Below are 227,733 nucleotides of genomic sequence, written 5' to 3'. Positions count from 1 at the left end.
GCGGCTGCGAGCGCATTGCCACCACGCCGATTCCGTTCACGTACGGCGTGATTCTGCACCGCGTGACGTATCTCTACAGCCTGCTGCTGCCGTTCGGGCTGGTCGACTCCATCGGTCCGATGACGCCCGTGATCGTCGCCTTCATCTCGTACACGTTCTTTGCGCTTGAAGCGGTGAGCGCCGAGATCGAGGAGCCGTTCGGTCTGGAAGCGAACGATCTGGCGCTCGACGCCATGTCCGAGACCATCGAGCAATCGCTGCGGGAAATCCTGCATCGTCAGCACACGGCGCAAGTGCGGGCGCGCGAGCATCACATCATCACCTGAACCGTCTGAGTCCTCGGCGGCCGGGAGATGGAGCGGGTCGCCGAAGCCTTTCCCGAAAAATTTAATACTAAAGTCCTTGCTTTAGTATTTATCGCGACTATACTCAAGCACATGCTTGACCATGACAACACCCTCGATCTGACTTTTCAGGCACTGGCCGACGCCTCTCGCCGAGCGATGCTCGTGCGTCTGGCGCAGGGGCCAGCGTCGGTGAGCGCGCTTGCGCAGCCCTTGTCGATGTCGTTGCAGGCGGTCATGCAGCACCTGTCCGTGCTGGAGAGCGCGGGGCTGGTGCGAACGGAAAAGGCGGGACGTGTGCGCACGTGCCGGATCGAACCTCAGGCGCTGAGCCTTGCAGAGCGATGGATCAACCAGCGCCGTCACGAGTGGGAGGGCCACCTCGACCGATTGGGCGAGTATCTGGCCAGCCTGCCGCCCGAAGGAGACCTTCATGACGACAGCAAGTGAAGCAAAAGCGAGCGCACAAGCGCGTCCGCTCACCGTTAGCCGGACGTACGCTGTAGCGCGCGACGTGGTGTTCAGTGCGTGGACCTCGACCGAGGCCGTCAAGCGCTGGTTCTGCCCAACCGGTTACACGGTGCCCGAAGCGAAGATCGACGCTCGCGAGGGCGGCGCTTTCGATCTGCGGATGCAGTCGCCCGAAGGCGAATCGCACTGGATTCGCGGGCGCTTCGTAGAAGTCGATGCACCGAAGCGTCTGGTCATCGACATGAAAGTGACGGACGAGAAGGGACATGCGTTGTTCAGCGCGCTCACCACGGCGAGCTTTGTCGATGTGGCGCAAGGCACGCAGCTCGACGTCGAGCAACGCTATACGGTGCTCGACCCCGCCTTCGCATGGATGCCGGAAGGCGCGGGGCAGGGCTGGACGCAAACGCTGGACAAGCTGGGACGCGAGGTCATGAAGGAAGCCGAAGCACCGACGCAACGCAGTGTCGTGCATTCGACGTTTCGTCTCGAACGCCAGTACCCGGCATCGCCCGCCCGTGTGTTCCGCGCACTGGCGGAGCGCGAGGCCAAGGATCGATGGTTTGCGCGAAGCGACGGCCTGACGCTGATCGAGCGATCGATGGATGTTCGTCCGGGTGGCCGTGAGACGGCGAAGGCTCGGTGGACGAGCGGCATGGTGTCGACTTTCGATGCGCTCTACTACGATGTGGTCCCCGACACGCGTCTCGTCTACGTGTACGAAATGCATCTGGATACGCGCAAGATTTCGGTGTCGCTCGCGACCATCGACATCAAGGCTCGCGATGGCGGTACCCATCTCGTCATGACCGAGCAAGGCGCATTTCTGGACGGTTACGATGACGCAGGATCCCGTGAGCGCGGGACCAATTCGCTGCTCGACGCCCTCGGCGCATCGCTCACCGACTGAGTCTTCACCCCCACCTTTCTCACCGCTTGCGACGCCGCTGCTCGCCGGGTCTTACCGGACGCAGCGGCGTTTCTATTTTTCTATCGCACCGAAGTGGTGCATTAATTCTCATCAAAAGACGCAATAGTTCCTCGACAAATATCGCGTTTTTCATTGCAAGCGCGAGTTCTAGACTTCTCTCCATCGACGGCGCAATTCAAAACAAAGTCGTCGCAACATGACAGGAGTTAGGAAAATGAACCGCAAGAACATCGCAATCGCCCTTATCGCCGCTGTGGCCTCCCTTGGTGCTGTTGCTAGCAACGCTGCCGAAAACGGCAACAACTACCCCGAAATCGCTTCGCAAGGCCAGCCGCTCACGCGTGCCGCCGTGCAAGCCGATCTGGCTCAGGCTCGCGCCAACGGCCTGATCCCGCAAGGCGATGCCGACTATCCGGTGTACGTCGCTTCGGGTGAGAGCAAGACCCGCGCCGAAGTGAAGACGGAATTGGCGCAAGCCCGCACTGAAGGCCTGATGGCACAAAACGACCAGGACTACCCGGTCGCCGCCGTCGCCCAAAGCTCGAGCGTGTCGCGCGCCGACGTCAAGCAAGAGCTGGCCCGTGCCCGCGCTGCTGGCCAACTGGACGAGTTCCAAGGCAGCTGATCGCCGCGCGGCTGATATCGCCGCAGCAGTAGAAAGTTAAAAAGCCGTCCCGGGTGTGATGCCCGGGACGGCTTTTTTTGTTTTTGCGATCCGTTGCCGACCGCCAATGATGACGGTGTTCGTCAGGCCTTCATGAAGCGCAGCGTGATGCGGGCGAGCCTCGGCACGAGCGTCGGGCGCAGCAGACGCTTGTCGTAGCCGTTCATGCGTCGCGCATCTTCTTCCAGACAAAGCAGGATCAGATCGCGCGGCTTCAGCCCTTCACCGATGTCGGCGGTACTTGTCGCCGGGAAGTTGATATCGCGTGCGACGCCGTCGGTGTCGATACCGCGCGCGATCGCAATGCGATCCCAGATCAGCGTGACCCAGACGGCCGCGACCCGCGCGTAAAACCACGGACGCTTCCAGAACGGCAGCGTGCGCCGGTACCAGGCCACCCAGTTCGCGAAAAAGAGAATGTGGCGCGCCTCCTCCTGAATCACCGGTTCGAACGTCTCGACCAGTGCTTCGGGAAAATAGCCGGAGCGCTGTGCCGAGCGGAACAGACCGAAGGCCACGAAGCTGTCGATGCACTCGCTGAAGCCGGTCTTCATCCACGCCCATTCGGCGTCTTTCGGCGGCGGATAAGGGGGCTCGGCGGCGAGTTCGATGCCATAGGCTTCGACAAGTTTGGAGAGCACGACCTTGTGACGCGCCTCTTCCTCGCCGTCCATGACGAGGGCTTCGCGCAGCAGCGAGTCCTGAATCGTGGCAGCGTAAGTGGCGACGCGAATCGATGCGCGTCCTTCCGTCTGCACGGCGATGTCCCAGATGGGCAGCGCGGTCAGACGCCTGAGGGCGTCGGGCGGCAGCTTCGGCCACTCGATGACGGACGGCTTGTAGGGGTTGTGAGACTCCAGCAGCATGCGGCAGAACATGCGTTTATGGGAGTCCGAACCAATTTTCACGGGGCCGTCGACATCGTATTGCCAATGCCGCATGACATGGTCGGCCTGCGCTACGGCAGCCGCTAACGTGTCGGACATCTGGTCGGGATATCGCATTCGGTATGGGGTCTGTCGGCGTCGACAAAAATCATATCACCAAGCGCCATGCGCGCGCCGTGCAGACCGTCTTGTGGATAGTCCGCACAGCGCCGACGGAACCCGTCAGAACAGATACATCCCCGCGATGAAGATGGCGCCCGAGAACAGCAGCGCCGTCACGCAGTAGCCCATGATGTCGCGCACGCCGAGCCCGGCGATGGCGAGCGCGGGCAGTGCCCAGAACGGTTGCGCCATGTTCGTCCAGGCTTCGCCGTACGCGATGGCCATGGCCGCCTTGCCGAGATCGGCATGCAGCGCCTGTGCGGCAGGCATGACGAACGGCCCCTGCACCACCCAGTGACCGCCACCCGATGGGACGGCGAAGTTGATCACGGCCGAGCTGAGGAAGGCGAGCAGCGGGAACGTGTGGACGTTGGCGATCTCGATGAACCAGTTGGTGATGACACCGGCGAGTCCCGAGTGATCCATCGTCGCCTGAATGCCAGCGTAGAACGGGAACTGAATCATGATGCCCGACGCGCCGCGTGCAGCGTTCGCCACGGCACGCGCATAAGCCATCGGCGTGCGATGCAACAGAATGCCGATGCCGAGGAACGCAATGTTCACGGTGTCGATATCGAGCGTAAAGCCCTTCGTGACGGTGCGCAGCACCAGATACGCGGCAATCAGCACGAACACAAGCAGCGACAGCAGACGGCTTTCTTCGAGCTTTTCGGCAAGCGTGGCGTTCGGGCCGAGTACGCGTTCATGCGTCGGTTCGTCGACCAGCAACTTCGGATCGACGGATACGACTTCGTTCGGACGCGGCATCATCGCGCGCGCCAGCAGCGGCAACATCACGATCAGGCCGATGGTGATAAAGGCGTTATAGCCGGTAAACAGCGTCTGCGAGACGGGAATCAGGCCGACGACTTTTTCCATCGGATTGCCATGCGTTGCGGCCACGAGCGGCACGGAGCCTGAAAGACCGCCGTGCCACGTCAGAAAGCCCATGTAGGCACACGCGACGAGCAAACGGTAATCGGTGCCTTTCACGCGACGCGCCACTTCACGCGCGAACATCGCGCCGAGTACAAGGCCGAAGCCCCAGTTGATAGCACAAGCGACACCGGCAAGCAGTGCCACCATCATCGTGGCCTGCGCGGGGGAGCGGGCCGAACCGGCGAGTGCGGCCATCGCGCGCTTCATCGGCGCGGAGCTGGCGAGGGCGTGACCCGTCACGAGAATCATCGCCATCTGCATGGAGAACGCGAGCAGATTCCAGAAGCCCGAGCCCCAGAGGAGCACGAGATCGCCCGGCGTCTTGGGGGTGAAGCCGAGGGCGAGGGCAAACGTTATAACGGTGAGGAAGATGGCGAAGATGAGCGGATCGGGCAAAAAGCGGTGCACGACCTGCGTGAAAAAACGGGAAATACCTTTGACCACGACTGTCTCTTCCTTTTTGTTAATTTGTTAACCTATTTCTAGCCGTGCATTGTGTCATCGGCTCGAGGCCACGGCATGACGTAAAACTGCGTAATGACAATGCGGCGAACGTTGTGGCAGGAAGGCCAGTGCAGCGATTGAAATATTTGGTAATTGTTGCGGCGCGTGCAACGCAGGTATTCGCGCGACGCGCTATATCGCGTGCGCAGACATGACTAGACTGTAGAGCCGCTGTCGCAGTTTTCGCAGCTACCTTGCAATGGACTCAACATGTCGCTGACCCTTGAGCAACTCTTTCCGCAGCATCGTCCCGAAGGTGAAGCCGTGGCTACGGCTCTCGATAGTCACGCTGTCGTACAGGCGTTGTCGCTCGCCGTTGCCGACCATCCGCTTGCCCTGCTGCGCATGATGTACCCGGCCACCGACGCGAACACGCACCGCAGCCGCGACGAACTCACGGAAGTGCTGCACCGTCACGGCCTGCATCAGGTCGCCGGGTTGATCGAAGAAGAATCGCCGTATCTGATGTTCACGTCGGCCGAGCACGCGCATCTCACGCTCGTGGAAATCCGCCGCTACTCGGCGGCCATCGCCGTGCATCTGTATTACCGTGGGCTCGCCGGTGTGGAAGCGGAAACGCGTCTGCGCGCCGACGCCCGTGTGCCTGCCGACGGCCACTTCAAGCCGTTCGACTGATTGTTCGGTTGATTGGCAGGATGGGGATGCACGCTATCGACGCGATAGCGTGCGTTCGGGAAGGGAGGGTCTCGACGAGAGATCGCTCAGGCGTGAGGTTTGTCGCCCGCGCGCGATGTCCCGGTGCGATCCGTAGACGTTGAAGTGTCGGCGCTGGCTGGCTCCGGCGTCTTTTCGGGGGCGCTGTCGCCGTCCCAACCAAACGTGACCTGTCGCTGCGCGCGACGCGTCGCACGCTCGCGCGCCATCTGCTCTTCGAACTGACGACGCCCTTCCTTCGCGGTGGCGATCATCTTGTTGCGATCCTGGTAGGAGGGATACATTTCGTCCGTCAACTGCAAATTGGCGCGTCTGAACGCCATCGTCGCTTCACGGGCTTCGGACGCTGGCCACCCCAATGTTTCCAGCACCGAGCGCGCGCTGCGCAGCGACGACTCGAAGACTTCCCGCTCGATGTGCTTCACGCCACGCTCGCGCAACTGGAACAAGTGTCCGACGTTGCGCGCTCTGGCGATGACGGGCACGTCGGGGAAATGCTCGCGCATCAGATCGGCGATTTCGAGCGACTGATCGATATCGTCCACTGCGATGACCACAGCACGCGCGTTGGCCACGCCCGCAATGCGTAGCAGATCGAGACGCGTGGCATCGCCGTAGAACACGCGAAAGCCGAACTGACGCAGACTCTCGATGGTGTCCGGGTCGTGATCCAGCACGGTGACCGACACGCCTTGCGGAATCAGCGTGCGGCCGACGATCTGACCGTACCGTCCGAAGCCGCAGATCACCACATTCGCCGACTGCGGCTCCGAGATCTCCTCCATGCGCGGGGACCCCTTCACGCTATAACGCGGCAGCAACCACTTGTCGATGGCCACGAGCAGCAGCGGCGAGAGCAACATCGATAGCGCGACGGCACCGATCAGGAACGACGATACCGCAGGTGGCAGCACCTGCGGACCGGCCGACTGGAACACCACGAAGGCGAATTCACCGCCTTGCGCGAGCAACAGTGTGAAGATCGGACGCTCCTGATACGGCAACTGCATCAGACGCGACAGACTGTAGATCGCGAGTCCCTTGAGCGCCATGAAGCCGATCACGACGGCGAGCATGCGCAGCGGTTGAGCCATCAGCACGCCAAAGTCGATGCTCATGCCCACGGCGATGAAGAACAACCCCAGCAGCAATCCCTTGAACGGCTCGATGTCGGTTTCGAGTTCGCGACGGTACTCGCTTTCCGCGAGCAGCACGCCTGCGAGGAAGGCGCCGAGCGCCATCGACAGGCCGACCAGTTGCATCAGCGTCGCAATGGCGACGACCAGTAACAAAGCCGCCGCCGTGAAGATTTCCGGCGTCTTGCTATTGGCAATCCAGCGCAGCAGCGGACGCAATGCGAGACGGCCGCCGAGAATGATGGCGGCAATCACGCCGACGATCTTCAGGGCTTCGAGCGCGCGCTCCGTACCCGTCAACGCGTGGCTGTCGACTGAATCGGCGAGCAGCGGCAGCAACGCGAGAATCGGAATCGCGGCGACGTCCTGGAACAGCAAAATCGAAAAGCCCGCCTGACCGCTGGCAGTAGCGAGCATGTTGCGCTCGGCCATCACCTGCAAGGCGATGGCGGTGGACGACAGTGCGAGACCGAGCGCGGCGACGAGGGCGATGCGCCACGGCGCGCCGAGCGCGACGCCCGCTGCAAACAGCAACACGGCGCACCCGATGACCTGCGCCGAGCCCCAGCCGAAGATCGGCCGTCGCAAGCTCCACAGGCGACGCGGTTCCAGTTCGAGGCCGACGAGGAACAGCATCAGCACCACGCCGAATTCGGCAAAGTGCAGGACATCTTCCACACGCGAGACGAGGCCGAGGCCCCACGGGCCGATGGCGATCCCGGCGGCGAGGTAGCCGATGATCGCGCCGAGACCGAGCGCACGGGACAGCGGCACGACGATGACGGCCGCCGCCAGATAGATGAGACTGGCGAGCAACCAGGACGGCACATGTTCCATCAGGCGGCCCTCCCGGGAGCGGTGTCGGTGGTGTTCTGTGTGTTGTCGCTCGCAGCGCAGCGCGGCCGATCCGTCGACGGGATCACCTGACATTCGTCGGCGTCCGCCATCGAGATCAGCTCGGGCCAGTGCGGGTAAGTGGCGAGACGTCCGGCGAATTCGCGCACGTGGGTGTCGAGCGCGGCGGCGTCACAGCGTCGTGCGCCAAAGAGCACGTGCGGCGGCAAAAAGCGCATGCCGCACAGATGCGACGTCTGCTCGTAAGCGGGCAGGAACGCGGAAAACTCGTGCTGGTTGTACCCTTCGGGACGGTAGCTTTCGAGCGGCCCGCCGGTGCTGGCCACGAGCCAGAGGTCCTTGTTGGCGAGTGCGTGGCCGTCCTGACCGTAAGCCCAGCCCCAGGACAGGACTTCGTCGAACCAGAGTTTCTGCAACGGCGGCATGCTGTACCAGTAGATCGGATGCACGAGTACGATCAGGTCGGCGCGCGCCACGCGTTCCTGCTCGGCGGCCACGTCGATGCTGAAGTCGGGATACGTCGAGTAGAGATCGTTGACGTCGACACCTTCGATGCCGCGTGCGGCTTCGAGCAGGCGTCGGTTGACGCGCGAGTCGCGCCAGCGCGGATGCGCCACGATGACGTAGACGGCGCGCTGCGGGGCACCGTCGCGGGTGTCCTGTGCGGCTTGCTGGAGACGGGAGGAGGCGGGGGCTGTCATGCGGGGGAGGATACTCCATTCGTATGACTCCATCCGTATGAAGTACGGCATCACCCGAAGGTGTGGATTCGGCGCGGTAAGATGCACGGCGCACACGCCACAGATGACCGGTGAGCGGCCGATGAGCGGCCGACGATTCGCTAAAGACTCGGCAGCCAGCGCCGTTAGGGATTAAGTGAGGAATTAAAGGCCCGCGATGCGTTTCGATGCGCACTGCGGATCAAAAAACGAATAACAAGACACTTCGCGCAGGCGGTGCAGTCATGCACACGTCAGTGCTTTTCCGACATGTCGCCGCAAGCCTTTCGCAATACCGTCAATCTGATCTATCACGGACGCAACGTGGCGCTCACGCTGCTGCTCGTCGCCTTGCTCTACAACCAGACGTTCTGGGTGTTCGCGAGCGCGGTGGCGGCGGCGCTCTGCACGGGGGCGCTGCATGAGGCGGGTCGCATGCCGCAGGACGAGGAATTGCCGCCGCGTCCGCTCGTCATTCAGATCATCCGCATTTCCGTGCCCCTGTTGCTCACGATGTTTGCACTCGGCTATGGGGCCGTCTGGCTCAATCGCCACTTTGGCTGACCTGTCTGCGCCAACGTTCCCGCACGGGGCGGATGGACACCTCAGTGCCTCCGTGCCCCCATGCGCTCCGTCGGCCTGTCATCCCTTTACTTCACCCACTGAATATCGTTCGGCGCTTGCGGCGGCAGCTTGATGGCCAGCACTTTGAACTCGCCGCTGGTGTTCTGCGACCCGGCATGCACGGTGCCGCGCGGAATTACGATCAGATCGCCCGGGTGCACTTCGCGCTGCTGATCGCCCAGCCAGAAGGTGCCGCTGCCCGAAATCACGTACTGAATTTCATCGGCGTCCTGATGGGTGTGACGCGGCACGTTCCCGCTTTGCACGGCGACGGTGCCGTTTTGCGTGGCCACCAGTGTGCGCGAGCGCAGCGTGCCCACGTTGGGGACGAGCTTGCCGATTTGTTCGTCGGTCATCGCGCCGACGTCGATGATCTGTGGCGTGAGCGCGGCGGGCGGTGCTGCCTGCGCCACGGCGTTCGGCATCAGATGGGAAGAGAGGAAGCCCGCAGCGAATGCGGCAGGCACAGCGGCAAGCAGGACATAACGGCGCATGTTTTGATTCCTTGGCTAAGACGTGTGGTGACGACGGCAAGGGAAAAGCACGGACGAATGAGGCAAAAGAAAGGGCCTCGGGGGCACACCGATGTGTCCCTACGAGGCCCTGTGCCGGACTATACGCCCACTCGCGACGGCGCGCGAGATGGGGAATGTCGGTGTCGCGAGTATTAGCCTTGCTTGTGCAGCAGCGCGTTGCGACGTGCGTAGGTGAAGTAGATCACCATGCCGATGGCGAGCCACACGACGAAGGCGATCCACGTGGTCGCTTGCAAATGCGCCATCAGGAACAGACAGAGACCCACGGAGATGAGCGGCACGACCGGCGCACCCGGCACGCGGAACACGCGCGGCAGGTCGGGGCGCGTACGACGCAGCACGAGCACGGCGACCGACACCAGCGCGAACGCCGACAGGGTGCCGATGTTGATCAGCTCGGCGAGCACGCCCAGCGGCACGAAACCTGCGATCACGGCGAACACCACGCCAATGATCCACGTGCCCGCGAACGGCGTCTTGTGCGTGGGGTGAATGCGCGAGAGCAGCGGCGGCAGCAAGCCGTCGCGAGACATGGCGTAGGTGATGCGCGTCTGACCGTACGTCATCACGAGAATGACGGTGGTCATGCCGAGAATCGCACCCAGATCGACGAAGCCTGCGATCCAGTTCTGTCCGGCATATTGCAGCGCGAGCGACACCGGGTGATCGACACCGGCGAACTGCGCGAACGGCACGATGCCGGTCATGATCGCGGCCACTGCAACATACAGCAGCGTGCAGACGATCAGCGAGCCTATGATGCCGACGGGCAGGTCGCGTCCCGGGTTGCGCACTTCTTCGGCGGCGGACGTGACGGCGTCGAAGCCGATGAAGGCAAAGAACACGAGCGCGGCGGCGTTGAACATGCCGCTGGTGCCGAACGGCATGAACGGTGTCCAGTTGGCCGGTTTGACGTGCCACACGCCCACGGCGATGAACAGCAGAACGACGCCGATCTTGATGGCGACCATCAGGTTGTTGATACGTGCGGACTCGCGCACGCCATACGACAGCACCCACGTGATGAGCAGCATGATCACGACGGCGGGCAGGTTGATGAACGTGCTCACACCGGGCACGCTGCCGGGCGCTGCGGTAATCGCGGCGGGCAGGTGAAGACTGAAGCCGGCGGCAAGCGACTGGAAGTAACCGGACCAGCCGACGGACACGGCGGAGGACGCGAGTCCGTATTCGAGCATCAGATCCCAGCCGATGATCCACGCGACGATTTCACCGAGCGTGGCGTAGCTGTATGTATAGATGGAGCCGGAGACGGGGATGGTGGAAGCGAACTCGGCGTAGCACAGCGCGGCGAAGCCGCAGGCCATCGCGGCGATCATAAACGAGACGGTGAGCGCTGGACCGGCCGTTAGTGCGCCGGTGCCGGTGAGAACGAAGATACCAGTGCCGATGATGGCGCCGATGCCCATGAGGACGAGGTCGACCGGGCCCAGCACTTTCTTGAGATCGCCGGTGCGACCCGCGACCAGCATGTTCTCGATGTTTTTGGTTCGAAAAAGACTCATTGCCTGCAAAAGGTTCCTGCAACGTATGCCCCTGGCGCTCGCGTGGCAAGCACCATCAGGGGAATCTGCGGGAGACGTGTCCCGCAACCTGGCTGCAAAGGGCACCCGGGCTTGTGGCCGCTCGTTCCCATGCGTGGCGGAAAGCCACAGGGTTTGACGAACCACGTCGTTGCACTAGCGCCGCCCGGACACAATGCGCGGGCAATACGGCCGACACCGACGGGCGCGGGTAGCGCGTGTCGTCGGTGGGGCATGGCGATAGGCATGCCACGACGCCGCCGCTCAGGGAGAGGGCACGCCGGGGCGGGACGAACACAATCGAGACTTACTGAGGATCCTGCCGGACTGCCGTGACCGCCACGAAGCTTCGATGCTTCGCTGCGGCACACCGGAGATAGGTCTGCTGAAGGGTCTGCAATGTTGGTGCACGGTGGCGCCGGAAGGCGTCGGTGTGCAAGGGCTCGCTGTCCTGCGGTCCGGCCATCGGCGCCCGTTCGGCACCTCCGCCTGGCCGGAATTGCTCACATTTTAAGCGTTTTTCCCAAAGTGCGTGTAGTTGCTGCTTAATTAGGGGCGGATGGGGTACTGGCCGGGGGGCTCCTCAACACCACATCCCGCTAATACCACCTCGCCTCGGCCAGCCCCCGGGCCGCGGGGGTTGCCGATACCCTGACTGCGCTCCACCTGAAAGTCGCTCCGTCAGGGCACCGACAACCCCCGCCACTCCATTGCCCGAGTTCAAACCATCGGTCGGCATGCACTCACTATCGGTTCGGACCCCCCGGACCCCCGCCCGGCGGACGGCCACCCCCATGACCGCCTCCATGCCCACCGCCATTTCCACCCCCATGGCCGCCTCCGTGTCCGCCACCATTGCCCCCGCCGCCCGGCGGACGCGGACCCTGACCACCACCGTGTCCGGGCGGACGTGGCCCCGGACCTGCACCATGCCCCGGCGGTCTCGGACCCGGACCTGCCCCGTGGCCCGGCGGCCTCGGTCCCGGTCCTGCCCCATGACCCGGCGGACGCGGGTTGCCCGGATAGTAGCCATGTCCCGGCGGTCGCGGACCCGGCCCCGGACCCCAATGCGGCGGACGCGGTCCCGGCGGCGGACGATGCCAGTAACGCTGATCGTTGTACCAAGGCCGATTACGGTAATAGTTGCCCCAGTACGAACCGATCGAGAAGGTGATGATCGGCAAGCCGATCATCGTCCCGTAGCTGAGCACCGGCACCGGATTGCCCTGATAGGGATAGCTCAGCAAAGCGCCATAGATCCATCCGCGTGCGCCAGGCAAGCCGATGTCGCACCACGAATAGCCCGCTACACAGCCGTAAACCGTTACCGGCATGCCGGGCCCCGCCTGCGCGACGACCGGGTAGTCGGACGCCGGGCCTGCCCGCACATTGGCCGATGCATTGATGACCGCCTGACCGGATTGCGCCGACGCGACGCCGGGCAGCACGGCCAACGTCGTCAGCAGGGTCGCGGCCGCGACCGCGAGTGGCAAGGTGGGTTTGTTCATGTTCATCTCCCTGATTCAGCGGCGCACGGCGACGCCCGTCCCGGACTTCGCCACGCTTGCCATGCCCATTCGACCGGACGTTTCGCCCGATGGTTTGCGGTAATGCGTAACGAAACGTTGCCAGAATATTGTCGTCTGTTACGAGGACGGTACTCGCGCTATCCCATGCACGCGCAGTGCTCGGAACAAGCGGGGGAAGCCCCGGAAAAGGCCACCCGACGATACGATGGCGCGGGCAGAGTCAGGCAGATGGCGAGACGAATGCGATGACGGCGGCGTCGCGCCCGTGCGAGCGGCCCGCCGGCATCGCCGGCGGGGCTGTCGGGCGGGTTGAGTACGCCGCCGCGCATGAAGGTATTTGCGAGATCAGTACAACACGACGGAGCGGATGGACTCGCCGCGCTTCATCAGATCGAAGCCTTCGTTGATCTGGTCCAGACGCAGCGTGTGCGTGATCAGATCGTCGATGTTGATCTTGCCTTCCATGTACCAGTCGACGATCTTCGGCACGTCGGTGCGGCCACGCGCGCCGCCGAACGCTGAACCTTTCCACTCACGCCCCGTCACCAGCTGGAACGGACGCGTGCTGATCTCCTGACCCGCTGCGGCCACGCCGATGATGAACGACTGACCCCAGCCCTTGTGGCAGCATTCCAGCGCCTGACGCATGGTCGTGACGTTGCCGATGCACTCGAACGAGTAGTCCGCGCCACCGTCGGTCAGCTGCACGATGGTGTCGACGACGTTTTCCACTTCGTTCGGGTTGATGAAGTGCGTCATGCCGAACTTCTTGGCGAGTTCAACACGTCCCGGGTTGATGTCGACGCCGATGATCTTGTCAGCGCCGACCATCTTCGCACCCTGAATCACGTTCAGGCCGATGCCTCCCAGACCGAACACGACGACGTTCGCGCCTGCTTCGACCTTCGCCGAATAGACGACGGCACCGACGCCGGTCGTCACGCCGCAGCCGATGTAGCAGACCTTGTCGAACGGTGCGTCGGAGCGGACTTTCGCCACGGCGATTTCCGGCACGACGATGTAGTTCGAGAAGGTGGACGTGCCCATGTAATGAAAGATGGGCTTGCCGTCGAGCGAGAAGCGCGACGTGGCGTCCGGCATCAGGCCGCGACCCTGCGTGCTACGGATCGCCTGGCACAGGTTGGTCTTGCGCGACAGGCAGAATTTGCACTGACGGCATTCCGGCGTGTACAGCGGAATGACGTGGTCGTCTTTCTTGAGCGTGGTCACGCCGGGGCCGACGTCGACGATCACGCCCGCGCCCTCATGGCCGAGGATGGCGGGGAAGATACCTTCCGGATCGGCGCCGGAGAGTGTGTAGTAGTCCGTATGGCAGATGCCGGTGGCCTTGACCTCGATCAGCACCTCGCCGGCACGCGGCCCTTCCAGATCGACTTCCTCGATGGTCAGGGGTTTGCCTGCTTCCCAGGCAATGGCGGCTTTGGTTTTCATGGCGTTATTCCTCGTTGCTACGTCGTTCGGGGGAATCCCTTCGCGACGTACCATACCGCGTTCTAAAGTCACGCGCGAGTCTTGACACGCCATGTCGACAAAAAAGACGTCGCTGGATACATGAATCGCTCAGCCCCGCTCAGCCGCGCTCGGCCCCCTCATCGCCGCGCACTGCTGCCCAGCGGTGCCACGATGTGATAGAAGCCCTGTGCGTCGATCGGGCGTGCGAACCAGTAGCCCTGCGCCTCGTCGCAGCCCAGCTCGGTGAGCCGCTGCGCCTGCGCCTGTGTCTCGACGCCTTCGGCCGTCACACGCAACCCCAGCGAATGCGCCATTGCGATGACGGCGCTCACGATGGCATGGCTCGGTGCATGCGTGAGCATATCGCGCACGAAGCTCTGATCGATCTTCAGGCGATGAATCGGAAAGCGCGTGAGATAGGCAAGACTCGCGTAGCCCGTACCGAAGTCGTCCACGGCAATTTCCACGCCCATGTCGTGCAGCGAGCGCAGACAGCCGACGGCGGTGCTGGAGTCGCCCAGCAAGACCGTCTCGGTGATTTCGATTTCCAGATGGCGCGGCTCCAGCGCATGGGCGTTAAGCGCGCGCTCGATCATGCCGACGACGTCCTGGCGCGCGAATTGCTGCGCGGAGACGTTCACGGAGATGCGCGGCAAATGGCCGCAGCGTCGCAGTAACCGGCTCGCTTCCCGGCAAGCGGTCTGCATGACCCATTCGCCCAGCGGCAGAATCAGCCCGGATGTCTCGGCAATCGGCACGAATTCCGCCGGGCCGACAGCGCCGAGCGAGGGATGACGCCAGCGCAGCAGTGTTTCCGCACTGCGGATCTCGCCCGTCGAGAGCGTGACCTGCGGCTGGTAGACGAGATGCAACTGCGAATGCGACGCCTCATGCACGGCCACGCGCAGCAGCGTCTCCAGTTCGTTGCGGCGGCGTGCCTGTGAATCCATCTCGTTGCTGAAAAAGCGCAGGCCGCCACCGGCGGCGCTGGCAATGCCGAGCGCCACGTGGGCGCGCCGCAGCAGCGTCTCGGGGGTATTGCCGTGATCCGGGTAGCTGACCGCGCCGATGCTCGCGTCCAGCGCGACCGAGTTCTGATCGACGTCCACCCATTGTGCGAGCCGTGCTTGAATGCGTGCAGCGAGAAGGCGTGCGCCGTCTCCGGTTTCGTTGGTGACGATCACGAACTGGCTGCCGCCCAGACAGGCGAGGGCATCCTCGGGACCGCTGGCCTCGCGCAGCCGCTCGGCCGCGATGCGCAGCGCCAGCTCGGCGGCGGGCGGACCGAAGGTGCTGCGTAGTTTGCGCAGGTGATCGAGTTCGACCAGCATCACCGTGAGTCCGACTTGTTGAATCGCGCAACGATGAATCGCCAGTTCGAGACGTTCGTTGAGCAAGGTCTGATTGGGCAGACTGGTGACCGGGTCGTGGTGTGTGACATACCAGAGCCGCGACGCGACCTGCACTTGCTGCGACAGATCGAGCACGATGCCGACCCAGCGGCGCTCGCCCGGTGCGTGTTCGACGCAGGAGAGCGCGAGACGGATCGGTAACCAGCTACGGATGTGGGTGAGCAGATGCCATTCGTCGTCATACGGCACCGCTTCATGCGCCGACAGACTGGCCAGCGCAGGCAGGCGGCGGCGTGCCAGTTCCGAAGGATCGAGTAGCGAGAGGAAGCTGCGTTTGCCCAGCAGGTCGTCGGGCGTATAGCCGGTCAGGCGCGTGAACGCCGCGTTCATGCGTTCGAGCATGCCGTCGTCGGTACAGACGAACATCGCATACGGCGCGCTGTCGAGCGCGGCACGGCTCAACTCGCCCTGGACGTCGGGCACCCGACGAGGTACGGGATCGTTCACGTCCGTACCTCCCGAAAGCCGGTCCGGCCGGGATTCAGGAACGTCATGCAACACCTCCCTGGCGTCGCGATTTTTTATCTCGAAAATCGAGCGATCTCGTCGCCCGATTCCTCTTGTTTTTCAATTGGTTATGAGCGCCATTCTGCCACGATGCAAGCGTCTTCGTGCAAGGGAAAACGCGGGGTCGGAAGGGGTTCCGAAAAGGCGGCGGCACGCGCATGCTGTGGGCTGGCGACACCGGTGTGGAAATGCCTCGTCGGACCCGATCCGTATGGCTTCGCGAGGAGCCGTTCGGTATCATGCGGCCTGTTTCCGTCGGGATGGCACTGAAATGGCGTCGATCTCACGGGTGGTGCCGACAATGCATTTTGACGGGCAAGCGGACGACCGCGAACATTTGGGTACTGAGGGAAGGCGACGTTGCATAGCGTCCGGACAATGACGACCGGTGTGACACGAGGCCTGCGGCAAACATGCGGCAGAGGTCGGTCTGCGCGCGCGCGCTCATGGCTGCGTCTGTTGCGGTTGTGCCTGATGTACCTGAGTGTCCTCATGGTGGGACTGACGGGACTGGCAGGGCAGGCCGCGGCGCAGTCGTCGGCCGCAGGCAATGCAAGCAATGCCGGTGCCGCTTCCGTCAGTGTGCGTGACGCCAATGTCCGGCAAGTCGTACTCGGCATCATCAGTTTCACCCGCTGGCCGACGATGCCCGCGAAAGTGCGTCTGTGCGTGGCAGGCAACACCGACTATGCGCGCGACCTGCTGGCGGCTCAGCCGTCAGGCAGTGCGCCACCGGTGGAAGCGCAGCGCGTCTCGCCTCTGGAGCCGACCATCGGTTCGTTGTGCGACGTGTTGTACCTCGGCGCGATGAGCGATATCGAGCGTCGCCAACTGCTGGCCAACCTCGCCGGTCATCCCGTGCTGACGATCAGCGAACGCAACGACTCGTGCACCGTTGGCACGATGTTCTGCCTGAACGTCGATGCCGACCGGGTGACCTTCGATATCAACCTCGACACCGTCGCGCGCAGTGGTGTGCGTGTCCACCCGAACGTGCTGAAGCTGGCGCGAAAGCCAGCAACGCCATGACAACCCAATTCCCCCCAGCCCATCCACCGCCGTCCGGACCCGGGACACCCGTGGCCGGACTGCTGTCACCGCAAGCCGCGCCAGACGTGGCGACCGGCGCGGCAGCGCACGAATCGACCCACGAGCCGCCGCCCGCTTCCGCCGGTCTCACATCGACGCCACCCCCTGCTTCAACCGTGCGTCGGCGACGACCCTCCTTGCAGCGCGTGCTGCGACGCACGCATCTGCGTCTCGCGGTCTCCGCCGTGGTCCTCGCTGCACTCTTGCTCTCTGGCGTCGCGTGGATCGCGCTGCGCGCCTACGCCGAAAACAATCTGCTGCTGATCGGGCGCTCGCTGGCCTACACCGCCGAAGCGGCAGTGGTGTTCGGCGACAGGGTGGCGGCGCAGGAAGCGATTGCGCTCATTGCCAAAGACGAAGACGTGGTTCAGGTGCGCGTGCTCGATGCGCGCAACGCGCAGTTTGCGATGTGGCGGCGTCCCGACGGCGGCACGCTGGCACGTATCGAGCGAACTGTCGCCGACATCGCCATGCCCGGTCCGGTGACGCTGCCGATCCGTCATGAAGACAAGGTCGTCGGCACGATCGAAGTCCAGGGGCAGGGCAATCAGTTCTTCGTGTTTCTGATGAGCGGAATCGGTGGCGTGCTCGCGTGCCTTGCCATCACGTTCGGCGTTGCGAATGTGCTGGCCAAGCGGATGCACCGCGATATCGTCAAGCCGCTGCGTGCGCTGGCGGAAGTGGCGCATGCGGTGCGTCGCGAGCGGGCGTTCCATCAGCGCGTCGCCGCGACGCCGATTGCCGAACTCAAGGAACTGGGCGACGACTTTAACGCGTTGCTCGACGAGTTCGAAGGCTGGCAAAACCATTTGCGCGCGCAGAATGCGACGCTCGCCCATCAGGCGAATCATGACCCGCTGACGGGCTTGCCGAATCGCGCGTATTTCGAGTCGCGGTTGGTGCAGGCGCTCGATGAGGCACGCGAGTTGGGCACACACGTCGCGCTGTTGTATCTCGACAGCAATCGCTTCAAGGACATCAACGATCAGCTCGGCCACGACGCTGGCGACGCAGTGCTCGTGGCGATTGCCAAGCGTCTGCGCGAGCCGCTACGCGAGGGGGATCTGGTGGCACGTCTGGGCGGCGACGAGTTCGCGGTGATGCTGCCCGGCGTGCGGCAGACGTCCAACGCCGTGCGTCTCGCCCAGAACCTGCTGGCCTCGATGGAACGGCCGATTGCCCTGCCCGACGGCAGCGAACTGGCCACGTCGATGAGCATCGGCGTGGCGTTGTACCCGACACACGCCAACGACGCGGTAGCGCTGCTGCGCGCAGCGGATGCGGCGATGTATCAGGCCAAGCGTGTCGGCGACGGCACCTGGCATGTTGCGGAAAGCCCCAAGGGATAAGGCGGCGAGCAACACCTAAGCTGAAAACATAACCATAAATGACGACCGGATTTCACACCGCAATGGGGATTGGCCTTGGACTTCGCTGCTATCGCTGCTAATACTGCCGACGCTGTCGGCACGGGCAGCTCACAACATTCATCTGCCCGCCGGGGCAACTTCCGTGGCCACTTCACCGCCGCGCTGAATCGCACTTTCTCGCAATACCGGACGCTCCTGCGTCGCGCGCTCGGGCTGCTGGTCCTGCTTGGCTTCGGGGCGCTCGCCGGGTGTCAGACCACGCCTGTGCACGGCCTGACGCCTGAGCAGATCGCAGCGCTCAAGTCGGAAGGCTTCACGCAGACGGACGAAGGCTGGGAGTTCGGGCTCTCGGACACGGTCCTCTTCGACACCGACAAGTTCGTGGTGCGCGACCCTGCGCGCGAGACGGTCACGCGCATCGGGCACACGCTGGTGAAGGTCGGACTCGACGCGGTGCGCGTCTACGGATACACCGACTCGGTCGGCAGCGATACCTACAACGAGCAGCTTTCGGCACGCCGTGCCGACGCTGTGGCCGGTGTGCTGGCTGAGGCAGGCGTCAAGCGTGCAGGCATTCAGACGATCGGGGCGGGCAAGCGTAATCCGGTGGCCGACAACAGCACACCGGCAGGGCGCGCGCAGAACCGGCGTGTCGCTATCGTGATCTCGACGCGCTGACTTCGACGTACTGACTTCAACGTACTGACTTCGACGTACTGATTTCGACGCACTGATTCCTCTCGTCTTAGCTCGTCGGGTTTCGACACGCCAAACCGGGCGGCGGGGCCATGCCTGAAAGGTAATGTAAGTCCTTGCCAACGGCCGCAATCAGGCACAATGACGGCTGCTGCCCGAATCATCCATGTTGGCCTACGCTGTTTTCATGCTCCCGACGTTGTCTACGTTCAAGAACTTCTGGCTTCCCGCTGCCGAGGGCTCGTCCCGAGTGCAACGTGCTTTGCGCGTCGCGCTGACCGTGTTCGCGGCCACCCTCGCCGGTGTGTCCTCGACGGCGTTTGCTCAGGGGCAGGGCGCATCGAATGTTCAGAGCGCACGCGTCGGGGCATGGGCGACGGCCCCGCAAGCCGTCGCGCAGCATCCGGCGGCGCCTTCGTTCAACCGGGCACCGGCCGCAGGTGGACGCACCGTCCGTCAGATCGTCTATCCCACGCTGTCCGGTAACGATGTCCGCGTGCGGTTCTCGAACGCTTACGGCACACAGCCGCTGATCATCGAACGCGCGAGCCTCGCTGTCTCCACACGCGGTGCATCCATCGACGCGGGCACGGTGCGAGGCCTGACGTTCGGCGGGCAACCGGCGGCGCGCATTGCACCGGGCGCGTCGCTCGAAAGCGACCCGTTGCCGTTCGCTGTGCGTGCCGGAACGCCGCTGGCCGTCAGTCTTTTCACACAAGAATCATCGAAGACGCCCACCACGTGGCACAAGATCGCGCAGCAAACCGCCTTTCTGAGCGGCGCGGGGGATTTCGTCGATAACGCACAGGCGGCATCGTTCCCCACGCGCTTCACGAATACGTTGTGGCTGGCCGGGCTGAGCGTCGTGCCCGATGCCCCGTCGCACGCCATCGTCGCGATTGGCGATTCGATCACGGACGGCATGCGCAGCACGCTGAACGCCAATCGTCGCTGGCCGGATGGGTTGGTGCGTCGTCTGGACGCCGCCGGGCGACGCGATATCGCAGTACTCAATCTCGGCATCAGCGGCAATCGCTTGCTGCACGATTCGGCCTGCTACGGCGAGCGGCTGGTGGCGCGCTTTCGTCGCGACGCGCTGGAGCAGCCCGGTGTGAAGACGGTCGTCGTGCAGATCGGCATCAACGACATCAATTTCGGTTACGTGCCGCCGCACGGTGGGCTCGATTGCGACGTGCCGCACGTGATCGTGACCGCGCCGGAGATGATCGCGGGCTATCAGTCGCTGATTGCGGCGGCGCACGCCCGCAACGTGCGCATTGTCGGCACCACGATCCCGCCGGGCAAACTGCCGCCTGAGCGCGAAGCCGTGCGTGAGGCCGTCAATCAGTGGGTCCGTACCGGCGGCGCGTTCGATGGCGTGATCGATTTCGACGCGGCGTTACGCGATCCGTCGCAACCGACACGCATGCTGCCGCGCCTGGATAGCGGTGACGGCACGCACCCGAGCGACGCCGGTTACGCTGCGATGGCAGACGCCGTGTCGCTGCCGCTGATTCTTGGTAGCGATGCGAAGACGCAACCGTCGGGAGCCACGCGCTGACGTCTGTCAGCGGCCCCCCGTCGATCACCATCACGCAGCATCAAGCACCTTCAAGCACCTTCAAGCAGCGTCACTATCAGCGCTCGCGTTTCACGCCGACCGTCACCTGTTGCAGCCGACTGACGTCCGGCGACTGCAGCCATTCCGGATGCGCGAGGCAATGGCGGAACATCGCCGTGGCGTCGTCCCCCCAGTACAACTCTCCGTTATAAGCAAACGTCGGCACGCCGAACACCCCGGCGGCAATCGCCCCTTCGGTGTTCTCGCGAAGCGCCGCTTTGACTTCGGGCGATTCTGCGCGCGCTGTCGCGTCGTCGGGACGCAGGCCGAGGCGCTCGCTCAGATCGGCCCAGCCCTGCGGGTCGGTCACGTCGCGTCCCTCCGCCCAGATGAAGCGGAAGATCGTGCGCACGACGTCGTGCGTCGCGCCTAACGCAACCGCCAGGCGCAACACGCGAATCGGATGGAACGGGTGCACCGGCGGCATCCGGTACGCAATGCCGTCCTGCTCGGCGCGAAACTGCGCCATGCGATAGGTAAAGATGCGCTTATACGGCGTCTCTGCCGGTCCCTGCGTCTGCAAGTGCACGAGGATCGCGCCCAGCACGATGGGTTTGAGTTCGATGTCGAGCGTGCGCGGCAGCGTATCGAAGCGCTCGAATTGCAGGTATGCGAACGGGGAGGCGAAGTCGAAATACCACTGGGCGTGACGGACGGGGGTGTCGGCAGTCTGCGACATGGGGCGCGGTCTCCTGTGTAGAAATTTTTCTCGGCGCGTGCGACTTGACGCTCGGGACAGTGTACCGGGACCGCGCGAACGTCGCTAAAACCCTCATGGAATCAGTGGCTTATCATTGCTCTGAAGATTTATCGGAATTTTGGATGTTTTGTATCCGATATAACGATTTTTATTATTGAAGCGGAGTTTTTAGACTGGCACTCATTCGCAAGGAGTGCCCGACATGACAACAAAAACCCACGCTGCAACGCCCGCTTCGGCCAGCCGTCCCGACACGCTGGTGCCGGATCAGCACAACCCTTGGGCGGGCCTTATTCTGTCGACCGTGATTGCTTTCGTGGCGCTGTTGCTGGGGCGTCAGATGCCGCTCGTCGGCGGTCCGGTGTTCGGCATTCTGCTCGGCATTCTCGTGCGTAATATCTTCGCCCCGGGCGCACGTTACGAGTCCGGCATCAAATTCGCATCGAAGTACGTGCTTCAGTGGTCAATCATCGCACTGGGCTTCGGTCTGTCCCTGTCGCAGGTGGCGCACACTGGGCTCGAATCGCTCGCCGTGACTGCTGTGACGATCACCGCCGCCGGTTTGTCGGCCTGGGGACTGGGTCGACTGCTGGGCGTGCCCGACAAGCTCAAGCTGCTCATCGGCGTGGGCACAGCCATTTGCGGTGGTTCGGCGATTGCCGCCGTCACGCCCATCGTGAAGCCGGACGATCACGAAACGGCGTTCGCCATCTCGACCATCTTCCTGTTCAATATCGCCGCCGTGCTGCTGTTCCCGGTGCTCGGTCACGCGCTGCATCTCTCGGATCTGGGCTTCGGCATGTGGGCTGGTACGGCAATCAACGACACGTCGTCGGTGGTGGCAGCCGGTTACAGCTACAGCAAGGCGGCTGGCGACTACGCCACGATCGTCAAGCTGACCCGTGCCACGTTGATCATCCCGATCTGTCTGACGCTGGCCGCCATCGTGGCTTACCGCGCCAAGCGCGCCGGTGCCGGTAACTTCAGCCTCGCCCGCATCTTCCCGTGGTTCATCCTCGGCTTCCTGATCGCATCGGGCATCCGCACGGCAGGCCTCGTGCCCCCTGCGCTGCAACCGTGGATTCACGACGCTGCCGAATTCCTGATCATCGTGGCGCTCACCGCCATCGGGCTGTCGTCGAACCTGCGCCGCATGGCATCGACCGGTGTGCGTCCGATCCTGCTCGGACTGGGCGTCTGGGCGGCGGTGTCGGTCAGCAGCCTCGTGGTGCAACTGACGATGGGGCAACTCTGAGATAGCGGCAAGGATGAGACCCCGACGTTAGGGCAGACCCGGCGGGCAAGCCGGGTTTCGTCGCCTAGAATGCAATCACGGACGGCCGCCGGTCGTCCGTGATGCATTTTCGGCGTTTCCGGGAGGCCGTTATGTCAACCTCATTCGGCGAGATCTGGTACACCATCGGCGCACTCGTGCTGATCGCCGTGCTTGCGGGCATGGTGTGGGAGATGGGGGTCTGGTGGACACGTCACCCGGATAGTCCTGCGGTGAAGCGTCTTGAGCACGCGTGGGCACGCATCCGTCACCCACGGCACTGATTCACGGTTTCAACGGTACTGGCGCGAGGCCGGACGTCTCAGTCCAGCTTGAGATGTTGCGGGACGTTGGCGTCCCAGCGCGCAAGGTCTTCAAGCGGGTAGGGCTTGCTGCCGTGCAGCGCGCGTTTGATGCGGCTCTTGCCGCTCGGCATCGGCACGTTGGGCAGTGCCGCGCCTGCGGGCGTGCCCGCGAGATCGAGATAGTCGCGCTTGAACTCGGCCTGCGTCATCCCCCACTTCATCAGGAATTCGCGACTGCCGCGATTCTTCACTACGCGTCCGGTCGAGCGGCAACCGAAGTGATAGACCACACTCTTGCCGACGATACGAAACGTCCGGCAGCCGACCAGCCAGAGCTTCATCAGGAAGTCGTCGTCGCTGCTCATACCGGGGCCGAACTCGATGCTGTAGCCGCCGACCAGATGCCATAACGCGCGGCTCACGAGCGTGGGTTGCGTCGGTACGCCATTCACGTCACTGCGTCCCAGCGAGGCGGCGAAGGCGAGCATCGCAGCTTCGTCGAACGTCTCCGGCGTGGTGCCGAAATCCTTCGAAACGACTTGCTTGCTGACCCCGGCGTTGGGCTCGACCATGACCGACGAGAGGTAATAGACGGGCGTGCCGAGTGCCTGGAGCGCGCGGGCGGCATCGATGAGTGCGGTATCCCAGCCGGGCGTGACGAACATGTCGTCGTTCAGGAACAGCAACTGATCGTGCGACGCGAGCGGTGCGAGCTGATTGAGCGCGAGGCAAACACCCACGTTGCCGCTGCTGTGCGTGTGACGCAAGCCCTGCTCGCGCACCCAGTCGAGCGTGCCGTCGCTGCCGTCATTGACGTGCACGAGAATCTCGTGCGCCTCGCCGGAGTGTCGGCGAACGCTATCGATGCACAGCTTGAGGAACGGCAGGTTGTTCCAGGTGGGAATCAGGATGCTTAGCATGAGGGAACAGCGCTATCGCCTGGCAACGGGCGATTTGTCATCTGAGGAGCCGACAGGATAGGCGAACGCGGCAAACAGAGCCAGCATCGTCGCATAGAAGGCGACCGTCACCTTGAGGTTGAAGGTCTCCACGGTCAGTCCGAAGACGGCGAAGGCGACGGCCGTCATCAATCCCATCAACGCCGCGCGATTCTTGACGCGGTCGTGTTCCAATTGCGCCGAGCGAATGAAGAAGATGGCCGGGCCGAGGTAGACGCCGAGAATGCACAGCAGGCCAAGCAATCCGTAATCGACGAAATAGGCGAGGATCTGATTGTGCACTTCGCCCTTGCCAAGATCGGCGGCCTGCGGGGTCAATTCGCCGGATGCCGCCATGGCGGGCATTGCATCGCGATACCCATGCGCGCCGAGGCCGAGCAACGGGTGCTTACCGATGAGTTTGCCGGCGACCTTCCACAATTCGACCCGGATACCGGTCGAGGTGTTGGGGTTGCCTGCGGAAAGACTGACGAGATCCGATCGGATCATCTCGAAGCGGTCGCGCACGACATGCGAGCTGAAGGTGGCTGCCAGCAGCACCACGGCGAAGACGCCGATCGTCACGCGCCGCGCGGCGCTCAGCGGCTGATTGCGCCACAGCAGCCAGACGACCAGCAGCACCGGCAGCACGATCCAGCCGCCCCGGGACTGGCTGGCCCAAGACGCGTAGCAGCCTGCGGCAGCCCCCAGCAGCTTGAATGCGACGATCCACGGCTTGTCGTGCGACAGCCAATGAATCGACACGACCGACAGAATGCCCAGAAGGACGGCGATATCGCCAAAGTGGATCGGGTTCAGGAACGAGCTTTCGGCGCGCGCGGCGAGAATGTCCGCGGTGGAATACCAGGCCATGACGGCTGCGCAAATGGCGCCGGTGGCGAACGACAGATCTGTCCACTTCGGCATGACGTCGACGATCCGACGCAGCCCGAGGAATACGAAGGTGGCGAGCAGGAAGCGCAGGGGGGAGTCGAGGGTGTTCGCGACAATCCGCCCGTGCAGAATTTCGACGAGCAGAATCGAGAAAAACGGCAGCAGCAGCGCGACGAGCAGCAGGCGGACGTGGGGATTCGCGCGTACGAGCGAACAGATTTCGCCTCGTTCGCGGCCCGTGAAAAGGACGATGGCGCCAAGGGCCACCGTCAGGAACATCGCCGTGTTCCCGCCGCGTGGAACGACCAGGGAAACGGCGGGAAACAGCAGGATCAGCGTGCCGAAAATGTTGGCAAAAAGGTGCCGACGGGGAATCGGTGCCGGCGCGGCGGACTTGCTCATTGGTTACCAGGCAGACTGCGGGAATTTACTTTGCACGAAGTATGCCAGAAATGCCCACAGCGCCACGGTTTCCGTCGACGCCACGCAACGCCCAAAACATCGATCTGCTCAAAATTTCACAATTACAGATTCATCGCGCCGAGAACGCCGCACAAATGGAGCGCCACGTGCGTCCAGGCCGCTTCGTCATAATTGTTACCGTCGCGCGCCAGTTGTTGCGCTTCGTGGAACGTGCGCCAGATCGCTGCGGCGCTCGACGGCGTGCCGCCTGCCAACTGATATTGCCGTTGCAGCGCTTCGGCCAGCCAGGGCTGATCCTGCGCGCAGGCCTCGGCGTAGGCTTCGACCGCAATGCGGGCGTACGGATCGCCTGCCGGATCGAGGACGACCGGCTGGCGTGCACGGGCGGACGAATGGGCCGAGGACGGCATGGTAGCCAGGGCGTGCCGCTCGGCGGCGCTGTGACGGGTGTGGTGATGTTTCATGGTCTCGTCTCGTTGGCCGCGCCAGGGCCGCTGGCGCGGAATCACTTACGTGGACTCAGTCGTTTTCCATATTGCGGATAAACAGCATGGCCGCATGCTTGGCCTGATCGATGCTCGAATACGTCCGGCCGTCCATCGGCCAGATGTCGACCAGCACCGCATAGCTGCCGGGATTCTCAGCCTGCATGATGCGGATGTAATGCTGCCGGAACACGCAACGCGCGAGTTCCACTGTCGGATGCGGTCGGCGGAAATGGGCGCTTGACATGACAGTCTCCAGAGATTTGGCCCTCCGGCCTCGACGGGCCGTTGCAAAATACTCAGCAAATCCCGTGCCAATTCTCTTGAAGCCATTAACTGCTTGATTTGTAAGGAGTGTGGGCGAACGCGGCGCGCGCCGATATCAAAAAACGTTACGGAAACGAAACACGGCAGGAACGTGCTGCCGTAACAGTGGCCCGTAGGGTGGTGGCGGATGTGGGCGAGGGATGCCGAACGTGATTCGTGTTTCATGGGTGGAACGCGGCGGGCGACGTCTTTTGTGTTCCCGCTAAAATGCGCATTTCCCCAAGACTTCTGCGTAGACAAGTCATCACGTCTGCGTTCCTATGCCGCATGAATCTGCGTTTTCTCGAAACCTTCGTCTGGCTCGCCAAGCTGCGTAATTTCCGGCTGACGGCCGAACGTCTGCACACGACGCAGGCGGGGGTGTCGAGTCGGATCGCGTCGCTGGAACAGAGTTTCGGCGTGCGCCTGTTCGACCGGAGCGCGCGCGAGGTCACGCTCACGGCCGCAGGCCAGAAAGCGTTGGCGTATGCCGAGCGCATCGTCATGCTCGGGCAAGAGATGAAGCGGGAACTGAGCGATCCGGACATGCCGCCGGGCGTGCTCAAAATCGGCGTCGTCGAGTCCATCGTGCACAGCTGGTTTCCGGATCTGGCGGCGCGAATTCACCGTGAATATCCGCAACTCGAAATCGAGGTCACGAGCGAGACGACCATCAATCTGTGCAAGCAGCTTGAGGCGGGCACGCTCGATCTCGTATTGCAGACGGACATGCAACACGGTGCTGGCGTCGAAAACCTTCCGCTGGCCGAATTCCCGATGCGCTGGGTCGCGAGCCCCAAGCTCAATCTGGAGGGCGAAACGCTCGACGTGGCCGACCTGGCCGCGTATCCGTTGGTGAGCTTTTCGCGCAATTCCGGGCCGCACAAGACGCTGGAGCGCATGTTCTCGGTCGCCGCCGAACGGCCGGTGCGGGTGAACTGCATGACGTCGGTCGCGGCAATCATCCGGCTGGTGGCCGACGGGTTCGGGGTGGCGATGCTGCCGCCCGCCATCATCCAGCGCGAACTGGGTGAGCACAGCCTGCATTTGCTGCGTGTGAACGCCAATTTTCCCAATCTGCCGCTGGTCGGCTCGTTCCGCACGGGCGCGCTGCTCGCCGAGAACGTGGCGCGTCTGGCGCAGCGCACGGCCAGCGAGTTCGCCCTGAACATGGGGCCGGATATCGCGATTCCCCCCGCCGCTGCCATGACCGCCCCGGCATGGGGCGCGACCGACGCCTGAGCCACCCGGCACGAAACAGCGAAACGCCGCACGAAGGCCCCGCCCGGCAAGGGTTTGGGGCCGGTCATAAGAATTTGCTGTCGCCGCGAATTTGATTTCTTGTTGGACGCTCCCATCCATCGTTTTGCACACTCAAATGGACGGTCGGCCTCATGCGTGCTGATGCTGCTTAGCGGCGCACCCCGGCCGGCCCCCGATTGTCGACACCGATGGATGCCTCATGACTGTGACCACCCCGCGCGCCCAACTCTGTATCTGGACGAATATCGATCCGGCCTTCGAAACCGATTTCAACCGCTGGTACGACCGCGAACACATGCAGGAGCGCGTCGCGATTCCGGGCTTCCAGTTCGCCCGACGCTTCAAGGCGCTGCATGACAGCGCACGTCCGTACCTCGCGCTGTACTGCACACAGGACGCTGGCGTGTTCACCAGCGAGCCGTATGCGCAGGCCTTCAATCATCAGACGGAATGGTCGCTGCGCAACTTCGCGCGCATGCAGGGCACGCAACGCCGCGTCGGCACGCTCGACGTAGAGGCCGGTGAAGGTCAGGGCGGCATGCTCGCTGCTTTCGTGCTGACGGAAGCGGCCGTGGCGCAGGCGCGCCCGCGTCTTGACGCCCAACTCACCGAAATCGCGCAGGGCGACGCCATCGTGCGCGCCACGCTCCAGGTCACCGTGCCCACGCTCTCCGTGTCGCTCACGGCGAAGGACGCCGCACTGCCGCCGGCCGACGCCGTCGTGCTCATCGAAGGCACCGATCCGGACGCCGTCCGTATCGCGGCCGAAACGCTGGCGGCGAGTTACGGCCTGCCCGCAACCGACGTGACCCGCTTCGCCATGCTGTGGCGTCTCGGTGCCAACGACGACTGACGTCGCGTTCTTCGTTCCCTTTGCTCCCCTACTCACGGGGTCGGCCTGCCCGGCTGATCCCGCGCACCCCCGGAGACATTCATGACAACGTATTCGAACACGCGGGACTCCCGGAACACACCGGACACCGGCACCGCATCAGGTGCCGCTGCCGCGCCCGCCAAACAAGGCGCGAACAAGGGCCGGCTGGCGACGGCCAGCATGGTCGGCACCACGCTTGAGTGGTACGACTTCACGGTCTACAACACGCTTGCCGCACTCGTCTTCAACCATCTGTTCTTCCCCTCGATGGACCCGCTCGCGGGCACCATCCTCGCCTTGTCGACGTACGCCGTCGGCTACGTCTCGCGCCCGCTGGGCGGCTTCGTGTTCGGCAACCTCGGCGACAAGATCGGACGACGTGCCGTACTGGTGCTAACACTCGTCGTTATGGGCCTGACCACGGGCCTGATGGGCCTGCTGCCGACCTATGCCTCGATCGGCATCTGGAGCCCGGTGCTGCTCGTCGCATTGCGTTTCGTGCAGGGCGTGGCGCTGGGCGGCGAATGGGCCGGTGCGGTGCTGCTCTCGGTCGAGCATGGCGATCAGCGCAAGCGCGGGTTGAATGCCTCGTGGACGCAGGTCGGGCCGTCGTTCGGCACGCTGCTCGCGACCGGTCTGATTGCGCTCATCACGCTGTCGATTTCGCCGGACGAGTTCCTCGCCTGGGGCTGGCGCATGCCGTTCCTGCTGAGCCTCGTGCTGGTGGCGTTCGGCCTGTGGGTGCGTCGCGGCGTGGAAGAAACGCCGATGTTCGAAGAGATGCAGCATTCGGACCGTCAGGCGGAAATGCCGATTGCGGACGTCTTCCGTAAGCACTGGCGCAACCTGCTGGTCGCGGGCGGCTCGCGTATCGGCTCGGACGTGCTCTATGCGTTGATGGTCGTCTTTACGCTGACGTATGTGACCGGCACGCTGCACCTGTCGCGACCGCTGGCGCTCACGGCGGTGCTCGTCGGCACCGCGTTCAATGCGCTGACGGTGCCGCTATTCGGCGCGCTTTCCGACAAGCTGGGCCGCCGCCCGGTGTATGGCTTTGGCGTGCTGTGCGCAGTGGTCTGGGCCTATGGTTTCTTCGTGTTGCTCGACACGTCGAGCCCGGCGCTGATCGTGCTGTCCGTGGTGATCGGTCTTGTGATCCACGCGATCATGTACGGCCCGCAGGCGGCGTTCGTCACAGAGCAGTTCCCGACACGCGTGCGCTACGCCGGGTCGTCGCTGGCTTACACGCTGGCGGGCATTCTCGGCGGTGGCTTTGCGCCGCTGATCATCGTGACGCTCTACAAGGAATACGGCACGACGCTGTCGGTGTCGCTGTACGTGACGGCGGCGCTCGCCATCACGGCCATCGCGTTGTTCGCGGCGAAGGAGACGGCCCACAAGCCGCTTCGCGACTGATGTAACCGACATCGGATAATCGACGGCACGCTCTCGGGCGTGCCGTTGTCGTTTGGGGCGTCTTCATGCGGCGTCGTTATCGGCAACGCGCTGCTTCACTGCGTCGGCGTCACTGCGTCGGCGCGCACAACTCCGTGAGACTGGCAAGATCGCCACGTTGCGCGAGTTGATGGACGTGACGAGCGAAGACGTCGTACTGCGGGGCCTGTGTGCTGAGATCGCGCGACCAGTCCATCAGATCGGTAATCGCCCCCATCGCGATCAGCTGACGGGCTTCCACCAGCCGCTCGCGCGGCGGACGCACCATGGCGCGCTCCTGTTCCACTTCGCTCGCCGGTGCCTCGTCACGTTGCAGGTCGAGCAGACGCGCCAGCGTGTTGCGCAGGTCCGCCAGTTCGACGGGCTTGAGCAGACACGCGTCATAGCCGTGCTCGCTACCGTCCCCCTCGCTGCCTGCGCCCGCAACGACCTGCGGCGACGCGGAGACAGCCAGCACAGGCACATCGGGCCAGCGACGGCGCGCGGCGCGTGCCACCGCCAGTCCGTCGGCGTTGGGCATCATGTGGTCCGTCAGCACGAGGTCCGGCTGCGGCGCTTTGGGATTGCCCAGCGCGGCGATGAGCGCCACGCCGTCGCCGAAGGTGCTCACGGTAAAGCCCAGACTGGCCAGTTCGTCATGCAGGAATTGGCGGATTTCGGGGGAGTCTTCGGCGAGCCAGATGTGATACCCCGTGCCGTCGAGCGACGGCAAGGCGTGCGTGGCGCCCGCGAACGATTGCGGCACGAGATCCGCTTCGCGCGCCACGCGCAGCGGTAAGGTGAACGTCACCTTCGTGCCGACATCAGGCTGGCTGTCGATCACGATAGTGCCGTCCATGCGCTCGATCCATTGCCGGACGATGGCGAGTCCCAGCCCCACGCCGGGCAGACGCCGCGCGCGGTCGAGCCGGGCGAACGGTTCGAACACACGCGGCAGGTCGTCCTTTGCAATGCCACAGCCGGAGTCCTCTACGCCGAAGCTCACATGCACGATGTCCGCGCGTGTTGCGTCGGGGGTGGCGGACAGCGACAACGTGATCGTGCCGTCCGAGGTGTACTTCGCCGCGTTGTCGAGCAGATTGCCGAGCACCTGACGCACCCGCTTGGCGTCGAAGGCCAACAGCGGCGGAAGCGGCGCACGTACGTCGAGCAGGAAGGCGTTGTCGTGCTTGCGTGCGAGGCTCATGCCTTCGTGCGCCATGCCGTCGACGAACGCGTGCGTGTAGACGGGGGCGACGTGCAGCGCGTCGGCTGCGCCACCGCCCGCGTATTCGATCAGGTCGTTGACCATCGCGAGCATGTGATGCGCGCTGCGACGGATGATGCGGCCGCGGTCGGCGTCTTCGCGTCCGCCCGATTGCACCAGATCGGCAAAGCCGATGATCGATGTGAGCGGCGTGCGCAGATCGTGGCTGATGCGCGCAAGGAAATCGCTCTTTGCGCTGTTGGCTTCGTCGGCGGCGATGAGGGCGGCTTGCAGTTCGCGCGTGCGGGTGTTGACGGCATTGGCCAGCCGCGCTTGTTCTTCGCGGCGCGTTTGCAGCACCTCGCGCTGTGCAGCACGTTGTTCGCGCACGAGTTCGCGCGAGCGTCCGGCCACGATGATGGTCAGCATCAGCAGCACGGAGAAATTGGTGCTCCATGCCATCGCAGTGTTGGCGAGCCAGTCCTCCGGCAGCAGGCCGTTGATGATTGCGAGCCGCCAGAACAGCACGAGACAACCAGGCGAAAACGAGAGCAGGCTCAGGCGCGCGTTCTTGAACCCGCGACGCCAGCCGTCGGCCAGCGAGACGACCCAGATCACGTTGAAGACGGTGAGCAGTTGCAGATGCGTGAAGGCGGCCACACGGTGATCGCCGAACAGCACCCACAGCGCCATAAAGCCCATGAGGCCGATCATTGCGCGATAGACCCAGCGCCACAGGGTGACTCGCTCAAGGCCGGTGAAGATCATCAGCATCGCGCTGAACACGCCAGCGGTCAGCGTCGAGAAGAAGCTCGGCGCGCGCACGATGAACTCGCCGCCCTGCGGCAGGAAGTAGCGATACAGGAAGCCCTGGAACGCCATATCTTGCGCCACCTGCGTGATGGTCGTGAGCGCGAGCAGCACGAACACCGGATCGCGGCGGGCGATGCCCAGTACGAACGCATAGAGCGCGATGGAGAGCATCGAACCGGCGAGCAACATGGCGATCATGGCGTTGCGCGATTCGGACTGACGGAAGTCGTCCGGCTGCCAGAACTGCGGCACGATGCTCACCGACGAGCGCGTCTCCACACGCAAGAGGAACGTGAGCCTTTCCCCCGGAAGGAGCGTGACGGGGAAGACCGACGTCTCGGACACGATAGGGTGCTGGTCGAGCGGCACGGTGTGTCCGGCGCGCCATATGTCGGCTGGTTGTGTTGCACCGAACGGCATCGCGTAGAAGCGCACATCCTCCAGACGCACGATGCCGACGCTTAACCACCGCGTGACGGGTTCGTTACTCGGATTCGAGACGTTACCCGTGAGCCAGAACGCCGAGCGGCTGTAGCCCGCATTGAGCATGTTTGGCACGACGTTGCGCCAGCCGGGTGCGGCGAGTGCCTGGGTGGCATCGAGGCGCCGGGTCGGGTCTTCGAGCAGGCGTAGCTGCCTGTCGAGCTTGAGGGGGGATGGCGCGTCGGCGAGATCGATGAAGCTCGGGGCGGGCTGAACGGCGGCAGGTGCGACGTTGGTGGCCGTCGTGGCTGTAGTGGCGGTGGTGGCGGTAGTAGCGGTCGCCGTGCCCGGCAGGCAGAACGTCACGACCAGCGCGACGAGCGCAATGAACGTGAGCGCGAAGCGCGTCAGCCAGAGAGAACGAGGCGAGGAGGCCCGGCGCGTCGCGTGCGCCGTTAAGTCCGATGGGGCAGTGCTCATGCCTGCGTCGATCCCGAATTGTCGGGTGCGATATACGTCTGTGCGCCCTGTTCGCGGAACCCGCTGGGCGGCATGCCGAAGCGTTCGCGGAAGGCCGTGGCGAAGTTGGCGGCGCTGGCGAAACCCACGGCGCTCGCAATGTCCTGCACGTCCAGCGACGTCTCGGAGAGCAGGCGTCGCGCCTCCTTCATGCGTTCTTCGCGCAGGAAGTCGAACACCGTCACGCCGACACAGCGGCGGAACGCGAGATTGAGACGGCGTGTGTTCGTGCCGACTGCGCTTGCCAGACCGGCCAGCTCGGGCGTCGTGCCGAGCTGGTCGAGCAGCAGCGCACGCGTGGCACGAAACAGCACGGCGTCGAGCGTGTGGGCCTGCACGGGGAGCGGTGCGTGTTTGTCGGTGTCGGCTGCGGTCGTGACGTTGGCTGTCGGCGCTGCGCCGTGGGCAGGCGTGGACGGTGTCGTCTTCAGATGGATCGACAGACGCAGCCGGACCTCTTCGAAGTCGTACGGTTTGGTGACGTAATCGACCGCACCGGCCGACAGGCCTGCGACGCGCTCGCCGGGCAAGGCGGCGGCCGTCAGAAAGATGAGCGGGATGTGGCGGGTGCCAGGGTCGGCCTTGAGCAGGCGGCACGCGCCGAGGCCATCGCAAACCGGCATGCGGATGTCCATGAGGATCAGATCGGGCTGCACGGTGCGCGCTTTGGTGTACCCGTCGCGACCGTCTTGTGCGATGTAGACCCGGCAGCCTTGCTGGCTGAGGAAGTCCATCAGCAGCATGCGGTCTTCCTGATTGTCGTCGACGACGAGCACTCGCACGCCCGACAACTGACGGGCATGCGGCGACGCAGGCCATGCGCCGCTCTGACGCGGGGCTGCCGTCGCCACAGCAGCAGGCGTGGCGGACGTGGCTGGCGTGGCAGGCGACTGCGGGGGCAGGTGACGATCGCTCATGATGCTCGCCATTCTTTCACATTCGTCTGGATGCGCCGCACCGATCCGGGGCGAATATCGGCGCGCGGGAAATAAATTTCCACCGGGCAAACGAGAGATGCCGTCGGGCAAAGGTGAAGTCATGGCGCGCCGTACCGGCTCAGGTAAGGTCAACCGTCGGGTTCGCAGCGGCGGACGACCGGCGTGTAGGTGATCGGGGGGTCGTCTGCCGCTGGCGTGTGCCGCAGGGCGAGCCCGGCCCCCCCGGGGGGGCGCCGGTGCACGTCGGAGAGTCTTACTCGGGTGCCGTCCAGACCACGTTCGCGCCGACCGAGCACAGATTCTCGACGAAGCGCGGGTGGGCGCGGCGGATCGGCTGAGCGTTCTTGATGGTCGACTGACCGTCGATGCTCGCGGCCACCATCAGCAAGGCAATCGCCACGCGAATGATGTACGGGCTTTCCACGACGGCAGGCGACAGCGGCACGCCACCGAACGTGATCAGCCGATGCGGATCCGACTGGAACACGTGCGCGCCGAACTTCGACAGTTCCGTCGACCAGCCCATCGCGCCGTCATAGACCTTGTTCCAGAACATCGCGCTGCCTTCGGCCTTCACGCCCAGTGCGATGAAGATCGGCAGCAGATCCACCGGGAAGTACGGCCACGGGGCCGCTTCCACCTTCGTCAGAATGTTCTGCGTGAACGGGGCCTGCACCTTGAGCTTGCCCTGCGCCGTGGCCGTCGACCAGCCGTCGCGGTGCTCGACCTTGATGCCGAACTTCGCAAACGTGCGGTCGATCAGCGGGAACTGATCGGGGGCCGTGTTCTTGACCGTGATCTCACCGCCGGTGATTGCGCCGAGCGCGAGGAACGTGGTGATTTCGTGGAAGTCCTCGGCGAAGCGGAATTCGCCGCCGCCGAAGCGCTCGACGCCTTCAATCGCCAACTGTGACGTACCGACGCCTTCGATGGGCACGCCCAGCATCTGCATGAAGCGGCAGAACTCCTGCACGTGCGGCTCGGACGCGGCGTTGTTCAGTTGCGAGCGACCCTTCGCGGTGGCGGCGCACAGCACGAAGTTCTCGGTGGTCGTCACCGAGGCGTAGTCGAGCCAGTGATGGATCGCCGGGCGGGCCTCGTCGGCGTGAATCAGCAGCGAGCCGGCGGTGCGCTCGACACGTCCGCCGAAATGGCGCAGCACTTCGATGTGCGGATCGATCTCGCGCACGCCAAGCGTGCAGCCCTTGATGTTGTCCTCGATGCGCGCGACGCCGAAACGCGCGAGCAGCGGCGGCACGAGCATGATCGACGAGCGCATCTCTTCGGGCAGATGGTCGGTGCGCGGATCGAACTTCGTATTCAGATGGTGGACGTCGAGAATGCCCGCGTCGAAATCGACGCTCACGTCGCTGCCGAGCTGACGGAAGATGTCGAGAATCTTGCGAACGTCGGTGATCTCGGGCACCCCGATCAGGCGCACGGGCTGGTCGGTCAGCAGCGTGGCGCACAGCACCGGGAGAACGGCATTCTTGTTGGCGGAGGGCGTGATGCGGCCGCGTAGCGGCTGGCCGCCGTGGACTACCAGATGGGACATGGGCTTCCTTCGGGCTTGGTGCCTTAATACGTTCGAGCGGGGGGCGAAAGTGGCTGGCGGGCCGCAGGCCCGTCGCGATCAGGCGCAATATACTCCGATTTGGGCATCCGTCTCATGCAACACTCGCACACGTGGTGTGATGTCGGGTCACGCCTCGCCCGCGAACGCCTCGGCGAAGATCGCACGGAAGTCCGGCGTCTCGGCGGCCGCAGCCCGCGTCAGCACCCGCGCTTCGAGTTCGTCGAGGTGCGCGGTGGCCAGCGAGATGGCCGCCTGCGTCTCGCCGTCACGCAATTGGCTCACGAGCTGCGCGTGTTCGGTGGGCGCACAATGCATGAATTCCGCCGGGTCATACAGCGCCTTGTATAGCTCCGTCTTGGCGACGAGCTGATGCGCGAAGGCATCGAGTTCCGCGCTGTCGGCCATGCCGATCAACTTCAGATGAAACTCGCCCGCGAGACGGATCGAGCGCTCATGCGTGCCGTCGGCATGCGAGCGCGCTTCGGTCTCGACGTGCGCGTCGAGCACCGCGAGCTGCGCGTCGTTCAAGCGCCCGCAGATGCTCGCAATCACACCGGTTTCCAGAACGCGTCGCGCCCGGTAGGTCTGGCGGATGTCGTCGAGCGAGGGTTGCGGCACGAACGCACCGCGATTCGGTTCGAGCACCAGCTTGCCCTCGAAGCCGAGTCGCGCGAGTACCTTACGCACTGCGCCGCGTGTGCAATCGAGCGCCTGCGCCAGATTGCGTTCGCGCAGCGGCATCCCCGGCCGGAGCTTGCCCGAGAGCAACGCCTGCGAAATCGCGGCGTACACGCGGGCCTCGATCTGCTGACCTGCGCTGCCCGGCGCGCCATCTCCCTCGACGTCGACCGCTGCCGGGTCCGGCTCCGTGATGGGGGCGGCCTGAACGCGAGGGGCGTTGTCAGACGCGGCGGTGAACGAGGGCGGTGCTGCGGTGCGGCTCAAGCCTGATCTCCTGAAATTTGGCCCTTCACATCAAAGTGCGCGGGCGTGGGGCGAATTGTACCTGCCGCCCCGGGCCATCCGATATGGCGTGACATCGCCGATCGACACCTATCCGACACCAACCTTCCCACGATACCCATTCCCCGGAAAACCCTAGGTTTGGCCTCTGCGCGCTATGCGACCTTGCATTTCGGCAAATCGTTACCGATAATGGTCAACAAAAATGGTTAACCATTTATCGATGTTTGGTTGATGATATGGCAAATTTTCGCGATGTGCCATTCCCCGCGACGTCGACGACATGGGCAAAGCCACCGAACGCATCAGGCCGCCGGGATTGCAAACGAGCGGCTGCCTTATGAATCCTTTGGGTCTGGAGACATCATGAAACCTGTACATTGCCTGGCCGCGCTTCCTATCGCGGCCTTTTACAGCGGCGGCTGGCTCGCCGAACACGTGGGCACCCGGCTGGCCGGGCTACCTTTTCTGATGACGTGGAACATCGTGTGGCTGTTGCTCACGTCGGTGATCATGCTCGTGATGTTCCGCTTCGACGGTTCGCGCGATGCGGCCCAGCGCACAGCACAACAAGTCGCGAGCGAGCGCCGCGACCACGACGGAGCCGCATCATGAACGCCGCACTTGCCGTCATCGCGGCGTTTCTGGCCTTTGCGCTTTTCGTGGGGCTGCGCGCGCGTCGCGGGCGCACGATGAGCCTCGAACAATGGGCGGTGGGCGGCCGGGGCTTCGGCACGCTGCTCGTGTTCCTGCTGATGGCCGGTGAGGCCTTCTCGACCTTCACGTTTCTGGGCGCGAGCGGCTGGGCGTACAGCAAGGGACCGCCCGCGTTCTACATCCTCGCTTACGGGGCGCTCGCGTACCTGCTCGGCTACTGGATGTTGCCCGCGGCGTGGCGTCACGCGACGAAGCACAACTGCGTGTCGTTCTCCGACTTCTTCGCCACGGCGTACCGGTCGCGGGCGCTGGGCGTTGTGGTGTCGCTGGTGGCCGTGCTGGGCATGAGCGCGTTGCTCATCATTCAGTTGCGCGGGCTGGGCATCATCGTGTCCGAAGCGTCGTACGGCACGATTCCTCCGGCCGTGGCGATCTGGTGCGGTGCGATTGCGATGGTGGTCTACATTACCGTGTCGGGCATTCATGGCTCGGCGAGCATTGCGATTTACAAGGACATCCTGATCCTCGTGATCGCGATCTTCCTGGGCATCTATCTGCCGCTGCATTACTTCGGCGGTTTCGGCGAGATGTTCGACCGCATCGAGGCGGCGCGTCCGGGCTTCCTGCAAATGCCCACGAGCGGGCTGACGCTGTCCTGGTACAACTCGACGATTCTGCTCACGTCGCTCGGCTACTACCTGTATCCGTACGTCTTCACGTCGGTGTATGCCGCGAAGACGGAAAGCGCCGTGCGCAAGAATACGATTCTGATGCCGCTGTATCAGATGGTCATCGCGTTCATGTTCTTCGTGGGTTTCGCGGCCATTCTGCAAGTGCCTGGACTGACCGGTGCGGACTCGGATCTGGCGTTGCTGCGCATCGTCAAACAGACGTTCTCGCCGTGGTTCGTCGGCGTGATCGGCGGGGTGGGGGTGTTGACCGCGCTGGTGCCCGGTTCGATGATCTTGCTCAATGCGTCGACGCTGATTGCCAAGAACATCTATCGCGACGGGTTTGCGCCGCAGGCGAGCGAAGCGGTGGTCGGCAAACTGGCCAAGCGCGTGCTGCCGGTCTTCGGTCTGGTGGCGGTGTTCTTCGTGCTGCGTGGCGGTGCGACGTTCGTGGCGCTGGCGCTGTTTGCATCGAGCCTGCTCACGCAGTTGTTCCCGTCGTTCGTGGCGAGCTTGCTGCCGCGTCCGTTCGGCAATAAGTACGGCGCGTTTGCAGGGATCGGCGCGGGCGCGCTCGTGTTGCTGGCGGCCGTCGGGTTCGACGTCACGCTGCGTATGTTGCCCGGCGCGTCGGATACCGTGGCGTCGATCAACATGGGGCTGGTGGCGCTGGCGGTGAACGCGGTGACGTTCGTCACAGTGAGCATGCTGACTCGCTCGCAGAATGTGGACGGAAGCAGCGTTGATAGCGACGCCGAAGCAGGACTCTTGAGGAAAGTATGACAACACTGGAAATTCGCAATGCGCGCGGGCTGGACGGCACGTCGGTGGATGTGCGCGTCGAGCACGGCAAGATTGCGGCCATCGGGTCGTCGTTGCCTGCATCGGCGAACGGCGCTGATGGAACCACTCATCGGATCGACGCGCGCGGCGCTTTGCTGATGCCCGGACTGGTCGAGGCGCACACGCACCTCGACAAGACGACATGGGGCATGCCCTGGTACGTGAACGAATGCGGCTCGCGACTCATCGACCGCATCGACAACGAGCGTCAGTGGCGTGCCGCGAGCGGCCACGATGCCGCAGCGGCGTCGCTCGCGCTCGGTCGTGCGTTCCTCGCGGCAGGGACCACGCGGCTGCGCACGCACGTCGACATCGATACCGACGCAGGCCTGCGTCATCTCGATGGCGTGCTGGTCACACGCGAGACGCTGGCGGACAGGCTCGACATGCAGATCGTGGCGTTCCCGCAATCGGGCGTGCTCGATCGCGAGGGCACCGTCGAATTGCTCGATGCGTCGCTCGCGCGCGGGGCAGATGTACTCGGCTGGCTCGATCCGTGCGCCATTGACCGCGACCCGAAGGCGTCGTTCGACGCGATGTTCGCGCTTGCCGACAAGCATGGCTGTCCGGTGGACATCCATCTGCACGAGCCGGGCGAGATGGGCGTGTTCTCGTTCGAGTTGATGCTCGAGCGCATTGTGGCGCTGGGCATGCAGGGCAAGGTGGTTGTGTCGCATGCTTTCTGTCTGGGCGAACTCGACGCCGCGCGCGCCGACGCATTGCTGGCGCGTCTGGCCGATGCCGGGGTGGCGCTCATCACGACGGCACCGCCGTCGCGCGTCGTGCCGCCGCTTATGGCGTGCCGTCGTGCGGGTGTGACGCTGGCCGGGGGCAACGACGGCATTCGCGACACGTGGACGCCGTACGGTTCGCCCGACATGCTGGAGCGCGCCATGATGATCGGGCTGCGCTACAACCTGCGTCGCGACGATGAACTGGACATCGCGCTCGATTGCGTGACGCATCAGGGCGCACGTGCGTGCTGGTTCGACGATTACGGTCTGCACGTGGGGGCGCGCGCCGACCTCGTGCTGGTCGATGCGCTGAACGCGGCGCAGGCCATCGTGACGCGTGCGCCGCGTCGCTGGGTGGTGGCGAACGGTCACGTCGTCGTGAGCGAAGGCGTGGTGGTATGACGCTTTGGCTGGCCATCGTCGCAGTCGGGCTGACGCTGCGACCGACGCTCACCTCCATCAGTCCGCTGTTGCCGCAAATTCGCGAGGCGACCGGGATGACGTATCCCGTGGCGGCGTTGCTCACGTCGCTGCCGGTGCTGGCGATGGGCGCGGGCGCATTCGCGGCGAGCGGGCTGACGCGTCGCTTCGGTGAGCGTCGCGGTGTCTTGCTCGGTCTGGTGGCGCTAGCGCTTGCCTGTGGCGTGCGCTTTTTCGCCGACGATACCGTGACGATGATTGCGACGGCGCTGGCGTCGGGCATCGGCATCGCCATCATTCAGGCGTTGCTGCCGGGCGTCGTGAAGGCGAACTACAGTGCGGCGCGCATGACGTCGATGATGGGGTTGTACTCCGCTGCGCTCATGGGGGGTGGTGGCCTCGGGGCGGCGGCGAGTCCGTGGGCGGCGTCCGAGGCGGGCGACTGGCGCGTCGGGTTAGGTATGTGGCTTGCGGTCGTCGGCGTCGCGGCACTGGCGTGGTGGCGCGCGCCGCTGAAGGTGCATGCCGTTGCCCAGGCCGTCGCCCCGGCCGCGCACACGACCGCTTCTGCCGAAGATCTGCGTGCGGCGTGCCGCGCCGCAACGTCCGGCATTTCCGGCAAGCCGCCGTCGATGCTCGACCTGTTGCGCAAGCATCGTGCGTGGACGCTGGCCGTCTACTTCGGTCTCATCAACTGTACTTACACGACGATGGTCGCGTGGCTGCCGCCGTTTTATCAGCAGCGCGGCATGAGCGCGACGCAAAGCGGCGCGTTGCTCGCCGGACTCACGGCGTGTCAGGTCGTGGCGGCGTTGATGTTGCCGTGGCTGGCGCGGCGCAATGTCGACCGTCGCCGGTGGCTGACGCTCGCGCTGGCCGCGACGCTGGCCGGTCTCGCCGGGCTCGTCGTGGCACCGGACGCCGCGCCGTGGTGGTGGATCGGCGGCATCGGCTTCGGACTGGGGGGCACCTTTTCGCTCGGACTGGTGCTGGCGCTCGATCACCATGCGCACCCGCGTCATGCGGCTGCGCTCGCGGCGTTCATGCAGGGCGTGGGCTTTTGCATCGCGGCTGTGGCCCCGTTTGCATCGGGTGCGGTGATGGCGACGACCGGCAGCTTCATGCCGTCGTGGATCGGTCTCATCGTGCTCAACGTGGCGCTGATCGCACTGACGTGGCGCTTCGATCCGCAGGGCTACGCGTCGGCGCTGGGTCTGTCGCGAGACGGGCATGTCGGACGGCATCGAAGCGCCTGACGCCCTATGCCAGACTTGCTCCGGCGGTGGCGTCGATGAGCGATTGATGAGTTCGGGAATCATCCCGTGCGTTGCGCACGCGAGACAGGTAGGCGCGGTGCAAAAATCATGCGAGCACCTACGCAATCCGCGCTAAGATGGCTCATCGTGTGATGTCGCAGCGGAGCTTCGTCGCGAGACCGTCGCTCCCGGCCTAACCCGTTCCCTCGGTGGTTCGAGCTTAGCAAGATCAGGGACAAGTGCCCCTTGGGCCGGGTTGGCTGCGTGCTGCCGGAAACCAGGGGAGAACGGATGCTCGGAAAGTCGCGCAGGGCGGTGGGACGATCGTTCGGGACGTTACGCGTCGCGCTCGGTGCCTGCAGCGTCGGCGCGTCGCTGTTCGCAGCATTGTCGCTCGTCGCGTTGCCGTCTCACGTTTTGGCTGCCGACACCGTCTTTCCGGGGACCACGCCTGCGAAAGCCGCACCTGCGCCGTCCGCCTCATCCTCCGCATCCTCCGCATCCTCCGCATCCCCCGCATCGGCGAAACCCGTGACCGCGACCCCGGCATCCGCCGCGACCGGTGTCGATCAGCGCGTCATGCGCAGCGACGGCGCGTATGCCAACCTCCATGTCTTCCGTCCCCAAGTCGCCTGCAATGGCGTTGTGGTGGTGAGCCCCGGCGCGGGCGACGACCGCGACGCGATGTCGTGGCTCGGGCGAGCGCTCTCGCAATACGGCTGGCTGACGGTGACGATGGCGCATCAGGAGAGCGGACGCGATTCGCTGCGCGACCGGGTGCGCAACGGCGGTTTGCGCGACGGATTGCTGGCCCTCACTACGGACCCCGAAGCGTATGACGACCGTCTCGAAGATGCGGGGGCGGCGCTGCGCTGGGCGCGTAATCAGTGCCATGCAGGGCCTGCCGTGCTGGCGGGACATTCGATGGGCGCGGTGACCGTCATGATCGAGGCGGGTGCGAAGAACAAGCTCGGGCTCGACAGCGACGACCGCTTCGACGCCTACATCGCGCTGTCGCCGCAGGGTAAGGGCGCGATCTTTCCGGCGGGCGCGTGGCATGACGTTCGCAAGCCTGCCCTGCTCGTGACGGGCACGCGCGACGATCCGCTTGAAGGCAAATGGCAGACGCGCACCGAGCCTTTCGCCGACATGCCGCCCGGGTGCCACTGGCTGGCGGTGGTCGATGGCGCGACGCACTTCAACTTCGCGGGTTTCGGTTACGGACACGGCGATATCGAAGCGAAGATACTGCCGTTGATCGAGCGGTTTCTCGACAATGTGCGCGGCCACCGGTGTGCCGTGCCCGTGCCCGCAGCTGGCGTGAAGTTCGACACGAAGTAAGACGACGATGGCAGAACAGGACCTCACACGCGGCCCCATCGGCAAGACCCTGTTCTGGTTTTCGCTGCCGGTGCTGGGCAGCAACGTGCTGCAATCGCTCAATGCGTCGATCAATGCGATGTGGATCGGCCATTACCTTGGCGAGTCGGCGCTCACTGCGGCGTCCAACGCCAACATCCTGCTGTTCTTCCTGCTGGGTGTCGTGTTCGGCATCAGCATGGCCAACACCATCCTCATCGGTCAGTCCATTGGTGCGAAGAATCCTGAACTGACCCGGCGCATCGTCGGCACGAGTGCGACGTTCTTCGTCCTGCTGTCCACGGCCGTGGCGGTGTTCGGCTACATCTTCACGCCGGAGTTGCTGCGCGTGCTGGGCACGCCGAGCGATGCGCGTGAGTTTGCGGTGGCGTATCTGCGCATCATCTTCGTGGCGTTGCCGGTGATGTACTTCTATAACTTCGTGATGATGGCATTACGCGGGGCGGGCGATGCGCGCACGCCGTTCCGTTTCATGCTGTTGTCCGCCGGGCTGGACGTCGCGCTCAACCCGCTGCTCATCTTTGGCTGGGGGCCGATTCCGCCGTTCGGCATTGCGGGGTCGGCGGGCGCGACGCTCATCGCGCAGACCGTGAGCCTTGCTGCGCTCATGTACACCTTGTACAAGCGCCGCGATCCGTTGTGGCTCACGCGCAAGGATTGGAAGTATCTGCGGATCGACATGGGGTTGCTGCGGCTGATCGTCGTCAAGGGTTTGCCGATGGGGTTGCAGATGGTGGTGATCTCGTCGTCTGCGATGGTCATGATGGGATTCGTCAACGGCTATGGATCGCAGACCACGGCGGCCTACGGGGTCGCATCGCAGTTGTGGACGTACGTGCAGATGCCCGCGTTGGCTATCGGTGCAGGGGTGTCGTCCATGACGGCGCAGAACGTAGGGGCGGGCTTGTGGGATCGTGTGACGAAGATCGGGCGTGTGGGCGTCGGTCTGAACTTCGTCATGACCGGCACGCTGGTGATCGCGATTCTGTTGTTCAACCGTCAGTTCATGAATGCGTTCCTGCCGGACGACGGCTACGCCATTTCCGTCGCGCAGCATATCAATGCGGTGGTGGCGTGGTCGTTCGTGCTGTTCGGCGTGACCATCGTGCTCTTCGGCGTGGTGCGGGCGACGGGGGCGGTGGCAGCGCCGCTCGTCATCCTGTTCGTTTCGCAGTGGGTGATCCGGCTGCCGTTTGCGTGGCAGATGCAAAAGACGTGGGGCGCGGAGGCGATCTGGTGGAGCTTCCCGCTCGGGTTCGGTGTCTCGCTCGTGATGGCGCTCGCGTTTTACAAGTGGGGCAATTGGCGCGGTGTGCGCATGTTGCCCAAGGGGCCACCTGCCGTGGCGCAGAGCAAAGATGCGGCGGGGGCTGCTGCCGGACCGGCGCCTGTGCCCATTCCACCGACCTCGCCAACGGCCGGGCCGTCCTTGTCCCCTAACACGCAGAACACGCAGAACACGCAGAACGAACCGCGTGCCTGAAGAATCTCCCTCACGCTTTGCCTTCCCCTTTGTCACTGCACATTCGCGACCCAAGGCGATGCGGATTCTGTCAGCGCCGTGCGCAGCCAGTTCAGCAGTGTTGCCTTCGCCGGATTGTCGGCAAACGGTTCGCGCGAGAGTGCGACGTAGCCTGAGCCATCGCGGATGAAACCTGCGGGGGCGACGAGGCGTCCGGCGTTGAGTTCGTCGCACACCATGTAGACCGATCCGATGGCGGCCCCGAGGCCTGCACCGGCGGCTTGCAGACTCAGATAGAAGTGTTCGAACGGCGGCGTTGCCGGGTTGGCGCTCGTCTCGAAGCGTTCCAAGTGCTTCAGGCGTTCGGGCGACGACGCGGCGCGCATGGCGCGCTGCCAGTCCTGCCAGGCGTGCGCGCGCGTGCGCGTGTGGAGGTGCGAAATCGGTGGCGAGTCGAAGGCCGAAGGGAGGCCGACGGGGCCGATCCATTCGTCGGCAAGCGGCTCGGCGATGAGCGAATGTCCCCAGAAGAAGTCGTTGCGTCGAATGGCGACATCGACACCGGCGCTTTCGAAGTCGAGCGGGCCACCGGCCGAGTGGAGGTGAAGGGAGATGCCGGGGTGGGCTTGCGAGAACGAGGCGAGGCGGGGGATCAGCCACCGCATGGCTAGGGTGGGTTCGCAGGAGACGACGAGCGTGTCCGAGGGCGACGGGGGATGAAGCGAGGCGACCGTGGTGGCGAGTTGCTCGAACATCTGCCGGGTCGTGGCGTGGAGTTTTTCTCCGGCGGTGGTCAGGAAGACAGCGCGGTTACGGCGTTCGAAGAGGGGGAGGCCGAGGGCGAGTTCCAGGGTACGGATTTGTCGGCTGACCGCGCCGTGGGTGACGAAGAGTCGGTCGGCGGCGCGGGCGAAGCTGAGTTCGGTGGCGGCGACGTCGAAGACCTGAAGGGCGTTCAGGGGAAGGGAGCGGTGTGCGGATCGCGTCATACGTGAGAAATTATCACGGATAGGCGGGCCAATTGATCGTTTTTCCGCGGAGGTGGAAATGGCGAGAATGCAGCCTGAGAAGCGGCGGTTCGGATGGGCGAAAAAAGAACGTAGACGCAAAAGGTGCGATGAGCGGGGGATCAGGGCCCTGTTCTGAACCGAGTTGGGTCTATGTCTGAGGGGCGGAATAGGGCTCTGGTCCCGCGCGGCGCCGAGTACGGAACGGGAAGTTCGGGCACAAATAAGAAAGGTGAAAGAAAGTCATGCAAGAGCTGATAGCGGTAATGACGATCACGGTCTTGGCGGTGATCAGTCCGGGTGCGGATTTTGCGATGGTGACGCGCGAGAGTTGGCGTCATGGTCGGCGCGCCGGGTTATGGGCGGCGTTGGGGATCGCGGCGGGCGTGCAGGTGCACGTGGCGTACACGTTGGTGGGCGTGGGGCTGCTGATCGTTCAGGTGCCGTGGCTGTTCACGGTGATCAAGTGGATCGGTGCGGCGTATCTCGTGTACATCGGGTGGCGAACGTTGCGGGATCGGTCGCCGGTCGTGGATGTGACGCAAGAGGAGGGCGCTTCAGCTTCGTCACCATCACCGGAATCATGGGACGCAGCCCCCGCCCGCTGGCGCGAGGCGTTGCAGGCGTTCCGCACCGGCTTTTTCACTAACGCATTGAATCCGAAGTGCACCTTGTTCGTGGTGAGCACCTTCACGCAGGTCGTTCACCCGGGCACGGGCTGGGCGCTCGGCCTCGCGTACGGGGCGTTCATGTCGTTTGCGCATTGGGCGTGGTTCAGCCTGGTGGCGCTGGGGTTCTCGGCGGGATGGATGCGCGAGGCGATGGTGCGGCGACAGCATCTCGTGAGACGAACCATCGGCGGCGCGCTGATGACGTTGGGCGGGTTACTGGCGATGGCGAGTCGCTGAAGGCGGGGCAGGGTGGGCAACGGGAACGGCTTTCGGACGATTCCGCCCCGAATGCCATAAAAATGGCGCAGGAATGGCCAAAAAATGACGGAAAACTGGCAGAAGTGAGAGTGAGAAGGGAGTGAAATCCTTTCATTTCGCGGCATGGTCACAAAAAGTCACAAATTTGTGACGCGCCGGAAGCACCGTCACAGCAGACGATTGGGGTAATGTGAGTACCCGCTTCGAAGGTTTTGCCGATGCATCTTTAGTCAATCGGTGAATGAACGGGTAAAATTGCGCGTTCGGCGCACGCTGGCTGTGGCCAGCACGCGCGTTACATGCCATTCCCCACTGCCGATGGAATTCCTGCTCAACGCGGTTCCCCGCAAGATTTCCCACCGTGCCCTACACCTGGCGATTGCCGGCGTACTTAGCGTCTGTGCGCTCGTCTCGGGCGCGGCGCATGCATTCTCGTTCGACGACGTCGCCAAACAAGCGCGTACGCTGGCGAACAACCGCTATAAGCCCAAGGATCCGAATCTCCCCAAAGAGCTTCAGAATCTGACCTACGACCGCTATCGCAACATTCGCTTCAAGCCTGAAAAGGCGCTGTGGCGTGCGCAGAAGCTGCCGTTCGAGCTGATGTTCTTCCACGAGGGTTCGTACTACGACCGCCCCGTCAAAATCAACGAACTGATCGGCAACAGCGTGCGCGAAGTGCGCTACAGCCCCGACATGTTCGACTTCGGCGCACTCAAGGTCGACCCGAAACAACTGCGCGGCCTCGGCTTCGCGGGTTTCCGTATTCACTTCCCGGTCAACACGCCCAAGTACAAAGACGAAGTCATGGTCTTCCTCGGCGCGAGTTACTTCCGTGCGCTGGGCAAGAACCAGACGTATGGCTTGTCGGCTCGCGGCCTCGCGCTCGATACCGCACTGAATTCCGGCGAAGAGTTCCCGCGCTTCACTGAGTTCTGGATTCAGCGTCCCGCACCCGGTGCGAAAGAGCTGACCATCTACGCGTTGCTCGACTCGCCGCGAGCGACCGGAGCGTACCGCTTCACGCTGCGCCCCGGCGTCGACACGACCGTCGACGTCAAATCCGAACTGTACCTGCGTGAAAACGTCACCAAGCTGGGCATTGCCCCGCTGACCAGCATGTTCTTCTTCGGCGAAAACCAGCAGGCCCCCGTGCCCGACTATCGCCCCGAAGTGCATGACTCCGACGGCCTGTCCATCCAGTCCGGCACAGGCGAATGGATCTGGCGTCCGCTCGTCAATCCCAAGCGGCTGCTGGTGTCGTCGTTCTCGCTGTCCAACCCCGGCGGTTTCGGGCTGGTGCAACGCGACCGCGATTTCACCAACTATCAGGACCTTGAAGACCATTATGAGTTACGTCCGAGCGCCTGGGTCGAACCGAAGGGCAAATGGGGACAAGGCCGCGTAGAGTTGGTCCAGATTCCCACGCCGGACGAAACGAACGACAACATCGTCGCCTATTGGGTGCCCGATGCACCGCCCAAGCCCAAGCAGCCGTTGTCGCTCGAATACCGGCTCTCGTGGCAAAAAGATAACGATAAGCGCCCGCCTTTGGCGTGGGTGACGCAAAGCCGCCGGGGACACGGCTACCGGGGAAAACCAGACGACAGTCTGCTCTTCGCGCTCGACTTCGAAGGCCCGGGGCTCAAGAAGCTACCGGAAGATGCCAAGGTCGAAGGCAATGTGTCCATCGATGGCAATGGCAAGATCCTCGAAGTGCAGACGCAGCGCAATGACGTCACGGGAGGCTATCGCGTCATGCTTCGCATGCGCCGCCTCGATTCCGAGAAACCCGTCGAAATGCGCGCTTACCTGCGCAACGGCAGTAACACCCTATCCGAAACGTGGAGCTACCTGTTACCCCCCGAGTGAGCGACCGCTCCGACATTCCGGTCGACGAACTTTACGTCGACCGGTTGCCCCTGCCCGCCGAAAAGCGTCGTGCGCTGCTCACACAAGCGAAGCGTGACGGCGGCGATTCGCTCGACGTTCTGACCCGCTTGCAGCGCTTGCTCGCTGCGCGCGGTTCGAACGTCGCAGGCGAGGCAACCGATACGATCGATACGACCGATACGATCGATACGATCGATACGACCGCGACAGCTTCCGATGGCACGGAGACCACCGCGACCGCCGGTCAGACCGACGGCGCCACCACGACGGTGGCGACGGCGGCGTGGCACGCCCACGATCTCGCCGAGATCGAGTCCGACAGCGACGCGGTACTCGCGTCGCAACCCGTGCGCCTCTCGCTCACGGAAGGCGGCTCACTGGCCGCTGCCGCAGGCCTGAACGAAGTGCGCGGCGTGCAGACGCTGCGCGTCTCGCCGCCGGTGCGCCGCACGTCGCTCATTCCGCGTCCGTGGTCGCTCAATCCGCTCGCACGGCTGTGGCGCAAGCTCATCGGTCGCAAAGACCCCGATCCGCTCGTGCGCGACGCCCCAGATCCCAAGGGACGCTGGTCGCAGGCAGGACGTCGTCGTCGCTGGATGCTGCTCGCGCTGATGATCGCGCAGACGGCGCTCGCCACGCACTTCATGGCTTCGGTGCTGCCGTACCACGGCGCCGATCCGCTGGAGTTCTCGGTGCTCGTGCTGTTCGTCCTGCTCTTCGGTTGGGTCTCGGCCGGTTTCTGGACGGCCATCTTCGGCTTCTTCGTCCTGCTGTTCGGCGGCGAGCGTCACATGATCTCGAAGATGGCGGCGGGTGACGCGCCCATCGAGCCCGATGCGCGCACGGCCATCGTCATGCCGATCTGTAACGAAGACGTCGGCCGAGTGTTCGCCGGTTTGCGCGCGACCTACGAGTCGCTCGCCAAGACCGACTCGCTCGAACGCTTCGACTTCTTCATCCTGTCGGACTCCAACGAGGCCGATAACTGCACCGCCGAAGTCGACGCATGGCAGGCGCTGTGCCGGGCAGTTGGTGGCTTCGGGCGCATCTTCTATCGTCGGCGTCAGCGCCGCGTGAAGCGCAAGAGCGGCAACCTCGACGACTTCTGCCGTCGCTGGGGCAGCGATTATCGCTACATGATCGTGCTCGACGCGGATAGCGTGATGAGTGGCGAATGCCTGACGAAGCTCGTGCGCATGATGGAGGCGCATCCGAGCGCGGGCCTGATCCAGACCGCGCCGCTCGCTGCGGGCCGCGAAACGTTCTACGCGCGATTGCAACAGTTCGCGGGGCGCGTCTACGGCCCGCTATTCACTGCGGGGCTGCACTACTGGCAACTCGGTGAATCGCATTACTGGGGCCACAACGCGATCATCCGCCTCAAGCCGTTCATGGAGCATTGCGCGCTTGCGCCGCTACCGGGCAAGGGCGCGATGTCCGGCGCGATTCTCTCGCACGACTTCGTGGAAGCCGCGCTCATGCGACGCGCAGGCTGGGGCGTGTGGATCGCCTACGATCTGCCGGGCAGCTACGAGGAAATGCCGCCGAACCTGCTCGACGAACTCAAACGCGACCGCCGCTGGTGTCAGGGCAACCTGATGAACTTCCGGTTGTTCCTTGCAGAAGGCATGCACCCGGTGCACCGCGCGGTGTTCGTCACCGGTGCAATGGCGTATGTGTCTGCGCCGCTGTGGTTCATCTTCCTGATTCTCTCGACGTGCATGTTGGCCCAGCACACGCTGGTGGTGCCGGAGTACTTCACGGCGCCGCGTCAGTTGTTCCCCGTGTGGCCGGAATGGCACCCCGAACGGGCGCTGGCGTTGTTCTCCGCGACGGCGACGCTGCTCTTCCTGCCCAAGATCCTGGCGGTGTTGCTGATCTGGGTGAAAGGGGCGAAGCGCTTTGGCGGTGCCTTCGCGGTGACCGTCAGCATGTTCATCGAGATGGTGTTCTCTGCGGTGCTCGCACCGGTGCGCATGCTGTTCCATACGCAATTCGTGCTGGCGGCGCTCACCGGCATCGCGATCCAATGGAAGTCGCCGCCGCGAGAAGATGCCGAGACGCATTGGGGCGAAGCGATTCGCCGCCACGGACTGCAAACGGTGATTGGCATGGCGTGGGGCGGTGTCGTCTACTGGCTCAACCCGGACTTCATCTGGTGGCTGATGCCGATTGTCGGCTCGATGATGATTTCGATTCCGGTGTCGGTCTTCTCCAGCCGTGTGTCGCTGGGTCGCGGACTCAAGCGTGCGCGCCTGTTCCTGATTCCGGAGGAGTCATGGCCGCCCAAGGAACTGCGCATGACGGAGAAGTACACGAGCGAGGCGGGTAAGCACGTCGACTTTGTGGACGCCGTGGTCGATCCGATGGCCAACGCGCTGGTGGCGTCGAGCGTCAAGCCGACATTGGACGATGCGAAGCGCGACGCCTTGCGCGCCGACCGTGTCGAGACGGCGCTGCTGCGCGGCCCGACCAAACTCTCGAACACGCAGAAGTGGGAGTTGCTCAACGATCCGCGCGCATTGGCGGCGCTGCATCTGCTGGTGTGGACCGATCCCCGCGCGCATCCCGAGTGGTGCGACGCACGCGCCAACGGGTTGTCGCAGGGTTTCCTCGCGTCCGCCTGAGGGTTGCAAGCAAGGTCGGCGAGATAAAAAAACGGCAAGGCATCGCGCCTTGCCGTTTTTTCATGGATGCGGCGAATGCCGTTGGCCGGATCAGCGCGGCGGCAGAAAGTCGTTCGGATTGAACGGCGTGCCTTTCTGACGCACCTCGAAGTGCAGCTTCACGACGCCGTGCGAGTCGGTGTCGCCCATCTCGGCGATCTGCTGCCCCTTGCTGACCGACGCGCCTTCCTTCACGCGCAGCGCGCGGTTGTGGGCGTAGGCGGTGAGATAGCCGTTTTCATGCTGAACCATCACGAGATTGCCGTAGCCGCGCAATCCATTGCCCGCATACACGACCTTGCCCGCCGCAGCGGCGTAAATCGGATCGCCTGCCTGGCCGCCGATGTCGATGCCTTTATTGCTGCTGCCGTTGTAGTTGGCGAGGATTCTGCCGGTCGCGGGCCACGTCATCGGAATCTTGTTCGTCGCCGTACGCGGTGCGGCGGGGGCTGGCGCGGGTTTCGGCGCAGGCTTGGCCTGAGGACGGGGACGTGCCGCACCCGACGACGCGCTGCCGCCTGAGGATGCCACAGCCGCCGGGGCACTCGACGATCCGGGCGGTGGCGCGACGCGCAACACCTGACCGACTTCGATCTTGTCGGCGTCGGACAGACTGTTCCAGCTCACCAGATTGGCCGTGCTGGTATTGTTGGCGCGGGCGATGCCGTACAGCGTGTCGCCGGACTGCACACGATAGCTGCCGGCTGGCACTGGGCCGTAGTTCGGCGTGCCGGCGCAGGCGGCGAGCGTGGCGCAAACGGCCAGACTGATCAGGTGGGTACGGCAGCGGGCAAGCCATCGCGGCTGGCCGGACATGAGAATTTCAGGTTGCGATCGCAGGGATCGCGCGAGGTAAATAGGCTCCATCCGTGGGCAGGTTGAAAAAAACTTGAGGGTGGAGGCCCGCTGACGGTCGCAAAACGCGATGGCCGGCCAACTTTCGCTGGAATGTGCGCAGTAGGGGAAAAACGTCGGAAAACGGTTTCACACAGCACAAAACACGGGCCAAACGGGCGACAACGGCATGGGCGCGGGACAAAACGCTTATTGTAAGGGCTGCGATTGCCGGTCGGACATTCAAACAGTGCCCAAATTCCCCGCTATTTGCGGAAATTGTTACTCTTTTTGCGGTATTTTCCCGGTTGACAAGCATCGGTCCACCGCGTATAAAACAGCTTGCAGATTGTCAAGCCGCGAAGTTGTTGTCAGACGTAGTTTTCCTGCTTCTCGCTGGTTTCTAGTCCTTCATTTTCCCTTGATTGTCAGCGCTTCACGAGGTCAATTCCGACCTCAGGCTATTGTTTTATTAGGAAAAAACATGGAAACCGGTACCGTTAAGTGGTTCAACGACGCAAAGGGCTTCGGCTTTATTACCCCGGACAACGGTGGTGAAGACCTGTTCGCTCACTTCTCCGAAGTGAAGGTGGACGGCTTCAAGTCGCTGCAAGAGAACCAAAAAGTGTCGTTCGAGGTCAAGACTGGCCCGAAGGGCAAGCAAGCTGCGAACATCAAGCCGGTTTAAGGCTGATTCGCTTCACGTGATGCCGCGCTAGCCTTCGGGCGGCGCAGTATCCCGCGACCGACAGGCCCGATGACGAAAGTCATCGGGCCTGTTTGTTTTTCGGCACGCCGTCGTGCGGTTTGACGAGATCCCGCAGATTCGCATGAGACGTGCACGCGAACGATGTCACCGTCACGGTTCGACGCTACAATGCCTGATCGAATTCGCGTAAGCATTTTTCCGGGGCAATCATGAGCCTGCAAACGTGGTGGCTATACGTAGTCACCGTTTTTTTCGTCTCCGCCACGCCGGGCCCGAACATGTTGCTCGTCATGACGCATGGCGCGCGCCACGGGCTGCGCGCATCGCTCGGCACGATGGCCGGTTGCATGACGGCGCTGATCGCAATGATGTCGATTTCTGCTGCTGGTCTGGGGGCTGTGCTTAAAGCCTGGCCGATGCTGTTCGACACGCTGCGCTATGTAGGCGCGGCCTATCTCGTCTACCTCGGTTACAAGAGTTGGCGCTCGCCGGTGAACGCGCAGGACGAGGCCGCCAAACTCGCGACGCCCGCGCTGGTCGCCGATTCGAGCTTCGGCAAACTGTTCAAGTCGGGCTTCCTCGTCGCAGCCAGCAACCCCAAAGCCATTCTTTTCGCAGCGGCATTCCTGCCGCAGTTCATCGATCCGACGGCCGCCAAGCTGCCGCAATTCTCGATCCTGCTCGGCACGTTCGCCGTCATCGAGATGAGCTGGTACATGGTCTACGCGACAGGCGGGTTGCGCATTGCACCGTATCTGCGTGAGGCGCGCGTGCTCAAGGCATTCAACCGCATCAGCGGCGGCGTGTTCATGGGCTTCGGCGCATTGATGGCTGCGGTGCATCGCTGATCGGCGGCGCAGCACGGGAAAGGTAAGGAAAGGGCGTGGAATGGCCCGAGTGTGGCGCACGGCACGGGGAGCGGTAGGCTCGTGCGCCGGAGCACTCAATATTTCCGGCCAGTGACCGTTAACGTTCATGACCAGATGCATGAGACGGCTTTATTACGTACGGTGGGCGAGGTTGCGCGCGCGCCGTCACGGGGACAAATAGAAGATCAGGTATGGAAACGACAGAACCGCAGGTGACACCGGCGCCCACGGACGAAGAGTCTCAACTGCATGACTCGTATCGCATCAGCAACCCGCTGGAAATCGGCGGCGTGCTGCGTCATCTGGCGACCCGCGGCGATTTCATGACGGTGTACTTCGCGAACGGCCAGCGTCAGCTCGTCACGCGACTCCTCAAGGTCGAACCGCAGGTGCGCGGTTTCTATTTCGACTGGGGCGGCATCGAGACGGAAAACCGGGCACTGCTCGCCAACAAGCGCGCGTTGTTCGTCGGGGTGCCCGAAGGCATTCAGGTGCATTTCCCCATCGGTGACGTGGAGGAGCGCGAGTACGAAGGCTATCCCGCGTTCTATTCGTCGTATCCGGAAACCCTCGTGCGCTTGCAGCGTCGCGACTATTTCCGTGTGAAGACGCCGATCCTCGATCCGTATCAGTGCACGGTCAAATTCCCGGACGACACGCCGATGCGTCTCGCGGTGTTCGATCTGTCGCTGGGGGGCGTGGGGCTGCGCACGAAGGCTGAAGCTGCCGCCGAGATTCCGAAGGGATCGATGCTGATGCACGTCGAGATCGAGCTGCGCGACTACGGGACCGTGCAGGTCGATCTGGAAGTGTGTGCGGTGCGCGCCGTGCCGCTCGCCAGGGACATCGAGTATCACATCGGCTGCCGCTTCATCGCGCTGTCGCGTACGGCCGAGTCGCGTCTGCAAAAGTTGATCACGCAACTCGAACTCAATCGCAAGGCGTTCGCTCGGGGCTAAGGTCTGCGGCGAAAGCAGTGACGTCATCCGACGTTGCTCGACAAAAATGGGCGGCCTTTCGGTCGCCCTTTTTGCATCTTCGTGATTCGTTCAGCGCATTGCCCGTTTCCGATTGTCCCGAGATCACCCCGGCGCATGAATTCGCAGCGCCGGAATGGCGTGCAGCAGACGGAGCAAATCCGTTTGCCGACGGCATCCCGTCTTGTCGAAGATGTGCCGCAACTGCGTACGCGCCGTATTGATGGCGACGTTGGCGTCCTGCGCGTATTGCGTCAGCTCACGGCCCTCGGCGAGGGCCTGGGCGAGACGTGCTTCCGCCGGAGACAGCCCGAACAGCACCTTGAGCGTGTAGGGCCCGAGCGTGACGCGTCGGTCGAGTTCCCCGATCGTGAGCATCGCCATCGGCTTTTCCCACGGTGCCGCGCAAGCGTGCGACTCGCGCAGCGGTAGCACTGTGACGACCCAGTGCTGCTGATTGTCGCCTTGCAGACGATGGCTGCCCGCGACCGGCATCGGCGCGGTCGCATGGGCAATGAGACGCCGCATGGCCTGTTCGTCGCTAGGCAGCACGGCAGTGAACTTCCCACCGCGAATGCAGACGTTGCGCGTAGCGGCAAGACGTTGATGCGCGGCCACGTTCAGATAGTGCGCATGCCCCGTCTCGTCCGTAATGACGATGGCCATGTCCAGATGGTCGAGCACCGCCATGCCGATGGCCGCCTGCGCCTGCAAGTGACGGGTGCCCGCCCGCAGACGTGCCGCGCGCGCGATGTGCTTTGTCAGAATTTCCAGCTCGGGGGCGTCGTCGGCGTCTTCGAATGGCACATGATCGGGGGCACGGAATACCGCGAGCAACTCGCTGGTGCCGTCGGCCCCGTCGAGATGCATGCCGTACGTGTAACGCACGCCGTGAGGAATCAGAAAGTCGTTGAACAGCTCGCTACGGGCCACGTAGCGATCGCTCAGGTGATGGTGACATCGCATGGCATGACCGACCGGCTGTTGCAGCATCAGTGCCACGCGCGGATCGGTGGGGGCGAGTTTCTCGACGAACTCGCGGATGAGGTCAGGGGAAGCGTCAAGTGAGTTGGAGTCGCGCGTCGCACAGTGACGCGCGCGATCCCACGTGACCGAATGGAAGCCGATGCCACCGGCCCACCGGTTGAATTCGCGCAATGCCTGATCCCAACGCGCCTCGTCGAGCACTCCGTCGTAGCAAGTGCCGATCAGCGCGTCGAGAGACAACTTCCCCGTGTCGTCCATCGTCGCCTCCCCTGGCTTTGTTTTGACGAACTAGTGTCCTGCCATACCCGCGCCAACCTACGTAACCCTTGTGATTGCCTCTGACGGGCCTGTTACGCATAGTGGGTATTCTGGCAAGCGACCTGACGGGGATCAATCGGGGTCAATGCTCGCGTTGTTGCACCGCCACATCAGGGGGTTCCCCGCGTGCTTCCCGTACGCCGTCCGGGTAGATGCGTACGAGCACGATACGCGGCCCCTGCATCTTCTTGACGACCACCGAGAAGCCCTCGAAGTCGATCTTCTGGCCCTCACGGGGCAGATATCCCAGCGCGTTCATGATGAGTCCACCCACCGATTCGGCGTGCTCGCTTGGAATATCCAGGCCGAGCGCGCGCTCCAGTGTCAGGATCGGTAAGCTGCCGCGCCCGATGAGCGTGCCGTCTTCCATGCGAGTCCAGTCGTCTTCCGTCTGACGGAATTCATCGCGAATCTTGCCGACCAGCGCAGAGAGCAGGTTGTCCAGCGTGAGGAAGCCGATGGGCTTCTGGTCTGGCCATCCCACAATGGCAAAGTGCGGTGCACCCCGGCGGAAGCGGCTGAACAGCTCGCGTGCAGCCATGTCGGGCTTCACGCGCTCGACCGGACGCGCCATGCTGCCCAGATCCTCGATGGACTGGCCGTGATGCTCGGCGAGGAACAAATCCTTCAGGTGGACCACGCCGAGGACGGTTTCGCCGTCGTTGTCGAAGAACGGATAGCGGCTGTAGCGATGGCGGTAGGCCGTGTCCATGTTCTGCGTGAACGTGGCGTTACGACGGAAGGCCGCAACTTCGCTCATCGGACGCATCAGGTCGGACACCGTCAGATCGCTGAAGTCGATGGCGTAGGCGACCACGTTCCAGTCGTCGCGCGAGAGCTTTTCGCTCGATGCACCCCGGCGCACGATCAGCTTGATTTCGTCGGCCGAGTAATGGGCGTCGGTGCCATGCGAGGGATCGAGGCCGGTCCAGCGCAGCAGGCGGTTGGCACTGTGGTTGAGCACCCAGATGGCCGGGTACATCAGCCAGTAGAAGCCGTACAGCGGCGCGGCCGTCCACACGGACACGGCTTCGGGCATGCGCAGGGCCATCGACTTCGGCGCGAGTTCGCCCACGACGATGTGCAGATACGAGATCGTGAAGAACGCGATGAAGAACGCGAGCGCGTGGATCAGTTCGGGAGAGCTGACGCCGACCAGTTCGAACAGCGGTGTGAGAATGCGGGCAAACGCGGGTTCGCCGATCCAGCCGAGGCCGAGCGAGGCGAGAGTGATACCGAGCTGACACGCAGAAAGGTAGGTATCGAGCTGGCCGTGGACCTTGGCCAGGATACGTCCGCGCCAACCTCGCTGGCGGGCAATGACATGAACGCGCGTCTGGCGCAGTTTGACGAGGCCGAATTCCGCCGCCACGAAGAAGCCGTTGAGAAACACCAGCAGGATCGCAGCGACGATCAGTAAGAAGTTTTCCAAAATATAGGGAATGGGACGACAGGCCCGACAGTATAAGTGACAAACACTTAGGGACGATTTAGCAGGCGCCAACCCGGCATGGCAAAGGCTTCCACGAGGAAGTCGATCATGGCGCGGACCTTGGCGCTCAGGTATTTGCGTGACGGATAGACGACATAAATGCCGCGCTCGCCCTGCGTGTACTCGGGGAGGAATTCGACGAGGCGACCGTCGCGCAGCGCGTCTTGCACGAGAAAGGCCGGTTGCAGGATGATGCCGCCCCCGGCCAGGGCCGCCGCCATGCATGTGTCGCCGTTATCGGCGATGAGGCGGGCGTGCGTCTGCACTGAGACGGGGCCGTCGGGTCCGTCGAAATGCCATTCGCGACGATGCAGGAAATAGCTGTAGCCGACCGTCTCGTGATGGGTCAGTTCGCTCGGATGCTTCGGCGTGCCATGTTGGGCGAGATAGCCGGGCGACGCACACAGCACCAGACGCGTGCCCGCCAGCCGCCGGTGAACGAGCGACGAATCGGGCAGTCGCGAGATGCGAATCGCCAGATCGTAGCCTTCGTCCACGATATCGACGAGCCGGTCGCTCAGCGTGATGTCCAGCGAGACTTGCGGGAATTGGGCGAGAAATGCGGGCCAGAGCGGCGCGAGATGCAGCACGCCGAACGTGTGCGGGGCGTTGATCCGCAAGGGGCCTGCGGGTTCGCCGCCCTGCTCGCCTGCCATCGCGTCGGCTTCGTCCAGCTCCGCGAGGATCTGACGACAGCGCTCGACGTATCGCTGACCGGGTTCGGTCAGCGACAGGCGGCGCGTGGTGCGCTGGATCAATCGGGTGCCCAGACGCGCTTCGAGGTCCGCGACGTATCGCGAGACCGCCGTCTTGGAAATGCCCATCGCGTCGGCCGCTTTGACGAAGCTGCCCGACTCGACCACGGCGATGAAGCATTCGATCTCGCGAAGTTTGTTCATGCCGGGTCCAGGGGTATCGATGGCGTTATTGTGCCAGCGCGCCGACTTCCGCGAGCGACGGGGCGGCGCTACCGAACGCGAAGGCGTCCATGCGCAGCGCGCCGTAGGTTGAGCCGGTGTCGAAGTGCGTCTGACGGGCAGGGTCGTCGGCCGCGCCGAGGGCGACGTAGATCGGTAGCAGATGCTCGTCCGTCGGGTGTGCGCGCTCGGCGTGCGGCGCGCGGGCCCGGTAGTCGAACAGGGCATCGAGGTCCATCGCCGCCAGACGCTCGGTGAACCACGTCGAAAACTCGGCCACGTACGGCGCTTCGGGGGCCGCTTCGCGTGCGCCGCCCGGGGCGCGGAATACCTCGTGCAAATTGTGCGTGAAGCTGCCCGACGCCACGATCAGTACGCCCTCGCGAGCGAGCGGCGCGAGCGTCTGCCCGATTTGGTACTGATATTCGGGACGCATATGTCGTTGTAGCGACAACTGCGTGACCGGCACATCCGCATCGGGATACAGATAGCTCAGCGGCACCCACGCGCCATGATCGAGACCCCACTGATCGTCGGTGACGGCGGGCAGGCCGACGTCTTTCAACATCTGCACGGTGCGCTCGGCGAGTGCCGGTGCGCCCGGTGCGGGGTACTTCAGTTCATAGAGCTCGCGCGGGAAGCCGCCGAAGTCGTGGATCGTGCGTTGCTGCGCGAGGTTGCCCACGCGCGGTGTCGGCGTCGACCAGTGCGGCGAGATCAGGAGGATCTCCTTGGGACGCGGCACCGCACGCCCCAGCGCCGTCAGCAACGGACCGGTGCGGCCCGGTTCTACCGCAAGCAACGGCGAGCCGTGGGAGACGAAGAGGGTGGGAAGGGCAGACATGGCATTCACTCCGGCAAAACAACGCTAAACGACATCACGACAGGATCGGGCAGGGTTCAACTCAGCGGCGTGCTGCGATCACGCGGTGCGGGCGCGGCGAATCGCGAAGGCACCGTCGCCCAGTAACGCCACGGCCAGCAGACCCACGAGCCAGAACGCCGGGAATTCCCAGCCGCCGCCCTTGTTGGTGAACAACCAGCCGTTGTGGCCGTGCACCGAGACGATGGTGCCGAGCATCAGTGCGGCGAGCGGCAGGGCGGCCCAGCGGGCGTAGAAGCCGGTGATCAGCATGAGGCCACCGATCAGTTCCAGTGCCATCGTGACATAGGCGACGACGGGCGGCAGGCCAAGGGAGCCCATGAAGCCGACGAAGCCGGGCACGGTGAAGACGAACACTTTCAGCGACAGATGCGAAAGGAACAGGATACCCAGCGAGACGCGCAGCAGCAGGGCAGCGTACGGGGCGGTTTTGGTATCGATCATGACAAGCTCCGGTGAGGGAATCGGAATACGGGCTAAGACGGTTCGGCCGTCGATGGCCATTCACGTCGATTGAACGATGACGTGGCGTCGACGACTGACTTAGCCCCAATTCTAGGGAGCGGGATCGTACAGATAAACGAGCGGCGAAGGGATTGATTGTCCCGTTGATAGGGATAATAGATGTGTGACGCTAGCGATGCACGCCACCCGGGGCGCCCCGGGTGGCGTGCATTGCGCAGGATTGTTCAGCCCGTTCAGGCCGTTGCGATCATCCGGTCGAGCAGTTCGACCCAGTGTTGTACCGGCGCGTGGTCGCGGGCGTGTTCGCCCTTGGCCGTTGCTTGCAAATGGCAGATGCAACCGACGTTGGCCGACACGACCAGTTCGGGGTCGAGGGCGTCGAGCGACTTCCACTTGGCGTCGCGCAATTGATGCGACAGGTCCGGTTGCGTGACGGAATATGTCCCGGCCGAGCCGCAGCAGATGTGACTGTCCTGCGGCAGCATGACATTCACGCCCACACCGGCGAGCACTTTCTCCACCACGCCTTTGAGTTGCTGGCCGTGTTGCAGCGTGCAGGGCGGGTGATACGCGATCTTGCCAGCCTTACGGTTCGGCACACGCTTTTGCAGTGCTTCCAGATTGTCGAGCAGCACTTCCGACAGATCGCGCGCGAGTTCGGAGACGCGCTGCGCCTTGCCCGCGTATTTCGGATCGTGACGTAGCAGATGGCCGTATTCCTTGATCGTCGCACCGCATCCCGACGCGTTGATCACGATGGCTTCCGTACCGGCTTCGATCTCCGGCCACCAGGCGTCGATGTTGCGGCGGGCGTCGTCGAGACCGTCGTCGTGATAGTTCAGGTGCAGACGGATCGCGCCGCAGCAGCCAGCGGACGAGGGGCGCACCATCTCGATGCCGAGGGCGTCGAGCACGCGGGCGGTGGCCTTGTTGACGTTCGGCAGCATGGCCGGTTGCACGCAGCCTTCGAGCATCAGCATGCGGCGCGCATGCTTCGCTTGCGGCCAACTGCCGGAGCGTTGACGGTGCGGGACTTTCTCGCGCAGCGAGCGCGGCAGCAGCGTGCGGAACTGCTGGCCGAGGCGCAGGGCGGGCGAGAACAGTGTGCGGTTGGGCAGCACGTGGGCGAGGGTCCAGCGCACGGCGCGCTCGCCTGCAGGACGGCCGACTTTGGCGTCGATATGACGGCGACCGATGTCGGCCAGACGCCCGTATTGCACGCCCGACGGGCAGGTCGATTCGCAACTGCGGCAGGTCAGGCAACGATCGAGGTGACGCTGCGTTTCGCGCGTCACGCTCTGGCCTTCGACCATCTGCTTGATCAGGTAGATACGCCCGCGCGGGCCGTCGAGTTCGTCGCCCAGCAACTGATAGGTCGGGCAGGTCGCGGTACAAAATCCGCAATGCACGCATTTGCGGAGAATGGCTTCGGCTTCGTCGCCGTCCGGTGTCTGACGAAGGAATTCTGCGAGGTTCGTTTGCATCGTTTTCTAATCAGGGTCTGTTCACCTTAATTCCGGGCTCGTGAGCGCGTTCTACCGGCTGTCTGGCAAGGCACCGGCGGCGCCGCTTGGCGATCCCAAGCAAGCCGCCGGTAACGCCGCCAGGCGGCCGGTAGGGCGCGCTCCCTTCGGGTTGCCCCCCCAAAGGGGCGATTGCGGCGTCATTCCCCTCCCGAATATTTCCGATATTCGCTTCGGCTCATTCCTTGCACTCGCCCCTTTGGCCGGGCAACACGAGCCCGGAATTAAGGTGAACAGACCCTAACCGGTACAACCGATGGCGGTTGAAGATGCGGCTCGGATCGAATGCTTGTTGCAGACGCTCGCCGATAGCTTGCAGCGCGGCGCTCTGAGGCGTAAATACGTGCTCTGCGCCGGCCGACTTGCTGCCGTGGCGAAACAGCGTAGCATGCCCGCCGACCGCTGCGGCAATTGCGCGAATTTCGCTGGCTGAGCGCGGCGTGATCCACCACCGCTGCGCACCGCCCCATTCGACGAGATGTTCGTGGCCTCCCGTCAGCGGCGGCGTGGTCGGCGGCACCGACAGACGCCACAGCGGCTGGCCGTCGCCCTGTATCGGCGTGGTGGCGAAGAACGCGTGCGTCTGCTCACGCAGCGACGTCCAGAAGGCATGCGCTTCGATGGCGTCGACATGACGGCCCCCCATCGTGATGCGGGCCGCGTCGATGGCGGCGGCAGCACCGCCGAGGCGCACGCTCAACACGCCGTCGTGCCACGCCGAGCCCATGAGGGGCAGTGGCTGACCGCCCCAGCGGTTGAGCTGGTCGATGGCCTGCGCCTGCGTCAGATCGAAGCGCAATGTCGCCTCCGCCACCGGGCAGGGCAGTACCTTGATCGAGAGTTCCAGCAGGATGCCCAGCGTGCCGAGTGAACCTGCGAGGACGCGCGAGACGTCGTAGCCCGCTACGTTCTTCATGACCTGCCCGCCGAAATGCAGCACCTGGCCATGTCCGTTCATAACGACCGCGCCGAGCACGAAGTCGCGCGGCGCACCGACGTGCGGGCGGCGCGGCCCGGCGAGACCGGCGGCGATGCAGCCGCCAAGCGTCGCACCCGGGCCGAAGTGGGGCGGCTCGAACGGTAGCATCTGGCCTCGCTGGGCGAGCGTGGCTTCGATCTCCACGAGCGGGGTGCCCGCGCGCGCGGTGATCACGAGTTCGGCCGGGTCGTACGAGACGATGCCGCGATAGGCGCGCACGTCGAGCGGCTCACCCACTGGCGTCTCGCCATACCAGCGTTTGGTGCCGCCGCCCTGAATGTCGAGCGGCGTGCCGCTGGCGGTGGCGGCGAGTACACGCTCGCGGATCGTCGCGAGCGCCTGTGCCGCGCGGCTCGCCTCAGTGTCGGGGGATGACGATGGAGGCGGTGGCGTAAGCGACACAGTCGACGCTGTCTGAAGGGCTTGCGACATCAGAACCTCGGCAAATCGGGATGGGGGAGCAGGCCGCCGCGCACATGCATCTTGCCGTACTCGGCGCAGCGCGCGCGCGTGGGGATGCCTTTGTCGGCGTTGAGCAAACCGGCGGGATCGAAGGCGCGCTTCACAGCGAAGAAGGCGTCGCGCTCTTCTTCGGAAAACTGCACACACATCGAGTTGATCTTCTCGATGCCCACGCCATGCTCGCCGGTTACCGTCCCGCCCAGTTCCACGCATGCTTCGAGAATGTCGCTGCCGAAGGCTTCGGCGCGATGCCATTCGTCCAGATCGTTGCCGTTGAACAGGATCAGCGGGTGCATGTTGCCGTCACCCGCGTGGAAGACGTTGATGCAACGCAGCCCGTATTGGACCTCCATTGCCTCGATACGCTTGAGCAGCGTACCGATCGTGCGACGCGGAATGGTGCCGTCCATGCAGTAGTAGTCGGGCGAGATGCGACCGGCGGCGGGGAAGGCGTTCTTGCGTCCGGACCAGAAACGCAGACGTTCCGCTTCGGAGGCCGAGACCTGAATCCGGGTCGCGCCCGAGGCGCGCAGCACGGCCGAAACGCGCGCGATTTCTTCGGCAACTTCCTCAGGCGTGCCGTCGGATTCGCACAGCAGGATGGCGGCCGCGTTCAGATCGTAACCGGCGTGCACGAACTCTTCGACGGCCTGCGTGGCCGGTTTGTCCATCATCTCCAGACCGGCCGGGATGATGCCCGCAGCGATGATCGCGGCGACCGCGTTACCGCCCGCTTCGACGTCGTCGAAACTCGCCATGATGACTTGCTGGACCTGCGGCTTTGGCACGAGCTTGACCGTGATTTCCGTCACAACGCAGAACATCCCCTCACTGCCGATGAAAACGGACAGCAGGTCGAGGCCGGGGGAATCCAGTGCGTGGGAGCCGAATTCGACGATCTCGCCATCCATCGTCACCGCGCGCACGCGCAGGACGTTGTGCACTGTGAGGCCGTACTTCAGGCAGTGCACGCCGCCCGAGTTCTCGGAGACGTTGCCGCCGATGGTGCAGGCGATTTGCGAGGACGGATCCGGCGCGTAGTAAAGACCGTAGGGCGCAGCGGCTTCGGAGACAGCGAGGTTGCGCACGCCCGGTTGCACGGTGGCAGTGCGAGCGTAGGCGTCGACTTCCAGAATGCGTTTGAACTTCGCCAGCGAAAGCACGATGCCATCGGTGATCGGCATGGCGCCGCCGGACAGGCCGGTGCCCGCGCCGCGGGGCACGACGGGAACGTTGTTCGCGTGACACGCCCGCAGAATGCGGCAAACCTGATCTTCGTCGGCAGGCAACACCACGGCCAGCGGCAGCTTGCGGTAGGCGGCCAGACCGTCGCATTCGTACGGCGTGATCTGTTCGCGGTCGGTGAGCCACTGGGCGTCGGGCACGGCGGCACGCAAGGCGGCGAGCCGGGCCGAGCGGGTGGCGTCGTTCAGCGAGTCGAAGACGGGCTCGTTCGCGCGGGCGGCATCGAAGCCGGTGGACATCGCCGTGGCACTCGCCGACATCGGTGGTGACACCGGTGGCGCTGACGCGGGAGAAGGAAGGGGCGACGCATTCGATGCCATCTGGCTTGCTCTCGGACGATCGTTGACGTGTAATGACATTGACTGGTCTTGGTCTACTGGTAGACTGGTCGACCAGTTGTCGGATGACGTCATCGTAAAGGGAATGATCTGATTCCGACTAGCGGGTTAACCCTTGGTTTAACGTCGATCCTCTAGCGCGGCCGAGCGGTGGGCAGCCGGTGTGTCCTGAGCGAAGCCGCATCCTGTATCGTGGCGTCTGTGAATCTTCTGTCGAGAGCCGAAGCCGACATGTCGTCCAACGAGTCGTCCCTGCCTATGTCTACTTTTTCCGCCAGCGAGCCCTTGGGCACTGTTGCGAGCTTTGCACCGGTCACGCCGCCGCCGCGTCTGCGTCTGTCCGACATGGTCTACGAGCAACTTGAGACGATGGTCGTCGAAGGTCGGCTCGCACCAGGTTCGGCGCTGCCGTCCGAGCGGGATCTGGCGCAGCAGATGGGCGTGTCGCGCCCGTCGTTGCGTGAAGCGCTGTTGCGGCTGGAATCGCGCGGGCTGATCGTCGGTCGGGCAGGCGGGGGGTATCTCGTCGCCAACGCCAGTCAGCCGCTGCTCGCCGAGCCGCTCTCGCAATTGATGTCGCGTCACAGCAAGACCGTCGACGATGTGCTGGAAATGCGCGAAGTGCTCGAAGCCAAAGCCGTGGAACTGGCGGCCGAGCGCGCGACGCCGGAAGACATCGCTCGTCTCGCGCAGGCGCTCGAAGCGCTGGAAGCTGCCTATGCGGCCGGTCGTGACGGTCTGGACGGGGAGGGCGATGCGCGTGGTCAGTCGCTGCTTACCCGCGTCCCCGAGCTGGATGCGCATTTCCATCTGGCGCTGGCCGAGGCGACACACAACCTCGTGCTGGTGCATCTGATGCACGCGATCTTCGAACTGCTGCGTGGCTCTGTCGTCGACAATTACCGGGCCATCGTCGGTCACGGCGCCGATCTGGCGGAGCTGATCGATCAGCATCGGCGTATTTTCAATGCTGTGGCGTCACACGATGCCGGTAGCGCGCAACGTTCGCTGCGCGAACATCTCACCTTCATCCGCAACAATTCGGGTGACGTCGAGCCAGTCTGACCCCGATTTATCGCGTCGGCGGTGCCCTCGCCCGAGGGCAAATCCCACCCGCTAAAACCTCATCGTTTTCCCTGACCCTCTCCCGCGGCGACGCACGTCGCCCGGGGGCGGCTACGCCGACGTCCGGACGCGGCATGCCCCGCAATGGCGCGGTTTACCTCAGTTTCCGAGTTATGGAGCGCTTACGTCTGCCGCCGCTGCTCTCCGCCTCCCTCGCATGTCCGACACCGATATGCGGGCGCTTTCGGGTTGACAGTGGTCCGGCCATCGACTAATTTTGGAACCATAAAAAATACTTAATTCGATATATTGAATCTTGTATATCAGATTCAAAGTGTCGAACCGGCCCCGGCAGGACCTGTGAAATTTCCAGGTGGGCGTCGGCGCGGCACGGGATTCATCGGAGACATCAGTGAGTAAGTACGCATTTCCTTTCGGGCAGTCTTCGTGCGACGCTGAGTCCGCACCGGCTGCCCTGTCGTATCCGCCGTCAGTGGTCACGCAAGACATTCGTGCCCTGGGGTGTTCCTCATCTCCCTGCCGCCCGTTGCGGGCAGGCGATCTGGCGATCACGCGTCCGCGAGGCGCGCCCGCCTGAGTGATGGGACCTGGTCTGCGATGCGATCCGTGCGGTCCATCGCGACACGCCGACAGCGCAGGCCGGTCCGCACTCGAATTTGTTCACCAGTCACCCTTCGGCAGCCGGCAACTTGCCGGCGCGGACCCTGAAAAGTCTGCGTCGCCGCACCGAAGAGGGGACCGGAAGGGTCCTTTGGCACTTCCGAGAGTCAGTCAGCCGGGGCTTTAGCCCTGCGAGCCTGCCGCCAGGCAGTGCTCCACGATCAAGCGGCCAAGCATGAGCCGCACGCAACGCCAGGAGGCGTGCCGTCTGCGCGACATCCCCGATTTCTTTCGGGGCGCGTGACAGCACGCGATGACGGCGGGCACCGCACAACGAAAACGCGGGCCGTCGTCAATCGTCTGACAGGAACAGGAGGCAAGTCATGCAAGCAGCTGCGCAACCGGAGGAGAAGACCTCTTTTCTGGGAGGGCGCTGGTCACAACTGGTGATCGGCATCATCTGTATGGGCCTTGTGGCCAATTTGCAATATTCGTGGACGTTGTTCGTCGAACCGATGCAAGCGAAGCACAACTGGGGCATCGCGGCGATTCAGGTGGCGTTCTCGATCTTCATCGTGGTGGAAACGTGGCTGGTCCCGATCGAGGGCTGGCTGGTGGATCGCTTCGGGCCGCGTCCCGTGGTGGCTGGCGGCGCGGTCTGCGTCGGGCTGTCGTGGATCATGTACTCCTACGCCGAGTCGCTGACCGTGCTCTATACGGCGGCTGTCATCGCAGGTATCGGTGCAGGGTGCGTGTACGGCACCTGCGTGGGTAATGCCCTGAAGTGGTTCCCGGACAAGCGCGGTCTGGCTGCGGGTCTGACGGCGGCGGGCTTCGGTGCGGGCGCTGCCATCACTGTGATTCCGATCGCGAACATGATCAAGGCGTCGGGTTATGAGGCAGCGTTCTTCAACTTCGGGATTGTGCAAGGCGTGGCGATCTTCATCCTCGCACTGTTGCTGGTCAAGCCGCGTGCACCGAAGGGCGTGGTAGTGTCGCGCCGCAATCTGGCGACAAAGCAGGACTACACGTCGGGCCAGATGATTCGCACGCCGGTGTTCTGGGTGATCTACATCTGCTTCGTTGCGGTGGCTGCCGGTGGTCTGATGGCCACGGCGCAGATCGGTCCGATCGCGAAGGACTATGGCATTGCTTCGATGCCGATGACGCTGTTCGGTGCAACGCTGCCGCTGCTGACGATGACGCTGTCGATCGACAATCTGTGCAACGGCTTTACGCGTCCGCTGTGCGGCTTCGTCTCGGACAAGATCGGTCGTGAAAACGCCATGTTCATCATCTTCCTCGGGGAAGGTGTGGCGATGCTCGGTCTGATGCACTTCGGTCAGAACCCGTACATGTTCGTGTTCTTCGCGGCGATGACCTTCCTGTGCTGGGGCGAAATCTTCTCGATCTTCCCGGCGCTGTGTGCGGACACGTTTGGCAGCAAGAACGCCGCCTCGAACGCAGGCACGCTGTACACCGCCAAGGGCACGGCTGCGTTGCTGGTGCCGCTGGCTTCGGTGCTGGCTGTCGGCGGTCACTGGGATCGCGTGTTCATCGCTGCGGCGAGCATCAGTATCGTGGCGGCAGTGGGTGCGAAGTTCGTACTCGCCCCGATGCGCCGTCGCTGGATCGAATCCGAAAACAGCAACAGCGCAAAGGCATCGACGGGCCCGTCGGTGGCGATGGGTGCGCCTGCCAGCGAGTAAGGTCACAGCAGGCTGCTGTATCGGGTCTCAGCGGTATTGAAGAGACAGGAGAGCGGGGTGCCGGAAACGGTGCCCCGTTTTTTATTTGAGGGTCGTCGGCTTGTCGACGTTGTCGTTGAACGATAGGGACGCAGAAAACAAAAAAGCCCGTCAAAGACGGGCTTTTTGTGTTTTGGCTCCTCGACCTGGGCTCGAACCAGGGACCTACGGATTAACAGTCCGGCGCTCTACCAACTGAGCTATCGAGGATCAAACTTGGCAGTCGCACAACGCTGTAACGATGTGCCGACTAAAACAAAGGCCTCGCGGGAGCGAGGCCATCGCTTCGGTATTCTTGGCTCCCCGACCTGGGCTCGAACCAGGGACCTACGGATTAACAGTCCGGCGCTCTACCAACTGAGCTATCGGGGATCAAAAGAGAAAGCGATTATAGTGGCGGTTTTTACACACTGTCAACACTCCGGGCGCATTTTTTATGCGTCCGGGATGCGAATTCCGCCAGTCGCGCTCGTGGCTCAGCGTTCGAGCAGATGGAGCTTTTCCTTGACGTCCTTCCAGTCGTCCGCATCGGGGAGCGATGGCTTCGTCTTGGTGATGCTCGGCCAGCCCGGCGAGAGGTCGGCGTTGAGCTTGATGAATTCCTGCTGGTCGCCCGGCACGTCCTCTTCGGCATAAATGGCATTCACCGGGCACTCGGCCACGCAGACCGCGCAATCAATGCACTCGTCCGGATCGATGGACAGGAAGTTCGGGCCTTCGCGGAAGCAGTCCACGGGGCAAACGTCCACACAGTCGGTGAATTTACATTTGATGCAGCTTTCGGTGACAACGTGCGTCATGCCAACTCCAGAGTAGGGCGCAAAACGGCTTCGATCGGCCGTTAAAGCGCGTATTGTAACGCAGCCCGCCATTGCGGGTGCGAGAGCCGAACGGGCGTTGCCGTCGGACGTCGGACGCGTCTCGCAAGCCTCCTCCCGCCCCACCGCAAGACGAGCTGCCACCCCCACTCCGATCCGTTAGCGCATTTGGGATGATGTGATGCGTGACATCGCTTTGCGGTACGATGCCAGGTGTTCCTGTGCGCTGCCCGTCAACGAGTATTGCGCGCGTATGAAAGTACGCGCGAACGTTCGGCAGCGTTCGATGTTTTCTCGTGAGTGCTCCGCACGGAGCCTGTCGTCATGATCATCACGTCGCTGCTCGATACCGATCTCTACAAGTTCACGATGATGCAGGTCGTTCTGCATCACTTTCCTGCGGCTCAGGTCGAATACCGCTTCAAGTGCCGTACCGAAGGCGTCGACCTCACGCCCTACGTCGATGAAATCCGCGACGAAATTCGCTTGCTGTGCGGGCTTCGCTTCACAGAGTCGGAGCTGCGCTATCTCGGCGCGATGCGCTTCATCAAGAGCGATTTCATCGATTTCCTCGACCTGTTCCATCTGAACGAGAAGTACATCACGGTCACGCCGTCGCCCAAGGGCAACGGTGAGATCGATATCGAAATTCGCGGGCCCTGGCTTCACACGATTCTCTTCGAGATTCCCGTGCTCGCCATCGTCAACGAGGTCTATTTCCGCAATACGCAGCGCACGCCTGCGTATGAGGAAGGGCGTCAGCGTCTCAAGGACAAGATTTGCATGCTGGCGGAGCCGGCCGATTACCGTGATTGCAAAATCGCCGATTACGGGACGCGTCGCCGTTTCTCGAAAGAGTGGCACGAGGAAGTGATTCACACGTTGCGCGACGAACTCGGCGAGCAGTTCGCGGGCACGAGCAATGTGTACTACGCGTCGAAGCTTGGGCTCACCCCGCTGGGCACGATGGCGCACGAGTATCTTCAGGCGTGTCAGGCGCTGGGTCCGCGTCTGCGCGATTCGCAGATTTTCGGTTTCGAGACGTGGGCGAAGGAGTATCGCGGCGACCTCGGGATCGCGCTCTCCGATGTCTACGGCATGTCGGCCTTCCTGCGCGATTTCGACATGTACTTCTGCAAGCTTTTCGACGGCGCACGCCACGACTCGGGCGATCCGTTCGCGTGGGGCGAGCGTCTGCTGGAGCACTACGCGCAGAACCGCGTCGATGCGCATACCAAGACCATGATCTTCTCGGACGGTCTGGACATTCCGAAGGTGTTGCAGCTTTTCGAGCGCTTTCGCGACCGCTGCAAACTGGCTTTCGGCGTCGGGACGAACCTGACCAACGACCTCGGTTATCAGCCGCTGCAAATCGTCATCAAGATGGTGCGTTGCAACGGTCAGCCGGTGGCCAAGCTGTCGGACTCGCCAGGCAAGAATATGTGCGAGGACGATGCTTATCTGGCGTATCTGCGTCAGGTGTTCGAGATCGCACCGTTGCCGGAAAAGGCGAAGTGATCCGAAGGCGGGTGCAGACGATTCCGATAGTGCGCGAACGCCCGTCGCGCTGGCAGACCCAGCCGCTATAATTGCGCATCGCCCGCCAGACTTAGGTCCGGTGGCTTCGAGAGACGACACAGTGACGACGCCGGCCGCAGACCGGCGCGTCGGCTTCACAGGACAGCCCATGGATACCTCCGACGCCCGCAATCGCATCTTCGCCCGCATTCGCAACGCCCAGCATCGTTCCGATGCCGCCCGCGCGAACGAGCAGGCGGCGGCCGAGGACTATCTGGCGCGGCACCCGCAGGGACCGCGTCCGGCGATGTCCGGCGACATCATGGCGACGTTCATCGCCAAGGCCGAAGCGCTTTCGACGACGATTAACCGCGTTCCCGCCATGAGCGACGTGCCGGCGGCGGCCAGTACGTATTTGCAGGCGAACGGCCTGACCACCCGCGCGGTGGCGTGGCCGACGCTGCGCTCGCTCGATTGGGCGAGCGCCGGCTGCGAAGTGGAATTCCGCAAACCGCATGGCGACGATCTCGTCGGCATTACCGGATGCTTCTGCGCGATTGCCGAGACCGGTGCGCTGATGATGATGTCGGGACCGGAGACGTTTGCTTCGGCCACGCTCCTGCCCGAGACCCACATCGCCGTGGTGCCTGCATCGCGCGTCGTCGCCGGTCACGAAGACGGCTTTGCGCTGATGCGCAGCGAGCGAGGACAACTCTCGCGCGCGACCAATTTCATTGCGGGACCGTCGCGGACCGCCGATATCGAACAGACGCTGGTGCTGGGCGCGCATGGGCCCTACCGTGTCCATCTCATCATTGTCGACGGCGCTTAAGTAGCGCCGCGTCGCGCGGACGGTCGATCCGGCGCGCGACGCATCGACGTCGACTTTCTCACTCGCCCGCGTAGATGCGCGACGGCGAGGCGCAAGACTGCGGAAAGCGACCGAATGCCGAAGGCATCGGTCCTTTCGGGAAACACACATCATCGTTTTGGGATTTATCCCAAGGTCGTGCTGTTATGGGCACTCCGGCGCTGACGGCGACTCGTACGCAGTCGACCATCAATCACTAGGAACCAGAAACAATGCATAAGGGGATTTGGGGAGCACTGACCGCGACGGGGCTGGCATTGGCAAGCCCGGCGGCCTTCGCTGCCGGACCGGACGGCGCACAACTCGTCGCCTGGTGGGGCGTGCCGTTTGCCGGACTGCTGCTGTCGATTGCGCTCGGGCCGCTGCTTGCTCCCGCGTTCTGGCACCACCACTTCGGCAAGATCGCGGCGTTCTGGGGCGCAGCTTTCCTGCTGCCGTTCGCGCTGGTCTTCGGCGCCGGGGCGGCGTGGTACGGCGCCGTTCACGCGGTCGTCGGGGAGTACATTCCGTTCGTCGTGCTGCTCACGGCGTTGTTCACGACGGCCGGTGGCATTTGCGTGCACGGCAACTTGCGCGGCGGGCCGTGGCTCAATACCGGGCTGCTGACGCTGGGCACCGTGCTGGCGAGCATCATGGGCACGACCGGCGCGGCCATGCTGCTGATTCGTCCGCTGATTCGCGCGAACGACAACCGCAAACACAACGTTCACGTCGTCGTCTTCTTCATCTTCCTCGTGGCCAACGCGGGCGGTTCACTGACCCCGCTGGGCGATCCGCCGTTGTTCCTCGGTTTCCTGCAAGGGGTCGATTTCTTCTGGACGACGGCGCATATCTGGCCGGAGACGCTGTTCATCTGTGCCGTGCTGCTGGTGCTGTTCTTCATCATCGATGCTTACCATTTCCGTCAGAAGAGCGAGCGTCAGATCGACGAGCTGGATCCGACGCCGCACGCCGCGCCGCTGCGACTCGAAGGCAAACGTAACTTCATTCTGCTCGCAGCAGCTGTCGGTCTGGTGCTGATGAGCGGTATCTGGAAGCCGGGTGTCTCGTTCGACGTGTTCGGCACGCCGGTCGCCTTGCAGAATCTGGCGCGCGACGTCGGTTTGGTCGTGGTGACGCTGATCTCGTTGGCGATCACGCCGCGCACGGCGCGCGAAGGCAACGGCTTCAACTGGGAGCCGATGAAAGAGGTTGCCAAACTGTTCGCAGGCATCTTCCTGACGATCATCCCCGTGGTGGCGATTCTGCGTGCGGGCGAAGCCGGTGCACTGGGCTGGGTGATTCGTCTGGTGACGGGGCCGGGCGGGGCGCCGGACAACGTGATGTACTTCTGGGCGACGGGGTTGTTGTCGTCGTTCCTGGATAACGCGCCGACGTACCTTGTGTTCTTCAATACGGCGGGTGGCGATGCGGCGTCGCTGATGACGAGCGGTGCAGCCACGCTGGCGGCGATCTCGGCAGGCGCTGTGTTCATGGGCGCGAATACGTACATCGGGAATGCCCCGAACTTCATGGTGAAGGCCATTGCGGAGCAACGCGGCATTCGCATGCCGAGCTTCTTTGGCTATATGCTGTGGTCGGGCGCAATTCTGCTGCCGCTGTTCGTTGTGATGACCCTGATATTCTTCTGAGCCGCAATAGGCCCACGTCGCCACGCGGCCAACCTTTACGAGACAACTGGTGAAACCGAAGATCCTGGTAGCCCGCGCCATTTTTCCTGACGTGATCGAACGTCTGGCGCAGTACTTCGACGTCGAGCGGAATGATGCCGATACGGTGTTTTCGAGCGACGAATTGCGTGCGCGTCTGGCCGACAAGGCCGGTGCGATCACCACGGCGAGCGAGCGCATCGATGCGTCGGTGCTCGCCGGTGCGCCGAATCTGCGCGTGGTGGCCAACATGGCGGTGGGCTACAACAACTTCGATATCGAAGCGATGACGGCCGCAGGCGTCATGGCGACGAACACCCCCGATGTGCTCAACGAGACGACCGCCGATTTCGGCTGGGCATTGCTGATGGCGACGGCGCGTCGCGTGACCGAGTCCGAGCGCTGGTTGCGCGAGGGGCACTGGGACAAGTGGGCTTACGACATGTTCCTGGGCGCCGACGTGCATGGCAGCACGCTGGGCATCGTCGGCATGGGACGCATCGGTCAGGCGATCGCGCGTCGCGCCATGGGCTTCAATATGCGGGTGGTGTATCACAATCGCTCACGTCTCGATGCCGCGACGGAAGCGGCCTGCAAGGCGAGCTACGTCGACAAGGACACGCTGCTGCGCACGGCCGATCACGTCATTCTTGTCTTGCCGTATTCGAGCGCAACGCATCACACCGTCGGTGCCGCAGAGTTGGCGCTGATGAAGCCGACGGCCACGCTGGTGAATCTGGCGCGCGGCGGCATCGTCGACGATGCCGCGCTCGCTGCGGCGCTGGCGAATAAGCAGATCGCGGCTGCTGGCCTCGACGTGTTCGAGGGCGAACCGAAGGTGCATCCCGATTTGCTGAAGGTGTCGAACGTTGTGCTGACGCCGCACATCGCGAGCGCGTCAGCGGCGACACGCCGGGGTATGGCCAGTCTGGCAGCCGACAATCTGATCGCGGCGCTGGGTTTCGGGGCGGCCGCAGGCAAGCCGCCTTGCCTGCTCAATCCGGCGGCGCGCAAGTCATAAATGACGTCAGGCGACGTCAGGCGACGTCGGCAGTGACGTTGGCAGAATAGAGAAAGAATCAACGGGAGTCGCAACGCGATGGTCGAGATGGTGTTGGTAGCGCTGGCGGCGCTGAATTTGTTGGTGATGATCGCGATTGCGGTGAAGGTCTGGCAGCGTGGCGGCGACGCGTCGCTGCGCGCGACGCTCAATGACTCGCTCACCAATGTGCGTGACGATCTGCTGCACGCGGCGGACCGTAGCGAACGCGGGCTGCGTCAGGAGTTCGCCGAGACGGCGCGCGCCGGTCGCGGTGAGCAAAGCGCGCAAATGGCGCAGTTCCAGCAAACGCTGGCGGCGCAGATGACGAGCGTCGCCACGGTGCAGAACAATCAGATCGACGGCTTCGCCCAGCAACTCGCGAAGCTCACCGAGTCCAACGCCGCACAGCTGGAAGCCATTCGTCAGAGTCTGGTGCTCAACGGCCAGCAGATGCGCGAAGAGCAGACGTCGACGCTGCGTCGCTTCGGCGAAGCGCAGCATCAGCAATTGACGCAACTGTCCGAAGGTAACGAGCGGCGTCTGGCAGAGGTGCGTGCCACGCTTGAGCAGAAGCTCAAGGACATTGAGGTCAACAACGCGGCAAAGCTGGAAGAAATGCGTCGCACGGTCGACGAGAAGCTGCATGCCACACTCGAACAGCGTCTCGGCGAGTCGTTCAAGCTGGTGTCGGATCGTCTGGAGCAGGTGCATCGCGGACTCGGCGAAATGCAGACGCTCGCCGCAGGTGTGGGCGATCTCAAGCGTGTGCTGACCAACGTGAAGACGCGCGGTATCTGGGGCGAAGTGCAGTTGCAGGCGCTGCTCGAACAATTGCTCACGCCCGAGCAGTATGCGAAGAACGTGGCGACGCGTCCGGGCAGCACCGAGCGCGTGGAATTTGCGATTGCCTTGCCAGGGCAGAGCGGCGATAGCAACAAGCCGGTCTGGCTGCCGATCGATGCCAAGTTCCCGCGTGAGGATTACGAGCGCTTACTCGATGCGCAGGAGCGCGCCGATCCGGTCGCGGTTGAAGAGGCGTCGAAGGCGCTGGAAACGCGTATTCGACTGGAAGCGAAGACGATTGCAGACAAGTATCTGGCGCCGCCGCACACTACCGATTTCGCGCTGCTGTTCCTGCCGACGGAAGGTCTGTATGCGGAAGTGCTGCGACGTCCGGGATTGTCGGATCTGCTGCAACGCGAATATCGCGTGACGGTGGCGGGGCCGACGACGCTCACGGCGTTGCTCAACAGTCTTCAGATGGGATTCCGCACGCTGGCCATCGAACGACGTTCCAGCGAAGTCTGGCAAGTGCTGGGTGCGGTGAAGACGGAGTTCACCAAGTTCGGCGATGTGCTCGCCCGGACGAAGTCGCAGTTGGAGACCGTGACGCGCTCCATCGACAAGGCGGAAGTCCGTACCCGCGCGATGGCGCGTCAGCTCAAGGCCGTCGAAGCATTGCCCGGCGAGCAGGCTGTCGAACTGTTGGGCGTCGAGATGGAGCCGGACGAAGAGGACTGAGCGTTGGTCCGCCCGACGGTGTCGCCGTCGCGCCGCTTGGCCAAATGCAAAGCGCCCTGAATGTTCAGGGCGCTTTTTTTGTTCAGGACGCTTCAATATGCTTCAGGCCCTGGACGCTTTCCCGCCTTCGGCAAATTGCGTGAGGGCGTCGCCCGTCATGCGGACCACGCGCCAGTCGGGCAGGACCGTTGCGCCCTGCGCCTCGTAGAAGTCGATGGCCGGTTGATTCCAGTCGAGCACCGTCCATTCGAAACGTCCGCAATTGCGCTCGATGGCGATGCGCGCGAGCTGACGCAACACCGCCTGTCCCACGCCACGACCGCGCATCGTCGGCTGCACGTAGACGTCTTCCAGATACAGACCCCGGCGGGCGAGGAACGTCGAGAAGTTGTGGAAGTAGATCGCGTAGCCGACCGGCACGCCATCCCACTCGGCCATCAGGCATTCTGCTGCGGGCTTCGCACCGAACAGCGCCTCGTGCACGCTCTCGGGCGTTGCCTCGAAGATATCCAGCAACTTTTCGAAAACAGCCAGCTCTCGCATCAGGCCGTGAATAGCGCCGACATCGTCGGCAGTCGCAGCGCGCAGGGTCAGGGACATCGCTTAGTACTCTTCTTCCGGGGCGTCGCTCAGTGCGATCTCGATGCCGCCGAACTTCACCGCCACCCAGTTGTACAGGTGGCAGGCAATCCAGAGCAGCACGAAGCCGACGATGGCGTTGAGCACGAGCGCGGAAATGATCGCGAGGCCCGGCAGTTCGCCGTAACGGATGAACGCCGCCAGGAAGGCGAGCAGAACCAGCGGAATGCTGAAAGTGAGGTAGACCAGCACCAGCGCTTTGGCCGTTTGGCCGGGACTGATGTATGTGATCTGTTTTTTCGTTGTCATTGCCGTGTGCTTTCGGTTTGTGTGGTGCTGACATCGTCGAAGCGCCGACGTCAGCGATATTTCGTTATTGCGTTGCTTCGCTTTTTTTGGGGGTATTCGGATGCGCTTGTGCTGGAGTGAGTATCGGGATTGTTGTTACACCAGACCGTCGAATGGGATGACGTCGACCAGTTCTCCGGCGGCGACATCGCCACGTTCGGTGCCCAGCGTCACAAAACAGTTGGCTTCGCTCATGGTGCGCAAAATGCCCGCGCTTTGTGCGTCCGCGACGGTGACTTGCCAGCGGCCCTGAGCATCCGCAGCGAGAATGCCGCGCAGAAACTCGGTGCGCCCCGGACGCTTGGCGATGGCGGTGGCCGTCGGTACGGGCAGGCACGGCGTGACTTGCGGCTCTGCACCCATAAGAGCGAACAGGCCGTCGCGCACCAAATGGTAGAACGACGCCATCACGGCGGCAGGGTTGCCGGGCAAGCCGAACAGCAGGGCGCGCTTGCCCTCGCTCTCCAGTTCGCCGAAGGCAAACGGGCGGCCCGGGCGCATCGCCATCTTCCAGAACACGACATTGCCCAGACGCGTCATCATTTCGCGCGTGAAATCGGCTTCGCCAACGGATACGCCACCCGAGGTAATGACGGCGTCGGCCTCGCGACAGGCGGTGCGCAGGGTGTCTTCGATGGCCTGAGGGTCGTCGCGTACGACACCCAGATCCAGCACTTCGACGCCCAATCGTTGCAGCATGCCGAAGAGCGTGTAGCGATTGCTGTCGTACAGATTGCCTGGGGCGAGCGGTTCGCCTACCGAGCGGAGTTCGTCGCCGGTCGAGAAGAAGGCGACGCGGATGCGTCGGCGCACCGGGACTTCCGCAATGCCCAGCGACGCCAGCAAGCCAAGAGCCGCCGGTCGCAGTCGCTTGCCTGCATGCAGGGCGATATGGCCGGTGGCCAGATCTTCCCCGACATGACGCACGTGACGCCCGGGCGTGACGGCCGCTGCGTCGAAGGTGACGATTTCGGTGTCGCCTTCGCGTTGTACTTGTTCCTGGGGGATGACGGTGTCGCAACCGGCGGGCAGAAGCGCGCCGGTCATGATGCGCACGCATTCGCCATTGGCCGTCACACCGTCGAAGGGATGACCCGCAAACGAGCGGCCTGCGACACGCAGACGGACTTCGCCGCCGGTGGCCAGCGCGGTGCCCGCAAATGCATAGCCGTCCATCGCGGCGTTTTCGAAAGCGGGGACGTCGAGCGGCGATACGACGTCACGACCGAGCACGCGGCCCAGTGCGCTGCGTACGGCGATCTGCTCGATGGCGGATACGGGACTCGCGGTGCGCGCAATGATGGCGCGCGCCGCTTCGACCGTCATGTGGTTAGGGTCGTAGTCCGGCAAGCCGGCCAGGGCTTCGTCAAGTGTTGTCATCGGTATGGCGTCGTCATCCGGCACGTACCCGGCATGAATCCCGTAAAAGCGGTGGCGACGGATCGGGCTGCGTCGCCACCCGGCACTTCAGGGCGCGCGCGGCGAATCGGTAAGGAGGTCGTCCAGCGTGTTGACATTGTAAAACGGACGCTCGTCACCGAAGTGAACTTGTACTGCCTTGTGGCGTGACAGCCACGCTCGCACGCGGTGTTCCCCGGCCGCCAGCGTCGCCGCCAGATCGTCGGCCAGTGACCGGTGAAGAAGTGCGAATACCGGATGCGGCCCCTGCGCCGTTGCAGCATAGGCCGCCAGCGGGCGTGCGCTGGCGGGGGCACCGGGATCGGCTTTCGGCAGCGCGTTCAGCGCGGCGCTTAGCCGCTCGCCCAGATCGTCGGGAAGGTAGGGGGAGTCGCACGGCACGGTGAGGACATAGTCCGTACATGCCGCGCGCAGTCCGGCCAACATGCCCGCGAGCGGGCCGGCGAAATCCTGAACTTCGTCGCTTATTACACCGTCCGCGCCGTCCGCATCGCCGATGCCGAGGGCGGCCGCATAGGCATCGCGATTCCGATTGGCGCTGATGAGCAACGCGCCAACCTGCGGACGCAGACGAGCCAACGCATGCTCGACCAGCGGTCGTCCGGCGAAGGGCTGGAGGCCCTTGTCACGCCCGCCCATACGCTGAGCGCGCCCGCCCGCGAGGATCAATCCTGTGATGTCGCTGCGGCGGATGGGCGGGGTCTTCATGGATGGAAGATGGATGGCAGGGTCAGGAGCGGTTCAGGGCAATGACACGTCCAGCCGCATCGAACCAGACGGCACCGTCGCCGAGCATCACCCCTTGATCGCGAGCGAACATCAGGCGGGGCACGGCTGCGCCGATGGTCCGTACGTAACCATCGGTGAAGATCTCGTTATAGCGTGCAAGCAATGACTTCGGGTTCCGAAGAATGATCGTTTTGCCACGCAGCGACACATGCAACGGGTAACGGATCGATTGTGCGACGACATCGCGTCGGTCGTCGAGCACGCCCTTGCGGAACTGCGTCGCCGCGCGATTGATGGTCTCGTCGTCGTTCGCGCCGGCCACGCCGTACAGGTGGTCGATCTTTCCGCTCTGAATACTGGCAAGCGAAAGCTCGAACGGCACCGTGCGGCCGCTGCGCAGGTCTTTCCACTGGCCGGAAATCACTTCGCACGAAGACGATGCGCCGCGTTGACGATTGACGTCGTCCGCGGCGGCGAATTCGCCTTCGAAGGTGGCGCGCGGCATGCCGCCGGCGTCGAATTCGGTCAGATGCAGGCGCGACTTGTTCTCCAGCTTGCCGGTGAGTGTCGTGTCACCTTGCGAGGACGCATTGGCGTAACGGCCGTCGAGCTTGCCGCCGGAGGTCGAACGAAGCACCAGTCGCAGCGGATTGCGTTCACCGAGTTGGCCGGTGTACGTCAGGACATGGTTGGCAATGTTGCGATCGGACGGGTCGCAATCGGCGCGGGCGACAGCCGGTGCGAGGGCGGCGGCGAGCATCGTCAGGGCACTCAGGCCGATGGCGATGAGGCGCGACGGGAAGGGCGTGCGTGTGCGGCCTGTGTGTAGGGCGTCACGTGGAGCCACACTGGAAGAAGGAGGCGAGGAGTCTCGGGCGCAACCAGCGTCCGGGGCAACAGAAATCATGAGTCGAGAAGGAATTCGGTAAATCGAAAGCAGCGTCGAAAGCAGCGTCGAAAGCGGTGAGACGAACCGCACGGCGGGGCAGGTGGGCAGGCAAGCCCGCGCACTTATCCGCCGATGTAGGACATCTCCACTTTCGGTGGTGCGTCTTCAGGCAGGCCGGTGGCCGCCGTGCGCAAGGCTGAGTAGCGGTCGGTGCGCTTGTGCCAGATGTCGCCGATGACGGTCGAAATCTGCGCGTCGCTTGCGCCGTTACGCAGCAGCGTACGCAAGTCATGACCTGAGCTGGCGAACAGACACAGGTACAACTTGCCTTCCGTAGACAGACGGGCACGCGAACAAGTGCCGCAAAATGCACGGGTGACGGAGGAAATGACGCCGACTTCCCCGCCGCCGTCGCGATATTGCCAGCGCTGCGCGGTCTCACCCGCATAGTTGGCTTCGAGCGGTTCGACCGGCAGGGCGTCGTTGAGTCGGGCGATAACGTCGGCGGACGGCATGACTTCATCCATGCGCCAGCCGTTCGACGTGCCGACGTCCATGTATTCGATGAAGCGCAGCACCACACCGCTGCCATGGAAATGTCGCGCCATCGGCACGATTTCGGAGTCGTTGGTGCCGCGTTTGACGACCATGTTGACTTTGACCGGGCCGAGACCGACGTGCTGCGCCTCAGCAATGCCTTCGAGCACCTTGGCGACCGGAAAGTCGACGTCGTTCATCTGCCGGAAAATCGTGTCGTCGAGACTGTCGAGACTGACCGTGACACGGGTCAGTCCAGCGTCCTTGAGCGATTGCGCGCGACGCGCCAGCAACGAGCCGTTGGTCGTGAGCGTGATGTCGAGCGGTTTACCCGACGGCGTGCGCAGACGTGCCAGCATCTCGATAAGACGCTCGATGTGCTTGCGCAGCAGCGGCTCGCCGCCCGTCAGACGCAGCTTCTCCACGCCATGTTCGACGAACAGGCGCGCAGCGCGCTCGATCTCTTCGAAAGACAGCAGGGAGGATTGCGGCAGGAAGGCGTAGTCCTTGTCGAACACGTCCTTCGGCATGCAGTACACGCAGCGGAAGTTGCAACGGTCCGTCACCGAAATCCGCAGGTCGTGCAGCGGCCGTGCCAGCGCATCTTCGAGATGGCCGGTGGCAGCGCGCACTTGTGCGGGAACCTGCGGTGCATGCGTCGCATAACGCGCGTCGCTACGCAGATCGGTGAGTCGGATGATCGTTTCAGTCATGGTGGGGCCTTAGCTTGCGTCTCCATTCTAACGAATTGGCCTGATGGCCGCCGAAGTCGGCCCAATTCAGCCGATCTTAGCGATCGGGGCATCGGATATCGGTACCGGGGCCTTCGTTGTGAGACGTCAAACCTGTACTAAGGCAGAAGATACGGGCACGGCGAAACGGGCACAAGTCGGGACAACGCGGGGTTGCAAAGGACGTGAACGTCCCAAGAGCGCAACCATGAAAAAAGGAGGCCGAAGCCTCCTTTTCTGGCATCACGCGGATTTCAGGTCCGTCGGGCGGACGGTGCACCGTGAGGTGCATCCGCCCCGACGTCATATGAGATCGACGTCCCGCGCCGTCCGGTCACCCGGTCACTTGATTAAGCAGTGTGGTTCGTCGAGTGCGTTTCCACCTGCTCCATCGGACCGCTGTTGAGCGGCGTGGACGGGCGGCGTTCACGCGGCACGTGCGGTGCCGGTGCTGCCTGCGCAGCGGCTTCCTTGGCGGCACGGTGCTTGTCGGCGTCCGTATGGACCCAGACCAGACCCACGCTTTCCAGCGTCGATTCCAGCGCGCCGCGCTCCAGCGTCGGGGCCACCGCCACCGGGGCAGCCTTCTGCGTCACGACTTCCGTCACCGCAGCAGCGGCTTCCATCACGACCGGTGCCGCAGGGGCTGCCGGTGCAACGGGGGCCGGTGCGACTTCCACCGGCTTGGCGGTTTCGACCATCTGGACCGGTGCCGGGGGCGTCGATTGCGTCGGCGCTTGCGTCGTCGGTTGAGCCGATTCGGCGACCGGAGCCGGTGCGGCTTCTGCCGGAGCGCTCGACGCAGCTGCCGTGGCGGCAATCTCCGTCAGGGCTTCGGCCGGAACCGTCGGCTGAGCCGGGGCTGGCGTCGCGACCGGCAGCGGAGCGCTGACCGGCGGCACGATCGGTGCGGCAGCCACTTCAGCGGTCGGCAGCGGTGCGACGTTGACCGGTGCGACCGGTGCGATCGTCAGGGCTTGCGTGACAGGTTCCGAAATCGGCTCCGAAACCGACTGCGACGGCACTTCCGGCGTTGCGGCCGGGGCGGCTTCCGTCACCGTGGCGACAGGTGCCGGGGCTTCGACCGGCGCGGCGCGTACCGGCGTCGGTTCTGCGTGAGCCAGCGGTGCGGCCGGTGCCGGAATGGCCGGCGTCGTCGCACGGACCAGGGCATCGGTCGCCGCGTTCTCGGCGGATTCGTCCGTCAACACCGGTGCACGCGTGCCTTCGACTGCTTCCAGGGCTTCGCCTTCGACTTGCTCGCCGTCGGCGTTCAGTTGCGATTCACCGGCTTCGCGCTCACGACGGCCACCACGACGACCGCGACGACGGCTGCGGCGACGCTCTTCACCGCCTTGCTCGCCTTCTTCACCCGTTTGCGGCGCGCCTTCGACCTGAGCCGTCAGACGATCCTGATCCAGTTCTTCCTGCTCGGCGTTCAGCGGTGCTGCCGGGACTGCGCGTTGCGTCACGGCTTGCTGGCCTTCGGCCCCTTCAGCCTGACGACGATCACGACGCTCGCCACGTTCACGACGGCTGCCACGTTCGCGGCCTTCACGCGGCTCACGACCCTCCTCGGCACGCACGTCCTGAGCCGGTTGACGCTGGACGTCGTCGCGCTCGCGCTTGTCGCGGCCTTCCTGACGTTCCTGGCGTTCCTGGCGTTCATTACGGTCGCCACGTTCGTTGCGTTCATTGCGCTCACCACGGTCCGCACGTTCTGCGCGTTCCGGACGTGCGCCACGACCGTCACGGCCCTCACGGCCCTCACGCGCCGGCTGGCCGGCGTTGTCCTTGCCCGACTTGTTCTCGTCGCGGGCATTGCCACGGCGATTGCGGTTTTGCTGATGCGGACGCTCATGGCGCTCGCGCGGCGGACGTGCCGTCGGCTTGGTCGGCTCTTCGGCCTTGACCGGTGCGGGCGCGGCAGCGCCGATACCGAACAGACGCTTGATGAAACCGAAGAAACCACCGGTGGCCGGTGCGGCTGCGGCCGGTGCGGTCGCGGCGACAGGTTCCGGGCGCGGTTGTGCGGCCGGTGCCGGTTGCTCGGGCGTGATGCCCTTGACTGCGGCTTCCTGACGCGGACGCGCATCTTCTTTCTTCTTGCTGTAGCCGGCCGGATCTTCTTCCAGCGAGCGTGCAGCCTCTTCGGCGAGCGCGTAGCTGGCCTTCGGGGCATCCAGACGCGGATCGTCGAAGCGCAGGCGCTCCAGCTTGTAATGCGGCGTCTCGAGGTGCTTGTTCGGGATCAGCAGCACGCCAACCTTGAAGCGCGCTTCGATCTTATTGATTTCCTGACGCTTTTCGTTGAGCAGGAACGCCGAGACTTCGACCGGCACCTGGCAGTGGATCGCTGCCGTGTGCTCCTTCATTGCCTCTTCCTGGATGATGCGCAGGACTTGCAGTGCCGACGATTCGGCATCGCGGATGTGGCCGGTGCCGTTGCAGCGCGGGCAAGTCACGTGCGTGCCTTCCGACAGCGACGGACGCAGACGCTGACGCGACAGCTCCATCAAGCCGAAACGCGAGATCTTGCCCATCTGGACGCGTGCACGGTCGTGCTTGAGCGCATCCTTCACACGTTGTTCGACTTCACGCTGGCTCTTGGCCGACTCCATGTCGATGAAGTCGATCACGATCAGACCGCCGAGATCGCGCAGACGCAACTGGCGCGCGACTTCGTCGGCGGCTTCCAGGTTGGTGCGCAGGGCGGTTTCTTCGATATCGGCGCCCTTGGTCGCGCGCGCCGAGTTCACGTCGATGGAAACGAGCGCTTCGGTGTGATCGATCACGATCGCGCCGCCCGAGGGCAGCGGCACCTGACGCGAGTAAGCCGTCTCGATCTGATGTTCGATCTGGAAACGGGAGAACAGCGGCACGTCGTCGCGGTACTGCTTCACGCGGTTGAGGTGATCGGGCATGACCACCTGCATGAAGTTGCGTGCTTGTTCGGAGATTTCTTCCGTATCGATGAGGATTTCACCGATATCCGGCTGGAAATAGTCGCGGATGGCGCGGATGACCAGGCTCGATTCGAGATAGATCAGGGCCGAATCGCGCGGCAATTCGATGTTGTGGGACGCGCCTTCGATGGCGTGCCAGAGTTGCAGCAGGTAGTTCAGGTCCCACTGCAGTTCTTCGGCCGAGCGGCCGATACCTGCGGTGCGGGCGATGATGCTCATGCCTTCGGGCAGTTCGAGCTGGCCCATCGTCTCGCGCAGTTCCTGACGGTCTTCGCCTTCGATACGACGCGAAACACCACCGCCACGCGGGTTGTTAGGCATCAGCACCAGATAGCGGCCAGCCAGGGAAATGAACGTCGTGAGGGCTGCACCCTTGTTGCCGCGCTCTTCCTTTTCGACCTGAACGATGAGTTCCTGGCCTTCGGAGAGGGCGTCCTGAATGCGCGCATTGCGCACATCGGCACCTTCGCGGAAGTACGCGCGGGCGACTTCCTTGAACGGCAGGAAGCCGTGGCGGCCTTCGCCGTAGTTGACGAAGCAGGCTTCGAGGGAGGGTTCGATACGGGTGATGACACCCTTGTAGATATTGCCTTTACGCTGTTCGCGTCCGGCAGTCTCGATATCGATGTCGATGAGTTTTTGCCCATCGACGATTGCCACGCGCAGTTCTTCCTGCTGCGTGGCGTTAAACAACATGCGTTTCATGAAAACGACTCCCACCCGCCGCAGTTGCCAATGCGCAGTGCGTCGGGCACGTATCACTCGAGTTATCCAACACGCGAGGTTCGAGCCGGGAGTGGAAGAATTGCCGGGGGGTCCGGGCGATGAGGCCGACGGACGCTATGGCGCCAGGAATACGTTTTCGCGCTCACCCGGATCCGCCGGGCCGCCGGAAAACACCGGCTCGGCGCGGATCACTTCGGGCTTGCAGTCCATACCAATAGAAACTGGACGAGAAACTTCATCAGCGTTTTCTCGGGGCGCCTGCCGACACTTATTCTTCTTGTGACGGCGCCTCACTTCGACTTTTTGCGCGAACGATATTCACAAAGCGATCAGCTCGGACAATGCAGTCCGGGCTGATCGCCAAAAAATTCTATAACCACCAACTCTATCCGCGTCACACGCGCTCGACCGAAGCGGCCTATGGGCCCACTTCCTGCCGTCGCTGCGTGACGTGCGTGCGCTCGCTGCTCCAGGGTCACCGGACGAGCAGCCTGCCCGGGGTGCAAGTAAAATACCGTTTTGGGGTATGCACCGACAGAGGTGGGGATTTGGCATGATTCCCGCTACCGCCATCTCTGTCGGACAAATTATATTCATAATGAATGAGTTAGGCAAAAGTCGGCAGAAAATGGTTGCGCCGGCGTCCGCACCGCAGGTTCGTCTCGTCGAGGTTGACGATGGTTCGGCCGGTCAACGTATCGATAATTTCCTGTTGCGTGAGTGCAAAGGGGTACCGAAAAGCCACGTCTATCGCATTCTGCGTAGCGGGGAAGTCCGCGTAAACAAAGGGCGAGTAGACGCAGCCTATCGACTTGTCATCGGCGATATCGTCCGCATTCCGCCGGTCCGGATGGCCACGCCCGACCCCGAGGCAAAGGCCCATGTCCCGGCCGCCACCTTCCCCATCCTGTTCGAAGACGACTACCTCATGGCCATCGATAAGCCGGCCGGTGTGGCCGTGCACGGTGGCAGCGGGGTGTCGTTCGGGGTGATCGAGCAATTGCGTCAGGCGCTGCCGCAGCTGAAGTTCCTGGAGCTGGTGCATCGGCTGGATCGCGAGACGTCCGGCATTCTGTTGCTCGCGAAAAAGCGAGCGGCGCTGGTCGGCATGCATGAACAGATCCGTCACAACCGGATGGACAAGCGCTATCTCGCCTGCGTCACGGGCGAATGGCGAGACCCCAAACGCGCGGTCAAGGCACCGCTATATAAGTATGTCACCGCCGAGGGTGAGCGCCGGGTGCGGGTGCAGGAAGACGGGCAGGCATCACACACCGTATTCCGCATGGTGGAATCTTATCCGCCTTATACATTGCTCGAAGCGGAACTGAAAACGGGGCGCACCCATCAGATCCGGGTTCACCTGGCGCATTGCGGTACGCCCATTGTTGGCGACGACAAATATGGCGACTTCACGCTGAACAAGAATCTGGCGCGGCCCGGCGTTCGTCCCGGTATCAAGCGGATGTTCCTGCACGCTTATCGGCTGAAGTTCACGCACCCCGTGCTGGACACGCCGATTGCGTTGGAAGCGGCGTTGCCGCCAGAATGTGAGCAATTCCTGAATCAACTTCGAACCACCACCGCTGATGCCAAGCCCTGAATTTGACCTGGTCGTGTTCGACTGGGACGGGACGTTGATGGACTCGACGCCCACGATCACCCGCTGCATCCAGGCGGCTTGCCGGGACCTCGGGTTGCCGGTGCCGACGGACGAGTTGGCTAGCCACGTCATTGGCCTCGGGTTGCGCGACGCGCTGCAAATGGCCGTGCCCTCGCTCGACCCGTCGCACTATCCGCGTCTGTCCGAGCGCTATCGTTTTCACTATCTGATAGGTGATAAGGAGACGGTGCTGTTCCCGGGCGTTCGCGAACTGCTCGACGAATTGCGCTCACGAGGCCGTTTCCTCGCCGTGGCGACGGGGAAATCTCGGGTCGGACTGAACCGGGCGCTGGAATCCGCCGGTCTGATGCGGATGTTCGACGCGACCCGTTGCGCCGATGAGACATTTTCGAAGCCGCACCCGGCCATGCTGCAAGAGCTGACGCGCGAACTCGGTCAGGATCTGCGCCGTACCGTCATGATCGGCGACACCACACACGATTTGCAGATGGCGCGCAGTGCTGGCGCGGCGGGCGTGGGCGTGGCCTACGGTGGCGCGCATCCGCGCGATCAACTGGTTGCGCTCGAACCCGCATATTGTGCAGGCAGCGTAGCCGAGCTGCGCGACTGGTTGCTGGAGCGCGTGTGAGCGAAGCCGCACATCCCACGATGCCGCTGCCGATTTGTCCGGGCAATGCACTGGAAGACGGCGGGCTCGGGGTTCGCTTCGAGGTGCTCGTCGGCGGACGGCCCACGCCGGCTTTCGTGATTCGTTACGACGGCCGCGTCTACGGCTATCTCAATCAGTGCGCCCACGTGCCGATGGAGATGGACTGGTCCGAGGGACAGTTCTTCGAGACGGGCGGCTTATACTTGATGTGCGCAACGCACGGTGCGACGTACGAGCCCGATACCGGGCTTTGCGTTGGCGGGCCGTGCCGGGGCGGGGCATTGCAGCCGGTGCGCGTCGAGGAACAGCCTGCTGCATCGGGCGAGCCCGGCGCGCCGACGACCGTCGTCTGGTGGCCGGAGGCCGGTATCGCGGCGCCCGAAACGTCAACCTCCTGACAAAACATCCGCATCCGGTGCTAAGTTACTTCAAACGTTGCTGAGCGGTCCAATGTCTGTCTCGCCTGTCTCGTCTTTCACCCAAGTCTCTGGATAACGTATGGCCGACTCCCTGCCGCCCGATTCGCCGCGCTCCGAACCCGGTTTCACGCCACCTGGCGGGCGTTCGCCACAGGCGTCCGGTGCGGGTCGCGATCCCCATGAGGTCAAGCCGTGGGAGCGCGAAATGCTGGAAAAGGTCTTGATGGCTGGCATTCGCGAGCAACGTGCTGCGCGACGCTGGAAGATCTTCTTTCGTCTGCTGATCCTGGCGATCATTGCCTTTGCCGTGTGGTCGATCTTCGATTTCGACGGTGGCAGTACGACATCTGTCGGATCGACTGCGGGCAAGCACACTGCGCTCGTCACGCTGAACGGCGAAATTGCCGCTGACGGTCAGGCGAGCGCGCAGAAGATCAACGCGGCGCTGGAATCGGCGTTCGAAGACAAATCGGCTGCCGGCGTGATCCTGCGCATCAACAGTCCCGGCGGTAGTCCGGTGCAGGCGGGCATGATTTACGACGATATCGCTCGTTTGCGTGCCAAATATCCGAAGAAGCCGATTTATGTCGTGGTCGAGGAAATGTGCGCGTCCGGCGGCTATTACGTGGCGGCTGCCGCCGACAAGATTTACGTCGACAAGGCGAGCATCGTCGGTTCCATCGGCGTGTTGATGGACGGCTTCGGCTTCACCGGGTTGATGGACAAATTGGGCGTGGAGCGCCGTCTGCTGACTGCGGGCCGCAACAAGGGCTTCCTCGACCCGTTCTCGCCGCAGACCGATCAGCAGAAGACGTACGCGCTGGACATGCTCGAACAAGTGCACCAGCAGTTCATCACGGCGGTCAAGAAGGGACGTGGCGACCGTCTGAAGGAGGATCCTGATCTTTTCAGCGGTCTGTTCTGGACGGGGCAGCGCTCCGTCGAGCTAGGGTTGGCCGACGGCCTGGGTACGGTCGACTCCGTGGCGCGCGATGTGCTCAAGGCCCCCGATCTGGTCGACTACACCGTCAAGGAAAACCTGCCCGAACGTATGGCGCGACGCTTTGGCGCCGCAGTGGGCGCGGCAGCGATGAAGACGATGCTCATGGGCACCGCGGTGACGATGAAGTAATTGTTACGCTGCGCCGTCCATCGATAGACTGCGCAATGGTAAGAACGGAAAACCCCCACGGAAGCCGGACTTCCGTGGGGTTTTCTTGTTTACGTCCCGTTATTGCGCCAAAAACAGGAAAATCGCAGGCCGTTTATGCAGTTCGACGCTGGCTTGCGGCCATCCCTTGACCCGGTGCGTCACGATTTGCTCCGCATCCTGCGTGACATCGACGGCCACGCAAAGCAGCGTGGAGGCGTCGCAACTTTGCAGTAGGGCGTCGAGCATCGCTTTGTTGCGGTACGGGGTCTCGATGAAGATCTGCGTTTGCTTTTCCTTGCGTGAGCGCTGTTCGAGCTCACGCAGACGCTTGGTGCGCTCGCCCGCATCCGTCGGCAAATAGCCGTGAAAAGCGAAGCTTTGGCCGTTAAGTCCGCTGGCCATCAGGGCGAGGAGAATCGAGCTGGGGCCGACGAACGGCACCACCCGCACGCCTTTTTCATGGGCACGGCGCACCAGCAGCGCCCCCGGATCAGCGACCGCCGGGCAACCGGCCTCCGACACGAGGCCGCCATCTGCGCCCGCCAGAATGGGCGCGAGCAGCGCATCGACAGCCGCATCAGGCGTATTGACGTTCAGTTCGCGGATGTCGATTTCCTGAATCGGCGTGCTGACGCCCACCAGTTTCAGAAAGGCACGGGTACTCTTGGCCTGTTCGCCGACGAAGTACTTCAGCCCGGCGGTCACCGTGCGGACCTCTTCGGGCAACACGGACGGCAGCCCGCCTCGGGTGCTCGTGCCGAGCGTGTTGGGAATCAGATACAGCGTGCCGCTCATGCTGCGCTCCCCTGTGGTGCCACGCCGGGGCCGGGCAGGGCGATGCCGGCATGCATCAGCATGGTCGTGAGCGCAATCAGCGGGAGACCGATGAGCGCGGTGGGGTCGTCGTTTTCGATGGTTTCGAGCAGCATGATGCCGAGGCCTTCGGATTTGGCGCTGCCTGCGCAGTCATAGGGCGTTTCTGCTCGAAGGTAGGCGGCCAGGACGTTATCGGGCAGCTCGCGGAACTTCACTCGCGTTACGACGTCTTTGGCTTGGCTCTCGCCGTTGCGGGCGTCGTAGACGCACAGGGCGGAGTGGAACTCGACCACCTTGCCGCGCATGTCACGCAGTTGCGTCATGGCGTTCTCGAAATTGCCGGGTTTGCCGATCTGGCGGCCTTCGAAGGTGGCGACCTGATCGGAGCCGATGATGACGGCGTCAGGGTGGCGGGCAGCGACGGCCTGTGCCTTCTGGCGGGCCAGCCGCAGCGAGGCGTCGTGCGGTGTTTCGCCAGCGGCGGGCGTTTCGTCGATGTCCGGGACGTCGACCGAGAACGGCAAGCGCAGGCGCTCGAGCAGTTCGCGGCGATAGCGTGATCCGGAGGCCAGGATCAGCGATGGCAGGGGCTGTGCGGTCATCGGGTTTAAGTGTTTGACGAGAAACGAAAAACTATTTAGAATTCACGGCTTTTGCAATCTGGCGCTCGGTCTCGCCAGCCTGCGCGACACCGGTTCAAACGTCTGAAAGTGGCGTCGAATCAGGGCGCTGCGGGTGGCAGGGGACATGAATGCGGTCAGATGCGCCAAGGCAAGGATGAGCGTGATGAACGAATATATCGTCGATCTGTTCGAATTCGCGCGTACCGGCCGGGTGGCGGAAGGTGACGTGCAGCTTGCGGCATTGCCGCGCATGGTAACCGAAGTGCCAGCCGAAGTCTCGGCATCGGGGCGGGCTGAGGGCGTGTTCCACTGGCGTGCGCAAGGGGCGGAGAAGCCCGTGCTGCGCGCGGATGGTAAGCCCACCGTGAAGCAGTTTTTGACGCTCACGGTCGAAGGCCCGATGTGGCTCGAATGCCAACGTTGCCTCACGCCTTATGAGGAGTCGCTCGACTCGGAAACGACGTTCGAGATCGTGACTGACGAAGCCGCTGCGGAAGCGCGTCCTCTCGATGAAGACGAACTCGAAGCGCTGGTCGGCTCCAAACATTTCGATTTGCGCGAGCTGATCGAAGAAGAATTGCTGTTGGCTTTGCCTATCGTCCCGAAACATGAGGTTTGTCCGAGTGTTCACGATAGTCTGGCTACCGGAAGCGACGGGTTGGCAGCGCCGGCTCCGGAGCCCGAAGAAGAGGATAAGCCGTCTCCGTTCGCGGCGCTGGCAGCGCTCAAGCGCTCGCCGGACAAGGACGGAAAGTAATGTGCGGCCGGATTTCCGGCTCACCAAAGTACATGTTTGCGTTAGTCGCACAGGTCGGGCCGACAGGCCGACACCGTAGGGCGGCGCTCGAACTGTGTTAAAATTTCGCGATATTTTGAGGAGTTATCATGGCCGTTCAACAGAACAAGAAGTCGCCGTCGAAGCGCGGCATGCACCGTTCGCACGATTTCCTGACCGCACCGTCGACCGCCGTCGAACCGACGTCGGGTGAGACGCACCTGCGTCACCACATCTCGCCGAACGGTTTCTACCGTGGTCGCAAGGTCATCAAGACCAAGAACGACTAATAATTCGGCCCTCAAGGCGATACGCGCCCATCATGGCGCTGTTTGATCGTCCGATGTGGCAAAAGCGGCACTCATCCTGCCGCTTTTTTTGTTACCTGTACCGCAAGCCAATCACGTCGACATGACAGTCACCCTGACGATCGATTGTATGGGCGGAGACCACGGCCCATCGGTGACGGTGCCGGCTTCGGTTCGCTTCGTGCAATCCACCGACGATGTCGAACTTGTGCTGGTCGGGCAGCAGGAGATCATCAACGCGCAGCTCGCGAAGCTGCGTGTGACGGATCACCCGCGCCTGTCCGTCGTCAATGCGAGTGAAGTCGTCGCCATGGACGACTCGGTCGAGACCGCGCTGCGCAAGAAGAAAGACTCTTCGATGCGCGTGGCGCTCAATCTGGTCAAGGAAGCGCGCGCGCAGGCCTGCGTGTCCGCCGGGAATACCGGTGCGCTGATGGCCGTCTCGCGTTACGTCCTCAAGACGCTACCCGGTATCGAGCGCCCGGCAATTGCCACGGTGCTGCCAAACGAGAAGGGTGGCTACACGACGATGCTCGATCTGGGCGCCAACGTCGACTGCGAACCGACTCACCTGCTGCAATTCGCCGAGATGGGCCACGCGCTTGTCGCAGCGGTCGATGGGAAGGAACGTCCGTCGATCGGCCTGCTCAACATTGGCGAAGAAGTCATCAAAGGCAACGACGTCATCAAGCAGGCGGGCGAGCTGCTGCGCGGCTCCACGCTGAATTTCTACGGCAACGTGGAAGGCAACGACATTTATCGCGGTACGACGGATATCGTCGTCTGCGATGGTTTCGTCGGCAACGTTGCACTCAAAACTTCCGAGGGCCTGGCACAGATGCTCGGCGAAATGATCCGCGAAGAGTTCACCCGTACGTGGTGGACGAAGGTGATTGCCGTCATCGCATTGCCGATTCTCACTCGCTTCAAGAACCGCGTCGACCATCGCCGTTACAACGGTGCTGCGTTGCTCGGGTTGCGTGCGCTCGTCATCAAGAGCCACGGTTCCGCCGATGCCTACTCGTTTGAATGGGCCATCAAACGCGGCTATGATGCAGTTCGCAACGGTGTGCTTGACCGTCTGTCGCATGCCATGCAAGAGAATCAGACCCAGCTCCAGGACAACAAGCCGGCGAGCGCCATTCCGGCGCTCTGAAGCCGGTCCCGCCCCGGTGCGCTAACCGACCATAAGATGACCCAGTCCGCGATTTATTCCCGTGTCGTCGGCACCGGCAGCTACCTGCCGGCACGACGCGTGACCAATCAGCAGTTGGCAGACGAGCTTGCCACCCGAGGCATCGAGACGAGCGACGAGTGGATCGTCGCCCGTACCGGCATTCAGGCGCGCCATTTCGCCGCGCCCGACCAGACGAGCAGCGATATGGCGGTGGAAGCCGCCAAGCGCGCACTCGACATGGCGGGATTGAGCGCCGACCAGATCGACCTGATCATGGTGGCCACGTCCACACCCGATTTCGTGTTCCCGAGTACGGCTTGCCTCGTGCAGAACAAGCTCGGCATCACCAACGGTTGCGCCGCGTTCGACATTCAGGCTGTGTGCTCGGGCTTCGCCTACGCGATGGCGACGGCCGACAACTTCATTCGCTCGGGTGCCTACCGCAACGTGCTGGTGATCGGTGCGGAAACGTTCTCGCGCATTCTCGATTTCAACGACCGTACGACGTGCGTGCTGTTTGGCGACGGCGCCGGTGCGGTCGTGCTGCAAGCGTCCAGCGAGCCGGGCATTCTGTCGAGCGCGCTGCACGCTGACGGCAGTCACTCGAACATCCTCTGTGTGCCGGGCAATGTGAGCGGTGGCGCGGTGCAGGGTGAGGCGTTCCTTTATATGGATGGTCAGGCGGTGTTCAAGCTGGCCGTCAAGGTACTCGAAAAGGTGGCTCACGAGGCTCTCGAGAAGGCTGGGCTGGAAGCGTCGGCGATCGACTGGCTGATTCCGCATCAGGCCAATCTGCGCATCATGACGAGCACCGCCCGCAAGCTGGGTGCCGAAGCGAAAATGGTCGTGACCGTCGACCAGCACGGCAATACTTCCGCGGCATCGATTCCGCTCGCACTCGACGTCGCGGTTCGCGACGGTCGTATCAAAGCTGGCCAGAACGTCATGATCGAAGGCGTGGGTGGTGGCTTTACGTGGGGCGCGGTGCTTTTCCGCATGTGAACGTCCCGGCGCCGGAGCACCACGCGAACCTGCCGCACGTTGTGAAGTGTGGTGTAAGCGAAACGCGTGAGAAGGCTCTCTTGCGTGTCGTTGCGGCGCGCTAAGATGCGCCGCCATGTTTCTGAATCTGACTGTAAAACCAGCCGCTATGACATTCGCTTTCGTTTTCCCGGGACAAGGATCCCAATCGGTGGGCATGCTCGACGCATTCGCGGACAACGCCGTCGTGCGCGAAACGCTTGCCGAAGCTTCGGACGCCCTCGGGCAGGATATCGCCAAGCTGATCGCCGCTGGCCCCGCCGAAGAACTGAACCTCACGACCAACACACAGCCGGTGATGCTCACCGCCGCCTACGCGATGTACCGCGCGTGGCTGGCTGACGGTGGCGCAACGCCGGCTTTCGTCGCTGGCCACAGCCTGGGTGAGTACACGGCGTTGGTGGCCGCTGGCGTCATCGCATTCAAGGACGCCGTGCCGCTCGTGCGTTTCCGCGCGCAAGCCATGCAGGAAGCCGTGCCGGTCGGTCAGGGCGGCATGGCGGCGATTCTCGGTCTGGACGACGACACCGTTCGCACCGTCTGCGCTGAAGCGTCGGCGGCGGGCGTGGTCGAGGCCGTCAACTTCAACGCCCCGGCGCAAGTCGTGATCGCCGGTGCTAAGGCGGGCGTCGAGAAGGCCTGCGAGCTGGCTAAGGCTGCGGGTGCCAAGCGCGCGCTCGTGCTGCCGGTGTCCGCACCGTTCCATTCGTCGCTGCTCAAGCCTGCGTCGGATCGTCTGCGCGAGTATCTGGCGAGCGTGACGTTTAACGCGCCGCAGGTCCCGCTCGTCAATAACGTGGATGTGGCGGTCGAAACCGACGTGGCTCGCATCAAGGACGCGCTGGTGCGTCAGGCGGCCGCCCCGGTGCGCTGGGTCGAATCGGTGAAGTGGCTCGCCGCGCAAGGCGTGACGCAAGTGGTCGAGTGCGGTCCGGGCAAGGTGCTGACCGGCCTGACCAAGCGCATCGACGGCAATCTCACGGGTTTGGCAATCACCGATCCGGCCTCGCTGGCCGACGTGCGCGCCCAACTCTCGTAAGCCATAGGCAAGGGTAATTCTTTCATGAGCAAGCAACTCGAAAACCTCGTGGCGCTGGTGACCGGCGCCTCGCGCGGCATCGGTCGTGCCATCGCCCTCGAACTGGCTCGCCAGGGTGCGATGGTCGTGGGTACCGCCACCAGCGAAGCCGGAGCGCAAGGCATCGATGCGTATTTCGCAGAAGCCGGTGTCGCGGGCAAGGGCATTGTCCTGAATGTGACCGACGCCGAAGGCGTGGCCGCAGCGCTGGACGACATCCTCAAGCAACATGGCAAACTCGACATCCTCGTCAATAACGCCGGTATCACCCGCGATAACCTTGCGATGCGTATGAAGGACGACGAGTGGGATGATGTGATCGACACGAACCTCAAGGCGATCTTCCGTCTGTCGCGCGCTGTCATTAAGCCGATGATGAAGGCGCGTAGCGGCCGGATCATCAATGTGACGTCGGTCGTCGGTTCCGCAGGCAACCCGGGGCAGGCCAACTACGCTGCCGCGAAGGCGGGCGTGTCGGGCATGTCGCGCTCGTTGGCCGCTGAGATCGGCAGCCGAAACATCACGGTCAACTGTGTGGCCCCCGGTTTTATCGACACCGATATGACCAAGGCGCTGGGTGAAGCACAGCACGAAGCGCTCAAGGCACGCATTCCGCTGGGCCGTCTGGGCGCGCCGGAAGATATCGCCAATGCGGTGGCGTTCCTCGCGTCTCCGCAGGCAGGTTACATCACCGGCACTACGCTTCACGTGAACGGCGGCATGTTCATGAATTAAGGAAGATGTGCGCAAATTGCGGTGAGATTGCATGATTTTGCGCGACATTGAACATTATTTGGCGCATGCTAACTTTGCTTGGCAAACCTGTTAAAATGCGCGCACTTGTCTGAACTAACTACCCCGGAGGGTTTGAATGGATAACATTGAGCAACGCGTCAAGAAGATCGTCGCCGAACAACTTGGCGTCGCGGAAGCCGACATTAAGAACGAATCCAGCTTCGTGAACGATCTCGGCGCTGACTCGCTCGATACGGTTGAGCTGGTGATGGCCCTGGAAGAAGAGTTCGAGATCGAGATCCCGGACGAAGAAGCAGAAAAGATCACCACCGTGCAACAAGCTATCGATTTCGCCTCGTCGCAGAAGAAGGCGTAATTCGTACGGATAGCCTGATTGGCCGGGATGCCGACCGGCTCCTGGCGTCGGGCGTGCCTGTCAGCCGCAGGGAGCGCAGGGTCGGACCTTGTCGCCTCTGTGGCTTTTGTTTTGTATGACCCAGCAGAAGAAGGGGAGTATCGTGAGTCGTCGTCGCGTCGTCATTACCGGTCTGGGCCTGATCTCGCCGGTCGGCAACACTGTTGCCGAAGGTTGGGAGAATCTGGTCGCGGGCCGTTCGGGCATCGCCAACATCACGAAGTTCGATGCGAGCGAGTTCAAAGTTCGCTTCGCAGGCGAAGTCAAAAACTTCGAGACAGAGAAGTATCTGTCGGCCAAGGAAGCTCGCCGTATGGATACGTTTATCCATTTCGGTCTGGCAGCCGGCATTCAGGCGTTTGAGGATAGCGGCCTGCAAATCACCGCAGAGAACGCAGAGCGCGTGGGCGTGCTGGTTGGCTCCGGGATCGGTGGTCTGCCGATGATCGAGGATACGCATGACGATCTGATCAAGGGCGGTCCGCGCAAGATTTCTCCCTTCTTCGTGCCGGGCTCGATCATCAACATGATCTCCGGCCACCTGTCGATCAAGTACGGCCTGAAGGGCCCGAACCTTGCCATCGTCACGGCTTGCACGACCGGTCTGCACTGTATCGGTCAGGCCGCTCGCATGATTCAGTATGGCGACGCGGATGCCGTGCTCGCCGGCGGGGCCGAATCGACGGTGTCGCCGCTGGGTATCGGCGGTTTCGCTGCGATGACCGCACTGTCCACGCGTAACGACGACCCGGCGACGGCCAGCCGTCCGTGGGACAAGGATCGCGACGGCTTCGTGCTGGGCGAAGGCGCTGGCGTGATGATGGTCGAAGAGTACGAGCACGCCAAGGCGCGCGGCGCCAAGATCTACGCCGAACTCACAGGCTTCGGCATGAGCGCCGACGCGTATCACATGACCGCACCGTGTGAAGACGGCGACGGCGCGCTGCGTGCCATGACGAACGCGTTGCGCGACGCTGGCCTGAACGCCGACACGGTGAACTACGTGAATGCGCATGGCACGTCGACGCCGTTGGGCGATATCGCGGAGACGGTCGCGGTCAAGCGCCTGATGGGCGATGCGGCCAAGAACGTGGTGATGAATTCGACCAAGTCGATGACCGGCCACTTGTTGGGCGGTGCAGGCGGCCTGGAGTCGGTGTTCACCGTGTTGGCCGTTCATCACCAGAAGTCGCCGCCGACGATCAACATCTTCAATCAGGATCCGGCTTGCGACCTCGACTACTGCGCAAATACGGCCCGTGACATGAAAATTGATGTCGCGTTGAAGAACTCTTTCGGATTTGGCGGGACTAACGGCACGCTGGTCTTCCAGCGAGTCTAAGTTCGCGGGACGCCCCGCAGGCGTCCCGTCCCGCTGACCCACGCTCCGGTGAGTGTGCCCGGGCGTGCGGCGTCAAAGACACTTCCAGCCGTGGTGGTCAGTGCTGCCACGGTGCAATTGGGCCCGTTCGGGCCCGGCAGCCAGAGAAAATACGGATCCATATCAGGTGAGTGAACGAGAAATCGACCAGGCGCTCGTCGAGCGCGTGCAGAAAGGCGACAAAGCCGCCTTCGAGCTGTTGGTCGCGAAATATCACCGCAAGATCATCCGCCTCGTATCGCGGCTCGTGCGCGACGCCGCCGAGGTCGAGGATGTGACGCAGGAGGCCTTTATCAAGGCCTACCGCGCCTTGCCGCAGTTTCGCGGCGAGTCGGCGTTCTATACCTGGTTGTATCGTATTGCTGTCAACACGGCGAAAAACCACCTGGCGACCCAGGGACGTCGTGCACCGACTTCGACTGAAGCGAACGCTGAAGAAGCTGAAACTTTTGCCGAGGCCGATCAACTAAGGGATATCAACACGCCTGAGTCGATGCTGATGAGCAAGCAGATTGCTCAAACGGTCAACACAGCGATGGAGGCTTTGCCCGATGAACTTCGAACGGCAATTACCCTGCGAGAAATCGAAGGGTTGAGCTACGAAGAGATCGCCGAAGCCATGGGGTGCCCGATCGGAACGGTCCGTTCGCGAATTTTCCGGGCGCGTGAAGCGATTGCCAGCCGGCTCAGGCCGCTGCTGGACACGCCTGACGGTAAGCGCTGGTGAGCGCGCCGCCGGGAAAGTTATTTTCGTTGGGGGATATCATGGGATCAGCGACGGTACAAACGCAGCGGGGGCTGCAAGCCGAGCGGATTTCCGCGTTGATGGACGGGGAATTCGATCCGGACGAACTGGCCGCCCTGCTGGACGAGGCTGACACCTCGGGCCGGCCTCTGTGGGACGACTACCATCTGATCGGGGACGCACTGCGTTCCGATGAACTGACGCTGCCGCGTTCGGAGTCTGCCTTTATGGCCTCCTTCGCTGCACGCCTCGAAGCCGAGCCGCACCTGCTCGCGCCAGCCGCACTGGCCGATGCTCAGGCAGCGACAGCTGCGGGTGCAAAAGCCACCGGCTCGCGTGTCACGCGAATCAATCCTTTCCTGCGCGTTCGCCGCGTCCTGCCGACGGCCGCCGCCGCCGCTGCAGTCGCTGCACTGTCGTGGGTCGTGGTGCCGCGTCTGCAGGATCATCCGGCAGGTGGTTCGCAACCGCAGGTGCTCGCCCAGACCGCAGCGCCGGTCGCCAGCGGTTCCAGCCTCACGCGTGTGGCGCTGTCGCAGCAGCCGCAAGCCGCTGTGGCCGCCAATGGTGCGGGTGCGCCGAACGATGTGATCGTGCTGCGCGACGCGCGTCTCGACCAATATCTTGCGGCTCACCAGCAATACGCGCCGGCCCCGATCGGTCAGAGCGTTTCCCCTTACATGCGAGCCTCGGCGCAAGCGGACGAATAAATGCAGCGCCTGAGTATCGAATCCTTGCCGCGTGCGCCCTTCGGGCGCACTTTCTTCTTGTTTGCATTCCTGCTGGCGAGCACCCTGCAAACGCAGGCGTGGGCGCAGGCTTCCGCGTCCACCGACCCGCTGGTCGAGAAGCGCGAAGTCAGTGCGTGGCTCAACAAGATCCACCGAGCGGCGCAAACGCAAAACTACATCGGCACCTTCGTGTATCAGCGTGGCTCGACCATGCGTTCGTCGAAGATCAGTCACTTCGCCGAGAAAGGTAACGAGTACGAAGAACTGGAGACGCTCGACGGACGTCAGCGCCGCATTCTTCGTCAGAACGAAGACGTCTACACGCTGATTCCCGAGCAGAAGACCGTCTTCCAGGAAAAGCGCGAGAGCAAGGATTCGTTCCCCGCATTGCTTGCGACGCCCAATCGCGACGTGCTCGACTACTACGCGCCGAAACTGCTGCCGAACGAACGGATGGCGGGCTTCGACTGCATGGTGATCGAGCTCACGCCGAAGGACGATTACCGTTTCGGTTATCGCTTGTGGGCCGATCGCAATACGGGCTTGTTGCTGCGTGCGCAGACGCTCGATGCCGAAGGTCACCTGCTGGAGCAGGCGGCGTTCTCGCAAATCTCTATCGGTGTGCCGAGCGAGAAGGCGCGAATCGTTCACGCGATTCAGGCGACGCACGGCTGGCATGTCGTGAAGCCGCAGATTGCGACGACGCGTCTGTCGGACGCGGGCTGGAGCATCGACGTCGACAAGAAGGTGCCGGGATTCAAGGCCGTGCGGGAAGTGCGTCGCACGATGCGCTCGACGGCTGACGGCAAACCGCTGGAAGTCCAGCAGGTGGTATATTCCGACGGCATGGCCGGACTTTCGGTGTTTATCGAGCCGGCCACGCGTGAGCGCAAGGAAGGCCACGGTAGCGCCGGAGCGACGAACATCCTCATCAAGCGCTATGGCGACTTCTGGCTGACCTTGCTCGGCGAAGTGCCGCAGGCCACCCTGCAACAGTTCGCATCCAGCATCGAGTACAAACAGCCGGCGAAGTGACCGGCTGTCGGGTGGGCCGCAACCGGTAACGGTGCGGTCCGGGCAGCGAGGCAGACGTGACGCGACGCAGCGTCGGGTGCCGGACTGCCCTCAGGGATTCCGAGACTTTCGCGCACCACGATCTTCCAATGAAGAAGACTCTCCTGCTTCGTGTCATCCTCGGCGGCGCCATTGCCGCCCAATTGGCGGGAGCCCCCGCCGCCTTTGCTGCGCCGGCCTCGGCACCGAGCGGCGGATCGACGACGTCGAACGCACCGCTTGTCAGCAACCTTCCCGATTTCACTCAGCTCGTCGATCGCGTCGGCCCCGCCGTCGTGAACATTCGGACGACCGAGCGCGTTAGCCGCAATCAGCGTGGCTTGCCGCCCGGTATGGACGACGACATGGCCGAGCTGTTCCGCCGCTTCTTCGGCGTGCCCATGCCTCAGCAGCCGGGCCCGAAGGGCGGCACGCCGAAGCGTGGCCAGCCCCAGCCGGACGAAGAGCAGAACAGCGGCGTGGGTTCGGGCTTCATTGTCTCGAACGACGGCTACATTCTGACGAACGCGCACGTGGTCGACGGCGCGGACAGTATCTACGTCACCCTGACCGACAAGCGCGAGTTCAAGGCGAAACTGGTCGGCGCGGACAAGCGTACCGATGTCGCGGTGGTCAAGGTGGAAGCGAAGGATCTGCCGACGGTGCCTGTCGGCGACTCGAACAAGCTGCGCGTGGGCGAGTGGGTGGTGGCGATCGGATCGCCATTCGGTCTCGAAAATACGGTAACGGCGGGCATCGTGTCGGCTAAGGGCCGTGACACGGGCGATTACCTGCCGTTCATCCAGACGGATGTGGCCGTGAACCCGGGCAACTCCGGCGGCCCGCTCATCAATATGCGTGGCGAGGTCGTGGGCATCAACTCAATGATCTACAGCCAGACCGGCGGTTTCATGGGCATTTCGTTCGCGATTCCGATCGACGAAGTGATGCGCGTGGTCGATCAGCTCAAGAAGACGGGCAAGGTCGTGCGCGGCCGTATCGGCGTGGCGATCAGCGAAGTGAGCAAGGACGTGGCCGATTCGCTGGGCTTGCCGCGTGCTCAGGGTGCACTGGTGCGCAGCATCGAGCCGGGTAGCCCTGCCGAGAAGGCGGGCGTGCAGCCGGGTGACATCATCATGAAGTTCGAAGGCCGTCCGGTCGATCACGCAACGGACCTGCCGCGCATGGTCGGCGAGACCAAGCCGGGTTCGAGCGCAACGCTGCAAGTTCTGCGCAAGGGCAAGAATCAGGATCTGAAGATCACGATTGCCGAGGCGGATACCGATACGCCCAAGGCATCGAAGGCCCAGGGCGGCAGTGCCGAAGCGCCGCATCCGAACGCGTTGGGTCTGGTCGTCTCCGATTTGACCGAAGCGCAGAAGAAGGATTTGAAGCTGCGTGGCGGCGTGCAGGTCGAACTGGCGGAAGGCCCGGCGGGCCGTGCGGGGCTCCAGCAGGGTGACATCATTCTGCGCGTGGGCGACGCCGATATCGCCAACGCCAAGCAGTTCGAGGACGTGGTGAAGGCGCTCGATCCGAAGCGTCTGGTGCCGATCCTGGTGCGCCGTGGCGATGCAACGCAGTTCGTGCCGCTGCGCCCGCGTGCGCCGGGCAACAAGTAATCCAGCCCATGACCGCGCCGGCGCTCACGCTCTATGGCCGCAAGTGGTGTCATCTGTGCGATGACATGCTTGCGGCGCTCGAAGCGATGCGTCCGGCGTGGGATTTCTCGGTCACGGTGATCGACGTCGACAGCGATCCGGTGCTCGAAGCGAAGTACGACGAGATCGTGCCGGTGCTTGCTCTGGGCGAGCGTGAGCTGTGCCGGTATCGTTTCGACGTCGACGCTGTCGCCACTGTTTTTCCCCGGGGCTGACGCTTCGTCCGGCCCGGATGCCCAGAACGAAACCAGCACCAGACCATCATTTCCACTGAATCCCACTTATTTCGGCTATACGGCTGCGATGCCTTCGATTCCGGACGGAATCGGTGCGCTTTCGGCTAAAATGTCGTGTTTGCCGATTCTCTCGAAAGTCGCTGCCGAGCCGAATCCGATGGCACCGACTTTTCTATAGCCCCGCCTCATGGACCATATTCGCAATTTTTCGATCATCGCCCACATCGACCACGGGAAATCGACCCTGGCCGATCGCATCATCCAGCTGAGCGGCGGTTTGTCCGATCGTGAAATGGAATCTCGCGTCCTCGACTCGATGGATCTCGAGCGCGAGCGGGGCATCACCATCAAGGCACAGACCGCCGCGCTGCAATACAAGGCACGCGACGGCAAGGTCTACAACCTCAACCTGATCGATACGCCGGGACACGTCGACTTCTCGTACGAAGTGAGCCGTTCGCTGTCCGCTTGCGAAGGCGCGCTGCTCGTCGTCGACGCCTCGCAGGGCGTGGAAGCGCAGACCGTTGCGAACTGCTACACCGCCATCGAGCTGGGCGTGGAAGTCGTGCCGGTGCTCAACAAGATCGATCTGCCGTCGGCCGAGCCGGAAAACGCGATTCAGGAGATCGAAGACGTTATCGGCATCGAAGCGACCGACGCCGTGCGCTGTTCGGCCAAAACCGGTCTGGGCGTGGAAGACGTGCTCGAAGCGCTGATCGCCAAGGTGCCGCCGCCCAAGGGCGACGCCAACGCGCCGCTGCAAGCCCTGATCATCGACTCGTGGTTCGATAGCTACGTCGGTGTGGTCATGCTGGTGCGCGTGGTCAACGGCACGCTCAAGCCGAAGGAAAAGATTCACCTGATGGCCACGGGCTCCAGCTATCTGGTCGAACAGGTGGGCGTGTTCACGCCGAAGTCCAAGCAACTCGCATCGCTGTCTGCCGGTCAGGTGGGCTTCATCATCTCGGGTATCAAGGAACTGAACGCGGCGAAGGTGGGCGATACCGTCACTCACGCCGTGACGACCACGACCAAGCCGGCCGACGCACCGCTGCCGGGCTTCAAGGAAGTGAAGCCGCAGGTGTTCGCCGGTCTCTATCCGGTCGAAGCCAATCAGTACGATGCCCTGCGCGACTCGCTCGAAAAGCTCAAGCTCAACGATGCCTCGCTGCAATACGAACCGGAAGTTTCCCAGGCACTGGGCTTCGGTTTCCGTTGCGGCTTCCTGGGCCTGCTGCACATGGAAATCGTGCAGGAGCGTCTGGAACGCGAATTCGACATGGACCTCATCACCACGGCGCCGACCGTGATTTATGAGGTGACGGAGCGCGACGGCACGGTCGTCTCGGTGGAAAACCCGGCGAAGATGCCGGACCCGGGCCGCATCGAGGAAGTTCGCGAGCCGATCGTCACCGTGAATCTGTACATGCCGCAGGAGTACGTCGGTTCGGTCGTCACGCTGTGCCAGCAAAAGCGCGGCGTGCAGATCGACATGCAGTACCACGGCCGCCAGGTGCGTCTGATTTATGAAATTCCGATGGCTGAAATCGTGCTCGATTTCTTCGACCGTCTGAAGTCGGTATCGCGCGGTTACGCGTCGATGGATTACGAGTTCAAGGAATATCGCGCGTCGGACGTGGTCAAGGTCGACATGCTGATCAACAACGACAAGGTCGACGCATTGTCGATCATCGTCCACCGCTCGGAGAGCCGTCGTCGTGGTGCGCAAGTCGCGTCGAAGATGCGCGAAATCATTCCGCGTCAGATGTACGATGTGGCGATTCAGGCGGCCATCGGTGCGAACATCATCGCGCGGGAAAACATCAAGGCACTGCGTAAGAACGTGTTGGCGAAGTGCTATGGTGGCGACATCTCGCGTAAGAAGAAGCTGCTCGAGAAACAGAAGGAAGGTAAGAAGCGCATGAAGCAGGTGGGGAGCGTTGAAATTCCCCAGGAAGCGTTCCTTGCCATTTTGCAAGTCGAAGACAAATAACGTAGCGACAGGTCCCGCATGAATTTCGCCCTGATTCTTTTGATCCTGGTGCTGGTGACCGGGGTGGCCTGGGTGGCCGACAAGTTGGTGTTTCAACCGGCGCGCCGCCGGGCAGCACAGAATGCCGTGGCGCAATTCGATCAGCAGCAGCTTGCGTTGCAGGGCTCCGGTATTCAGGGCTCTGGTTCGCAGGAAGGCAATGCGCTGGCAAGTGCGCGCGCGAAGTTGCGTGACGACAAGCTGCGTCAGCCGTGGTGGCTGGAGTACTCGGCGAGCTTCTTCCCGGTGATTCTGGCGGTTTTCGTGCTGCGCTCGTTCGTGGTCGAGCCGTTCAAGATTCCGTCGGGTTCGATGATTCCGACGCTGCTCGTCGGCGATTTCATTCTGGTGAACAAGTTCGATTACGGTATTCGTCTGCCGGTGGTCAACAAGAAGATCATCGATTTGGGCGAGCCGAAGCGTGGCGACGTTGTGGTGTTCCGTTACCCGAAGGATGAGTCGATGGACTACATCAAGCGTGTGATCGGCGTGCCGGGCGACGTGGTGGCCTACCAGAACAAGAAGCTCACGATCAACGGTGAACCGGTGCCGGAGACTGCGCTGCCGGATTACTTCGACGACGAGCACATCGCGTATTTCAAGCAGTTCGAGGAGACGGTTGGCGGCGTGAAGAACCGGATTCTGAACGATCCGAACGTGCCGCCGTACATCATGGGCGCCGACGACTTCCCGAACAAACAGAACTGCCAGTACAACAGCCAGGGCGTGATCTGCAAGGTGCCTCCGGGCAACTACTTCATGATGGGCGATAACCGCGATAACAGTGCGGACAGCCGCTACTGGGGCTTTGTGCCCGAGCAGAACATCGTGGGCCGGGCGTTCTTCATCTGGATGAACTTCTCGAACCTGAAGCGTCTGGGCGGCTTCCAGTAAGTCGACCGCTTCCCGGGGAAGTCTGGCTTTCCCGCTTAGGATCGAATTGATGCGGAAATTGGCGTTATTTCGTCAATTTCCGCATTATTGTTTTTAAATTAGAAATAAAAGGTGCGACAGGAGACGGCCGTCGGTGGGACTGATCGGTCCTGACCTCGGAATTGTCCGATCCACCGATCTCGCGCCAGTCCGAAAAGCCCGTCAGACGGCGGTAAAGCCCGTCGTTTCTTGGCGACGACCCGCGCCGGGGCGGGAGCGTCGCGCTATACTTGCGCCATGTCTCAATCACTGAATCAACTGGAAGAACGTCTCCAGTATCGTTTCCACGATGCGGAATTGCTTTGCCAAGCACTGACGCACCGTAGCCACAGTGCCGCCAACAATGAGCGGCTGGAGTTTCTCGGCGATTCCATTCTGAACTGTTCGGTCGCAGCGATTCTGTTCCGTCGCTACGGCAAGCTCGACGAAGGCGACCTCTCACGTGTGCGCGCCAATCTCGTGAAGCAACAATCGTTGTACGAGATCGCGCAGACGCTTGGCGTTTCCGATTTTCTTCGCCTGGGCGAAGGCGAGCTCAAGAGCGGTGGTTTCCGTCGTCCCTCGATTCTGGCCGATACTCTCGAAGCGCTGTTCGGGGCGATGTACCTCGATGGCGGTTTCGAGAAGGCCTACGCGGTGATCGAGCGTCTGTACACGCCCGTGCTCGAACATGTCGATCCGAAGACACTCGGCAAAGACGCCAAGACGCTGCTTCAGGAATACCTGCAAGGCCACAAGATCGCGCTGCCGCAGTACACGGTGATCGCTACCCACGGGGCGGCGCACAACCAGCAGTTCGAGGTCGAGTGCACCGTGCCAAAGCTCGACATCAAGGTGGGCGGTTCGGGCGCCAGCCGTCGCGCGGCCGAGCAGGCAGCGGCCAAGAAAGCGCTGGAGGAAGTGCAGAAAATGCCCGCGCTGGCGAAGCCGAAGGCCGAGAAGAGCGCGAAGGCGGCGAAGAAGCGTGCTGCCAAGGCGGCGGCCTCGGAAGCGAAGAAGGCCGTACAGGTAGGGCAAGCCGGGCAACTGACGGTGGCGTCGCAGGCTGAGTCGAAGGACGTGAAGGAGTCGCGGGAGCCGAAGGATGCGCGCGATGCCACGGCCGGCGCGAGCACGGCGCCAGCCATGACCGCGTCGAGCCACAATGCGCCTCGCAACGCGGCCGCATCGCCCGAGAAGTCCGCTGAAAAGTCCGCTGAGAAGCCGGCTGAAAAGTCCGCCGAAAAGCCGACCGACAAGGCCGACGCCGCCAAGCAACCTCCGGCAGCTGCCTGAGTCCCATTCAGGGGGAGAGCAATCGCTGCTGTCCCCCTTTCAAGAGAGTTTCCAATCATGAACGATAAGACGGATTTTCGCTGCGGTACCGTGGCGATCGTCGGGCGTCCGAACGTCGGCAAGTCGACGCTGCTCAACGCCCTCGTCGGTCAGAAGATCAGCATCACGTCGCGCAAGGCGCAGACCACGCGACATCGCATCACCGGCATCAACACCACGGAAGACGCGCAGTACATCTTCGTCGACACCCCGGGCTTTCAGACACGTCATGCGACCGCACTCAACCGCTCGCTCAATCGTGCCGTGACGTCCACGCTGTCGAGCGTCGACGTGGTCATGTTCGTGATCGAAGCAGGTAATTTCGGCCCGGACGACGAGAAGGTGCTCAAGCTCCTGCCGGAAAACACGCCGGTGCTGCTGATCGTCAACAAGCTGGACCGTATCAACGATAAAGCCGAGATGCTGCCGTTCCTGCGCAAGCTGGGTGAAGTGCGTGATTTCCGCGAAATCGTGCCGATGTCGGCGAAGCGTGAGGACGACATCAAGCGTTTGCTCGGCGTGTTGCGTCCGTACCTGCTCGAAGGCGACCCGATTTACGGCGAGGACGATCTGACCGATCGCAGCGAGCGTTTCATGGCGGCCGAAATCCTGCGCGAAAAGGTGTTCCGCTGGACGGGCGACGAATTGCCGTACACGAGCACGGTCATCATCGACAAGTTCGAAGTCGAAGGGAATCTGCGCCGCATTTTTGCGACGATTCTGGTCGATCGCGACAACCACAAGGCGATGATCATCGGCAACAAGGGCGCGAAGCTCAAGCAGATCTCCACCGATGCACGCCTCGATATGGCGAAGCTTTTCGACGGGCCCGTGTATCTGGAAGTGTGGATCAAGGTGAAGGGTGGCTGGGCCGACAACGAAGCCGGCCTGCGGGCATATGGCTACGAGTGAGCTGGATACGACGTCACGTGACGATGTCGACGCGCCGGATGCCGTAACGACGGCGACCGGTACGTCGCAAGCCACGCGATCGGCGCGATCCCCGCGAGCCGCCTCGGAGGCGGTGGGGGCGCGGCCCACGCGTCCGAAGAGCACGCGCCCGCGTGCCGTGGACGACGATGCCTCCGAAGCCTTCCAGCAAGCGCAGGCTAACAGCGACACCGTCAAGCGCGAAGCCAAGCGCACGCGACGCGCGCCGTCCCCCGCCCGGGTGGCCGAGCGCGAACAAAGCCGGGTGACGGAACAACCCGGCTTTGTGCTTCACAGCTATCCCTACCGCGAAACCAGTCTGATCATCGATGTACTTACGCGCGACCACGGGCGTATTGCGCTCGTCGCCAAGGGGGCGAAGCGTCCGCATTCCGCACTGCGCGGCGTGCTTCAGACGTTTCAACCGCTCTCGCTCGCTTGGCTCGGCAAAGGCGAGTTGCGCACGTTGACGAAGGCTGAGTGGGTCGGCGGCTTGCGTCCCCTGGAGGGCGACGCGCTGCTTTCGGGCTTTTATCTGAACGAATTGCTGGTGAAGTTTTGCGCGCGAGACGATCCGCACGACAAGCTGTTCCAGCACTATCTGACGACGCTGCATCATCTCGCGCACGGCGAACCTGCGGGCGTGATCCTGCGTGCGTTCGAGCGCGTGTTGTTGCGCGAGACGGGATATGCCGTGGCGTTCGACCGTTGCACGCAAACGCGTGGCAAGGTGGTACCGGATCGCCGCTACGTGTTTCACCCCGACTGGGGCGTGCGCCCGGCGCGCGGCGACGAACCGTCGGACTGGCCGGTCGTTGCCGGGCAGACGCTGCTCGACATGGAGCAAGACGATTACTCGCGGGCGCAGACCGTGCAACAAAGCAAGTTGCTCATGCGCTTTCTTCTTAACCACCATTTGGGCGGCGTGCCGCTCAATACCCGGCAGATCCTGCTCGACCTGCAAAAACTATGAGCCTCTTCTTCCAAGGCAATGCCATCGACCTCGGGGTCAACATCGATCACGTCGCCACGGTGCGCAACGCGCGCGGCACGAAATATCCGGATCCGATCAGGGCAGCCCTGCTGGCCGAAGAGGCGGGCGCCGATGTGATTACGCTGCACTTGCGTGAGGACCGTCGCCATATCCGCGACGACGACGTCACGAATCTGCGCGACAAGCTGATCACGCGCATGAACCTCGAGTGTGCGGTGACGGAAGAGATGCTGGCGATTGCCTGCCGCGTGAAGCCGCACGATGTCTGTCTCGTGCCGGAGAGTCGTCAGGAACTGACCACTGAAGGTGGGCTGGACGTCGTCGGGTTGTACGACCGTATCGCCGCAGCGACGCAACAGCTTGGCGAAGCGGGCAGCCGCGTGTCGCTGTTCATCGACCCGGACGAGGCACCGATTCGCGCTGCTGCCCGCATGGGCGCGCCGGTCGTCGAGCTGCACACGGGGCGTTACGCCGAAGCGCATGACGAAGCCACACTTGAGGCCGAGTTCGCCCGCATCGAACGTGCGGTGGCGCTCGGTGTGTCGCTGGGACTGCGCGTCAATGCCGGTCATGGCTTGCACTATGAGAACGTGCAGCCCATCGCGGCCATCGAGGGCATTTCCGAGCTGAACATCGGACACGCCATCGTCGCTCACGCCCTCTTCGCTGGCTGGGAGAACGCGGTTCGCGAGATGAAGGCCATCATGGTCGCCAGCCGCATCGCGGCGCGCGGCTGAGCGGCGGCGTCCCGTCAGGTTATCGCCGCATTAAGCTGTGACACGATTCTTCTCATGAGCGAAGCGAATCCCCCGTCCTCACCGTCTTCCCCATCTTCCGCGATGAGCCCGACGGCAGCCTCCGGCGTGCCGCCCCAGGGGCCGACGACGATCTACGGCGTGGGCACCGACATCCTGCAAATCAGTCGCGTCGTGGGCGTGATGGCGCGCACGAAAGGCCGATTCGCAGAGCGCGTGCTCGGGCCGGAGGAACTCAAGGTTTATTACGCTCGTCAGAAGCGCTCCGAGGTGCGCGGGCTGGCTTATCTGTGCACACGGTTCGCCGCTAAGGAAGCCGTCTCGAAGGCCATCGGTCTCGGGATGCGCTGGCCGATGACATGGCGTGCCGTGCAGACGCTGAACGCGCCCTCAGGTAAGCCGGTAGTGATCGCGTCGGGCGAGTTGGTGCAGTGGCTCGCCGAGCGGCAATTGTCGATCGAGATTTCGATCACAGACGAAAAGGAATACGCGGTCGCCTTTGCGATCGCGTCACGTAATTTAGGCAACATTGGCAATATTGCATCGGAGAAATCGCAATGACGAAGCGCAGGCCGGGCCCGGTGATGCTGGACGTTGTCGGGCTGACCCTCAGCGAAGACGACATCCGTCGCATCGATCACCCGTTGACCGGGGGTGTCATTCTGTTCGCGCGCAACTTCGACGATCGCGCGCAACTGTGCTCGCTCACGAAGCAAATTCGCGACGTGCGCGACGACATTCTGATTGCCGTCGATCATGAAGGCGGACGCGTGCAGCGCTTTCGCACCGACGGCTTCACGCACCTGCCCGCGATGGGCAAGCTGGGTAAGCTCTGGCATGAGGACGTGTTCAAGGCAACGCGCGTCACGACGGCCGTAGGCTACGTGCTTGCGTCGGAACTGCGCGCGTGCGACATCGACCTGAGCTTCACGCCGGTGCTGGATCTGGACTATGGAACGTCTGCCGTGATCGGCGACCGCGCGTTCGACGCGGATCCGCGCGTGGTGGCGATGCTCGCCAAGAGCCTCAACCACGGGCTGTTGCTCGCAGGGATGGCGAACTGCGGCAAGCACTTCCCGGGGCATGGTTTTGTGGCGGCCGACTCACATCACGAGATTCCCGTGGACGAGCGCTCGCTCGACGAGATTCTGTCCGTCGATGCGCAACCGTACGACTGGCTCGGCATGTCGCTCGCGGCGGTTATGCCAGCACACGTGATCTATCCGCAGGTCGACCCGAACCCGGCAGGCTTCTCGGCCAAGTGGCTCAAGGAGATTCTGCGCGGCCAGTATGGTTTCGACGGCGTGATCTTCAGCGACGACTTGTCGATGCAGGGCGCGAGTGCGGCGGGCGACGTCGTGACGGCCGCTCACGCGGCGCTGGACGCTGGCTGCGACATGGTGCTCATCTGCAATAGTCCGGAGAAGGCAGACCGTCTGCTGCGCGAGATGAAGCCGGTGGCCGACACCGTCTCGCAGCGCCGCATCAAGCACCTTCTGGGACGTGGCAAGGTGCACGGCTGGGAGAAGCTGCTGGCGCAGCCGGAGTATCAGGCGGCGAAGCGTCTGATCGCGGAGACGTTCGGCGGCTAAGGTTGCGGAAGGCCGGTGCAAACCGGTCGCCCCAAACAAAAAGCGCTCGACCCCGAAGGGACGAGCGCTTTTTTGTTACCTGACGAACCGCATCGCCCGAGAGCGCTGCGGTCGCAAGCCATCGCTTAGGCGCGGCTCTTGTACGAGTCGTCACGCGTGTCGATTTCGATCTTGTCGCCAGTGTTCACGAACAGCGGAACCTGAACTTCCAGCAGGTCGTTGATCTTGGCGTTCTTCAGAACCTTGCCCGACGAGGTATCACCCTTCACAGCCGGTTCCGTGTACTCGATCACGCGCACGAGCGTCGTCGGCAGTTCGACCGAGATAGCCTTCTCGTTGTAGAACACGACTTCGCACGGCATGTCGGGTTCGAGGTACTTGATGGCGTTGTCCATGTTCTCGGCTTCGACTTCGTACTGGTTGTAGTCGGCGTCCATGAACACGTACATCGGGTCGGCGAAGTACGAGTACGTCACGTCCTTCTTGTCGAGGTTGACGGTCTCGAACTTTTCGTCAGCCTTGTAGGTCCACTCGCCGCGGCCTTCCTTGAGCAGCTTCTTCCACTTCAGCTTGACCATGCTGGAGTTACGGCCCGACTTGACGAATTCGGTGCGGAGCACAACGTTCGGCTCACCCTCCAGGATGAAGACGTTACCGACGCGGAGTTCTTGAGCGATTTTCATAAAAAACGAGATCCTGTGACGAAATAAGCGATTTGCCGCTTGTTGAGCGCTTCCATACGCCGATTCGCCGCTTGATTCCCGTGTCCGCCAAGGGCGACTCGGAGCAGCAGGTTCAGCAGCAAAGCGTTGAAAAACCAGCTATTTTACCTGATTTTGCGCGAAGCTTGCCAACTGTCGCGCGAGGTCCGGAAGCTGGGCCTGAGCGTTTGCCCATGCCTGCGCATGGCGTGTCAGGGCGGGCAATGCCGCTGCCAGTGCCGACCAGTCCGGCGCGGTGCTGGCGTAACCGTTCCAGAGGTGCCAGAAGGTACGCAGCGCTTCGCGTTCGGGGTGTCCCAAAGCGACGTCGCCGGGGGGCAGATCGACCATATACCGTTCCAGAAACGCATCGAGCTTCCCATGATGGGCATTTTCCGCTTGCGGATAGATATGCCAGACGAACGGTTTCGCCGTCCATTGCGCCCGTACGAATGAGTCTTCCCCCCGCACGAAATTCAAATCGCACGCCCAAAGCAGGTTATCGAACTCCTGCTGCGGGACGAACGGCAGACCGTAGGCGGTCAGGGCGCCACGTGTCGCCGATTCGCGCGGGGCGAGCGCCTCGCGTCCGAGCCACTCGCCGACAGCCGGGGCGATTCGACCTTGAGGGACGAGGCAGACAATGGGCGTTTCGCTTTCCGACCATTGCGTGAGCAACGCTGGCAACGCGTCGTTCTCATACGCGAACAGCGACACGATCAGCGCCTCTTGCGGTGCCGTAGACAGGCCGAGCGTGCGTTGCCACCAGGCGTCGCGCAGGTCGGAAGACGCGAGGAATGCGTCGCGCCGGGAAAACAGTTCGCGTTCGCGGATCAACCCGCCGGAGCGTTCGGTGAAGCCGGGCATGAAAATCGTTTTGACGAGGCCCAACTGCGGATGGAGCGACTTCTGCAGATGGAATTCATCGACCCAGGACTCGGCGCTCAGATACTCCAGATTGACCCACACAGGCGCGTTGCCTGCCTGTTTCCGGGCGTGCATCGCGTGGAGATAGGCGTCTGGAATATGGCAGGCGAACCCCTCGATCACGATGTCGCCCGGCGAGTTGTCGTCCGTGATCGGGCCGAAGTCGGCGTCCCAGCGCCGCACCTCGACGCCATCGCAGCGCTGCTGTGCCTGCGTCGGATCGATGTCCGGGCGCAGATAGCGGAAGCTCGTGAGATCGTCGACCCAGAGCCGCACCGACCATCCGTGTTCGCGTACGAGTTGGCGCGCGAGTCGCCAGCACACGCCGATGTCGCCGAAGTTGTCGACGACAGTGCAGAAAAGGTCGCAGCGCGGCACCAACGGAAGGTGGCTCGGGATCGTGGTGGCGGACGAGGACATAGTAGACAGGGGCATTGAGAAGCCGTGACGCGGATTGGTCTAAACTTCTAATTTTAGTCCCTCCTTGTATCTATCGAGGCACACAAGGGACGCTCAGATCGCCAGAGTTCATGACCGAAGACGCCCACGACGTCACGCCACCGCGTAAGTCCCGCAAAGCCCAAGCCACTGACGCTGCCGAGCCCACGCCATCGGCCGCGGCCGGGGACGTCGCGCAGCCGTCGGTTCCGTCAGCACCGGATGACGTGTCTGGCGAGGCGTCGGCCGAGACAACAGCTTCACCGTCCGCCAAGCCAGACAAGTCGGCCAAATCCGGCAAATCCGGCAAAGCTGGCAAAGTCGCGAAAGCCGGAACGCCAAAGGGCGAGCGCCGCAACGGCAACGACGGACCCCAGATGCCTGCGGACGACGCCAGCGATCCGGGTGACGCCAACGACGCGCCGTTGTTCGATGCGCGCAAAGCGCTCTCGCAGTTGCCGAATCTGCCTGGCGTCTATCGCTACTACGATGCGGCGGGCAACGTTCTTTACGTGGGTAAAGCGCGCAATCTGAAGAAGCGCGTATCGAGTTACTTCAACAAGACGCAGTTGTCGCCGCGTATTGCGTTGATGGTCGCGCGCATTGCGAAGCTGGAAACGACGGTCACGCGCTCCGAGACGGAAGCGCTGCTCCTTGAAAACAATCTGATCAAGGCGCTGCATCCGCGCTACAACATCCTGTTTCGGGACGACAAGTCGTATCCGTTCCTCAAGCTCACGCAACACAAGTACCCGCGCATGGCGTATTACCGTGGCTCGGTGGATCGTCGTGGTCAGTATTTCGGACCGTTCCCGAGTGCATGGGCGGTGCGCGAGAGCATCCAGATTCTGCAAAAGGTCTTCCAGTTGCGCACTTGCGAAGACTCCGTCTTTTCGAATCGCACGCGTCCGTGTCTGCTCAATCAGATCGAGCGATGCAGCGCGCCGTGCGTGGGCGCGATTGACGACGAGGACTATGCACGCGACGTGAACAACGCCGCCGCGTTCCTCTCCGGACGTCAAAAGGAAGTGCTCGGCGCGCTCGAAGACAAGATGATGGCCTACGCCGAAGCGCTCAAGTTCGAGCAGGCTGCGGTCGTGCGCAATCAGATGCAGGCGCTCTCCGGCGTGTTGCAGCAACAGTCCGTCGAAACGGCGGGCGATGTCGACGCCGATATTCTTGCCGTGGCCTACGCTGGCGGTCGAGCTTGCGTGAACCTTGCGATGGTGCGCGGCGGACGTCATCTGGGCGACAAGGCGTATTTCCCGGCGCACGTCGAGCGGGGTGTCGAAGGCGGGATTGCCGACGAATTCGAGGAAGACGAAGTGCTGGCCGAGTTGCCGTCCGATGATTCGGACGATGCTGTGGCCAAGCCGGACGTGGGCGACAACGATCCGTCCACGCAAGTCGAGCAAGCACCGTCAGCGTCGCTCGAGTCGCGTCTGCTCGAAGCGTTCGTCGCGCAGCACTATCTCGGCCAGTCGGTGCCGCCGGTGCTGGTGGTGAGCCATGCGTTGCCGAACGACGAGTTGCTCACCGCGCTCTCGGAGCAAGCGGGCCGCCGTATCGCGATGGTGCGCCAACCGCAGGGCCAGCGACGCGCGTGGCTCGACATGGCGTTGCAAGGCGCACAACTTGCGCTCACGCGTTTGCTGACGGAGCAGGGCAGCCAGCAGGCGCGCACCAGCGAGCTGATCCAGACCATCGGACTCGACATCGACGATCCCGCGTTGCTGCGCGTGGAGTGCTTCGACATCAGCCATACGCAGGGTGAAGCCACCCAGGCGTCGTGCGTGGTGTTCCATCATCACAAGATGCAGACGAGCGAGTATCGGCGCTACAACATCACGGGTATTACGCCGGGCGACGATTATGCGGCCATGCGTCAGGTGCTCACGCGCCGGTACGGCCGTTTGATGGAGGCTGCCGCTGCGACGGTAAGCGACGCAGCGGATCCGTCGTCTGTGGCCGCCGACGTCGCACGTGCCGAGGCCGACACCTCCGTCGTGGCAGCAGATGACGCCACCGAATCGAGTGCATCGACTACCCCGGATATCGCCGACGTCGAAGCCAATCTTCCGCAACTGGTGCTGATCGACGGCGGCAAGGGGCAGGTGGAAGTGGCGCGTCAGGTGTTCGTCGAGTTGGGGATCGATATTGGCCGTCTGGTCGGCGTGGCGAAGGGCGAGGGACGCAAGGTGGGTCTCGAGACGCTGGTCTTCGCGGACGGACGTGCACCACTCGAACTCGGTCGTGAAAGCGCGGTGCTGATGCTGATCGCGCAGATCCGCGACGAGGCGCACCGTTTCGCGATCACAGGCATGCGGGCGAAGCGTGCGAAGGCGCGTCAGACGTCGCGGCTGGAGGAGATCGAAGGCATTGGTGCGAAGCGCCGTCAGCGGTTGCTGATGCGCTTCGGCGGCTTACAAGGTGTGGTGTCCGCGAGCGTCGATGAATTGGCAAGTGTCGAGGGCATCTCGACAACGCTCGCCGAGCAGATCTATCGCCAGCTTCACTAGTTCGGTCAGTTCACCAGGGACGCCGGGCCGCTACCTCCCCCGGCGGTCCTCGTCACCCCTTCGTCACCCCCTCGTCACCCCTTCGTCACCCCCTCGTCACCCCCTCGTCACGTATCACCGTGAAACAGCAATCGCATCACGGTGTCGTTATCGACGGTTTCACCGGAGAGCGTGCGGGCGAGCAACTCGCCGCCGACGACTGGCGGTGCAAAAATCATGTCCGGCTGCACGCGCTTGAGTTTGCTCAGGTGCTTGCTGTCGTTCACTGAGGCGATGGTGCGCACGGTCGGCGCGATCTCTTTCGAGGCGAGCACGATGAACGCATTTTCGGAATCGTCCGCCCGCAGTGCGAGCACGGCTTTGGCGTGCTCGATGCCCGCATGGGTCAGCACGGTGTTGTCGCTGGCGTCGCCGTGCATGACGTCCGCTTCTTCCGGGTAGGGGTTGTCCGCACCGCTCGCGATGATGACCGTCACCGGCCAGCCGCGCTTGGTGAGTTCATGGTGGACGTTGACGGCCAGCGGCGAGGCACCGGCCACGATGAAGTGGTTCTTTCGTATCACGTGCGTGAATCTCCCGGCGAGAATTTTCTTGAGGTTACCCCCGACGAGCGGGCCGATGACGACGGAGAGCGACGTCGCGAACACGCTGATCCCGAAGATGATGACCGACGCGGTGAACAGGCGCGCGTCGGTCGATACCGGCACGATATCGCCGTAGCCGACCGTCGTCATCGTGACGATGGCGAAGTAGAACGCCGTGGCGAGATCGCTGACATTCGGCTTGAACTCGCGCCCCAGATACATCGTGCCGAACGTCGCGTAGATCACCAGGGCGAACACGGCCACCAGCGTGTAGAGCGTGGCGGCGGCGAAGCTGGCCCGGTCGAATTCGCGCCAGTACCAGAGCAACAGTCCGAAGCAGACGAGCGAGAGAACGAACGTCAAGTCGAAGCGGATGTTGAGGTGGAAATTGATAGCGGCGGCAAGCGCGAGCATGACCAGCGTGAAAGCCCACGCGGTGCGCGCGCGAATCACGAGTCCGCAGGACAGTGCGACGAGCGCCGTGCCGACGAGCGCGCGGGGCAGATGCGAGAAGTCGATGCGCTCGATGGCGTTCAACCCGAACAGTAGCCGGGGCAGGTGCGTGGCTTCGATATGTTCGAGGGCGGAGAGGTCGCCGCGCACGAAGAGGTCGATGAGCAGCGAACCGGGCACGCGCAGCAATACGGAGGCAACGAGCAGCAGGCCGTCGATGCCGACGAGTCCTGCGATCAGCACGTGCCGGGGAATGAGCGACCCGAGAGGTGGCCGGTGCAGGGCACTACGCAGGGCGGGCAGGGGCGAGTGCAGTTTCACGAGATCGGCGCTATTGGCGGGATGTTGCGAGCAAGATAGGGTCACACTGGCGCACATGTCAACAGGTGTGCGGTGCCGCGGCCTTGTCGCTACGGGGCAGACACGGCACAATGCGGGTCTGGTACGGCTGCCGAGTGCGCCGTGTGTCGACGTTTGCCGAACTCATGCTGCCATGCCTTTCAATGTCCCCATATTCCTGACCTGGCTCCGGATCGTGCTGATCCCGCTGGTGGTCGGCGTCTACTATTTGCCGACGACGTGGTTGTCGTCCGTCGAGATGAACTGGGTGGCGTGCGCGGTGTTCGTGCTGGCGGCGCTAACCGACTGGTTTGACGGGTTTCTGGCACGCCGCTGGAACCAGACGTCGGCGTTCGGAGCGTTTCTGGACCCGGTGGCCGACAAGCTGATGGTGGCGGCGGCGCTACTGATGCTGTTACAGATGGGACGAATCAACGCGCTGGTGGCGCTCATCATCATCGGGCGGGAAATCACGATTTCGGCGCTGCGGGAGTGGATGGCGCAGATTGGCGCGTCGCGCAGCGTGGCGGTGCATCAGCTGGGCAAGATCAAGACGGCGGCGCAGATGGTGGCGATTCCGTTGTTGCTGTTCAACGGCACGGTGGCGTGGAATGGATTGCGTTTCGACTCGCGATTCTGGGGCACGTGGCTGATTTACGTGGCGGCGGTTCTCACGTTGTGGTCGATGCTGTATTATCTGCGCCGCGCGTGGCCGCAGATTCGTGAGCGTGGCGGCACACAGATGTGAGCGTAAGTCTCTGAATATGCGGGAAGTGCGCGGGATCTGTGCGGTGGAGGAGAAAAAACTTCACAAATTTTCAGTGCAGGTGCTTGACACTGAATCGTCGTTTAGACATAATCTCCTTCTCGCTGCTACGGCGTTAGCCCGGCAGCGAAGTTTTTAGAAGTCGATGGATTGGTAGTACGCATGACAATGCGGGAGTAGCTCAGTTGGTAGAGCGCAACCTTGCCAAGGTTGAGGTCGCGAGTTCGAGACTCGTCTCCCGCTCCAGTTTTCACACTGGACATTAAGTGGTTAATCCTTGGTGTTCGGTGTCATGCGGGAGTAGCTCAGTTGGTAGAGCGCAACCTTGCCAAGGTTGAGGTCGCGAGTTCGAGACTCGTCTCCCGCTCCAAATCCAGAGGGAAGCCTGACTTCCCTTTTTATTTGCCGAAAAGCCCACGGCGATCGATCCGACGGGCGCCCTCGATGGCAACAGCGAGTGGTTACAATGCGGCAGCATGTCTCGATGGCGGGATAGCAAAATGGTTATGCAGCGGCCTGCAAAGCCGTTTACGTCGGTTCGATTCCGTCTCCCGCCTCCAAAATTCAAAAGCCCTGACTTGTCAGGGCTTTTTCTTTTTCTGCGTCGGTTTTCTCGTCTGTAAGCATCCTCGCTGCGCAATAAGGCTGAGCGCAGCCCGGCTTCACAACACCATCGCACGCATAATCCGGCCGGTCGCCTCATCGGCCGGGTAGAACGCTTCGAGCGCCATCTCGGCGAGCGTCACATCCACCGGGGTGCCGAATACCGTGGTCGTGCTGAAGAACGACAGCAGACCCTCGTTTGCGTGCAATTGCATAGGCACGAAAATGTTCGCCGTGGGCGGTACCGCCGGTGTTGGCCCGCGCTCTGCCACGGGATACGCCTTCAGCTCCTCGTACAACTCGCTCAGCGTCGTATCGCCGCTCGCGTGAATCTGTTGACGCAGGCGATGCAGCAGATGCGCACGCCATTCCGGCAGATTGGCGATACGCGGCGCGAGACCGTCTGGGTGCAACGATAGACGCAGCACATTCACAGCACCGCTCAGCAACGAAGGATCGACGCCCGCGAGCAGTGGCATCACCGCGCGATTTGCCGCGAGCAGCGTCCAATGTCGGTCGACGGCCAGTGCCGGATACGGCTCGTGACCATCGAGCACGCGCTGGACGGCTTCTCTGGCGACGGTCATGTCAGGGCCGTCGAACGCGCGAGCCTCGAAGCGGGGCGCGAAGCCCGCCGCGACTAGCAGGGCATTGCGCTCACGCAGTGGAATGTCGAGCGCTTGCGCGAGATGCAGGAGCATCTCGCGGCTGGGTTGCGCGCGGCCGGTCTCCACAAAGCTCAAATGGCGGGTGGAAATCTCGGCTTCCAGCGCGAGATCGAGCTGGCTCATGCGTCGACGCTGACGCCAGTCGCGCAACAGGGTTCCGATAGCAGGTGTCGTCATGATGCGGAGTGTGGCGCGGTTAGAGGACGAGCAGCCATTACCTCGCAGGTAATCGACGGTGCGTCGCGCAATCGGGAAGATTATAGCCAGCGGGACACGATGTCTCGTCATCCTGAACAACGCTGCCATGCGCGCGTTGTCGGGATCGGACCCACTCCAATGGAGGTCATCATGATGTCATCCCGTCAGTCCCCGCTTGAGGCTTCTAGCCGCCATTCGCTTCATTCCTCCTCCCGCGCTTCGATGCTTGCTCGCGTCATGCTCGCTGACGCGCTGGTGAGCGGTGCCGTCGGACTCTTGCAGGTACTCGCCGCAACGTCACTGGCAGAGCTGCTGGATCTGCCGGCCGTCGGGCTGCGCATCACGGGCCTTGTCCTGCTTGTCTACGGGGCTGCGCTCGTCTGGATGGTGCGACGCACCGCGTTACCCGCTGGAGCCGCGTGGGCGGTCATCGGCATCAACGTGATCTGGGCACTCGATTGTGCCTTGTTGCTGGCATCGGACTGGATCGCGCCCAACGGTCTAGGCGTGGCCTTCATCTGTGTGCAGATCGTCACTGTGCTGGTGTTCGCCGAACTGACGTTCGTCGGACTGCGACGCCGTCGGCTGGTGTCGGTCTGATGGGGGGGGTGCCCCCGCGACGGCAAGAGTTCACTGATATTCGATAACGGCGGGGGTAGTCGGCGTTACTATCGTCAGAATTGATCCAGACTTCAGAAATCGACGACAGACATGACCGCGAAGAAACTGTTCTACTACCCCAGTAACGCCAGCATGGCCCCTCATATCGTTCTGGAGGAAATCGGCCAGCCATTCGAACTTGTGCTGGTAGATCGTAAGCACAATGAACACAAGTCAGCCGAATATCTGCGCCTGAATCCCAACGGATTGATTCCGTTGCTGGCCGATGGCGACATGGTGTTGTACGAGACAGCCGCTATCTGCCTGCATCTGGCAGATACATCGCCTGAAAGCGATTTGGCACCCAAGCTGGCAACGCCGGAACGGGCCGAGTTTTACAAGTGGCTCATGTGGCTGACGAACACGCTTCAGTCGACATTGATTGTCTATTTCTACCCGGAGCGTTGGGTGGACGTCGGCAACGTGGCGGGCATTGATCAGGTGCGGGCGCATGCCGAATCGAAGATCGGCGCATTGCTTGAACAGTTGGAGCAACAGCTTCAGTCGAGCGGCGGCCCTTGGTTGCTGGGCGACGAATACTCGATCCTCGATCCGTACGCGTTCATGCTCTGTCGTTGGACAAGAGGCTTCACGCAACCGGCACGCGAGCGGGCGCTGCTCGGTCAGTATTTGCAGCGGATGCTCGCACGACCTGCAGTTCAACGTGTGTTGAAGACGGAAGGGCTCGCCGCGCCCTTCGTGTGAAGCATCGGATCGTGTAGCTGTTTGCATCCATTCCAGCCTCGATTTCCAGAAATTCAAAGCCCTGACTTGTCAGGGCTTTTTCTTTTTCTGCACCGCGTCCTGTCCATCCCGCTTCCTTCATCCTCGTTAGCCGTATGCGGAGGCGGGGGGCGGGCGAACCAAGCTCATTCGGGAAAATGCACGGCGCTGCCTTCGTCGGCGTCACCTAATATTGTTTCGGCAGGCAGCATACGTCCATAACTAAACGATCAACAGGAGTACGGAAATCTCGTAAATTGATAAGGAGTGCTTATTTTGAACCACGGAGCCCAATTAAATCAGTCGAAGCGAGCGAGTGATCAAGTCGCCGTTGTCGGAATCGGATGTCGGTATCCCGGCGCGCAAGGGGTTAAAGAGTTCTGGGAAAACATTCTTGCCAAGCGACAGCAGTTCAGGCCGATTCCGGCGTGTCGGCTTTCGAAGCAAGGCTACTTTTCATCGGACCGAAGGGCAGAGGATCAAACCTACGCCTGGCAGGCAGCCGTAATCGACGGATATGCATTCGATTGGCAGGCGCGCCGCATTCCTAAAAGTACATTCGAGTCCACTGACATTGCGCACTGGTTGGCGCTCGATACCGCGATCAGCATGCTTGAGGATGCTGGCTATGTGGGCGGCGAGCGATTACCCCGGGAATCTACCCGGGTGATCGTAGGCAATACCCTGACAGGCGAGACGACGCGTGCCTACGACCTGCGCTTGCGTTGGCCGTACGTGTTGTCTTGCGTGCGAAAGGCGTTGGCATCTTCCGGTTGGAACGCCGACACGACCATCTCGTTCGAAAATCGTCTCAAAGAGATTTACAAGCGTTCATTTCCGGAAGCCAACGAAGACTCCCTGGCCGGAGGGCTTTCCAACACCATTGCCGGACGTATAGCCAACTACCTGGACCTCAATGGGGGCTGCTATACGATAGACGGTGCCTGCTCGTCCTCCCTATTGGCAATTCACGCAGCGGCGACCTGTCTGATCGCAGGGCAGTGCGATTTTGTGATCGCAGGTGGTGTCGACATCAGTCTCGACCCATTCGAACTGGTCGGCTTCGCAAAGGCAGGTGCGCTCACACCGACACAAATGCGCGTCTATGACGATCGCGGCAACGGGTTTATTCCAGGAGAAGGGAGCGGCTTCGTCGGATTGAAACGCCTGAGTGACGCGATTGAGAGTCATGACAAGATCTATGCAGTGCTCGACGGTTGGGGGATGTCGTCCGATGGTCGAGGGGGGATCATTGCACCGAGCGCACGGGGTCAGCACCTGTCGCAGGCGCACGCCTATCGCTTAGCCCGTGTTTCACCGGAAGCGCTTGATTTTGTAGAGGGGCACGGCACCGGCACTGCCGTAGGCGATAGGGCTGAATTGAATGCCCTCGGCATGACGCTTTCCTCGTCGGACGACGCACACGTTTGTGGCATTACGTCACTCAAGTCCATCGTAGGTCATACCAAAGCAGCTGCGGGGATTGGTGCATTCATCAAGAGCGTGATCGCAGTCAATCAACGTGTCTTGCCCCCGACGGCAGGGTGCGATGAGCCGCATCAGGCGTTTTCCAGCAGTGCACGTGCTTTGTTCCCAGCGATACGCGGCCGGGCATTTTGCGAAGCAGATGTGTTACGGGCCGGTGTCTCGGCGATGGGATTTGGCGGCGTCAACGTGCACGTTACGCTTAGATCCTACGTTTCCCCGCCGGCCTCGCATCTGCGTAGCGACCTGGAGAATCGCAGTGCGATGGCGAGTTGGCAGGACAGCGAAGTCTTCCCTTTGACGGCATCGTCTTCCACGGAACTTAGACACCGCGTGGCGAACCTTCGACGTGATGTCGAAGGAATCAGTCTGGCCGAACTTTCCGATCTGGCCGCGCACTGCGCGCGAAATGTCGATCTATCAGCCCCATGGCGTGCTGCAATCGTCTCGGCATCGCCGGAGCAATTGTCCGAAAGACTGGCGCGGCTCGATACGGCACTCATCGATGCCAATTCTGCACGTCCTGTCTCGGATCGCGAGCACGAGTTCACGTTCGGGCGCGTGACCGAATCGCCTCGGGTCGGCCTGTTGTTCCCGGGGCAGGGTGCCCAACGATTGGGCATGGCGGGCGCGCTGATGGAGCGCTATCGTTGGGCGCGCCGGAGTGCGGAGCAAGCCGAACAATGGGCGGCCAGGTATGGCGCGCCAAGCATTCTGAAGACAATGCACCCGGAGCTGGACCGGTTTCCCCATCAGGCGGAACGCGAGTCGCTCATGAACACGCTGCAACGCACCGAATGGGCGCAACCATCTATTGTGCTGGCGTCTCTGATCTGGCTGCAAATGCTGACGCGATTGGGAATTCGGCCCAACTGCGTCGCGGGGCACAGCCTCGGAGAGCTGGTCGCATTCCATGCGGCAGGGGCGTACGGCATGCAGACCGCCGTCGAGTTGGCCGCTGTGCGAGGGCGCGAGATGGCGGCAGGTACCGGTGCCGCAGGAGCGATGCTTAGCCTCGCATGTACCCGCCTTCAGGCTCAACGCCTCATCGGCGAGGCAAAAACGTCCGGTTATGCCGTATTGGCCAACATCAACAGTGAGCGCCAGATGGTTGTGTCGGGGGAGATTGCTGCCATTGACGTCATTGAAAAGGCTGCCATCTCGGTCGGTACAGCCGCAGTTCGATTGCCCGTCAGTCACGCATTTCACTCGAAACTTGTCGAACACGCCGCCGATGCCGTAGGCAAGTGCGCACCGATCGCTCGCGACTGCGACGCGCTGACCTGCGTGTTGATTTCGAGTATCGATGGTCTGGAACTATCGCCGCAAGTTGAGCTGAAAGAGCATTTTGCTCGCCAAATCGTCAGTCCCGTCGACTTTGTGCAAACGCTGAACTCACTGGCAAGGCATGTCGACGTCGTGCTTGAAGTCGGACCGGGAAACGTTCTCACGAATTTGTCGCGTAACGTTACTGGCACAAGGGACTTGCCATGCTTTCCGGTGGAGAGCAAGTCGGAAACTTGGCGCGACATCAACTGGGCGCTTGCCAACCTGCACGTACTGGGTTCTCCCATCGTCTGGCGGGAGTTGCACGCAGAGCGAGTTATCCGGCCGTTTATTCCTGCGCGCAGTCGCGTGTTCATCGCGAATCCTTGCGAGTGCTTGGCCGGGGAGACGTTGCCGTCATGCGTGCCCGGTGATCAGATCGTTTCGCCGCCCGAGATTGCAACTTCCGATACAGCTCGCGAAGCCGAAAAAACGTCAGCTAAAGATGTCGCATTCGATTCTGAATCGCTGACGCCTGCCGCTGGCGTTTCCGCATGGCCGGTCCTTCGACGCTTGTCTGCACAGATTACGGGTTTTGCCGAGGCGGCCATTGTCCGCGAGTCTCGCCCGCTCGACGACCTGAATATGGATTCGATCAAGACGGCTAATCTTATCTCACGTGCAAGCGAAGCCGTGGGTATTGCTCCGGGAACACTCGACGCGGTCGCACTTTCTGCGAAGCGGCTTGGCGAGATCGCTGACGCGATGACGAGTGTCAAAGGATGTGCGAGGGCTCCCGCTGAGGAACGCTCGGTAATGAGCGTGTTGCTCGACGAGGTTTCTCGGGTCACAGGATTCGACAAGTCGCGCCTGACCCCGGATGCTCGCTTGCTGGACGATCTCAATCTCGATTCCATCAAAGCTGCGGCATTGCTCGCTGGCATCATGCGCGTTACCGGGGTCGAAGGGGGCGGCGAACTTGTCAGGCTCGCCAACGCGACGCTGCAAGAAATTGCCGCGCACGTATCCGGGTTGGCCGAGCGCGTTGTTGATCCCTCTACCGCGCCCGACCTCCCTGTGCAAACCGTTACGCCAACCCAGGCGAACGACACCGAGGCACCCAAGTGGGTGCGCGCTTATGAAATGATCTGTGTTCCGGCAACTGCGCCCGAAGTCTCGGAGAGAGGGGACGGTGTGCGCTCGCGCGTTATGGCGATCGATCCGGTCGGTACGATGCACCCGGCCCTCATTGAGGCGTTGGCGTCGGTGGGCGTGAAGGTATTTGACGGGTTGAGCGTTAGCGTCGAACGAGTCGAGCACGCCGTGATCGTACTACCTCGCCGCGCGCGAAGCGCTCCCGCCCCGAGGCGCGATTACATCAAGTCGATTGTCGAGCCGCTGCATCGTTCAGTCGATTTTCTGACGCGAATGAGATGCGAACGCGTCACTTTCGTGCAATTCGAGCTGGGTCAGTTGTTCGGATTGCCGTCGCACGGCGGCGAATCCCCGTCGCCAGAGACGTCCTGCGCTCAGGCTTTCGCGTCCAGTCTTCGTATGGAGCGCCCGGAGCTGAGCGTCCACATTCTGGATTTTCCATCTGTCGTGCCTGATGAAGTCGTTGTGCAACGCATTTTGGAAAGTGCATCGGACGCGTCCAGGTACCGGTTCTCGCTTCATGATGAGGCGGGGCAGCCATACGCTTTGACGCCTCGCGTTCTCGACATCGCCTCACTGCCGGATCGGACGCTGACATGGTCGTCCAAAGACGTCTTGCTGGCGACTGGGGGAGCGAAAGGGATTACTGCTGAGCTGGCGCTGGCTTTTGCCAGGCAAACCAATGCGACCGTAGTGCTGGTCGGAAAGAGCCCGGCGAATAACGCAGAGGTTCGCGCTACCGTGGCCAGATACGTTCAGGAGAATCTCCGCGTCGCCTACTTCGCTTGCGATTTATGCGACGCCGGAGGCGTTGCGGACCTCGTCAGAAGCATCGATGGACAGTTTGGCTCCGTGACGGCTGTGATACACGGCGCTGGCGTCAATGTCCCGAGGCGTATCGAACAGGCCAGTGTCGATGACGCCACTCAGGAAGTCGCTCCCAAGTTGCAGTCAGCGCTTTCCCTCGCTCACGCACTCGGGGATCACCCCCTCAAGCTCGTGGTTGGACTTGGCTCTGTTATCGGTGTAACAGGGATGCCCGGGAATGCGTGGTACGGATTCGCAAATCAGGCGATGGACGTGGTGCTGAACAATCTTGCCGTTCAGCGACCCGAGGTATCGACGCTCACCATCGATTTCAGTGTTTGGTCCGATGTTGGCATGGGGGCGAGGATGGGAAGCGACGTGCGTCTCTCGAAGACCGGCGTCGGCGCCATACCGAAAAATATCGGAGTCGAAAGCTTTCTCGGCCTGATCTTGCGCTTGCCGCCGGCGAAGCGAATCGTCGTCGCCGGCAGCCTCTCCGGACTCGAGACCTGGCAGGCGATGCTACCTGATCCTGTGGTGAATGGCCGCTTCGTCGAACGCGTAATTCGTTATCAGCCGGGAGTGGAGATCGTCTGCCGCCCGGATCTTTCCCCGGCTCACGACGCCTATTTGAAGGACCATGAGTATCACGGAGCTCTCTTGTTTCCTACGGTCTTCGGACTTGAGGCAATGGCGGCGTGCGCACACTCTGTGCTCGGTATTTCGGCATCCGCGGGATGGACGGGATTCAGATTCGAGAACGTTGTGCTTGAGCGGCCGGTGATCGCGAGTCCGACGGGCAACACCCGCATCGAAATACGCGCACTGGTGAGACAGAAGCAATCGAGTGAGGAACCTCTGCGGGTCGATGTCGTCATCGCGGCCGAACAGACTGGGTATCGACCGCGTCACTTTTCTTGCGAAGTCGTGTTCGAGAACGACCGGCAGACACCGGATGAAATGACGTGGCCTGAGGATACGATTCCCAACCTCTCGCCGAGCGACTTGTACGGCCGACAGTTGTTTCAGGGACCACAATTTCAGCGCATCAAGGCCCTCCATATGATGGACTGGTCTGGGGCGCGGGTCAGCGTCGAGACCCGAGATTCCGAGCGGGCGTCGTCGTTTATCACTGGCGATCCGTATTTCCGCGATGGCTTGCTACAAACCTCTCTGCTCGTGATTCAGGGGGATTTCTTGCCCGCGCACATCGAGCGCATTGAGCGCTTCGGCCTGATCTCCGACGAACGGACGTCTTACCTGGTCAGAAACGACGTGACATCGCGTACGGACGATTCCGTGGTATCGAACGTCGTGGCAGTGTCGGCGGACGGCCGTGTTGTCGAGAAAATCACCGGCTATCGAATTCAACGAATATCTGGCGACGAGCGAAATCCGACGCCTCTGGACTGGGTCGACCCCAGTTGCCGCGACAGCGGGATTCTCCATCGTGCTTTGCGTGTCGCTTCCGAGGCACTCACGTGTGAATCGCCACAAGTCCTGCTGCGTTACACACCTGAATTGCAGGGGGCGCAACGCTCGAAACGCCATGCGGAGGAACGTCCTCAACTGGCTGCCGTGATCGAGGCGGCGCTGACCGCCAGGCAAGTGAATTTTTCCGCCGAAGACACCACCGTTTCATGGGACGACAATGGCAGGCCCTATCTAACTGGAGCGATTGGAGAGCGCTTCGGTGTATCGCTTGCGCATGACACATCACATTGCTTGTGTGTGTGCGGAGCATGGATTCAAGGGTGTGACGTCGAAGAGATAACGTGTCGAGATGAGTCCATGTGGCGTCGAATTCTAGGAGACGTTTCGTTCGGATTGATGCCAGGTTTACTCCGCGACGGCGACACCCTGGACGAGGCCGGCACACGTTTGTGGTGTGCGATGGAAGCTGCCGTCAAGTCCTTGGGGAAAACAGATATCCAACTCGCGCTGACGCAACGGTCCGGCGATGCCGTCATGTTGCGCGGCGAAGGCGCGGGCGGGGCGCGAGGGGTGAACGTCCTCACTTTGCCCTGCGAGTTGACGCGGCATCCGAAGAAAATGTTCGCATTTGTCGTGAATCGTGGTGGCGTGCAGAGCGAGCCTGCCGGTCGGGTGCCTGGTGTCGCCTTGTCCTGTGCAACATCTGCGCAAAGTTCGGGGCCGGAGCATTCTGAGTCTCAGCAGCCCACCTTCATTACGAAAACTCGGTTCCGCGCGGCATTCAAGGATACATGGCCACCTGTGCTCACATTAAGCTCGGGAACGATCGCCGAATGGATGGGACGGCTTCGAGAGGAGCATGCCGTTGATTTCGGGCGGCAGATTCTGGACAAGTTCGATACCGGTGTGTTCGGCATGGCCACCAATCATTCCAGCGTCGAGTCGATTGCACGACCGGATACCACTGATCTCGTAGAGGGCCGATTTTGGTTTACCCGCCAATATGGCCGCGGTGATTCGACACTTGATCAAAATCTCGAGTGGCACCGGATCGACGCGGCGGGGAACAGCACGTTGATCGCCCGCGCAAAGATGACGACGTCATCGACGACAATAGTGAGCCATGGCGTGATAGAGCCGGTGAACCTGCCCGCGTTCTATGGTGACTGGCTTGCGCCGCGTCTTGCCGGTTTGCGCGATTGGCTGGAATCACATCCGTCCATCGATACGCCGCATCCCTCGCTTGAATGGAGTACGGCGGCCTCGTATGTGGCATGCTTGGCCCCGGCGTTGGAGTCGATACTCTGCCGGAAGATCTTTGAGACGTCACTCAGCAGCGGAAATTTGGTCGGGAACGTGTACTTCGCCCACTACTACCGTTGGCAGGATCTCATCGCTGAGCAGTATTTCCGGTCGATCTCGTCCGAAATGCCACATCCTTCTGCTGCCAGAGAGGGGTTCCATTGCTGTTCGGCTTCCGTGGACCATTTGCGTGAAGCCATGCCGTTCGACAGGATCGAAGTTGTCATGGCGCTTCAGGCGTTGCACGCCGACGGGCTCGAACTGCGCTTCGAGCACTATCGTCTTGGCGATGGTGACGAGCGAATCAAGTTGGCAGCGGGTTCTGCTCGGTACGTTTGGACACATCGTACACCTGCCGGAATCGCGATCTGCGCACAGCCATTGCCGCGTGTGCTGTTCGACGCGCTTAAGGCAGCATGCAGCTCGTTTCGAAACGAATCCTGTTTGCCGAAGACGGATGCTCACCCCCTCGCTTGATCGTCTACCGATCCGGTCATGTGGCAGTGGTCTTCAGGAGACGATCTCGCGCGATTTCGATGCTGTTGTGTCAGTCCACCCGCTGCCAGACGGAGATCGGCGTATCGCCGTTTGGCCGCGGCCTCACGCGGTAGCTCAGCACGCCTTCCTTGAGTTCGTAGTTGCGCTTTTGCTGTTCTCCCTCCCAGTTGGGAAACGAAGCGTTATGGATGTGGAACGTCAGCGTGCCGTCGGCCGGATCGATGCTGATCGTGCCCGTGTGTGTGCTGGAGCCCATGACTGCCGCCTTGTACTCGGCGGGCGTTCCCGCGCTCTTGTCTCCCGACGCGAACTTAGGCCGTTCCGCCTTGAAGATTTGCAGCGAGTAGTTTCCCTTCGCGTCGATGACAAGCAGGCCCTTGGGCGCCGCGCCATAGTCGCGTGCGCGAGAGCCGTCCGGATGCAGGACGTCAGCCGCGACCAACGTCCACGTGCCCGCGAGTGACGGCGCAACCGTCGGCGTCGCGGCGTGTGAGCCCGTCGTCAATATCGTGCACACTGAGAAGACCGCGCCGAGCATGCCGCGCTTGAGCATCGTCTGACCGTTCATAAGGTGATTTCTCCGTGACCGGAAGGAGGTAAGAGGGATGGCCGGGGAGGGCGCGCGCAGATCGTGCGAGACACGCGGATCGACCCGGCACAGTCACCGATGATAGCCAGATGAACGATGCAGTAAATGCGATAATTCGGCATCGATGCTTCAGAGAAACTGAATAATGGCGATCCCGAATCTCGACATGGATGCCCTGCGGACATTCCTCGCGACCCAGCATCTGGGCAGTCTGAATCGCGCGGCAGAACGCGTCGGACGTTCGCAATCGGCCGTCAGTCAACAGATGCGCAAGCTCGAAGAGCAGGTCGGCGAGTCGCTGTTTCGTCGACAAGGACGAGGTCTGGTGCTCACCGATGCGGGCGAACTGATCCTCTCCTATGCGCACCGCATCCTCGATCTCAACGACGAAGCCGTTCGTGCGGTTCGCGGGGCGTCGGTCGAAGGCGCGGTGCGCTTTGGTCTGCCAGGCGACTTCGCCGAAACGTGGTTACCGGCGGCGCTTGGGCAATTCAAGAAGACGCATCCGGGCGTGCGCGTGGAAGTGGCCGTCGAACGCAACGGCGTGTTGCTTGAACGGCTGGACCGAGGGGAACTCGACCTCGTGCTTGTGATGGGCAACGAAAGCCGGTCCGATGCCGAACCGCTCTCAACGTTGCCGATGACGTGGATCGGACCTGTCGGCGTCGACGTTGCCCTAACCCCGGGGCTTCCTCTGGAGCTCGCGCTTTACAACCCGCCGTGCTTCTTCCGTCGTGCGGGCATCGAGGCGCTCGATGTCGCAGGCATTTCGTGGCGGCTGGCCTACACGACGGCGAGTCTTCAGAGTCTTTGGTCGGGGGTCGCCGCAGGGCTAGGCATCACATTGAGAACGGCGGCCGGTCTGCCGCCGTCGCTAAAACGGCTCGGCGCAAAAGAGGGCCTGCCGCCGCTGCCGTCGGTTGCCCTCTGCCTGCATACGGGCCATCGGGACACGCCACCCGCATTGGCGCAGCTCAAGCGCGTGGTAACGGAATGTGCGGGCGCGAACCTCGCTGCAGCATAGTTTCTGCGGGACGCAAGTATACCGGTGCCGTATTGCCGCTTCGTGACGTTCGTCAGCGAATTGACGACGCCACGCGCGAACGCATTGCAAAAGCGGGATAAACGGGTAAGCAAGCGAATGAACTAGCGAATCGCCTGCCGAATCCTCAACGCTTAGGCTAGCGCTATCCGATTCATCACAAACGTCTGACGCGTTTCAAACCCCATGCGCTTGTAAAGCGCGATAGCCGCTTCGTTGTCATCCTTCACATGAAGGAATGGGGTATCGCCGCGCGCTTTGATTTGTTGGCGAAGGATGTTCATCAGGCGGCCCGCCAGCCATTTGCCGCGGTGACGCTCATCCACACACACCGCGCTGATTTCCACATAACCGTCCAGACGCATGCGCTCGCCCGCCATCGCAATCAGTTCGCCGTCTGCACGAATCCCGATGTAGTTGCCCATCTCGATCGTGCGCTTGCCGAACGGCCCGGGACGTGTTCGCTCCGTGAGCGCGATCATCTCTGGTACGTCGCTCACACCGAGTTGTACAACGCCTTCGTCGTTAAGCGCGCCGACATTGCCTGCATCCACCATCTGAATCACGGAAAACACGTGATCGTGATGAATGCCGTCCATCGGCGGCAATGCTTCCAGCGACGGCAGAAACACAAAGCCACCTCGCGAAATGATCGACGCCAGCGCATGAATTGCCGCCTGCGTCGTATTCGCCACGCCAGCAAACGGCGCCACATCGGCTTCGTATCGACGTGCCAATTCAGTCCCTTGCGCGAGTGCGGATTGCTGCGTCACCAGCGCATTCCACGTCGGGTTGTCGAGACGGCAATGATTCGGATATTCCATGTTCGTTTTCCTTGCTGATGCCTTGATGTCGATTTAAACCGCGTGTCCGAGAATCGCCGTGGCGAACGAGACCGTCGCGCCGAAACCCACAAGAAATGCCAGCGTGCGCACGACCGGAATGCCGGCGACATAAACGACGTAATGCACGATGCGTGCGATCAGATACAGCTTCGCCGCGAAAACCGTGGCGGGTGTCGAAATTCCGACCAGTGCGGCAATCAACACGAGCGGCGCAAAGACGGCGAGGTTTTCTACCGCATTGGCATGCGCGCGTTTGGCGCGTTGCATCCATGCGGGCGTGGCGGCCCCGGGCGTCTGTCCGGCAACTTCCGGCACAGGATTAGCCATCGCGCGAATGGGTCCGCGCAGTACGATCCCAGCCAGAATGTAGGGAATCCACATGGCCGCCGTCAGCAATGCCACGAGGGCGAGGTAATACAGTTCCGGCGTGAGCTTCATGGTGCCCCCTTGTTGGAAGTCGTTGAATATGAGGCGATTCTAGACTTCGGGGGACGACAGGAATATAGTCGCAAATGACAATATTCGAGTCATTTACGACATGAAGATTTGCGTTTTTGCACTGGACGGCGCGTTCGACACCGGCCTGACTGCGATCCTCGATACGCTCTGCACGGCCAACGAACTCGCGATGCTGCGCGGGGCCGATGTTTTGCCGTTCGACGTGAGCGTTGTCGGCACGAAGTCGCGCATCAAAACGGCACTGGGGATGACGATGGCCGTCGAACCGGCGCGTGACGTCGAACACTCGTCCCAGTTGCCCGACTGGGTGGTCGTCCCCGCGCTGAACGCCAAGTTGCCGGACATCCTCGTGCCTGCGTTAGCGCGACGTGACGTCGAAGACGCCAAGTCGTATATGCGCACGTGGCGCGAGCAGGGCGTCGGCATCGCGGCGGCCTGTATCGGCACATTCGTGGTGGCCGACAGCGGCTTGCTCGACGGGGAGGAAGCGACAACCACGTGGTCGCTTGCACCGTTGTTCCGCGAGCGATATCCGACGGTGAAGCTGAGCGATTCGCGAATGGTCGTGGAGTCGAACGGGCTGGTGACGGCCGGTGCGGCGATGGGGCATCTCGACCTTGCGCTGTGGTTCGTGCGGCAGGCCAGCCCTGAGCTAGCGTCGCACGTCGCGCGGTTCCTGCTGATCGACAACCGCTCGTCGCAGGCGCAGTACATCATCCCGGACTTCCTCGCGCATGCCGATCCGCTCGTCGAACGCTTCGAGCGATGGGCGCGCGAGCACATGTCGCAGGGTTTCTCGCTGGAGAGCGCCGCGCAGGCGTTGCATGTGCACGTGCGGACGTTGCAACGTCGCACGGAGCAGGTGCTCGGCAAGTCGCCACTGGCGTTCTTTCAGGACCTGCGCATTCAGCGCGCGAGACAACTGGTGTCGAACGGCTGCGATCTCGACACCGTCGCGACGCAGGTTGGCTATGCGGATGCCTCCACCCTGCGCAACCTGCTCAGACGCAAACTCGGTCGCACCGTGAAGGAGCTTCGCAGCGATTGACGCTCAGAATCCGATCTGTTTGAGAAATTCGTTGACCGGACCCGACCACATCTTGCCGCCGTAGGTGAGCAGCATGTGACCGTCGTGCCCAGCGATATCCTCCGTGTGGACGAACTTCGCCGGACTGCCCGACGCAGCGAACGCGTCGAACCATTGTTTCGGTGCGTCCGGTCCCCAATACTGGTCGTTGTGCGCGTACAGCCAGAGCCCCGGGATCTTCGTCGTCTTGCCGAATTCGCCGTAGACCGTCTTCATCTGCTCGGGATCGCAACTGTGTTGCGGCGACAACTCGGGCGACCCGCCTGCGCCGCCGGAGAAGTTGATGTAACCGACGACGCCCGGCGGATTCGTCGCCACCGTGGAGACGGTCGTGAAGCCGCCGACCGAGCGGCCCTCCAGCACCACACGATGCTTGTCCGCCCAGGGTTGCGCCTGGACCCACTTCAACGCCGCGAGGTTCGCTTCGGCCGTGACCTTCGCGAGCTTCTCGAAGTCGGGACGTCGCACGCATTGGCCGTTCTTGAACGACGAACCGGAGTTCTCCCGATCCGGCCCGCCCGTCAGTCCATAGCCGACACGAATCGGCGCGACGATGGCGAACCCCCGCGCCAGCCAGAACCGTACGTGACCCTTGAGAATCGGGGCGTCGAGCTTCGCACGAACTAGCGGATCGCCTGCGCGTCCGTGCTCGAAGATCAGTACGGGGAACGGGCCGTTGCCCGCCGGTTTGTAGACTTCCGTGTGCATGGCGATGTCGCCGCCGAAGGTATTCGCCCCGGGCACGACGATGCCGACGATTTCAGGCTTGACGTCCGTCTGCGACGGGGCGGCGCTCGCAGGCGGTGTCGAGTTGTCGTCCGTCGCCGCGAACGCCGTCGGCATCGAGACGAGAAGTGCCGTCAGCGCAGTGGCGCAGAGCGAGCCGGTGCGCTTGAGCGCGCATGCAGCGAAGCGTGTCATATGAGGGACGATCGTGTTGTATGAGCGAGGTGGACTTGCAAACCGACGCTATCGTACTTCGCACTGTGTGACAGCGGCACTCATGCTAACGGCTGAGGATGTTGCTTCAGTCGACGGCTTCGATGCCGTCGTCGTCGGCGTTCGCCACGTCGACGATCTCCGTCGAATCCGTCGCAAAATAGCGGCCCGGTGTGGTGTCGAAGGTGCGTCTGAACAGCGCGATGAAGGCGCTGGCGTTGTCGTACCCGAGGTCCAGCGCGACGGCCCCGACCGGTTGCCCGGCGGCGAGCAGTTCCAGCCCGCGCAACAGACGCGCGCGCTGACGCCACGCCGTGAACGTCAGCCCCGTCTCCTCAACGAAGCGGCGGCTCACCGTACGCGTCGACGTGCTGGCCCAGTTGGCCCATGCGTCGAGCGAGCGGTCGTTGGCCGGATCGTCGATGAGGGCGGCGGCGATGCGTCGCAGGCGAGGGTGGCTTGGCATCGGGAGACGGAAGGCGTCGGCGGGGCTGACGGCGATCTCGTCCAGTATCACGTGCATGATGCTCAATTGCGCCCGATCCGGCTCGCCCAGCGCCCACTGTGCGGCACGCGCCACCGCCTCGCGCAGAAGTCCGGACACCGCGATCGCGCGCGGCTGATCCGGCAACCCGGCGCATTGATCCGGACGCACATACACCGCCCAGCCATTGAACGGGCCATGCGAGAAGGCCGCATGCGGGCAGTGCGGCGGTACCCAGACGGCACGCGACGTCGGCACGACCCACGTGCCGAGATTGGTGCGAACGGAGATCAGGCCGCTGAACAGCCCGAGCAACTGTCCCGACGCGTGTTGGTGCGTCTGCGAGACACGCGGCACACTTTCCCGACCGACGAGCGCAATCAGCGGCGGGTCCTGCGCGTCCATAATCTGTACGCGCGCCATTTTCGGCTTCAGGTGGTAGGGAAATTCCATGGCGTCATTTCGCTATTGAATGGCTTGGATAGTCTATCAGCGCCATCAGGCAACGCGATAAGCTCGGCACATGTTTTTGAAGGAGCATCGCCATGTCGTTGCCAATCTATCCCGTCGGTTCGCGTGACGCCGTGCAGTCGCCTGCGTCTTCGGCATCCCCCGATCCCGCTCGTGTCGATCTAGATGCCCTGTACGATCCGCCGTCCGAGGGGATCGTCAAAGGTGTGATGTCGCGCCTGTTGCCGTTCCACACGGCTTATCTCGATGTCGCGACGTTCTTCTGCGTGGCCACCGGCAATGCGCAAGGGCTCGACGCCTCGCCGCGCGGCGGCGCACCGGGCTTCGTCAAAGTACTCGACGAGAAGACTGTCGTCTTCGCGGACTGGCCCGGCAATAACCGTATCGCCTCGCTGCGCAATCTGACCGAAGACGACCGCATCGGCATGTTGTTCCTGTTCCCGGGGCTGGAAGTCTTTATGCGTATCAACGGTCATGCGCGCATTGCCGTCGACCCGATGTTGCTCGCGCAACTGAAGGAAGGTGAGCGTACGCCGAAGACAGCCATCGTCGTGAGCATCGACGAAGTGCTGTTTCACTGTGGCAAGGCGATCAATCGCGCGAAGCTCTGGCGTGCCGAGTCGCAACTCGACCGCAAGGCCGTACCGTCGATGGGAGATATGAAGGCGGCGCTCACGGGGATGGACCCTGCCCGCGCCAGCGAGATCGATGCGGGGTACTACCGCGCGGTGCGCGGCGACCTTTATTGACGACCGGTGTGCCGGTCTTGTGCCATAGCGCTTAGTTCTGGGTGCCAGCCGACTCTTGCGCGCGGCGCAGACGCTCGCGGCTGTTCGTGAGGTGCGTGCGCATGGCGGCGCGCGCGGCTTCCGGGTCGCGACGCGAAATCGCGTTGTAGATGTCTTCGTGTTCGCGATTCACGCGATTGAGATACGACACCTGATCGTCGTCGGCCAGCGCTGCCGAGTTCACGCGCGTACGCGGAATGATCGTGTTGCCGAGTTGTTCGAGGATGTCGTGGAAATAGCGGTTGCCGGTCGCGCTCGCCACTTGCAGGTGGAAGGCGACGTCGGCCGTCACGGCGTTGCCGGTGCGCTGACGCACGTGCATCTCGAAGTCGTCCAGCGCCTGACGCATCGCCTTGAGTTGTCCGTCCGTGCGACGGTTTGCCGCCAGACCTGCCGCTTCCGTTTCGAGCGAGATGCGCAGCTCCAGAATCGCCATCACGTCGAGCATCGTCAGAATGCTGTTCGTGTCGACTTGCAGCGCATTCTCGCGCGGGGCTTCGAGCACGAAGGTGCCGATGCCGTGACGCGTCTCGACCAGCTGTGCCGCTTGCAGCCGCGAAATCGCTTCGCGCACCACCGTGCGGCTCACGCCCAGACTTTCCATGATGGCCGACTCGGTCGGCAGCTTGTCGCCCGGACGGAACGTGCCGGCGCGAATCTGCTCGGACAAGGCACTCACCACCTCCTCCGTGAGGCTGCGAGACTTGCGGCGAGGACGTGCGGGCAACGGGCTGGTCATGGACATGGCGTCGGTTGGAATTGTGGGTGACGATAAATGGCAAAAACGCCCCCAGTTTACCTTATCGACCGTCGCATACATACGACAACCGATAAGAATCGACCGCCAACGCCACAGCCCAGACGTTACCGGGCGCTGGCGGCCGAAAAGACTGCTTTGTGCGACTTCTCGCGACCACTCTCAAGCACTTGCTGCCATCCGGACCGGCACGCGCACAGCGTCGGTCCGGACGGCGTTACCCCTTAGGCACGGGCATCAGAAATCGACGCGGATCCCCAGCATGCCGACGAACTGCGAGCTCGTCGCCGACGGCGTGCTGTTCTGCGAGTCGCCGACCACCGGACCCGCGTTGATGATGCTCACGCCGTTCGCCGAGATCGACTTACCGTTGGCGTGTTGCCACGCTTCGAGCGCATACAGCGACGTGCGCTTCGAGAGCGAGTACACCTGCGCAAGCGACACCTGATGGTAAGTCGCGGCGTCGGTGATGCCGTTGGCCTTGGAGGCAGCCGTGTAGCTATACGCTGCCGCCAGACGCCACTGCGGCGCGACGATCCACGACGCGTGCACGCCCGCCGTATTGAAGATCGCGCTGTCGTGGAAGAGCGACGCGGCGCCCGGCTTGTACTGCACGTTGCTGTAGCTCGCACCCAGCGTCAGACTGCCGAGCGTGTAGATACCGGCCACCGCAATGTGTTGCAGCGAGTCGGCGGTAACGTAGCCCTGATTGACGGCCGACGTGCCCGGCACCCCGGTAGACGAGCTGTTCCAGGTCGTGCCGCCGCCGATGTTGTTCATCCGCAGGTAGCCCGCCGCCAACGACACCGGACCGCCGTCGTAACGCAACGCACCGGAGAACGTGTTGCCCTTGCCCATCGCACCGGCCTGACCGCCGAAGCCGTATTGAACGCTGGCCGTCACGCCCCACAGCACCGGCGACGTGTACGTCACCGAGTTGTTGATGCGGATGGTCGTGTCGAGGCCGTCGATATCGCCCGGGTGCGCACCGGTCGCGCCCGTGACATAAGCGACGGGACCGATCGTGCCGACCATCAGGTAATACGGCGAGTACTGACGGCCGATGGTGACAGTGCCCGCTTGTGCGTTCTTCACGCCGACGAACGCCTGACGGTTGAACATCACGCCCGACGAACTGAATGCGCCGCTGTTCACGTCAAAGCCGTTTTCCAGTTGGAAGAGTGCGCTGGTGCCCCCGCCCAGATCTTCCGTGCCGCGCAGGCCCCAGCGGCTGCCCGCGAGGTTGCCGTTGCGCAGATAGGTGTTCGACTTGCCGTTCTGGTTGCTGCTGTAGGTCAGTGCATCGTCGACGATCCCGTACAGCGTCACGTTCGACTGTGCGAACGCCGGCATTGCACCGGCGGCGAGACCGGCCAATACGAGCCCGGCAAACAGTTTCGAATGTCTCACGACTTCTCCTCTTGTGATGTGTTTTCTTGGACTTCGCGTACTTCGTTTTTATGTGAAGCGGGTGCTGCTTTTGTGGTGCTGCCGTGGTGTTCTGTCGGGTGAGTGCTGGCCTGAATGAACGCGCAAAAGCGCGCTTAAAAACGCGGTGCTTTGCCGCTCCAATCGGGCCGGTATTTGCGCATCTGCACCGCGTCGTTGCGCGTGCGCAGGCCGCAGCGCAGGTATTGCTCGTGGAGCTTGGCCAGTTGGTCCTGATCGATTTCGAGTCCGAGTCCGGGCGCCTTCGTGATGGCGACCGCGCCGTTGCGAATCGCGATCTTGCCGCCACGCACGACTTCCTCGTCGGCTTCCTGCCACGGGTAGTGCGTGTCGCAGGCGTAGGACAGGCGCGGCACGCTCGCCGCCAGATGCGTCATCGCCATCAGGCTGATGCCGAGGTGCGAGTTCGAGTGCATCGACAGGCCGATGTCGAACGTCTCGCACATACGCGCGAGCAGCTGTGTGTCGCGCAGTCCGCCCCAGTAGTGGTGATCGGAGAGGATGATTTGCGCGCCGTTCAGGCGCACGTTCTCGCGGAACTGCCGCAGATCGGTGACGACCATGTTCGTCGCGAGCGGCATGCCCGTCGCACGATGCAGTTCCGCCATGCCTTCGAGCGTGGGCGTGGGGTCTTCGTAGTATTCGAGATCGCCCGCCAGTTCGCGTCCCATCGCAATCGCCGTCGGGAGCGACCAGTTGCCGTTCGGATCGATACGCAGCGGCTTGTCGGGGAAGGCGCGCTTGAGGGCCTTCAGGCATTTCACTTCTTCGGCCGGTTCCAGCACCCCGGCCTTGAGCTTGATGCTGCCGAACCCGTACGTGTCGATCATGAAGCGTGCCTGAGCGACGAGCTGCTCGGCGTTCAGCGTCTCGCCCCAGCTATCCGGCGCGTACGGCGAATCGATGTGCTGCGCGTACTTGAAGAACAGATACGCGCTGTACTGCACTTCCTGACGCACGGCGCCGCCGAGCAGCTCGACGAGCGGTATCCCCAGATGCCGCGCCTGCAAATCCAGAAACGGAACTTCGAACGCGGAGTAGAGCTTCTCAGTGTCCTTGCGCGGGTCGGTGCCCGGTGCGAGTTCGTATTCCACGCGCTCGCCACGTACGCCCTGACGCACCACAGCGGCGACCCGTTCGCGCAGCCCGTTCGTGTCGAACGGGTCCATGCCGATCAGCAGCGGACGTGCGTTTTCGAGCAGGGCAAGCACTGGCGCATCGCCATAGGTTTCGCCTAGTCCGACATGCCCGTTATCCGTTTCGATTTCGATGATCGAGCGCAGGGCATACGGTTCGTGAATACCCGCCGCGTTGAGTAGCGGCGGGTCGCGAAAGGCAATCGGGGTGATCGTGATGCGCTGAATTTTCACGGCAACTTTTCCTTGGTCTCCACCGGGAACGGGGTGTCGGCGGCGACGTCTATCTCGCGGTTTGTGTAACTTTTACGTCATCGTATGACTGGCCGTAATTTAGGTGACGCACTGCCCGTGTCTCTATCGGTGAAATCCCTGACAAAATGCTCGGCGTCCTGATGAAATCAGGGATTAAAGCCCATATAAACAAAGATTTCTCGATTTATAAGGGAAACCTCTGGGGTGTTTTGGCATGTCTCCCAATTGCAAATTGGAAATCTCAGTCATATGATGACTTACGAGAAATTTAACCAAAGGAGACAGCATGAGCTTCAGCCGCAGGGGATTCTGGCAACGTACGCTCGGTGCCGTGGCATGTGCCGCAGTACTGGGAAGCTTCGCAAGCACGGCAACCGCCGCACCGGTTGCGCTGAACATCGTCGACGTGGCCGGCAATCTCGCGCTCACGCAAAAGGGCTTCGAGGCCTTCCGCGACAAGTACCCGGATCTCGTCTCCAAGATCACCTTCACCAATGCGCCTGCACCGCAACTGCCGGGCAAGATCAAGGCCATGCAAGCGGCTGGCCGCTCGGATATCGATATCGTGCTGACGGGCACCGATGCGCTCGCCGCCGGTATCCAGCAAAACCTCTGGCAACGTCTGCTCCCCGACTACAGCGCGAAGCTGCCGGGCGTGCTCGACAAGTACGCCCCGAACGTGCGCGCGATGCAGGAGCTGTCGAAGGGCTACGGCCTGGCCGTCACGTTCATGCCTGCGGGACCGCTCGTCGAATACAACCCGGCCAAGGTGACGAACCCGCCCAAGACGCCTGCCGAACTGCTCTCCTGGTGCAAGGCAAATCCGGGCAAGTTGATTTACGCGCGTCCGGCCAACTCGGGCCCGGGCCGCACGTTCCTGATGGGCCTGCCGTATCTGCTCGGCGACAAGGATCCGCACGACCCGATCAAGGGATGGGACAAGACGTGGGCGTTCCTCAAGGAACTCGATTCGTGCATTCCGTACTACCCGGGCGGCACGTCGGCGGTGATGAAGGAGTTGGGCGAAGGCAGCCGCGACATGACGCTCACCGTCACCGGCTGGGACATCAATCCGCGTGCGCTGGGTATCGTGCCTGCGACGTTCAAGATTCAATCGTTCGACAAGTTCACGTGGGTCAACGACGCGCACTACATGGTCGTGCCCAAGGGCGTGGCGAAAGAGAAGATGGACGTGATCCTCAAGTTGATCAACTTCATGCTCGAACCGGCTCAGCAGGCGCTCACGTATGACGATGGCTACTTCTATCCGGGCCCGGCGGTGAAGGACGTACCGCTGTCCGCCGCCCCGGCGAAGAGCCAGGAAACGATCGCGAAGTACGGCCGTCCGGAATACGCGAAACTCATCGCCGATTTCCCGCACGCTGTGCCGCTCGATGCGACGGCGATGGTGGCTGCATTCCAGAAGTGGGATGCCGAAATCGGTTCGCTGAAGTCGAAATAAGGGCTGCGTCATGAAGCACAACTTTCAACAACTGCGCCTCGATCACGTGGCGCGCAGCTTCACCAACGCCGAGGGGCAGTCGGTGGCCGCGTTGAACGGCCTCGATCTGACCATCGAGCGTGGCGAGTTCATCGCGCTGCTGGGGCCTTCGGGCTGCGGCAAGTCGACGGCGCTCAACTGCATTGCCGGACTCACGCCGCTCACGGGTGGCGCGATCTGGCTCGACGACGAGCGCATCGACGTACTGCCCAGCGAGAAGCGCGGCTTCGGCATGGTGTTCCAGAACTACGCGCTGTTCCCGCACATGAGCGTGCTCGATAACGTGGGCTTCGGTCTTCGGATGCGCGGCACGCCGCGCGCCGAGATCGAGAAGCGTGCCCGCGAAGCCTTGCAGCTCGTGCAACTCGTCGGGCACGAGCGCAAGTTGCCGGGGCAGTTGTCGGGCGGTCAGCAGCAACGTGTCGCGATTGCGCGTGCCATCGTGATCGAGCCGCCGGTTGTGCTCATGGACGAACCGCTGTCGAACCTCGACGCGAAGCTGCGTATCGAGATGCGCGCCGAAATCCGCCGCATTCACGGCAAGCTCGACCGCGCGACGATTTACGTCACGCACGATCAGGACGAAGCGCTCTCGATGGCGGACCGCATCGTCGTGATGAAAGAGGGGGTGGTGCAGCAGATCGGCGCACCGCGCGACGTGTATGGCCGTCCGCGCAATCTGCACGTGGCGCGCTTCATGGGCTATCGCAATGTGCTCGACGTGTCGATCACGTCGGCACAGGGCGAGCATGCCCGCGTGTCATGCGGCGGGGCGTCGTTCGACGGTGTGTTGATGGAGCCGCCCGCCAGCGGTGGCAAGGTCGAAGGCAAGGTTTCCGTGGCGATTCGTCCCGACGATTTCGAGCGCGCACCGGCCGCTAACGACAACGCCTTCGAAGTGGTGGTCGAGACGGTGGAGTACGGCGGTCGCGATTCGCTGCTGCGCGTGGCGTCGCCGTTCGGTCAGTTGTACGCGCGTTTGCCGGGCGATTACGCCGTCGGGGAGCGCGTGCCGCTGCGCGTACCGGCCGACCGCACGCTGGTCTACACCGGGGAGCGCGCATGAGTGCCGCCGCTTCTGTGTCGATGACACCGGCGGCGCGTGCCGACGGGCGTGGCTGGCTCGTCGCGCCCGCGCTCGTGTGCCTGATCGCGATGTTCGTCTATCCGTTCGCGTACGGTCTGTTCCTGTCTTTCCAGCCGATGGAGGGTGGCGGCGTTTTCGCGAACTATCTGAAGTTCTTCACCGAGCCGACGTTGTGGCCGACGGTGCTGATCACGCTCAAGCTCGCCGTGCCCGCCACGCTGATCAACGTGGGGGCATCGATCCCCGCGGCGTTCGCGTTGCGCAAGAGCACGCGGGCGTCGAAGTTCGTGACGATGCTACTGGTCGTTCCCGTAACGCTCGGCACCGTGCTCATCGCCGACGGCATGCTGACCTACTACGGGCCGAACGGCTGGTTCCCGCAGGCGTTGCATGCGTTGGGGCTGTATCACGACGAAGTGCGTCTCACGCACAACTATTGGGGCGTACTGATCTCGCTGGTGATCTCGGGCTTCCCGTTCGCGTTCCTGCTGATCCTGTCGTACGTCACCGGTATCGATCCGACGCTCGCGCGCGCGGCAGGTACGCTGGGTGCCGGGCCGTGGCAGCAATTCCGTCTGATCTATCTGCCGCTGCTGGTGCCGGGCCTGACGATGGCGGCGTGTCTGTCGTTCGTGCAGGCATTCTCGGTGTTCCCGTCGGCGGTGCTGCTCGGCGTGCCCGCAGGGGCGACGCGCGTGGTGTCGATTGCCGCGTACGAAGCCGCGTTCGAGAGCTACGACTACTCGCTCGCATCATGCGTGGCGATTGTGATGGGATTCGTGCAGTTGCTGATCGTGGCGGGCATGCTCGGCGCGCGTCGGGCGTTCTATAGCGGTCCGACCACGGGAGGCAAGGGATGAGTGTCGCAGACAAGAATCCGGCCGGTACGCTGGCCGCGCAGAACGGAGATTTCATGACAACGCAGGCGCCCGTCAGCCAGTCGGCAGCCGTTCCCGAAGTCAGGCGCAAAATGCGCCGCGAAGGGCCGGGCTCGCGTCTGTGGCGCGTGCTCGTCTGGGGCACGATGATCTTCTTCCTCGTGAACGTGGCGCTGATGATCGCCACCGTCACGATGAACTCGTTCGCCACGCGCTGGTTCGGCACGCCGCTGCCCGAAGGTTTCACGCTGCATTGGTACGCGCAGGCATGGCGCGACTTTCAACTCGCCGATGTGCTATGGGTGACGGTAGAAGTCGTGGGCGCAGTCGTGCTCCTGTCGATTGCGCTGGGCGTGCCTGCGGCGTATGCACTGGCCCGAGCGCAGTTCCCCGGCAAGAAGCTTGCGATGCTGGTGTTTCTGTTGCCGCTGATGGTGCCGCCGGTGACGTACGGCATTCCGATGGCGACCGTGCTTTACAAGGTCGGACTGGGCGGCACGCTCACGGGCGTAATTCTCGCGAATCTCGTGCCGTCGCTGCCGTTCGTGATTCTGGTGATGACCCCGTTCATCGAGCAGATCGATCCGAACCTCGAAGCCGCAGCGCGCATTTTCGGTGCGAACACGCCGAAGTACTTCCGTCACGTGTTGCTGCCATTGCTGGTGCCGGGCATTCTCGCGGCGGGGCTGCTCGTGCTCGTGCGCACCATCGGCATGTTCGAGCTGACGTTCTTCACCGCCGGTCCGGACACGCAGACGCTGGTCGTCGCGCTCTACTACGCAGTGTTCTCGACCGGGGTGAGAGCCCCGCAGTCTATCGACGCGATGGCGATGATCTACATGGCCATCACGTTGCTCTGGGTGCTCATCGCGCTGCAATTCGTGAGTCCGACGCAGTTGGTCAGCCGCGTCAAGGAAGCGCCGAAGGGCGAGTGATCGCGGCGTGCGCATTGTTGGCTCCGGTCGCTTCCAGCTGGAAGCGACCGACCGACAACGTGAGCGCCTGCGCCTGTTGCTGCAACATCTGCGCGGCCGCGCCGGCATCTTCCACCAGCGCCGCGTTGTGCGACGTCACCTGATCCATCAGCGCAATCGCGCGATTCACTTCCTCGATTCCCTGCTTCTGCTCGTGGCTGGCGGCGCTGATTTCGTCCATCGCGTTGCTGACCTGCTTCACGCGCGCCACGATCTCGCGCATCGTCTTGCCCGCGTTCTGCACGAGCGTCGTGCCCGAGGCGACTTCTGCGACGGACGCGTCGATCAGTTGCTTCACTTCCTTCGCGGCTGCTGAGCTGCGTCCGGCGAGGCTGCGCACTTCTGCTGCGACCACCGCGAACCCCTTGCCCTGTTCGCCCGCACGTGCGGCTTCGACGGCGGCGTTCAGCGCGAGGATGTTCGTCTGGAAGGCGATGCCTTCGATGACCGCAATGATGTCCACGATCTTGCGCGACGACGTGTCAATGGACGACATCGTCGTGACCACTTGCTCGACCATGTCGCCACCTTGCTCCGCCATCTCGGCCGCGCGGTGGGCGAGATCGTTCGCGCCGCGCGAGTTGTCGTCGTTCTGGCTGACGGTCGACGTCAGTTCTTCCATCGCGGCGGCGGTCTGCTCCAGCGAACTGGCCTGCTCGGCGGTGCGTGCGGCGAGGTCGCGGTTGCCCGAGGCGATGCGGTGGCTGATCGCCGTGACGTCGTGCGACGCGTGGCGCACTTGCGTGACCGCATGGCGCAGATTCGTCGCCATCTCCGCGAGCGACGCCATGATGCTCGTGTCGTGTTCGCGGTTCGATGCGTTTGACGTATTCGATGCTGCGCGTCCGACGTCGAACTCGTGGTACAGCTCGCCACGATCCACCGCCAGCGCCAGCGCTTTGACGTCGTCCGGCTCTGCGCCCAGCGCACGTCGCAATTGACGCGTAATCAGAAACGCCATGACCGCGCCGCACGTCAGCGCGACGAGCACCAGCGCGAGCATCACGGTCTGAAAGCCGTGTGCGCTCGCGACGGCGGCCATCGATTCCGTGTGACTGGTGCGGTCTTCGAGATCGATCATGCGGTTGATGGCCGCGAGCCAGTCGACGAAGGCCGGACGCGCCTGTTCGAGCACGAGACGGCGCGCGCCGTCGAGGTCGCCCGCGCGGCGCAGTGTGATCACCTGCGCGATGATCGGTTGCGTGCGCGCTTCGATGGACTTGATCGCGGCGAGATCGTCGCGTTCTTCTGCGCTCACGCGTTCGGCGTTCGATGGCGCGAAGAGGGCGTCCATCGGTCCGGCAGAGCGCTGATAGTCGGCGTTCAGGCGCTCGATGAGCGCGACGATTTCGTCGACATGGCTGTCGTCGGCCAGCGTGATGTCGCGCACGGCGATGGCGCGGTCGTGCACGCTGCCGCGAAAGTTCACGGCGTACTGCTGCTTCACATTGTTGTTGTCGCTGATGTTCGTGAGCGTGCGCTCGATGCCGTGCACGCGCAGCACGGCGAGCGCGGCCAGCGCGAGCATCATCGCGAGGATGACGGTGAAGCTCAGCCCGAGCCGGGCGGCCACGCTCATTCGGGACTGACGTGGTAACGACGGTGTATGTGAAGAGGTGTGTGAGGCGGTGTGCGGAGCGGCTAATGCAGATGCGCTGGATGAGGCGTTCATGTGAATGTGTCCGGTCTGATCGTTTTTATACCTGACGCGCATGGGCGGTGCATCGCGGCGCGTCGGTGCGCGGTTGGGCGCATTGCCCGACGGGCAAACGTCTGGCAGACGGCGATTATTCCGCTTAGGCAGAGTCGATAGCGGTCAACGGTCCGTTGAGGCGACGCGCTTGAGTATGCGTTGTGCCTGTTGGAACTCCCGACGGATCAGACGCGATATCGGCCACTTGGCGTGCTGCGCCGCAACAATAAATATCTTAAGAAAGGTGTGGAATAAAGGGTCGGCGCGAAGCGTTCAGAGAGTGTCGACAACGACATTTCACTCAGGAGCCAAAGTCATGAACCAACGTCAATCGATGTCCGCTGTTCTCACCAGCCTGGTGGCTGCCGCCGGTCTGTTCGCTGCTGCTGCGGCCCACGCGGAAGTCCCGCTCAAGACGGCCGACGGCATGCTCGTCGACGCGCAGAACCGCACCGTCTATACGTTTGACAACGATGTGGCAGGCAGCGGCAAGAGTGCTTGCAACGGCGGATGCGCGACGGCCTGGCCGCCGGTCATGGCCGATGGCGGTGCCAAGGCCGAAGGCAACTATTCCATCGTCACGCGCGACGACGGTATGAAGCAGTGGGCCTACAAGGGCAAGCCGCTGTACCTGTTCGCGAAGGACGCGGCCGCAGGCGACAAGAAGGGCGACGGCTTCAAGGACGTGTGGCACGTTGTCAAGCCCTGAGCAGGCGCTGACGGGATTCTGACGGGGAGCGGCGCGTGTTGGCATATCGGCGGGCTGGGAACGCGCATGCAAAGTCGCGGCGGCTCAGTATAATTTCGCGGCAGGTGCCAGCGGTACTCGCTGGCGATGCTTCGGACTGGGTGGCCGTCACGCACCCTCCGCCAGGAAATTCGCCGATGACCGGTCAGGATTTACCCAGCTTGCTTCCGGGCTTGCTGCCACGCCTCTGGGCGTTCGCCTTGCGCATTACGGGCGATCGCCATGATGCCGAGGATCTTGTGCAACGCGCTTGCGTGCACGCGCTGGAGCGCGTGCACCAGTGGCAGCCGGGATCCTCGGCGTTGAGCTGGATGTTCAGCATCGTGCATACGACGTGGATCAACGAGATCCGCGCGCGGCGCGTGCGTTCGCGCGGCAGTCTGGCGTGGGACGAAGCCGACGTCGATGCGATTCCCGATTTTCAGGCATCCACGCCCGAAGAACTGGCCAGTTGTCATCAGGTCTTCGGTGCGGTCGACCGTCTGCCCGAAGCGCAACGTCTCGTGTTGCTGCTCGTGGCGGTGGAGGGTATGAGTTATCAGGAAGCGGCAGAAGTGCTCGACGTGCCCATCGGCACGGTCATGAGCCGTCTGTCACGCGCACGCCGTACTATCGGCGACCAGTTTCGTAACCCCGAGGGGCAACCCCGCACGGCAGAGCGCACCCTTCGGGGTGGCTCGGCCGCTGGCGCACGTGAGGAGGACGCGTGATGAACGAAGACGATATCCGCCTGCTCGCTTACGTGGACGACGCACTGCCTCCGGCGGAGCGTGCGGAAGTGGAAGCGGCCATTGCCGCGTCGCCCGAACTGGCCGACGCGGTTGCGTCGTTGCGGGCCTCGCGTCTGCCGTATCTCGAGACGTTCGCGGCGCAAGTGATTCCGCCGGTGCCGCAGAGCCTGAGCGCCGGTCTCGACGCACTCCTGCGCGAACACGCGCAACGTCAGGCCTCGCCGCCGACTCAGTCGGTTCAACAGGACACGCACGCACCCGACGCCATTAAATCTACGACATCGCTACCGTTGCAGCCCGTGCGTGTCGACACGACGCACAACGTGCCCGCTGCCAACGATGCGCCTGCCGGACGACGCGTGCGCCCGTGGTGGCTCGCGGCGGCCTTCGCGGCGGGTGTTGCGGCGACGGCGATTACGCTGCCGTTGATGTCGGGCGTGCTGAATCGCTCGGGTGCGGGGGGCTTCATGACCGCCTCTGTCACCCCTGCGCCCGCGCAGGGCCGGACATGGGTGCGCGCAGCGGCCGAGTATCAGCAGTTGTATGCGCGTGACACGGTGGCGTCGATTCACGTCGACGACAGCGACACCGAGCGCACCGTCAACGAGATCCATGAGAACGACAAGCTCGACATCAGCGTGCCCGACCTGCGTTCGCAGGGCCTGACGTTCAAGCGCGTGCAGCGTCTGCGCTGGCAGGACCGGGCGCTGGTGCAGATGGTGTATCTCCCGGCGACGGGCGATCCCGTGGCGCTGTGTGTGGTGCGCGATACGCGTCCCGATCAGAGCGTGGCGGAGCAGCAGATCGACAAGATGGGCGTGGTGACGTGGCGCAAGGGACAGATCGGCTATGCGCTCATCGGGGCGCCGGGGTCGACCGATCTCAAGGCCGTGGCGAAAGCACTGGCCGACGGCCCCGTCGCGCCGCTTTATGGGATGTTGGTGCTGCCGGACGTAACCTCGCTGCAGTCGCCGCATAAGGCTTCATAACGACCGTCGCTTTCTATCCGTACGTCGCACCAAAACAAACGCCCTCGAATCCGAGGGCGTTTGTCATTGCGGGACAGCGATTGCGATTACGCTTGTGCGAGCGCGCCATCGCGAAGTCGCCACAGACCGAGCGGATTGCGCTCCTGCAAGGCTTCAGGCAAAAGAGCGTCCGGCAGATCCTGATAGCAGACGGGGCGCAGGAAGCGATCGATGGCCGATGCGCCGACAGACGTGAACATCGCGTTCGACGTCGCCGGGAACGGGCCGCCGTGCACCATCGCGTGACACACCTCGACGCCGGTCGGGAAACCGTTGGCGAGAATGCGTCCGGCGCGACGTTCCAGACTCGGCAGCAAACGGCGAGCGTTAGCCGTGTCGCCAGCGTCGAGTTGCAGCGTGGCCGTCAACTGACCTTCCAGACGTTCCGTGATGGCGATCATTTCGTCGACGGTGTTGCAAGCAATCACGATCGACGCAGGCCCGAACATTTCGTCGTGCAGCGCGGGGGTGGCGAGAAACTCGGCGGCCGTCGTGCGGAACAGGGCCGCCTGACCCTGACATGCGCCGCCCGCCTGACCGCGCGCGACGAGCGTCACGTTCGGTTCATCGGCCAGACGCGCGACACCCTTGTCATACGCCTGATGAATGCCCGGCGTGAGCATGGTGCCTGCGGCCTTGGCTGCCAGCGCGTCGGATGCCGTCTGGCAGAAACGTTCGAGCGCGTCGCCCGCGAGGCCCAGCACCAGCCCGGGATTCGTGCAGAACTGACCGACGCCCATCGTCAGCGAATCGACGAAACCCTTCGCGATGGCGTCGCCGCGTGCGGCCAGCGCTTCGGGCAACAGGTACACCGGGTTGATGCTGCTCATCTCGGCATACACGGGAATCGGCACCGTGCGCGACTGGGCGATGCGTTGCAGTGCGAGACCGCCATTACGCGAACCGGTGAAACCGACGGCCGCGATCGCGGGATGCGCCACCAGTGCCTCGCCCACGGCACGCTCGCCGACGAGCAGCGAGAACACGCCTTCCGGCAAATCGAGCTTCTGCACGGCCGAGCGCACGGCGCGTGCCACGAGCTCCGACGTTCCCAAATGCGCGGAGTGTGCCTTCACGATCACCGGGCAACCCGCCGCGAATGCCGACGCCGTATCGCCCCCCGCCACGGAGAACGCCAGCGGGAAGTTACTCGCGCCGAACACCGCCACGGGGCCAAGACCGATCTTCGACAGACGCAGGTCGCTGCGCGGCAGCGGTTCGCGTGCCGGTTGCGCGGGGTCGATGGTGGCGTCGAGGAAATGGCCGTCGCGCACCACGCGGGCGAACATCCGCAACTGGCCGACGGTGCGTCCGCGCTCACCTTGCAGACGGGCAACGGGCAGGCCGGTCTCGGCGTGGCCGCGTTCGATCAGGGTGTCACCCAGATCGAGGATGGCCTGCGCGACGGCTTCCAGAAACTCGGCGCGCTTCGCCAGCGGCAACGCGCGGAACGGATCGAAAGCCGCGCGCGCCAGTTCGCACGCACGCTCGACGTCCTGCACGGTGCCCGCGCCGAACGACGGCGTCAGGCGTTCGCCACGCGACGGGTCGAACGCTTCAAGCGTTCCCGCACTGCCGCGCACGTCGGCGCGGCCGATCAACATCTCACCGGTAATCTGCATGCGGCGCCCCTTAGCCTTCGACCTTCTTGATCAGCGCGTCGAGCGCGGCGAGTTCGTCCGGCAGCAGGTCGGTCAGCGGTGCGCGCACCGGACCGGCGTCGTGACCGACCAGTTTGGCACCCGCCTTGACGATGCTCACGGCGTAGCCTGCGCGACGGTTGCGAATCTCCAGGTACGGCAGGAAGAACACGTCGAGCAGGTGGCCGATGGTCTCCTGATCGTTGTTGCACACCGCGCGGTAGAACTTCATCGCCGTCTTCGGAATGAAGTTGAACACAGCCGACGAGTACACCGGCACGCCCAGCGCGCGGTAGGCCGCTGCGTAGACTTCTGCCGTCGGCAGGCCACCCAGATACGAGAAGCGATCGCCCATGCGGCGACGAATCTGCACCATGCGCTCGATGTCGCCCACGCCGTCCTTGAAGCCGATCAGGTTCGGGCAGTTCTCGGCCAGACGCTCCAGTTGGTCCGCGCCGAGCTTCGAATTCGCGCGGTTGTAGACGATCACGCCGATGTTCACGGCTTTGCAGACCTGTTCGACGTGCGCGGCAATGCCGTCGAGGCTGGCTTCCGTCAGGTAGTGCGGCATGAGCAGCACACCCTTCGCGCCCAGACGCTCGGCTTCCTTTGCGTACTCGATGGCCAGACGGGTCGGGCCACCCGCGCCCGCGAGAATCGGCACCTTGCCCGCACACGTGTCGACGGCCGTCTTGATCACGGCGCTGTAATCCTGCGGCGTGAGCGAGAAGAATTCGCCCGTGCCGCCGGCGGCGAAGAGCGCCGTCGCGCCGAACGGCGCGAGCCACTCCAGACGCTCGGCGTAGCCGCGTGCGTTGAAGTCGCCGTTCGCGTCGAAGTCGGTCACGGGGAAAGACAACAAGCCGTCCGAGACGATTTGCTTGAGTTCTTGAGGTGCAGTCATTTCAAGAGTTCCTGTCGGCTGATGGGCCGGATTCGATGAATAAAGAAGGCGCTCAACCAGCGCTCGGCGCTGAGTTATATGTCATCGTATAACATGTGATGAGACCGGACAAGAGGCTGACCCGTCGAATGGCAGTGGGATAAACCCGCAAAAGGCGTGGGAAGGGTTTTTCCCGATTCGCGCAGAGGCCCGTAAAGCCACGCATTGCTGGGGTTCTAGATGTATGATGACACATAAGTGACGGGTGGTTGAGCGAACATCAACGACCGCCCGTGGTTTTTGTGTCATGGCCCGGGTGATGCGACAGATCGCAGGTATCGAGAAAGGCGAACGTCGTGGAACGCGGGGCTGGCGGGATGAGATGGGAGGGGTGAGGGACATGGCAGCAACGCAGGAGACGGCCGGCGGGAGAGACGCGCCGCGCTACATTCGGATGCAGGCAGAGGACAACGTCGCCATCGTGGTGAACGACGGCGGCTTGCCCGCGGGTAGTCGGTTTGCGGACGGACTCACGCTCATCGATGCTGTACCGCAGGGCCACAAGGTGGCGCTGATCGATCTGGCCGCAGGCGCTGCGGTGGTTCGCTACGGCGTGGTCATCGGCTACGCGGCGCGCGATCTGAGCGCAGGCAGTTGGGTCAACGAGCGGAACATCGCGATGCCCGAAGCGCCGTCGCTCGACCGTCTGCCGATCAGCACGCGCGTGCCTGCCGAATTGCCGCCGCTTGACGGCTTCACGTTCAAGGGCTATCGGAATGCCGATGGCTCGGTCGGCACGCGCAACATCCTCGCCATCACGACCACGGTGCAGTGCGTGGCAGGCGTGGTGGAGTTCGCCGTCAAACGCATCAAGGAGACGTTGCTGCCCCAGTATCCGAACGTCGACGACGTCGTCGCTCTGGAGCACACATATGGTTGCGGCGTGGCCATCGACGCACCGGACGCCATCGTCCCGATCCGCACGCTGCGCAACATCTCCACCAATCCCAACTTTGGCGGCGAAGTGATGGTCGTGAGTCTCGGCTGCGAGAAGTTGCAGCCGGAGCGTCTGCTTCCGGTGGGCAGCATTCCCATCGGCAGCACCGATGCCGACGGGAAGCCGGACACCGTTTGTCTTCAGGACGATGCACACGTCGGCTTTCTGTCGATGATCGATTCGATCCTGACGATGGCGCGTACGCATCTTGAGCGGCTCAACGTGCGTCAACGCGAGACGGTGCCTGCGTCGGAGCTGATCGTCGGCGTGCAGTGCGGTGGCAGCGACGCGTTCTCCGGCGTGACGGCCAACCCGGCCGTGGGCTTTGCCACCGATCTGCTCGTGCGCGCGGGTGCGACCGTCATGTTCTCCGAAGTCACCGAAGTGCGCGACGGCATCGACCAACTGACTTCACGCGCGGCCACACCGGAAGTGGCCGAGGCGATGATTCGCGAGATGGCCTGGTACGACGCATACCTGGAGCGCGGGCGCGTCGACCGCAGTGCCAACACCACGCCGGGCAACAAGCGCGGCGGGTTGTCCAATATCGTCGAGAAGGCGATGGGGTCGATTGTGAAGTCGGGCAGCGGGCCCATTCACGGCGTGATTTCCCCGGGCGCGAAGCTCGACCGTGAACACCAGCGCGGGCTGATTTACGCCGCGACGCCCGCGAGCGATTTCATCTGCGGCACGCTGCAACTGGCCGCAGGTATCAATTTGCATGTGTTCACGACCGGGCGTGGGACGCCTTATGGACTCGCCGAGGTGCCCGTCATCAAGGTGGCGACGCGCTCGGATCTGGCGCGTCGCTGGCACGATTTGATGGATGTGGATGCCGGACGGATCGCCACGGGCGAGGCCACCATCGAAGACGTGGGCTGGCAGTTGTTCCACCTGATGCTGGCCGTCGCAAGCGGTGAAAAGACGTGGGCCGAGCGATGGGGGCTGCACAACGCGCTTACGTTGTTCAACCCGGCGCCGGTGACCTGAAACCGGCGCGTCGATGTGCTGGCGCGCAGTTCAGAGTTCGGCTTGCGTCTGCGCGAGTCCGAATTCGAGCATGGCGGGCACGAAGCAGTGATTGAGCGTGTCGCGCCGTGACAGCTTCGTGAGGACGTACCGGCGAAACGGCGTGAGCGTGCCCCAGTCGCCGACGTCCGGCACCAGCAGGTCGGCCATCTCGCATTGCTTGAGCAACCCCGGCGGCAGGGCGTTCATGTCCTGCCACGCCGTGGGGGCGGCGTCGACACTGCGCTCGACGGCCTGCCCCAGATGATCGCGCGCGATCTCGTCGAGTCGCGCCGCAAAATCCTCGTCGCCCGGCACGCACGACGCGAGCGTCTCACGGGCTTCCTGCGGCAGGCGTTGCCAGTCCGCCAGCGACAGATGCTGGCCGTTACGATCCAGATTGAAGCGAATCGCCATCGTGATGTATTTGAGGTTTTCGCAAGCTTCAATTTCGAAAACAAACATCGGCAGACGCTGGTAAAGGTGCATGGCTGTCACTCCTCGTGTGGCGACGTATCGCATGCGGCCGATTGTACTCGCGCCCCGAGGGCGATCGCGGAAGGGTTGCGCGCATGACGATGCGGCATGGCGACGCATCGACGCGGAGAATCTGGCCAATGTGGCACCGCTTTCGGCGTCCCTCTCGCGGGTAATGTCTTTCCAAAATTGCCAATTGTTCTTGGGAAAACTCTCAAAAACACTCGGGCGAACACTGAAAATTTCCATCGTTTCGCGAGACGTCCCGTAGCACGGAAAGGCTGACTTTGAGCGGCCGCCCAGCGATTTCGGACAGTTCACATTCCTTGCAATGTGAAGCGTCCTAGAGATTCGGTTCTTTCCCAAGGCCGTCCGGATTTCCTAAGGTAGGCGTTCTGCCGATCCATTCCCGATTCACCCCCGACAGGAGCCGACATGCCACCCCGTACGTCAAATGCGTCGCCGATGCCATTTCCCTTTCTTCCCGTAGTCCTGGAGTCGCCCAAGGCGTCAACGTCGCACGGCTCAGCGGCGTCGCCCGAGGTGTCGGAGCCTGCGAGCCGTGCCAGTGCCGTACGTAGCAAGCCGCGCACGAGCCGTCGCCTGGCGGTGGTCGAGGCCGCACAGCCGCCGGGTATGGGCGGCGATGGCGGCTGCTCGTTGAGGGTGGACGTGGTGCGCAGCATCGCGCCCGAATGTCTGACGTTGCTTGGAGCCATCGTCCGATGAGCGCCGTTGCGACTCGCCCGGTGTTGCGCGCCCAAGACGATGCGGGCGGAGAGGCGTCGGTGTCGGCGGGTGGCGCGGTGTGGGTGATCGCCTCGCCGCACGCGCAATGGACATGTGCACCGGACGCCGTGACCGTATCGTCCTATGAGGTGTCGTGCACGCTGCACGAGGCGCCCGTCGACACGGCGTTGTGGCTCGAACGCATGAAGCATGGCGTGTTGCTGGCGCAAGCACCTGTGCGCGGGACGTGGCTGGCAACGCTTGTCGACGAAGCACTGGTGCACGTGTTGCCTGCAACACCTCGCGACAGTCAGGACATCGTGCCGGCGTTCGGGCAGATCTGCGACGCATGGGTGCGCGGTATTTTCGCGTCACCGTTCTGGACGCGTTTCCTCGCGGGCGAGTCGAGCGACATTCAGGTACTGGCGTTTCTCGCGCAGCTCTACCATCGCGCGGCAGGGGCCGATGTCCATAATCGCATTGCGGTGGAGCGCTGCACCGACGCGGCGCTGCGGCCGCTGCTGCTACGTCAGTACCGGGAGCAGCGCGGTCAGTCGACGATGCTGGCCGCAGGGTTGTTGCGATGCGGCCCGGCGGCGCGCACGTTTCTGGACAGCGGTGCCTTCGATGCGACGCACGCGCTGATCGACTTCATCATCGGCGCGGCGGGTGACATGCCCGCTTACGTCGGGTGTTGTGCGCTGTGTCAGGCGCCCGCAACGGTGCGCGCGGCCAGCGAGATCGAAGCGCAGTTCGAGGCGCTCGCGCAGCGCTATCCGTCGGCGGCCGACGGCTTCGCGGCCGTCTGCGCGCATGCCCGGCATGACGCGAGCGTGTGCGGTGGCACGGCGCTGCTCGCGCAATGGGTCGAAGACGCGGGCGAGCCGGACGTGCCGTCGCGGCTGCGGATGTTGCGTGGCGCGTATGGGGTTGCGGCGGCATACCGGGCGATGTTCGACGCGTTGCATCGGCTCGACGAAGAGCTCTGACGAGAGAGGCACTGCGCAGTCCTGAGGTTGGCGAGCAACGCATGCCCCCGATTGGGGCATGTCACTCGTATAATGGCGTCCCAACGGCGGGGGCGGTTGCGGCTCCACGCCGTCCGCCCCCTGACCATGACAACCCAACTCGCCTACCTCGCCGCGCTCGGTGCCGCCCTCTGCTGGGCTTGCAGCGGCATGATCGCCATCACGCCTGTCCGTCAGGCCGGTTCGTTCCCCTTCAACTACGCCCGCATGCTGCTGGTCTTCGCGATGCTGCTGTTCGCACTCGCGGTGCTGCGCGGCTGGCCGGCGCTGTCGCTAGAACAATGGTTGCGGCTCACAGCGTCGGGGCTGATCGGCATTCTCGTGGGCGACACGATTCTTTACACGTCGCTCGGGCGCCTGGGGCCGCGACGCAACTCCATCGTCTTTGCAACCAATGCGCCGATGACGGCCGTACTTGGGTACTTCTGGCTAGGCGAAGCGCTGGGCTGGCGGGCGGTTGCGGGCGTTGCGCTGGTGACAGCCGGGGTGGCGCTAGCCATCGCCTTCGGCGGCCGTCGCGAGGATGCGCACCACTGGGAGTCGGTACGCGGCGACGTGCGCGTGGGTGTCGCCATCGGGTTGACGGCGGCGCTGTGCCACTCGATCGGGACGCTCATCGCCAAGCCCGTGATGGCGGCTGGCGTGGATCCGGTGGGGGCGTCGGCGGTGCGTGTTGGCGTGTCGGCGCTCGGGTTGACGATCCTTGCGGCGCGACGCGGGCGAGGCATCTTCTCGGACTTTACGCCGGGCACGCTCGCGCTCACAGCGGCCTCCGGCTTCGTCGGCGTGGCCGTCGGCATGACGTTGCTGCTGTATGGCATGGGGCATGGCAACACGGGCGTCATCGCGACGCTCTCGGCGACCACGCCGGTGATGGTGTTGCCGCTGCTGTGGATTCGCACCCGGCAGCGTCCGGCAGCGGGCGCCTGGTGGGGTGCGCTGATCGCCAGCGCGGGGGTGGCGCTGATCTTTAACCGCTGACGTTGAAGGGGGTGCCTGAAACGCCTAGCGCGTGACGGGCGTTTGCAGAGTGTCGGCGCTCTGATGCGATGCTTCGGTGCCAAGCGTCGGCACCTGAGCGTCCTGTACGGGCGCGGGGCGCGGCACGCTCGGCGTGAGCAGGCGTCGCAACCAGGCGGCGATGCGCTCGAAGACACCCGGATCGTCGTTGAACAATTCGGGACGCAGCACGCCCAGATACTCCAGAATCTGATCCGCTTCCTGAGCGCCGACCGAGCCGTAAATGACGGCAAGATCGAGCAGCGCGCGCAGCTCACCAAGCTTTTCGCGGGCTTGCAGCGAGCGGGCGGTTTCGACCGCGCGCTTGGCTTCGAACACCCGTTCGCGCAGCACCGACGCGGTGCGCCATGCGGGCGTCTGCAACGTGGCCTCCAGCGTTCGCAGGTCCTGCGCCGACGTCACGATCTGACCGGCGAGCGATTCCACGATGCGCTCCTCTCCCTTCGCTTCCCGCACGATGCCCTCGGCCCAGCGGCTGGCCTGACGCGCCATGTCTTCGCGCGACCATTCCGGGCGCGAGACGAAATAGAACCCGTGCTGACGCGCCTGATTCAGGATGATCGAAACGACGTCCGGAAACTGCTTGTCGAACGTGCGTTTGGCCCATGCGTAGTGGCCCCCCGCGAGCAGTTGGGCGACGGCGGCTTCGGTGAGCGGCACGGTGCTGTCGAGCAGGCGGGCGCGCAGGAAGTCGTCGAACGGCGGCGGCGTGAAGTGACGGTCGACGGCAGCGGAGATGCGCACGAAGGCGTCGAAATCCTTTTGCAGGTCGGCCAGTGCGCTGTCGGAGAGCGTAAGGGCGATGCGGCTCATCGTGACCGGCTCCCGGTCGCGGAGAAAGCGTGTCCGCCCCACGCGAACGAAGTCGCGTCGGCCGGTCGAGTGTCGGTGCGAGTGCCCGTGTGAGTGAGGCGGGCCACAGGCGGAGCCGCCGGAGCCCGTGCCACGTGCATCCCCATTGCGCGTGAAGTCATGTGCAGCGATTCGTATCAACGGTGCGCTGCGGTCATGGCCGTGCGCTGTGAGATGGGCTGTCCCGCCGGACGTTTGTCACGTCCATGGCGGGCAGCGTGAGTCTGCATGCATCAACGGCACAACGGCGTAAAAACTTTAGCCTCCGAGGCGCATTTTCTTTCAACGCCTTGTGGAGACGGCCCCCGGATCACTCCCCGTTGGCGGGGCGCAGCAGGTAGACGGCGAAGCGCGAGCGGGCGTCGAGCCAGACGCGCTCGATATCCCATCCGGCGGAGTTCGCGAGTGCGCGGAACTCCGTCTGTCCATATTTGTAGGAGTTCTCAGTATGGATGGACTCGCCTGCCGAGAAATCGAAGCGATGGCCGAGGACGGTGGCCGAGAATGCGCGCTGTGCGACCAGATGCATCTCGATGCGGCTAGCCTTCGCGTTGAAGCGGGCTTCGTGACGGAAGGCGTCCAGCGGCAGATCGCCGTCGAGTTCGCGGTTGATGCGCACGAGTACGTTCAGATCGAACTGCGCCGTCACCCCGCGCGCGTCGTCGTACGCGGGCAACAGCACGGCGGGATCCTTGCACGCGTCCACGCCGACGACCATGCGTCGGTGCGGTCCGAGCATCTTGCCGACATGCGCGAGGAAGGCGGCCGCCTGTGCGGGCGCGAAGTTGCCGATCGTCGAGCCGGGGAAGAAGCCGAGGCGTGGCCCTTGCGTGTTGTGCAACTGCGGCGGGAGGTGGAACGGGCGGGTGAAGTCGGCACGCACCGGTAGCATCGGAATGCCGGGACAGCGGCGCGCGAGTGTGGCGACGGCGTCGTCCAGAAAGTCATCGGCAATGTCGACGGGGACATACGCGCGTGGCGTCACGAGGGCGTCGAGCAGCAACGGTGTCTTACGGCTCGACCCGCTGCCGAACTCCACGACGACGGCGTTTGGTCCGACGACATCGGCGATGGCGGCGGAGCACTCGCCGAGCAGGGTGGTTTCGGTGCGCGTCTGGTAGTACTCGTCGAGGCCGGTGATCTCTTCGAAGAGTTCGCTGCCGCGCTGATCGTACAGCCAGACGCTGGGCAGCGTCTTCGGCGTGTGACCGAGACCGGCGAGCACGTCGGTGGCAAAGGCGTTTTCCGGCAATGACGGGCAAACGAACGCCGTGGCTTGTTGGGATTGTGTAGCTTGCAACATCAGCGGTCCTCCGCGAGCCTCAGGCCGCAGAACTGCCAGCGCTGATGCGGGTAGAAGAAGTTACGGTACGTGGCGCGTGCGTGGCCCGGCGGCGTGGCGAGCGATCCGCCGCGCAGCACGAACTGTCCGCACATGAACTTGCCGTTGTACTCGCCGACGGCCCCCGATGCCGTCCGGAATCCCGGGTATGCGACGTATGGACTGGCCGTCCATTGCCATACCGGGCCAAAGCGCTGCTCCATCGTGGGTTGCATTGGTGACGAAGTACGGCCACTGCCGCTTGCCGCCACCTCCCACTCTTGTTCTGTCGGCAGACGCTTGCCCGCCCAGCGCGCGAAGGCATCCGCTTCGAAATAGCTCACGTGTTGCACTGGGGCGTCGTCGTCGACGGGCTGCATGCCTGCGAGCGTCATCGACTGCCATTCGCCGTCGTGCAGCTCCCAGTAAAGCGGATGTCCCCAGCCTTCACGCTGTACCGTCGCCCAGCCGTCCGAGAGCCAGAGTCCGGCCATGCGGTAGCCGCCGTCTTCGATGAAGTCGCGCCATTCGCCGTTCGTTACCACGCGCGACGCAATCGCGAACGGTCGGACCAAAACGTCGTGCGCGGGCGTCTCGCAATCGAAGGCGAAGTGACCGCCAGAACGGCTGTCGTCACCCGGATGCCCGATGCTGTGTTGACCGCCGCCGTGCTCGATCCATTGCAGCGGTGCACTCGCGTGAAGCGCTGCCGATGGCGGACGATGGGCGGGACGCAGCGGATTCTGCGCGAAGAGATGCAGCAGGTCGGTGTGCATCAACTCCTGATGCTGCTCTTCGTGATGCAGGCCGAGCGTGATGAGCGCGACGGTGTCGGGCGCGAGATCGGGCTGTTGCAAGAGCGCGTGCATGGCAGCGTCGACGTGGCGGCGATAGGCGAGCACTTCGTCGAGCGTGGGGCGTGTGAGCAGCCCGCGCTGCGGACGCGGATGACGTGGACCGGCGGCTTCGTAATACGAGTTGAAGAGGTAGGCGAAGCGGGGGTCGTAGGGGCGGTAACGGGGGGCGGGTCGCCCGGCCGCAACGTTCGCCTCGCTCAGCAGAAACGTCTCGAAAAACCAGGTGGTGTGGGCCAGGTGCCACTTGATGGGGCTCGCGTCGGGCATCGACTGCACGGTGGCATCGGCGTCCGAGAGGCCTTGCGCGAAGGCGACGGACGCGGCACGCACGGCGTCGAAGCGAGCATGCAGCGAGGTGACCGGCGACGTGACGGGCGACGTGACCGGCGACGTGATCTGCGAGGCCGTCGCCGCATTGGCAGACGGCCCATCGCGAGCGGTCCGCGAGGGGGATGCATTGGGGGAGGTGCCTGAGGGCGCCTCGGCTTGCGACGTACAACAGGGGACGGTCATAGGAAATATCCGGGGACACACCGTGCTGTGAAACGTGCTGCCTATTGTAGACCCGTTGCCGGGGCGTCATGTACCCCCAGTTTGGGGCCAGTATGTGACGGTTCGTAACGACGGTTGACGCTGGCGGTCGTCTGCCTGCATCGCTGCGCGCCATAAGCCTGAGCGCTGTGTCGGAGGATGCCTACATCAACCAGCCAGTGAGGCCGAGCAGGCTGCCTGCGGCGATGAGCCACAGCGGGTTCCAGCGGGTGCGCAGGGTGATGCCGACCGCGACGAGCGTCACGAGTCCGCGCGCCACGTTGATATCGACCTCCCGGGCGAGCAGCGCGCTGCTGGCGGCGAGCAGACCGACGGTGATTGGCGCGAGACCGGCGCGTACGGCGCGGACCCAGGGTGAGTGTTCGTGACGGTCCACCCATCCGCCAACCAGATACGCAAGGAGCGAACTCGGGGCGCATTTGGCGAGCGTGGCGGTGAATGCGCCGGGCAGTCCGGCGGCTTGCAAGCCGATCAGGGTGACGGCCATGCCGTTGGGGCCGGGCGCGGCCTGCGCGAGCGAGAAGAAGGTGACGAACTGGGCGTCGGTAATCCAGTGTCGGGTGTCGACGGCGTAGCGATGGATGTCGGCGAGCGTGACGTTGGTGCCACCGACGGCGAGCAGCGACCAGAGCGAGCCATGCAGGAACAGATCGATGAGCGTGGTCATGATGGTCAGGGCGTGGCGTCGCCTTGATGATGCTGCCGGTCGCGCTTGTCGAGCCGCTCAAGTCGATAGGCACTCAGGATCGCGCAAGGGCCGAGCACCCCGAGGACCAGTAACAGCGGCAGTCCGAAAACGAAACTGCCGAGGAAGGTTGCGGCGGCGAACGCGAGTATCGTCCAGTGGCGTTTTAACCCGGCAAGTAGACGCACCGACGTCGCAATCACCAGACCGGTCGCCGCAGGCATCAGGCCGGACAGCAGGTGTTGGACGAGGGGTGTCTGTCCCCACTTGGCGTAAGCGAAGCCGATCAGGATGATGACGATGGTCGGGCAGAAATAGAGACCTGCAACGGCAGCGGCGGCTCCTCGCGGGCCGCGAAAGCGACGGCCGAGGACGGTGGCGATATTGGCGACGTTGGGGCCGGGCAGGAGTTGCGCGAGCGGGAGCAATTCAGCGAATTCCCGGTCGGTGAGCCAGTGGCGCTGGTCGACCACCATACGGCGTGCCCACGGCAGGACACCGCCGAAGCCGGTCGCGCCGACGGTGCCGAAGGCGAGCGCAAGGTCCCAGCAGGTGGGGCGTTCGGTGGGGTTGGGGGTAGTGGAACTGGGGGCTGACGACGCGGGGTGTGACGCGTCTGACGGCGGGGAAGCGTGGGATGTCACGATTGTCCGTTGCCGGGGGGATGATTGTGGCCTTGCAGGGGGCCGTGGAGTTCGTGTTCGAGGCGCACGACTTCCTGAGCGACGAGTGCGATGGCGTTACGGATTTCCATGAGCGCGGTGTAGAGGGCTTGCGCGTTCTGGGGGGAATGCATGGCGACGTCGCGGGCGGCGGTTTCGATGGCGTCGAGCGACAGGGCGATGCGGTCGAGATTCTCCAGCATGGGCGATCTCCGTTGACGCGCACAGTGCGTGCATACCCCCATGATACCCAACTGACGTATCTCGGTGGGGGATGTTAGAATGCGTGCCCTTGCCGGGGTGATGAAATTGGTAAACATAGCGGACTTAAAATCTGTTTTGTCAAGTCCTTTCTGCTAGAACTACCGAGCCAGAAGGTCAATAGTGACAACGGTTTGCGGGCATCCGAGCTGTAGCTTTGCAGCTAGGCTTGACGGCCAGGGGCCAGCTAGGCGCCAGTAGATGGAGGTAGGTGTTTTCAGTGCGTTGAGCACTACGCCCGAGTGGTGAAATCGGTAGACACAAGGGACTTGAACAATTTGAGCCTTCGGGGGGAAACGCCCGAAGTGAAGCCCGTCAAAGTCGGCGAACGCCCTGGATGCTTTTGCATCCGAGCCAACGCCGAGCCAAGCCCAAGCTACAGCTTGGGAAGGTGTAGAGAGCAGACGGCGGGCACCTACGGCCGCAAGGCTATGGTGAAGGCGTGCTCCAGACCACGAACGCCCTGCGTTGAGCAGGGCGGCGGCGAAAGTCGAAGTGGTAAGAAAATCCCTCGCCGAAAGGCGTGCCGGTTCGATTCCGGCCTCGGGCACCAATCCAAAGCCGCCCCTGTTCACGCAGGGGCGGCTTTTCCGTTCTTGGGCTGTGTGCGCTTGAATCCCCGATCCCCCACCATGAACGCCTCCAGCATGTGCGGGATCAGCGTCACGGCATCGACCGCCTCGCCATACGCCTGCGCGTGCAGCGCGGCGTAGCGGTCGAGGTCGGCTTTCAAGCTGGCCGGGCAGGCAAAGGTCAGTTTGACGCTTTCGGTCTTGGGCAGCGGCCCGAGCCGCAGCTTCTTGGTCGCGCTCATTGCGAAGCTCCCCGATTGAAGAACAGCGGCTGGTAGGGCCGCAGCACTAGATCCCGGTTGACGATGATCCGCACCGGCAGGCCCGGCCGCTCGGTCAGCGTCGGCTGGATGTTCATGTTGCGCCGGGTGATCTCCTGGCCGACCTGATTGATGCTGTCCTGTGCGCTGTCACGCCCGGCGATGACGATGCGGTTGCCGTCCTGCCGATTCTCCGGTGCGGCCAGTTCGGCGCTGACGCCCAGCAACGTCGTCAGCACTGCGCCGGCGACGATGCGCTTCCAATGCCAGTCCACGTCATCTTCCAGGCCCGAGTAGCCCGCAGGATCTGTGCCCACAAGGTTGTCGAGTGTCAGCGATGACGTGTCCGGCAGGATGATGCGATTCCACACCACCTGCACGCGGCTCTGCCCGTAGCTGACTTGGCTGTTGTATTTGCCCAAGATGCGCGATCCCTGCGGGATCAGCAGGAACTTGCCGGTGGCCGTGTCATAGACCGGCTCCGTGACGGTGCCGATCACGTCGCCCGGTAAGTCCGACTTGATGCCCGTCACCAGCGCACCCGCGATCACCGTCCCGGCCATCACCTGATATGGCGATGTCGGCAGCGCCAGGTTGCCGGAATTGCGGGTTTCCGTAGAACCGGCTTTCAGGAACGCCTCTTTCTGGTCTTGCCGGTTTTGCACGGCGGTTGGGTCGGCAGGCTGGGCCGCCGTCGAGGCCGGCCCTGCGGCAAGCGGGTCGAAGGCCGCGAGCGCGCTGGCACCACCGGCACCCGGCGCCGCTTGCGCCACCGTGGCGGTCGCCTCGCCTTGGCCGCCCGAGCGGAAGAACACCGACGAAGCCGCAGCGGCTTCCGCCTCCTTGCGCAAGGCGTCGTTGGGATCGTGGCCAGGGGCTGCGTAGGCGGCCACGGCCGGCTGCTGTGAGTTCACGATGGCCGGGCCGAGGTCGCCCGGCAGCGGCGGCCCCAGCTCCGGCACTTTCGGCGGCAGCTTCGAGTAGTCCGAAGGCAGGCCGTCCAGCCCTTCGGACTTCGAGACGCGATCGACGTTGTAAAGCTCGGTCTGTTCGCTGGCTCCGCGCCGCTGCGGTTGCAGCGACCAGATCGTGGCCCCGAGCACGGCGACCGACAGGCCGCCTACGAGGATGGCCAGCGTGCGCCGGTTCAGGCGCGTGACCGGGCGCGGCTGGGCGCGCAGCGTCACCGCCTCGGGCGCGACCTTGCCCGCCTGCGGCGTGGCGAGGTCGGGGGTGTCGTCCTGGCTCATGGTCAGTTCCTCCGCGCAACGCCGTCCGTGCGCTCAATCCGCACCACGTCGCCCTTGTCACCGCCCAGGCGCAGTTCGGCCGCGCCGAACAGCCGATCCACGATGTAATACGGCGAGCGGAAGCGGTAATTGACCAGTTGCCCGCCGCCTTCCGGCCCGATCACGAACAGCGGCGGCAGCTCGCCTTGCGCGATGCCGGCGGGGAACTGGATATAGACCTTCTGCCCGTCGTCGAACGCGCGCAGCGGCTTCCACGGCGGGTTGCTGCCGCTGACCGCGTAGCGGAAGCGCAGGTTCTCCAGCGACAAGCCGGAATCCACCGGCGCGGCGGCGCTGGCCGCCTGTGCCTGGCGCTGCAAGGCCAGCATCCGGTCGCGCGGATACTCCCAAGAAGCCGATGCCATCCACGTCTTTTCCGTCGAAGCCAGCTCCAGCAGGTATGTCCTGCGATTGGTGGTGATGACGAGATTGGTCTTGAGGCCCGAGCGGATCGGCTTGACCAGCACGTTCACGCGCAGGTCGGCACCGCTACCGCTCGATGTGTCGCCCACGATCCAGCGCACGGTATCGCCAGCGGCCACCGTTACCAGTTCCTCGCCCGGCTGGAGCGAAACCACGGTCACGCGGCCCACGGCCGCATAGACCTGATAGAGCGCGCCATCCGTGAAAGGCCACACCTGAATCGCGTTGACGTAGCCCTCGCGCGTGGGCGCGACGCGGGCCTCGGCATTGGCGCGCGAGACACGCACCTTCTCGTCTGCCGGCTCCGGCGTGGGCTTGGCGTCATCGGCTTCGGGCAACGGCTTCAACTGCGCCGGCATCGGTAGCACCTCGGGCACAGCCACCACTTCCACAGGCGCGGGTAGTTCAGGCAGCGGCTGGGCCTGCACCGGCTCATCAAGCGAAATCACGGGCGGCGGCTTGCCCTGCGTGGCGCAGCCCGCCAGGGCCGCAAGCGTCAGCACGGAAACGTAAATACGGAAAGACAGGTTCATGGTTTGGCTCCTTCGGAAGAATCCAACTCGCGGCTCCACGACAAGCCGTTGACGTAGATGCCCAGGGGGTTCTTGCGCAGGCGTTCTTCGGTGCGCGGCGGTTGGAGCACGATGGACACCACGGCCGTCCACCGTTCCAGCCCGGCCGTGGCGCCATTGACGTACCGGCGTTCCGTCCAGCGCACGTTGAAAGACGTGTCGCTAGCGCGCACGACGCTCGTGATCTGCACCGTCACCGACTCCTTGCCGATACGCGCGAACGGGTCGTTCACGCGCGCGTAGTCGTTGAGCACGGCCGCGCCCTTGTCGGTCGTGTAGTCGTAGGCGTCGAGCCAGTTCTGGCGGACAACGATGGGGTCGATGGACAGCGAGCGCACCAGGCCGATGAAGCGGCCTAGGTGGTACGCGGTCTGTGCATCGCTGGGCCGGTACGGCGTGGCGGCTTCGCCCACGGCGCGCACCTGGCCTGCGTTGTCCACCTCCACCACGTAGGGCGTCACGATGGACTGCGCCGAGCGCCACACCAGGCCGCCGGCCATCAGCAGCGCGAGCGTCAGGCAGCCGAAGGCCATCAGCCGCCAGTTCTTCGCCTGCACGCGCGGCGTGCCGATACGGTCGTCCCACACCTGGCCGGCAGCTTGATACGGCGTGGCAGGCTGCGGCGTGTCGGCATAGCGCACCTGCGGTTTCTTGAATCGCATGGTCAGTTCTCCTTATGAATCGGAATCGCGCAGGCTCGGGCCTTGCCCGGAGCCGCCGCCATCGCCACCGCGCAAGGCGTGGGCGGTAGTAGTCGCGGCATGGGTGAGTTGCTGGCGGCGATGCAGGCGCTTGGCCCAAGCGGGCTGTTCCTGCGTCTGCGCGGTGGCGGTGCCGGATGCGGCCTCGCCTGCGGCACCCTGACCGGATGCCGCGCCTGCGCCACTATCGGCCGCAGCGCCATTCCAGCCAGCGCGGAAGGGAGCAGCCATGCGTTGCCCGGCTGCGGAGGCGCGAGATGCAGCGCCTCGCCCGGCTGCCTGCGCGCCTGTCTTGGCGACGTTGCCCAAGCCCGCCATTGCGCCTTTCGCACCACCGCCTGCGGCGGCGGAGCCGGCCTGGAACGCCGATTTCGCACTGCCAGCCGCCGACGTGGCCGCACGCGCACCAGCGCCAGCCAGCTTGGCGGCAGCCGGTGCCATGCGCGCGCCAGCGGCTACCGCGCTGCCTACACCCGTGGCGGCGGCACCGACGGCCACCGCCGTCCCGGCTGCGCCGATAGCCGCGCCCGCCATTGCGCCCGCGCCGAGCTGCGGCGCACCGGACACAAGGCCCGTGGCGATGCCAGGGCCGAAGATCCCCAGCGCCAGCAAGGTGAGCGAGGCCAGCATGATGACCAGTGCATGGTCGATGGACGGCTCATCGGGATGGACTTGGAACTGAGTGAACAGGCCCGAGCCGATACCGACGATCACGGCCAGCACCAGCACCTTGACGCCGGAGGCAACCACGTTGCCCAAGACTTTTTCGGCCAGGAACGAAGTCTTGTTCCAGAGCGCGAACGGCACCAGCACGAAGCCCGCGAGCGTGGTTAGCTTGAACTCGATGAGCGTGATGAACAGTTGGATCGCCAGCACGAAGAAGCACAAGACCACGACCAGCCACGCGAGGAACATCACCACGATGGGGTCGAGGTTCACGAACACTTCGGGAAAGCCCGCCATCTCGCCGATCTGCTCCAGGATCGGCGCCCCAGCGTCGATGCCGGTTTTCGCCAGCCGGCCCGGCTGCAAGAAGTTCTCCATCGTGATGGCCGAGCCGGTGGCGGTGATGCCCAATCCCGCAAACGAGCGGAACACGATGCTGGCCAGCCAGTTGAAGTTATTGATGATGTAGGCGAAGGCACCGACGTAGAGCACCTTGCGCAGCAGCTTGGCGATCACGTCCTCGCCCTGGCCGGTGGCATGGCTCATGGCCCAATACAGGCCGGCGATCGTCATGTCGATGACGATCAGCGTGGCCGTGAGGAACGCCACTTCGCCCCGCAGCAGCCCGAAACCCGAGTCGATATAAGCGGCAAAGGTGTTGAGGAACTGGTCGATGATGGTCACGTCATTCATGGCGTGTCCTCCGGTTCGGCGGGATCGGCCGGCGCCATGCCATCGGTCGGCTCCTCGAAGCTCGGCGGGATCGGCGGCAGGTCTGCCAGCGTCTGGTACTCATCCGGCCCGGCCTGGCCGGAGAAGAAGCGCCGCCGGAAGGCTTCGGCGGCGGCACGGCAAGCGTCCTCGCCCGTGGCCTGCCGGTCGGCCGCGCATTGCGCGCGCAATGCCTTCAGCCGCGCGGGATCGGCGGCCAGGGCATCGGCAAGGTGGTCGGCCGGCTGCTCGCCGCAAGCGGCCAGCAGCGCGACACACAGGACGAGGACGCATCGCATGGCGGCCTCCCGTCAGTTGCCGTAGAAGTTCACGGACTGCGGCGTGTACGGCGTGCCGTCGCCCATGAAACGCCGCCGCACCTCGCGGGCGCGCTCCGTGGCCGCCGCCTGCCGCGCCAGCTCCAGCGAGGCGGCCCGGTCTTGCGTGATCTGAAGCCGCTGCGACTGGATCGACTGCTTGGCCTGCAAGGCGAGCAACTGGTTCATGGCCTGCATCGCTTGCAGCGCGCCTTCGGCCGACTGGCTCTTGCCAACGAGATCGGCCAGCACGCTTTCGTCTTCGCCCAGGTTCTGCGACACCTGTGCCTGCATCTGCATGGTGGTTTGCAAGCCGTTGAGCGTGTTCCGCCAACGCTCCTGCGCGTCGCGGTACATCTGGTCGCCGCTGACGGTGGCGGCGTACTGCTCGGGGTACAGGCGCGCGAACTCCCGATCGAGGTTCGTCACGTCGTAGGCTAAGCCTCGGGCCTGCGCGATCAGCCGCTCGGTCGTCGCCAGGTTGGCGCGCAACTGGTTCACCACGCTGGACGGCAGGCTGGCGAGGTTGCGCGCCTGGTTCATCAGCATCTGCGCTTCGTTCTGAAGCTGCTGGATCTGGTTGTTGATCTGCTCCAGCGTGCGGATCGCGGTCAGCGTGTTCTGCACGAGGTTCGTCGGATCGACCACGACCCATTGCGCATGGGCGGTGGCAGTGCAGAGCATGGCCGCAATGGAGGCGGCGATAAGGCGCTTTTTCATGACAAGTTCTCCAGGGGTTGGTCAGCCAGGGAACCCGGCGCGAGGCCGGGGAACGAGGGCAGCAGGTCGGCCGCCCAATCGAGGCCGCGATGGCGCAGCCAGGCGCCCGCGAAGCCGGGCACGCCGGCGTCCAGCAGCACGCGGTCTATGTCGCGCTGGTCTTGCGGCGTGGAAGCGCCCGCAAACGCCAGCGCCGCCGGCCCCAGGTCGAGGTCGAACAGGCGGTTGCCGAGGCGGGATTGGTAGTAGTAGTCGCGCTTGGGCTGCGCGGTGGCGACGATTTCGATCTGCCGCCTGTTGAGGCCGAAGCCCTCGTAGATCGTGCGAATCTGCGGCTCAGTCGCCTGCGTGTTCGGCAAGAAGATGCGGCTTGCGCAGCTTTCGATGATCGCGGGCGCGATGCTCGAATCCTTGATGTCGGCCAGGCTCTGCGTGGCGAAGATGACGCTGACGTTCTTCTTCCTGAGCGTCTTGAGCCACTGCCGGATGCGCGCGGCAAACACCGGGTCATCGAGGAACAGCCACGCTTCATCGAGGATCAGCAGCGTGGGCGCACCGTCAAAGCGTTCATCGAAACGCGCAAAGAGGTAATGCAGCACGGCCATGACGGCGGCCTTGCTGTGCATCAGCTCCTCCATCTCGAAGCACTGCACGTCGGCCATGCCCAGCCGGTCGTGGTCGGCGTCCAGCAGCTTGCCGTGGGCGCCACCCAGCACATAGGGCGACAGCGCCTGCCGCAGCGTATTCGATTGCAGCAGCACGGAAAGTCCCGTCATCGTGCGCTGCTCCACCGGCGCACCGGCGAGACTTCCCAGCGCCGACCAGATAGCCGCCTTCTCGTCGGGGCCGACCGCCACGCCTTCGTGCAGCAAGCGGCCTTCGATCCATTCGGCGGCCCAGGTGCGGTCGCCCTCACGGTCGATGCGCGCGAGTGGCTGGAAGGCGATTTCGCCATCCGTGCCCAGGTCGTAGTGTTCACCGCCCAGGCCGAGGATGGCGGCCCGCATGGAGCGGCCCATGTCGAAGGCGAAGATGCGCGAGCCGCGATAGCGGCGGAACTGCATCGCCAGCGTGGCGAGCAAGACCGACTTGCCCATGCCGGTCGGGCCGGCGACCAACGTGTGGCCCACGTCGCCGATGTGCGTGACCAGGCGGAACGGCGTCGCGCCATCGGTGCGGGTGACGATCAGCGGCGGGCCGCCCAGGTGGTCGTTCTTCTCCGGCCCGGCCCATACCGCCGACACCGGCATCATGTGCGCCAGGTTCAGTGTCGAGACGATGGGCTGGCGCACGTTGGCGTAGGCGTTGCCCGGAAGCGATGACAGCCACGCATCCACGGCATTGAGCGTTTCGGGGATGGTCACGAACCCGCGCCCCTGGATGACGCGCTCCACCATGCGCAGCTTCTCGTCGGCTGCGCCAGCGTCCTCGTCCATGACGGTGACGGTCGCCGTCAGATAGCCGAAGGCGACTTGATCGCTGCCCAGCTCCTGCAAGGCTGCATCGGCATCGGCAGCCTTGTTGTTCGCATCGGTATCGACCAGCGGGCTTTCCTGCTGAAAGATCGTTTCGCGCAGCAGCGCGATGACGTTCTTGCGCTTGGCGAACCACTGGCGGCGCAGGCGCCCCAATTCCCGTTCCGCCTCGGATTTGTCGAGGCACAGAAAGCGCGTACTCCAGCGATACCCAAATCCCAGGCGGTTGAGGTCGTCCAGAATCCCCGGCCAGGTCGAGGTCGGGAATCCGCGCACCGACACCACGCGCAGGTGCTTGTCGCCCAGCATGGGCGCGAGGCCACCGACCAGCGGCGAGTCGGTCAGCAGCGCGTCGATGTGGAACGGCACTTCGGGCACACCGATTCGGTAACGCCGCGTCGAGATGGTCGCGTGCAGATAGGTCAGCGTCTGGCTGTCATCGAGCCAGGCGATTTCCGGCATGACGCCATCGAGCAGGTCAAAGACCCGATCCGTTTCCGCGACGAAGGCTTGCAGCCGCTCGCGCCAGTCCACGCCATTCGTCGGCGTGTTCTCGTAGAGCATCTTGGCGGCTCGGGCGCGCGATTCCTCGGGCGGCAGGTACACCAGCGTCAGGTGATAGCCGCTCTCGAAGTGATGGCCGGTATCCTCGAAGGCCGAGCGGCGTTCTTCGTCCACCAGCCACGAAAGCGGCTCGGGAAACTCCGAGTGCGGGTAGTCGGCAGCGGCGCGGCGCTCGGCCTCGATGAATAGCGCCCAGCCCGACCCCAGCCGGCGCAGCGCGTTGTTCAAGCGCGCCGACGTGGCGATCAGCTCGCCTTGCGTGGCACTGTCGAGGTCAGGCCCGCGAAACCGGGCCGTGCGCTGGAAACTGCCGTCCTTGTTCAAGACGACACCCCGCGCGACGAGTCCGGCCCAGGGCAGCCAGTCGGCGAGCAGTGCGGGCCGCTGGCGGTATTCAGCGAGGTTCAGCATGGCATCACCTCACACGTCCAGCAGCGGGCGGTGTTTGATGTGCCGGGCGAACACGGCCATGAACTGTGGATCGACGCGCGCACCCCATACCGCCAGCGAATGGCCGACGATCCAGAGCACGACGCCAGGAATCCACAGTTGCAGGCCCAGCCCGACGGCGGCGGCCAGCGTGCCGTTGGCAATCGCCACCGTACGCGGTGCGCCGCCCAACAAGATCGGCTCGGTGAGCGAGCGGTGCAAAGGCACCTCGAACCCTGCCGCGAAGCTGTCCGGGCCGCTCATACGACAGCCCCGCCAGAGAACGAAAAGAACGACAGGAAGAACGAGGACGCGGCGAACGCGATGGACAGACCGAAGACGATCTGGATCAGCTTGCGGAATCCGCCGGACGTGTCGCCGAACGCGAGCGCGAGGCCCGTGGCGATGATGATGATGACCGCGACGATGCGCGCCACCGGCCCCTGGATGGATTCGAGGATGGATTGCAGCGGGCCTTCCCACGGCATCGAGGAACCGGCGGCCTGCGCGGTTCCGGCCAGGAACAGCAGCAGCGCGGCCAGCAGCAGCCCTTGCCCCGCAGGGCGGGCCAGGCAGCGCAGCCGTGCAAGACGCAAAGCCGGATTTGCAGAAAAACGGAAAGCAGGAATGGTCATCTGCGTCATGGCAGTTCTCCAAGTGAGTCAGGGGATGGGGAAGTCGCCGCAGCGGGTGCGGCATCGGGACGTGGCGGCAGCTCGGGAAACGGCGTTTCCAGCGCGTCCGCCAGTTGGTAGCCCACGCCGTCGAAGCCGACGACGCGGGCGATGCTCTCGATGCGGCGCTTGCGCCCGCGTCCGGCGATGTGGATCACCACGTTGACCGCCTCGGCGATCAGCGCACGGGGCGGATTCACCGCCACTTCGAGAATCAGTTGCTCCAGGCGCAGCAGAGCGCCGAGCGCGGAGCCGGCATGGATCGTGGCGATGCCGCCCGGATGGCCTGTGCCCCACACCTTGATGAGATCCAGCGCCTCGGCACCGCGCACCTCGCCGACGACGACGCGATCAGGCCGCAGGCGCATGGACGAGCGCACCAGCTCGGTCATCGACACCACGCCTGCGCGGGTGCGCAGGGGAACGTGGTCGCGGGCCGCGCATTGCAGCTCCACCGTGTCTTCGAGCACCAGCACGCGGTCGCCAGTGGCGGCGATTTCGGCGAGCAAAGCATTGGCGAGCGTGGTCTTGCCGCTGCTGGTGGCGCCGGCGATCAGCACGTTCTGGCGCTCGCGCACGGCGCGAACGAGAAAGCCCGCTTGCGCGCTGGTCATCATCCTGTCGATGACGTACCGCTCCAGAGGAATAACGCCGATGGCGCGCTTGCGCAGCGCGAAGGCCGGCCCCGGCGCTGCCGGCGGCAAGATGCCCTCAAAGCGTTCGCCCGTTTCGGGCAACTCGGCGGACATCAGCGGCTGGCCGCGATGGACTTCTGCGCCAACGTGGGCAGCGACCAGGCGAATGATTCGCTCGCCGTCCGCCTCGGGCAGTTCCACGCCCATCGGCGCGCGTCCACTGGAAAGCCGATCCACCCAAAGGGTGCGATCGGGATTCAGCATCACCTCCACCACGTCCGGGTCTTCGAGCGCGGCGGCGATCAGTGGCCCCATCGCCGTGCGCAGCATCTGGATGCGGCGGTCGAGCGACGTGGCACTCATGGACTGCGGAACGGCGCTCATGACGCACGCTCCTGCGCTTGCGCGGCTGCCGCCGCGTCTTCCATTCGCATCAGGTCGGGATGCAGTTCCTCCACCACGTCGCGCACCAGGCTGCGGCCCCGCAGCAGGTGGCGGCCAAGCTGCGCGGTGAACTGCTCGAAGCGCGCTTTGCCCTGCGCGCGTGCCGCGTCTTGGTGCGCCTCGGGAACCGGCGTGCTCACGGTCAGGTAGTAGCGGATGAACAGCGCCAGCGTTTCGATGGCAATGTTCTGGTCGCGCTCCATGCGTTCGGCCTGCCGCGACAGGCGATCAAGCCGCTTGGCAATGGCCGCCTCGCGCTGGTCGGCGGCATCGGGCGACAGCCACGATGCGAGCGCCGCCGCGACGATGGACGACTTGGACACGCCTTTCTTGGCGGCCAGCTCATCGAGCCGCTTGGCGTGCTCCGGCTGGATGAACAGGTTGAGGCGATAGTGGCTCATAGCTCGATTCCGTCGTTGGGGTCGAGGAAAGCCAGCCGGGCCGTGCGCTGCATGGCTGGATCAAGCTGGCGCGGAAGGGGGAGCGGCAGGTCGTCGTCGTCATCGAGCAGCCCAAGGTCGGCCGCAGGCGCGGCCAGCTCTGGGTCGTAGGCGACGGTTTCGGAGAGTTCGGGCTGACGGCGTGGGCCGCCGTCATCGGCGGAACCCAGGCCATCAGCGAAGGCCGCGGCCGGTGCGGTGGGCACGGAGGGAATCGCCAACCCGCTCCAGTCGTCGGGCCGCAATGGCGGCGCGTCGGCGTACTGCCCGCCCGCCAGCGCGGGCGGTGGCAGCACGCGACGCTTGAAATTGGCGTCCGCGTAGTAGCGCAGCTTCTTCGCCTTGATCGGCGCCACGCTGGACACCATCACCACGGCCTCGTCGGGCGGAAGCTGCATGACTTCCCCCGGCGTCAGCAGCGGGCGCGCGGTTTCCTGGCGCGACACCATCAGGTGGCCCAGCCACGGCGCGAGCCGATGGCCCGCGTAGTTGCGCTGGGCGCGCAGCTCGGTGGCCGTGCCCAGCGTCTCGGAGATCCGTTTGGCGGTGCGCTCGTCGTTCGTGGCGAACGTCACGCGCACATGGCAGTTGTCGAGGATGGAGTGGTTTTGCCCATACGCCTTGTCGATCTGGTTGAGCGACTGCGCGATGAGGAAGCTGCGGATGCCATAGCCCGCCATGAAGGCCAGCGCCGTCTCGAAGAAGTCCAGGCGCCCCAGCGCAGGGAACTCATCGAGCATCAGCAGCAGCTTGTGGCGGCGCTCGATGCCATCGGAGCCATCGAGCGACTCGGTGAGGCGCCGCCCGATCTGGTTGAGGATCAGGCGAATGAGCGGCTTCGTCCGCGAAATATCCGAAGGCGGCACCACGAGGTACAGCGACACCGGATGCTCGGCCGCTATCAGGTCGGCGATGCGCCAATCGCAGCGCGAGGTGACTTCGGCCACCGTCGGGTCGCGGTACAGGCCGAGGAACGACATGGCGGTGCTCAACACGCCGGAACGCTCGTTGTCGCTCTTGTTGAGGACTTCACGCGCCGCCGATGCGACGACCGGATGCGGCCCATCGCCGAGGTGCGGCGTGGTCATCATCCGGTGCAAGGTCAGCTCGAACGGGCTGGCCGGGTCGGACAGAAAGTTGGCGACGCCGCGCAGCGTCTTGTCTTCGCCTGCGTAGAGCACATGCAGGATGGCCCCAACCAACAGCGCATGACTGGTCTTTTCCCAATGGTTGCGCTTCTCCAGCGCGCCTTCGGGATCGACCAAAATGTCCGCGATGTTCTGCACGTCGCGCACCTCATGCGCGCCGCGCCGTACCTCCAGCAGCGGGTTGTAGGCCGCCGACTTCGCATCGGTCGGGTTGAACAGCAGGCAATGCGAGAAACGCGAGCGCCAGCCTGCGGTGATCTGCCAGTTCTCGCCTTTGATGTCGTGGATGACGGCGGATGCAGGCCAGGAAAGCAGCGTCGGCACCACGAGGCCCACGCCCTTGCCCGAGCGCGTAGGCGCGAAGGTCAGGACGTGTTCCGGGCCTTCATGCCGCAGGTATTGGTGATCGTGCTGGCCGAGGAACACGCCGGCTGGTTGCGTGAGGCCCGCCTTGCGAATGTCCTGCGCGTTAGCCCAGCGCGCAGAGCCGTAGGTGGTGACGAGTCGAGCTTGGCGCGAGCGCCAGACCGACATGGCGATGGCAACGCCCACGGCGACCATGCCGCTGGCACCGGCGATGGCGCCGCCGGTATCGAACACGCGCGGCGCGTAGGCATCGAAGAAGAACCACCACTCAAACAGTTTCCAGGGGTGGTAGATCGACGTGCCAAGGAAGTCGAACCAGGGCGAGCCAAGGCGTACTTGATAGCCAAGGGCGGCTGCTGTCCATTGTGTGGCGCCCCACACGCCGGCGATCACGATGCCGAATACCACGGCGATCTGACCGAACAGCACGTTCGTCCCTTGCATAACCTCGCCTCCGATCACGACACACAGAGGTGCCGCAGCACTGAGGATCAAGGCGTTCGCGCAGGTCGGTCAAAGGCCGATGTGGCGGCAATTTAGGCCCAAAAAGTCAGATTTCCTTTAGTGGCGAAAGCAATAAAAACGCCGCAAGCGCGAGCGCATTGCGGCGTAGTGAGGTAACAGCGAGAACTTCGTCGCAGCGAAGCGACCGAGAGATAACCTACTTGGATTTTTGCTCTGGCCGATCACCGAAAAATCGCCGTTTGGCGGCTTCGGCAGCACGCAGACATAGTTCGTCGCCAACCTTCGCGCGGTCTTCCTTGCATTGACGTTGAATCTCTTTGATGCGTTCGGGATTGGCTACGAGCGCATCCACGGTTTCCGAAGGTTGAGAAGGACCGCATGCAGGCAGTGCAGTGACCAATATCAGCAATATCACTTTGTTCATAGCCTTATTCCTACTATCGGTCGCGTGGAAGGTCTTCGGGGATGCCGAGTTCATCAGCCGAATCAATAAAATCTACTCGTTCGATAAATCGAGCCAGCATTTCGGACGGCTCCGTATCGCGGCGCAGCAGATAGGTCATGAGCATAGTCGGCTTGCCCGCCAAGCGCCGGGCCACGACTCCCGGCTCGCGGCTGGAAGCAATGTGCGCCTCGCCCGCCAAGCCCAATGCTAAGCCGGCGGAGACTAAAGTCATCATCACGTCGAAGGTCGCCACGCGCTGCGCGATCAGCGGCTCTTGTCCGCATGTGCGTAGGAACCGATCGACCTGGCGCGCGTGGCCTTCGCACACTGCTGGGTCGCCCAGCGCCAGCGGATGGCGCAACACCTCCTTCAGCGGGATCTGTTTGAAGGCAAGCACCGGATGGCGGGCTGGTACCGCCACCATCAATTCGTCTTCCCATGCAGGAGTGACGATGATGCCATCACCTGCATCCCCTGCCATCGAGAAGCCCGCGTCATACAGGTCGCTATGAAGCCCCTTGATCTGCTGATCCAAAGGCACCTCGAACAATCGGATTTCCACCTCGGGGTCCTCTTCGCGGCTGCGCGCCAGCAATGCCGGCAGGCGCGAAGGCGTGACGCCATCGGACAAGGCAATACGCAACTGGCCGCAAAAGCCGTTGGCGGCGGACTTGACACTATCGCGGGCCTGCTCCAGCACTGTAAAGACTCGCTGAACGTGCTCCAGAAACAGCCGTCCAGCGCGGGTCAGTTGTGTGCTGCGAGTGGTGCGGACAAACAGGCGTGCGCCGAGTTCTTCCTCCAACTCCTTGATGGTGCGAGATAACGGAGATTGGTCGATGTGCAACCGCTCGGCAGCGCGGGCAAAGTGAAGCTCCTCTGCTACAGCGAGGAAACACCGTAGATGACGAAGCTCCACAAATCAATCTCCTATTAAGTGTTATCTGAACCTACACATTGAATCTTCTGTCCGGGGTAGTCACCGAAGGCCATGCGCCTATCCGAATCGGACAGGCGCTGGGACTTCTTTCTGACGCCATTGGGAGGCATCAGCAGATCGCGCGAATTACCCGCCGTGCTCCTGTTCAAGCAGCGAGCTGAGGCGAGCAACTTCATTGCTGGTAATGGCAATGTTCCGCCCGTCCTTCGTCGCCACTGAGGCGCCGATGGGTTGATACACGGCGCGTCCGAAGCGACTTTCCTGTGCCATCTTTCCATCCTTGAAGACGTACAGCGTTCCCCCGTCAGCCAGCGGAACCATCTCCTTGGCTGCCTGGGCTGCTGCATGACCGGCGAAGGCAGGCACGGAGAGGGCGCTCAACAGGGCGGCAATGACAATTTGCGATTTCATGATCGACTCCTTTGTGAAAACGACGACAACTTGCGCCGCGCCGTTAAATGTAGAAGCGCGCGATCTACAGATCGCTTACCCGTGCATTACATTCAATTCATGTGCTGTCATTTGGTGCCAGTCAAGGATTAGGTGCCGTTGGGAGAAAGGATGCCAAGCCACGCAACGCTCGCCAAAACCAGAACGGCTAATGTCGCCTCCGTGAACAGACTCTGCCGTAGCTTGACGACCGCGTGTGCGTGGTTGCCTGTTCTCAATGCCGCCTCCAGACTTGGGCTCAGTCGAAACCGATTGGCTGCCGCCAGCGCGAGCATTCCTCCGAACAACAGGAGTTTTCCTACGAGCAGGCGGCCATAGAGCGTTGAGAAGAGCGGATCAAGCGATGGCCCAGCGATCAACAGGTAATTCAGGGCTCCGGTCACGACGAGTGCCGCCACGATCACAGTACCTATCCGAGCGAAACCATTGGATGTTCGGCTCAGGATCTCTACTGAGCCTTGCCCGGTATTTGGTTTGTTCGCCGCAAGCACCAAGAACGCGATCAATGCGCCTACCCAGGCACCGGCCGCCCAGAGGTGCGTGATGTCCGAAGCGAGATGAATGTATCCGCGCACGCCGTCATCCATGGCGCCATGTCCCGCCCATGCAAGGGTCGCCAACGCCACACCACTGGAAGCGGCCATCGCTGCAAAACGCAGTGTTGAATTCATGCGCAACACGGCGATGAGCACACACGTCACTAACGCCAGGATGCGAATGCACCAGGCGATGCCCATGTGCGTGCCCGTAATGAGCATGTCGAAGACGTGCATTGACAGCTCCGCGTAGCTCTGGGCACCGGACATGGCCTTGGCCATGACCGTCATGCCCCACATCGACAGGGCAATGCCGATGGCAGCGGATGCGCCAATGAGGACGCGATAGCGGCGCGAGATCGTCGAGGATCGCTCGTCGTTGCCCAAAGCATAGAGACCGAACATGGCGACGCCAAACGCCGCCGCCAGGTCCAGATACAGCGCCAGGCGCAGGACGATGGTCAACCAATCCCCGGCCATGGGCTTACTTCACCTTGAAGGTGACGTTACCCGTGATCGGATGCGTGTCCGAGGAGACGGCACGCCATTCGACGCGATAGTCACCGGGCTGGAGCGCCTGTGCCGGCGTGATGACCATGGTCTTGCCGTCGCCGGCAGCCGCGACGCGGGCGTTGATCTTCATCGGGCCATTGCTCGCCATTCCCGGCATGCCAGTCATGACAAGGCTCGCGGCGGAGAACTGCGGCACCAGCGTCTCGGAGAACTTCAGTTCGATGGTGGCTGGCGCGGAAACCTGCGACTTGTCGGCCGGCGTTGAAGACACCAGCGAAGGATGCGCGAATGCGGCGGTGGCGAACAGACCAGCAGCGATCGGCGCGACGAGCTTGGCGATGAAACCTGAACGGGTCATAGAAGTTTCTACCTGGATGTGTGAGGTGTGGTTTAAGAACGAAATGCCGAGATAAGGCTTGCACCTTTGCAACGGCGTGGAACGAAAGAAACGGTTCGCTGGTCGATAGCAGGCTCCTGTTGGCTCTGAAAGATGTCTTGGTCACAGTCGGGTCGCTCTCAGCCGCAAGGCGTTGCCTACGACCGATGCCGAACTCAGGCTCATCGCCAATGCTGCGATCAGGGGCGACAGCAACCAGCCCGTGAGGGGATAGAGAACCCCAGCGGCGACGGGGATGCCCAGCGCGTTGTAGAAGAAGGCGAACATGAGGTTCTCCTTCATGTTGCGCACGGTACTCACCGAGAGCGAGCGAGCGACAGCGATGCCACGCAGATCGCCTTTGACCAGCGTGACCTGCGCGCTGTTCATCGCCACGTCGGTTCCGGTTCCCATGGCGATGCCCACGTCTGCCTTCGCCAAGGCCGGCGCATCGTTGATGCCGTCTCCGGCCATGGCGACGATGCGGCCCTCTCTCTGCAAACGTTCGATCAACATGAGCTTGTCCGCCGGCTTGACTTCACCATGCACCTCGTCGATGCCCAGGCGTGCACCGACGGCTTTGGCGGTGGTCTGCCCGTCCCCGGTGGCCATGATGACCCGCAGGCCCGCAGCCTTCAACGCGGCCAGGGCCTCGGGGGTGCTGCCCTTGACCGGATCGGATACGGCGAGCAAGCCCGCGAGCTGCCCGTCCACAGCCAGATACATGACACTGGCCCCTTCGCCGCGCAGGGCTTCGGCCTGGGGTACGAGCGGCTCAACCGACACGCCAGACTGCTCCATCAGCACCGTATTGCCCAACGCCAGTTGCCGGTGCTCAACTTTCCCGCGCACGCCGATGCCCGTTCCCGATTCAAAGGTCTGAGGCTTCACGAGTTGGAGGCCCTGGGCACGCGCGGCCTGCACGATGGCGTCGGCCAGGGGGTGTTCACTGCCCTGGTCCAGGCTGGCCGCAAGACGCAGCACCTCATCGTTCGTAAAGCCGGGCGCTGCGACGACCTGATCGAAAGCAGGTCGGCCTTCGGTCAGGGTTCCTGTCTTGTCGATGACGAGGGTATCGACCTTGCGAAGATTCTCGATCGCCGCGGCATCGCGGAACAGCACGCCCTGCGTGGCGCCACGGCCCGTTGCGACCATGATCGACATCGGCGTGGCCAGACCCAGCGCGCACGGGCAGGCGATGATCAGGACGGCCACCGCATTGATGAGTCCATAGACCCAGGTGGGCTGCGGCCCGAAGAATCCCCAGACAAAGAGCGTCGTGACCGCAATGGCGACGACGGCCATCACGAAGTAGCCGGCAACGACATCGGCCATGCGCTGCATCGGCGCCTTGGAACGCTGCGCCTGGGCGACCATCTGCACGATCTGCGACAGAACGGTGTCCGAGCCGATCCGCTCCGAACGCATGACCAGCGCGCCACTGGTGTTGAGTGTGGCCCCGATGACCTTGTCGCCCACGCGCTTGCTGACGGGCAGCGGTTCGCCGGTCAGCATGGACTCGTCAATCGAGCTGCTGCCCTCGTGCACGATGCCATCCACCGGCACCTTCTCGCCGGGTCGGATGCGCAGCAGGTCGCCGACGTGCACATGGCTGAGCGGCACGTCTTCCTCGCTGCCGTCCGCATTGATGCGCCGTGCGGTCTTGGGCGCCAGCCCCAGCAGCGACTTGATGGCCGCCGAAGTCTGGGAGCGGGCTTTGAGTTCCAGCACCTGGCCGAGCAGTGTCAGCGAGATGATGACGGCGGCGGCCTCGAAATACACGCCGACCCGTCCCATGGACATGAAGGAAGCTGGAAACACTTCCGGCGCAACGGTTGCCACAACGCTGTAGATGAATGCCGCACCCGTTCCCAGGCCGATCAGTGTCCACATGTTCGGGCTGCGGTTGACCACGGACAGCCAGCCGCGGGAGAAGAAGGGCCAGCCGGCCCACAGCACGATCGGCAACGACAGCACCAACTCGACCCAGCTCTGTGTAGCCATGTCCATCAGGTGCAGCCGCTCGCCCAGCATCGCCAGCGCCAGGACCACGAGCGTCAGCGGCAAGGTCCACCAGAAGCGACGCGAGAAGTCACGCAACTCCGGGTTGTCGTCATCGAGGTCGGGCAGCAGAGGCTCAAGCGTCATCCCGCACTTGGGGCAGGTTCCCGGATGATCCTGGCGGATCTCCGGGTGCATCGGGCAGGTGTAGATGGTTCCGGGCGCGGTTGGCGATGCCGCCGGGGCCGGTGAAACTGCGGTGCTGGCATGGTGATGCGGTGCATGGCCGCTGCCTGTGCCTATGCCCGCGTCACCGCTGGCATATCGCGCCGGATCGGCGTCGAATTTGGCCTTGCATCCGGTGCTGCAAAACAAGTACGTGTTCCCCAAGTGCGTGGAGCGGTGCTCCGACGCCGCCGTGACCGCCATGCCACACACCGGATCTCGCGTCGCGGCATCGGGCTGCGTGTGGCTTGAGGACCCGCCCGCGTCGTCACTTCCAGCATGGCTGGCGTGATGGTGGTGGGTATGCGGGCCGGACGTTGTGGCACCCGCCGCCATGCCTGCGTGCTCATGTCCTGAAGACTTGCTGGGTGAATTCATAGTGACAAGTGCCCTCCGCCGTTAACTGTTGGTGTCTGGTGATCGCAGCAGGCCGCAGGCGCGCAAGGAGACAAGCGCGGCGTCGCGTGCTCGCACGGTGCGAGTGCCTCGACTCATTGCTTCTGCTCCTTGGAGGCTGCGGCACCTTCCTCACCCTGACGCGCGGCATGATCGTGTCCGCCGTGGCCGTGACCACGGTGCATGAACAGGTGCATCAGCGGACAAGCCGCCAGCAGCAGGAAGGGGAGATAGCCGGCAACATGTGCCGTGTGCTCCTTGAGCAGGAAATACGCGGCGACAGCGGCGATGATGAGGAACGCCACGCCGTAGCGCGATCGCCAGAACCGGGGACGATCGCTGGGGGTCTGTGTGTGCTGATGCTGCATGGCATATCTCCACGGAAAAGAGTTGATGGATGGTCAGAGATGCGACTGATAGACCGTGCTACTACCGTTTTTCCCGATCAGCAGCACGTCGTAGGCGTCCTTGCGTCCACCATAGGCCGGACCATCCATGCCGGGCGAACCGACCGGCATGCCTGGCGCCGCGAGGCCGATGGCCTGCGGGGCTTCGCGCAGCAAGCGTTGAATGTCCGAGGCAGGCACATGACCCTCGATGGCATAGCCGCCGATCTGCGCCGTGTGGCACGAACCGTACTTCTGCGGGATGCCCAGCCGCGTGCGCGCTGCCGTGTTCCCGGTGTCAAGAACCTGCACATCGAAGCCTGCGCCTTGCAGGTGTGAGACCCAGTCCTTGCAGCAACCGCAGCTCGGGTCCTTCCACACCTTGGCGATCGGTCGGCTCTGCGCCAGGCTCGGTCCTGCGAGTGCCATCACCAACAAGCCAGCGATCAATGCTTGGCGTCTCGGCACTTTGCCCTGGCTTCTGTCGTAGTGCATGTTCATAGATTGCCTCTCATCAGATGATCAAACCCACAAGGTTCTAGAACCAGAATCGCACGCCAGCCACCCAGCGCGTCTGCTGCGCGCGGCCACCTTCGGCACGCACATAGTCCGCTGTGCGTCCGAAGCTGCCCGCCCGTTCCACGCCGATGTAGGGAGCGAACTGGCGACTGAATTCATAGCGCAGGCGCAAGCCAGCAGACGCTTCGGCCAAGCCCTTGCCGATACCGCGTTCCGGGTCGTCCTTGCCATAGAACTGCAATTCGGCACGAGGCTCCAGAATCAGTCGCTGGGTCAGCAGCAGCTCGTAGCTGCCTTCGACACGCAGCGCCGTACGTCCGCCACTTCCCACGTAGCCCGTCGCCTCCAGCTCGAACCAGTAGGGGGCGAGGCCCTGGATGCCGAAAGCCAACCATTGACGGCTCGGGCCTTCTCCGTTATCCACCCGAACGCCGAGCTGGGTGTCCCAGTACGGTGCGACGGCGTGCCCCCAGAGAAGCTCGGTACGCGATTCTTCGAGCTTTCCTTTGGCGATATCGCCTTCGGCCTTCACGACGGCCTTGTTGTAGGTCGTCCCATACCAAGCCTGGAGGTCGTAGGCCGTGGAATCGTCCCCTTTGCGCGTGAAGCGGCGTTCCAGGGTTTCGCCGCGCAACGAGAAGAACCTGTGTTCGTCGGCCAGCATCAGCCGCGGCACACCGGGTACGGCGTAGTCGCCCGATCCCAATGTCAGGCCATTGGAGTAGCCATGCGGATCGCGGGCGTCAGGAGGCGCCGACCCGCCCTGCATCTGCATGTTGCCGTGATCCATGGCCGGGGCCGCGGTCGAGCCGCTCGCCGACGTCGCGTGACCCGCGTGCGGGTCGGCGGCAGGAGCCACGGTCTGAGTGGATGGCGCGGCCGTTTGAGCGTCGGCCTGGCCGTGCGCTGCATGGTCGTTCTGTGCTTGTGCCTGGGCGGCGACGCTTACCAGGGCCAGAAGCGTCGTGGCCAGTGCGCGAGTGGGGAGTGCTTTGGACATTCTTGGTCTTCCTTGTGCGCTGGGTTCAAGACACCACGACTTCGCGGAACATGCCGGCATCCATGTGGAACATCAGGTGGCAGTGCCACGCCCAGCGGCCGAGCGCGTCGGCTGTCACCAGGAAGCTGATGCGTTGTGCCGGCTGCACCGGCAGGGTGTGGCGGCGCGCAAGGAAGCGACCGTCGGGGCTTTCCAGCTCGCTCCACATGCCGTGCAGGTGCATGGGATGGGTCATCATGGTGTCGTTGTGCAGAATGACCCGCAGCCGCTCGCCGTGTTTGAAGTGCACCGGCGTGGACTTTCCGAACTCCAGCCCGTCCAGGGACCATGCGTAGCGTTCCATGTTGCCCGTGAGGTGCAGTTCGACCTCCCGGCCAGGGCCTCTCTTGTCCAGCGGCCCCGACGGGGTATGCAGATCCGCGAGGGTCAACACTCGCCGACCGTTGTTGCGCAGTCCGATGCCGGGGTCATCGAGGTTGGTGCGCGCCATGTCAACGCGCATGTCCGTGCTGGCACCATACTCGGTGCGAGCGTGGCGAGCAGTAGTGCTGGGCACGGCCAGTCCCCCCGCCGCCGCGGCGTGTTGGCTGTGATCCATCGCCATGCCACCGTGGTTCATGGCGCCGTGATTCATGCCAGCCACCGCCCCATGATCCATCCCGGACATCGAACCCGAGCCCATCCCGGTCATCCCGGTCATCCCGGTCATCCCGGTCATGCCCGTCATGCCCGTCATCTCCATGGCTTGGCCGGACCCGCCGTGGTCCATGCCCCCCATCATGCTGCCCATCATGTCGTTCATGGTCAGCCATTCGACCGGATCGAGGGCAGGCACGGGAGCTTGAAGACCTTCACGCACGGCCAGCGTGGCCCGCGCGTAGCCTGTCCGGTCCATCGCCTGGGCGAAGATCGTGTAAGCGTCATCCCGTGGCTGGACGATCACATCGACGGTTTCGCCCGGACCGAATCGGAACTCATCGACCGTCACCGGCTCCACGTCAACACCATCGACGTGCACCACCGTGAGTTTCAGTCCGGGAATGCGTACGTCGTAGAAGGTGTTGCCCGCACCGTTGACCATGCGCAGCCGCACGCGCTCACCCGGTCGGAACAGCGCCGTCCAATTGCCGGCGGGGGTGACGCCGTTGGCCAGATAGGTCAGCGTGGCGGCAGACAGATCGGCGAGATCCGTCGGATTCATCCGCATCTCGTTCCACATCTTGCGCTTGTCGATCGCAGCGGCCATGCCGTCGCGCGAGGCGTCCCGGAAGAAGTCGAAGACGGTAGGTTGGTTGTAGTTGTAGTAGTCGCTTTGGGACTTGAGCTTGGTGAACACCCGCATCGGGTCTTCGTCGGTCCAATCCGAGAACAGCAGCACGTGGTCACGGTCGGCGCGGATGGTCTCGGCACCAGCGGGGTCGATGATGATCGCCCCGTACATGCCCGTGAGTTCCTGGAAGCCGGAGTGCGAGTGGTACCAGTAGGAGCCGCTTTGCTGAACCTTGAAGCGGTACGTGAAGGTCTCGCCGGGAGCGATGCCATTGAAGCTGATGCCCGGCACGCCATCCATCTGATACGGCAGGATGATCCCGTGCCAGTGGATGGATGTGGCTTCACGCAGCTTGTTGGTCACACGGATTGTGACGGTGTCACCCTCACGCCAACGCAATGTCGGTGCCGGCAGCGAGCCGTTGATGGTCGTAGCCACGCCTGGCTTGCCCGTGAAGTTCACGGGCGATTCGGCGATCACCAAGTCGAACTCGGTGCCCTTCAGCACAGGGGCGGCACCGCGCGTCGCGGAGCCTTGTTGGGCAAATGCCCTGAGCGCCGGGGTGGACAGCCCGGCCAGGACGCCGCCAGCGGCCAGCCCCTGAACAAAACGCCGACGAGACAGGCCCAGTGGGGGCGCGATTACAAAGGGCGAACGAGGCGGCATGGCCTGAAATCCTCCATAGATAACTTGAAAGTCGTCTTTAGAGCCGCCTTTGGTCTTGGGCGGCACGGTTCGACGCATGGAGGTCATGCTATGGAGTGACCACTTTCGGATGAATGACCCTTGGATTACATTCATGTAATGGTCGCGTCATCTTCGTGGCAGGAAGCGACTATTACATTGCCCCTAAGAAGCAAATGAATGGGGCATCGTGGGCGGCAAAATTCCTTACGCCGCAGCGATTTCATGGGGCATGCGATGAAGCTGTTGGTCGTTGAAGACGAGAACAAGACGGCGGATTACGTCCGCCAAGGTCTCATGGAGGCAGGGTTCGTCGTGGATCTGGCGCGTAACGGATTGGACGGACACCACTTGGCCATGAGCGAGACCTACGATTTGGTGGTCTTGGATGTCATGCTGCCGGATGTCGATGGCTGGCGCATCGTGCGTTCGCTGCGAGATGCTGGCAAACAAGTCCCTGTGCTATTTCTAACCGCACGTGGCAGCGTAGATGACCGCGTCAAGGGGTTGGAACTGGGGGCAGACGACTATCTCGTCAAGCCGTTCGCGTTCTCGGAATTGCTGGCGCGGGTGCGGACGCTGCTGCGACGCGGAAGCGCTCCGAGCCAGCCTGATCGCATCCAAGTTGCCGATTTGGTGCTGGACTTGCCGCGCCGACGTGCAACGCGCGCTGGTCAGCGCATCAATCTCACCAGCAAGGAGTTCGCGTTGCTCGAACTGCTGGCACGCCGACAGGGTGAAGTTCTGCCGCGTTCGTTGATTGCGTCTCAGGTGTGGGACATGAATTTCGACAGCGACAGCAACGTCATTGATGTGGCCATCCGTCGTCTGCGCGCAAAGATCGACGATGCGTTCAATCCAAAGCTCATCCACACTGTACGTGGCATGGGATACACGCTCGATGCGCCTGATGATGACCTCGCGCCATAAGCCACGGCGAAGCCGTCCCGCGTCGCTTGCATTGAGGGTCACGGCCCTGGTTGGCATTGCCACTACCTTGGTATTTCTAGCGTTCAACTGGGTTGTCGTTAGATCCCTGGAGCACCACTTTGCCCAACAGGACGCCCATGAACTGGACGCAGTGGTCACGGCCTTGGCAGAGCCGTTGCGACAGATCGCTAATGACATGGACAAAGATGAGTTGCGGCAGCATTTAGCCAATGCAGTGGCAGGACATCATGGGATGACCTATGGTGTCTATGATCGGCCGGGCAATACCATCTATGCCACGCCGGGTCCTGACCTGTCGAAACTTGCCAGCAGCAAAAAGTTGGTCAACCGCATCACCGCCGACGATTTGACGGTGTGGCAAGAGAATCAGAGGTCTTATCGAGGTGTGGCGCTACAACTGCCTGCCGACGATTCGGCGGCACCTGGCTACCGCATCGTCGCTGCCATGGACATCGGCTTTCATCTCGATTTCTTGGCAGAGTTCAAGCGCATGCTCTGGTGGGCGACCTGCCTTGTTCTCTGCATTGCGCTCGGGGTGGCTTGGCTGGCCGTGCAATGGGGCCACCTTCCAATCCGCAAGGTCAACGAGGAGATTCGCACGATCCGCTCTTCAAAGCTAGATGTGAGACTTGATCCTCTGGACGTACCTATAGAACTGGCTGAACTTGTGGTCGCCTTCAACGACATGCTGGCCAGAATCGAGGAAGGGTTTGTCCGCCTGTCGCACTTTTCCGCCGACATTGCGCACGAGTTGCGTACACCCGTTACCAACCTGATTACGCAGTCCCATGTGGCGCTCGGGCAACCCCGCAGTGCAGAGGAATATCGGGAGATCCTCTACTCCAACTTGGAGGAGTTTGATCGCATGAGTCGCATGATCGGCGACATGTTGTTTCTAGCTCAAACGGAAAATGACCCTCGAAATCTCCGCCTCGGCGAAATCGACTTGGCTGAGTTGATCCGAGGTTTGTTTGACTACTTCGAGGCATTAGCTGAAGACCGCAACATCACACTTTACGCAAAGGGTGCTGCCGAACCAATACGGGCGGATCGTGAGATGTTGCTGCGGGCGCTCAACAATCTTCTTTCCAACGCAATCCGTCATACTCCCTATGGGTCGCGTATTACAGTCGCTTTGGCGCAAGATGAGCGATGGACAACGATAAGTGTCGAAAATCCGGGCGAGCGAATTTCGGAGGCTGATCTGCCGAAGTTATTCGATCGCTTTTTCCGAGTAGATCCTGCCCGCCAACGAAAGAACGCAGGTGCAGGGCTAGGGCTGGCCATCGTCAAATCAATTGCCGAAGCTCATGGTGGACATGTGCAGGCAACGTCCAGCGATACAGCGACTAAATTTGATCTAACGCTGCCTCGCATCGCTTAGTTGGCCTCTCGCCATTGCGGGAGAATGCAGATCGTGGATGGGCGCAGTTTCGACTCGTCGGAAGCAGGTTGCTCGTCAGATGATGGACATGCCTTTCTGCCGTCCAATCTCCCATGACACACCGCCGCCGCGTACAGTGGCAGCAAGTTGCTGACCTAGCCGTTGCTCGATCACTGGTTTCCACGGCACTAGGCTGAATCCCATGCCGTCATCGAGCATCGCGTAGCGCCCGCTGGCGAGCATGACGCTGCGCCGGTAGATGCCGGCCACGCGCTGCCCATCGGCCACCGGGCGATGCTCCAGGCCGGTTTCGCCGGCAATGTCCTTCGCGGCTTGTGCCAGTTCCCGGTTGCGCAGCGTGCCCAGCAGGTTGCGCGCCAGGATCACGCGCTGCCCGCGCCGCTCGGCCAGCCCCTGTTCGGCAAGGAAGTCGGCGCGTTTCTGCAATGCCTCCTTGACCTCGCCGCCAAAGCCCAGGTCCCCCAGGCCCGAGCCGCCGCCGATCAACTGCTGGTCGAGCCAGGTGGCCCCGATCACGCGCGCCTGCCGCTCGATGGGCAGGTGCGATTTCAGCTCTACAGCCACGCCGCCCAGGCGCTGCGCGTCGTACTGGCGACCGCGCTCGGCCAGGTCGCCCGGCACCTTCCATAGCCCCTCGGCCACGCGCTCCACGATGCCGCCGCGGCGCAAGGCTTCGAGCCGGCGGACATGGGCGGCGACGACTTCCTGCGGATCACGGCCCGGCATGGCCTGACCCTGTGCGATGGCGAGGTGGTGGTCGGTGCGGTACAGGCCATCGCTCGCCAGAGCGGCGATGTTCCTGTCGGCCGCGCGCACGTCGGCCGATCCCTTCACCTCCACCACGGCGCCGGTGGGATAGTTCGCCAGCTCGTCGCGGGCGTTGAGCGCGACGTAGTGGGCCTTGCCGTCCACCCCGTCGATGACCAGATAGCCCCGGTCGCGCAGCTCGTCGGCCAGCCCCTTCGCAGCCACGCGGCCGAGGATGGTTCGGCCATCGTCGCCCGGCTCGAACACCGCCAGCTCGCGCGGTTCGCCGCGCATGGCTCGCTGCATGGTGCGGATGATGTCGCCGCGCTCGCCCAGGGTGCGCAGCGTCTTTTCGGCATCCGCATGGACGGCCCAGGTGCCCGGCTGCGTCTCGTCGGCGAGGCCCATGCGCTGCAAGCGTGGCAGGCGGCCGATCAGCAGCAGGCGCTGGCGTTGCAGCCGCGGTTCGTTGAACCGTTCGACATGCACCAGGCCATCGTCGCCCAGTTCGCGTTTGAGCGTGCGATCCAGGCTCGTCCATCGCTCCTGATCCACTTCACGCTGCAAGGTCTGCTGGATCTCCAGCTCGGTGCGTGGCCCCAGCCATTCGGTCGCCAGCTCGGACGCGCGATGCCGGAAGCCATCGGCGATGTAGTCGCCCGCGATGATGAGGTCTTTGCCCGTGTCGTCCCGTCCGCGCACGATCAAGTGGGTGTGCGGGTTGTCGGTGTTCCAGTGATCGACCGCCACCCATTCCAGCCGTGTGCCCAGGTCGGCTTCCATGCGGCCCATGAGATGCCGCGTGTAGGTGCGCAGGTCGTCCAGTTCCGCGCCATCCTCCGGCGAGAGGATGAAGCGGAAATGGTGCCGGTCGTCGGCGCAGCGTTCCTTGAAGGCGTCGAGGTCGGCAGCATCGGTCTGCGGCCCATAGGCTTGGCCTGGCTCGCCATCGCGGCCGGCGCCGTCGCGCTCGATGTAGCGCAGGTGCTTGGCGAGCGACTGCGGACTGGCCCGCTGCTGATTGACCAGCAGCGTCTTGATGGTCACGCGCCGCGACATGGGCGTGAGCTTCGCGCCCGCGAAGCGCGCCGCCGTGTGGCCGCGTCCCAGCCGCGAGCCGGGCCGCTGGCCGATGCCGGCGCCCTTGCCACTGCCGCCAGGACGGCGCACCGCCGACTTGCCGCTGCTGGCCTTTCCTGCCTGCTTGAGCACCTTGGAAACGAAGCCCTGGCCCCGGTTCTTCGGGGCGCTGGGGCGAATGCGGAAATCGTCATCGCGGCGGTTGGTCATGGCTGGGCTCCCTGCAAGCTCTGGCGTGTCCGGGCGTGCGAAGCACGTGGACATGACTGCATCGGCGCGGGCTTCGCGCCCCAAGCGGCACGGCGGCAAAGCCGCTCCGTGCCGCGCCACCCCCACGTGCAGACAGGCTTTCGACGCGGCCCGGTGCCGCGTCCTTTTGTCTTGCCTTCCGCCTTTGCCCCTCGCTGGCGCTCCGGGCCGCGGCGGCCCGGCGGCGCTGCTGCGCGAGCAGCCAGCGCGCCGGCGAACGCGCGAACCAGCGCGGTGAGGGCCGCAGGTCGGGCGCGTTCGAGGCAAGACGCCTGCACGTGGGACGGCTGCGCCGAAGGCAGCGCGAAGTGCGGCGCGGATGCGCTCGCACTGCACGCGCGACAGCATGGCGACGGACAGCAGAACGACACGCCCGATGGCACGATGAAATGCACGGCAACGTGCAGCGAGTCGGCGGCCATCATGGGCGAGACTCCAGCCAGACCGGATGCGCGACGCCGATCACGGCGGATGCGCTGACCGGCCCGAAATACCGGCTGTCGAACGACGCCGGGTTGGTCACACTGAGCAGGAACAGTTCGCCAGCTTCAAGGCGACGGCACTGCTGCCAGGATGGCAGCGGCCGGCCCCAGCGGTCGGCGGGCAGCGCGGCGGCCGAAGGCACGCCGTCGATGCGGACGATGCGGCCAGTGATGCACACCTCCTGCGGCGCGATGGCGCCCACGCGCTTGAGCAGCGGGACGCGCGCCGGCAGGTAGCCGCGCTGCGCGGCCAGCGCGGCAGCGTCTGGCGGCAGCGTGGTCAGGACGATGCTGCCCACGGACAAGGGGCGTGGCAGCGAGCCGGGCTTACGGCCCAGCGGATCGACGCGATACCAGCCGACCGCCACGCTGTCGGACGGGTTGTAGATCAGGCGCGGCAGCGGATGCACGAAGGACGCCCAAGCCAGCGCAGCGAGGCCCCAGGCGGACAGGCTCGCCAGCACGAGGCGAGCGCGCAAACGTGCGCGGGGCGCGCGAGGACGCGGCTCGGTGCCGGCAGGGGAAACGGCGGTCATGGCAGCGCCCTCCCGGTCAGCCAGGCGGCGTGTCGCTCGGCGGTGTATTCGGGCAACGGCAGGCGCGCGGCGAGCCGGTTGGCGAGCGTGCGCCAGTACGCGGGCGACGCTCCGATAGGCGCGATGCCCAGCGCCTCGATGGGGTCGATGCGCTCCAGCACGGCGCGCACCTGGTTCTCCCCTTCGGCGTGCAGCAGCAGGCGCGCGCCAGGCTGCACGCCGGGGATGCGCTGCGCCGCATCGAACGGCGTGCAAGCCTGCATCACCATGAGCTGCCAGCGGATCGTGCCGTAGTCGTTGGCCTGCCAGCGGATGCGGCACAACATGGCGCCCGGCAGGAACACCGCGCAGCGACGCCAGCGGTCGAGTTGGTGCGTGCGCGCAGGTTCACCGAAGCGCAGGTAGAGCTTGAAGCGCGGTTCGATGTAGGCCAGTGCCACGCGCGTCAGCGGCGCGCTGGCAAGCTGGCCGGAAGGTGCTGCGAGCGCAGCCGTGGCCGCGCCAGCGGCAGGCGAAGCGGATGCGGTCATGGGGTGTTCTCCCTGCGGTGTTCTGGAAACTCGCGCTCCAGCAAGCCGCGCAGCAGGTCGGAGACGGTCACGCCTTGCGTGAAGGCCGACACTTTGATGCGCGCCCGCATCGCGGGCGTGATGTCGAGCGTGAGGCGGGCCGTGTAGAGGTCGCCCTTGCCCAGCGCATCGGCGTCGCCCTGGCGAATCCACGCCTCGGCGTGCGGATTCGCGGGCGGACGCGCGCCGATGCCGACGCGCTTGACCGAGCGTTTGCCGTTCGGTGGCGGCTTTGCGGTCATGGCGTCCACCGCAACAGTTCGTCCACCAGCGCGGTGATTTCGCGCGCGGCGGCGCTGTCCGGCGCCGTCTCGCGTGCAAGCCGTCCAGCGGCCACGCTGTCGGCGAACACGATGCGTTGATGCACTTCCGCGCGCAGCGCTGGAAGCGGCTGGTCGGCGAGTGCCTGGCGCGCTTCGCGTCCGATCACGGTGGTACTGACGCGCCGATTGATGACGAAGGCCGCGCGCAGCGCAGGCCGAAACACCTGCGCTTCGCGGATCAGCGCCACCATCTCCGCGCTGGCCCACAGGTCGTAGGGGCTGGGCTGCACCGGAATCAGCACGCGCTCGGCCGCCAGCAGCGCGGAGCGCGCCAAGGCGGCGATCCTGGGCGGCCCGTCGATGACGACGTGATCGGCCCGCCTGGCGAGTTCTGGCGCCTCCTGATGCAGCGTTTCGCGTGCGAGGCCCACGGCGCTGAACAGCCTTGGCAAGCCTTGCTGGCTTCTGCGCTGCGTCCAGTCCAGCGATGAGCCTTGCGGGTCGGCATCCAGCAGCACGACGTGCTGGCCGCGCATCGCCAACTCTCCAGCGATGTGCGTGGCGAGCGTGGTCTTGCCCACGCCGCCTTTCTGGTTGAGCAGAGCAACGATCATGGCGCGGCCCTCCGTGTTGGAAAGCCGGGCTGTTGCCGCTGCGCGTCGTGCCGCGTGGCGGTTGTCCACCGTGGCGCGGCGCTTCTACTACCAGTTAGAGGTTTTAAGTTAGGGAAGTTAGAGGGGCCGCAAACCCGCGCCGTTATTGGCTTTGCGGCCGATTCGTACTCCTGATAGCACGATAGCCGTACTCCCGATAGCACGATACCTCGTACTCCTGATAGCACGAGCCCGTCCACAAGTTGCGCACCGTTTATCCCCGTGCCGTGTATGGCACGGGCCGAAAGGTCAGCAGCTCGGCGCCGTTGTCCGGCATCCGCTCGATGCCCAGGGCGTAGCCCGGCAGCGACTGCCGCGCGACCAGCGTGCGCAGGTCGTAGGCGAAGTCCGAGAAGCGCGTAGCGCTGCCCGATTTCCGATACAGGTGTCGGAAATCGAACTGCCAGCCGCCCGGCTGTCGGCCACCGTGCTTGCGCACCAGCCGGTACAGCCAGCGCTCGATGCCGCCCGTCAGCCGGAAATACGCCGGGTCGATGGTCAGCACCAGGGCGGCGTCCATGACGCCGGCATAGAACCAGTCCGGCAAGATCAGCTCCAGCCCCAAGGGCGTGCCCTTGGCATCGGCCAGTTCCTTCCACTCGTTGATCCACGAGAAGCGATGCAGGCGCCGTCCGGTCGTCTCGCGGATCGACGTGGCCACCGTGGTCGATTGCAGCCGGTCGAGGGCGGCCTTGAGGCGCTGGTAGTCGCGCAGCGACGTACCGCGCCCGATGAACCGCAGGATCTCGTAGGGCGTGGCCTGCATCAGCCGCGACGAGCGGAAGCCCGCGTCGCGGGCTTCCACGATCTGCGAGGCCGCCCATATCAGCACGTCCGCGTCCCAAATCGTGGCGATGCCATGCTCGGCCGTGCCTTCCACGCGGATCGTGACGTTCCCCGCCCGGAAGTCGATCGGCGCGACGCGCCGCGACTTCGCCAGCGAGAAGAACGGAAAGGCCATCAAGTCCTGGCTGTCGCGCGGCGCCATGTCGCCGGGCAAGGCGCGGAACAGGTCGAGCTGTTCGCGCTCTTGCAACGGCCGCTGCCGGGACGGCAGCGCAGGGCTGGACATGGCGATGGCCTCCCGCGCTCCAGTGGTCAGCGCGCACGGCTGTCGGCCGAGTGGTGCTCGGCGTATTCGGGATCGGAAGTCGTCTCGAAGCTGCGGTCGGCGGCCCAGGCATCGAGGTCGGCCACGGCGTACATGACGCGCCGGCCGAACTTGCGAAAGCGCGGGCCGCCGCCGATCACGCGCTGCTTTTCCAGCGTGCGCGGCGACAGGCGCAGGTATTCGGCGGCTTCGTCGTTGGTCAGATAGCGTTGGGGCTGCGCGGCAGCAGTTGAGACAGCGGCGGCAGGCCGCAAAGGAGCGGGACGCATGAGATGAACCTCCATCGGTTGCAAAGCTCCGGCCACACAGCGCAACCGGATGGAAGCCAGTCTCAGAAAACGAAGCTGCTCTGCTCAGGGACGTTTTGCGTCTCCATCAAAACGTCCCTTCTCAAGCGGCGACAGTTGTGCTAGGCGGCGGTAGCCGCCGCGCATCAACGCATCGCCGCGCCGCACCAGGCGGCGCACGCGGGCACGCAGATCGCCATCGGCGTGCCAGTCGGCAGCCACGGCATCGGCGCCGAACAGACCTTCGGCCACGTCGCGCAAGGACGCACCCGCCAGGGTCGCGTCGAGCGCCTGCAAGGTGTGCAGTTCCAGCAGCGCGGCAGGTGTCGGCCTACGTCTGGCATCGGCCAGTGCCGCGCCGAACACATGACCGCGCGCAGGCGCGGCAGCGCCGCCGCGGTGGGCATAGGCGACGGCCATGCCGTCTTCGAGCCCAGCCGCCAGCGCAAAGCGCAGGCAATGGCGTGGACTGCGCGCGATCAGCGCCAGTTTCTTGCCGTCGTGGAACAGTTGCTTTTGGCCGGGGATGCGCCAGAACGCGAAGGATTCGGCATCCACGGGCGGATCGGCATCGGGGTAGAGTTGCACCACGGCAGCGTGGCCGGGTAGCCAGGCTGGATGCGCGTCGCGCGCATCCAGGGCTGGGTCTTCCAGCAGGCGCAAGCCCCAGCGATGCGCTGCTTCACGCCGGCGATGACGGCGCAGCCAGTCGAGCCGGTAGTCTGGATGCCTGCGCAGGTACTCCCAGGCGAGCGCGAGCGCATCCAGCCAAAAGACATACAGGTATGCGGCAGTGGGATACCAATGCGCGAGGTGATGAGGATTGACCATGACGCCTCCTCCTGCGAACAGGACTCGCCGCCACGGAAGAACTACGCGCTACATCGCCTTCGTCGGAACGTCAGGGGTGAAAACAGCGGATGGGGCTATCAAGACCGATTGGCTCCGATGTGTTGCGGTATTCGTCTCAATGCTGCGGCGGCAGCGCCCCGACCGAGGGCACCGCACAAGCCAGCCTGCCGCAGCCCGCGTCAAGCATCCTGTCTATTTGGATCAGATTGGTAGGGCTTCGCCGCAAGAATCTCGATTGAGACCTACCCGGTATGACACCAGACTGAAAAAGTCACAGTAGGCCGTATTCAGTCCGGGATCGCTCCGTCGCGCTCGGCCAGCCGGGTGTATTCCGACAGCGTGCGCGTGGGGCGGAAATAGAGGTCGCGCATCACGGGCTGCTGGCGCGGCCCGACGATGCCAGCCAGGTCGGATAGCTTGACGGTGCCCTGCGCCGGCATCCCGATTCCCAGGTCGATGAGGCCCCAGGCGGTGTCGCCATCGGCGGGATCGAGCGCGGCCAGCAGCCAGGTCACATGCGCGTCCGGCGTGAACAGCCGCACCACGGGCACGGGGTCGATGGCCCGGCCAGCGGCGCGGGCCGCGCCGTTGGCGAGCAGTTGCGCGCGCTCCGGGGCGGTGGCGAGTGGCTGGGGCATGGTCGGCAATCCCACAAATCCAATGATGCACGGATGCGGTTTCACGCCCAAGCGCAGAACCGCCGAACCGGATTTACGCCTTCGTGCGCAAGCACGGATGCGCCTGCGTGGCTTTGCTGGAATCCGCCGATGCGGATTTCCGTAAAGGCACAAAAACGTAGAGCACCAAATGAACACTATAGATTGTAGTCCTATAGGGCGCAATGGGCTGTCATCTTGGTTTTTCGAGGGAAACCATAGGTGGCGGCTGGGAACTCATTGGCGAAGGCGTTGAAGATAGTTAGAAAGGCGCGTGGCTTGAGCCAGGAAGCCTTCTCTGACGTGTCCAGCCGCACCTATATGAGCACCCTCGAACGCGACCTCAAAAGCCCGACCCTGCACAAGCTGGCCGAGCTGTGCGAGGTGATGGAGATTCACCCGCTCACGCTGCTGACGCTCGCCTACGCGGGCGACAGCCCGCACAAGGCCGACGAGCTGCTGGCGCAGGTGCGCCAGGAGCTGGAGGCGGTGTTGAAGGAACGCGACGCGGCGAAGCCGCGCGCGTGACGTGGTGATGTGCTGCGAACAGCAGCACAGTGCCCCGCCGCGATGGGCGGGGCGCTGCGGCGGTTACGCCGCCTGGGGCTTGCTGCGCGACCAGATCAGGTCGTGCGTGCCGTCCTCGCCTTCGATCAGGCGGGCATAGACCGGAGCCGGGAACGAAGGATCGTCGAGGGTCACGGACTTGTATTCCCGCCCGGCCTCGCTGGTCTTGTTCCACGCCGCGCCGATGTCGTGGCCGGCGGCCTGGAGGCGGAAGTCGGGGGCGTTCTCGCTGCTGCCCTTGTCGTTGGGAACCAGCTTGACCTTGACGTTGAGCGTCAGGGTGCGAAGCGTGCCGGTGAAGCCCTCTTTGTCGGTGGTGAAGGTGCCGATGTTGGCCATGATGCTTTCTCCTTTCGGTTGAACAAGGTTCGCGCCCATCGCGTCCTTGTTGTGATCCGGCCGGCGAGGGACGGGCGGGCTGCACCGCTTGCGGTCGCAACGCAGTGGAGAGCCGGGAGGCGAAAAGAATTTGCTGCGCGAGGAAGCCGCGCAGCGGCGGGGAAATTGTTTTCGCCGGACGGTTGCAGCCATGAAGCCCGAGGCGCAGCCGTGCCACCGCCAGGATTCACAACGAGACAAGGACGCCTTGGGCCGAACCGCTCCGAAAGGAGATGGGGCCGACTCGGCATCCCCGCCCGAAGGCTTCTCCGGCTCGCCCACTGACGCGGGCCAGGTCAACCACCCAATGAAAGGCGAGAAAGCCCCGGCCGCACCTTGCGGCGCCGGTCTTGAGGCGTGGCGTGGAAGCTCCATAGCGATGCCGGGCGGGTTGTCCGTGAACCGTCCTTCGTGACGTGATGGGCAGGAACCGCCAGCGTTGAGGGCAGCACGCATCCGCACAACCTGCCGCAGCAAGCGCCAGCGTGTTTGCCAGCGTTGCGACCATCGCGGCGGGGCGCTGGTCGGGCCGATCCGGCGCAGCCGGTTCGGCCGCATCGAGGGGCGCCAAGCTGCGCGCGGCGGGGATAGCCCGCAGGGCTTTCCCTTGGAGGCAAGCGAAGCGCGCAGCGCCGCAGGCGCGAAGGCGTAAGGGATTGAAGCCGAATGGCCGTGATTCGGCACGAAGCACGGGGCGCAGCCCGAAAGCCCGGCGGCGCTGCGCGCCGACACGCCCAAGCCGTTCTATATTTTCAGGAAGGAATCCAAGACAAGCCCATGACCCTCCAGCTACGACACGAAGCCCCGGACGACATCGCTGCCATCGAAGCCGTCACGACGGCCGCTTTCGCCGATGCGCCTCACACCAGCCACACCGAGCAATTCATCGTGCGTGCCTTGCGTGCAGCCAATGAACTGACGCTTTCCATCGTGGCCGAGGAACATGGGCAGATCGTCGGCCACGTCGCATTGTCCCTCGTCACGATCACCGACGACCAAGGGCGAAAGGCGGATGGCTGGTACGAGTTGGGGCCGATCTCCGTCTTGCCGCAAAGGCAAGGGCACGGCATCGGCTCGCGCCTGATGGAACAGGCGCTGTCTGAACTGCGGGCGATGCGGGCCGCTGGTTGTGTGCTGCTGGGCGATCCCGCGTACTACGGGCGCTTTGGTTTTCAGGCCCATGCGGGCCTGCAACTGCCGGGCGTGCCGCCCGGCTACTTTATTGCGCTGGCCCTGCATGGGCCAGCGCCGGAAGGCATCGCGCGCTACAGCGATGCCTTCAACGCCGCCGCCTGAGCCACCGCGAAGGCGGCGGCGTTCTGATTCGACTGTTGGCCTTGAACACCGGGCGCGGCCACTGCCGCGCCCGGATTTTTGCGTTTCACCGCGCCCAGGACGGAACGGCCTGGGCGCGGTACTGAACGCGGTTAATCCTTCGTCTCGATGAGCCACCACACGGCACGCGGCAAGGCGCGGCCCGTGATGGGGTGAATGTCGGTGAGGTCTGCGCGGGCCGACCAGCCCGAGGGCGGGCGGTAGCCGCGCACGTCGCCGTCGCCGTGCCAGCGGCGGACGCGCACCGTGCCGGGGGCGTAGATCGCCGCCATGCGCGGGCGGCTGGTGGTGGTGCGGGTCATGGGGGCTTCTCCTTGCAGCGAAGCGCCCCGGTCGAGGCCGGGGCGCTTGCCTTCGGCGCGGGTCAAGCGGCCAGCGCCTCTGCGGGTTCATCCGCCACGGCATCGGCATCCTCCGGGGCGTCCTGCGCCTGCGTTTCCGCCGGCGCAGCTTCCGGGCCTTCGGCCTTGAAGATGGCGGGCATCCAGCCCGTGCCATCGGCCAGCCGTTCGGCTTCGCTGGCAATGTCGGCCTTCTTCAACTTCGCCAGTCGGGTGACGGATTCCGGTGCAAACGCGGCCACGGCATCCAGAATCACGGCCTTGGAAATGTGCTTGAAGTAGCCTTCTGCGGTCGGCTTCCACCATGCGGCCATGTCGAGGCCCACGGCCTGCGCCAGTTCCTCGCCGGGTTGCTGCACCGTGGCGCGAGGCGTCACCACGTCCACCGTGGAAGCCACGCACACGGCCAGCAGCCGCACCAGTTCGTCTTGCGATTTCGCCAGCAGCACGGCGAACAGTTCGGCGCTGTCCTCCGGCAAGGCTTCACCGGCCACCTGTTGCAGTTCGCGCAGCGCCACGGCGGCGGGCGATTCCGGCCAGTCCGGGGCCATGCCTTCCAGTCGGTCTTGCGTCGTGAGGCGCACGCCGAGCGGCAGGCCATCGCCGTAGGCGTCGGGCTGCAAGACGGTCTGCACCATGCCATGCACCAGCGCGGCCAGCGCGACGTGCGGATGCCGTGCGACTTCGATTTGCAGCGCCGCCGTGCGGTGGGCGCTCAACCGCTGCGCCAGCCGGTCGGACAGGCTCGCGGCTTTGGGCGCGTCGTCGGCGTCCTCGTGCTCGTCGTTGGCGGCTTCGCCTTCGGCACTGCCGAAACCGCGCCGCAGCTTTTCCAGCGTGCGCAGCGCCTTGGCCTCGGCTTCGCGCAGCAGGCCGCGATGAATGACGGCCTCGCCGTTGCGGTCGATGGTGACGATGGCACCGGCCACCTCGCGCACCTCGGGGGCATAGCCCTGCAAGGCATCCTCCGCGTCTTGCAGTTCCCCGACCACCTGATCGCGCCGCTGTTCCAGCTTCTCGGCCTTGGCCTCGTCCTCGGCGTCGCAGGCTTCTTCCAGTTCGGCGTCGATCTTTTCGAGGCGGGTTTCCAGCGAGGCGATGCGGCGGGCTTCGCGGGTGGTCGGCTCGCGACGATGGCGCGGGGCGTTCTGGAACGCCTGCCGTTCCTCGTAGGCCAGATGCGGCACGGCCTCCACCCATGCCCACCCCTCGGCGCGCACGTCCTCGGCCAGCGTTGCAAGCTTGTCGCGCACCAGCGTTTCCAGCACTGCGGTATCGGTGAGGTAGGTTCCGGCATCGCCTTCTGCGAACAGGTCGCGGCGGATGCCACCGCCTGCCTGCTGGTAGGTATCCAGCCCGACGAAGCGCACCAGCGCGTGCGTGGCGTCGATTTCGCGCTCGGTCAGGCGCTCGCGCAGCTTGGACGGGCTGCGCTGCCATTCCGGCGCACCATAGAACGCGGCTTCCTGCGCGGCGTGGTCGTCGGTGATGGTCAAGGCCATCAACTGTTCCAGCGTCACACCACCGGCCCGGTAGTCGGCCATCAGGCGCGGCGATACGTTCGCCAGCTTCAAGCGGCGCTGCACCACCAGCGGGGACACGCCGAAGTCGGCGGCAATGTCTTCGACGGGCCGGCCTTCCTTGACCAGCGCGGCGAAGGCCGCGAACTGGTCGGCGGGGTGCATGTTCTCGCGCTGCACGTTCTCCGCGAGGCTGACGGTGCGCGCGGACGCATCGGCCACCAGCAGGCACGGCACTTCGTAGTCGGCGGGGATGCGCTTCTTCTTCGCCAGCAGCTTCAAGGCGGTCAGGCGGCGGTCGCCTGCCACCACTTCGTAAGCCTCGCCATCGGTGGAAAGGATGACGATCAGGTTTTGCAGCAGGCCGATGCGGGCAATGCTCGCGGCCAGTTCGGGGATGGACTGGCGCGGGGTCGTGCGGACGTTGCGCTTGGAGCGGCGCGGCAACAGTTGCGACAGCGGAACCAAGATCAGGTTCTTGGTCGGGTCTGCCACTTCCAGCGGTGCGGCGGCTTCGATGGCGACGGTTTCGGTTTTGAGTACGGCGTTCATGGTGATAACTCCTTGCGGTTGGGATGCAGCAGCGAGAGAAGCGGCAAGGGCTGCTGCCTGCCCCTGCCGCGTGGGGATTCAGGCTTTCAACTGGCGCAGGCCATCGGCCAGCAGCCACAGGGCGCGATTGAGGCGCACGCTTTGGTCGATGCCCTGTACGGGCCGGGTGGTCTGGCGGCGGCCATTCGCGGCGCGGGCGGACAGGCCGCCTTTGGTCAAGTTCTCCTGCGTGCGGTTGAACACGCTCCACAGGTCGCGGCGGTCGTCGTCGTGGCGGCGCGGCATCAGGATTTGCGATTCCGTGATGGGCGCGGGCTTGTCCTCGTCGTACTTCAACGCCAGCGCAGCGCGGGCGAACACTTCCGATTCCCCGGCGTCGAGCGTGATGGCGCGCATAGCATCGCGGGATTCCTGCGCCCGGTCGAAGCCGTGCAGGACTTCGTAAGCGCCTTCGATGACGTGTCCGGCTACGTCGCCCTTGTGCGGCACGCGCACGTCGGCCACGGTGTCGCCGCAGACAAGCCCATTGCTGCAAACGAAGCGGAACATCCCGGCCAGCATCTGATAGCTGCTGGTGCCGTCATGGGAGTTCAGCAGGATGATTTCGTTGGCCTCGCGGCCGTTGATCTGGCTGGCGTGGCGCAGCCGGATCATGTGCTTGGTGTAGTCGCGGCGGTCGTCGTGGCGCACGCGGGTCTGCGTCACCATGAAAGGCTCGAAGCCTTCCCCGCGCAGTTCTTGCAACACCGTGGCAGTGGGGATGTAGCTGTACCGCTCGGAGCGGCTTTCGTGCGGGGCGTCCGCGAAGATGGACGGGGCCACGGCCCGGATTTGGTCGTCGGACAAGGGGCGTTCCGAACGCAGCATCGGGGAACGGGAAGCGAAGCGGGATGCGAGTTGCATGGCATTTCTCCTGACAAAGAAAAAAGGTTTGCTGTTCACCGCACACCGGATTCCTAGATTCGGAGCCCAGCCTTTCGGCTGTTTGGTGCGGTCGGCACGAGGAACCCGGTTGGCCCTGTTGCCACCGTCTTTCCTGAGTTCATCGCCCGCGACGGTCAGGAGCGCGCGAACGAGGGCCGTCAAGGAGGCAAGCGCAGGGTTGGTGCGGCCCGCAGGCGCAGCCGAGGACACGGCCCTGCGCGCCTTGACGGCACACGGCCGCGGGCTACAGTCGCGGACAAGGTGATGAAGTCAGGGGAGACGGCTGGACATGGCAACGGCCCTCCAACACGCTGACCGCACGGCAAGCGAAGCGCGCAGGCCCGAAGCTGGAAGCCGGGCCGGAGGCGTCAGCCGAGCGGAGCGAGGGAACGATGGAAGCCCGGAAGGGGCGAGACGCCGCAGGCGGCTCGATGCGCAGCGCGCACGACAGCGCGACCGGCCATGTTTCTTGGCCGGGGACGCACAGCCTTCAATGCTCGATGCACAAGCTCATGCGCCGGTCATGGGGAAGCGTGTTCGACAGCGACTGCTGCGGTCTGGCCGATCCGGCGCAGCCGGTTCGGCGGTCTTTGAGGGGCGCCAAGCACCGCGCGGCGGGGATAGCCCGCAGGGCTTTCCCCTGGAGGCAAGCAAAGCGCGCAGCGCCCCGCAAGGGGCGCGTAGGCATCACGCCGAGTCGTCAGGGCGCAGGCTGGATTCCAATACCGGCATCCACGGCGATGACGAGTCCAGCAGGTAGCGCGCACCGCGCGCGTACAGACCCGACAGCCCGGTGGGCTGGTAGAACCCGGTGACGCGGCGGCGGAACTGTGCGCCGTACTCGTTGGTGTAGATCACCGCGTCGCCGATCTTGAAGCGCAAGGGCTGGCCGTTCTCCGGCGCGAACGGTTTGAGCGCATCGTGCTGCGCGGTGATTTCGATGATGTAGTCGTGATGGCTGCTCATGGCATGGATCTCCTTCGATGGTCGAGAAAGCACAAAGCACAAGGAGCGCCTTGCGGCGCTCCCAAGGCCAGGTCAGACAGCGATCCGCCCGGCCAGCCGCGCATCGCGCGCATAGACGCTCAACCGCTTCTCGGCGCGGAAAGACAGGTCGCGCTCGATCGGCAGGCCCAGCCCGCCGCGCACCGTCGCCAGCTCGCCCAGGCTGACCCAGCCGATTTCCGGCGCCCCCAGGCCCAGGTCGCAAAGACCAAAGGCGTGGTCGTGGTCGTCGGGATCAATCTCGGTCAGCAGCCAGGTCGCGCCGGCGTCCGGCGTGAACAGCTTGACCACGGGGGCCGGATCGAAGTCCGGGTTCTCCAACGATTCGCGGCCGTTGGCCAGCAGCACGACGCGCTGCTCGTCAGTAATGAGTGCGTTGTTCATGGTGAACTCCTGAAAGGATGCCGGGCGGAATTGCCCGACCCTTCCGGGGCACGGCGCAGCGCAAGCAGTCAGGGGTCGCAGACGGCCGCCAGGACGCAAGCGCGCATGGCGCGCATGGCGCGCGCCGCCCTTGACGGCGAGAACGCCGTGGCACGATGAAGGGAACAGCAAGACCGCCTCCCTCGCACCTCCACGCAGTCCCGTTTTCGGCAAGTGCGCAGCACGCGTAGGCCCGCGAGGGCCGGAGTTGCGCCGCCGGGCGCAGCAAAAAAAAGGGGGCCGAAGCCCCCAAGGGTCAAAGCAGGCCGCGCTCGGCGAATGACGTGGTACGGCTTCCCGCGACGATGATGTGATCCAACGTGCGAACGTCCACCAGCGCCAGCGCCTGCCGAAGCTGCGAGGTCAGCGCCTTATCGGCCGCGCTCGGCTCGGGGTTCCCGCTCGGATGGTTGTGCGAAACGATGACCGCCGCCGCATTGAGTCGCAGCGCCTGCTTCACTACCTCGCGCGGATGCACCTCGGCGGCGTCGATCGTGCCGTGGAACATCTCCACGTAGTCGATCAGCCGATGGCGCGTGTCGAGGAACAACACCGCGAAGACTTCGTGCTCGAAGCCGGCCAGCTTGGCGCGCAGGTAGTCCTTCACCGCCTCCGGCGACGTGAACGTCGCGCCACGCTGCATCTTCTGTTCGATGACCTGGCGTGCGGCTTCCAGAATCTGGTCGGCGTCCGCCGGCCGATAGCGCCCACGGCCATCGCGCACCATCAGCGGGGTATCGAGAGAGAGGGTCAGTTGCGACATGATCGTGCTCCGGTTGCTCGGGCGGAATTGCCCGGAACCGGCGCCAGCACGGCGCAGCGCAAGCAGTCAGGGGTCGCAGACGGCCGCCAGGACGCAAGCGCGCATGGCGCGCGCCGCCCTTGACGGCGAGAACGCCGTGATACGGTGAAGGGAACAGCAAGACCGCCCACACCCGCCCACTGCACACAGTCGGCTTTTGGGGCAAGCGGAGCGCGCAGGCCCGAGAGGGCCGGAGGCGTCAGGGGTCAAAGCCGAATGGCCGCGATTCGGCACGAAGCGCGGGGCGTAGCCCGCGAACCCGACGGCGGCACGCCGGGACGCCATGAGGTTCTGTTTGCTAGCTCCTTGCACAATGATTCAATAAATGTTGTATTATCGAACCATGAACGAAGATCAAGCCGTTTCCGCACTTGGTGCCCTGGCCCATACCCAGCGCCTGCGCGTGTTCCGCGCCCTGGTCGTCGCCGGCCCCGAAGGGCTGACGCCCAGCGTCCTCGCCGACCAGCTCGACGTGGCCCGCAACTCTTTGTCCTTTCACTTGAAGGAACTGGCCCACGCCGGCCTCGTCACCATCGAGCAGCAAGGCCGCAACCTGATCTACCGCGCCGACTTCGCGCAGATGAACAGCCTGCTCGGCTATATGACCGAGCACTGCTGCCAGGGCAGCGCCTGCGAAGTCACCGAGTCCTCCTCCGCCTGCAAGTCCTGCTGAAAGGAAATCCCCATGAAACGCTTTCACGTCCACCTCCACGTCGATGACCTGAACCGCAGCATCGGCTTCTACTCCCAACTGTTCGCTGCACAACCCACGCGCATCGAAGACGACTACGCGAAGTGGATGCTTGAAGACCCGCCAGTCAACTTCGCTGTCTCCACGCGCGGCAGCAAGCCAGGCATCGACCACTTGGGCATCCAGACCGACGATGCCGAGGAACTGGCTGCGCTGAAGGCCCGTGCGCAGGCCGCCGACATGACGCTGCTGGACGAAGGCACTACGACTTGCTGCTACGCGCGCAGCGAGAAGCACTGGATCACCGACCCGCAGGGCGTGGCTTGGGAACACTTCCACACGCTGGGCAACATCCCCGTCTTCAACGAAGCACCCCAGCCCGTACCCGGTGCCGCTGCGGCGTGCTGCGCGCCACGCGCTGCGAAATCGACTACTTCCTGCTGCTGACGCGAGGCGCATATGACGACAGAACCTACCTACAACGCCTTGTTCCTCTGCACGGGCAATTCGGCCCGGTCGATCCTCGCCGAAGGCATCCTCAACGCCTTGGGCCAAGGGCGCTTTCGCGCCTATTCGGCGGGCAGTCATCCGAAAGGCGAAGTGCATCCCTTGGCGCTCGCCACGCTGGAGCGCCTGCACCTGCCGGCGACCGGCTACCGCAGCAAGAGCTGGGACGAGTTCGTGGCGCCGGGTGCGCCGTTGTTCGACTTCATCTTCACCGTCTGCGACAACGCCGCTGGCGAGGCTTGCCCGCTGTGGCCGGGTAAGCCGGTATCGGCCCATTGGGGCGTGCCCGACCCGGCGGCCGTCGACGAAACGGAGGAACAGCAGCGCAAGGCGTTCACGGACGCCGCGATCACCCTGCGCCGGCGCATCGAGCTGTTCCTGTCGCTGCCCCTGAAAAGCCTTGATGCCATGTCCTTGCAGCGCGAGCTGCGCGACATTGGCCACCAGTGAGGCCCGCGCGATGACCGCAGGAACCGATACCGCCGGCCGCGCGCCGGTGGCGCCCGCCATGAGCGTCTTCGAGCGTTACCTGACCGTGTGGGTGCTGCTATGCATCGTCGCCGGCATCGCCCTGGGCCAGCTTGCGCCCGGCGTGTTCCAGGCCATCGGCCGCATGGAAGTGGCCCAGGTCAATCTGCCGGTGGGCCTGCTGATCTGGATCATGGTGATTCCGATGCTGCTCAAGGTGGACTTCGGCGCGCTGGGCCAGGTCAGGCAGCATTGGCGCGGCATCGGCGTCACGCTGTTCGTCAATTGGGCGGTCAAGCCGTTCTCGATGGCGCTGCTGGCGTGGATATTCATCCGTCAGGTCTTCGCCGAATGGCTGCCGGCCGACCAGCTCGACAGCTACGTGGCCGGCCTGATCCTGCTGGCCGCCGCGCCCTGCACGGCGATGGTGTTCGTCTGGAGCCGGCTGACTGGCGGCGATCCGGTGTTCACGCTGTCGCAAGTGGCCTTGAACGACACCATCATGGTTTTCGCCTTCGCGCCCATCGTCGGCCTGCTGCTGGGCCTGTCGGCCATCACGGTGCCGTGGGACACGCTGCTGGTGTCGGTGGTGCTCTACATCGTCATCCCGGTCATCATCGCGCAGCTCTGGCGCCGCGCGCTTCTGCGCCGGGGCCAGGCCGCGTTCGATCGGGCCTTGGAGCGCATCGGCCCGCTGTCCATTGCGGCGCTGCTGCTGACGCTGGTATTGCTGTTCGCTTTCCAGGGCCAGGCCATCCTGCAACAGCCGCTGGTCATCGCCATGTTGGCGGTGCCCATTCTGATCCAAGTGTTCTTCAATTCTGGCCTGGCTTACTGGCTCAACCGCAAGGTGGGCGAGAAGCACAACATCGCCTGTCCTTCGGCGCTGATCGGCGCGAGCAACTTCTTCGAGCTGGCCGTGGCGGCGGCTATCAGCCTGTTCGGCTTCCATTCCGGCGCGGCGCTGGCCACCGTGGTCGGAGTGCTGATCGAGGTGCCGGTGATGCTGCTGGTCGTGCGCGTGGTCAACCGATCGCGCGGTTGGTATGAACGCGAGCAGTCCGCGGCACGATGAAAGCGGCCATGAACCTCGCCGAACAGCTCAATCTTTCCTGTGCATGTCGCACGCTCGATGCAACACGGCTGCACCAAAGCCTGCCCACGTCGCTGGCCGACAGCCATCCCCACTTGTTTTCGGAAACGGCGGTGTTCATCGACATGCCAACCCTCAACGCCATCGCCCAGGCCGTGGCGACGCTGGAGCGTGTCACCTGCCTGCCGGGCTATCGGCAGGCGGTGGTGGAACGCGCGCACGGCACGGACACGCTGGCGCCGGACTTCGGCCCATCTGGCGTGTTCATGGGGTACGACTTCCACCTGGGAGCGGACGGCCCGCGTCTCATCGAGATCAACACCAATGCGGGCGGCGCGCTGCTTAGTGCCGCGCTGGCCGGGGCGCAGAACACCTGCTGCGCGGCGATGGAGCAGTGGCTGGGCCGTGCCGACCTCACGCAAGCCTTCATCGACATGTTCCGCGCCGAATGGCGGGCACAGCGGGGTGTGCAGTCCTGGCGCACGGCGGTCGTGGTCGATGACGATCCGCAGCAGCAGTACCTCGCCCCCGAGTTCGAGCTTGTCCGGCGGCTGTTCGAGCATCATGGCGTCCGGGCTATCGTGGCCGACCCGCGCGAACTCCAATGGCGCGACGGTGCCTTGTGGCACCCGGCGCTTCCCGCCGATTTGCCAATCGACATGGTTTACAACCGGCTCACCGACTTCGACTTGTCGGAGTCTTCGCATGCGGCGCTGCGCAGCGCCTATCAGGTGGGCGCGGTGGTGCTGACGCCGCACCCACGAGCGCACGCTATGCACGCAGACAAGCGCAATCTGATCTGGCTGGGGGATGACGTACAGATGGCCCGCTGGGGTGCCGGCGAGGCCGACCGTGCCGTGCTGCGCGCGGTGGTTCCCGCCGCCCAAGCTGTCCTGCCGGCCAATGCGGAAGTCCTCTGGCGCGAGCGGCGTCAATGGTTCTTCAAGCCGATGGCGGGCTACGGGGGCAAGGCCGCCTATCGGGGCGACAAGCTGACGCGCAAGACATGGGAGCACATCACTGCCGGCGGCTTCGTCGCCCAGGCGCTGGTGCCGCCCAGCGAGCGCATGGTCACAGTCGATGATGTGCCGATGCGGCTCAAAGTGGACATGCGGGCCTATGCCTATCGGGGACGTGTCCTGCTGCTGGCGGCACGCACCTATGCCGGCCAGACCACCAACTTGCGGACGCCCGGCGGCGGGTTCGCGCCCGTGCTGGTTTTGCCATTTGGTGATGCGGCGCAAGCGAACGATTCTTCCATCACGGTTCAGAAGATGCTGGCATGAGTGACATCACGATCTACCACAACCCGGATTGCGGCACGTCGCGCAATACGCTGGCGCTGATCCGCGCCAGCGGCATCGCGCCCACGGTCATCGAGTATCTGAAGACGCCGCCCGACCGCGAAACCCTAAAGGCGCTGATCGCACGGATGGGCATGCACGTGCGGGACGTGCTGCGCGTCAAGGGCACGCCTTACAAGGAACTCGGGCTGGATGCCGTCCATTGGAGCGACGACGAATTGATCGACCAGATGCTGGCGCACCCGATCCTCATCAATCGACCCATCGTGGTTTCGCCCCTGGGCGTGCGCCTGTGCCGCCCCTCGGACATGGTGATCGAACTGCTGCCACAGCGGCCGGCGGGCGAGATTGGGGTTCAGCCGACATACGTGTAAAAATGGCTCACAAGATTGGTTTTCATCCGATGAATCAGTGAGTTAGCGGATATTTTCTGGCGGCAAGACTACGCCGCCAACCCCAGTTCAATCTCATACGGCTCCGGGATCGCCTCCACGTCGATCAGGTAGTCCCCGAACCGTTTCACATGGCTGGTCACGTACGGGCTGAGGAAAGCCACGTCCTCCCGGGTGATCTTCCACCCCTGCCGCATCAGGGACTTCATGATCCGGGTCTGTTCGACCACGTTGTAGAAGATGACGGCATTGGAGACCAGGTCGTTGTATTTGACGGCCTTCTCCTGCTCGACGGGGTCGTTGTCGGCAATCACCCCTTCCCCGCCGAAGAAGAAATACTTCGCGAAGCCGTTGTAGGCCTCCACCTTGTTGGTCGAGGCCGTGATCTGCTCGCGCAGTTCGCGGTTGGAGATGTACTGCAGCAGGAACAAGGTGCGCACAGCCGAACCGAGCGCCTTGAAGGCTTGGTACAGGCGGTTCTTGCGGCTGTAGTTGCCCAGCTTGCGCAGCAGCGTCGAGGCCGCGATCTTGCCGGTTTTGATCGAGAGCACGACCTGCATCAGGTCCTTCCAGTGGGTCTCGATCAGATCCCAGTCGACCGTGTCGCGGAACAGCGGCTCGATGTGCTCGTAGCGGATGCCCTCGTCCGGGCGGAAGAACTTGTATTCGCGCCAGTTGCGGATGCGCGGCATCAGTTGGATGCCCAACAGGTGCGAGAGCCCGAATACCGGCAGCGACTGCCCCTGCGTGTCAGCATGGACGGTGTCCGGTTGGATGTCGGAGGTGTTCTTCAGCAGGCCGTCAATGATGTAGACCGCTTCCCAGACGCCGCACGGGATGAAGTGGCTGAACAGCGCGACGTAGGTATCGGAGACGTGGTGATAGGCGATGCCGCCGTAGCCACCATAGCGGATGTGGTACGAGGCGAGCAGGTTCTGGTCGTAGAGGTCGTATTTGGTGCCATCGGCGGCCGCGCTCTTGCCATCGCCCCAGAATTTGGGGAGCTGCAGACCGGCGTAGCTGTTGATGATGTCGCGGCAAGCCGCCGCCAGCTTGTTGGCGTCCACGTGCCGGCGGTTAACGAACGACAACATGTGCGCCGAAACAGCGCCGCGTAGGTGCCGGGCGGCTTGGGCCGGCCCAAGGTTGCAGCCATAGGTGAAAGTGGTGAGGACGTAGCGCTCGGTTGGCTGTTCGATCTTGGCGTCCGAACCGGACAGCGGCCCGAAATGCCGCGTCCAGCGCGTCCAATGCGCCACGTCGCACAGGATCTCGATGACGCTGCGTTCGCGCAGGCGTTCGAGGATTGCGGTTTCCAGGGCACGTGCCCCACTGCTCATCTCCTTGGCCTTGCTGCGCTTGAGTACCGGGATGCCGTCCTCGCCGATGATGACTTGGCCGTTCTCCAGATAGCCCTGATCGGTCAGTTCGGCGACCTGCATCAGACGCGATTGCAGTGCGTTGACGAAGCCCACGGCCGTTGCCGGCAGGCCGACCTGGCGACAGTAGTCCTCCAGCATGGGCTCGCATTGCTCCCACGGCAGCAACTGTTCGCGGTAGTCGGCGTAGGTTTCCGATCCGCGCACGGCCACGTCGCCCGATTTCAGCTCGTTGGCTAGCGACGAGAACACGCAGACCTCGAACAGGCGCCGGTGGATGCGCTCCTCGCCTTGTTCGGTGCGATGGACGATGGTCTTGCGCCAGAGCTGGGTGGTGAACGCCAGATCGACCGATTCATCCAACCAGTCGCCGCGGGCGCGCTCCTGCGTCAGGATCAGCTCGATCGCGTCGATCAGTGAGCGGTCCTCCGTGGTCGAGGCCAGGTCCAGCATGCGTACCATCCGCAGGATGGTGGCGCGGTGGCTCTTGTAGAACGGCCACAGCAGCGGCAAATGGTTGTCACCACTGTGTGCCGCGATGGCATTGCAGTCGGCCTGCAGGGTCTGCACGCCGCCGTGGGCGTTGACCAGGCGGCGGATTTCCCGTCCCGCCTCGATGTCGCTGGGATGATGGTCGAGGACGCGGACCACATCCGACATCGTCGCCACGATCGCCTCGGTCTTCTCGCGATAGCGCGCCCGCAACCGCTCCAGTTCCTCACGACCTCGGTTGTGGATGTTGCCCATGCGCTTGATGAACATCTCCGCGAGATCGTCGCGAGTCTGGACCCGGGCCCTGTGAATCAGGCACACCAACACTGCGTAGCGCTTGGCGGGACGAAACTTGCGCAGTTCGGAAGCATCCAGCGCCCGCGCCTCGGCGGCGAAGTGCTTGCGCTTGATCTCTGGGACGCCAGCGAGGTGCAACTCGCTGCCGACCAACTCGCCCAGTTCGGCGATATGGTCGATCAACTCCTGGAAGTGCTGCAGTGAAGAGCGCTTGGGCAGGCGCTTGATCACGTGCAACGGGCTCTTCTGGCGCCCCTCTTCAACTTGCAGGAGGCCTTCAAGGCGCTGCTTTTCGTCGACGGTCAGCCGAGCTTCAATCTGGGCGAAATAGCGCCCGTTGACCAGTGTGCGGATACGTCGGGTCAGGCGATCCAGGGTGGAGAACGCCGGCAGCTCGACGCGATCGCGCACGAGTTGTTCGATGGCGACGTTGATCAGATCCGCGGGGTTGTCCATCACCGCAGCGGCTTCGTATACCGCTCGTGCCGCGACCTTTAGCCTCCCATCGCTGTAGGCACGGACCTGCAGAAATTGGCGAATCCGGCGGTAGTAGCGATAGCGCGAGGCATTGGCGAGGGCCGCCGGCTTGACTTGCACTCTTAGCTTCAACGCGCCGCGGATATGGCGGACCACCGCCGGTGGCACCTCATCCAGTGCGGGGAAATACCCCAGCCGCTGGAACGTCTTGAGCAGGATCGCCAGCGTCAGGCGGTGCGCAGGTTGCCGAGTGTTCTGGGCAACAAAGGCCAGTTCTGGGTCGGTCGGCGTGTAGGCCGCAACCAGTTCTCGTACAACGGGGTTGCGCTTGAATTGCGGGTATGCGGTCCGTTCGATCGACGCCATTCGGTTTCCTCAGGTGGTCGCAGGCCCTGGCAGCCTGGGCGTTTCCGGCAAGCTCGCTTCGATCCGCTGGCGGGCGAACGGATCGCCGCCATCGAGGTAGCGCATGGCCGAGTGCACATCGCGCCAGCCGACGTATTCCATCAATGCCTTCACGTCCCAACCGTTCGCATTGGCCCAGCCGGCGAAGCCGCGGCGCAGGGAGTGGCTGCTGTACTCCTCGGCGTCCGGCAGCCCAGCGCACGTCAGCAACCGGCGCAGCAGCGGGATCAGGCTGTTGGGGTGCAGCGCTTCGTCCGCGATGTGGCCCCAGCGATCGATGCCGCGCAACAGGGGACCCTCGGTCAGTCCGGCGGCGTCGATCCACTCGCACGTGGCCGTCACCGGGCACAGCCGCGACAACGCCGGCACCTTGTACGTGTTGCCCTGCGCTTGCCGGTCACCCTTGCTGCGCGGCAGGAAACAGGTCATGCCTTCACCCGGCACCAGACGCAGGTGCTCGACCTGCACCCGGATCAGTTCGTCGCCGCGGAAGCCGCGCCAGAAGCCCAGAAGGATCAGCGAGCGATCGCGGCGATGACGCAATTCGTCCGCATGATCGCCGCGCTCGCGTGCGGCGGTGATCGCGGCGCCAAGCCAACCGTCCACCTGTGCCAATCGGGTCAGTTGCAACGGCTCGGCCTGCTTCTCTACCGACGGATGCAACGTCTGGATGCCCTTGAGCACCTTGCGCACCAGCGGTGCCCGAGTCGGATCGACGAAACCGTGCTCGCGGTGCCAGCCCGCCAGTGCGGCGAGCCGGTGCCGCAGTGTGTTGGTGGAGAGTTGACCTGCATGATCGGCCAGATAGCGGGCCACGCTGTCCGGCGTCGCCGGCAGGTGGCCGCCCCATTCGACCTCGAAGTGGCGCAGCGCCGAGGCGTAGCTGCGCTGCGTGTTTTCGCGTTCGGCGGCCTCCAGGTACCGTTCCAGCGTCATCGGCGGCACTCCGGATCCGTACACGAAGTCGGCGCGTTGTCCGTGTGCCGCAGTTCCCCCAGGATGGTGCACGTTCCGCGCTCGCCGCCGGCGCACTGGACAATCACCCGCTCCAGTTCCGCAGCCATGCGTTGCAGTTCCTCGATCCGCTGATGGATGTCGGCCAGGTGCGCACGGGCTAGCACATCGACATCGCCGCACGACAGCTTCGGATCGTCGTTCAGGCGCAGCAGGCTGCGGATCTCCTCCAGGCTGAAACCCAGCTCGCGCCCGCGGCTGATGAATCGCAGCCGCTCGACATCGTGCGGCGCGTAGGCGCGGTAGCCGCTCCCGGTCCGCGTCGGCCGTGGCATAAGCCCGACACGCTCGTAGTAGCGGATGGTTTCCAGATGGCAGCCGCTGGCGGCCGCGGCTTCACTGATTTTCATTCGCATTGGGCTTGACTCCGTAGCAGCTACGGACTTTATGCTGGTCTTGCCTCCGCTGCCACCCCCGTCGACCAGCCGCCCCATGTTCCCGCCGATTGCCCTGATCCGGTCCAGCCTGTTCGCCCTTCTGATCGGTTGGGCTGCGCTGCTGCCGGTCCGCGCCGAATCGCCCTCGGCCAACCCGCGCCAGACCTGGCAGATGCTCGATTACATCGCGGTGGACTATGCCGGTGCCGTCCAGAGCGGCCGCATCGTCGCCCCGGGCGAATACGCCGAGATGCAGGAGTTCGCCGGCGCAGTCCGTGCGCAACTGGCCAGGCTGCCCGTCACCCCGGAGCAGCCGGTGTTGCTGGGCGAAGCCGACCGGTTGACGGCGGCGGTGGCCGCCAAAGCTGAGCCCACGGAAGTGGCGGCGCTGGCCCGCAGGCTGGCCGACGACCTGCTGGCCAGCTACCCCATCGGGGCGGTGCCGGCCTCACCCCCGGACCTGAGCCGAGGCGCGGCGCTCTACGCCCAGCAGTGCGCGGCCTGCCACGGCCCAAGCGGACACGGCGACGGTCTGGCGGCCGCAGGGTTGGATCCGCCGCCCATCGCCTTCACCGATGCCGCGCGTGCCGCCCAGCGCACGCCCTTCGCGCTGTACGAGGTGATCTCGCAGGGCGTACCGGGCACCGCAATGGCCAGCTTTGCCGGATTGTCCGAAGCCGACCGTTGGGCGCTGGCGTTCTACGTGGGAAGCCTGGCGTATTCGCCGCAAGCCCGCACCGACGGCGAGGCGCTCTGGCGCCAGAACGCCGACGCGCATGGCCGCATCCCCACGCTGGAAGCACTGACCCGCACCCGTGAAGCCGATCTCGCGGCGATGCTGTCCGCCGAACAGGCCCACGCCATCGTTGCCTACCTGCGTTCCCGGCCGCAGGCCGTCAACGACGCGGTGGCGGGTGCCGGTCCCTTGGCGCTGGCGCGGCAGCGCCTGGCCGACAGCCAGCGTGCCTACGCCGCCGGCGATACCGCGCACGCCTCGACGTTGGCGTTGTCGGCCTACCTGGACGGCGTGGAGCCAATCGAGCCGACCCTGGCCACGCGCAACGCAGCGCTGCTGCGCGAGATCGAATCCGCCATGGCCCGCTACCGCACCCAGCTGGGCCGCCGCACGGCGCCGGCGGACATCGCCACGCAGGCAACACAGATCAACGCCTTGTTCGATCGCGCCGAGGCAGTGCTGCAGGATTCGCACACGGACACGACCACGGCGTTCCTCGGCAGCTTCACCATCCTGGTGCGCGAGGGGCTGGAAGCGTTGCTGATCGTGATTGGCATGATCGCGTTCCTGCGCAAGGCCGAGCGCCGTGAGGTGCTGCCCTATGTGCATGCCGGTTGGGTCGGCGCCTTGCTGGCCGGTGCGGCGACATGGGCGGTGGCGACCTATCTGGTGGACATCAGCGGCGCCAACCGCGAAGTGACCGAAGGCGTGTCGGCGTTGTTCGCCGCCGCCGTGCTGCTCAGCGTGGGCATCTGGATGCACCAGAAGAGCCTGGCCGGCCGCTGGCAGCAGTACCTGCACGCGAAGCTGTCGGCGGCGCTGACGCGGCGCTCGGCGATCTTCCTGTTCGTGCTCGCCTTCGTCGCGGTCTACCGCGAGGTGTTCGAGACGATCCTGTTCTACATCGCGATGTGGAGCGAACAGGCGTCCGGCGCGATCCTCGCCGGCCTCGCGGCCGGCAGCGTGGTCCTGGCCGCGGTGGCGTACTGGATGTTGCGCGTGAGCAAGCGCCTGCCGATCGGCCGGTTCTTCTCGATCAGTTCGATCCTGATCGCCGTACTGGCGGTCATCCTCGTCGGCAAAGGTGTCGCTGCCTTGCAGGAAGCCGGCTGGGTCTCGCAGGCGTTGGTCCACGCACCGCGCATCGAGTGGCTCGGACTCTATCCCTCCTGGCAGTCGCTGCTGGCGCAAGTAGCGGTGGCCGTTGCGGCGATCGTGGGGTTCGTGGTGAACACCCGCTCGGTACCGGCACCTGCCAAGCGGCCATGAATTGATCCGCCGTCCCCAACACAACTTCCTGTTTCCTGGAGAACCCCAATGAGCGATTGCGGCTGCCATCACGAAGCGAAGAATGCCCAGGAGCGGCGAATCCTGCGGATCGCCCTGGCGCTCAATGCCGCGATGGCGGTGATCGGTGGCATCGCAGGCTGGATCGCGCAGTCCACCGGGTTGCTCGCCGATGCGCTGGACATGCTCTCCGACGCCACCGCCTACACGATCGGCTTGATCGCGATCGGGCGAACGGCTCGCTTCAAAGCCAACGCCGCCTGGCTCAGCGGCAGCATCCTTCTGCTGCTGGGCGTTGGTGTACTGGTGGAAGTGGGCCGCCGCATCGCCTACGGCGCCGAACCGCTCAGCGGCTGGATGATCGGCACCGCCTTGCTCTCGTTGGCGGTCAACTTCAGCGTGCTGCGTATGTTGGCACCATTGAAAACGGGCGAAGTGCACCTGCGCGCTACGTGGCTGTTCACCCGCGCCGATGTCGTCGCCAATGTCGGCGTGATCGCCGCCGGCGTGCTGGTGTTCTGGCTGAGTTCGCCGTATCCGGATTACGTCATCGGCACGCTGATCGGCCTGTACGTGATCAAGGAGGCCGTGGAGATCCTGGGTGACGCGCGCAAGGCACGTGCCGGGGGCGACAACGGTCAATCCGCGGCGTGAACTGACCCCTGGTGGAGATCCCCATGCGCATCAGACTCGCGGCCGTGGCCGCGTGGTTGGCCGGCTGTGTCCTGATCGGACCGGCGACCGCCGCTGACAGACTGACCTTGGACGATGCCTTTGCCCGCGTCGCCCAGTCCCATCCCGAGTTGCGTCTGGTGGAGGCCCGCGCAACGATCCTGGCCGCAGAACGCGATCGCGCCGCGCAGCGTCCCCCGTGGAGCTTAGGGGCCGAGGTCGAGAACGCACTCGGCACGGGCGAGACCCGCGCCCTGGATCGCGCGGAACTGACCCTCAGCCTGGCCTCGGTGCTGGAGCGCGGCGGCAAGCTCGACGCGCGGCGTGCGCTCGCGCAAAGCCGCATCAATGCGTTGGCCGTCGAGCGCGAGACCCGCCGGCTGGATCTGCTGGCCGAAACGGCCCGCCGTTATCTCGCGGTGGTCGCGGCACAGCGGACGCAGGCGCTGGCGGCCCTCGACGTCGAACAGCGACAGCGCACGGTCGGCGCGGCGCGACAGCGTCTGCAGGCCGGCGCCTCGCCCGAATCGGTGGTGCTCACGGCGCAGGCGGCACTGGCCCGCGCGGAGCTGGCGCGCGATCGCGCGGCACAACAACTGAGCGCCGCCCGGCAGCATCTGGGCGCGTTGTGGAATGAACGTGCGCCCAGGTTCGACGCCGCCGGCGACCCCTTGGCCTTGCCGACCATCGCGCCGCTCGAAGCCCTGGCCGCCGAATTGGAACGCACGCCGGAACTGGTGCAGTTCGCCGATGCGCGACGCATCGGGGAAGCACGCCTGCAACTCGCGCGCTCGGCCGCGGCCCCCGATCTGGAGTGGCAGGTCGGTGTGCGCCGCCTGCAGGAGAGTGGCGACACCGCCCTGGTCGCCGGCGTATCGCTGCCGCTGGGAACCCGGGCACGCGCGCAGCCGGAGATCCGCGCCGCAGGCGCGGAGCTGGAAGCGCTGTCGATCGAACGCGAGGCCAAGGGCATGGCCTTGTACTCGACGCTGGTCGAGGCGCACGGCCGCTACGTCGTCGCGCAGGCCGAGGTCGAACGCCTGCAGCGCGACGTGCTGCCCAAACTCACTCGTGCCGAACACGCAGCCGAGCGCGCCTACCGTGCCGGCGCCATCAGCTATCTGGAGTGGGCGCAACTGCAATCGGAGCAGACGGCCACTCGCCAGCAGCAACTCGACGTCGCGCTCGATGCGCAGCGCGCCCTCATCGAAATCCAGCGGCTCACCGGCCAGGCATTCGTGACCCTGCCGGCAGCAGCCACTCCGTCCGGAGATGCCACCCCATGATTCGCTCCCATCGCACAACCCTCGGTTGGGCCGCCTTGCTGACCGCACTGCTCACCGCCTGCAGCGGCTCGACGCCAAATGCCGAACACGCGGATGCGGACGAAGCCCACGAGGCCGGCGAGGAGGCTGCGCCGCAGCAGACCACGATCGCCGCCAGGACCGCCCAGGCCGCCGGCATTCGTGTCGCCAGCATTGGCCCCGGGGTCATTGCCGACGAGCATGAGGTGCAAGGCCTGCTGACGCCTGTGGAAGGCCGCGTGGCGCAGGTCACGGCCCGCTTCCCGGGGCCGGTGCGCGCGGTGCGCGTCGGGGTGGGCGACCGCGTGCAGGCCGGCCAGGTGCTGGCCACGGTCGAGAGCAATCTGAGTCTGACCACGTATCCGGTCACCACGCCCATCGGCGGTGTGGTCATGGCGCGTAGCGCCGCCGTCGGCATGTCGGCCAGCGAGGGCGCGCCGCTGTTCGAGATCGCCGATCTGTCCACGCTGTGGGTGGACCTGCACATCTTCGGCCGCGATGCCCAGCACATCGGCGCCGGTGTGCCGGTGACGGTCACGCGCCTGAGCGATGGCGTATCGGCGACGACGACGCTGGAGCGCGTATTGCCGGGCACGGCGACCGCGAGCCAGAGCACCGTCGCGCGCGCCAGCGTGGCCAACACCGATGGTCTGTGGCGGCCGGGTTCGGCGGTGAAGGCACGCATCACCGTCGATCGCCAACCTGCCACGCTGGTGGTGCCGCTCACCGCCTTGCAGACCGCCGACGAGCGCGACGTGGTGTACGTCCAGCAAGGCGATACCTACCGCACGCGGCCCGTGAAACTCGGCCGGCGCGATGCCGAACGCGTGGAAGTGCTCGAAGGTCTCAAGACGGGTGAACGCGTGGTCGTCGCCCAGAGCTTCCTGGTCAAGGCGGACATCGAAAAGTCCACCGTCGAAGACGACGACTGAGGCCGCCGCGATGCTCGAACGTCTCATTCGCTTCTCGATCCGCCACCGCTGGCTGATGCTGGTGCTCACCGCCGCGCTGGTCGCACTGGGCGTGTGGAGCTACCAGCGCCTGCCGATCGACGCCACGCCCGACATCACCAACGTCCAGGTCCAGATCAATACCCAGGCGCCCGGGTATTCGCCACTGGAGGCCGAACAGCGCGTCACCTTCCCGATCGAAACGGCAATGGCGGGTTTGCCGAAACTGGATTACACGCGCTCGCTGTCGCGCTACGGGCTATCGCAGGTCACGGTGGTGTTCGAGGACGGCACGGACCTGTACTTCGCCCGACAACAGGTCGCCGAACGCCTGCAGCAGATCGCTTCGCAACTGCCCGAGGGCCTCGACCCCGAGATGGGACCGATTTCCACGGGCCTGGGCGAGATCTTCATGTACACCGTGGAAGCCGAGCCGAACGCCCGCAAATCGGACGGAACACCGTATACGGCCACCGATCTGCGCACCTTGCAGGACTGGGTGGTCCGTCCGCAGCTGCGCAATACGCCCGGTGTGACCGAGGTCAACAGCATCGGCGGCTACGAGCGGCAGATCCACATCACGCCGGATCCCGCGCAACTGGTCGCGCTCGGCTTCACCCTGCACGATGTCGTCGCGGCCATCGCCCGCAACAACCGGAACGTCGGCGCCGGCTACATCGAACGCAACGGCCAGCAGTTCCTGGTGCGCGTGCCCGGACAGTTGGCCGACCTGGATGCCATCGGCAACATCGTGCTGGATCGGCGCGAGGGCGTGCCGATCCGCGTACGCGATGTGGCGACCGTGGCCGAGGGCAAGGAGCTGAGGACCGGTGCGGCCACGCAGAACGGACACGAGGTAGTGGTGGGCACCACCTTCATGCTGCTCGGCGCCAACAGCCGCGAGGTGTCGCGTGCCGCGGCCGCCCGGCTGGAAGCGGCCAACGCCAGCCTGCCGCCGGGCGTGCACGCCAAGCCGGTGTACGACCGCACCGTGCTGGTCGACCGCACGATTCACACGGTCGCCAAGAACCTGATCGAAGGCGCGCTGCTAGTGATCCTGGTGCTGTTCCTGCTGTTGGGCAACGTGCGCGCCTCGCTGATCACCGCGCTGGTGATCCCGCTGGCGATGCTGTTCACCATCATCGGCATGGTGCGCGGCGGGGTGTCGGGCAACCTGATGAGTCTGGGCGCGCTCGACTTCGGCCTAATCGTCGACGGCGCGGTCATCATCATCGAGAACTGCCTGCGTCGCTTCGGCGAAACGCAGCACCGGCTCGGTCGCGTGCTCGATCAGGAGGAGCGCTTCGATGTGACGGCGAGCGCGACCGCCGAGGTCATCCGGCCCAGCCTGTTCGGCCTGGGCATCATCACGGCGGTGTACCTGCCGATCTTCGCGCTGTCGGGCGTGGAAGGAAAAATGTTCCACCCCATGGCCATCACGGTGGTGCTGGCCCTGACCGGCGCGATGCTGCTGTCTCTGACCTTCGTCCCCGCCGCGATCGCTACCTTCCTGCGTGGCCGCGTGGACGAGCACGACAATCGTCTGATGCGCTGGTCGCGCCAGCGCTACACGCCGATGCTGGATTGGGCGCTGCGCCATCGCGCCCCGGTCGTGGCCGGCACCGCGTTGCTCGTGATCGGCTGCGCGCTGCTGGCCACGCGGCTGGGATCGGAGTTCGTTCCGAGCCTGGACGAAGGCGACATCACGCTGCAGCCGCTGCGCATCCCCGGCACCGGCCTGGAGCAGTCGGTGGCGATGCAGAAGACGCTGGAACAGCGCATGCGGCAGTTCCCCGAGGTCGCCAACGTGTTCTCCAAGATCGGCACGGCTGAAGTCGCCACGGACCCGATGCCGCCCTCGATGGCCGACACCTTCCTGATGCTCAAGCCACGCGAACAGTGGCCGGATCCGCGCAAGCCCAAGGCGGAGCTCATCGAAGAGCTCGAGACCGCGGCACGCGAGATTCCGGGCAGCAACTACGAGTTCACCCAGCCGATCCAGATGCGCACCAACGAACTCATCTCCGGCGTGCGTTCGGACGTGGCGGTGAAGGTCTACGGCGATGATCTCGGTCAACTGGCGCGCCTGGCCGCGCGGGTGGAACGCGTGATGCGGGGTGTTCCCGGCGCGGAAGACGTCAAAGCGGAACAGGTGACCGGCCTGCCGTTGCTAACCGTCACCCCGGATCCCGCCGCGCTGGCACGCTACGGGCTCAACCCCGGTGACGTGCAGGACACCGTCGCCACCGCGATCGGCGGTGAGACCGCCGGCCAGTTGTTCGAGGGCGATCGCCGCTTCGACCTGGTGGTGCGCCTGCCGGAAGCGTTGCGGCAGGATCCGGCTGTGCTGGCCGACTTGCCGATTCCGCTGCCACAGGGCGTGGAGTCCGACGAATCCAGCCGCGAAGCGTCCTGGCGCAGCGGCGGTCCGCGCACTGTGCCGCTGCGCGAAGTGGCCGAGGTGCAGATCCAGCGCGGACCGAACCAGATCAACCGCGAGAACGGCAAGCGCCGCGTGGTGATCACCGCCAACGTGCGCGAACGCGACCTGGGCGGTTTCGTCGCGGACCTGCGCACGCGCATCGGTCGCGATGTGAAGCTGCCCGAGGGCTACTGGATCGACTACGGCGGGACGTTCGAGCAGTTGATCTCGGCGAGCCAACGCTTGGCGGTGGTCGTGCCGGTCACGCTGGCCCTCATCTTCGCGTTGCTGTTCATGGCCTTCGGCTCGGCCAAGGATGCAGCGATCGTGTTCAGCGGTGTGCCACTGGCGCTGACCGGGGGCGTCATCGCACTGGCCTTGCGCGGGATTCCGTTGTCGATTTCCGCCGGCGTCGGCTTCATCGCCTTGTCCGGCGTGGCGGTGCTCAATGGCCTGGTCATGATCGCCTTCATCCGTCGCCTGCGCGAGCAAGGCGATCCGCTCGAGAATGCGGTTCGCGACGGTGCACTGGGCCGGTTGCGGCCGGTGCTTATGACCGCACTGGTGGCTTCGCTCGGTTTCCTGCCGATGGCCTTGAACGTCGGCGCCGGTTCGGAAGTGCAGCGCCCACTGGCGACGGTGGTCATCGGTGGCATCCTGTCCTCGACTGCATTAACCCTGCTGGTGCTGCCGGTCCTGTATCGCTGGGTGCACCGGGATCGCACGGTGCAGGCGGAGGTCTGAAGCCCGCGAGGGAAAGCAGATGCATGAAGTCGATATCGAAGCCGTGCGCATGGCGATGTTCGTCCATTCCGGCGTGAAGGCGGTGGACTCGCCGCGCCTGTATCGGTCGGCGACCGGCATCGGCCTGGCCGCCACCCTCACGGTGGCGGCCCCCGATGTCGACCAGACCAACGTCCGCGACACGATCGCCACCGTCCTGCGCGAGCGGTTCGGTATCGACGAGGTGGACTTGCAGTTCCACGACCCCGGACCGATTCCACACACGATCAATCTCTCGCGTGGTCTGATCGAAAAGAAGTAGAGCTAGTCGGTTCGCGCTGCTGTTCATTGCCACCGGCTCGCCAAAGACGCTGCCACCGGGTTCGTAGTGGCGCATCGTCCCAGCCAGCGCTCCGTGGATGCCCTCGATGACGCCCACGGACATCGCGCTTACCGAAATGCAACAGCAGCATGATCGAGTTGCGCAACGTGATGCCGAACAGGGTCCACGGTCGTCACGTGGCGGTACTCAGTGCATCGCCGCGATCAACGGACACGACACCTTGCCGCGGCCCGTGCGGCACGCGGCCACAAGCTGGGAGAGCGCGGCTTCCATGCGCTGAAGATCCATCAGCCGGGCGCGCACGTCGGCCAAGCGCGCTGCCCCGAGTTCGGCAGCCTCCTGGCAGTGGGTGCCGTCCTCCAGACGAAGCAGTTGGGCAACATCGTCCAGGCTGAAACCTAGGCGCTGCGCCGACTTGATGAACCTCACCCGGGCCACGTCCGCAGCGCCGTAGCGACGAATGCCGCCAACCGGCCGGTCCGGTTCCGGGAGCAACCCTTTGCGCTGGTAGAAGCGGATGGTCTCGACGTTGACCTCGGCCGCCCGCGCCAAGGCCCCGATCGTCAGCGGGTGCAGATCGCCCACCATGGTGCTTGACTCCGTACTTGAGTACGGAAGTAAGGTTAACGCATCCAGCGAGAATCGGCAGGAGCACATGCATGGCTGAAACCGGAAATGGCCGTGGTGCCCTGGCGGCGGGCGGTCTTGCCGCTGTCCTCGCCTCGACCTGTTGTTTCGGCCCGCTAGTGCTGGTCACGCTCGGGTTCTCCGGTGCCTGGATCGGCAACCTGACCGTGCTGGAACCGTACCGGCCAATCTTCATTGGCGTCGGGTTGGGCGCGCTGTTCTTTGCGTGGCGCCGCATCTTCCGACCAGTTCGTGCCTGCCGCCCGGATGAGGTGTGTGCTGTACCGCAGGCGCGAACGACCTACAAGATGCTTTTCTGGATCGTCGCCGCCTTGATGCTGGTGGCGCTCGCATTCCCCTACGTCATGCCACTGTTCTATTGAAAGGAGACTGCCATGAAGAAGTTCGTCGCTATTTTCGGACTGCTCGCGGCGCTGAGTGCGCCGGCTTGGGCTGCCACCCGAACCGTCACGCTGTCCGTGCCGAGCATGACCTGCGCGACCTGTCCAATCACAGTTAGAAAGGCCCTGCAGAAAGTGGGGGGCGTTATCGAGGCCAAGGTCACTTGGGAGCCCAGGGAGGCGATCGTTACCTTCGATGACACCCGGACCAATGCCCAGGCGTTGACCGAAGCGACCCGCAACGCCGGCTATCCCTCGACCGTGAAGACGCAGCCATGAGCACCACCACCACGAATCCGTTCCATGCCACGGCGGCGCATGTCGAGCAGATGCGCCAAGTGGCGCTGTACACCAATGGCGCGCTGAGCGCACGCATCAAGGTGCTGGCAGCGCTTCTATGGTCGGTAAGCGTGCGCTGCGAGCCTTGCGTGGCGCACTACGCGCGCAAGGCGGTGGAACTGGGAGCCTCCCGGGAGGAGTTGGCCGAGATGCTCGCAATCGCCCCAACCATGGGCGGCTGCGTTGGCGAGACGTGGGCGCTGAAGGCGTTTGCGGCAGTGCGCGGGGTCGCGCCCAGCAACGATCAGCTCGAAGAAACGTGTTGCGCCTCGACGGGAGGCAATTTTGATCCAAGCACGTACAAATAGCATCATGCATGCCTAGGAGCTAATGGAGACATCCATGCCATTGAGCATTAATAGCCTCAAGCCCTACGTTCCTGCCAAAGACTTCGAGTTATCCAAGCGGTTCTACACCGCTCTAGGCTTCACCATGTCGGATGGCTGGGGCGGTACCGCAGACTTCGCGCTCAATGGCCACGCCTTCCGGCTTCAGGATTATTACGTGCAGGATTGGGCAAACAACTTCATGCTAGTCATTGGCGTCGATGACGTTGACGCTTGGCATCAACGCTCGCTTGAACTGCTCAGCAGCAATGCTTACCCAGGCATGCGAGTAAAGCCGCCTGAGCCAGTTGATGACTCAATGGTCCTTCACGTCGTTGACCCAACCGGTGTTCTGTTGGTCTTTGTACAGTAGTTGCCACGGTTGGCGCCCGACCTGAATCCGATCGAGAAACTGTTCGCCTAGCTCACATCAACGAAGACCGAAAGGCGGCCATAGGCCGCCTTTCGGGTTGAGGTGGCCACCTATTTCGTTGGGGTGATGCGGGTGATGGTGCTGTCCATGCCCTTGGCCTCGAACTCGAATTCCACCTGCTGACCGGCCTTCACCGACGCCAGCTGTTCCGGCGATGCCTTGAACGCCATGGTCATCGCCGGCCACTTCAGTGCTTCGACCGGACCATGGGCGATGGTGATCTTGCCCGCGCCGGTGTCCACCGGTAATCCCCCCGCAGATTAGCTGACGTCAGAAGTGGAATTTTCTCGTACGCTTTCCCGAGGAGGTTCCATGAAGAAGTCCCGCTTCACCGACAGTCAGATCATCGCCGTGCTCAAGCAGGCCGAAGCCGGCACGCCGGTACCGGAGCTGTGCCGCGAGCACAGCATCAGCTCGGCGACGTTCTACAAGTGGCGCAGCAAGTTCGGCGGCATGGAGGTGTCCATGGTGGCCCGCATGAAGGAGCTGGAGGATGAGAACCGGCGGCTCAAGAAGATGTACGCCGACGCCCAGCTCAGCGCCGACCTGCTGAAGGAGGCGATGTCAAAAAAATGGTGAGGCCATCTCAACGCCGGGAGATGGCCCGATGCGCAGTTGAGGGCGGACGCACGAACATCCGGCACGCCTGCCAGACCTTCGAGGTCAGCCAGACCTGTTATCGCTACCAGGCCAGGGCCAGCGAGGAGAACGCCCGGATCGCCGACTGGTTGGTCCGGCTGACCACTGCGTACAAGGATTGGGGCTTTGGGCTGTGCTTCTTGCACCTGCGCAACGTCAAAGGCTATGGCTGGAACCACAAGCGCGTCTACCGCGTCTATCGGGAGCTGGAGTTGAACCTTCGGATCAAGCCGAAGAAGCGCCTGGTGCGCGAGAAGCCCGAGCCGTTGGCGGTTCCGGATACGATCAACCAGGTGTGGTCGATGGACTTCATGCACGACCAGCTCAGCGACGGCCGCAACTTCCGACTGTTCAATGTGATCGACGACTTCAACCGCGAAGGGCTGGGGATCGAGATCGACCTGTCGTTGCCCGCGGCCCGTGTGATCCGTTCCCTGGAGCAGATCATCGAATGGCGTGGCAAGCCGTGCGTGATCCGCTGCGATAACGGACCCGAATACATCAGCGGGACACTGCTGGCTTGGGCGGAGCAGCACAACATCCGCATTGAACACATCCAGCCGGGCAAGCCACAATAGAACGCCTACGTCGAACGCTACAACCGGACCGTGCGTTACGCCTGGCTCGCCCGAACCCTGTTCGATTCGATCGAGCAGGTGCAGGAAAAGGCCACCCGCTGGCTATGGACGTACAACCACGAGCGCCCCAACATGGCGCTCGGCGGCATCACGCCGATGCAGGCGCTCAACAGGCGAATGTCCGGTTAACTGGCACTCGCCGCTTAGCTCCACTTTTGGAGTCCGCTAAAAGCGGGGGGATTACCCTGGCGACGCGGCAGGCTGCGAGCTTGTGTCCTGCCAGCGCAGCGTTGCTTAGGCGGCCGATTTATCTGTAGCGCAGGCTGGCGCAGCCCGCGAACCCGACGCCGGCACGCCGGGACGCCTGCTATTGCGGGAGCTTCCTGGGCTGCTTCGCTGCGCGCGACTCCAGCAGGCGCCGTGTGGTTTCCAGCTCCTTCTGCAACAGCTCGGCATCCGGCAGGACGGTGCGGTAGTTCGCCGCCATCACCTTCGTCGGCAAGCCCTCCAAGGCATACCGCGCCAGGGCATGGCCCTTGTCGGCGCACAAGATCAAGCCTACGGGCGGGTTTTCATCGGGATAGGCCCAATGCTCCTTGGCATAGTTGCAATACATATGCATCTGGCCCACGTCCGCATGGGTCAGGCTACCCAGCTTCAAGTCGATGATGACCAGGCAGCGCAGCCGCCGGTGGAAGAACAGCAGATCCACCCGATACCACGTCTGGTCGATGCGCAAGCGCCGCTGCCGCCCGACGAAGGTGAACCCTTCGCCCAGCTCCAGCAGAAAATCCTCCAGCCGCTGGATCAGGGCCGCTTCGAGGTCGGATTCCGAATACTCATCCTTGAGGTTCAGGAACTCCAGCACATACGGGTCTTTGATCGCATCGTCCGGCCTGACGGCATCCTCCGGCCTGGGCGCAGCGCCCTTGACCAGCATCGCCGCCTTGTCCTTCGACAAGGCGGTGCGCTCGTAGAACTGGCTGCCGATCTGCCGGTCAAGCTGACGCACGCTCCAGCCGCCGCGCAGCGCCTCCGCCTCGTAGAACCGGCGGGCGTTCTCGTCCTTGACCGACAGCAGCCGCACGTAGGCCGACCACGGCAGCGTGAACACCTGCGCCAGCTCGCCCAAGGCCAATTTCCGAGACACGGTCTCGGATTTCTCGGCAGGCAGTCCGTCCCCCGATTTCCGAGACAGTGCCTCGGAAATCACCGGCCGGGGATAGGCGGCGAAGAACCGCCGCATGTTCTCCAGGTTGTCCGGGCTGAACCCGCGCCCGAAGCGCGCAGTCAGGTCGGCGGACAGCCGGGCAATCAACTGTTCGCCGTACCCTGCGCGCCGCTTGCCCTGTTGCTCGGCCTCCACGATGCGGCGGCCAATCTCCCAATAGCTGGCCGTCATCAGCGCATTGACGCTGCGCGCCGCCGCTTGGCGGGCGGCATCGAGCAGTTCCACGATGCCGCCGTGGATGCCGGCGTAGCCGGCAGGCACGGCAGCGCCTTTTACTGCTTTGGGCGTCCGGGCGCTCATGCCGTGGCCTCCTGGGGCTGGCGTTGCCGCGCCTTCGTGATGGTCTGGCGCCGGGTCGCCACCAGCTCGGCCGCCTGGCGCACAGGATCGTCCTCGGTGTGGACATAGCGCATGAACATCGCCACGGTCTTGTGCGCTGTCAGCGCCATGCCGACCTTGAGCGGTACGCCCGAATTGGCAATGTCCGTCGCCGAGCGGTGGCGGATGCCGTGGGTGCCGACCTTCGGCACACCGGCACGGTCAAGGATGCGCCGCCACGCCTGATAGTAGGAGTGGGGGCTTAGCGGCTTCTTGTGATCGAGGATCGCGGGGCAAACGTAGGGCGAATCGCCATAGTGGGGGGCACTCTCCAACAGGCGGCGAGCCTCGGCGCTTAGGGGCTTGGACATATCGCCGGTCTTGCTGTCCGGCCAGACCACCCGGCCGTTGGGCAGGTCGAGCCAATCCCATTGCAACAGCAGGATTTCCGACATGCGCGCCGCGAACTCGAATTGCAGCCGGACGGCCAGCAGGTGGATGGGATGTTCCAAGCCCTCGGCCTCGGCCTTCTCCAGATAGGCGAACAGCTTGGTCATCTGGTCGTCGGTAATGAGCCGGGTCGAACCCTTCTCCGGGTACTTGGGAACGTGGCGGCAGGGATTGGAGCCATCGGGCCGGTAGCCCCACAGCTCGGCCAGGTTGAACATCTTGCGGACGAGCGACAGCACGCGGTTGGCCTGGGTGGGCGACTTCTCCATGCGCTTCATCAGCGCGGTGATGTCGTTGCGCGTGACCTCATGAACCTTCTTGCTGCCGAAGGCCGGGATGACGAAGCTGTCAATCTGGTACTGGTAGCCGGCCTGCGTGCTGGGCTTGTTGTGCGGCTTGGAGTGGTCGTCCATGAACCGGCCGCACAGCTCCTTGACCGTCGGCGCCTTGCGGGCTTCGGCCTTGTCGAGTCCGGGATCGCCTCCGCGCCGGACTTCGGCCAGCCAGTCTTGTGCCAGCGATCGGGCCTGTTCGACCGTCAGCTCGCCGAACTGGCCGATTGCCGGCTTGCGCCGCACGCCGGAGTTCGTGCGGTACTGAACCATGAATACCTTGCGGCCGGTTGGTGTAACCTTGCACAAGAAGCCCGGAACGAGCGTATCCCGGAGTTCCACGTCGCAGGTCTGCGCCTGCGCCGTGTCAACGACGGACTTGGTGAGTTTGATCTTTGCCATGAGGTGCTCCTGAAAGGCCCCGATTCCAGGGGCCGGCTAGGAGCCAGGCGGAGGAGAACCGGGGCGGTTTGCATCGCGCACCGGGATATGATCGAAGGCATTGGTCTGGCGGAAAACCTGCTACAGCAAGCCACATCCAAGTCCAGCGTTAGCCCGGTGCGGATGCCATGCTCTGGCTTAAAATCCGCCGCCTTCGGGCTTGCCGGTTCAAGTCCGGTCCCCGGTACCACTAAGGCTTCGAGCCACATCAAGCCAAACACAGTAATCCCTATTGTTTCAGGGGTTTGTGTTGGATGTTCCGTTTCACGAGCTGTGCAATAGCGTAGTAAAAGGTAGCCCAAGAAAGCTATTTTCGCTTGTCAGTGCACCAGATTTGCACCCAAATTTGCACCAAAAGGTTTGCGAACTCTCAACTGTTTGAAGCCAGATGGAAGTCCTGGCGCTCCTCGTCCCGAAAGGGGCAGCAAGGAGGGGCAGCAAGGCTCCTTTCGAAGGTATTCGATGGCGAGCCGTTCGACGTTCAAAGTCCTTTGCCTTGTGCGCAGGCGCTCGCTCAGTTGCAAATGCTCACCGAATGGCGTCCTGACAAAAATTCCTTGATGGGCACTGTGAGTACCGACACTATCGAGTTGCGCATCTCGCATGTCTTCATACGAGGAAATGGCACGCGGTTCCGAGGGCGCTTACTGACAAGCGGCGAGGGGTCGTTACTCGTTGGATCGTTTATGTCTTCAGGTTATAGCCGCTTCATTACCGCAGTGATCTTGGTATTGGTGGGCGTTATGCTCTTCGGTGGGCTGTTCGGTGGCCTCTATCAAGCTTTTACACAAGCATCCAGTCTGCTCAATGCGCTGACAGTCACCGGATTCCTGCTGGTATGGGGGGCAGGCGTGTGTCTAGTGGGTTGGCTCGTGGTATGGAATGGCGCACCGGCACGCAAAGATGTTCTAGTGATCTCGACGGCTATCCGGCATGCCTTGCGGGATCGCGGGACTTAGTCCAAGTGTGTGCCTCCAGGATGCGCGACTGGCTGAAGTCGGCCAATTTCGGTCAGTCGACGTGACCCGACCAGATCGTCGACAATTCGACATTATCAAGAGCGGCGTTGAACGGATGGAGGCAAATATGGGACCCAACGGGCAAGAGCTTATTGAGGTGTTGGCCAAACTCGCCGATCTACTTGAAATCAACGGCGGACGGCACTGGCGCGCTTGGTTGCTTCGTGCCAAAGCTCGTTTAGAAAATGCGGATTACTCCGGTATTGAATATTTGCTTCAAGCGTACGGAGGTATGGGCTCGTTCAATGACTTTGTTGCGCCACAGAGCGCTATAGAGGGGCATCCCACCGGGAAACCCGGGTACGTTGAACTGAACGATGAGATAGATGCTTTAAGAACTAAGGCGTGGGAGATTGCAACAGACATAAAGCGCAACCACGAAGTCCAGCGCACCTAACCATTGAATTCATTTCGACTAACCGCGTCAGGCAGATCTCGGCCAATTAGGGACATCCAACAAATCCCGCAGAATTGGCGACAATCGGGACGAGCTAAATATATTGCGCAACCATGTCCAACGATCAACGAACCGTTTGCCACCGATTCGGTGCAGAATACATGCCGCCAGAGGCGAGCCAGAAGGTAGGGATCGCGCTTGGATCTCTTGAGGGTGTGCCGCTTCACGCGGTTCGGCTAACCCCGGAAAACGGTACGTGCGGTTGGTATATTTACGGCGGTGACTACTCATCGGACGCGGACTTCTATCAGCCGCTCCATGTCGCCCACTTGATCGAGCGTTGTCCGAACATTGTCCCTTACTTGGCACTGCCGCCGGGATGGCGTGTATTGCTTGCGCCCGACTATGAGGATGTCTGGTTCGATGGTGAGTTGCTGGTCACTGAACGCTCGTGACGGATAGGAACGGACGGTCAATTTCGTGCCTTGATTCATTGACACCTTCACGGCCAAGTTGACTGGATGCGCCGTCAGCTACCTTTTCTTCAACAGGGCCGCGTAGTAGTCGGTGATATTGTCCTCCGTCCCCTTGGTGATCCGATTGAACACCCGTCTCCATGGCCAGAAACTGGAACTTGTGGTAGTTCGAAAACCCGGGAATCGGCTTTCGCCGAGGGTGACCATACCCCATTCGCCACCATGATTGCGGCGATACACTTCTCCGACGTAACTTCCATAGGCTTTCGCAAATGACATGACTTGCGCGTCCGTTGGCTTGGGACTAGTGCTGACGTAGGATGAACTCATTTGCGCCAAGACCTTTTCGACACTTGCAATACTCGCGTCCGACCAGTCGAGTTTTATTCCAAACTGTTTCGCGGAGAAGTCAACGGCGTCTAGCGAGTACGCTTCCGCGATTTTCTGGATTTTTGCATCAGGGGAAAAGGTCTGGCCGGACGGGGTTTCTGCCAACGCAACTCCACAGCGAACGCAAGCCATCAGGGCGATCAACGCTAATAGGAAGCGCTTTGCGATTGTTTTCAAGAGGATTCCCACTGCAAGATTACTCTGACTCGCTCCAGCGAATTAGAGTGTTGAATGATCGCCTCGACCGATCTCATACGCCGGAGCGGCCTATAAGCAATGTGAATGGCAGCTTTCGGCAAATCTGAAGGTCCCCCTCGGGTCGAAAGAAGACGCAGATCACCGGCCACAACCGGCCGTTCGACATGGCCACTCAGATCGTCGACAATCGAAGCCTCTCAAGCCATGTTGTCAGGATGAGCAGATGGATAGCCGGGCATTTAGTCTCCACCACCCAGTTGGCGTCACCATCTCGCCTTCGCTCACAGAAGCGGGAGTTGCGGACATCAGTTGCTCGCGTAGAGATATGGGTACGACGTGGGTTTGGTATCAGCTTCCAACGTTTCAAGATGGTGAAATTCTTGTTGCCATTGCCTTGGGATTCCGTGCAGGGAAGCTTGGGCAACTTTCACTATCAGACGCGAACCCCAAGTTTGGTGATAGCTGGTCCACATTCTCTGAGCATCAAGAGCGCCTCCGAGCACAGAGCATCAGCGCGTGGCTTGCCAGCAAAAGCCTATTTGTTGGCACATATTCCTGGGGGGCGGTCTGGGCTGGTTTTGATCCCAAGGGAGGATTCGGATCGGCCGTCATACAGCTTGCAACTTAACCGGTAATCAGGCGAAGGTCTAAGTGCGCTCCCCAGTACACCGTAGTTGAGCGAGAGCTTTGCGAAATCGGCAACGTCCGCTTAGGGTTAGAATCGGTCATCCACGACGGCTATGCCCCTTCCCGGCCAGGAGGCGACGCTGGCCGGGGACTAACGCTGACAGTTGAACGTCACCTCGTCAGCCAACACTAGGCGTGTGTCGAAACCGTTAAAGCTTTGCAGGGCTGGACTGTTGCGCGGTCGTTGGCGTTTCCGGCGCGAGCGGCTGATTGCGTGTCCAATTGACGAATCCATTGAGCATCGGGTGCAACAGCGGATCATCAAGTCCAGCCATGTTGAAGGCGGTTCGGTCTATCAGCAGAACGGTTTTTCCGGTGCTGGCGTCAATCGCCTTCAGCGTTCCCTGGAAGTTGTAGCCCCCCTTGAAGAGCACATTGGGCTCAACGATCAGGAAAGGGCCGATCTCTTTACTCAGGTTATTGAGTCCGACGAGATCCGACACACTCGGAACCTTACTGCCGAGGTTGCGTTCAATAACAATGGCTTGCAAGTCATCCTTTGTCACGACCTTCTTGAAAGTGTTCGTTTCTCGGAGAGCCGAAACAAAGAAATCTACAAAGCGCGGGTTCGGCGTTTCTGCGTTGATTTTCAGATAGACCATCTGGGCGTATGCCGGATCAAACTTCTCTGCTACGCGAACGTCATCAGACTTCAATACATTATTTGTTGCATAAAGGCCGGTTTTCGGATCCGGCTTTTCGACATGTAGCGTCGAGTTGCAACCTGAAAGCAGGCCGGCGAACAGCAGTGCAAATGCAAAGCGCAGCATAAATCCCTCGAAATAATGGTTTAACTGACGCTATATCGGCACGGGATATGAAATCTTGAGCCTTGCAACGCCAGCCTGCTGCCGCCTAAGGATATTCGCGAGGTCAGCTTGAATCCGTGATAATCAAGCGTCATTGCCAGACATTGAGCCTGAAATGTTGATTGTCTTTGCCGGACTCCCCGGTACTGGAAAAACGACTGTTGCCAAGGAACTCGCGCGTGCGCTTGCTGCGGCTTACATCCGTATCGATACGCTTGAGCAGGCGTTTATCGGCTCGGTCGATAGCGGCGTGGATATCGGCCCCGCTGGCTACATGGCCGGATACGCGGTGGCCAAAGACAACCTTAGTTCCGGCCTGACCGTGATTGCCGATTCCGTCAATGCACTGCAATTGACTCGGGAGGCATGGCGATCAGTGGCGACGGAAATGGGGGTAGGCATTCTGGAAATCGAACTGATTTGTTCCGACGAGTCAGTGCACTGTCAGCGAGTGGAGGCACGACAAGCCGACATTCCCGGCCACAAGTTGCCCACGTGGATGCGCGTCATTGAACGCCAGTACGATCCGTGGGACGTCGAGCACCTTGTTATCGACACCGCCCGCGTTTCCGTACGTCAGGCGGTGGACTGCATTGTCAACCGGTTAACGACCCTTCAAGTGCAGAATCGGCCGCAGTAATCCGGAATTCGTGTCGGCCCCTGGTTCTAGTCACGCCAATGCCGAATACTGCGGATAATTCGGAGTGCAACGTAAGCACTCTTTTGTCAGATCTGCTGCTGACCACCATCAACGAACAACTCCGCACCATTCACGAAGCTGGCATCGTCCGACGCAAGGAACAGGGCGGCGCTGGCGATTTCCGTCGCTTCGCCGAGACGCGCCAGCGGGATCTGCGCAGCAAGGTAGTCCGCCAATCCCTGACGTTGCGCGGCGTCGTCGCCTGCGAGATCAAGCAGGCCGGGGGTGCGCGTTGCGCCCGGGCTGATCGTGTTCACACGGATGCGGCGTGACTTCAGGTCAAGAATCCAACTGCGGGCAAACGCGCGCACCGCCGCCTTCGAGGCCGAGTACACGCTGAACGCTGCGGTACCCGAGCTACCGGCCGTCGAACCCGTCAGGATCACCGATGCACCGTCCGCCAGCAACGGCAGCGCCTTCTGAACAGTGAACAGCACGGCCTTTACATTACGGTCGAACGTCTCATCGAAGTGCGCCTCGGTGATGTCGCCGAGTGCGAGCATCGAGCCGCCGCCAGCGTTGGCAAACAACACGTCGAGACGGCCGTGGGCTTCGCCGATTTGCTTGTACAGCGAATCGAGTTCTTCCAGTTTCGTCGAGTCGACGCGAAGACCGGTGGCCTTGCCGCCAACTTCACGGATCGACGCGACGGCCGCGTCGAGTTCGGCCTGACGGCGCCCCGTCAGATAGACGTGCGCGCCTTCGGCGGCAAAGCGTTGTGCCGTAGCCAGGCCGATGCCGCTGGTTGCGCCGGTAACGAGTGCGATCTTGTTGTCGAGTTTGCGTGCCATGGTATTGCTCCTTCGTTCGATTCAGTGTGTTGGTCGGGCCGGTGTCCGGCGTTCGCAGCGCGTTGTTGGTTGCGATGTGATGAGAATATCGACGCGCCGTTGTTTTCGAAATAGAATCAATTGCAAATCAACGTTGCAAATTTGAAATGATGGGTGATCGTGTCGAAACTGCCTGATTTCGAAGGACTCGCGATGTTTGCCAAAGTCGCCGAGGAGGGGTCTTTCGCGGCTGCGGCGCGCGAGATGGGGGTGTCGGTCGCCACCGTGTCGCGCGGCGTTGCGCGTCTGGAGGACCGCTTGGGCGCGCGGCTGCTCAATCGCACGTCGCGTCAACTTGCGCTGACCGAGTTCGGTCGGACGTTGTGCGAGAAAGCTGGCGAGATCTACCGGCAGGCTGAGGCGGCCGAGGGCGCTGCCCGTGAGATGTCGGTACAGCCTCGCGGGCTGGTGCGACTGGCTGTGCCGATGTCGTTCGGGCTGCGTTGGGTCGCGCCGTTATTGCCAGAGTTCTTCCGGCGCTATCCGGACGTCCAGGTCGACCTGCATCTGGCCGATTCGACCGTCGATCTGGTGGCGGATGGATTCGATGCAGCGCTGCGTATTGCCGCGCTGCCGGATTCGTCGCTCGTCGCCCGGCGCTTGTGCGCGGTGACGCAATTGGTCGTCGCATCGCCGACGTATCTGAAGCGCGAAGGTCGACCGGCGCATCCGCGCGAGTTGGTGGACCGGCCTTGCATGTCGTACGCCTATCGTGCGCGCAGCGACGTCTGGCGCTTCACCAACGATGCGGGAGATGAAGAACTTGTGGCGCCAGTCGGGCCGCTTCGCGTGACCAATTCCGATGCGCTACTGCCGATGCTGCTCGAGGGACTCGCCATCTCCGAGTTGCCGGAATTCATCGCAGCCGAATATCTGAGCGATGGGCGGCTCGAAGCGATTCTCACCGGCTGGTCGTTGACGAAGGGGGGGCTGTACTTCGTTACGCCGTCGGCACGCGCAAGGCCAGCGAAGGTCAGCGCATTGTCGGACTACTTTGCCGAGCATCTGAGTGAACCGACGTGGCGCTGGCCACATGAATGATTTCATTCCGGCAGGCGCGTTCGGGATTTTCGCGATCTGCATCAATACATGACAGGCGTGATCTTGAAAGGTCGTTGACGACGAAGTCTTCGCCGCAGGATTAAAATCCTCTCA

Annotated in this window: 210 protein-coding genes, 5 tRNA genes and 3 pseudogenes (1 of these 218 running past the window's edge); 106 read left to right on the top strand and 112 right to left on the bottom strand. The window is 63.6% G+C overall.

Annotated features, from left to right (window positions below; genetic code table 11):
- From NTU39_RS22755 to NTU39_RS22740, 4 genes are all read left to right on the top strand, one after another.
- On the top strand, nt 1-326 hold the 3' end of the coding sequence (locus NTU39_RS22755; RefSeq protein WP_150664546.1) for a bestrophin family protein. Its footprint begins 586 nt before the window's first position; the window shows 326 of its 912 coding nt (coding positions 587-912); its start codon lies beyond the left edge, outside the window; it ends in the stop codon at nt 324-326.
- 111 nt (nt 327-437) lie between these two features.
- Nucleotides 438-794, top strand: a complete 357-nt coding sequence (locus NTU39_RS22750) for an ArsR/SmtB family transcription factor (protein WP_039401336.1) — start codon at nt 438-440, stop codon at nt 792-794.
- The gene (locus NTU39_RS22745) at nt 778-1,725 is read left to right on the top strand and encodes an SRPBCC family protein (protein WP_150664545.1); all 948 of its coding nucleotides are present in this window, start codon (nt 778-780) and stop codon (nt 1,723-1,725) included. Before NTU39_RS22750 ends, NTU39_RS22745 begins: the two co-directional genes overlap by 17 nt.
- Nucleotides 1,726-1,960: 235 nt before the next feature.
- Entirely contained in the window at nt 1,961-2,371 is a 411-nt protein-coding gene (locus tag NTU39_RS22740) for a DUF4148 domain-containing protein (RefSeq protein WP_174984668.1), read from the top strand.
- Between the two features lie 122 nt (nt 2,372-2,493).
- Here the strand turns inward: NTU39_RS22740 and NTU39_RS22735 are convergent, their stop codons facing one another.
- Both NTU39_RS22735 and NTU39_RS22730 read right to left on the bottom strand, forming a co-directional pair.
- The gene (locus tag NTU39_RS22735) at nt 2,494-3,396 is read right to left on the bottom strand and encodes a ferritin-like domain-containing protein (RefSeq protein ID WP_257958629.1); all 903 of its coding nucleotides are present in this window, start codon (nt 3,394-3,396) and stop codon (nt 2,494-2,496) included.
- Between the two features lie 123 nt (nt 3,397-3,519).
- Nucleotides 3,520-4,842, bottom strand: a complete 1,323-nt coding sequence (locus NTU39_RS22730) for a TIGR00366 family protein (RefSeq protein ID WP_150664542.1) — start codon at nt 4,840-4,842, stop codon at nt 3,520-3,522.
- A 270-nt stretch (nt 4,843-5,112) separates the two neighbouring features.
- On the opposite strand from NTU39_RS22730, the gene NTU39_RS22725 reads away from it, so the two are divergent.
- Nucleotides 5,113-5,538, top strand: a complete 426-nt coding sequence (locus tag NTU39_RS22725) for a hypothetical protein (protein ID WP_052252296.1) — start codon at nt 5,113-5,115, stop codon at nt 5,536-5,538.
- Between the two features lie 86 nt (nt 5,539-5,624).
- On the opposite strand, the gene kefC is transcribed toward NTU39_RS22725, so the two are convergent.
- Together kefC and kefF are read right to left on the bottom strand one after the other, a co-directional pair.
- Nucleotides 5,625-7,550, bottom strand: coding sequence for a glutathione-regulated potassium-efflux system protein KefC (gene kefC / locus NTU39_RS22720; RefSeq protein WP_246184577.1), 1,926 nt, complete (start codon nt 7,548-7,550; stop codon nt 5,625-5,627).
- Entirely contained in the window at nt 7,550-8,269 is a 720-nt protein-coding gene (kefF, locus tag NTU39_RS22715) for a glutathione-regulated potassium-efflux system oxidoreductase KefF (RefSeq protein ID WP_257958628.1), read from the bottom strand. The genes kefC and kefF overlap by 1 nt, the downstream gene beginning before the upstream one ends.
- A gap of 288 nt (nt 8,270-8,557) precedes the next feature.
- On the opposite strand from kefF, the gene NTU39_RS22710 reads away from it, so the two are divergent.
- On the top strand, nt 8,558-8,851 hold the full coding sequence (locus NTU39_RS22710) for a hypothetical protein (RefSeq protein ID WP_039392996.1): 294 nt from the start codon (nt 8,558-8,560) through the stop codon (nt 8,849-8,851).
- An 86-nt stretch (nt 8,852-8,937) separates the two neighbouring features.
- On the opposite strand, the gene NTU39_RS22705 is transcribed toward NTU39_RS22710, so the two are convergent.
- The 5 genes from NTU39_RS22705 to NTU39_RS22685 all read right to left on the bottom strand — a co-directional run bounded on the left by NTU39_RS22705 (nt 8,938) and on the right by NTU39_RS22685 (nt 15,852).
- Nucleotides 8,938-9,405: a cupin domain-containing protein gene (locus tag NTU39_RS22705; RefSeq protein ID WP_039392993.1), complete on the bottom strand. Its 468-nt coding sequence runs from the start codon at nt 9,403-9,405 to the stop codon at nt 8,938-8,940.
- Between the two features lie 173 nt (nt 9,406-9,578).
- Entirely contained in the window at nt 9,579-10,973 is a 1,395-nt protein-coding gene (gene bcaP, locus NTU39_RS22700; RefSeq protein WP_257958627.1) for a branched-chain amino acid transporter BcaP, read from the bottom strand.
- A 764-nt stretch (nt 10,974-11,737) separates the two neighbouring features.
- Nucleotides 11,738-12,499: an SH3 domain-containing protein gene (locus tag NTU39_RS22695; RefSeq protein WP_150664539.1), complete on the bottom strand. Its 762-nt coding sequence runs from the start codon at nt 12,497-12,499 to the stop codon at nt 11,738-11,740.
- A gap of 366 nt (nt 12,500-12,865) precedes the next feature.
- Nucleotides 12,866-13,972: an S-(hydroxymethyl)glutathione dehydrogenase/class III alcohol dehydrogenase gene (locus NTU39_RS22690; protein ID WP_150560610.1), complete on the bottom strand. Its 1,107-nt coding sequence runs from the start codon at nt 13,970-13,972 to the stop codon at nt 12,866-12,868.
- A gap of 158 nt (nt 13,973-14,130) precedes the next feature.
- Entirely contained in the window at nt 14,131-15,852 is a 1,722-nt protein-coding gene (locus NTU39_RS22685; RefSeq protein WP_150664538.1) for a putative bifunctional diguanylate cyclase/phosphodiesterase, read from the bottom strand.
- Between the two features lie 552 nt (nt 15,853-16,404).
- Here NTU39_RS22685 and yfiR point away from each other — a divergent pair.
- From yfiR to NTU39_RS22665, 4 genes are all read left to right on the top strand, one after another.
- Nucleotides 16,405-16,941, top strand: a complete 537-nt coding sequence (yfiR, locus tag NTU39_RS22680; protein WP_257958626.1) for a regulatory sequestration protein YfiR — start codon at nt 16,405-16,407, stop codon at nt 16,939-16,941.
- 197 nt (nt 16,942-17,138) lie between these two features.
- The gene (gene dgcN / locus NTU39_RS22675; protein ID WP_257958625.1) at nt 17,139-18,350 is read left to right on the top strand and encodes a diguanylate cyclase DgcN/YfiN; all 1,212 of its coding nucleotides are present in this window, start codon (nt 17,139-17,141) and stop codon (nt 18,348-18,350) included.
- 75 nt (nt 18,351-18,425) lie between these two features.
- On the top strand, nt 18,426-19,049 hold the full coding sequence (gene yfiB / locus NTU39_RS22670; RefSeq protein ID WP_308340624.1) for an outer membrane lipoprotein YfiB: 624 nt from the start codon (nt 18,426-18,428) through the stop codon (nt 19,047-19,049).
- 184 nt (nt 19,050-19,233) lie between these two features.
- Nucleotides 19,234-20,628, top strand: a complete 1,395-nt coding sequence (locus tag NTU39_RS22665; protein ID WP_257958623.1) for an SGNH/GDSL hydrolase family protein — start codon at nt 19,234-19,236, stop codon at nt 20,626-20,628.
- Nucleotides 20,629-20,704: 76 nt separating this feature from the next.
- On the opposite strand, the gene NTU39_RS22660 is transcribed toward NTU39_RS22665, so the two are convergent.
- Complete coding sequence (locus tag NTU39_RS22660; protein ID WP_150664535.1) at nt 20,705-21,367, bottom strand: 2-hydroxychromene-2-carboxylate isomerase; 663 nt, start codon at nt 21,365-21,367, stop codon at nt 20,705-20,707.
- A 223-nt stretch (nt 21,368-21,590) separates the two neighbouring features.
- Between NTU39_RS22660 and NTU39_RS22655 the strand changes: the two genes are divergently transcribed.
- Together NTU39_RS22655 and NTU39_RS22650 are read left to right on the top strand one after the other, a co-directional pair.
- The gene (locus tag NTU39_RS22655; RefSeq protein ID WP_150664534.1) at nt 21,591-22,643 is read left to right on the top strand and encodes a YeiH family protein; all 1,053 of its coding nucleotides are present in this window, start codon (nt 21,591-21,593) and stop codon (nt 22,641-22,643) included.
- Nucleotides 22,644-22,774: 131 nt separating this feature from the next.
- Entirely contained in the window at nt 22,775-22,945 is a 171-nt protein-coding gene (locus tag NTU39_RS22650) for a hypothetical protein (protein WP_157127433.1), read from the top strand.
- Nucleotides 22,946-22,983: 38 nt separating this feature from the next.
- Here the strand turns inward: NTU39_RS22650 and NTU39_RS22645 are convergent, their stop codons facing one another.
- From NTU39_RS22645 to NTU39_RS22630, 4 genes are all read right to left on the bottom strand, one after another.
- On the bottom strand, nt 22,984-23,886 hold the full coding sequence (locus NTU39_RS22645) for a glycosyltransferase family 2 protein (RefSeq protein WP_150664533.1): 903 nt from the start codon (nt 23,884-23,886) through the stop codon (nt 22,984-22,986).
- A 12-nt stretch (nt 23,887-23,898) separates the two neighbouring features.
- Nucleotides 23,899-25,200 carry an O-antigen ligase family protein gene (locus tag NTU39_RS22640; protein ID WP_150664532.1) on the bottom strand — a complete coding sequence of 434 codons (1,302 nt, stop codon included), beginning with the start codon at nt 25,198-25,200 and terminating at the stop codon, nt 23,899-23,901.
- Nucleotides 25,201-25,322: 122 nt separating this feature from the next.
- Nucleotides 25,323-25,685, bottom strand: coding sequence for a hypothetical protein (locus NTU39_RS22635; protein ID WP_150664531.1), 363 nt, complete (start codon nt 25,683-25,685; stop codon nt 25,323-25,325).
- Between the two features lie 55 nt (nt 25,686-25,740).
- Nucleotides 25,741-25,953, bottom strand: coding sequence for a hypothetical protein (locus NTU39_RS22630; protein WP_150664530.1), 213 nt, complete (start codon nt 25,951-25,953; stop codon nt 25,741-25,743).
- A gap of 347 nt (nt 25,954-26,300) precedes the next feature.
- On the opposite strand from NTU39_RS22630, the gene NTU39_RS22625 reads away from it, so the two are divergent.
- The 3 genes from NTU39_RS22625 (at nt 26,301) to NTU39_RS22615 (ending at nt 29,565) form a co-directional block, all read left to right on the top strand.
- A complete protein-coding gene (locus NTU39_RS22625) occupies nt 26,301-27,254 on the top strand; it encodes a LysR family transcriptional regulator (protein WP_039392975.1) in 954 nt (317 codons plus the stop codon).
- Nucleotides 27,255-27,474: 220 nt separating this feature from the next.
- Nucleotides 27,475-28,128, top strand: coding sequence for a DUF4286 family protein (locus NTU39_RS22620; RefSeq protein ID WP_150664529.1), 654 nt, complete (start codon nt 27,475-27,477; stop codon nt 28,126-28,128).
- Between the two features lie 81 nt (nt 28,129-28,209).
- Nucleotides 28,210-29,565 (top strand): MFS transporter, encoded by a 1,356-nt coding sequence (locus tag NTU39_RS22615; protein WP_246184574.1) that lies wholly within the window; start codon nt 28,210-28,212, stop codon nt 29,563-29,565.
- Between the two features lie 109 nt (nt 29,566-29,674).
- Here the strand turns inward: NTU39_RS22615 and NTU39_RS22610 are convergent, their stop codons facing one another.
- The 4 genes from NTU39_RS22610 to NTU39_RS22595 all read right to left on the bottom strand — a co-directional run bounded on the left by NTU39_RS22610 (nt 29,675) and on the right by NTU39_RS22595 (nt 36,004).
- Nucleotides 29,675-32,506 (bottom strand): hybrid sensor histidine kinase/response regulator, encoded by a 2,832-nt coding sequence (locus tag NTU39_RS22610; protein WP_257958622.1) that lies wholly within the window; start codon nt 32,504-32,506, stop codon nt 29,675-29,677.
- The gene (locus tag NTU39_RS22605) at nt 32,503-33,288 is read right to left on the bottom strand and encodes a response regulator transcription factor (RefSeq protein ID WP_246184592.1); all 786 of its coding nucleotides are present in this window, start codon (nt 33,286-33,288) and stop codon (nt 32,503-32,505) included. Before NTU39_RS22605 ends, NTU39_RS22610 begins: the two co-directional genes overlap by 4 nt.
- Nucleotides 33,289-33,736: 448 nt before the next feature.
- A complete protein-coding gene (locus tag NTU39_RS22600; protein ID WP_150576086.1) occupies nt 33,737-35,038 on the bottom strand; it encodes a UDP-N-acetylglucosamine 1-carboxyvinyltransferase in 1,302 nt (433 codons plus the stop codon).
- Nucleotides 35,039-35,185: 147 nt separating this feature from the next.
- A complete protein-coding gene (locus NTU39_RS22595; RefSeq protein WP_246184573.1) occupies nt 35,186-36,004 on the bottom strand; it encodes a GntR family transcriptional regulator in 819 nt (272 codons plus the stop codon).
- A 384-nt stretch (nt 36,005-36,388) separates the two neighbouring features.
- Here NTU39_RS22595 and NTU39_RS22590 point away from each other — a divergent pair, with 384 nt between their 5' ends.
- From NTU39_RS22590 to NTU39_RS22565, 6 genes are all read left to right on the top strand, one after another.
- On the top strand, nt 36,389-36,637 hold the full coding sequence (locus NTU39_RS22590; RefSeq protein WP_150664526.1) for a DUF3311 domain-containing protein: 249 nt from the start codon (nt 36,389-36,391) through the stop codon (nt 36,635-36,637).
- Complete coding sequence (locus NTU39_RS22585; protein ID WP_257958619.1) at nt 36,634-38,133, top strand: sodium:solute symporter family protein; 1,500 nt, start codon at nt 36,634-36,636, stop codon at nt 38,131-38,133. Before NTU39_RS22590 ends, NTU39_RS22585 begins: the two co-directional genes overlap by 4 nt.
- The gene (locus NTU39_RS22580) at nt 38,130-39,329 is read left to right on the top strand and encodes an amidohydrolase family protein (RefSeq protein ID WP_257958618.1); all 1,200 of its coding nucleotides are present in this window, start codon (nt 38,130-38,132) and stop codon (nt 39,327-39,329) included. Before NTU39_RS22585 ends, NTU39_RS22580 begins: the two co-directional genes overlap by 4 nt.
- Nucleotides 39,326-40,603, top strand: a complete 1,278-nt coding sequence (locus NTU39_RS22575; protein ID WP_257958617.1) for an MFS transporter — start codon at nt 39,326-39,328, stop codon at nt 40,601-40,603. Before NTU39_RS22580 ends, NTU39_RS22575 begins: the two co-directional genes overlap by 4 nt.
- Nucleotides 40,604-41,134: 531 nt before the next feature.
- Nucleotides 41,135-41,944: an alpha/beta hydrolase family protein gene (locus NTU39_RS22570; protein WP_257958616.1), complete on the top strand. Its 810-nt coding sequence runs from the start codon at nt 41,135-41,137 to the stop codon at nt 41,942-41,944.
- Between the two features lie 7 nt (nt 41,945-41,951).
- Complete coding sequence (locus tag NTU39_RS22565; protein ID WP_257958615.1) at nt 41,952-43,466, top strand: MATE family efflux transporter; 1,515 nt, start codon at nt 41,952-41,954, stop codon at nt 43,464-43,466.
- 32 nt (nt 43,467-43,498) lie between these two features.
- On the opposite strand, the gene NTU39_RS22560 is transcribed toward NTU39_RS22565, so the two are convergent.
- On the bottom strand, nt 43,499-44,200 hold the full coding sequence (locus NTU39_RS22560; RefSeq protein WP_246184591.1) for a LysR substrate-binding domain-containing protein: 702 nt from the start codon (nt 44,198-44,200) through the stop codon (nt 43,499-43,501).
- Between the two features lie 84 nt (nt 44,201-44,284).
- Nucleotides 44,285-44,434: pseudogene (locus NTU39_RS22555) on the bottom strand (LysR family transcriptional regulator); the annotation flags it as partial.
- A 263-nt stretch (nt 44,435-44,697) separates the two neighbouring features.
- On the opposite strand from NTU39_RS22555, the gene NTU39_RS22550 reads away from it, so the two are divergent.
- The 3 genes from NTU39_RS22550 to mdoH all read left to right on the top strand — a co-directional run bounded on the left by NTU39_RS22550 (nt 44,698) and on the right by mdoH (nt 49,901).
- Nucleotides 44,698-45,360, top strand: a complete 663-nt coding sequence (locus NTU39_RS22550) for a LysE family translocator (protein ID WP_150664520.1) — start codon at nt 44,698-44,700, stop codon at nt 45,358-45,360.
- Nucleotides 45,361-45,699: 339 nt separating this feature from the next.
- Nucleotides 45,700-47,253 carry a glucan biosynthesis protein G gene (locus NTU39_RS22545; protein ID WP_246184571.1) on the top strand — a complete coding sequence of 518 codons (1,554 nt, stop codon included), beginning with the start codon at nt 45,700-45,702 and terminating at the stop codon, nt 47,251-47,253.
- Between the two features lie 290 nt (nt 47,254-47,543).
- Nucleotides 47,544-49,901, top strand: a complete 2,358-nt coding sequence (mdoH, locus tag NTU39_RS22540) for a glucans biosynthesis glucosyltransferase MdoH (protein ID WP_373275420.1) — start codon at nt 47,544-47,546, stop codon at nt 49,899-49,901.
- 90 nt (nt 49,902-49,991) lie between these two features.
- Here the strand turns inward: mdoH and NTU39_RS22535 are convergent, their stop codons facing one another.
- Nucleotides 49,992-50,756 (bottom strand): peptidoglycan DD-metalloendopeptidase family protein, encoded by a 765-nt coding sequence (locus NTU39_RS22535; RefSeq protein WP_257958613.1) that lies wholly within the window; start codon nt 50,754-50,756, stop codon nt 49,992-49,994.
- A 502-nt stretch (nt 50,757-51,258) separates the two neighbouring features.
- On the opposite strand from NTU39_RS22535, the gene NTU39_RS22530 reads away from it, so the two are divergent.
- The 3 genes from NTU39_RS22530 to NTU39_RS22520 all read left to right on the top strand — a co-directional run bounded on the left by NTU39_RS22530 (nt 51,259) and on the right by NTU39_RS22520 (nt 53,311).
- A complete protein-coding gene (locus tag NTU39_RS22530) occupies nt 51,259-51,462 on the top strand; it encodes a cold-shock protein (RefSeq protein ID WP_039392958.1) in 204 nt (67 codons plus the stop codon).
- A gap of 230 nt (nt 51,463-51,692) precedes the next feature.
- Nucleotides 51,693-52,331, top strand: a complete 639-nt coding sequence (locus NTU39_RS22525; protein ID WP_039401294.1) for a LysE family translocator — start codon at nt 51,693-51,695, stop codon at nt 52,329-52,331.
- 212 nt (nt 52,332-52,543) lie between these two features.
- Nucleotides 52,544-53,311: a flagellar brake protein gene (locus tag NTU39_RS22520; RefSeq protein ID WP_150664518.1), complete on the top strand. Its 768-nt coding sequence runs from the start codon at nt 52,544-52,546 to the stop codon at nt 53,309-53,311.
- Between the two features lie 123 nt (nt 53,312-53,434).
- Here the strand turns inward: NTU39_RS22520 and NTU39_RS22515 are convergent, their stop codons facing one another.
- The 8 genes and pseudogenes from NTU39_RS22515 to NTU39_RS22480 all read right to left on the bottom strand — a co-directional run bounded on the left by NTU39_RS22515 (nt 53,435) and on the right by NTU39_RS22480 (nt 62,839).
- Nucleotides 53,435-54,574 (bottom strand): helix-turn-helix transcriptional regulator, encoded by a 1,140-nt coding sequence (locus NTU39_RS22515; protein WP_150664517.1) that lies wholly within the window; start codon nt 54,572-54,574, stop codon nt 53,435-53,437.
- Between the two features lie 142 nt (nt 54,575-54,716).
- On the bottom strand, nt 54,717-56,066 hold the full coding sequence (locus NTU39_RS22510) for a hemolysin family protein (protein ID WP_150664516.1): 1,350 nt from the start codon (nt 56,064-56,066) through the stop codon (nt 54,717-54,719).
- Nucleotides 56,067-56,113: 47 nt separating this feature from the next.
- Nucleotides 56,114-57,025: a LysR family transcriptional regulator gene (locus tag NTU39_RS22505; protein ID WP_150664515.1), complete on the bottom strand. Its 912-nt coding sequence runs from the start codon at nt 57,023-57,025 to the stop codon at nt 56,114-56,116.
- Between the two features lie 25 nt (nt 57,026-57,050).
- Nucleotides 57,051-57,887 (bottom strand): dioxygenase family protein, encoded by an 837-nt coding sequence (locus NTU39_RS22500; RefSeq protein ID WP_257958612.1) that lies wholly within the window; start codon nt 57,885-57,887, stop codon nt 57,051-57,053.
- A 78-nt stretch (nt 57,888-57,965) separates the two neighbouring features.
- Entirely contained in the window at nt 57,966-58,370 is a 405-nt protein-coding gene (locus NTU39_RS22495; RefSeq protein ID WP_257958611.1) for a DoxX family protein, read from the bottom strand.
- A gap of 254 nt (nt 58,371-58,624) precedes the next feature.
- Nucleotides 58,625-59,875: a glycolate oxidase subunit GlcF gene (glcF, locus tag NTU39_RS22490; RefSeq protein WP_150664512.1), complete on the bottom strand. Its 1,251-nt coding sequence runs from the start codon at nt 59,873-59,875 to the stop codon at nt 58,625-58,627.
- 286 nt (nt 59,876-60,161) lie between these two features.
- Nucleotides 60,162-61,325 (bottom strand): annotated as a pseudogene (glcE, locus tag NTU39_RS22485) (glycolate oxidase subunit GlcE); the annotation flags it as partial.
- Nucleotides 61,325-62,839 (bottom strand): FAD-linked oxidase C-terminal domain-containing protein, encoded by a 1,515-nt coding sequence (locus NTU39_RS22480; RefSeq protein ID WP_373275419.1) that lies wholly within the window; start codon nt 62,837-62,839, stop codon nt 61,325-61,327. The pseudogene glcE and the gene NTU39_RS22480, both read right to left, overlap by 1 nt.
- 357 nt (nt 62,840-63,196) lie before the next feature.
- On the opposite strand from NTU39_RS22480, the gene NTU39_RS22475 reads away from it, so the two are divergent.
- Nucleotides 63,197-64,003, top strand: a complete 807-nt coding sequence (locus NTU39_RS22475; protein ID WP_257958608.1) for a FadR/GntR family transcriptional regulator — start codon at nt 63,197-63,199, stop codon at nt 64,001-64,003.
- 1,004 nt (nt 64,004-65,007) lie between these two features.
- On the top strand, nt 65,008-66,333 hold the full coding sequence (oxlT, locus tag NTU39_RS22470) for an oxalate/formate MFS antiporter (RefSeq protein ID WP_150664509.1): 1,326 nt from the start codon (nt 65,008-65,010) through the stop codon (nt 66,331-66,333).
- Nucleotides 66,334-66,506: 173 nt separating this feature from the next.
- Here the strand turns inward: oxlT and NTU39_RS22465 are convergent.
- From NTU39_RS22465 to fdxA, 3 genes are all read right to left on the bottom strand, one after another.
- Nucleotides 66,507-66,582 (bottom strand) — tRNA-Asn (locus NTU39_RS22465).
- 86 nt (nt 66,583-66,668) lie between these two features.
- Nucleotides 66,669-66,744 (bottom strand) — tRNA-Asn (locus tag NTU39_RS22460).
- Between the two features lie 104 nt (nt 66,745-66,848).
- Nucleotides 66,849-67,172, bottom strand: coding sequence for a ferredoxin FdxA (gene fdxA / locus NTU39_RS22455; protein ID WP_150664508.1), 324 nt, complete (start codon nt 67,170-67,172; stop codon nt 66,849-66,851).
- Nucleotides 67,173-67,514: 342 nt separating this feature from the next.
- On the opposite strand from fdxA, the gene pncB reads away from it, so the two are divergent.
- The 5 genes from pncB (at nt 67,515) to NTU39_RS22430 (ending at nt 73,791) form a co-directional block, all read left to right on the top strand.
- Complete coding sequence (pncB, locus tag NTU39_RS22450; protein WP_150664507.1) at nt 67,515-68,708, top strand: nicotinate phosphoribosyltransferase; 1,194 nt, start codon at nt 67,515-67,517, stop codon at nt 68,706-68,708.
- A 169-nt stretch (nt 68,709-68,877) separates the two neighbouring features.
- The gene (locus NTU39_RS22445) at nt 68,878-69,540 is read left to right on the top strand and encodes a LutC/YkgG family protein (protein ID WP_150664506.1); all 663 of its coding nucleotides are present in this window, start codon (nt 68,878-68,880) and stop codon (nt 69,538-69,540) included.
- 251 nt (nt 69,541-69,791) lie between these two features.
- On the top strand, nt 69,792-71,210 hold the full coding sequence (locus NTU39_RS22440; RefSeq protein ID WP_150664505.1) for a sodium:proton antiporter: 1,419 nt from the start codon (nt 69,792-69,794) through the stop codon (nt 71,208-71,210).
- 46 nt (nt 71,211-71,256) lie between these two features.
- Nucleotides 71,257-72,249 carry a 2-hydroxyacid dehydrogenase gene (locus NTU39_RS22435; protein WP_174984678.1) on the top strand — a complete coding sequence of 331 codons (993 nt, stop codon included), beginning with the start codon at nt 71,257-71,259 and terminating at the stop codon, nt 72,247-72,249.
- A gap of 78 nt (nt 72,250-72,327) precedes the next feature.
- Nucleotides 72,328-73,791 (top strand): DNA recombination protein RmuC, encoded by a 1,464-nt coding sequence (locus NTU39_RS22430; protein ID WP_150576113.1) that lies wholly within the window; start codon nt 72,328-72,330, stop codon nt 73,789-73,791.
- A 102-nt stretch (nt 73,792-73,893) separates the two neighbouring features.
- Here the strand turns inward: NTU39_RS22430 and NTU39_RS22425 are convergent, their stop codons facing one another.
- The 7 genes from NTU39_RS22425 to NTU39_RS22395 all read right to left on the bottom strand — a co-directional run bounded on the left by NTU39_RS22425 (nt 73,894) and on the right by NTU39_RS22395 (nt 82,694).
- Entirely contained in the window at nt 73,894-74,391 is a 498-nt protein-coding gene (locus NTU39_RS22425) for a GNAT family N-acetyltransferase (RefSeq protein WP_150664503.1), read from the bottom strand.
- 3 nt (nt 74,392-74,394) lie between these two features.
- A complete protein-coding gene (locus NTU39_RS22420; RefSeq protein ID WP_039401268.1) occupies nt 74,395-74,679 on the bottom strand; it encodes a hypothetical protein in 285 nt (94 codons plus the stop codon).
- A gap of 135 nt (nt 74,680-74,814) precedes the next feature.
- Entirely contained in the window at nt 74,815-76,098 is a 1,284-nt protein-coding gene (moeA, locus tag NTU39_RS22415) for a molybdopterin molybdotransferase MoeA (RefSeq protein WP_150664502.1), read from the bottom strand.
- A gap of 87 nt (nt 76,099-76,185) precedes the next feature.
- A complete protein-coding gene (mobA, locus tag NTU39_RS22410; RefSeq protein WP_257958607.1) occupies nt 76,186-76,845 on the bottom strand; it encodes a molybdenum cofactor guanylyltransferase MobA in 660 nt (219 codons plus the stop codon).
- A 22-nt stretch (nt 76,846-76,867) separates the two neighbouring features.
- Nucleotides 76,868-77,626, bottom strand: a complete 759-nt coding sequence (locus NTU39_RS22405) for a hypothetical protein (protein WP_257958606.1) — start codon at nt 77,624-77,626, stop codon at nt 76,868-76,870.
- Nucleotides 77,627-77,877: 251 nt separating this feature from the next.
- Complete coding sequence (gene moaA, locus NTU39_RS22400) at nt 77,878-79,005, bottom strand: GTP 3',8-cyclase MoaA (RefSeq protein WP_150664499.1); 1,128 nt, start codon at nt 79,003-79,005, stop codon at nt 77,878-77,880.
- A 368-nt stretch (nt 79,006-79,373) separates the two neighbouring features.
- Nucleotides 79,374-82,694 carry an Rne/Rng family ribonuclease gene (locus tag NTU39_RS22395; RefSeq protein ID WP_257958605.1) on the bottom strand — a complete coding sequence of 1,107 codons (3,321 nt, stop codon included), beginning with the start codon at nt 82,692-82,694 and terminating at the stop codon, nt 79,374-79,376.
- A gap of 619 nt (nt 82,695-83,313) precedes the next feature.
- Between NTU39_RS22395 and NTU39_RS22390 the strand changes: the two genes are divergently transcribed.
- The 4 genes from NTU39_RS22390 (at nt 83,314) to NTU39_RS22375 (ending at nt 86,539) form a co-directional block, all read left to right on the top strand.
- Nucleotides 83,314-84,318, top strand: coding sequence for an RluA family pseudouridine synthase (locus NTU39_RS22390; RefSeq protein ID WP_150664607.1), 1,005 nt, complete (start codon nt 83,314-83,316; stop codon nt 84,316-84,318).
- Nucleotides 84,305-84,967, top strand: coding sequence for an HAD family hydrolase (locus NTU39_RS22385; RefSeq protein ID WP_039401249.1), 663 nt, complete (start codon nt 84,305-84,307; stop codon nt 84,965-84,967). Before NTU39_RS22390 ends, NTU39_RS22385 begins: the two co-directional genes overlap by 14 nt.
- A 20-nt stretch (nt 84,968-84,987) precedes the next feature.
- Nucleotides 84,988-85,386: a Rieske (2Fe-2S) protein gene (locus NTU39_RS22380; protein ID WP_150664606.1), complete on the top strand. Its 399-nt coding sequence runs from the start codon at nt 84,988-84,990 to the stop codon at nt 85,384-85,386.
- Between the two features lie 100 nt (nt 85,387-85,486).
- Complete coding sequence (locus NTU39_RS22375) at nt 85,487-86,539, top strand: S49 family peptidase (protein WP_150664497.1); 1,053 nt, start codon at nt 85,487-85,489, stop codon at nt 86,537-86,539.
- A gap of 99 nt (nt 86,540-86,638) precedes the next feature.
- On the opposite strand, the gene NTU39_RS22370 is transcribed toward NTU39_RS22375, so the two are convergent.
- On the bottom strand, nt 86,639-87,355 hold the full coding sequence (locus tag NTU39_RS22370) for an SAM-dependent methyltransferase (RefSeq protein ID WP_150664496.1): 717 nt from the start codon (nt 87,353-87,355) through the stop codon (nt 86,639-86,641).
- On the bottom strand, nt 87,352-87,978 hold the full coding sequence (locus tag NTU39_RS22365; RefSeq protein WP_257958603.1) for a Maf family nucleotide pyrophosphatase: 627 nt from the start codon (nt 87,976-87,978) through the stop codon (nt 87,352-87,354). Before NTU39_RS22365 ends, NTU39_RS22370 begins: the two co-directional genes overlap by 4 nt.
- A 175-nt stretch (nt 87,979-88,153) precedes the next feature.
- On the opposite strand from NTU39_RS22365, the gene NTU39_RS22360 reads away from it, so the two are divergent.
- The 21 genes from NTU39_RS22360 to nagZ all read left to right on the top strand — a co-directional run bounded on the left by NTU39_RS22360 (nt 88,154) and on the right by nagZ (nt 107,885).
- Nucleotides 88,154-88,756 carry a YceD family protein gene (locus NTU39_RS22360; protein ID WP_150664494.1) on the top strand — a complete coding sequence of 201 codons (603 nt, stop codon included), beginning with the start codon at nt 88,154-88,156 and terminating at the stop codon, nt 88,754-88,756.
- A 128-nt stretch (nt 88,757-88,884) separates the two neighbouring features.
- A complete protein-coding gene (gene rpmF, locus NTU39_RS22355; protein ID WP_023594409.1) occupies nt 88,885-89,064 on the top strand; it encodes a 50S ribosomal protein L32 in 180 nt (59 codons plus the stop codon).
- A gap of 121 nt (nt 89,065-89,185) precedes the next feature.
- Entirely contained in the window at nt 89,186-90,238 is a 1,053-nt protein-coding gene (gene plsX, locus NTU39_RS22350) for a phosphate acyltransferase PlsX (RefSeq protein ID WP_257958602.1), read from the top strand.
- A gap of 36 nt (nt 90,239-90,274) precedes the next feature.
- Nucleotides 90,275-91,261 (top strand): beta-ketoacyl-ACP synthase III, encoded by a 987-nt coding sequence (locus NTU39_RS22345; RefSeq protein ID WP_039401236.1) that lies wholly within the window; start codon nt 90,275-90,277, stop codon nt 91,259-91,261.
- 148 nt (nt 91,262-91,409) lie between these two features.
- Nucleotides 91,410-92,339 (top strand): ACP S-malonyltransferase, encoded by a 930-nt coding sequence (gene fabD, locus NTU39_RS22340; protein ID WP_257958601.1) that lies wholly within the window; start codon nt 91,410-91,412, stop codon nt 92,337-92,339.
- A 24-nt stretch (nt 92,340-92,363) separates the two neighbouring features.
- Nucleotides 92,364-93,113, top strand: a complete 750-nt coding sequence (gene fabG, locus NTU39_RS22335) for a 3-oxoacyl-ACP reductase FabG (RefSeq protein ID WP_257958600.1) — start codon at nt 92,364-92,366, stop codon at nt 93,111-93,113.
- A gap of 136 nt (nt 93,114-93,249) precedes the next feature.
- The gene (gene acpP, locus NTU39_RS22330; protein ID WP_039401228.1) at nt 93,250-93,489 is read left to right on the top strand and encodes an acyl carrier protein; all 240 of its coding nucleotides are present in this window, start codon (nt 93,250-93,252) and stop codon (nt 93,487-93,489) included.
- A 142-nt stretch (nt 93,490-93,631) separates the two neighbouring features.
- Complete coding sequence (gene fabF / locus NTU39_RS22325; RefSeq protein ID WP_150664491.1) at nt 93,632-94,870, top strand: beta-ketoacyl-ACP synthase II; 1,239 nt, start codon at nt 93,632-93,634, stop codon at nt 94,868-94,870.
- 166 nt (nt 94,871-95,036) lie between these two features.
- On the top strand, nt 95,037-95,636 hold the full coding sequence (gene rpoE / locus NTU39_RS22320) for an RNA polymerase sigma factor RpoE (RefSeq protein ID WP_010805230.1): 600 nt from the start codon (nt 95,037-95,039) through the stop codon (nt 95,634-95,636).
- Between the two features lie 38 nt (nt 95,637-95,674).
- Nucleotides 95,675-96,364 (top strand): sigma-E factor negative regulatory protein, encoded by a 690-nt coding sequence (locus tag NTU39_RS22315; protein ID WP_257958599.1) that lies wholly within the window; start codon nt 95,675-95,677, stop codon nt 96,362-96,364.
- On the top strand, nt 96,365-97,420 hold the full coding sequence (locus NTU39_RS22310) for a MucB/RseB C-terminal domain-containing protein (protein ID WP_039401223.1): 1,056 nt from the start codon (nt 96,365-96,367) through the stop codon (nt 97,418-97,420).
- A 128-nt stretch (nt 97,421-97,548) separates the two neighbouring features.
- Nucleotides 97,549-99,060 carry a DegQ family serine endoprotease gene (locus NTU39_RS22305; RefSeq protein ID WP_150664489.1) on the top strand — a complete coding sequence of 504 codons (1,512 nt, stop codon included), beginning with the start codon at nt 97,549-97,551 and terminating at the stop codon, nt 99,058-99,060.
- A gap of 8 nt (nt 99,061-99,068) precedes the next feature.
- Complete coding sequence (locus NTU39_RS22300) at nt 99,069-99,314, top strand: glutaredoxin family protein (RefSeq protein ID WP_150664488.1); 246 nt, start codon at nt 99,069-99,071, stop codon at nt 99,312-99,314.
- Nucleotides 99,315-99,522: 208 nt separating this feature from the next.
- The gene (lepA, locus tag NTU39_RS22295; protein ID WP_039401215.1) at nt 99,523-101,328 is read left to right on the top strand and encodes a translation elongation factor 4; all 1,806 of its coding nucleotides are present in this window, start codon (nt 99,523-99,525) and stop codon (nt 101,326-101,328) included.
- An 18-nt stretch (nt 101,329-101,346) separates the two neighbouring features.
- Nucleotides 101,347-102,261, top strand: coding sequence for a signal peptidase I (gene lepB, locus NTU39_RS22290; RefSeq protein ID WP_150664487.1), 915 nt, complete (start codon nt 101,347-101,349; stop codon nt 102,259-102,261).
- Between the two features lie 276 nt (nt 102,262-102,537).
- Nucleotides 102,538-103,575: a ribonuclease III gene (rnc, locus tag NTU39_RS22285; protein ID WP_257958597.1), complete on the top strand. Its 1,038-nt coding sequence runs from the start codon at nt 102,538-102,540 to the stop codon at nt 103,573-103,575.
- Nucleotides 103,576-103,632: 57 nt separating this feature from the next.
- Nucleotides 103,633-104,526, top strand: coding sequence for a GTPase Era (gene era / locus NTU39_RS22280; RefSeq protein ID WP_039401209.1), 894 nt, complete (start codon nt 103,633-103,635; stop codon nt 104,524-104,526).
- Nucleotides 104,513-105,517: a DNA repair protein RecO gene (gene recO / locus NTU39_RS22275; RefSeq protein ID WP_246184569.1), complete on the top strand. Its 1,005-nt coding sequence runs from the start codon at nt 104,513-104,515 to the stop codon at nt 105,515-105,517. Before era ends, recO begins: the two co-directional genes overlap by 14 nt.
- Nucleotides 105,514-106,275, top strand: a complete 762-nt coding sequence (gene pdxJ / locus NTU39_RS22270; protein WP_150664485.1) for a pyridoxine 5'-phosphate synthase — start codon at nt 105,514-105,516, stop codon at nt 106,273-106,275. Before recO ends, pdxJ begins: the two co-directional genes overlap by 4 nt.
- 102 nt (nt 106,276-106,377) lie before the next feature.
- Entirely contained in the window at nt 106,378-106,854 is a 477-nt protein-coding gene (acpS, locus tag NTU39_RS22265; RefSeq protein WP_150664604.1) for a holo-ACP synthase, read from the top strand.
- Nucleotides 106,851-107,885, top strand: a complete 1,035-nt coding sequence (gene nagZ / locus NTU39_RS22260) for a beta-N-acetylhexosaminidase (RefSeq protein ID WP_257958596.1) — start codon at nt 106,851-106,853, stop codon at nt 107,883-107,885. Before acpS ends, nagZ begins: the two co-directional genes overlap by 4 nt.
- Nucleotides 107,886-108,010: 125 nt before the next feature.
- Here the strand turns inward: nagZ and efp are convergent, their stop codons facing one another.
- On the bottom strand, nt 108,011-108,568 hold the full coding sequence (gene efp / locus NTU39_RS22255) for an elongation factor P (protein WP_150664483.1): 558 nt from the start codon (nt 108,566-108,568) through the stop codon (nt 108,011-108,013).
- Nucleotides 108,569-108,706: 138 nt separating this feature from the next.
- Nucleotides 108,707-109,933, bottom strand: a complete 1,227-nt coding sequence (gene earP, locus NTU39_RS22250; protein ID WP_373275418.1) for an elongation factor P maturation arginine rhamnosyltransferase EarP — start codon at nt 109,931-109,933, stop codon at nt 108,707-108,709.
- Between the two features lie 395 nt (nt 109,934-110,328).
- Here earP and uvrC point away from each other — a divergent pair, with 395 nt between their 5' ends.
- A complete protein-coding gene (gene uvrC / locus NTU39_RS22245; protein ID WP_257960125.1) occupies nt 110,329-112,470 on the top strand; it encodes an excinuclease ABC subunit UvrC in 2,142 nt (713 codons plus the stop codon).
- 107 nt (nt 112,471-112,577) lie between these two features.
- Here uvrC and kch read toward each other — a convergent pair whose 3' ends face one another.
- The gene (gene kch, locus NTU39_RS22240) at nt 112,578-113,828 is read right to left on the bottom strand and encodes a voltage-gated potassium channel protein (RefSeq protein ID WP_246184568.1); all 1,251 of its coding nucleotides are present in this window, start codon (nt 113,826-113,828) and stop codon (nt 112,578-112,580) included.
- Between the two features lie 172 nt (nt 113,829-114,000).
- On the opposite strand from kch, the gene pgsA reads away from it, so the two are divergent.
- From pgsA to NTU39_RS22220, 4 genes are all read left to right on the top strand, one after another.
- Nucleotides 114,001-114,594 (top strand): CDP-diacylglycerol--glycerol-3-phosphate 3-phosphatidyltransferase, encoded by a 594-nt coding sequence (gene pgsA, locus NTU39_RS22235; RefSeq protein ID WP_150664481.1) that lies wholly within the window; start codon nt 114,001-114,003, stop codon nt 114,592-114,594.
- A gap of 188 nt (nt 114,595-114,782) precedes the next feature.
- A tRNA-Gly gene (locus tag NTU39_RS22230) sits at nt 114,783-114,858 on the top strand.
- Nucleotides 114,859-114,906: 48 nt separating this feature from the next.
- A tRNA-Gly gene (locus tag NTU39_RS22225) sits at nt 114,907-114,982 on the top strand.
- A 116-nt stretch (nt 114,983-115,098) separates the two neighbouring features.
- Nucleotides 115,099-115,172, top strand: a tRNA-Cys gene (locus NTU39_RS22220).
- Nucleotides 115,173-115,274: 102 nt separating this feature from the next.
- Here NTU39_RS22220 and NTU39_RS22215 read toward each other — a convergent pair.
- Complete coding sequence (locus tag NTU39_RS22215) at nt 115,275-116,060, bottom strand: helix-turn-helix domain-containing protein (RefSeq protein ID WP_150664480.1); 786 nt, start codon at nt 116,058-116,060, stop codon at nt 115,275-115,277.
- A gap of 243 nt (nt 116,061-116,303) precedes the next feature.
- On the opposite strand from NTU39_RS22215, the gene NTU39_RS22210 reads away from it, so the two are divergent.
- The 3 genes from NTU39_RS22210 to NTU39_RS22200 all read left to right on the top strand — a co-directional run bounded on the left by NTU39_RS22210 (nt 116,304) and on the right by NTU39_RS22200 (nt 125,390).
- The gene (locus tag NTU39_RS22210) at nt 116,304-116,681 is read left to right on the top strand and encodes a hypothetical protein (RefSeq protein ID WP_257958593.1); all 378 of its coding nucleotides are present in this window, start codon (nt 116,304-116,306) and stop codon (nt 116,679-116,681) included.
- Nucleotides 116,682-116,792: 111 nt separating this feature from the next.
- Complete coding sequence (locus NTU39_RS22205; protein WP_257958592.1) at nt 116,793-117,446, top strand: glutathione S-transferase family protein; 654 nt, start codon at nt 116,793-116,795, stop codon at nt 117,444-117,446.
- A gap of 294 nt (nt 117,447-117,740) precedes the next feature.
- Nucleotides 117,741-125,390 (top strand): type I polyketide synthase, encoded by a 7,650-nt coding sequence (locus NTU39_RS22200; RefSeq protein WP_257958591.1) that lies wholly within the window; start codon nt 117,741-117,743, stop codon nt 125,388-125,390.
- A gap of 70 nt (nt 125,391-125,460) precedes the next feature.
- On the opposite strand, the gene NTU39_RS22195 is transcribed toward NTU39_RS22200, so the two are convergent.
- Nucleotides 125,461-125,979 (bottom strand): lipocalin-like domain-containing protein, encoded by a 519-nt coding sequence (locus NTU39_RS22195; RefSeq protein WP_150664477.1) that lies wholly within the window; start codon nt 125,977-125,979, stop codon nt 125,461-125,463.
- A 166-nt stretch (nt 125,980-126,145) separates the two neighbouring features.
- Here NTU39_RS22195 and NTU39_RS22190 point away from each other — a divergent pair, with 166 nt between their 5' ends.
- On the top strand, nt 126,146-127,024 hold the full coding sequence (locus NTU39_RS22190) for a LysR substrate-binding domain-containing protein (protein ID WP_150664476.1): 879 nt from the start codon (nt 126,146-126,148) through the stop codon (nt 127,022-127,024).
- Nucleotides 127,025-127,176: 152 nt separating this feature from the next.
- Here NTU39_RS22190 and NTU39_RS22185 read toward each other — a convergent pair whose 3' ends face one another.
- Both NTU39_RS22185 and NTU39_RS22180 read right to left on the bottom strand, forming a co-directional pair.
- Entirely contained in the window at nt 127,177-127,866 is a 690-nt protein-coding gene (locus NTU39_RS22185; RefSeq protein WP_150664475.1) for a GNAT family N-acetyltransferase, read from the bottom strand.
- Nucleotides 127,867-127,899: 33 nt separating this feature from the next.
- Entirely contained in the window at nt 127,900-128,325 is a 426-nt protein-coding gene (locus tag NTU39_RS22180) for an MAPEG family protein (protein ID WP_257958590.1), read from the bottom strand.
- A 100-nt stretch (nt 128,326-128,425) separates the two neighbouring features.
- Here NTU39_RS22180 and NTU39_RS22175 point away from each other — a divergent pair, with 100 nt between their 5' ends.
- Nucleotides 128,426-129,394 carry a GlxA family transcriptional regulator gene (locus NTU39_RS22175; RefSeq protein ID WP_150664473.1) on the top strand — a complete coding sequence of 323 codons (969 nt, stop codon included), beginning with the start codon at nt 128,426-128,428 and terminating at the stop codon, nt 129,392-129,394.
- A gap of 3 nt (nt 129,395-129,397) precedes the next feature.
- On the opposite strand, the gene NTU39_RS22170 is transcribed toward NTU39_RS22175, so the two are convergent.
- Both NTU39_RS22170 and NTU39_RS22165 read right to left on the bottom strand, forming a co-directional pair.
- Nucleotides 129,398-130,354, bottom strand: a complete 957-nt coding sequence (locus NTU39_RS22170; RefSeq protein ID WP_257958589.1) for an alpha/beta hydrolase family protein — start codon at nt 130,352-130,354, stop codon at nt 129,398-129,400.
- 106 nt (nt 130,355-130,460) lie between these two features.
- The gene (locus NTU39_RS22165) at nt 130,461-131,309 is read right to left on the bottom strand and encodes an AraC family transcriptional regulator (RefSeq protein ID WP_257958588.1); all 849 of its coding nucleotides are present in this window, start codon (nt 131,307-131,309) and stop codon (nt 130,461-130,463) included.
- Nucleotides 131,310-131,401: 92 nt separating this feature from the next.
- On the opposite strand from NTU39_RS22165, the gene NTU39_RS22160 reads away from it, so the two are divergent.
- Nucleotides 131,402-132,076, top strand: coding sequence for a pyridoxamine 5'-phosphate oxidase family protein (locus tag NTU39_RS22160; RefSeq protein ID WP_257958587.1), 675 nt, complete (start codon nt 131,402-131,404; stop codon nt 132,074-132,076).
- A gap of 31 nt (nt 132,077-132,107) precedes the next feature.
- Here the strand turns inward: NTU39_RS22160 and NTU39_RS22155 are convergent, their stop codons facing one another.
- From NTU39_RS22155 to NTU39_RS22145, 3 genes are all read right to left on the bottom strand, one after another.
- Complete coding sequence (locus NTU39_RS22155) at nt 132,108-132,854, bottom strand: FadR/GntR family transcriptional regulator (protein WP_150664471.1); 747 nt, start codon at nt 132,852-132,854, stop codon at nt 132,108-132,110.
- Nucleotides 132,855-133,109: 255 nt separating this feature from the next.
- Nucleotides 133,110-134,225, bottom strand: coding sequence for a porin (locus NTU39_RS22150; RefSeq protein ID WP_246184589.1), 1,116 nt, complete (start codon nt 134,223-134,225; stop codon nt 133,110-133,112).
- Nucleotides 134,226-134,416: 191 nt separating this feature from the next.
- Entirely contained in the window at nt 134,417-135,691 is a 1,275-nt protein-coding gene (locus tag NTU39_RS22145; protein WP_150664470.1) for a glucarate dehydratase family protein, read from the bottom strand.
- Nucleotides 135,692-135,998: 307 nt separating this feature from the next.
- Here NTU39_RS22145 and NTU39_RS22140 point away from each other — a divergent pair, with 307 nt between their 5' ends.
- From NTU39_RS22140 to NTU39_RS22125, 4 genes are read left to right on the top strand one after another with little or no spacing between them, the layout of a single operon-like run.
- Nucleotides 135,999-137,174 carry an extracellular solute-binding protein gene (locus NTU39_RS22140; RefSeq protein WP_150664469.1) on the top strand — a complete coding sequence of 392 codons (1,176 nt, stop codon included), beginning with the start codon at nt 135,999-136,001 and terminating at the stop codon, nt 137,172-137,174.
- A 10-nt stretch (nt 137,175-137,184) separates the two neighbouring features.
- Nucleotides 137,185-138,279, top strand: coding sequence for an ABC transporter ATP-binding protein (locus tag NTU39_RS22135; RefSeq protein WP_150664468.1), 1,095 nt, complete (start codon nt 137,185-137,187; stop codon nt 138,277-138,279).
- Nucleotides 138,276-139,160 carry an ABC transporter permease gene (locus NTU39_RS22130; RefSeq protein ID WP_150576152.1) on the top strand — a complete coding sequence of 295 codons (885 nt, stop codon included), beginning with the start codon at nt 138,276-138,278 and terminating at the stop codon, nt 139,158-139,160. Before NTU39_RS22135 ends, NTU39_RS22130 begins: the two co-directional genes overlap by 4 nt.
- 53 nt (nt 139,161-139,213) lie before the next feature.
- The gene (locus tag NTU39_RS22125; protein ID WP_373275417.1) at nt 139,214-140,113 is read left to right on the top strand and encodes an ABC transporter permease; all 900 of its coding nucleotides are present in this window, start codon (nt 139,214-139,216) and stop codon (nt 140,111-140,113) included.
- On the opposite strand, the gene NTU39_RS22120 is transcribed toward NTU39_RS22125, so the two are convergent.
- Nucleotides 140,088-141,731: a methyl-accepting chemotaxis protein gene (locus NTU39_RS22120; RefSeq protein WP_257958586.1), complete on the bottom strand. Its 1,644-nt coding sequence runs from the start codon at nt 141,729-141,731 to the stop codon at nt 140,088-140,090. The two genes, NTU39_RS22125 and NTU39_RS22120, sit on opposite strands and share 26 nt — an antisense overlap.
- 430 nt (nt 141,732-142,161) lie before the next feature.
- Here NTU39_RS22120 and NTU39_RS22115 point away from each other — a divergent pair, with 430 nt between their 5' ends.
- From NTU39_RS22115 to NTU39_RS22105, 3 genes are all read left to right on the top strand, one after another.
- Complete coding sequence (locus NTU39_RS22115) at nt 142,162-142,554, top strand: COG4315 family predicted lipoprotein (protein WP_084103996.1); 393 nt, start codon at nt 142,162-142,164, stop codon at nt 142,552-142,554.
- Nucleotides 142,555-142,730: 176 nt separating this feature from the next.
- Nucleotides 142,731-143,303, top strand: coding sequence for an RNA polymerase sigma factor (locus NTU39_RS22110; RefSeq protein ID WP_150664466.1), 573 nt, complete (start codon nt 142,731-142,733; stop codon nt 143,301-143,303).
- Complete coding sequence (locus NTU39_RS22105; RefSeq protein ID WP_257958585.1) at nt 143,303-144,313, top strand: anti-sigma factor family protein; 1,011 nt, start codon at nt 143,303-143,305, stop codon at nt 144,311-144,313. The genes NTU39_RS22110 and NTU39_RS22105 overlap by 1 nt, the downstream gene beginning before the upstream one ends.
- An 86-nt stretch (nt 144,314-144,399) precedes the next feature.
- Here the strand turns inward: NTU39_RS22105 and NTU39_RS22100 are convergent, their stop codons facing one another.
- A complete protein-coding gene (locus NTU39_RS22100) occupies nt 144,400-145,974 on the bottom strand; it encodes an aldehyde dehydrogenase (NADP(+)) (protein ID WP_257958583.1) in 1,575 nt (524 codons plus the stop codon).
- Between the two features lie 10 nt (nt 145,975-145,984).
- Entirely contained in the window at nt 145,985-146,896 is a 912-nt protein-coding gene (gene kdgD / locus NTU39_RS22095; RefSeq protein WP_150664464.1) for a 5-dehydro-4-deoxyglucarate dehydratase, read from the bottom strand.
- A 379-nt stretch (nt 146,897-147,275) separates the two neighbouring features.
- Between kdgD and garD the strand changes: the two genes are divergently transcribed.
- Complete coding sequence (gene garD / locus NTU39_RS22090) at nt 147,276-148,862, top strand: galactarate dehydratase (protein ID WP_257958581.1); 1,587 nt, start codon at nt 147,276-147,278, stop codon at nt 148,860-148,862.
- Nucleotides 148,863-148,892: 30 nt separating this feature from the next.
- Here the strand turns inward: garD and NTU39_RS22085 are convergent, their stop codons facing one another.
- Entirely contained in the window at nt 148,893-149,369 is a 477-nt protein-coding gene (locus NTU39_RS22085) for a nitrate reductase associated protein (RefSeq protein WP_257958579.1), read from the bottom strand.
- A gap of 453 nt (nt 149,370-149,822) precedes the next feature.
- Here NTU39_RS22085 and NTU39_RS22080 point away from each other — a divergent pair, with 453 nt between their 5' ends.
- The 3 genes from NTU39_RS22080 (at nt 149,823) to NTU39_RS22070 (ending at nt 152,095) form a co-directional block, all read left to right on the top strand.
- Nucleotides 149,823-150,086 (top strand): hypothetical protein, encoded by a 264-nt coding sequence (locus NTU39_RS22080; RefSeq protein ID WP_150664461.1) that lies wholly within the window; start codon nt 149,823-149,825, stop codon nt 150,084-150,086.
- Nucleotides 150,083-151,075: a hypothetical protein gene (locus NTU39_RS22075; RefSeq protein WP_150664460.1), complete on the top strand. Its 993-nt coding sequence runs from the start codon at nt 150,083-150,085 to the stop codon at nt 151,073-151,075. Before NTU39_RS22080 ends, NTU39_RS22075 begins: the two co-directional genes overlap by 4 nt.
- Before the next feature lie 126 nt (nt 151,076-151,201).
- Nucleotides 151,202-152,095, top strand: a complete 894-nt coding sequence (locus NTU39_RS22070; protein ID WP_257958578.1) for a DMT family transporter — start codon at nt 151,202-151,204, stop codon at nt 152,093-152,095.
- 24 nt (nt 152,096-152,119) lie between these two features.
- On the opposite strand, the gene NTU39_RS22065 is transcribed toward NTU39_RS22070, so the two are convergent.
- The 29 genes from NTU39_RS22065 to NTU39_RS21925 form a co-directional block, all read right to left on the bottom strand.
- Nucleotides 152,120-152,947: a DUF4088 family protein gene (locus NTU39_RS22065; RefSeq protein ID WP_257958577.1), complete on the bottom strand. Its 828-nt coding sequence runs from the start codon at nt 152,945-152,947 to the stop codon at nt 152,120-152,122.
- 349 nt (nt 152,948-153,296) lie between these two features.
- Entirely contained in the window at nt 153,297-154,289 is a 993-nt protein-coding gene (gene egtD, locus NTU39_RS22060; RefSeq protein ID WP_150664457.1) for an L-histidine N(alpha)-methyltransferase, read from the bottom strand.
- Nucleotides 154,289-155,677: an ergothioneine biosynthesis protein EgtB gene (egtB, locus tag NTU39_RS22055; protein ID WP_257958576.1), complete on the bottom strand. Its 1,389-nt coding sequence runs from the start codon at nt 155,675-155,677 to the stop codon at nt 154,289-154,291. The genes egtD and egtB overlap by 1 nt, the downstream gene beginning before the upstream one ends.
- A 181-nt stretch (nt 155,678-155,858) precedes the next feature.
- A complete protein-coding gene (locus tag NTU39_RS22050) occupies nt 155,859-156,383 on the bottom strand; it encodes a chromate transporter (protein ID WP_246184565.1) in 525 nt (174 codons plus the stop codon).
- A 5-nt stretch (nt 156,384-156,388) separates the two neighbouring features.
- Nucleotides 156,389-157,045 (bottom strand): chromate transporter, encoded by a 657-nt coding sequence (locus NTU39_RS22045; RefSeq protein ID WP_257958575.1) that lies wholly within the window; start codon nt 157,043-157,045, stop codon nt 156,389-156,391.
- Nucleotides 157,042-157,266: a hypothetical protein gene (locus NTU39_RS22040; protein ID WP_150664454.1), complete on the bottom strand. Its 225-nt coding sequence runs from the start codon at nt 157,264-157,266 to the stop codon at nt 157,042-157,044. Before NTU39_RS22040 ends, NTU39_RS22045 begins: the two co-directional genes overlap by 4 nt.
- A gap of 629 nt (nt 157,267-157,895) precedes the next feature.
- Nucleotides 157,896-158,138 (bottom strand): DUF2274 domain-containing protein, encoded by a 243-nt coding sequence (locus NTU39_RS22035; protein ID WP_057386249.1) that lies wholly within the window; start codon nt 158,136-158,138, stop codon nt 157,896-157,898.
- Nucleotides 158,135-159,406, bottom strand: coding sequence for a TraB/TrbI/VirB10 family type IV secretion system protein (locus NTU39_RS22030; RefSeq protein WP_057380739.1), 1,272 nt, complete (start codon nt 159,404-159,406; stop codon nt 158,135-158,137). The genes NTU39_RS22035 and NTU39_RS22030 overlap by 4 nt, the downstream gene beginning before the upstream one ends.
- A 2-nt stretch (nt 159,407-159,408) precedes the next feature.
- Nucleotides 159,409-160,401, bottom strand: a complete 993-nt coding sequence (trbG, locus tag NTU39_RS22025) for a P-type conjugative transfer protein TrbG (protein WP_057380740.1) — start codon at nt 160,399-160,401, stop codon at nt 159,409-159,411.
- Entirely contained in the window at nt 160,398-161,102 is a 705-nt protein-coding gene (trbF, locus tag NTU39_RS22020) for a conjugal transfer protein TrbF (RefSeq protein ID WP_057386250.1), read from the bottom strand. The genes trbG and trbF overlap by 4 nt, the downstream gene beginning before the upstream one ends.
- Nucleotides 161,103-161,114: 12 nt before the next feature.
- Nucleotides 161,115-162,500, bottom strand: coding sequence for a P-type conjugative transfer protein TrbL (gene trbL / locus NTU39_RS22015; protein WP_257958574.1), 1,386 nt, complete (start codon nt 162,498-162,500; stop codon nt 161,115-161,117).
- Entirely contained in the window at nt 162,497-162,817 is a 321-nt protein-coding gene (locus NTU39_RS22010) for an EexN family lipoprotein (RefSeq protein ID WP_257958573.1), read from the bottom strand. Before NTU39_RS22010 ends, trbL begins: the two co-directional genes overlap by 4 nt.
- A 12-nt stretch (nt 162,818-162,829) precedes the next feature.
- Nucleotides 162,830-163,555, bottom strand: coding sequence for a P-type conjugative transfer protein TrbJ (gene trbJ / locus NTU39_RS22005; RefSeq protein WP_257958572.1), 726 nt, complete (start codon nt 163,553-163,555; stop codon nt 162,830-162,832).
- On the bottom strand, nt 163,552-166,005 hold the full coding sequence (gene trbE / locus NTU39_RS22000) for a conjugal transfer protein TrbE (RefSeq protein ID WP_057380744.1): 2,454 nt from the start codon (nt 166,003-166,005) through the stop codon (nt 163,552-163,554). Before trbE ends, trbJ begins: the two co-directional genes overlap by 4 nt.
- Nucleotides 166,006-166,014: 9 nt before the next feature.
- Nucleotides 166,015-166,287 (bottom strand): VirB3 family type IV secretion system protein, encoded by a 273-nt coding sequence (locus tag NTU39_RS21995; RefSeq protein WP_008786754.1) that lies wholly within the window; start codon nt 166,285-166,287, stop codon nt 166,015-166,017.
- On the bottom strand, nt 166,284-166,667 hold the full coding sequence (locus tag NTU39_RS21990; protein WP_003103996.1) for a TrbC/VirB2 family type IV secretion system protein: 384 nt from the start codon (nt 166,665-166,667) through the stop codon (nt 166,284-166,286). The genes NTU39_RS21995 and NTU39_RS21990 overlap by 4 nt, the downstream gene beginning before the upstream one ends.
- Nucleotides 166,664-167,716 carry a P-type conjugative transfer ATPase TrbB gene (gene trbB, locus NTU39_RS21985; protein WP_057386253.1) on the bottom strand — a complete coding sequence of 351 codons (1,053 nt, stop codon included), beginning with the start codon at nt 167,714-167,716 and terminating at the stop codon, nt 166,664-166,666. The genes NTU39_RS21990 and trbB overlap by 4 nt, the downstream gene beginning before the upstream one ends.
- Nucleotides 167,713-168,177 carry a ribbon-helix-helix protein, CopG family gene (locus NTU39_RS21980; RefSeq protein ID WP_057380746.1) on the bottom strand — a complete coding sequence of 155 codons (465 nt, stop codon included), beginning with the start codon at nt 168,175-168,177 and terminating at the stop codon, nt 167,713-167,715. The genes trbB and NTU39_RS21980 overlap by 4 nt, the downstream gene beginning before the upstream one ends.
- Nucleotides 168,174-170,174 carry a conjugal transfer protein TraG gene (locus NTU39_RS21975; protein ID WP_130534009.1) on the bottom strand — a complete coding sequence of 667 codons (2,001 nt, stop codon included), beginning with the start codon at nt 170,172-170,174 and terminating at the stop codon, nt 168,174-168,176. The genes NTU39_RS21980 and NTU39_RS21975 overlap by 4 nt, the downstream gene beginning before the upstream one ends.
- A 217-nt stretch (nt 170,175-170,391) precedes the next feature.
- Nucleotides 170,392-170,619: an EexN family lipoprotein gene (locus NTU39_RS21970; protein ID WP_016451559.1), complete on the bottom strand. Its 228-nt coding sequence runs from the start codon at nt 170,617-170,619 to the stop codon at nt 170,392-170,394.
- A gap of 13 nt (nt 170,620-170,632) precedes the next feature.
- Nucleotides 170,633-171,559 carry a LysR family transcriptional regulator gene (locus NTU39_RS21965; protein WP_049098552.1) on the bottom strand — a complete coding sequence of 309 codons (927 nt, stop codon included), beginning with the start codon at nt 171,557-171,559 and terminating at the stop codon, nt 170,633-170,635.
- A 147-nt stretch (nt 171,560-171,706) separates the two neighbouring features.
- Nucleotides 171,707-171,991 (bottom strand): CopK family periplasmic copper-binding protein, encoded by a 285-nt coding sequence (locus NTU39_RS21960; protein ID WP_057386255.1) that lies wholly within the window; start codon nt 171,989-171,991, stop codon nt 171,707-171,709.
- A gap of 128 nt (nt 171,992-172,119) precedes the next feature.
- Complete coding sequence (gene copD / locus NTU39_RS21955; RefSeq protein ID WP_057386256.1) at nt 172,120-173,046, bottom strand: copper homeostasis membrane protein CopD; 927 nt, start codon at nt 173,044-173,046, stop codon at nt 172,120-172,122.
- 4 nt (nt 173,047-173,050) lie between these two features.
- Nucleotides 173,051-173,437, bottom strand: a complete 387-nt coding sequence (gene copC / locus NTU39_RS21950) for a copper homeostasis periplasmic binding protein CopC (protein ID WP_257958558.1) — start codon at nt 173,435-173,437, stop codon at nt 173,051-173,053.
- A 141-nt stretch (nt 173,438-173,578) separates the two neighbouring features.
- Nucleotides 173,579-176,017 carry a heavy metal translocating P-type ATPase gene (locus NTU39_RS21945; RefSeq protein WP_228257848.1) on the bottom strand — a complete coding sequence of 813 codons (2,439 nt, stop codon included), beginning with the start codon at nt 176,015-176,017 and terminating at the stop codon, nt 173,579-173,581.
- Between the two features lie 155 nt (nt 176,018-176,172).
- Nucleotides 176,173-176,445 carry a DUF2933 domain-containing protein gene (locus tag NTU39_RS21940; protein ID WP_006226242.1) on the bottom strand — a complete coding sequence of 91 codons (273 nt, stop codon included), beginning with the start codon at nt 176,443-176,445 and terminating at the stop codon, nt 176,173-176,175.
- Between the two features lie 33 nt (nt 176,446-176,478).
- Nucleotides 176,479-176,958 (bottom strand): DUF411 domain-containing protein, encoded by a 480-nt coding sequence (locus tag NTU39_RS21935; RefSeq protein ID WP_444511772.1) that lies wholly within the window; start codon nt 176,956-176,958, stop codon nt 176,479-176,481.
- Nucleotides 176,959-177,001: 43 nt separating this feature from the next.
- Nucleotides 177,002-177,982, bottom strand: coding sequence for a copper resistance protein B (locus NTU39_RS21930; protein ID WP_005408883.1), 981 nt, complete (start codon nt 177,980-177,982; stop codon nt 177,002-177,004).
- Between the two features lie 25 nt (nt 177,983-178,007).
- Nucleotides 178,008-179,918, bottom strand: coding sequence for a copper resistance system multicopper oxidase (locus NTU39_RS21925; protein ID WP_079742344.1), 1,911 nt, complete (start codon nt 179,916-179,918; stop codon nt 178,008-178,010).
- A 255-nt stretch (nt 179,919-180,173) separates the two neighbouring features.
- Here NTU39_RS21925 and NTU39_RS21920 point away from each other — a divergent pair, with 255 nt between their 5' ends.
- Both NTU39_RS21920 and NTU39_RS21915 read left to right on the top strand, forming a co-directional pair.
- Nucleotides 180,174-180,866, top strand: a complete 693-nt coding sequence (locus tag NTU39_RS21920; protein ID WP_012202383.1) for a heavy metal response regulator transcription factor — start codon at nt 180,174-180,176, stop codon at nt 180,864-180,866.
- Nucleotides 180,850-182,271 carry a heavy metal sensor histidine kinase gene (locus tag NTU39_RS21915; protein ID WP_428148544.1) on the top strand — a complete coding sequence of 474 codons (1,422 nt, stop codon included), beginning with the start codon at nt 180,850-180,852 and terminating at the stop codon, nt 182,269-182,271. The genes NTU39_RS21920 and NTU39_RS21915 overlap by 17 nt, the downstream gene beginning before the upstream one ends.
- Before the next feature lie 75 nt (nt 182,272-182,346).
- On the opposite strand, the gene NTU39_RS21910 is transcribed toward NTU39_RS21915, so the two are convergent.
- The 9 genes from NTU39_RS21910 to NTU39_RS21870 form a co-directional block, all read right to left on the bottom strand.
- Entirely contained in the window at nt 182,347-184,329 is a 1,983-nt protein-coding gene (locus NTU39_RS21910; RefSeq protein WP_130561446.1) for a relaxase/mobilization nuclease domain-containing protein, read from the bottom strand.
- Between the two features lie 460 nt (nt 184,330-184,789).
- The gene (locus NTU39_RS21905; RefSeq protein ID WP_057386259.1) at nt 184,790-185,386 is read right to left on the bottom strand and encodes a S26 family signal peptidase; all 597 of its coding nucleotides are present in this window, start codon (nt 185,384-185,386) and stop codon (nt 184,790-184,792) included.
- The gene (locus tag NTU39_RS21900; protein WP_183168287.1) at nt 185,383-185,916 is read right to left on the bottom strand and encodes a DUF2840 domain-containing protein; all 534 of its coding nucleotides are present in this window, start codon (nt 185,914-185,916) and stop codon (nt 185,383-185,385) included. The genes NTU39_RS21905 and NTU39_RS21900 overlap by 4 nt, the downstream gene beginning before the upstream one ends.
- The gene (locus NTU39_RS21895) at nt 185,913-186,197 is read right to left on the bottom strand and encodes a hypothetical protein (RefSeq protein WP_057380615.1); all 285 of its coding nucleotides are present in this window, start codon (nt 186,195-186,197) and stop codon (nt 185,913-185,915) included. Before NTU39_RS21895 ends, NTU39_RS21900 begins: the two co-directional genes overlap by 4 nt.
- Complete coding sequence (gene parA, locus NTU39_RS21890) at nt 186,194-186,832, bottom strand: ParA family partition ATPase (RefSeq protein ID WP_013517157.1); 639 nt, start codon at nt 186,830-186,832, stop codon at nt 186,194-186,196. Before parA ends, NTU39_RS21895 begins: the two co-directional genes overlap by 4 nt.
- 253 nt (nt 186,833-187,085) lie before the next feature.
- Complete coding sequence (locus NTU39_RS21885) at nt 187,086-187,943, bottom strand: replication initiator protein A (RefSeq protein WP_015014850.1); 858 nt, start codon at nt 187,941-187,943, stop codon at nt 187,086-187,088.
- A gap of 26 nt (nt 187,944-187,969) precedes the next feature.
- The gene (locus NTU39_RS21880; protein ID WP_013721771.1) at nt 187,970-188,251 is read right to left on the bottom strand and encodes a helix-turn-helix transcriptional regulator; all 282 of its coding nucleotides are present in this window, start codon (nt 188,249-188,251) and stop codon (nt 187,970-187,972) included.
- Between the two features lie 84 nt (nt 188,252-188,335).
- Complete coding sequence (locus tag NTU39_RS21875) at nt 188,336-189,100, bottom strand: DUF2285 domain-containing protein (RefSeq protein ID WP_057380590.1); 765 nt, start codon at nt 189,098-189,100, stop codon at nt 188,336-188,338.
- Nucleotides 189,101-189,408: 308 nt separating this feature from the next.
- Nucleotides 189,409-189,759: a DUF2958 domain-containing protein gene (locus NTU39_RS21870; RefSeq protein WP_057380591.1), complete on the bottom strand. Its 351-nt coding sequence runs from the start codon at nt 189,757-189,759 to the stop codon at nt 189,409-189,411.
- A 240-nt stretch (nt 189,760-189,999) separates the two neighbouring features.
- Here NTU39_RS21870 and NTU39_RS21865 point away from each other — a divergent pair, with 240 nt between their 5' ends.
- Entirely contained in the window at nt 190,000-190,305 is a 306-nt protein-coding gene (locus NTU39_RS21865; RefSeq protein ID WP_041110964.1) for a helix-turn-helix domain-containing protein, read from the top strand.
- Between the two features lie 63 nt (nt 190,306-190,368).
- Here NTU39_RS21865 and NTU39_RS21860 read toward each other — a convergent pair whose 3' ends face one another.
- A complete protein-coding gene (locus NTU39_RS21860) occupies nt 190,369-190,683 on the bottom strand; it encodes a DUF736 domain-containing protein (RefSeq protein ID WP_057380592.1) in 315 nt (104 codons plus the stop codon).
- An 816-nt stretch (nt 190,684-191,499) separates the two neighbouring features.
- Between NTU39_RS21860 and NTU39_RS21855 the strand changes: the two genes are divergently transcribed.
- A complete protein-coding gene (locus NTU39_RS21855) occupies nt 191,500-192,018 on the top strand; it encodes a GNAT family N-acetyltransferase (RefSeq protein ID WP_130561448.1) in 519 nt (172 codons plus the stop codon).
- A gap of 131 nt (nt 192,019-192,149) precedes the next feature.
- Here NTU39_RS21855 and NTU39_RS21850 read toward each other — a convergent pair whose 3' ends face one another.
- From NTU39_RS21850 to radC, 6 genes are all read right to left on the bottom strand, one after another.
- A complete protein-coding gene (locus NTU39_RS21850; RefSeq protein ID WP_057380594.1) occupies nt 192,150-192,359 on the bottom strand; it encodes a hypothetical protein in 210 nt (69 codons plus the stop codon).
- A gap of 62 nt (nt 192,360-192,421) precedes the next feature.
- Nucleotides 192,422-194,470: a ParB/RepB/Spo0J family partition protein gene (locus tag NTU39_RS21845; RefSeq protein ID WP_257958547.1), complete on the bottom strand. Its 2,049-nt coding sequence runs from the start codon at nt 194,468-194,470 to the stop codon at nt 192,422-192,424.
- A gap of 78 nt (nt 194,471-194,548) precedes the next feature.
- Nucleotides 194,549-195,373, bottom strand: coding sequence for a DUF932 domain-containing protein (locus NTU39_RS21840; RefSeq protein ID WP_057386264.1), 825 nt, complete (start codon nt 195,371-195,373; stop codon nt 194,549-194,551).
- A 708-nt stretch (nt 195,374-196,081) separates the two neighbouring features.
- The gene (locus NTU39_RS21835; RefSeq protein ID WP_057386265.1) at nt 196,082-196,360 is read right to left on the bottom strand and encodes a hypothetical protein; all 279 of its coding nucleotides are present in this window, start codon (nt 196,358-196,360) and stop codon (nt 196,082-196,084) included.
- Between the two features lie 72 nt (nt 196,361-196,432).
- Nucleotides 196,433-196,783, bottom strand: a complete 351-nt coding sequence (locus tag NTU39_RS21830; RefSeq protein WP_130561451.1) for a DUF2958 domain-containing protein — start codon at nt 196,781-196,783, stop codon at nt 196,433-196,435.
- A 295-nt stretch (nt 196,784-197,078) separates the two neighbouring features.
- A complete protein-coding gene (gene radC / locus NTU39_RS21825; protein WP_130561452.1) occupies nt 197,079-197,585 on the bottom strand; it encodes a RadC family protein in 507 nt (168 codons plus the stop codon).
- A 382-nt stretch (nt 197,586-197,967) separates the two neighbouring features.
- On the opposite strand from radC, the gene NTU39_RS21820 reads away from it, so the two are divergent.
- Genes NTU39_RS21820 through arsC form a run of 6 tightly spaced genes read left to right on the top strand, consistent with a single transcriptional unit; the run spans nt 197,968 to nt 202,061 of the window.
- Complete coding sequence (locus NTU39_RS21820; RefSeq protein WP_057380616.1) at nt 197,968-198,297, top strand: ArsR/SmtB family transcription factor; 330 nt, start codon at nt 197,968-197,970, stop codon at nt 198,295-198,297.
- A 12-nt stretch (nt 198,298-198,309) separates the two neighbouring features.
- Nucleotides 198,310-198,762 (top strand): ArsI/CadI family heavy metal resistance metalloenzyme, encoded by a 453-nt coding sequence (locus NTU39_RS21815; protein ID WP_057380596.1) that lies wholly within the window; start codon nt 198,310-198,312, stop codon nt 198,760-198,762.
- 12 nt (nt 198,763-198,774) lie between these two features.
- Entirely contained in the window at nt 198,775-199,272 is a 498-nt protein-coding gene (locus NTU39_RS21810) for an arsenate reductase ArsC (RefSeq protein WP_057380597.1), read from the top strand.
- A gap of 10 nt (nt 199,273-199,282) precedes the next feature.
- On the top strand, nt 199,283-200,365 hold the full coding sequence (arsB, locus tag NTU39_RS21805; protein ID WP_057380598.1) for an ACR3 family arsenite efflux transporter: 1,083 nt from the start codon (nt 199,283-199,285) through the stop codon (nt 200,363-200,365).
- Nucleotides 200,366-200,373: 8 nt separating this feature from the next.
- A complete protein-coding gene (locus NTU39_RS21800; RefSeq protein ID WP_257958546.1) occupies nt 200,374-201,669 on the top strand; it encodes a hypothetical protein in 1,296 nt (431 codons plus the stop codon).
- Nucleotides 201,666-202,061, top strand: a complete 396-nt coding sequence (gene arsC / locus NTU39_RS21795; RefSeq protein WP_057380600.1) for an arsenate reductase (glutaredoxin) — start codon at nt 201,666-201,668, stop codon at nt 202,059-202,061. Before NTU39_RS21800 ends, arsC begins: the two co-directional genes overlap by 4 nt.
- 68 nt (nt 202,062-202,129) lie before the next feature.
- On the opposite strand, the gene NTU39_RS21790 is transcribed toward arsC, so the two are convergent.
- Genes NTU39_RS21790 through NTU39_RS21780 form a run of 3 tightly spaced genes read right to left on the bottom strand, consistent with a single transcriptional unit; the run spans nt 202,130 to nt 206,493 of the window.
- Nucleotides 202,130-205,090, bottom strand: coding sequence for a Tn3 family transposase (locus tag NTU39_RS21790; protein ID WP_257958545.1), 2,961 nt, complete (start codon nt 205,088-205,090; stop codon nt 202,130-202,132).
- A 9-nt stretch (nt 205,091-205,099) separates the two neighbouring features.
- Nucleotides 205,100-206,065, bottom strand: a complete 966-nt coding sequence (locus NTU39_RS21785) for a site-specific integrase (RefSeq protein WP_057380602.1) — start codon at nt 206,063-206,065, stop codon at nt 205,100-205,102.
- The gene (locus tag NTU39_RS21780; RefSeq protein ID WP_057380603.1) at nt 206,062-206,493 is read right to left on the bottom strand and encodes a MerR family transcriptional regulator; all 432 of its coding nucleotides are present in this window, start codon (nt 206,491-206,493) and stop codon (nt 206,062-206,064) included. The genes NTU39_RS21785 and NTU39_RS21780 overlap by 4 nt, the downstream gene beginning before the upstream one ends.
- Nucleotides 206,494-206,575: 82 nt before the next feature.
- Between NTU39_RS21780 and NTU39_RS21775 the strand changes: the two genes are divergently transcribed.
- From NTU39_RS21775 to NTU39_RS21750, 6 genes are read left to right on the top strand one after another with little or no spacing between them, the layout of a single operon-like run.
- On the top strand, nt 206,576-208,525 hold the full coding sequence (locus NTU39_RS21775) for an FTR1 family protein (protein ID WP_057380604.1): 1,950 nt from the start codon (nt 206,576-206,578) through the stop codon (nt 208,523-208,525).
- Nucleotides 208,526-208,573: 48 nt separating this feature from the next.
- Nucleotides 208,574-209,197 (top strand): cation efflux transmembrane domain-containing protein, encoded by a 624-nt coding sequence (locus NTU39_RS21770; protein WP_057380605.1) that lies wholly within the window; start codon nt 208,574-208,576, stop codon nt 209,195-209,197.
- A 23-nt stretch (nt 209,198-209,220) separates the two neighbouring features.
- Nucleotides 209,221-210,501: a TolC family protein gene (locus tag NTU39_RS21765; protein WP_057386272.1), complete on the top strand. Its 1,281-nt coding sequence runs from the start codon at nt 209,221-209,223 to the stop codon at nt 210,499-210,501.
- Nucleotides 210,498-211,451 carry an efflux RND transporter periplasmic adaptor subunit gene (locus tag NTU39_RS21760; RefSeq protein WP_079743958.1) on the top strand — a complete coding sequence of 318 codons (954 nt, stop codon included), beginning with the start codon at nt 210,498-210,500 and terminating at the stop codon, nt 211,449-211,451. Before NTU39_RS21765 ends, NTU39_RS21760 begins: the two co-directional genes overlap by 4 nt.
- Nucleotides 211,452-211,461: 10 nt before the next feature.
- The gene (locus NTU39_RS21755) at nt 211,462-214,635 is read left to right on the top strand and encodes an efflux RND transporter permease subunit (protein WP_057380607.1); all 3,174 of its coding nucleotides are present in this window, start codon (nt 211,462-211,464) and stop codon (nt 214,633-214,635) included.
- A gap of 19 nt (nt 214,636-214,654) precedes the next feature.
- On the top strand, nt 214,655-214,936 hold the full coding sequence (locus tag NTU39_RS21750; protein ID WP_057380608.1) for a hypothetical protein: 282 nt from the start codon (nt 214,655-214,657) through the stop codon (nt 214,934-214,936).
- 207 nt (nt 214,937-215,143) lie between these two features.
- Here NTU39_RS21750 and merR read toward each other — a convergent pair whose 3' ends face one another.
- Nucleotides 215,144-215,545 (bottom strand): mercury resistance transcriptional regulator MerR, encoded by a 402-nt coding sequence (merR, locus tag NTU39_RS21745; protein ID WP_057380609.1) that lies wholly within the window; start codon nt 215,543-215,545, stop codon nt 215,144-215,146.
- Nucleotides 215,546-215,616: 71 nt separating this feature from the next.
- Between merR and merT the strand changes: the two genes are divergently transcribed.
- Genes merT through NTU39_RS21725 form a run of 4 tightly spaced genes read left to right on the top strand, consistent with a single transcriptional unit; the run spans nt 215,617 to nt 217,023 of the window.
- Nucleotides 215,617-215,967, top strand: coding sequence for a mercuric ion transporter MerT (gene merT / locus NTU39_RS21740; RefSeq protein WP_057380610.1), 351 nt, complete (start codon nt 215,617-215,619; stop codon nt 215,965-215,967).
- A gap of 12 nt (nt 215,968-215,979) precedes the next feature.
- Complete coding sequence (merP, locus tag NTU39_RS21735) at nt 215,980-216,264, top strand: mercury resistance system periplasmic binding protein MerP (RefSeq protein WP_057380611.1); 285 nt, start codon at nt 215,980-215,982, stop codon at nt 216,262-216,264.
- Nucleotides 216,261-216,632 carry a carboxymuconolactone decarboxylase family protein gene (locus NTU39_RS21730; RefSeq protein WP_057380612.1) on the top strand — a complete coding sequence of 124 codons (372 nt, stop codon included), beginning with the start codon at nt 216,261-216,263 and terminating at the stop codon, nt 216,630-216,632. Before merP ends, NTU39_RS21730 begins: the two co-directional genes overlap by 4 nt.
- Before the next feature lie 34 nt (nt 216,633-216,666).
- Nucleotides 216,667-217,023, top strand: a complete 357-nt coding sequence (locus NTU39_RS21725; RefSeq protein WP_057380613.1) for a VOC family protein — start codon at nt 216,667-216,669, stop codon at nt 217,021-217,023.
- Nucleotides 217,024-217,133: 110 nt separating this feature from the next.
- Here NTU39_RS21725 and NTU39_RS21720 read toward each other — a convergent pair whose 3' ends face one another.
- On the bottom strand, nt 217,134-217,325 hold the full coding sequence (locus NTU39_RS21720; protein WP_057380614.1) for a copper-binding protein: 192 nt from the start codon (nt 217,323-217,325) through the stop codon (nt 217,134-217,136).
- Nucleotides 217,326-217,395: 70 nt separating this feature from the next.
- Here NTU39_RS21720 and NTU39_RS21715 point away from each other — a divergent pair.
- Nucleotides 217,396-218,489, top strand: a pseudogene (locus tag NTU39_RS21715) (IS3 family transposase).
- A gap of 178 nt (nt 218,490-218,667) precedes the next feature.
- Here the strand turns inward: NTU39_RS21715 and NTU39_RS21710 are convergent.
- Nucleotides 218,668-219,831 carry a PDDEXK nuclease domain-containing protein gene (locus NTU39_RS21710; protein WP_057380149.1) on the bottom strand — a complete coding sequence of 388 codons (1,164 nt, stop codon included), beginning with the start codon at nt 219,829-219,831 and terminating at the stop codon, nt 218,668-218,670.
- Nucleotides 219,828-221,033, bottom strand: a complete 1,206-nt coding sequence (locus NTU39_RS21705) for a tyrosine-type recombinase/integrase (RefSeq protein WP_057380150.1) — start codon at nt 221,031-221,033, stop codon at nt 219,828-219,830. The genes NTU39_RS21710 and NTU39_RS21705 overlap by 4 nt, the downstream gene beginning before the upstream one ends.
- Nucleotides 221,034-222,092: 1,059 nt before the next feature.
- On the opposite strand from NTU39_RS21705, the gene NTU39_RS21700 reads away from it, so the two are divergent.
- Entirely contained in the window at nt 222,093-222,488 is a 396-nt protein-coding gene (locus NTU39_RS21700) for a helix-hairpin-helix domain-containing protein (RefSeq protein WP_217426155.1), read from the top strand.
- Between the two features lie 113 nt (nt 222,489-222,601).
- Nucleotides 222,602-222,943: an immunity protein Imm33 domain-containing protein gene (locus NTU39_RS21695; RefSeq protein ID WP_150664452.1), complete on the top strand. Its 342-nt coding sequence runs from the start codon at nt 222,602-222,604 to the stop codon at nt 222,941-222,943.
- Between the two features lie 78 nt (nt 222,944-223,021).
- Here NTU39_RS21695 and NTU39_RS21690 read toward each other — a convergent pair whose 3' ends face one another.
- A complete protein-coding gene (locus NTU39_RS21690) occupies nt 223,022-223,531 on the bottom strand; it encodes a hypothetical protein (protein WP_150664451.1) in 510 nt (169 codons plus the stop codon).
- An 857-nt stretch (nt 223,532-224,388) separates the two neighbouring features.
- Nucleotides 224,389-225,009: an LPS-assembly lipoprotein LptE gene (locus NTU39_RS21685; RefSeq protein WP_257958543.1), complete on the bottom strand. Its 621-nt coding sequence runs from the start codon at nt 225,007-225,009 to the stop codon at nt 224,389-224,391.
- A 154-nt stretch (nt 225,010-225,163) separates the two neighbouring features.
- Here NTU39_RS21685 and NTU39_RS21680 point away from each other — a divergent pair, with 154 nt between their 5' ends.
- Nucleotides 225,164-225,688, top strand: coding sequence for a P-loop nucleotide/nucleoside kinase family protein (locus NTU39_RS21680; protein ID WP_257958542.1), 525 nt, complete (start codon nt 225,164-225,166; stop codon nt 225,686-225,688).
- An 86-nt stretch (nt 225,689-225,774) separates the two neighbouring features.
- On the opposite strand, the gene NTU39_RS21675 is transcribed toward NTU39_RS21680, so the two are convergent.
- Nucleotides 225,775-226,539 (bottom strand): SDR family NAD(P)-dependent oxidoreductase, encoded by a 765-nt coding sequence (locus tag NTU39_RS21675; protein WP_150664448.1) that lies wholly within the window; start codon nt 226,537-226,539, stop codon nt 225,775-225,777.
- 159 nt (nt 226,540-226,698) lie between these two features.
- Between NTU39_RS21675 and NTU39_RS21670 the strand changes: the two genes are divergently transcribed.
- On the top strand, nt 226,699-227,619 hold the full coding sequence (locus NTU39_RS21670) for a LysR family transcriptional regulator (protein ID WP_257958541.1): 921 nt from the start codon (nt 226,699-226,701) through the stop codon (nt 227,617-227,619).
- Nucleotides 227,620-227,733: the final 114 nt, after the last annotated feature.

Origin of the sequence: Pandoraea commovens (assembly GCF_024704525.1) — a bacterium.
Taxonomy (GTDB): Bacteria; Pseudomonadota; Gammaproteobacteria; order Burkholderiales; family Burkholderiaceae; genus Pandoraea; species Pandoraea commovens.
The sequence above is the reverse complement of the archived record's forward strand: the minus strand, read 5'-3'. Positions and strand labels throughout refer to the sequence as shown.

Bases quoted from the DNA above. Each gene is read 5' to 3' on its own strand.
- NTU39_RS22750 (WP_039401336.1), top strand. From the start codon at position 438: ATGCTTGACCATGACAACACCCTCGATCTGACTTTTCAGGCACTGGCC.
- NTU39_RS22745 (WP_150664545.1), top strand. From the start codon at position 778: ATGACGACAGCAAGTGAAGCAAAAGCGAGCGCACAAGCGCGTCCGCTC.
- NTU39_RS22740 (WP_174984668.1), top strand. From the start codon at position 1,961: ATGAACCGCAAGAACATCGCAATCGCCCTTATCGCCGCTGTGGCCTCC.
- NTU39_RS22735 (WP_257958629.1), bottom strand. From the start codon at position 3,396: ATGTCCGACACGTTAGCGGCTGCCGTAGCGCAGGCCGACCATGTCATG.
- NTU39_RS22725 (WP_052252296.1), top strand. From the start codon at position 5,113: ATGTCGCTGACCCTTGAGCAACTCTTTCCGCAGCATCGTCCCGAAGGT.
- kefC (WP_246184577.1), bottom strand. From the start codon at position 7,550: ATGGAACATGTGCCGTCCTGGTTGCTCGCCAGTCTCATCTATCTGGCG.
- kefF (WP_257958628.1), bottom strand. From the start codon at position 8,269: ATGACAGCCCCCGCCTCCTCCCGTCTCCAGCAAGCCGCACAGGACACC.
- NTU39_RS22710 (WP_039392996.1), top strand. From the start codon at position 8,558: ATGTCGCCGCAAGCCTTTCGCAATACCGTCAATCTGATCTATCACGGA.
- NTU39_RS22705 (WP_039392993.1), bottom strand. From the start codon at position 9,405: ATGCGCCGTTATGTCCTGCTTGCCGCTGTGCCTGCCGCATTCGCTGCG.
- bcaP (WP_257958627.1), bottom strand. From the start codon at position 10,973: ATGAGTCTTTTTCGAACCAAAAACATCGAGAACATGCTGGTCGCGGGT.
- NTU39_RS22695 (WP_150664539.1), bottom strand. From the start codon at position 12,499: ATGAACAAACCCACCTTGCCACTCGCGGTCGCGGCCGCGACCCTGCTG.
- NTU39_RS22690 (WP_150560610.1), bottom strand. From the start codon at position 13,972: ATGAAAACCAAAGCCGCCATTGCCTGGGAAGCAGGCAAACCCCTGACC.
- yfiR (WP_257958626.1), top strand. From the start codon at position 16,405: ATGGTGGGACTGACGGGACTGGCAGGGCAGGCCGCGGCGCAGTCGTCG.
- NTU39_RS22665 (WP_257958623.1), top strand. From the start codon at position 19,234: ATGTTGGCCTACGCTGTTTTCATGCTCCCGACGTTGTCTACGTTCAAG.
- NTU39_RS22660 (WP_150664535.1), bottom strand. From the start codon at position 21,367: ATGTCGCAGACTGCCGACACCCCCGTCCGTCACGCCCAGTGGTATTTC.
- NTU39_RS22655 (WP_150664534.1), top strand. From the start codon at position 21,591: ATGACAACAAAAACCCACGCTGCAACGCCCGCTTCGGCCAGCCGTCCC.
- NTU39_RS22650 (WP_157127433.1), top strand. From the start codon at position 22,775: ATGTCAACCTCATTCGGCGAGATCTGGTACACCATCGGCGCACTCGTG.
- NTU39_RS22645 (WP_150664533.1), bottom strand. From the start codon at position 23,886: ATGCTAAGCATCCTGATTCCCACCTGGAACAACCTGCCGTTCCTCAAG.
- NTU39_RS22640 (WP_150664532.1), bottom strand. From the start codon at position 25,200: ATGAGCAAGTCCGCCGCGCCGGCACCGATTCCCCGTCGGCACCTTTTT.
- NTU39_RS22635 (WP_150664531.1), bottom strand. From the start codon at position 25,685: ATGAAACATCACCACACCCGTCACAGCGCCGCCGAGCGGCACGCCCTG.
- NTU39_RS22630 (WP_150664530.1), bottom strand. From the start codon at position 25,953: ATGTCAAGCGCCCATTTCCGCCGACCGCATCCGACAGTGGAACTCGCG.
- NTU39_RS22625 (WP_039392975.1), top strand. From the start codon at position 26,301: ATGAATCTGCGTTTTCTCGAAACCTTCGTCTGGCTCGCCAAGCTGCGT.
- NTU39_RS22620 (WP_150664529.1), top strand. From the start codon at position 27,475: ATGACTGTGACCACCCCGCGCGCCCAACTCTGTATCTGGACGAATATC.
- NTU39_RS22615 (WP_246184574.1), top strand. From the start codon at position 28,210: ATGACAACGTATTCGAACACGCGGGACTCCCGGAACACACCGGACACC.
- NTU39_RS22610 (WP_257958622.1), bottom strand. From the start codon at position 32,506: ATGAGCACTGCCCCATCGGACTTAACGGCGCACGCGACGCGCCGGGCC.
- NTU39_RS22605 (WP_246184592.1), bottom strand. From the start codon at position 33,288: ATGCTGCTGATGGACTTCCTCAGCCAGCAAGGCTGCCGGGTCTACATC.
- NTU39_RS22600 (WP_150576086.1), bottom strand. From the start codon at position 35,038: ATGTCCCATCTGGTAGTCCACGGCGGCCAGCCGCTACGCGGCCGCATC.
- NTU39_RS22590 (WP_150664526.1), top strand. From the start codon at position 36,389: ATGAAACCTGTACATTGCCTGGCCGCGCTTCCTATCGCGGCCTTTTAC.
- NTU39_RS22585 (WP_257958619.1), top strand. From the start codon at position 36,634: ATGAACGCCGCACTTGCCGTCATCGCGGCGTTTCTGGCCTTTGCGCTT.
- NTU39_RS22580 (WP_257958618.1), top strand. From the start codon at position 38,130: ATGACAACACTGGAAATTCGCAATGCGCGCGGGCTGGACGGCACGTCG.
- NTU39_RS22575 (WP_257958617.1), top strand. From the start codon at position 39,326: ATGACGCTTTGGCTGGCCATCGTCGCAGTCGGGCTGACGCTGCGACCG.
- NTU39_RS22565 (WP_257958615.1), top strand. From the start codon at position 41,952: ATGGCAGAACAGGACCTCACACGCGGCCCCATCGGCAAGACCCTGTTC.
- NTU39_RS22560 (WP_246184591.1), bottom strand. From the start codon at position 44,200: ATGTTCGAGCAACTCGCCACCACGGTCGCCTCGCTTCATCCCCCGTCG.
- NTU39_RS22550 (WP_150664520.1), top strand. From the start codon at position 44,698: ATGCAAGAGCTGATAGCGGTAATGACGATCACGGTCTTGGCGGTGATC.
- NTU39_RS22545 (WP_246184571.1), top strand. From the start codon at position 45,700: ATGGAATTCCTGCTCAACGCGGTTCCCCGCAAGATTTCCCACCGTGCC.
- NTU39_RS22535 (WP_257958613.1), bottom strand. From the start codon at position 50,756: ATGTCCGGCCAGCCGCGATGGCTTGCCCGCTGCCGTACCCACCTGATC.
- NTU39_RS22530 (WP_039392958.1), top strand. From the start codon at position 51,259: ATGGAAACCGGTACCGTTAAGTGGTTCAACGACGCAAAGGGCTTCGGC.
- NTU39_RS22525 (WP_039401294.1), top strand. From the start codon at position 51,693: ATGAGCCTGCAAACGTGGTGGCTATACGTAGTCACCGTTTTTTTCGTC.
- NTU39_RS22520 (WP_150664518.1), top strand. From the start codon at position 52,544: ATGGAAACGACAGAACCGCAGGTGACACCGGCGCCCACGGACGAAGAG.
- NTU39_RS22515 (WP_150664517.1), bottom strand. From the start codon at position 54,574: ATGGACGACACGGGGAAGTTGTCTCTCGACGCGCTGATCGGCACTTGC.
- NTU39_RS22505 (WP_150664515.1), bottom strand. From the start codon at position 57,025: ATGAACAAACTTCGCGAGATCGAATGCTTCATCGCCGTGGTCGAGTCG.
- NTU39_RS22500 (WP_257958612.1), bottom strand. From the start codon at position 57,887: ATGTCTGCCCTTCCCACCCTCTTCGTCTCCCACGGCTCGCCGTTGCTT.
- NTU39_RS22495 (WP_257958611.1), bottom strand. From the start codon at position 58,370: ATGATCGATACCAAAACCGCCCCGTACGCTGCCCTGCTGCTGCGCGTC.
- glcF (WP_150664512.1), bottom strand. From the start codon at position 59,875: ATGCAAACGAACCTCGCAGAATTCCTTCGTCAGACACCGGACGGCGAC.
- NTU39_RS22480 (WP_373275419.1), bottom strand. From the start codon at position 62,839: ATGTCCACCGGCTTCGATGCCGCCCGCGCGAACGAGCCCGTCTTCGAC.
- NTU39_RS22475 (WP_257958608.1), top strand. From the start codon at position 63,197: ATGTCTACTTTTTCCGCCAGCGAGCCCTTGGGCACTGTTGCGAGCTTT.
- oxlT (WP_150664509.1), top strand. From the start codon at position 65,008: ATGCAAGCAGCTGCGCAACCGGAGGAGAAGACCTCTTTTCTGGGAGGG.
- fdxA (WP_150664508.1), bottom strand. From the start codon at position 67,172: ATGACGCACGTTGTCACCGAAAGCTGCATCAAATGTAAATTCACCGAC.
- pncB (WP_150664507.1), top strand. From the start codon at position 67,515: ATGATCATCACGTCGCTGCTCGATACCGATCTCTACAAGTTCACGATG.
- NTU39_RS22445 (WP_150664506.1), top strand. From the start codon at position 68,878: ATGGATACCTCCGACGCCCGCAATCGCATCTTCGCCCGCATTCGCAAC.
- NTU39_RS22440 (WP_150664505.1), top strand. From the start codon at position 69,792: ATGCATAAGGGGATTTGGGGAGCACTGACCGCGACGGGGCTGGCATTG.
- NTU39_RS22430 (WP_150576113.1), top strand. From the start codon at position 72,328: ATGGTCGAGATGGTGTTGGTAGCGCTGGCGGCGCTGAATTTGTTGGTG.
- NTU39_RS22425 (WP_150664503.1), bottom strand. From the start codon at position 74,391: ATGTCCCTGACCCTGCGCGCTGCGACTGCCGACGATGTCGGCGCTATT.
- NTU39_RS22420 (WP_039401268.1), bottom strand. From the start codon at position 74,679: ATGACAACGAAAAAACAGATCACATACATCAGTCCCGGCCAAACGGCC.
- moeA (WP_150664502.1), bottom strand. From the start codon at position 76,098: ATGACAACACTTGACGAAGCCCTGGCCGGCTTGCCGGACTACGACCCT.
- mobA (WP_257958607.1), bottom strand. From the start codon at position 76,845: ATGAAGACCCCGCCCATCCGCCGCAGCGACATCACAGGATTGATCCTC.
- NTU39_RS22405 (WP_257958606.1), bottom strand. From the start codon at position 77,626: ATGCTCGCCGCCGCCCTCGCACCGGCTGTCGCCCGCGCCGATTGCGAC.
- moaA (WP_150664499.1), bottom strand. From the start codon at position 79,005: ATGACTGAAACGATCATCCGACTCACCGATCTGCGTAGCGACGCGCGT.
- NTU39_RS22395 (WP_257958605.1), bottom strand. From the start codon at position 82,694: ATGAAACGCATGTTGTTTAACGCCACGCAGCAGGAAGAACTGCGCGTG.
- NTU39_RS22390 (WP_150664607.1), top strand. From the start codon at position 83,314: ATGAATGAGTTAGGCAAAAGTCGGCAGAAAATGGTTGCGCCGGCGTCC.
- NTU39_RS22385 (WP_039401249.1), top strand. From the start codon at position 84,305: ATGCCAAGCCCTGAATTTGACCTGGTCGTGTTCGACTGGGACGGGACG.
- NTU39_RS22380 (WP_150664606.1), top strand. From the start codon at position 84,988: ATGCCGCTGCCGATTTGTCCGGGCAATGCACTGGAAGACGGCGGGCTC.
- NTU39_RS22375 (WP_150664497.1), top strand. From the start codon at position 85,487: ATGGCCGACTCCCTGCCGCCCGATTCGCCGCGCTCCGAACCCGGTTTC.
- NTU39_RS22370 (WP_150664496.1), bottom strand. From the start codon at position 87,355: ATGAGCGGCACGCTGTATCTGATTCCCAACACGCTCGGCACGAGCACC.
- NTU39_RS22365 (WP_257958603.1), bottom strand. From the start codon at position 87,978: ATGACCGCACAGCCCCTGCCATCGCTGATCCTGGCCTCCGGATCACGC.
- NTU39_RS22360 (WP_150664494.1), top strand. From the start codon at position 88,154: ATGAGCGTGATGAACGAATATATCGTCGATCTGTTCGAATTCGCGCGT.
- rpmF (WP_023594409.1), top strand. From the start codon at position 88,885: ATGGCCGTTCAACAGAACAAGAAGTCGCCGTCGAAGCGCGGCATGCAC.
- plsX (WP_257958602.1), top strand. From the start codon at position 89,186: ATGACAGTCACCCTGACGATCGATTGTATGGGCGGAGACCACGGCCCA.
- NTU39_RS22345 (WP_039401236.1), top strand. From the start codon at position 90,275: ATGACCCAGTCCGCGATTTATTCCCGTGTCGTCGGCACCGGCAGCTAC.
- fabD (WP_257958601.1), top strand. From the start codon at position 91,410: ATGACATTCGCTTTCGTTTTCCCGGGACAAGGATCCCAATCGGTGGGC.
- fabG (WP_257958600.1), top strand. From the start codon at position 92,364: ATGAGCAAGCAACTCGAAAACCTCGTGGCGCTGGTGACCGGCGCCTCG.
- acpP (WP_039401228.1), top strand. From the start codon at position 93,250: ATGGATAACATTGAGCAACGCGTCAAGAAGATCGTCGCCGAACAACTT.
- NTU39_RS22315 (WP_257958599.1), top strand. From the start codon at position 95,675: ATGGGATCAGCGACGGTACAAACGCAGCGGGGGCTGCAAGCCGAGCGG.
- NTU39_RS22310 (WP_039401223.1), top strand. From the start codon at position 96,365: ATGCAGCGCCTGAGTATCGAATCCTTGCCGCGTGCGCCCTTCGGGCGC.
- NTU39_RS22305 (WP_150664489.1), top strand. From the start codon at position 97,549: ATGAAGAAGACTCTCCTGCTTCGTGTCATCCTCGGCGGCGCCATTGCC.
- NTU39_RS22300 (WP_150664488.1), top strand. From the start codon at position 99,069: ATGACCGCGCCGGCGCTCACGCTCTATGGCCGCAAGTGGTGTCATCTG.
- lepA (WP_039401215.1), top strand. From the start codon at position 99,523: ATGGACCATATTCGCAATTTTTCGATCATCGCCCACATCGACCACGGG.
- lepB (WP_150664487.1), top strand. From the start codon at position 101,347: ATGAATTTCGCCCTGATTCTTTTGATCCTGGTGCTGGTGACCGGGGTG.
- rnc (WP_257958597.1), top strand. From the start codon at position 102,538: ATGTCTCAATCACTGAATCAACTGGAAGAACGTCTCCAGTATCGTTTC.
- era (WP_039401209.1), top strand. From the start codon at position 103,633: ATGAACGATAAGACGGATTTTCGCTGCGGTACCGTGGCGATCGTCGGG.
- recO (WP_246184569.1), top strand. From the start codon at position 104,513: ATGGCTACGAGTGAGCTGGATACGACGTCACGTGACGATGTCGACGCG.
- pdxJ (WP_150664485.1), top strand. From the start codon at position 105,514: ATGAGCCTCTTCTTCCAAGGCAATGCCATCGACCTCGGGGTCAACATC.
- acpS (WP_150664604.1), top strand. From the start codon at position 106,378: ATGAGCCCGACGGCAGCCTCCGGCGTGCCGCCCCAGGGGCCGACGACG.
- nagZ (WP_257958596.1), top strand. From the start codon at position 106,851: ATGACGAAGCGCAGGCCGGGCCCGGTGATGCTGGACGTTGTCGGGCTG.
- efp (WP_150664483.1), bottom strand. From the start codon at position 108,568: ATGAAAATCGCTCAAGAACTCCGCGTCGGTAACGTCTTCATCCTGGAG.
- earP (WP_373275418.1), bottom strand. From the start codon at position 109,933: ATGTCCTCGTCCGCCACCACGATCCCGAGCCACCTTCCGTTGGTGCCG.
- uvrC (WP_257960125.1), top strand. From the start codon at position 110,329: ATGCCTGCGGACGACGCCAGCGATCCGGGTGACGCCAACGACGCGCCG.
- pgsA (WP_150664481.1), top strand. From the start codon at position 114,001: ATGCCTTTCAATGTCCCCATATTCCTGACCTGGCTCCGGATCGTGCTG.
- NTU39_RS22215 (WP_150664480.1), bottom strand. From the start codon at position 116,060: ATGACGACACCTGCTATCGGAACCCTGTTGCGCGACTGGCGTCAGCGT.
- NTU39_RS22210 (WP_257958593.1), top strand. From the start codon at position 116,304: ATGCTTGCTCGCGTCATGCTCGCTGACGCGCTGGTGAGCGGTGCCGTC.
- NTU39_RS22205 (WP_257958592.1), top strand. From the start codon at position 116,793: ATGACCGCGAAGAAACTGTTCTACTACCCCAGTAACGCCAGCATGGCC.
- NTU39_RS22195 (WP_150664477.1), bottom strand. From the start codon at position 125,979: ATGAACGGTCAGACGATGCTCAAGCGCGGCATGCTCGGCGCGGTCTTC.
- NTU39_RS22190 (WP_150664476.1), top strand. From the start codon at position 126,146: ATGGCGATCCCGAATCTCGACATGGATGCCCTGCGGACATTCCTCGCG.
- NTU39_RS22185 (WP_150664475.1), bottom strand. From the start codon at position 127,866: ATGGAATATCCGAATCATTGCCGTCTCGACAACCCGACGTGGAATGCG.
- NTU39_RS22180 (WP_257958590.1), bottom strand. From the start codon at position 128,325: ATGAAGCTCACGCCGGAACTGTATTACCTCGCCCTCGTGGCATTGCTG.
- NTU39_RS22175 (WP_150664473.1), top strand. From the start codon at position 128,426: ATGAAGATTTGCGTTTTTGCACTGGACGGCGCGTTCGACACCGGCCTG.
- NTU39_RS22170 (WP_257958589.1), bottom strand. From the start codon at position 130,354: ATGACACGCTTCGCTGCATGCGCGCTCAAGCGCACCGGCTCGCTCTGC.
- NTU39_RS22165 (WP_257958588.1), bottom strand. From the start codon at position 131,309: ATGGAATTTCCCTACCACCTGAAGCCGAAAATGGCGCGCGTACAGATT.
- NTU39_RS22160 (WP_257958587.1), top strand. From the start codon at position 131,402: ATGTCGTTGCCAATCTATCCCGTCGGTTCGCGTGACGCCGTGCAGTCG.
- NTU39_RS22155 (WP_150664471.1), bottom strand. From the start codon at position 132,854: ATGACCAGCCCGTTGCCCGCACGTCCTCGCCGCAAGTCTCGCAGCCTC.
- NTU39_RS22150 (WP_246184589.1), bottom strand. From the start codon at position 134,225: ATGCCGGCGTTCGCACAGTCGAACGTGACGCTGTACGGGATCGTCGAC.
- NTU39_RS22140 (WP_150664469.1), top strand. From the start codon at position 135,999: ATGAGCTTCAGCCGCAGGGGATTCTGGCAACGTACGCTCGGTGCCGTG.
- NTU39_RS22135 (WP_150664468.1), top strand. From the start codon at position 137,185: ATGAAGCACAACTTTCAACAACTGCGCCTCGATCACGTGGCGCGCAGC.
- NTU39_RS22130 (WP_150576152.1), top strand. From the start codon at position 138,276: ATGAGTGCCGCCGCTTCTGTGTCGATGACACCGGCGGCGCGTGCCGAC.
- NTU39_RS22125 (WP_373275417.1), top strand. From the start codon at position 139,214: ATGACAACGCAGGCGCCCGTCAGCCAGTCGGCAGCCGTTCCCGAAGTC.
- NTU39_RS22120 (WP_257958586.1), bottom strand. From the start codon at position 141,731: ATGAGCGTGGCCGCCCGGCTCGGGCTGAGCTTCACCGTCATCCTCGCG.
- NTU39_RS22115 (WP_084103996.1), top strand. From the start codon at position 142,162: ATGAACCAACGTCAATCGATGTCCGCTGTTCTCACCAGCCTGGTGGCT.
- NTU39_RS22110 (WP_150664466.1), top strand. From the start codon at position 142,731: ATGACCGGTCAGGATTTACCCAGCTTGCTTCCGGGCTTGCTGCCACGC.
- NTU39_RS22105 (WP_257958585.1), top strand. From the start codon at position 143,303: ATGAACGAAGACGATATCCGCCTGCTCGCTTACGTGGACGACGCACTG.
- NTU39_RS22100 (WP_257958583.1), bottom strand. From the start codon at position 145,974: ATGCAGATTACCGGTGAGATGTTGATCGGCCGCGCCGACGTGCGCGGC.
- kdgD (WP_150664464.1), bottom strand. From the start codon at position 146,896: ATGACTGCACCTCAAGAACTCAAGCAAATCGTCTCGGACGGCTTGTTG.
- garD (WP_257958581.1), top strand. From the start codon at position 147,276: ATGGCAGCAACGCAGGAGACGGCCGGCGGGAGAGACGCGCCGCGCTAC.
- NTU39_RS22085 (WP_257958579.1), bottom strand. From the start codon at position 149,369: ATGCACCTTTACCAGCGTCTGCCGATGTTTGTTTTCGAAATTGAAGCT.
- NTU39_RS22080 (WP_150664461.1), top strand. From the start codon at position 149,823: ATGCCATTTCCCTTTCTTCCCGTAGTCCTGGAGTCGCCCAAGGCGTCA.
- NTU39_RS22075 (WP_150664460.1), top strand. From the start codon at position 150,083: ATGAGCGCCGTTGCGACTCGCCCGGTGTTGCGCGCCCAAGACGATGCG.
- NTU39_RS22070 (WP_257958578.1), top strand. From the start codon at position 151,202: ATGACAACCCAACTCGCCTACCTCGCCGCGCTCGGTGCCGCCCTCTGC.
- NTU39_RS22065 (WP_257958577.1), bottom strand. From the start codon at position 152,947: ATGAGCCGCATCGCCCTTACGCTCTCCGACAGCGCACTGGCCGACCTG.
- egtD (WP_150664457.1), bottom strand. From the start codon at position 154,289: ATGTTGCAAGCTACACAATCCCAACAAGCCACGGCGTTCGTTTGCCCG.
- egtB (WP_257958576.1), bottom strand. From the start codon at position 155,677: ATGACCGTCCCCTGTTGTACGTCGCAAGCCGAGGCGCCCTCAGGCACC.
- NTU39_RS22050 (WP_246184565.1), bottom strand. From the start codon at position 156,383: ATGACCACGCTCATCGATCTGTTCCTGCATGGCTCGCTCTGGTCGCTG.
- NTU39_RS22040 (WP_150664454.1), bottom strand. From the start codon at position 157,266: ATGCTGGAGAATCTCGACCGCATCGCCCTGTCGCTCGACGCCATCGAA.
- NTU39_RS22035 (WP_057386249.1), bottom strand. From the start codon at position 158,138: ATGAGCGCGACCAAGAAGCTGCGGCTCGGGCCGCTGCCCAAGACCGAA.
- NTU39_RS22030 (WP_057380739.1), bottom strand. From the start codon at position 159,406: ATGAGCCAGGACGACACCCCCGACCTCGCCACGCCGCAGGCGGGCAAG.
- trbG (WP_057380740.1), bottom strand. From the start codon at position 160,401: ATGAACCTGTCTTTCCGTATTTACGTTTCCGTGCTGACGCTTGCGGCC.
- trbF (WP_057386250.1), bottom strand. From the start codon at position 161,102: ATGCGATTCAAGAAACCGCAGGTGCGCTATGCCGACACGCCGCAGCCT.
- trbL (WP_257958574.1), bottom strand. From the start codon at position 162,500: ATGAATGACGTGACCATCATCGACCAGTTCCTCAACACCTTTGCCGCT.
- NTU39_RS22010 (WP_257958573.1), bottom strand. From the start codon at position 162,817: ATGCGATGCGTCCTCGTCCTGTGTGTCGCGCTGCTGGCCGCTTGCGGC.
- trbJ (WP_257958572.1), bottom strand. From the start codon at position 163,555: ATGAAAAAGCGCCTTATCGCCGCCTCCATTGCGGCCATGCTCTGCACT.
- trbE (WP_057380744.1), bottom strand. From the start codon at position 166,005: ATGCTGAACCTCGCTGAATACCGCCAGCGGCCCGCACTGCTCGCCGAC.
- NTU39_RS21995 (WP_008786754.1), bottom strand. From the start codon at position 166,287: ATGAGCGGCCCGGACAGCTTCGCGGCAGGGTTCGAGGTGCCTTTGCAC.
- NTU39_RS21990 (WP_003103996.1), bottom strand. From the start codon at position 166,667: ATGACGCAGATGACCATTCCTGCTTTCCGTTTTTCTGCAAATCCGGCT.
- trbB (WP_057386253.1), bottom strand. From the start codon at position 167,716: ATGAGCGCCGTTCCGCAGTCCATGAGTGCCACGTCGCTCGACCGCCGC.
- NTU39_RS21980 (WP_057380746.1), bottom strand. From the start codon at position 168,177: ATGAGCCACTATCGCCTCAACCTGTTCATCCAGCCGGAGCACGCCAAG.
- NTU39_RS21975 (WP_130534009.1), bottom strand. From the start codon at position 170,174: ATGCAAGGGACGAACGTGCTGTTCGGTCAGATCGCCGTGGTATTCGGC.
- NTU39_RS21970 (WP_016451559.1), bottom strand. From the start codon at position 170,619: ATGAACAAAGTGATATTGCTGATATTGGTCACTGCACTGCCTGCATGC.
- NTU39_RS21960 (WP_057386255.1), bottom strand. From the start codon at position 171,991: ATGAAATCGCAAATTGTCATTGCCGCCCTGTTGAGCGCCCTCTCCGTG.
- copD (WP_057386256.1), bottom strand. From the start codon at position 173,046: ATGGCCGGGGATTGGTTGACCATCGTCCTGCGCCTGGCGCTGTATCTG.
- copC (WP_257958558.1), bottom strand. From the start codon at position 173,437: ATGACCCGTTCAGGTTTCATCGCCAAGCTCGTCGCGCCGATCGCTGCT.
- NTU39_RS21945 (WP_228257848.1), bottom strand. From the start codon at position 176,017: ATGGCGGCGGGTGCCACAACGTCCGGCCCGCATACCCACCACCATCAC.
- NTU39_RS21940 (WP_006226242.1), bottom strand. From the start codon at position 176,445: ATGCAGCATCAGCACACACAGACCCCCAGCGATCGTCCCCGGTTCTGG.
- NTU39_RS21935 (WP_444511772.1), bottom strand. From the start codon at position 176,958: ATGCACTACGACAGAAGCCAGGGCAAAGTGCCGAGACGCCAAGCATTG.
- NTU39_RS21930 (WP_005408883.1), bottom strand. From the start codon at position 177,982: ATGTCCAAAGCACTCCCCACTCGCGCACTGGCCACGACGCTTCTGGCC.
- NTU39_RS21925 (WP_079742344.1), bottom strand. From the start codon at position 179,918: ATGCCGCCTCGTTCGCCCTTTGTAATCGCGCCCCCACTGGGCCTGTCT.
- NTU39_RS21920 (WP_012202383.1), top strand. From the start codon at position 180,174: ATGAAGCTGTTGGTCGTTGAAGACGAGAACAAGACGGCGGATTACGTC.
- NTU39_RS21915 (WP_428148544.1), top strand. From the start codon at position 180,850: ATGACCTCGCGCCATAAGCCACGGCGAAGCCGTCCCGCGTCGCTTGCA.
- NTU39_RS21910 (WP_130561446.1), bottom strand. From the start codon at position 184,329: ATGACCAACCGCCGCGATGACGATTTCCGCATTCGCCCCAGCGCCCCG.
- NTU39_RS21905 (WP_057386259.1), bottom strand. From the start codon at position 185,386: ATGACCGCCGTTTCCCCTGCCGGCACCGAGCCGCGTCCTCGCGCGCCC.
- NTU39_RS21900 (WP_183168287.1), bottom strand. From the start codon at position 185,916: ATGACCGCATCCGCTTCGCCTGCCGCTGGCGCGGCCACGGCTGCGCTC.
- NTU39_RS21895 (WP_057380615.1), bottom strand. From the start codon at position 186,197: ATGACCGCAAAGCCGCCACCGAACGGCAAACGCTCGGTCAAGCGCGTC.
- parA (WP_013517157.1), bottom strand. From the start codon at position 186,832: ATGATCGTTGCTCTGCTCAACCAGAAAGGCGGCGTGGGCAAGACCACG.
- NTU39_RS21885 (WP_015014850.1), bottom strand. From the start codon at position 187,943: ATGTCCAGCCCTGCGCTGCCGTCCCGGCAGCGGCCGTTGCAAGAGCGC.
- NTU39_RS21880 (WP_013721771.1), bottom strand. From the start codon at position 188,251: ATGCGTCCCGCTCCTTTGCGGCCTGCCGCCGCTGTCTCAACTGCTGCC.
- NTU39_RS21875 (WP_057380590.1), bottom strand. From the start codon at position 189,100: ATGGTCAATCCTCATCACCTCGCGCATTGGTATCCCACTGCCGCATAC.
- NTU39_RS21870 (WP_057380591.1), bottom strand. From the start codon at position 189,759: ATGCCCCAGCCACTCGCCACCGCCCCGGAGCGCGCGCAACTGCTCGCC.
- NTU39_RS21860 (WP_057380592.1), bottom strand. From the start codon at position 190,683: ATGGCCAACATCGGCACCTTCACCACCGACAAAGAGGGCTTCACCGGC.
- NTU39_RS21855 (WP_130561448.1), top strand. From the start codon at position 191,500: ATGACCCTCCAGCTACGACACGAAGCCCCGGACGACATCGCTGCCATC.
- NTU39_RS21850 (WP_057380594.1), bottom strand. From the start codon at position 192,359: ATGACCCGCACCACCACCAGCCGCCCGCGCATGGCGGCGATCTACGCC.
- NTU39_RS21845 (WP_257958547.1), bottom strand. From the start codon at position 194,470: ATGAACGCCGTACTCAAAACCGAAACCGTCGCCATCGAAGCCGCCGCA.
- NTU39_RS21840 (WP_057386264.1), bottom strand. From the start codon at position 195,373: ATGCAACTCGCATCCCGCTTCGCTTCCCGTTCCCCGATGCTGCGTTCG.
- NTU39_RS21835 (WP_057386265.1), bottom strand. From the start codon at position 196,360: ATGAGCAGCCATCACGACTACATCATCGAAATCACCGCGCAGCACGAT.
- NTU39_RS21830 (WP_130561451.1), bottom strand. From the start codon at position 196,783: ATGAACAACGCACTCATTACTGACGAGCAGCGCGTCGTGCTGCTGGCC.
- radC (WP_130561452.1), bottom strand. From the start codon at position 197,585: ATGTCGCAACTGACCCTCTCTCTCGATACCCCGCTGATGGTGCGCGAT.
- NTU39_RS21820 (WP_057380616.1), top strand. From the start codon at position 197,968: ATGAACGAAGATCAAGCCGTTTCCGCACTTGGTGCCCTGGCCCATACC.
- NTU39_RS21815 (WP_057380596.1), top strand. From the start codon at position 198,310: ATGAAACGCTTTCACGTCCACCTCCACGTCGATGACCTGAACCGCAGC.
- NTU39_RS21810 (WP_057380597.1), top strand. From the start codon at position 198,775: ATGACGACAGAACCTACCTACAACGCCTTGTTCCTCTGCACGGGCAAT.
- arsB (WP_057380598.1), top strand. From the start codon at position 199,283: ATGACCGCAGGAACCGATACCGCCGGCCGCGCGCCGGTGGCGCCCGCC.
- NTU39_RS21800 (WP_257958546.1), top strand. From the start codon at position 200,374: ATGAACCTCGCCGAACAGCTCAATCTTTCCTGTGCATGTCGCACGCTC.
- arsC (WP_057380600.1), top strand. From the start codon at position 201,666: ATGAGTGACATCACGATCTACCACAACCCGGATTGCGGCACGTCGCGC.
- NTU39_RS21790 (WP_257958545.1), bottom strand. From the start codon at position 205,090: ATGGCGTCGATCGAACGGACCGCATACCCGCAATTCAAGCGCAACCCC.
- NTU39_RS21785 (WP_057380602.1), bottom strand. From the start codon at position 206,065: ATGACGCTGGAACGGTACCTGGAGGCCGCCGAACGCGAAAACACGCAG.
- NTU39_RS21780 (WP_057380603.1), bottom strand. From the start codon at position 206,493: ATGAAAATCAGTGAAGCCGCGGCCGCCAGCGGCTGCCATCTGGAAACC.
- NTU39_RS21775 (WP_057380604.1), top strand. From the start codon at position 206,576: ATGTTCCCGCCGATTGCCCTGATCCGGTCCAGCCTGTTCGCCCTTCTG.
- NTU39_RS21770 (WP_057380605.1), top strand. From the start codon at position 208,574: ATGAGCGATTGCGGCTGCCATCACGAAGCGAAGAATGCCCAGGAGCGG.
- NTU39_RS21765 (WP_057386272.1), top strand. From the start codon at position 209,221: ATGCGCATCAGACTCGCGGCCGTGGCCGCGTGGTTGGCCGGCTGTGTC.
- NTU39_RS21760 (WP_079743958.1), top strand. From the start codon at position 210,498: ATGATTCGCTCCCATCGCACAACCCTCGGTTGGGCCGCCTTGCTGACC.
- NTU39_RS21755 (WP_057380607.1), top strand. From the start codon at position 211,462: ATGCTCGAACGTCTCATTCGCTTCTCGATCCGCCACCGCTGGCTGATG.
- NTU39_RS21750 (WP_057380608.1), top strand. From the start codon at position 214,655: ATGCATGAAGTCGATATCGAAGCCGTGCGCATGGCGATGTTCGTCCAT.
- merR (WP_057380609.1), bottom strand. From the start codon at position 215,545: ATGGTGGGCGATCTGCACCCGCTGACGATCGGGGCCTTGGCGCGGGCG.
- merT (WP_057380610.1), top strand. From the start codon at position 215,617: ATGGCTGAAACCGGAAATGGCCGTGGTGCCCTGGCGGCGGGCGGTCTT.
- merP (WP_057380611.1), top strand. From the start codon at position 215,980: ATGAAGAAGTTCGTCGCTATTTTCGGACTGCTCGCGGCGCTGAGTGCG.
- NTU39_RS21730 (WP_057380612.1), top strand. From the start codon at position 216,261: ATGAGCACCACCACCACGAATCCGTTCCATGCCACGGCGGCGCATGTC.
- NTU39_RS21725 (WP_057380613.1), top strand. From the start codon at position 216,667: ATGCCATTGAGCATTAATAGCCTCAAGCCCTACGTTCCTGCCAAAGAC.
- NTU39_RS21710 (WP_057380149.1), bottom strand. From the start codon at position 219,831: ATGAGCGCCCGGACGCCCAAAGCAGTAAAAGGCGCTGCCGTGCCTGCC.
- NTU39_RS21705 (WP_057380150.1), bottom strand. From the start codon at position 221,033: ATGGCAAAGATCAAACTCACCAAGTCCGTCGTTGACACGGCGCAGGCG.
- NTU39_RS21695 (WP_150664452.1), top strand. From the start codon at position 222,602: ATGTCCAACGATCAACGAACCGTTTGCCACCGATTCGGTGCAGAATAC.
- NTU39_RS21685 (WP_257958543.1), bottom strand. From the start codon at position 225,009: ATGCTGCGCTTTGCATTTGCACTGCTGTTCGCCGGCCTGCTTTCAGGT.
- NTU39_RS21680 (WP_257958542.1), top strand. From the start codon at position 225,164: ATGTTGATTGTCTTTGCCGGACTCCCCGGTACTGGAAAAACGACTGTT.
- NTU39_RS21675 (WP_150664448.1), bottom strand. From the start codon at position 226,539: ATGGCACGCAAACTCGACAACAAGATCGCACTCGTTACCGGCGCAACC.